Genomic DNA, 230,686 nt, shown 5'->3' on the forward strand with positions numbered 1-230,686 from the left:
ACGGAAGGTATCGATGCGCAGATCCGCCGGGTTGATGTCCGGCAGTTCCGCTTCCGGCAGCTCCGGCATCACCGCCACCGTACAGGCGGAGGTGTGAATGCGTCCCTGAGATTCTGTCGCAGGCACGCGCTGCACGCGGTGACCGCCGGATTCAAACTTGAGACGGCCATACACGCCGTCGCCGCTGATCTTGGCGATAACCTCTTTATAGCCACCGTGTTCGCCTTCGTTGGCGCTCATGATCTCCACGCGCCAGCGACGCGATTCGGCGTAGCGGCTGTACATGCGGAACAGATCCCCTGCAAAGAGCGCCGCTTCGTCACCACCGGTGCCGGCACGTACTTCTACAAACGCGTTACGTTCATCGTCCGGATCTTTCGGCAGGAGCAGCACCTGCAGCTGCTGCTCCATCTCTTCGGAACGCGCTTTTGCATCCTGTAACTCTTCCTGCGCCATCTCGCGCATCTCAGGATCGTCGAGCATCATCTGCGCGGTTTCAATATCTTCCTGAACCTGTCGCCAGTCGGTAAAGCATTTTGACACATCACTCAACTGCGCATATTCACGCGACAGCGCGCGAAAACGTTCCTGGTCCGCAATGGTCCCGGCATCGCCGAGCAGCGCCTGTACTTCTTCATGGCGCTCGTGCAGAGCTTCCAGTTTAGCGACGATAGAAGGCTTCATAGGCGTAAGTGCACCTTGTCTTAGAAAATGGGTATAGGGCGCTATTCCAGCCCGAGGCTGTTGCGCAGAATAGTCAGGCGTTCATCATCCCCGTCACGGGCGGCCTGTTGAAGAGATTTGGTTGGCGCATGGATCAGGCGATTGGTCAGTTTCCATGCCAGATCCTGCATAATAGCCTGCGCGTCGCCGCCCTGCTCCAGGGCCGCTAACGCTTTGGCAGTCAGGTCATCACGCACCTGCTCCGCCTGTCCGCGGTACTCGCGGATGGTCTCGCTGACGCTTTGCGCGCGCAGCCAGGCCATAAACTCGCTGGTTTCCTGCTCAACAATGGTTTCCGCCTGCACCGCCGCCGCTTTACGCTGGGCGAGGTTATGCGAAATGATGCTTTGCAGGTCATCCACGCTGTAAAGGTAGGCGTTAGCCAGCTTGCCCACTTCCGGTTCAACATCGCGCGGAACGGCGATATCCACCAGCAGCATTGGCTGATTACGGCGGGATTTCAGCGCACGCTCCACCATCCCTTTACCGATAATCGGCAGCGGGCTGGCGGTAGAACTGATAATAATGTCCGCCTCTTTCAGGCGTTCATCGATGTCGCTCAGCGCAACCACCTCGGCCCCCACTTCGTCCGCCAGCACCTGCGCGCGTTCGCGGGTGCGGTTAGCGATAATCATCTTTTTCACTTTATGCTCGCGCAGATGGCGCGCCACAAGCTCGATGGTTTCGCCCGCGCCTACCAGCATAACGGTGACGGTCGACAGGGATTCAAAGATTTGACGTGCGAGGGTACAGGCCGCGAAAGCAACAGAAACCGCACTGGCACCAATGTCGGTTTCGGTTCGCACACGCTTTGCCACGGAGAAGGACTTCTGGAACATGCGTTCCAGCTCGCTGGCCTTGAGATGCCCTTTTTGCGAATCCGCAAACGCTTTTTTCACCTGACCCAGAATTTGCGGCTCGCCGAGCACCAGCGAATCCAGACCGCTGGCGACGCGCATAAGATGGCTGACGGCATCGTTATCCTGATGCCAGTACAGGCTGTTGCGCAGCTCTTCTTCGTTGAGGTTGTGGTAATCACATAGCCAGCGGATCAGCGCCTCGTGCAGGTTATCCTGCTCTTCCACGCTTAAATACAGCTCGGTACGGTTGCACGTCGAAAGCACCACGCCACCCTGCACCATCGGTTGTGCAAGCAGGCTGTCCAGCGCCAGGTCGAGCGTATCCGGCGAAAACGTTACGCGTTCTCGCAGCGAAACCGGGGCCGTTTTGTGGTTAATGCCGAGTGCTAATAGGGTCATGTTGAGCGGGAGTAGTACCAGCGTTAATAAGGTTAGCAGGACGCATCATACAGGATGCGCGAGATCAATAAAAGGGACTGCCTCCTTTCGGAGTAATAGGTTACACAACGCTTTGAGATAATTTGAACGTAGACGGTGGCACTGCGGGACGCTAGCATTAACAGTTATAACTGCAACGTATCTCAAGGATTTGTCATCATTATGACCCGACTGATTCGCCTGCTGCCTCTGGCGGCCCTGGTTCTGACCGCATGTACTGTTACTCAGCCTAAAGGTCCAGGCAAGAGCCCCGACTCACCGCAGTGGCGTCAGCACCAGCAGGACGTCCGTAATCTGAAACAGTACCAGACGCGCGGCGCGTTCGCCTATCTCTCTGACGAACAAAAGGTTTATGCGCGCTTCTTCTGGCAGCAAACGGGCCAGGACAACTATCGCCTGCTGCTACTGAACCCATTGGGCAGCACCGAGCTGGAGCTTAACGCTAAGCCAGGCGAAGCGCAGATCACCGATAACAAAGGTCAGCACTATACCGCGACCGATGCCGAAGAGATGATTGGCAAGCTGACCGGGATGCCAATTCCGCTGAACAGTCTGCGCCAGTGGATCCTCGGCCTGCCGGGCGAAGCGACCGACTATACGCTTGACGACCAGTACCGTCTGAGCCAGGTCAACTACACCCAGAACGGCAAAACCTGGAAAGTGGTGTACAGCGCCTATGACAGCAAGAGTAAACCGTCGCTGCCATCGAACATGGAGCTGACCCAGGGCAGCCAGCGCATCAAGCTGAAAATGGACAACTGGATCGTTAAATGATGACCCACTGGCCTTCCCCGGCAAAACTGAACCTGTTTTTATACATCACCGGCCAGCGTGCAGACGGATATCACACCCTGCAGACGCTGTTTCAGTTTATTGACTATGGCGACACGATCGCCATCGAACCGCGTCAGGACGGGCAGATTTGCCTGCTGACGCCGGTCGACGGCGTTGAGCATGAGGATAACCTGATCGTGCGCGCCGCGCGCCTGCTGATGAAAGCCGCGGCGGAATCGGGGCGTCTGCCCGCGGGAAGTGGTGCGGATATCCATATCGAGAAGCGCCTGCCGATGGGCGGCGGTCTTGGCGGCGGCTCTTCTAATGCGGCAACCGTACTGGTCGCACTGAACCATCTCTGGGGTTGCGGGCTGTCGACGGATGAACTGGCTGCTTTAGGCTTAACGCTGGGAGCGGATGTCCCGGTGTTTGTTCGCGGTCACGCGGCTTTTGCCGAAGGTGTGGGCGAAATTCTTTCCCCGGTTGAGCCGCCGGAAAAATGGTATCTGGTTGCCCACCCGGGCGTGAGCATTCCGACTCCGGTCATCTTTAAAGATCCTGACCTGAAAAGAAATACCCCGATTCGGTCAATAGAAACGTTATTAAATTGTGAATTCAGCAACGATTGCGAGGATATCGCAAGAAAACGTTTTCGCGAGGTTGATGCGGTGCTTTCCTGGCTGTTAGAATACGCGCCGTCGCGCCTGACTGGTACAGGGGCCTGTGTCTTTGCTGAATTTGACACCGAATCCGCCGCTCGTCAGGTGCTTGAGCAAGCGCCGGATTGGCTGCATGGTTTTGTAGCGCGCGGGATGAACACCTCCCCCCTACAGCAGGCCATTCTGGCGCAGACTGAGTTTCGGTGACAACGTCACCCTGTTCCAGACGTTGCATCGCGCTCTTTAATACACCGCCTGGATAGCCTTCGCCTGGCCCGCACAGTTTTCGGCGAACGCTATCCACCACTGGACGCATGCCTGAGGTTCTTCTCGTGCCTGATATGAAGCTTTTTGCTGGTAACGCCACCCCGGAACTAGCACAACGTATTGCCAACCGCCTGTACACTTCCCTCGGCGACGCCGCTGTAGGTCGCTTTAGCGACGGCGAAGTCAGCGTACAAATTAACGAAAATGTACGCGGTGGTGATATTTTCATCATCCAGTCCACCTGTGCTCCAACGAACGACAACCTGATGGAACTGGTTGTTATGGTCGACGCCCTGCGTCGCGCTTCCGCAGGCCGTATCACTGCTGTAATTCCTTACTTTGGTTATGCCCGCCAGGACCGTCGCGTCCGTTCCGCGCGTGTGCCAATCACCGCTAAAGTTGTCGCGGACTTCCTGTCCAGCGTCGGCGTTGACCGCGTACTGACCGTTGACCTGCACGCAGAGCAGATCCAGGGCTTCTTCGACGTCCCGGTTGATAACGTATTCGGCAGCCCAATCCTGCTGGAAGACATGCTGCAGCTGAACCTGGACAACCCAATCGTGGTTTCTCCGGACATCGGCGGCGTGGTACGTGCCCGTGCTATCGCTAAGCTGCTGAACGATACCGACATGGCCATCATCGACAAGCGTCGTCCGCGCGCTAACGTTTCTCAGGTGATGCACATCATCGGTGACGTGGCTGGCCGCGACTGCGTGCTGGTTGACGACATGATCGATACCGGCGGCACGCTGTGTAAAGCCGCTGAAGCGCTGAAAGAGCGTGGTGCCAAGCGCGTATTTGCTTACGCGACTCACCCGATCTTCTCCGGTAATGCGGTAAACAACCTGCGCAACTCCGTCATTGACGAAGTTGTGGTATGCGATACCATCCCTCTGAGCGACGAGATCAAGGCACTGCCAAACGTGCGTACCCTGACCCTGTCCGGGATGCTGGCCGAAGCGATTCGTCGTATCAGCAACGAAGAATCCATCTCAGCAATGTTCGAACACTAATCGAACACGGCCAAAAAACCCGCTGCGGCGGGTTTTTTTGTCTCTGGATTTTATTTGTATGATTAATGCCTCCTTCACCTGCCATTCACATGACAGATGATGCGCATACGGATGATAGATAATTGTGAAAAACGTAGCCTCCTCACATGTTCTGCCCTTTCGCGCCCTCATCGACGCCTGCTGGAAAGAGAAGTACACCTCGTCACGTTTTGTGCGTGACCTGATAGCCGGGGTCACCGTCGGCATTATTGCCATCCCGCTGGCGATGGCGCTGGCGATTGGTAGCGGCGTTGCGCCACAGTACGGTCTGTACACCTCGGCGGTTGCCGGGATTGTCATTGCTCTGACGGGGGGCTCGCGCTTCAGCGTCTCCGGCCCGACCGCCGCGTTTGTGGTGATCCTTTACCCCGTTTCGCAACAGTTTGGTCTGGCAGGCCTGCTGGTTGCCACCCTGATGTCCGGCCTCTTTTTAATTCTGTTCGGTCTGGCCCGTTTTGGACGCCTGATTGAATATATTCCCCTTTCCGTGACGCTGGGGTTCACTTCGGGGATTGGTATCACCATCGGAACCATGCAGATCAAGGATTTCCTCGGCCTGCAGATGGCTCATGTTCCGGAACACTATCTGCAAAAAGTGGGAGCGCTGTTTATGGCGCTGCCGACGGCCAACCTGGGCGACGCCGCCATTGGGATTGTGACGCTGGGCACGCTGATCGTCTGGCCTCGCCTCGGTATTCGCCTGCCGGGCCATCTGCCCGCGCTGCTGCTGGGCTGCGCGGTGATGGCTATCGTCAATATGTTCGGCGGCCATGTCGCGACGATCGGCTCGCAGTTCCACTATGTTCTGGCGGACGGTTCACAGGGTAGCGGCATTCCGCAACTGTTGCCGCAGCTGGTGCTGCCGTGGGATATGCCGGGCTCCACTTTTACACTGAGCTGGGATTCGCTGCGCGCCCTGCTGCCCGCTGCGTTCTCAATGGCGATGCTGGGGGCGATTGAATCTCTCCTCTGCGCCGTGGTGCTCGACGGCATGACCGGTACCAAGCACAAAGCCAACAGCGAACTGGTCGGTCAGGGCTTAGGGAATATTATCGCGCCCTTCTTCGGTGGTATTACGGCAACGGCGGCTATCGCCCGCTCTGCGGCGAACGTGCGCGCGGGGGCCACATCACCGGTCTCGGCGGTCATTCACTCCCTGCTGGTGATTCTGGCGCTGCTGATCCTTGCTCCGCTGCTCTCCTGGCTGCCGCTTTCCGCCATGGCCGCCCTGCTGCTAATGGTGGCCTGGAACATGAGCGAGGCGCATAAGGTAGTGAACCTGCTGCGTCACGCGCCAAAAGACGACATCATCGTGATGCTGATCTGCATGTCGCTGACCGTGCTGTTCGATATGGTTATCGCCATCAGCGTCGGGATCGTGCTTGCGTCCCTGCTGTTTATGCGCCGCATCGCGCAGATGACTCGCCTTTCCCCGGTTAACGTGGAAGTGCCTGACGATGTGCTGGTTCTGCGCGTGATAGGCCCGCTGTTCTTCGCCGCGGCGGAAGGTTTGTTCAGCGAACTGGAGTCCCGCATCGCGGGCAAACGAATTGTGGTGCTGAAGTGGGATGCCGTTCCGGTGCTGGATGCCGGCGGCCTGGATGCCTTCCAGCGCTTTGTTGCACGTCTGCCAGAAGGCTGCGAGCTTCGGGTAAGCAACCTGGAATTCCAGCCCCTGCGCACCATGGCGCGCGCGGGCGTCCAGCCAATCCCTGGCCGACTCTCCTTCTATCCTAACCGCGAAGCCGCGTTAGCGGATCTGTGAGTTACCCGATGCAGAGAAACGTCTCTGCATCATCACCCCGATCGCCTGCTGGAGCCATCCCAGCACGGCAGGCGTCATCCACGTGCCTTTCATCAGATGCGGCTCCTGCTGCATGGCAGTGCGGAATTTTTGCTGAGTCTCGGGATCCGTCCCTGCATACGACTGGAACAACGCCAGCCAGTTTTCCGCCAGCTTTTGCGCCTCCTCCGAGGCAGGATCGCGATTTTCCCGCTGCGCCTGGTGCAGTTTCGCCACCAGCGGCGGCCACTCCATCATGCGATCGAAGTAGTGCGCTCGGGTAAAGGCCATCTCTTCGGCAGTGAGATACTTCTCCCAGATGCTGAGCTTAGATTCCGCAAACGCGCGCGTGATGTAATCGGTCATCTCCGGCGTGATGCCGGTCTGCTCGCGCATTTGAGGCTCCACGCTGTGCATCTCGTTCAGGCGGGTGAGAAACTCCGGCTTGCCCGCCGTGTCCTGTTCCAGGCGCTCCATCCAGCGCGTTGCCAGATCCATCGCCCGCGAGTCAGTCACGGGTATATTTTTTTCCAGCAGCGCGTTTGCTTCTGCCACCAGCCCTGACCAGATAGCCGCCAGCGCATCCTTCTGCACCACAAACGGCAGCTGCTGTAACTCTTCTTTGCTAAACCAGCGATCGTACATATTCATTAACTCCAGAGTCTGTAGCCAGGACTCCAGATCCGGCGTCGCATCGTCGGTAAGCCCGGTACGCAGCGCCACCAGCCGGTCGCGCAGCGTGTGTATGCTGCGCAGCTGTTTATCCAGCAGCGTGATTTGCGCATCGAGTAGCTCGGTCAACGACAGCGACTCCTTTTCCAGAAAATCCCTGATTTCAGCAAGTTCCAGCCCCGCTTTTGCCAGCGCCTGGATCATGTGCAGACGCTGGACATCCGCCAGGTTGTAAAGCCGGTAACCTGCCGCGCTTCTGGCAGAAGGCAGCAACAGCCCTGTTTGCTCGTAGTGATGCAATGTCCGCACGGTGATACCGGCTCGTTTCGCCAGCTCACCCACCTGAATCAACATAACTGCTCCTTTTTACTTTGCCAGTGCCACCACTCTGGAGCCTTACGTTACGTGAGGGTCAATATGCTATGCAAAAAAAAACGACTCCGGATGGAGTCGTTTCAATGTTCTTAATCAGGCACTAGCTGTGCTTATGCTGGTCGCGACGACAGCGTTTGTCGTAGTGGCGCACCCACCAGTATTTATCGCAGACTTCCTCATGTCCGCTCACGCGCGCCCCGGCGAGCCACAACACCGCACCGAGGAAGATGCTCAGTACCGCGCCATGCGCGAAGTATTGCGGGAGATCAAGCTGCGGCAGCTGGTTTAAAATGGAATAACCTACGCCGACTACCATCACGAAGAGCCCCAACCCCATCAGCACGTTACCGAGTAACGAAGCGTTTTTGCGTTTCATGTGTCACCTCCGGAACTTTGGGTTGTCAGGGGAAAAGCCCCTAATCCTTGTGTGTATAGTATAGACAACGCCCCTTTTATGAGTTGCGTGAATGATCACAATTACAGATAACTCCCAGACAAAAATTTACAAATAAAACATTGAACAGCTTGAAATTCTAATTGTTCAGATAAGTAATTATTTGCATCTTGCTGTGACGCTCGCAGAATTTTGTCAAGCGGCGCGCCAGACAGTAAACTACGCGCCAGATCTGGAACCCATTAGGAATTAAATCGTGACGATTAAACTGATTGTCGGCCTCGCCAACCCAGGCGCAGAATATGCGGCAACCCGCCACAACGCCGGGGCATGGTACGTCGATCTGCTGGCCGAGCGGTTACGTGCTCCCCTGCGAGAAGAACCCAAATTCTTCGGCTATACCTCACGTATCAACCTCGCTGGCGCGGATGTTCGCCTGCTGGTGCCCACCACCTTTATGAACCTGAGCGGCAAAGCGGTGGCGGCGATGGCAACGTTTTATCGCATCAATCCGGATGAAATTCTGGTGGCTCACGATGAGCTAGATCTTCCGCCCGGCGTGGCAAAATTCAAGCTGGGCGGCGGGCACGGCGGTCACAACGGTCTTAAAGATATCATCAGCAAGCTGGGCAATAACCCGAATTTCCACCGTTTGCGCGTGGGAATCGGCCATCCGGGCGATAAAAACAAAGTTGTCGGTTTCGTTCTCGGTAAGCCCGCGGTTTCTGAGCAGAAACTGATTGACGAAGCGGTAGACGAAGCGGCGCGCTGCACCGAAATCTGGCTGAAAGACGGCTTAACTAAAGCGACAAACCGCTTACACGCTTTCAAAGCGCAATAATCCGCCCGATACGGCTTTTTTACCGCGCGTCATGCGGGTTACGTGTATAATAGGCGTAGTTATTTACTTTTCATCAATCGGTTATCGTTAACGGATTGATTACCAAGATATTAAGGTGATTTAGAAATGGGATTCAAATGTGGTATCGTCGGTCTGCCAAACGTGGGCAAATCCACCCTGTTTAACGCGCTTACCAAAGCGGGTATCGAAGCGGCGAACTTCCCGTTCTGTACCATCGAACCGAACACCGGCGTAGTGCCAATGCCGGACCCGCGTCTGGACCAGCTTGCGGAAATCGTGAAGCCGCAGCGCATTCTGCCAACCACCATGGAGTTCGTGGACATCGCGGGCCTGGTAAAAGGCGCCTCCAAAGGCGAAGGTCTGGGTAACCAGTTCCTGACCAACATTCGTGAAACCGAAGCGATCGGCCACGTTGTGCGCTGCTTCGAGAACGACAACATCATCCACGTAAACAACAAAGTGGATCCGGCTGATGACATCGACGTCATCAACACCGAACTGGCGCTCTCTGACCTCGACACCTGCGAGCGCGCGATCCACCGCGTGCAGAAGAAAGCCAAAGGCGGCGACAAAGACGCGAAAGCTGAACTGGCTGCGCTGGAAAAATGTCTGCCACAGCTGGAAAACGCGGGCATGCTGCGCGCGCTGAAAAACCTGACTGAAGAAGACAAGGCAGCTATCAAATACCTCAGCTTCCTGACCCTGAAGCCAACCATGTACATCGCCAACGTTAACGAAGACGGTTTCGAGAACAACCCATACCTGGACAAAGTTCGTGAAATCGCAGCGGCTGAAGGTTCTGTGGTTGTAGCCGTGTGCGCTGCCGTTGAATCCGACATCGCCGAGCTGGACGACGCTGACCGTGAAGAGTTCATGGCCGAGCTGGGTCTGGAAGAGCCGGGCCTGAACCGCGTGATCCGCGCGGGCTACGAGCTGCTGAACCTGCAGACCTACTTCACCGCTGGCGTGAAAGAAGTGCGTGCGTGGACCATCCCTGTGGGTGCGACTGCACCTCAGGCGGCCGGTAAGATCCACACCGATTTTGAGAAAGGCTTTATTCGCGCGCAGACTATCGCGTTTGAAGACTTCATCACCTACAAGGGTGAGCAAGGCGCGAAAGAAGCAGGCAAGATGCGTGCGGAAGGGAAAGATTACATCGTTAAAGATGGCGATGTGATGAACTTCTTGTTTAACGTTTGATTGGTTTTGAATGAAAAAAACCACGCTCTGGCGTGGTTTTTTTTAAGTTAACGAACTTATCCCCTCTTGCGCAGATAGAACTCCAGATATTTTTTAGGTCTATCCTGAAACGCACGCTCTTTGCCGTAGTTATAAGCATCGTTAAAATATTTATACGCTTCCTCGAATTGATTCAACTCATAACAGACCATGCCGAGATCGATTAAGGGTGCAGTGTCTATATCCGATCCACGTGTCCGTAATGTCGTCTCTCCCCATTTCTTCGCCTCAGCGTAATCCGCGAGATCAAAATATGCGCTGTATATGCAGTCAGAGATCCAGTTGGCGAGCTCCCATTCGAGCTTTGGCTCAGGAAGCGTTTGCCAGGCTTTTTGGTATTGCTCTAAAGCCTCGGCGTATTTTTGGTTGCCGTGTAACTCGTTTCCTTGTTCAATTGTATTTGTTATAGATATTTGCATACTAAAGCCCTTATCCATTTAGATAAAAACACCCTTTCTTAAACAACAACCAAATATAATAAAATGCATTGCTAAATTTTGATTGCAGATTATAAAGTTATTACATTGCAATCAATCATCTTATAGCATATAGTTTTTAGTATTAATGCCTCTATAACATTCCAATCACCTCCGCCGAGGCCTGCCCCTATTCTTGGCATTTGTATTGAAAGGCGGTGCACCAAAGCAAAGTCAGATAATTTTTCAAGACAAACAGCCAAGGATGAATAACATACATATTGATTTTTGTCATTGATATTTTTCTTTATACCATCCTGCGCATACATATTAGCAATAAATATTTGTTCTTGCTCATCAATCTTGACAAAATCAACCACCCCTAATTCTGGAATGTTATTTTCTTTGAAGCTACTGAGATAGTGTTTCTTTGCAGCAGGATATTTATTTGAAAGGGACAGAACAAAACCTTTACCCCATTTCCCTTTATTATTCACAATATGAGCAATAACTGTGGATTTTTTCAAAGGTTCCACAGCATCTCCAGATAAGTAATTTATTCTCTTTTTTTCTTGCAATGAAGCCGTTGATCTTTCCCAGATTGTTTCAAATTCATCATTCGAAATTTCTTCGGCGTCACTTAAGTCAAGTTCGCTTTTCTTACCGTCATACAGCAGGAAACCAACTTTTTCATTTTTATCTAGCAAAGAGGAAGAAGCATAATAATCACCATCTATAATATTTATTTGTCGAGTGGCCACCTCTCCTATGAATTCATTGAGGATAATCCCTTCACCTGCAATAAAATCAACATTTCCTTTATAATATTTTTTCACCTCAACCACAACTCCTCCCACTTTTAACAATTCTTTTAGAGACATCGAGATCTTTTGTGTTTAAGATCAAAAATGTATTTTTCCGAGGTTCAATTACATCTAAGCCAGTAACATCTATTTCGACAAAATGGCTTATGCCTTTTAATTTCCTCGCGTCACCATATATATCAGCTGCTAATTGACCCAGAGACATTTTTCCAGTTCCTCCAACATCCTTGAGTGTTCGTCCGCCAATCATTTCAGGTCTGATATTAGTGAAGTATTGTCCATCCCCGAAGCGGGCGTGTATATCTCCTGATGAAGGTCTTATTACACCACTTTCCGTGATACCTTTCATCCCTTCTTCAGTCGTGTAGTGAATTAATGTTTTAGGCGTCAACCCCCACGGATCCACCCACCCCAGCGCATTCGGCGCATACTGGTAAAGGTTTATCCCCCCCGCCAGCCCTATCGGGTCCTGCTGCGTAAACCTTCCGCAGTCCGGGTCGTAATACCGGAACAGATTGTAGTGCAGCCCTGTCTCACGGTCCAGGTATTGCCCCTGCATGCGCAGGTTCTGAGAATATCCTGATACCTGCGTCTCGCTTTCCCGCAGCAGCTTGCCCCAGGCGCTGTTCACACCTTCCCAGCGCACCTGCCCTTCGATATCCGTCATCCGCTCCGGCGTGCCGTTCGGCTGGCAGTGGAACCAGAAGATCTCCGGGGCATCTACGCCGTCAATACGCGCCAGCGGGTCATAGCTGTTCTGATCGCTGTAGACGTAGGTGAGCGGCACATCCCCGTGCACCTCCTGCAGCAGCCGGAACCCTTCCCAGACAAACTGGGTGGTGACCGGCTTGCCGGTTGGCTGTCCGCCCAGTATCTGGCGTCGCGTTTTGCTGATGCGTCGACCAAGCGGATCGTAGCGGAAGCTGACCTGCGTCTGCGGCCTGTTGCGATCCCGCGGCTGGCTGATGACCTCCGTCAGGCGATGCTCGCCGTCATAGCGGTAGTGCCAGCGGGTCTGGCCGTTATCCTTCTCCACGGTGCGGCCGTGGATGTCATACCGCCAGCGAATGCCGTTCAGCTGCGTCAGGCGGTTGTGCGTGATCTTCTCAGCAGAACCTTCCAGCGGGTTACCGGCAGCATCCCAGCGCCACTGCTCCTGTCCGGGCAGCGTACCGTCCTGAACCAACAGACGCCCGGCGCTGTCGTACTGCCAGCGGTACCAGCTGAACGGGTTATCGTCCCGCTCTTCCCGTACCAGGTTATTGCGGTAATCGTAATCCCAGCGGCGGGACCAGCGGCGCGGCGACGGGCGCTGGGCATTGCCGGTAAAGACGTCCCGCCGATGCAGGCGACCAAGACGATCGTATTCGCTGCGGGTGGTCAGCCCCCCCTGGGTGCGGCTGGTCTCGCGGTGAAGCTCGTCGCGGGTAAAATCAGAGACCGACAGCTTATCGAGGGCGATGCTGAGCAGATGCCCGCTGCCGTAGTAGAACTGCTTCAGCTCGCGGCCATCGGGCAGCGTGACGGAGGTGCGGTTGCCCAGCGCGTCATACTCCCACGCCAGCTCGCCGTGCTCGCCCGCTTCGCGCGTGACGCGACCTAGCGCGTCATACTCAAAGGCAAGCTCCTGCTCTGCCTCTGTGGTCCACGCGTCGGCTGAAAGCGCCGGATGCAGCCCTATCCGGCTTAACAGGCCGGACGGCGTGTAATGGTAGCGGGTCTGGCCTTCCGGCGTGGTGCGGGCGACCAGCTGGCCGCTCGCGCTCCAGGCGAAGGCGTGGGTGATGGCCTCCGGATGACCGGCGGCAAACGTGCGCGCAGTCGTGCGTCCGCATGCGTCGTAGCGATATTGCGATGCCACGCCATCGAGCCCCACCTCTTCCAGCAGCAGCGAGTCCGCGCCCCAGCGGAACTGGTACGCTTCGCCGTTTTCGTTTTCCAGGGCAATCAGACGCCCGCGGCTGTCCCAGCGGCGACGGACCTCTTCGCCCTGGGTATTGCGCGTGGCGATTAAGCGCCCGACCTCATCGTATCTGAACTCACTTTCTTTTCCGTCGGCGCCAGCATGCTTCACCGGCAGGCCACGTTCGTTCCATTTGAGCGATTCCGTCCAGCCTTCCGGGCGATCGAGCTGCACAGGGCGCCCCGCGGCGTCGTAGCGGTAACGCGTCTCTTCACCGTCGGCGCTAATCTCTGCCATCAGCCAGCCCAGCGGGTGATAGCGATAGCGGGTAATACGCCCCGAACAGTCCGTCGCCCGCACAATCTGTCCGGCCTCGTTGTACTCCTGGTAGCGGCTGTTTCCGGCGGCATCGACCTCCTCAACAACCTGCCCAAACTCGTCCCGGCGCAGCAGCGTCGTCTGCCCCATCGGGTCCACCACGCGCTTCAGACCGTGGTGTTCGTCGTACCAGAAGCGGGTGGCGCTGCCGTCGGCTTCGATAATGGCCGAGGGAAGCGCGCGGTGTTCCAGCCAGGCGGTGGTGCGGACATTGCCGTCGGCGTCGATTTCCTGAACCCGGTTGCCCATTTCGTCGTAGACGAAGGTGACGGCATTGCCGAGCGGATCGATGCGACGCGTCAGAAGCTCGTTGTCATCCCACTCGTAGCGCCAGTTTTCACCGCGCTCGTCAACGTAGCGGATAATCAGATTTTGCGCGTTCCAGTAGTGGCGGCGCGTCTGACCGTCATAGTGCTCGACGGTCGTCAGCCCGGCGGCTAAATCGTAGCTAAAGCGGCAGCCGTCGCCGGTACTGGTGCGGTTTTCCACCACGCGCCAGTGGTCGAACTGTTTCCAGCGGTATTCGCTCTCCAGACCGCCCGGCATGCGGTGCCAGACCATCAGCCCGTGCTCGTTATAGCGGTATTCACGCGTCACCACGCCGGAGGCATCCGTCGCGCTCGCAAGCTGGCCGCGCGCGTCGTAGCCCCACTGCATCAGCGGCCATGTCTGGTTGCCGTCGAAATGGCTGGCAGCGGTAACGCGCTGCGGGAAACGCTCATCCTCATAGCGCAGGGTGACGTCGATTGCCCGCGGCTCGTCGTGCAGACTAACCAGCCTGCCGTATTCGTCCCACTCCGTCAGCAGCGCGTTGCCGTATTCATCGCTGAGGGAGGCCAGACGCAGGATGGATGGATTCGCCCGGGTCGGTTTATAAAGACGCCACACCGCGCCGTCGTCGTCTGCAATTGCCACGTCGCCGCTCTCATTGCGGCGGATAATAATGCCTTCGCTGATGCTGTAAAATGCGCGGTCGACAGGCGGCAGCTCGAAGCTCAGCTCGCGCCCGGTTTCGTCAAACCAGGTGGCATTGTTTTCTTCCAGCGTCAGATAGCTGTCAAACGTGGTTGCCCAGCCCAGACCGAACAGTCCTTCGCGGGTTGTCAGGCTGTTGTAGCTGCGCTGCCAGCGAAGCGGGAAGCGCCCCGGCAGCGAGAAATCGAGTTCGTCGTCGTCATTCAGCACCTTCACGCCGGTGGCGGCGTGAACCGGGTGCGAGGAGCCAAAAACGGCATTCACCGCCATATCGGCCAGCATCCCGCCGCCCGCCGCCGCCAGCGCACAGGGCATGTTTTTGAGAATTTTGCCCGGACGCCCGCGCAGCAGGGAAAGCGCAATCATCCCCAGCGCCAGGCCCGGCGTTTTACCGCTTTTGATATCGCGGACCGTGAGCGTCTCCCCGCCGATGATCACGTTCGGGGAGACGTCGTTGGAAACGGTACCTTCACAGGTGGTGCGATCTTTGGCGCGAACCGCGGGCTGCCCGTTGATAAAGACGCTTTTAGAACCTTCCGCCAGATACTGCGGCCCGGAGTGCTTTTTGCACGCCACCTTGTCTTCCTCCAGCGGTGAGGTTCCCGCGGCGGCAGAGGCCACGCTCGGCTGCCACATTTCGCTGCCAAATTGTCCGGCGGCGGAAAGCAGCATGCCCGCGTAATCGGCAAAGCTGCCAGGCGACTGCGGCTCAGGGGACGGCGTATCGGCGGGCGTCAGCGTGCCTGCCGCGCGCGCGGCAGGGATTGCGTTGGTCAGAACGTTATTCGAACCGGTGGTGATTTTGCCCGCAGGCGACGGCGGGAAAAGCACGTTGCCTAACCCTTCCGCGGCGTTGCTGATATCGTCGGTGATCCCCGCCACGTTCGCCAGCACGCCACCAATAATTCCGCTTAACAGACAGCTGGATCCAATCGCCGCCACGCCTGCAGCTGCTGCCCCCGCCCCCAGCAATGGCGCCGCTACGGTTGCTGCTGCGCCTACCGCCGCACCGATCACCGCATAGGCGGCACCTTCCGCCACAATGCTGGTGATGTCAGCAAAAATGCTGGAGTGAATAATCTCGTCGCCCTTACGAGCCGCGTTGTTATCGCTCATGCCTTACACATTCCGGTTGTCGTTTAGCGTCAGACTCTGCTTAAGCGCGCTCCAGCGCACCTCGTCCTCTTCAGTGAATGCTCTGAGCGCTGAGAGGGTAAAAATCATCAATACCGGTTTGCCCGGCGTCTGCACGGCCAGCTGTTTTTGCCACAGGCGCTGCCCGTTACGGTCAAACGTCGTCTCAACTTCCAGCCCGTTAATTTTTCCATCAGGCCCGGCCTTTACGTTCCGGAATTCACTCTGGGCAATTTCGCCCATCTGAGGACGCAGCACGTCCCACTGGCGATGAAACTCTTGTTCGTAGTCGCTGCCGTCCGGGATAACGCCGCGGCTGACCACCACGGACAGCCCGCTTTCGTCATCGCGAATAATGTTCATGCTGTTATCCTGCCAGGCAGCAGGAAATAAGGAAAACGAACCTTCCTGGAGGGTGTATTTCATAAGTGAACTCGGGATGATTAATATGCTGAGAAACAAAAGAGGCCAATCCATGCTGGCCCTTTGGCTGAATGTTTTGTTATTTAAGCCACTGGCCTGACTGTTCGACTAAAACATGGCTGCCTTTGCTGACAACCAATTTCACGGGTGCATACGTCACGGTATAAGCGATCTCGCCATTCTTGTACGTTGAGCCGATTATTTTACCTGCGGAGTCGCGCAACGTTTTTCCCATTAAGGAGATCGTACTGTTATCGCTTTTGCGCACGCCGAGATAAACCATCTCGTCACATTCGCTCTCAAAATGGCCGCATTTGTTTATCAGCGAAATAGCGAATTTATCGGTGTCCAGTTTTCTGGATTCAGCGTGTTGAACCGAAGCGGCTTTACGTAACGTATATCGCAGCGGAGCATAGTAATTTCCTTTTTGAGGAGGAGTAACTAAACGCCATTCCATTTCACGCCCCTTTATTTCCAGAACAGCCCGACCACCTACGCCGCCAAACGATGAGTTGAACTCAACGCTGGCACGATTGCCTGCGATCGTACCGCTAAGATTACGCTCATCATCTTCCGGGCAATCAATGCGGTTTCCTTTCTGGGATATATAGCAATAAGAACCGGTGATACGGTTGTCTGATTCAGCTAACCGCAGGGTTAACGTCGAGTCGTTCTCGAATTCGCCAACCCAGTCCCCGTCAAACGCGAGTTTTGATTGGCCGAACGTTGCAAAATGCATCGTATTGAATCTGACGGCCCATTGCTGAATATCGGCATGAATAACCGGGCTATTATCTGAAGACTGGTAATGAATAACGTCCGACGTCGTAACCACCCAGGCTGCAAAGATTTTGCCGTCAGGATTGATGACCATCGCGGATGCATTCTCCTGATAGAGATCTTTTAGCCAGCCTTCAACAAACAATCCGCCGCCTGTGGTGGTATGCGGTTCACCGAAGACATCAAAGTTATCAATAAAGGTCTGGTAATGATTTCCCAGCGTTTTCCTGAGATTGTCTGTCACTTCGCTGTCGTTAACAATGTGACTGACCGTGTCGAGCTTGTTGTATTGGGATAATTCAAGCGCTATTGACGTTTCAACGCCCCCTGTCAATAAAGCGGTGAACAATACAACTGCCAAATATTTCTTGGTCATAAATTACTCTGAAGAGCCATTTTTGTAATTCATGGTTATTTTCAAAACGTTGCCGTCTTTCATCTCAAACGAGAGCGCTTTTTTACCCAACTCGTAGGTAATCCACTGTTCCCCCGAATCATTGTCTACCTGACCGGTACCGTATGCGCTATTCAGTTCCTCTCTCGTTGAACCCACATGGACACCACGCGGCGTTGCGAAGTCTTCGGCAGTCAGCGTAATTTGAGACACGATATAATCATCAACGCTTCTTTCCGCTTTATCCCACCAGAGATTGGAACTGAATATAGCTAACCCAGCCCTTTGATGCTGGAAGAATTTATAATTAGTTCCGTCAAAAGTAACCTCACCGGTAAAACGGCCTTCCATCGGTACGTCAATTTTACGGGCAATATCATGAGTCCATCTGTCGCCCAGGGCGATGGACTGGTCTTTGACCTTCACGGAAAAATCCTGTTTTGTCAGAACGAGCGGCATAGCTTCTGCCAAAACCACATTGCTACTCAGACAACTAAACATCATGGAAAAACAAAGAAATATGGGCGTGTATTTTTTCACGTTAATCGTCACTGACTTGATGTAAATTACGCTTATCGCGGATGCTGCAAACCGGCAGCGAAATACCCGTACCGGCAGGAAAACACAACACCTATTAACGATCGTAACGTGACATAACGACTCGATTTAGGCATTCCTGGTTCATTACAGGAAAACTAAATGCCCATGCCAGCCCACGCTCATCAGTGGCGGTTCGATATCCCACAGATTGCCCTGCGGTATTTCCGCGAGGAATATTAGATACCTTAACATCTGGGAAATGCACTTTGACCTGGTCGAGCGTAATGCAAGGCTGTTCGATTACAAACGAGACAAGTGAAACGCTATTATCTCCGTTCCCCCATAAACGAACATCTACATCGCTGATGCGTGTTCCATCAGATAATGTGAATGGAACTGACGTATAACGGTCTTTAGCTTCTGGATTTTTTGGGACCAGTGGTTGATGGAAAAGTTTACTGACATCCTCGGCCTGTTTTCCCCAGACTGTTTTGAGTTCTTTAACAATATGCCATAAAGAATCTTGGTTCATGTTTGTTTGTCCTGCGTAAGAAAAAGTTGAAAATAGTGGGAGCAAAAAGAGGATGGTATTTTTTGTCATTCTACTTACCATAGAAACCCCCGTAATAATCGCTGTAATTGAGATCGGTACCAGAAGCTATTTCGCCTTTACCGTAGACTTTACCTATAGCTTTTGCAGCGTCAACCCGCGACAGCTCTCCACTTACCATTTTATCATAGGCTGCATTGTAAGCTTTGAGATTTTCCGGGCTTCCTGCTATATCAATATCAATACCGCCATTTCCCAGAATTTCACGCTGTATTTTAATATTATTCAAGGTTGCACCGCCTTCATCCATAAGCTGGCTGTTAACGAAATTTTCTTTACTAGAATAGTCCGCTGCAACAGGATATGTTGCATGCCCTGCTTCATGAGCCAGTGTTTGTACTGTATTGGCTGTGTCTTCCATGTGTTCAGGATCCATAACGATCAGTTTATTATCCGAATCAGTATAACTTCCCCCACCAGTCGCTCCTGGTTGAATCGCCCATCCCTTGTCTTTCAAATCTTTTAACTGAGTTTGAAGGGTAGGAGACTTATTGATTTCTTTTACAACATCGTCATTGAAAGGCATAACATCTGAGCTATTCGGATTATTTTTGTAAACATAATTCCCTTTCAAAGGCGGGGCTGTTGTTGACGCCGAAGCTGGAGCAGGTTTCGATTGGCCTGCTGCTGGAGCCGCAGCGGGGGCAGGACGATTAGCGCTCTCTTGCGGCGAAAACTTCGCCTGCACCGCCGCATCGATATCCCCTTTATGCCCCGACCCCGGAGCCGTTGTGCCCGGCTTTGTGCCAGAGGTATTCAGATGCAGCTTACCGCCAGTGGTGATATAACCATCCCCTTCCACAAAGAAATTAAACTCTTTGCCGATCAGGTTAATCTTGCCGTTAGCGTTCAGCTCAATGGCGCTTTCACCTGAGACCAGCCGCAGCTTCGTCCCGGAAGCAATGACATACTGCTCCACCGCCGCATCCAGCTTGCCTTTACCCGTCAGGATCTCGGTTCCGCCTTTCACCGCCTGAGTCTGGTTCGCTTCCACGCGATGCAGCTCATTTTTCTTCACATAATGGCTGCGCGCTCCGCCGACGCTGTGCGTTTCGTCATTTTTAACGCTGGTGTCCATGTTGCGCTCGGCCTGGATCCACACCTGCTCTGCGCCCGCTTTATCCTCAAAGCGCAGGGCGTTGGCGTTATCCACGGAGCCCCCCTTAGAACGGCTCATAAAGCCCATCTGCGTCGCCGCAGCCGGCAGCGCCCACGGCGGCATGCTCGCGTCGTTGTACACCCGGCCGGTTATAATCGGACGGTCCGGGTCGCCGTTGATAAAGTCCACCACCACCTCGTCGCCGACGCGCGGTATCTGCACCCCGCCGTAGCCCTGGCCCGCCCACGCGCTCGACACGCGCACCCAGCAGGAGCTGGTGTCATCCCCCTTCGCCAGACGGTCCCAGTGAAATTTCACCTTCACGCGGCCATATTTGTCCGTCCAGATACTCTCGCCCTTCGGCCCCACCACTTTCGCGGTCTGCGGGCCGTAGGTGCGCGGCCACGCCGTGCTCTGCGCCGGACGGTACACCACCGCCGACGGGATGACCGTAAAATCGGTGCGGTGAATGGTCTCCCCCTCGCCGCTGGCATAGCGGTTCTCTTCGAAGTGGTAGCCCGCTGCCGTCACCAGATATTCGCCGTTGTCGCTGAAGAACGGCGCGTTGGTTAACGTGAAGGTGTGCCCCGGCGCTATTCCCGCCGCCGTGGCGGTGGCCTGAATCTGCTGGTGCTCAACCTGCCAGCGCTCCTGACGGATACGGGCATAGAACTCCCCGTGACCTTTGTCCACAAAGCGTCCCGGCCAGTCGTACACGTCGATGCTCCCCGGCTTCGGCGACGCCGGGTTCTGCTGGGCCTGGAACAGCCACGCGTTCGGCTTGCGGAAGTCATAGTCGTCGAGGCTGTAAATCCCCGGCGTCACGCTGTCCTCCAGCGCCCACTGGCTGATACCCTCTTCATCCGTACTGCCGCCGGACGGCGTCTGGTGGTAAGGAATGACCTCATAGCCGCTGAACGGCTGATGCTGCGTGGCGGCGTCGGTGAGCACCAGGGTGTGTTTGTCCGCCTCGTGGCTGAAGTGATACGCAATCCCCTCCAGCTCCATCAGGCGGCTGATGAAGTCCAGGCTCGACTCCTGATACTGCACGCAGTAGTCCCACACCCGGTAGCTGCCGGTGAGTTTATCCTCAACGTTAACCTGATGCTCGCCCAGCAGGGTTTTCACAATCTGCGGCACCGTCTGCCCCTGGAAAATACGCAGGTTGCGGTCGCGCTTCATCGGCCACAGGTCCGGCTCCACCGTCAGCTGGTACACCGCATAGCGCGTGCCCGTCAGCTCAACGGCACTGACCGCCACGCGGGTAATCTTGCCGTTAATGTACCGGGAGGTCAGCAGGTTCTGCGTCGGGATGGTCACCGTAACCGGCTGGCCGAGCAGCCTGCTGCGGTCAATGCGCGCGTCCGTGCCGAGCACGGTCAGCGTCAGCGCGAACGACTCGGACATCGCCTCGCGGCCCGTCAGTTTCCAGAACAGAAGCCCCTCCACCGGGAGCTGAACGGTAATTCGGTTGAGCATAATCTTTATTCCACTATGGACTAATCTCAGTGCCAGAAGTTAACTCATCTTCAATACGCTGGCGGCTATGCTGTTGATATGACAATGCGTAGCGGTAAGATATTCTTCCTGTGCAACAAAACAAAGCCACATTTTATGTGGCTTTGTTTGGAAGGCATTAAATTAATATTGTGAAGTCACAATTTTTCTATATGAAATGTAGAAAGAATGATTTCCATGCATCGTTTATTGGCTTCGTAAGAATAATTCCGATGATTACGATGAGGCCCAACCACCTCAACGTAACACCATAAACCATTAATTTTAAAAATACGCATGTCGTAATAAGCCCTGATATTCTCAGCAGCACTGACTACCTCTCCCGTACAGCTATAAAGATCGCCTGTAAACGTGGGGTTGATATCATTTGGGATGCTGGCAATGTTCGATGTCGTAAGAGAGACCGCACTATCGTGGCGGTTAAAGCGCGCAGTTGCTTCATCGAAAATAGCCTGCGCTGAGGGATAATCAGCCTGACGGAAAAGACAGAAATTAATCACTCCATGGTTGACGTTACCTATTGTGTGTTCAATTACCAGACGATTATCATCCAGCGTACGCACCTGCCATGAATCCGGAATTTTAAAACCACTGTCATTTTTGTTGCTCAGGCTAACTGTTTTCAACAGTTCTGAAAGCATCAAATTGCTGCGATGCATCAAATCCCAGTTGATAGCAATCAGGAAAATAGTATCGGCAGTCGTATTGTAATCCTTAGAAGCACAAGCCGTTTTCAAAAGGAAGTAATTCCCACCACCACTTACTGGGTTATAATCCTTCTGCACCGTATACCGTGAAACGACCTCATCACCCGAGGGCATCGTTTTAATGGACAGGATATCCGCAAACTTCCCACTTCCTGAAGGATGCGTGATTATCCTCTGGTTCAATATTTTCTCACCCATTAAATCGAGCTTGTTGATTAGCCAATCTGACGCATTCATCTCCCACTGGCAGTGTTCGTATGCCGCCCAGACTTCAATATAGGGACCGGTGTCATCGGTGATATATCTGCCGATGTTCGTCAGTCCAACCTCCTGAAACGTGACTGGCTTTATTTCTGCTGGCTTAATATTCTTTGGTAACAGCAGCCAGTAGTGAAGCATCTCTTTTTCTGCAGAGGTATAGAGACATTTCCAGAAATTTTCCCGAATCTCTTTTTCCTGGTCTTTCATCTCAAGAGGAAAAAGATACGTTTTTTCAGTAACCATTATGCAACCTCACTCGTCACGCTTACTTAAGCCATAACCCTGAAAACATAAGGAAGCTTCCGAAGCTAATTAAGCTTTTAGCAAAGATAAGTAAGCCAGGCGCCACGGCACGTGTCATAGACGATAATTTTTCATAATTGTCCGCGTTGTATCTTTTGTGCCCCCCCATAATCCCGGAAAATAGCGTACAGAGCAGCACTACGGTGACCTTTAATCCCCAGACGCACAGGAAAGACATAGAGAGAATGATAGAATAGTGTTTGGCCGTTGCGACGGAAAACAATGACATTGACTGGGCAAGCCATTTCAACGTAAAGCCAATGACGACCGTAGCCACTAACACCAGAACGAACATCAACCCCGCCAGGAGCCACTGTTTTTTGTTAAATAAATCTTTTCCATTCCAGATTAGCACTAGTGTCCAAATCATAAAGAGAAGAAAGAAAAACCAATGCATCACAACGTTCCCCATTTACACATTTTAATCTCCTATCAGGACTGTAACACAGCCCGTCTTAATCACACCATCGCCACTGCCCGCCGCTGGAGACGGCTTACTTTCATCATCGTCATAAATCCAGTCAAGGATCGGTTTTAGCGCAAATTTGATACTGGCATCCCCTCCCAGACCGAGCGCCACTGCAAGCTCACCTGACACCTTAAGGTTAAATGAATAATCCGTGCTATCAATCCAGGTTCCCACGCCTGCAGAAGCGCCAGCGCTCCCTGCACTCCCAGAAAGTTTGCCATCGGCAACGACTACGCCATAAAAATCGGCTTTAGCCGTCGCCTCTCCTTTGACCGCCGCAGCTTCTGCGCCAAGTTCAACATTAAAGCCATAACGCCCTTTATTACCACCGTACATTTCACTGACGGCCTTCGCTTCAGCGGTTGCCAGGTAAACATCCCCGCCAACGCCGCCATATTGCTCCCCTTCTTTTCCGATGCTTCCCGAGGCGCCATATTGTATCGCGGTGGCGTTGGCATTGAGGTTAATAGCCCCGTAATCCGCCCGATCGGTCACTAACGTGCCGCTGGCATTCGCCACCCCTACTTTTGTACGCACCTCGCCTTTATATTTATCCTGGCTTTTTGTATTCCCGACCGTAATATCGGCAAGCGCGAATCCGGCTGATGCCGTATCGGGTTTTCCAAAGCCGGATTTATCTTCCAGACTTGCATAGGCGCCGAGCACCCGGGCGTCGTAAACATCACCATGTATAGCACCATCTTTACCCGCATCCTTCGCCGCCGTCCCTCCCCAATATTGCGGAGGTGCGGGTTGAGTGGTTGCGACCGCAGGCGTCGCTGAGGTATTGCAAACCGTCTTGTCACCTTCCCTGGCGAGAGGTAAGCCGTTCACAAATACCGTTGTTGAACCGCTGAAAATACTTCCCTGACCATGTTGAGAGCATGAAAGCGGGTCGCCTTTTCGTGCCGCCGGAAAGCCGCCAATAATGACGTTGGGACTTCCGCTTTGAATTGGGCCAGTATGTGCGCTGGAATCAATGCGCGCTCTGGCGGCTGGTTTTCCCATAATAGCGTTCTCTGTACGCAGATTAACTGTTAATTTTTACAATCGCGCCCTTAATATCGGTCAGGTTGGTACCCGTTATACTCACCGTATCATTTGCTTTGAGCTCGGTATTAATACCATCACCCAGTTTCGTAAGTTCATTACCTTTGAAGATGGCCTGTTCCACAGCCTCTGCTTTGAGGTTGCCTTCGCCTACGTGAATCTCAATGGTATCCGGGGCGATCAGAATATAGTTGTCTTTAACTTTAAGTTTAATCGTGGTCACAGATTCCAGCAGCGCGTTACCTTCTTTATCCATGGTCAAAACGGTTTGATCTTTCCCAACGTTTATAACGTGCTTGTTACCAATATTATGCGTTTCATTATTTCCTACCTCTGATTTCAGGTTCCGCTTGATCGTAATATTTTCATCCTGTCCGACGTTTTTTCTACGATCGACACCAACATCAAGGGTTTCAGAATTTTCAATATCCGTATCCATATTTTTCTCTGCATGGATCCAGATCTGTTCGTGACCGGCTTTATCTTCAAAACGGAGAATATTGGCATTGTCTTTATGACCATCTTTACTGCGGCTATAAAAACCCATCTGCGTCGCCGCGGCCGGCAGCGCCCACGGCGGCATGCTAGCGTCGTTGTACACGCGCCCGGTTATAATCGGACGGTCCGGGTCGCCGTTGATAAAGTCCACCACCACCTCGTCGCCGACGCGCGGGATCTGCACCCCGCCGTAGCCCTGGCCCGCCCACGCGCTCGACACGCGCACCCAGCATGAGCTGGTGTCATCCCCCTTCGCCAGACGGTCCCAGTGGAATTTCACCTTCACGCGGCCATATTTGTCCGTCCAGATACTCTCGCCCTTCGGCCCCACCACTTTCGCGGTCTGCGGGCCGTAGGTGCGCGGCCACGCCGTGCTCTGCGCCGGACGGTACACCACCGCCGACGGGATGACCGTAAAATCGGTGCGGTGAATGGTCTCCCCCTCGCCGCTGGCATAGCGGTTCTCTTCGAAGTGGTAGCCCGCTGCCGTCACCAGATATTCGCCGTTGTCGCTGAAGAACGGCGCGTTGGTTAACGTGAAGGTGTGCCCCGGCGCTATTCCCGCCGCCGTGGCGGTGGCCTGAATCTGCTGGTGCTCAACCTGCCAGCGCTCCTGACGGATACGGGCATAGAACTCCCCGTGACCTTTGTCCACAAAGCGTCCCGGCCAGTCGTACACGTCGATGCTCCCCGGCTTCGGCGACGCCGGGTTCTGCTGGGCCTGGAACAGCCACGCGTTCGGCTTGCGGAAGTCATAGTCGTCGAGGCTGTAAATCCCCGGCGTCACGCTGTCCTCCAGCGCCCACTGGCTGATACCCTCTTCATCCGTACTGCCGCCGGACGGCGTCTGGTGGTAAGGAATGACCTCATAGCCGCTGAACGGCTGATGCTGCGTGGCGGCGTCGGTGAGCACCAGGGTGTGTTTGTCCGCCTCGTGGCTGAAGTGATACGCAATCCCCTCCAGCTCCATCAGGCGGCTGATGAAGTCCAGGCTCGACTCCTGATACTGCACGCAGTAGTCCCACACCCGGTAGCTGCCGGTGAGTTTATCCTCAACGTTAACCTGATGCTCGCCCAGCAGGGTTTTCACAATCTGCGGCACCGTCTGCCCCTGGAAAATACGCAGGTTGCGGTCGCGCTTCATCGGCCACAGGTCCGGCTCCACCGTCAGCTGGTACACCGCATAGCGCGTGCCCGTCAGCTCAACGGCACTGACCGCCACGCGGGTAATCTTGCCGTTAATGTACCGGGAGGTCAGCAGGTTCTGCGTCGGGATGGTCACCGTAACCGGCTGGCCGAGCAGCCTGCTGCGGTCAATGCGCGCGTCCGTGCCGAGCACGGTCAGCGTCAGCGCGAACGACTCGGACATCGCCTCGCGGCCCGTCAGTTTCCAGAACAGAAGCCCCTCCACCGGGAGCTGAACGGTAATTCGGTTGAGCATAATCTTTATTCCATCTGGCTTATGCGATTCAGAAAAGAGGTTCGCATCTGTAACTGAGCGTAATTCTACGGATTAACTAGCCAGGTACCCGGCTTGGTGATTTCCAGCGTCTGGCTGCGCGTTCTCCCGTTGCCCTGCAGTTCAATCTTCGTCTCACCGGCCGGCAGCTTGAGCGAGGCATAGCCGTTGGTCGCCGGACGCAGCGCTTTTGGCTCGCCGTTCACTTTCAGGGTTTCGCCGTCGAGAATGCGGATATAGACCAGCGCAACAGGGCTCTCGACAGGCGGTGGCGTCTGTTGCGCCGTCGCCTGCTCGCTCGCCTTCGCCGCTTGTGGCTTCACGTCCGGCGTGTTCGCAGCGGTTTCAGTCGGACGCGTCTCTGACGGGGTCTGTGCAGCCTGCTCAGGCGTATCATTGCCGCCGCTGAACAGCATCGCGCCGGCGACAACGCCAACCAGCACGCCCGCGGCAACCATGCCCGGGATCTTGTAGCGACGCCAGTCGAGTACCGAAGCCGGTTTCTCTTCCTCAACCGGAACAAGCATGGTGCCGGTCTTTTTAGCGGTCAGCACGTCGTTGATCCCGGCGACAGGCATCTCAATCAGCGCGGCGAATTCGTCGATAGACTGCGGACGGTCCTCCATGTGCAGCGCCAGCGCGCGGTCGATGGCCTGCAGCAGCGGGATGGAGTAGCCCTGCGGCATGATTTCCACCAGCGGTTTGCAGGTGTCCTGAATGGAGCGCACCACGCTGACCGGCGGCGGAGAACCCACAATCAGGGTACGCAGCACCGCACCGAGGGCGTAAATATCCGTCCACGGACCCTGCTCGCTCTCGTTGTCGTCGGTGTACTGCTCAATCGGCGCAAACCCCGGGCGCAGCATGGTTTCCGTTTCGTCGGAGAGGTTACCGATGGTCCGGCGCGCGGAGCCAAAATCGAGCAGTACCGGCAGGCCGTTATCCTGAATCTGAATATTATCCAGCGAGATATCGCGGTGCAGGTAGCCTTCGTCGTGGATGGTCTTGATCGCGCCGAACAGCATCGGCAGCGTGCGGCGGATCCAGGCTTCGTTGATCAGCTCCGGTTTTTCTTCGCGCAGGCGCGAAAGCGTAGTGCCACTGTAAAACAGCGTCCCCATGTAGGCCGTGTCGTTTTGCACCCAGAAACGCAGGACGTGCAGCAGGTTCGGGTGGTTAAAACGCGCCAGCAGACGCGCTTCCTGAATGAAGCTGTTCAGGCCCGCGGAAAACGCTTTGCCAAAACGCTCGCTGCGCAGCACGAGGGTCATGTCGTCGCCGCGCACGGCAAGGGAGGAAGGCATAAATTCTTTGATAGCGATAGTGCGTTCGAGCTGGTGATCCCACGCGCGATAGACAATGCCAAAACCGCCGCCGCCGATCACCTCTTTGATTTCAAACTCGTTGAAGCGGTACCCGACCGGGAGCGCGTTTGGGACAGTCCGATTGTTATCATTATCCGTCATCTTTTACAGTTCTCTTGATGATTATTACGCGGCAAACTGACAGTGAAACTCGCCCTGCTTGCAGGTGACGTGCAGACGTCGGTACTGCTCGTCGCTGCGGCTGGCGGTAAGTAAGATCTGGCTCATCTGAGGCAGCAGGGTGTTGGTCAGAATAGCGTCCACCATGCGGCCGCCGGACTCCACCTCGGTGCAGCGCTGAACAATCTGTTCCACCACGCTGTCGTCAAACTCAGAAATGATGCTGTGATTCTCTTCCAGACGACGCTGAATGCGCTTAAGCTGCAGGCGAACTATCAGCCCGAGCATCTCGTCGCTGAGCGGGTAGTACGGGACGACCAGCAGACGGCCCAGCAGCGCTGGCGGGAATACCTCCAGCAGCGGCTGGCGCAGCGCGCCGCTTAAGGCCTCCGGCTCCGGCATCAGATCCGGATCGGCGCACATGGCGCTTATCAGCTCGGTGCCCACGTTGGACGTCAGAATGATAATGGTGTTGCGGAAATCAATGTGACGCCCCTCGCCGTCCTCCATCCAGCCTTTGTCGAAGACCTGGAAGAAGATCTCATGTACGTCCGGGTGCGCTTTTTCAATTTCGTCCAGCAGCACCACGCTGTACGGGCGGCGGCGCACGGCCTCAGTTAACACGCCGCCTTCACCATACCCTACGTACCCCGGAGGCGCACCTTTTAAGGTGGAAACGGTGTGCGCTTCCTGGAACTCGCTCATGTTGATGGTGATAACGTTCTGCTCGCCGCCGTACAGGGATTCCGCGAGCGCCAGCGCGGTTTCGGTTTTCCCGACGCCGGACGGGCCGCAGAGCATAAAGACGCCCACCGGTTTGTTGGGGTCGTCGAGCTTCGCCCGGGAGGTTTTCACGCGACGGGCAATCAGGTCCAGCCCGTGACGCTGGCCGATGACGCGCTGGTTGAGCGTGTCGGCAAGGTTCAGCACCGCGTCGATCTCGTTTTTCACCATCCGGCCCAGCGGGATCCCGGTCCAGTCAGAGACGACCGCGGCGACCACGTTTTCATCTACCGCCGCAAACAGCAGTGGCTCGTCACCCTGTAAGGCGTTCAGCGCCTGCTGCTGCTCCGCCAGCTGACCGCGCAGCTCGGCGGTATCGTCATCCCCTGCAGCAAACAGCGCGGCGCGCAGGCGGATGATCTCCTGCACCAGGCTGCGCTCTTCTTCCCAGCGCCGGGACAGGGCTTCGCGTTTTGTTTCATACGCGTCGCGTTCGGCGCGTAATGTCGCTACGCGCTCTGCGTCACCGGCTCCGACGCGGGCTTCGCGTTCAGCAATTTCAATTTCCACGTCCAGCGCGGCAAGATGGCGCAGGCAGTCTTCCAGCTGCGCCGGCGGCGCGCTCTGGCTGACGGCCACGCGGGCGCAGGCGGTGTCGAGCAGCGCAACGGCTTTGTCCGGCAGCTGACGCGCCGGGATGTAGCGATGCGAAAGCTTCACCGCCGCGCTGACCGCTTCGTCGAGTAGCAGGACCTGGTGGTGCGTCTCCAGCGGCGACACGGTGCTGCGCAGCATCAGAATGGCTTTTGCTTCGTCCGGCTCGTGAACCTGTACGGTCTGGAAACGACGGGTCAGCGCCGGGTCTTTCTCAATATACTTTTTATATTCTGCCCAGGTGGTGGCCCCGATGGTGCGCAGCTGGCCGCGCGCCAGGGCTGGCTTTAGCAGGTTCGCCGCATCGCCGGTGCCCTGCTGCCCGCCTGCGCCAATCAGGGTGTGGATTTCATCGATAAACAGAATAATCGGCGTGGCGCTGGACTGGACTTCATTAATGAGCGCCTGCAGCCGGGCTTCGAACTCGCCTTTCATACCTGCGCCAGCCTGCAGCATGCCGATATCCAGCAGCCACAGCTGGATGTTTTGCAGCGGCTCCGGCACGTCGCCGTCGGCGATACGCAGCGCCAGCCCTTCCACCACCGCCGTTTTCCCGACTCCGGCTTCCCCGGTCAGCAGCGGGTTGTTCTGACGGCGACGCATCAGGATATCTACCATCTGGCGGATCTCCTCGTCGCGCCCGACAACCGGGTCAATCTTCCCATCGCGGGCGCGGGCGGTCAGGTCCTGGCCGTACTGAGCCAGCGTCCCCTGCGCCGCCGGTACCGCACCCGCTGGCGCGTCGACGGCGGCAGCGGCCTGCTGCGTCTCTTTGCTGTTGGCGCAAATGGCATCGAACTGCTCAATCAGCACCTCGGCGTTAAGACGGGTGAACTGCACCGAGATGCTTTTCAGCACGTTAGCCAGGTTCCAGGTTTTGAGAATGCCGATCAACAAATGGCCACCGCGAATGCGGCTGACGCCAAACTTCAGTGAGCCGAAAACCCAGGCGCGCTCCACGGCGCTGTCGATATGTTCGGAGAGATCGGAAACGGAACTCGCCCCGCGCGGCAGCGCATCCAGCGCGGCCACGATATCGCGCGTCAGCTGCTGTTCATCAAGGCCAAAGTGGCGGATGACCTGCTGCAGATCGCCATCCTGCTGCTGCATCAACTGATGCAGCCAGTGCACCAGCTCAACGTAGGGGTTGCCGCGCAGCTTGCAGAAGGCAGTCGCGCTTTCCAGAGAGGTAAATAACAGCGTATCCAGTTTGCCGAAAAGCACGGCACGGCTAATTTCTGACATGTTCGGTTCCGTTGATAACAATGCGTTAGAAAAATTTATCGCTCTGCGCGATACACCAGATCGCCACGCGGGACAGGCTGCGGCTGAAGGCCCAGCCAGGTGTTGTAGCCTAAACGCCCCGTGCCGCCGAGCGTGGTGCCCTGCACCGCGTCTTCACGCAGGATCACCCGTGTTTCCCATTCAAATTCAATTCCAACGTACTGGCGCACCCAGTCGCGCAGCTCGGTGACCCACGCTTCGCCCGGCAGAAAGCGGTTGTACTCCTCTGCGCCCAGCGGGCCAATTTCGATGCGAAACTTATGCTGCACGTCGCGCACCGCAACGCCGAGAAAAGCGGATTCCCCCATGCGCGGCATGCGCCGTCCTGCGCCCAGCTGCGCCTGCTCGCGCGTGGAGAGGGGCATCCACTGCGGCACGTTGCTCACCAGCTTAACCGGCGCGTTAAAATAGCGGCGCAGGATCTTCTCCAGCCCCTCCGGATCCCGCCCGTGGCGGGTCAGGTGCCCGGCGTGGGTAAAGCGGGCATGGGCGCTCAGGCTGCCTTTGTTCATCTGGCCCGGCTGCCCCATGCCAATCAGCGACGACAGGTAGCCTTCAAAGCGCTTGTTGTCGGCGCGATCGAGGGATACGGCAGGCTGCGCGTCCGCCCAGGCGCGGTAGAACAGCAGCGCCAGACGATGATGGAACAGATCGGCAAACGCGCTGAGGCTGGTGTCCTGGTGATGATGAATCCGCTCACGGGCGTACTCGGTCATGTGTACCGGCAGCGGGCCGTTCGGGCCAAACAGACCGAAGCTGAGGATAGACACCTCGTGCAGCCCGCTTTCCTCGCGCTGTCGTACCTGGGCCAGCGTCGACGGCGCAAAGCTCATCGACGGCTGCTGGCCAATGCGCAGCGGCTCAAATTTCGGCAGCGGCGCGCGCCCCAGCGGGTAGCGCTCGCCGCCCTGGGCATCGATGCGCCTTAACAGCTGAAACAGATCGTAGCGCCAGGGCGTCTCACGGACCCCGTGCCAGAACGCATCCGGCAGCTTCGTCAGGCGATGCACACGCAGCGGTGCGGTGGTGGCGTCACTCATACCAGCGCCCTTTTACCCATGCGCGGCGCCCAGTAGCCAATCTCGCCGCGCTGCTGGCTCTTCAGGGTGAACTCGGTGAAGCTGTTGATGGAGACCAGCCGGGCAAAGAGGCGCTCCAGTACGCTGCCGAAAAGCCAGGGGCTGGCACCGGAAAACGCCCGTTCGTCTACGGTCAGGGTGATGCCAATTCCTCGGGCGAAAACGACCGGGCCGGGCTCGGGCACGCGGCGGTGCACCGGCTCCAGCACGCAGTGGCGAACCCCCTCCACCTGCCGCGCAACCGGCGTTTCGGCCAGGTTGGCGTACAGACCTAACAACTGGCGCAGCGCCGCCGCGCCTTCTTCATTCTCGCTGTCCATCAGACTGAGGTAGTTCATCTGCAGCTGGCTGATGAGCCGCCAGGTGCTGAACCCTTCCGCCAGCGCCGGACGCGGCGGCGTCGGGCCTTTGCGCAGGGTCAGGGATTTCACCGGCATGGAGTCGGCCATAATGAACTGCCCGAGCTCCTGCTGCAGCATCAGCGGCAGGTCGCGGCTGGTGCAGAGCACCTCGGCAGAGATATAGCGCAGGTTTTCCTGCCACGGCGCATGCTGCTCATCCACCAGCGAGACAAACACCTCCGAGCCGATATAACCGGTACGGGTGCCGTAGCGCAGGGCGTGCTCAGAGAGCACGCGCTGTTCCCGGCGCAGGGAAAAATAGGCCCCGTAGTTGCCCGCGTCGCCGCTCCAGGTGCTCCAGAAGGGACGAAACGTCTGGTCGTCGCGCTGGCCATCGGCGCTGCCGAAGATTTTTTTGACCGCGTAAATTTCATAGTCCAGCGGACGGATGTTATCCACCACCAGATGGTATTCATGCTGGCCATCGTTCAGCTTCTGCCGGGCCGCCACTTTCGGGAACAGGTTGATGACCGGCGTACAGTGCAGCGCCAGATGGCTGGCATCGACCACGCGCTCCAGCTGTTCATCCGACTTATCGAGCAGAATGAAAATGTCGAAGGCTTTTTCGTTTTCGCAACGCTGGATAAGCGTACTCAGACCGCTCAGGCTGATAAAGCGGAAACGGGCCGGAAATGCAAAATACTCCTGCAGCAGACGGTAGCCGTCAAAGTTGCGCAGATCGTCCGGGAGCAGCGCCTGGTCCGGGGCAAAGCCCTCCTGACGCAGCGCATCCGTTGCCAGCAGCTGTCGCTGCGGCTGCGGGCTGACCGTCTGGCAGACGATCCCGGCGTGGTGCTCCATAACCAGCTCCAGCAGCTTCAGCGCCTCAATGTCCGGGCCGCTGAGGAAAAACTCCAGCCGGTCAAAATTCAGGTGCCCAAGGTTTTGCGGGCCATCGCAGGCAATGCGGATCCGCAAGGCGCTGTTGATCCCCTGCTGGCCTAAGCCGAGCTGCGCCAGCGGCAGGTCAGCGGGCACGCCGCCGAGCTCCACTTTATCGATTTTCAGCGGCAGCAGATTGACCTCGTGCGCCGTGGTGTAGCTGCAGGTTACGCCGGTTTTTTTCAGCGCCAGGCTGTCCATCATGGTGCCGCGCGGCACAATAAAGCCGTTGCTCAGATCGCCGCGGCTGCTGTCGGGCTCAATTTCCGCAATCGCCATCGAGGGCGTGGGCGCGAGGTAGTTTGGCGCGATCATCTCCAGAAGACGCTGGGAGAAGCGCGGGAACTCCGCGTCCATTTTCATCTGCACCCGGGAGGTCAGAAACGCGAAACCTTCCATCAGGCGTTCGGTGTACGGGTCCGCCACTTCGATGCCGCGCATCCCCAGCCGTCCGGCAACTTTCGGGTAGCGTTCGGCAAATTCAGCCCCCATTTCGCGCAGGTAGGCCAGTTCACGGTTGTAATATTCGAGCAGTTTACTTTCCATGATTACCCCGCATCTTTCAGTTCAAAATGGCCGTTTTCCAGATCGACATCGGTGCGAAACAGAAACTCCAGCGGGTACGGCACACACCATAAGCGCCCTTTAATCTCGATGGAGAGCACGTTGTGCAGATCCAGCGAGGAAGTGTCCGACACGCAGCGGACCTGCAGCCCCTGCGGCAAAATGCGCGGTTCGAAATTGATGATGGCCTCGGTGAGCTTGCGCTGAATGTCGTGCCATTCGATATCCGACATTCTCTTCCCGGCGAGCGGCGCGACGCCGAAGTTGACCACCGAGCGGCTCACGTGCGGCAAGGCGCTCAAATCCCCGGACGCATCATGGTTGATGGTATTAAACAGCCACTGCAGATCGCGCAGCACGTTACGACGCAGCGCAGCGTGGGTGATCAGGTTGCTGTTCGCCGGCTCGCGTTTTTTTTCCGGGTCGTTATCGGTGAGGCGATCGAGCAGCGAGGGCTGCATTTTGTCGCGCGCCCCCACCTTCTCCTGCCTGCTGCGGGCTTGCCAGCCGCTGCGCAGCAGATCGCCTTCGCCAGCGGGATTACTCATCGGCTCCATCCGTCGCAAACGTCACGAGGCTTAAGGAGAGCAGCGGGCTTTCGCTTTGCTCGCTGAGCCAGGCTTTCTGGCCCGTACCTTCGTAAAGGGTGCCGTCCTCGTCGAGCGGCTGCCATTCGGTGGTGCGGCCCAGTTTGACTGCATCAGTGGCATCGGCAGCAAACGGGTAGCGCGCCGGGATCTGACACACCTGCTCCGTACCGTCGGTCAGGCGCACCAGCGCGTGACGCCAGACCAGATCGGTGACGCTGGCCGGTACCTGGAAGCGAACCTCGGCGATAGCGTTAAACGGCAGCCAGAAATAGCGGCCGTTCACAATGGTTTCGCACACCGGTCCGAGACGGGCATCGCCGTCCATCAGCCAGTCAAACGCCTGAGCTTCATCGTTTTCGTGGATGATGTGACCCGGGGTGGCCTGCGCCTGGTCAAGCGCTTCAAGGCGCAGCGACCGGGCACGCTCGCCCTCCTCGCTCAGCGCCGCGGCCAGCGTAGTCAGCCAGGGCCACTGAGTTTCAGGCATAGCCGGACGCGCCTGCCCCGCCATCACCTGCGCGCGCTGCAGCTCGCCCTGAATGGATTGCTCCAGCAGCGTGACGGTTGGCTTCGCCTGTGGCTTTAGCGCCAGCCAGCTTTTCAGCTGGGTCAGGGCACGGGTCCAGTTGCCGCTGAGGGTTAAAAACTGCACGAACGCGGCGCGGAGGTCGGCATCTGCCGGACGGGCTTTGATCTCCGCTTCAAGGCGCGCCAGCGCGTCGTTGAGCGTTTCACCCGCCAGGTGTTGATAGAGCGTATTCATAGCCATTCCTTAATTCGCCGCGCGCCATGCGCCCACTGCCGGATCGCGCAGCTGAGGGCGCAGGGTATCAATCAGAACGATATTCAGCTGAGTGCCGGGTGCGACCCAGGCGCTCCAGGTCTTTTTCACCGCCGCAATACGCGCCTGCAGTTTTGCATCGTCGCTGGCGGTCTCGCGGGAAATTTCTACCGCTACGGTGCCGTTGCTCTTCCAGCTGTTCAGGGTGTTATCGTAAGGCAGGATCATCCAGCTCTGATCGCTGTTTGGGGTGCTGAATACCATGCGCTCTTTGTTGACGGAGGTGATCAGCGCGTTTTCCGGGTCGGCGCTTTGATTCAGCCCCATCACCGGGAAGCCGTGGATATAGGTCACCGCCATCTCTTTCTGTCCGCCGTTGCGGGACTGGGAGATAACGGTGTGACCGCTCAGCCAGCTGCCGTTACCGCAGCGGGTGGTGTCAGAATCCGGAATAAAGAGCGCCGGAGCAGACGCGCCGCCTTCCCAGAAGGTGCGCAGGTGGCAGCCATCCTGAAGGGTAAATTCCTGCCACGGCGTGCGGTCAGCGGCGACGGTTTGCGATGCGACATTCTGATCCGGTGGCAGTAATGCGCCGCTGGCGGTAGTCGTGTCGAGGGCTGGCGCAGCCTGCTGCTGTTTCACCACCAGCGCCCACTCCTGCGCTTTGGCTGCCGTGCCCTGCGCCAGCGTCATTCCCGCCGGATCGTTGAGCGTCCAGTTGAGCTTATTCACTTTGCTGCACTGGTGTTCCAGCAGCGAGCCAAGACGCGGCACAAAGTTTTCCAGCACGGAGACATCTTTCTTGCCGTTCGCCACAATGCGCAGCGCCACTTCTGGCTTACACCAGCTTTGCGGCGTGTTGTCTTTGATGTTGTCGATCCAGATATCCAGCTTCTGCGCAGGAGACTGCACGATGCGGAAATTCTCAGCCTGCGCGGTGGAGGTGACCGCCAGAAGTGCCAAACCCGATAGCCAAAGTTTCATATCGTTCCTTGTGTGTCTAATCAGTTCCGCAGGGAAGAAATTGTGCTGCGTCAGAGAGGGTGTGCAGCAAAGTGGTGTCCTGAGGGTTGCCCATCCATACCGCCAGGGCAGTATAGTTATCCTGGGCATTCCCCTCCTGTTCGCCATTCTTTTGAATGATTTGGTTCATTAAGGTCAGCCACTCCTGCGGCGTATTGACCATGTGCAGCGACTGCTTCATTTGCTCTTCGCTGACGCCGTGCCAGAACCCGTCGGTGCAGAGTAAAAAGGCATCGCCGTCTTCAACCTGCACCACGTCGCTGTAGCTCGCTTCCGGTCCGCCGTTTTCAATTCCCAGCGCCAGATACAGCAGGTTGCTGTTGAGATCGTCCGTCTGATGCCCCGCATCCTTCATCTGCTGCACCAGGCTGTGGTCGGTGGTCACGTGCCACAGCCATCCCCGGCGAAACAGGTACAGGCGGCTGTCGCCGGCATGCGCCCAGTACGCCAGCCCGTAGTCCCGGTCTATGAACAGGCTGACCAGCGTCGTACCCATCCGGCGATAGTCCTGAACGGCCTGCTGTTCGCTCAGAATGGTGCGGTTCGCCGTCTGCACGTAGTCGCGAATATGCTGCGCGTTGAGGTGTTTGTCGCCATCGAAGCGGGAGATAATGCTGTTGCGGGCCAGTTCCGCGGCGACTTCACCACCGGGCAGCCCCGCAATGCCGTCACAGACGACAAAGCAGGCCGAGCGTTCCCCTATGGTTTCTCCCGTCTGATCCTGGTTGCTGGCGCGCGTCCCCTGGCGGGAGAGAGAAGCGGTTGCGATATTCATTTGTCTTCCGATCCGCTCTGTGAGTCTTTGTACTGATTCACCTCCATGTCATACGCATGCAGGAAGGCTTCGCCGAACAGAGTGTGGAAGTCATCCTCAATCTCGCCCGCCGTCTCGCCATAGCTGCGAACAAAATAGTCCCACAGGGCGGCTTTGCGGCTCCCCGGCAGCGCCAGACGAGAGGTCATGCCGTTCTGCTTCGCCTGCTCCTCCAGCTGTTCCGGGTTAAAGGACTGCAGCATCGCGGCGATGATGGCGCGGATACCGGAGATCATCCCCAGCTGGTGCGCCTGAAGGTCGATTAGCGCGTCGCGCACCGATTTGGTCGGCGGCATAAAGCCCGGCATCGGCGTGCCGAACATCTGGATCAAGACGGTTTTGCCGGTCGGCAGCAGCTTGAACGGGTTGTTGGCATCGTCCAGCACCATGGTCATATCGGCTTTTACGCCGCGTTTGAGTATGGAGCGAGACGAGAGCAGCGCCACGGTGCCCTGCGAGAACATGCCGAGGATCTGCCCCAGCTGACGCATATTTTCACGGTCAAACTGCGGAACCGGCTGCATTTCGCTGAGACCCATGCCTTCCAGCAGCGCCTCCAGCAGTTCGCCCTGCAGCACCTCTCCCTTCTCGCCGTTATTCGCGGTGGCGGTTGATGAAGCGGCGTTATTGACCGGGTCGATGCGCAGACGCCCCTTCGGCGCCTGAGCGCTGCTGCGCGCAACGGCCTGCGGCGTAGGCATGGTGAAGCCTGCGTAATCAGGCCGCGCGGGCTCTTCTTCACGCGGCGCTTCCTGTGGCTCGGGGGCAAACAACGGTGAACCGGCAAGCACGTCCTCTTCCTGCTCCGGTTCAGGTACTGGCGCGGGCTTTTCGTCAATAATGTCATCCGGATGGGTTAACGGCGCGCCGCCCATCAGCCCGAGCGGGTCATCATTGCGCGCGGCTGGCGCGCTGGACTTCCCGCCAAACAGGGCCAGCGGATCGAGCTCGTCCGTCGCCTCTTCCTTCGGGGCTGGCTGGGCCTCAACCGGCGGCACCAGCGTGGAAGGCGTAACGTCGTCAAAAATACTCTCTTTTTTGAACAGTACCTCGTCGCTGAACAGCGTGTCCGGGTCGACGTTCTTACGCTCGAGCGTCGGATCGCTGTCGTTGAACATTGCCAGCGGATCTTCGGCATTACGCTCCGGCGCGGCGGGCTGGGAGAACGGATCGTGCGATGCCGCAGGCTGCGGTTTTGCGCGGTTGCTGGAGATGCTGTCGGAGATGGAAAACTCCTGCATCAGGCTGTCCCAGATTTCCGACGGCACGGCGGTCGGTTCGGTCTTCCCGCGCGGTGCGGCGCTCGCCGGTTTCGGCTGCGGAGCAGGCGCTGGCGCTGCTGGACGCGCCTGCTGCTGCATGCTGGCCGCCATGCGGCTCACCGGCTGCGTGTCGTGGATAAGCTCGGTTACTTCGATGCGGTATTCATCAATACCAAGAATGTCGCCATCCTGCAGCTCAACCTGACGGCCCCGCTCCAGCGGAATGTCATTTAATACCACGCGGGTGACGCTGCCACGGTTGGTGACGCGGCATTCGCCCTGAGCGTCAACGTGGACAATGGCCTGCAGACGCGAGATGGTGCGGTCATTGTCCGGCAATACCAGATTGTTATCCGTACCGCGCCCAATGGTGCCGCCCGGGGCGTAAAAATCACAGCTGCTCTGCGGCGGCTGATGACCGGGTTTCGTAGAAATAATCGTGAATCGCATGGCGTATTCCTGCTGGTATGATTAGCGCTCAAACGCTGCCGCACTCGGGGATGAGAACGGCGGCGTTTGGGGTCAACCCAAAAAGCATTATTTAAATCTTCAATGTAAAATTATATTTCATTAACGCTTGCTAGTATTAAAAGTAGTACAAACAAAGCCGTAGCAACTTTAACCTTTCTTTTATATGAATTAATCCAGGATAAATCGAAGTTAGATAAAACAATATTGCAAGATTGAGGTTCAAGCCAGCGTAATTCCGTCAGTTTTATACGTTCACCCCGCAGAAGCCTTGATAAAATTGTGGTGCGAAAACCAAACCCCCAAAACCCAAGATTTTTCCAGGTCTGATAATCCTCTTCCTTGAGCAAGTTTTTCTGAATTAGCAACTCATAGATTTTATCAACTTGACCGGAATGTTTCTGGTAATCAACATAGAACGTTAGCACAAGGATTATAAATATTGCAAAAACACAGATAATAAAAGCAGAATATATATTATCAGCAATCACGCTATTCACCGCTAAAGATTAAATTATTCATTTGTTCTCCTACAAATCCTCCAACCTTTGTGCCCCCCGCGGCCCCCACTGCGCCGACGACCAGACCACAAACGAGGGTGCCTGTCCCCGCTGTTGGTACGCCTAATGCAAGACAAACAGGAGCAGCAAGTGAGGAGCCTAACGCTGCACCAGCAACACCGCCCCCAAATTTGCTATATTCACTCACTGCAACCTTGCCACATTCATGTTCTCTACCTAGAGTGCATGCGTGATAGACTTCGTTAGTCGTATTCGCAAAAGAAAAACCTAATGCAACCCATCCACCTGCTTTCATATAAGCTGTAATTCTGGACGCCCGGTCGATATATGTTGAGTACCCAGGAATCGCACCAATACCAACCGTACTCCATTCATGAACAATTGATTTTGTAGAAAGTCCCAATGCTCTTTTAAGATCCGCATAATCTCTAAATTTGAGCTGTTTTTTCGTAAGTTTGTTTAATAGTGGTTTGAGTTGTGCAAGAAGAGCATTACGTTCTGCATAAAACTGCTGCCCAATAAGAGCACCTTGTGTTCGATACTGATTTTGATACGTCTTTTCGATTTTAATCAAAATACTTTCAATTTGTTTAAAGTAAGACTCCCCCGCACTGCTTGCATTCCCTACTAAGGTATCACCCCATGCAGTGATGGCGGCAATATTATCAAAATTATTCTTTAAAAATTCAGCGGTAGAGCCATCAATAGTTGCAAGCGCGTTGTTTACTTTCTGTTTAGCAATAGCTAACCCATTAATCTGATGTGATTGATTATCATTATGTGGATCCGCAACAATTAATATCTGTCCAGGTTTGACCCAAGCTGTATCTTTGTTCAACTGCATGAAATACTCGGATTTTTCATTGCGTGAACTACCAAACAGTTGTCTTGCCTGAAAATCCAGCGTACCCGGTTGCTGTACTACACAGTAGCCCGGAGCAACCTTTGATTGATTTGCCATGAAAGAACTCCCTGTATCTCAACTAAAACGCATAATTAAACGGTGAAATGCTATTTTTGGGCTTTCAGCGGACGAATCGCGTCGCTATTGACGATTAAGCTGCACTTCAATACCTGATAATGACCCGACTGAGTACCGCCCACGTTCTCTTTCAGTAAAGTTGCAATCACTTTGTCAGCTTTTTCAAAATTTTCAGCAGGCAGATCGCTTGCTTCCAGCCATGCGGCCGCGCTGGCCTCTGCATCATCTTTCAGACTTTTACTGTTCGCGATCTTACTGATGCACCGATTTTGCACCCAGTTTTCAAAAATTTGTTGCTGAGAAAAAGCGCTGATGGCAGGCAGCGTTTGGGCATAAACAACAGAGGCATTTAATGCCAATACGAGCAGCAGTAAACGTTTCATTTCAGGCTCCAGAAGGTGGCGTTGGTAGGAATAAATGAACCATTACCCGGCGAACCAAGGAAATGACAGTCATCAGAACAAATATTACCATTCCAGAGTGTTACATGACCGGTTGCGTCGCTCCAGCCATGCCCGGTAAAGATGATAATGCCTTGCTTGCCTGCAAATTGCGCTGGCGTTGGGGAAGAGACCGACATATCTGCATTGCCCAGTACCGTGGGTAGAAATGCAATCATATCTTTAACGCGGAACATATAGCGCTTTTTGTCGTTTCCGGTCACTGTCGCATATTTACTGTTAGAAGGAATTGGAATGCCACAGTAATTTAAAACGTAACTCATACGAATTGGGCAGGCATTTTTAAAGATACCGGCGTCGATATTATGCTGAACTTTTCCACCCAATAATTTGCCAACCTGTTCTACGTTTACGTTCACTTCTCTGAAACGGTTCCAGGCGGCACCAAAAGCAGGACGCATATGAGACATCAAGTTCTCCCTGGTAAGATGCTCAGGATGGTGCTGCCGTTCTCGGGGCGGGAACGGCAGCGTTGGAGGGGCAATACATTCTATTCAGTCTGCGTAAGCCTAAACTGGCCTGCAGAATCTTCTATTAAGATGAAGCGGGCCGCATAACGAACAGAATCGCTTTTACCCGACACTCTCAGGGCAACATCATATTCTCCGGCTTGCCACGCAACACCATTCCACTGGTGACACTGTTGGGTCGTTAACGTCACCTCAGGGCTAAACGTAGAGGGCGGCGATATCGTTTTCCATTCATTTCCGGCGCGTTTCATAACGGTGGGCGAATGACTGGTAACAGGCATTTCTAACCCAGAGTTAGCGGGAATAGCAAAGCAGGGTTCATTGTTTTTAAGCGTAACCTCAAGCGATCGATATTGTGCAGGATGAGACACACAAGCGCTTGCCATTAACGTGACCGCCAAGACACCGTAGAGCTGTTTCATAACCATACCCGCCGATCCTTAGGATTTTTGAAATACAGAGATAACACCTGCTGATATTTATCCTTGAGATCCGGCCCGATAATCCCTTCAAACCCGGCAATGTTTCGAAAATCACCCAGACCGTAATTTATCAAATAATAAAAATCTGAAATGATGGAGGCCTGCTGCTCCATGCCAAAGTCCGAGAGCTTTTTATCCGGGGGCAAAGAGTAATTATAACTGGCAGCCCAACTGAATGCGCCTCGGGTTCGGACATTCATTCCAACCTGATGCTGTAGCACATGCACCATCTCGTGAATAAACCAGTGTTTATATCGTGGAACTTCTATAGAGAAATCATCCCGATAATGCGGCTCACGAAAATACAACTCACCATTGGGTGTCATCGCGACATCTGTGGACTGCATATTAAATGGCAAATAGCTTTTATTATGGACTTTAACTACTGAATATTTTATTGCGTCACCAAAAACCGAGCGAGCCAATGCTATTTCGCCAATGGTGAGAGGACGGGCGCCTCCTTCCTGCAAACTTGCCATGCTATCTTCCTTGCCGGTAGATGATGACCGGGGAAAACTCCCCGGCCATATACGCAATTATGCTTCTTTGTTTTCTTTGATATTCCAGCCAGCGCTGCTTTCAGCACCTTTACCACCAGACGTGGTCTGCTCCCAGTACTGCTGTTTCACTTTCGCAGCCTGGAATGCGTAGGTCACACCTACGGTGTCGCCGTTGTCAGCCCCGGTGTACTGAACAGAGGTTACCAGTACATCTTCCAGCGTAATACGGGAGTATTCCACCTGCTGGCCGCCCGCTTTACAGACGGACAGTTCAACTTTCGTCAGGTGTTTACCGCTGGCGCAGTGTTTCAGAATAGCGGTAGTGGATTTGTCGATCAGCGCGTTAACGTGCAGGTCGTTAAAGTTAACTTTACCGGCACCGCCGCCACCGCCAACGCTCATATTACCTGGCTGGGAAGCGCCCCAGGAGAAGGAGGTAATATCAGTCCAGCCGGTGTGGTTAGAATCTTTAGATTCGCCCGTAACACCCTCGACCTTCAGAAACATATCAATAGCCATAATATCTACTCTTCGTGGATGAACAATATTGCTTTCGAAAAAGCACTTATATGGCAAACAGGAAAGCATGGGGCTGAATAAAACCGTCCATATTTTACCTCTGCCTCATATCAAACGACCCGTGTCATTTGACAGTCTTACATTCCCCCGAAATAACGGAATGAATGTGAAGTCTTTATTACCGTGCGTTATTGTGGAAACAGTTAAGGACAGCATTAACAATTTAGCCGTCTTTCTTGCCGGGTGGCGCTTTGCTTACCCGGCCTACATTGCGCAACGATATCAATAAATTGCACGCTTCATTGTAGGCCCGTGCAAGCGTAGCGCCGCCGGGCGAAACTCACAAAACGCACGTTGTCAGCAGGCTGACGCTCTTACGCGTCTTTCGTCTTCAGCGACGGCAGTTTAGAAACCAGACGCAGAGAAACGGTCAGACCTTCCAGCTGGTAGTGCGGACGCAGGAAGAACTTCGCGGCGTAATAGCCCGGGTTGTCTTCGATCTCCTGCACCTGCACTTCCGCTGCCGCCAGCGGTTTGCGGGACTTGGTCTCCTGAGAGGAGTTAGCCGGGTCGCCGTCGACGTAGTTCATCACCCAGTCGTTCAGCCAGCGCTCCATCTCTTCGCGCTCGCGGAAGGAGCCGATTTTGTCGCGCACGATGCACTTCAGGTAGTGGGCAAAGCGGCAGCAGGCGAACAGGTACGGCAGACGAGAGGCCAGACGCGCGTTGGCGGTGGCATCCGGGTCGTGGTACTCGGCCGGTTTTTGCAGAGACTGCGCGCCAATAAAGGCCGCAAAGTCGGAGTTTTTGCGGTGCACCAGCGGCATAAAGCCGTTTTTCGCAAGCTCAGCTTCGCGGCGGTCGCTGATGGCGATCTCGGTCGGGCACTTCATGTCCACGCCGCCGTCATCGCTCGGGAAGGTGTGGCACGGCAGGTTTTCCACCGCCCCGCCGGACTCCACGCCGCGAATCGAGGTGCACCAGCCGTACTCTTTGAAGGAGCGGTTGATGTTGGCCGCCATCGCGTAAGCGGCGTTCGCCCACGAGTAGCTGTTGTGGTTCGCGCCGTCGGTCTGCTCTTCAAAGTCAAAGCTGTCCACCGGGTTGGTACGAATGCCGTACGGCAGGCGCGACAGGAAGCGCGGCATCACCAGCCCCAGATAGCGGGCGTCTTCGGATTCACGCAGTGAACGCCAGGCGGCATATTCGGTGTTCTGGAAGATTTTGGTCAGGTCGCGCGGGTTAGCCAGCTCCTGCCAGGACTCCATCTGCATCACGCCCGGTGCGGTACCGGTGATAAACGGACAGTGGGCCGCAGAGCCGATACGCGCCATTTCGCCCAGCAGCTCAACGTCCTGCGGGCTGTGGTCGAAGTAATAGTCGCCCACGATGCAGCCAAACGGCTCGCCACCGAACTGACCGTACTCCTGCTCGTAGATTTTCTTGAAGATCGGGCTCTGGTCCCAGCCCACGCCCTTGAAGCGCTTCAGGGTGCGGCCCAACTCCTGTTTGGAGATGCTCATAAAGCGGATCTTCAGCATCTCGTCAGTTTCAGTGTTGTTCACCAGGTAGCTCAGACCGCGCCAGGCGCTCTCCAGCTTCTGAAACTCTTCATGGTGAATAATCTGGTTTACCTGCTGCGACAGCTGCTCATCGATACCGGCGATCAGGTTCTGAATGGTGCGGTAGGTGTCGTTGGAGAAGGTAACGGTATTTTCCAGCGCCTGCTGCGCCAGGGTTTTAACCGCGCTCTCCACGGCGGAACGCGCCTGATCGGTTTTCGGGCGGAACTCTTTGTTCAGCAGCGCGCTGAACTCATCCTGGCTGAACGCCTGACCCGCCTGCTGCTCATGTTGTTGAGTCTGGTTGCTCATCGATTATTCCTCGCTACCTTTCGCGCTTTCGTCATTTTTCGGCAACTGGCTCAGGGATTTGAGCAGCGTCGGATCCTGCAGAATTTTTGCGATCAGCTCTTCCGCACCGTTTTTGCCGTCCATATAGGTCAGCAGGTTGGAGAGCTGTGTACGGGCTTCCAGCAGCTTGTTCAGCGGCTCAACCTTGCGGGCTACCGCATCCGGCAGGAAGTCGTCCATGCTGTCGAAGGTCAGATCCACGTTGAGCTTACCTTCGCCGGTCAGGGTGTTATCCACCTGGAACGCCACGCGCGGCTTCAGCGCCTTCATGCGTTCGTCAAAGTTGTCGATGTCGATTTCAAGGAATTTACGCTCGTCGACGGCCGGCAGGTTTTCCACCGGTTTGCCGACCAGATCGGCCATAACGCCCATCACGAACGGCAGCTGAATTTTACGTTCTGCACCGTAGATCTCTACGTCGTACTCGATCTGCACGCGGGGGGCACGGTTACGTGCGATGAATTTCTGCCCACTGTTACTCATTGCCATGATGTTCTCCATCAAAGATGCGCGGTGAAGGTGAAACGGCAGGCTCCATGCCTGTCGTCATAATGCCTGGACGCGTTATTCGCGGCGTCCAAAGATGTTTTCCAGTTGGTTAACGCCGTCTGGCGCCAGGTCGCGAATAATGTCCATAAAGTTAAGTTCTGACAGCCGCTGCACCCGTTCAATCATCAGCGGTGCGGGGTGGCTCGGTTCGTACTGCGCAAAATACTGCTTCGCTTTTTCCAGCATCAGCTGCGCGTCGGCGCGGCTGGTGACCTTCACGCTGCGCCAGTCGGTGACCGGCTGAACGGGCTGCGCTGCCGCAGGCTGCGGCTCGGCGTGCTGTTCAGCCTGCGCCTCACGGTTCGGCAGCAGCTTGCTGATATCGGTCACCTGACAGGCGCTGGCGACCAGCCCCACGGTTTTCAGCAGCTGTTCCATTTCCGGTACGCCGCTTTCTCCGAGATGCCCGATGAGCAGCTCGCGGATAGCCAGCAGTCGTTCGTTAATGACGATAACCGCTGCGGTCCCCGGCTGGTCGCCGCGGGCCAGTTCGTCAATCAGTCGTGGACGTCCACCCGGATAGTCCGGGCACTCGGTTTTACTGCCGTCCAGCAGCGCCTGGGCGTCACGCAGCGAAATTTCATCGCCGTTTGAACGCAGCAGCGAGGCGTTACGTACCGCGACGGTGAGCTCGGATTTATCGCTCAGCCCTGCCAGAGCGTTAATGCGATAGAACGGGTCGGTTTCGCCATACTCTTCCAGCAGCGGATAGAGCGGCTCCCAGTAGCGTGCAATCGCCTCCTGCACCAGCAACAGCCCGTCCGCGTAGCCCGCAAGGCCACGACGACGGGTCCAGGCGTGGGTTAACGCCAGCATCACGCGAAGATCTTTTGTACGGCTCAGCAGGCTGGTAGCGAATTTTTCTACCGTGTTCCAGTCCGCTGGCTCTGCCGGGATGATGGTGTCGCCAAACTGCTGTTCCGCTTTCCCAAGGCTTGCCTGGTTCATCGCCTGGAAGTCAGCGTCGTACTCCAGATTGTCGCCACAGGGCTTGTCGGGGCTTACTGGCGCGAGAAATACTTCGATGTTCATACGTTCCCTGCTTATTCAAACATGGGCGGATAGAGGCCGTGACGTCCCGGACGGGCGCCCCCTGCCGGGTCGAACAGCAGGGTAAAAAGCTGCCCGGTGAAGTTGCCGCTGTGAACGTGGGTGTACAGCGGGTAACCGTCGCAGCGGTTGGTCCACCAGTAGCTGGTCTGACGCAGCGGGTCAAAACACTCTGCCGCCTGCGGCCAGCCCAGCGTGTTCTGGCCGTCCTCGTCGTAGCCAATCACGTCGAGGATGTCGGAACGCTTCTGCGGCTCGACGGGCTGCGGCGCCGGAATGGACATCAGCATCTCATCCAGCTGCGAGGCGGAAAAACTGTTGCGCACCGCGTGCAGGCCCAGACGTCCAATCTGCTGATACCAGCTTTCCGCCTGGCTGAGCAGGCTGGTCGACCACTCTGACGGGGCAAAGCTGAGCTGAATGCAAACCGGGTAGTGTCGGCCAACGCTGTCGCGGCCGGGCAGCAGGCAACCCATCTGGATCATCTGGCTGCCCAGCATCGGCGGGACGACGAAATTCCAGACCGGAGCTTTGGTGAACTGGCGTTCGCCGCTGCGCTGCTCTTCCTGCTGCCAGGCCAGCAGGCCAACCTGAAACCAGTGCGACCACTGGCGCTGTAAAGTGTCAGGAAAGCGACGCTGCAAAAAATCTCCGGCGCTGGGTAATTTGCCATACCAGCTGTAGCGGTTCATCGCAGGGGTATTCGTCATACGGCTGTCCTTGCGGTTATGGGCATGAGAAACGGGGAAGCTGGAACGGGTTGCGAATGCTGTTTGGCGCGAACTCCAGCGTGACCTGATGACCGTCGACGTTGAAGGTGGCCTGACGGCTCAGGCTTCCCGCGCCCGGGCTGGTGCGCGCTTTATCGAAAAAGCGATTGAGCGCCCAGGCACCGTTGGTGACCAGCGTCGCGGTGCTGCCGTTAGCCAGACCCAGCTGCATACGGACCTGGTTGGTGCCACCCGGCCCCGGCCAGTTCATGATCTGCACGGCCTGCGGACCGTGGCTGTAGCGCAGCAGCTGGCCGTCAACGTCCAGCGTCAGGTTCAGAATGGTGTTATCCATCCTCACGGTGCGTACCGTTACCTTGAAAGACGGCGTGGTCGCGCCGTTAGCAAAGAAGGCGTCGCGAATCGACTGGGCCTGCTGGAACGGTCTCAGCACACCTTCGCTGCCCGGCAGGGTTTTACCGTCGATGCCCGGCATAAAGCGCCAGTTTGCCTGGGTGGTATCCACTTTGCTGGTCAGGTTGTCGCGAAAGAAGGTGTCCATCAGCCCGGTGCCCGGCGCAAACATGCGGGCGAGATCGTCCGGAGTGACCTCGGTGCTGGCGCTGCGCACCAGCGGGTAGCGACCGGCGATCGCCTGACGGCAGAACCCGCCCACTTCGACGTTAATCCGCTTACGCACGTTTTCCAGGTCACGGCGCTGGGTATCGCTGCTGGCCCCCACCGCCATGTTGCTGAACATGGTTTGCAGTCCGCCCGGCAGTCGACCGGCGCTGGCCTGCAGACGGCTGATCGCCTCGCCGCCCGGTGCCGGCATACCGCTGTTGGCGGCGTCCTGCACGGCGGTCAGGTAGCGATAAAGCTCATCCACCTGCTTAAGAAAATCATCAAAGACGATGGTCTTGCCGCCCTTCTCCAGCGGCTGGGCCAGCTCAATCATCGGCGCGAAGTGGTCCGTTACCAGCTGCTCAGGTGCCTGAGTAATCGCGGCCGCCTGCGTCGGGGCATTGTCATTATTACTGAACAGCGCTTCCAGCGTGCGGGTGGCGCGGTTGCTCTGCGCCTGCGCTTTACCGGCATCTTCCGGTGCCGGGGTATCGCGGGAGAGCGTCAGCACCTGGCTCAGGTTCTGCACCAGGCGGCGCAGGGGAGAGTTTGCGCCAGAGAGCAGGCGCGCGGTGTTGATGCGCTGGGAAAGATCGGCGCTGTTGTTTAGCTGGATGTCGGCGAGAAAGCGATCCCAGTTCGCAATAAAGTCGCGCATGTAGAGCTGGCGCACGGCGTTATCGATCTGCTGTTTATCTTCCTGCGCGGTCGCGGCGCCCAGCACCCAGGCATCGTCTTCATGCAGGGCGGTCGTCACGCTGTCAATCTGCCCGTTAAAGCTTTTCCAGTAACCGTCCGGCGTATAAAGACCCGGAACGCCTTCGCTCACCGGCTTACCGCTTTTGCGGGAAAACACCAGCTCGCTCTGCGGCCCGCCCAGGTCGGAAAGGGAGACCGGCTTGAGGTTGTCGTCATGTTCCAGCAGGCGCTTCAGGCGACCGTAGACGCGGGTTGAAAGCGGCTGCTGGTTGATCAGGGCTCTTTCGCGCGCCACCAGGGATTCGTCCTGCGCGTACGGCGAGGCCTGAATTTTCGGCTCCAGCAGCTGGGTGAGATGCCATTCGAGCTGCTGCAGCTGCGCCTTCGTGACGTTTTGCGGCAGGTTGCGCTGTAGGTTGAGCATTACCCAGGAGTGCAGGAATTTGCCGTCGTAGTGCTTCGGCTGATAAAGCATCTGATAGGCTTTCAGCGCCTCGTAGCTGTACTCAACGTCGCTGCCGTTGTCGTTGCGCAGCCAGGTGGTGATGTGCATAGCAACGGCAGGCAACAGCAGCTGATCCAGCGCCTTCTGATACAGGGACTGCGAAGCGTCGCTAACGTCATCCCCACGGTAAAGCCCCATGCGGCGCGACACTGGCGGATCGTTGACATCAAACGCGTCGCTTTTCGGCAGGTCCACCAGGCCATTCAGCAGAGGCAACAGATCGAACAGGTCACGCTGCGGCTGGTTCTGCAGCGCTTTGCTCTGCTGGTCCAGCAGCGGCACCTTCGCATCCACCTCTTCCAGATAGGACTTGTTCTTGGCATAGCTGGTCAGCCACAGCCCGCCGAGGATCGCCAGCAGGGCCAGCAGCGCCGCGTAGCCGGACCAGATCACCGCCCGGTTGCGCAGTTCCCACCAGCGGTTTTCCCCGGCAATCCCGGCTTCCTGGAAAATAACGTTTTGCAGCAGATTCTTGATGAAGAAACTCTGGCCTTTCGCGCCCGGGATTGGAGCCTCTTTGCTGACCGAATCCCAGTTATCGCTCTCTGCCCCTTCCGGCAGGGAGAGCGCGCGGTTCAGTTCGCCCATCACGCGGTCGAACGGCATACCTTCCTGAGTCCCGCTGGCGAAGTAGATCCCGCGCGGCGAAAATTCGGTTTCAAAGTTGGAGCGGGCGAAGACCGTGCTCAGGTAGTCCGCCAGCAGCGGACGCAGCGCGGCGAACTCCTGCGGGAAGAGGTACGCTTCGGCGCGGGTTTTCGCGTCATGCTCTTTCAGCATGGTTTCCGGCAGCCCGGCATCGAGGCGCTGCTGTAACAGAGAAAACTCCTGCTGGAAGTTGCCCATCAGGTCGTAATCGGCGTGTTTGGTCTGCTCCCATGGCAGCGTGAAGCCCCAGATCTGGTCGCGCTGCGCTTTGTCATAGTCGGCAAACCAGGCACGGAAGCCTTTGAGCAGGTCGGCCTTGGTCACCATCACATACACCGGGAAGCGGATACCCAGCTGTTCATGCAGCTCGGACAGACGCTGGCGCAGGTTCACCGCCTGCTGGCGGGACGCTTCGGCAGACTGGGTCAGCAGGTCCGAAATACTGATCGTGACGATGACGCCGTTGATCGGCTGGCGGCGACGGTACTTGCGCAGTAACCCCATGAACTGCAGCCATTCACCGGCGTCCTGCACCTGCTCGCTCTCCTGGGTGGTGTAGCGACCCGCGGTGTCCAGCAGCACGGCCTCGTTGGTGAACCACCAGTCGCAGTTGCGCGTCCCGCCGATGCCCCGCAGCGCGGTCTTACCGAAACGGTCGGCCAGCGGGAACTGCAGCCCGGAGTTCACCAGCGCCGTGGTTTTACCGGAGCCCGGCGCGCCGATAATGACGTACCACGGCAGCTGATAGAGATATTGCGTGCTGAAGCGCTGGGTCCACTGGGCGCCCTGGCCCGCTTTGCTGAAGTGCGCTTTTTTTAGCATCTGCGCGGCTTCATCAAAACGGCTGGCGAGGATCTGCTCCTCGCTGTTCAGGCGCTGCTGCGGATCCGCAGCCTCCGGGCTGGTGGTGTTCTCGTTGAGCTTGTCCATCAGCTTGCGGTTCAGCCAGGCGTTATAAAGACGCGGCAGAATATGGCCCTGCGCCCACAGCAGGTAGACCACGGCGATACTGATGATGCGGTTCTGTTCGGATTCGAGCGGTCGGGTGTCCACGATGGACAACAGCGGACCAATCATCCAGATCACCGCCGCCAGCGCCGTTACGCCGAGGAAGCTCCACAGAATGCGGTTGGTCAGAATGGAAAGAAGTGTAGTCAGCATCCTTAGTTTCCTTGCGGCAATCCGTTCAGCTCGGCCTGGGTGTTTTCAGGCGACACCAGCAGAGTTATTTCCACACGGCGGTTACGGGCGCGGTTTTCCGGCGTCGTGTTCGGCGCTACCGGGTTAATCTCGCCCCGCCCTTCCGCCTTCACGCGGCCTGGCTGAGAGAGGCTTCCCTGCAACATTTTCTGTACGGAGCGCGCGCGTTCCAGTGACAGCTCGTAGTTCGAGGCAAAGCGCGCGCTGCGGATCGGCACGTTGTCGCTGTAACCCACCACCAGAATTTTGCCGCTGACGTTGTTCATCGCCTGCGCAATGCGGTTGATGACCGGTTCATAGCGGTCGCGCACGACGGTCGAGGCGGAGGCAAACAGCCCGTCGCCCTTCAGGATAACGACGCTGCGATCCGCTTCGTCTTTCACCGCCACCAGGCCCGCCTCGATTTCAGGCTTCAGGAAGCCGCGCAGGTTCAGCACAGCGGGTAGCTGACGGGCCGGTTGCTGAATAGTGGTTTCCGGCAGCTGAGACTGATAAATCTTCGCCAGCACCGGGTTGGTGTTATCGCCAAGACGCCAGTTAAGCACGATATAAAACAGACAGGCGATAAACCCGGCCAGCGCCACGCAGGCCCACAGGGGAACCATCGGACGCCAGAGCTTGCGCAGCACCGGACGATCTTCCGGATGGGGAGAAAGCGGTGGCGGATAGCTGCCGCGCACGCCGCGGATCATCTGCCACAGCCGCTGCTTGATGGTTTCAAGCTGGGTGCGGCCATTGTCCAGCACCCGGTAACGCCCCTCGAAGCCGAGCAGCAGGCAGTAGTTGATCATCTCCAGCAGCAGAATATGTTCGCGCGGGTTCTGCGACAGGCGCGCCAGCAGCTGGAAGAACTTCTCGCCGCCCCAGGTTTCGTTATGGAACGTCACCAGCAGGCCATTGCTGGACCAGACGCCGCTGCTGCCCCAGGGAGTAAGCGCGGCGGCCTCGTCCAGCGCCGTACACAGGCAGTAGCGTGCCCCGACGATCACTTCGTAGGGCAGCCCCGCCTGCTGACAGCGGACTTCGAAACGGCGGATCTCATCGATCAGGCGCTGGCGTAACGCCACCTGATCGTCATGGGATACCGAATGACGGATCTGCGGAATCGCATTGAGCAGCGGGTTGGCGGCCGCCACCAGCGGGTTGTTGCTACTGGCTCCGGTAAACGCGGCATCACTGCCGGTGTCCTGTCGTTCCTGCATATTAAGCGCTCGCTTTATTATTCTGTCGGGCTACGGATGGCCCAAAACTCCATATCCAGCCCCGGGAATTCACCCGCAAGGTGCAGGGCGAATGCGCCGGACTTATCCATCTCGTGCCACAGCTCGCTGCCCTTCTCCAGTTCAAAGTAGCTGTAGCCGGCATGCCACGGGATCTGCGGCGGCGCGACCGGCATGGCGCGCAGCATAATGCCCGGCAGCTGCAGCTGGACCAGATCGCGAATTTTCGAGACCGGCGCGATTTTCATCTGTGCCGGGAAATGGGTCTGCAGGTGTTCACCAGGCACGTTGGCTTTTACCGCCAGCACGAAGCCGAACTCGCGCACCATGCTGGTTTCAGGAACGGTGGCGATGTTCAGGCCATGCGAGCGCTCGTTAAGCGGCAGCTGAATGGCGTGGTCTTCCATCACCAGCGACAGCCCCTGACGGAGCATCAGCATCAGCTTGCTGAAGCAGTTCGCCAGATCGTCATGATCGTAAATCGGCAGTACGCTCTCGGTGGTGCGCTGCGACGTCCAGGTCGCGAGCTCGGTGGCAAACGGCAGCCAGCTGCGCCAGAGGGTTTCCGGGTGCAGCAGCGGCAGCGTTTTTAAATGTGAAACCTCGCCAAGATGACGGTTCACCAGCGAAAGCAGCGTAAACTCAATCAGTTCGGAGGTGTTAAAGCGGCCAGGCTGGCGCAGGCGGCCACCAATCTGCTGGCTGCGCTGCACCAGCAGGCCGTGCAGATCGTTGATCATGCTGTAAATCTGCGGGCTGTTATTGGCGTTCAGCATCGGCGGGATGTAGCTGTTATCCAGCCGCACGTGGTTGTCGTTGCGTTTTTCCGTCACAAATGCCACGCCGATGGCGGTCCATTCTGCCGTGAGGTCTTTTTCCAGCATCAGCGTCAGGCGCAGACGGCCAAACTGGACGGTGGCATCCCCCACCGACATGGCGTTATCGTCTTCCACCTCCTGCTCAAACGCGACGAAGCGCGCCAGCGAGGCAGGTTCTTCGCTGAAAATCACCTCTTCCCGCTCGCCACGACGAACCGGCAGCGCGAGCACCACCTTTTCGTTGGTGAGATTGTCAGGAATTTTAAGCGGCGCAGGACCGTTGCGTCCGTTGCGGACCTGGAAAAAGGTGCCGTCCGGCAGTAACCCGCTGCAGTAGCTCAGGGCGATGCAGCCCTGGCGCAGCATCGCTTCGTCCAGTTCAACATCGAGAAAGCCCCAGAGATACGAACGCTGCAGCGCACCCCACTCACGAACATGGTTGAGCAGATAACTTTCAGTCCGCTGAAAATGGTGTGGTCGCAGGAACATGCCTTCGGTCCAGACGACCTTTTCTGCTTTGGTCATGATGATGTGTTTCCTGTTGTGAAGCGCGTTACTGGCTGATGACCCGAATGCCGTTTACGTCGAGAAAGACGTTGGCCTGGAGTTCATCCGCGGACCATTTCCAGAACTGGTAGAGATGATTTTCGCCCGGCACAGGCAGAGGAAGTGAAACGCGCCATTTTTTTCCATCCAGCTTCTGATATTCCGCCATCACGCCGATATAGCGCGCCTCGGGATCGCTCTGACCGCTGAGGGTTTTCGAGAGCTGTCCCGGCATCAGGAAGAAAACATCGCTGTTCAGCAGATTCGCGCCAAGCGTGGCTGACGCGTTGTTCTGCAGGGAATAGAAGTCGCTGGACATGAAATCCGCATCGGATTTCAACAGCAGCACCCGGACTTTAAGCGGCGCAGAATCATTGATTTGTGGATGAGCCTGAAACTGCAGATTGTAGCGGGAAGGGTCGCTGTGTGAAGACGACGTACAACCACTGACAAGGGCGAAAATCACCGCATAAAAGCCTAACCACAGCTTATGAAAATTTTTATTATTCATAAAAATACGCTCAGGAAAGCCGTTTAGTTCAGGATCCAGGTACCGTTAGCGCTGTCTTTGCAGGCTTTGCTGTTGCCATCCACATCGACACAGGTCGCTTTTTTACGCGCCTTAGGACGAATGGCCTGTTTACGAACGGTAGCTTCGTACTGGTCGGCTTTGATAACGGCACGCATCGGAACGTAGCCAATCAGCTGGTCGTTCCCCTCATCGGCGAGCGCCATCCAGTAGTGTTCTACCTGCCCCAGCACCACGTAGGTTTTGCCGGTTTCCAGCGTACGGATAACCTTTCCGCCAAAATCAGGACGGCTCATCAGGGAGGCCGGGTACATAGCACGGTAAGGCTCGTTGAGCTGAGTGAATTCCGTTGGCGGCACCACGGCGTGACGGTGAGTCAGAGTGACGCCGTTGACCTGGCTGGTCACGATCGTATCGTCGGTCACCGCGGGTTTCTGTGGCGCTTTACAGCCCGCCACCGCCATTACAAACAGAAGTGAAAACAGTACGCGCATTTTCATATGCTTTTCCGTAGCGATATTTTGATGATGGAGATAAAGGGGATGAAGTTTGACTTAGGTGCTATCGTTAAAATAGTCAGGATAATTTCGAGGCGTTACTAACTTAAAGACATAGCTACCGCACGAGCCCTTCAGAATAAGGCCCAGCGTCTTCCTGACATATTTTGACAAACGGTAAACAAGTTTACATGAGCTTTGCTCCAATTCAATATTTACCGCCTCGTAAGTGGTGGTAATTGAAGCAGTCGAAACATTATAGGATTTATCTGATAAAAAAACCCGACATGGCCTGGATCGCTTTATTCCTCCAGCTTACAACCTTATAACCCACTGTTACTAAAGCAGAAAATTCAAAAAAGAACTGATTTCATTAACGCAATAATGCTATTATCGCCACTACCATAATTAGTAGAATTGTGGTTTTAGTGATGTCAGAAGAATATATGAAGATGAATTATTTGTTGCACTAACAAGGTATCTTTAATATTTCCCGGATTACCCGATCACAGCATCGCTATTTTACTGATGACGCGCACCTTTAATTTCACGGCTCAAAATAACTTATATCTCATGTTGTGATAATTACTCTGAAAGTCACGATACATTTCCATCAATCATTAAGCCTGAGTAAACATTCCCGTCACTATTTTGTTTCCTGAAGCCCATATATCGCCTGTCAGCCGCGATATTTTCACTTTTGGAACGACCGTTACTTTCATTCGAAATTTCACCTGCGCTACATACTTTCTCACTCGACGCTATCTATCCTGCCTACCGGGTGATAGATACAATTTATTATTAAAATGATAAAAATTCGTTATAATTTCTTTAAATAGTTACGCACCAACCCTTTTAACTCACTGTTATAAAATATGATTACAGGCAGGAGCCGTAACCCGAACGCATGGAGTTCTCTCCCTGCCAGTCATTGCTTTTGCCTATTACGCAGCCGTTGCGCGACCAAACCCGTCAGGAGTATGTATGAACACGAAAAGACGCTCAGTTCCCGGTATCCGACACTATGAGGGTCCTGCCGGCGGCTGGGGCGCATTAAAAGCGACGGCCATCGCGGTGCGAACCCAAATGGACACCCTGGACGCCCCCGCTACGCTGCTGCGCACCAACCAGCCTGACGGTTTTGACTGCCCCGGCTGCGCGTGGCCCGATAAAGAACATAAATCCACATTCCAGTTCTGCGAGAACGGCGCGAAAGCGGTGACCTGGGAAGCCACCAGCAAACGCGTGACCCCCGCGTTTCTGGCGGAAAACAGCGTCTCTTCACTATTGGCTAAATCGGATTTTGAGCTGGAAGGTTACGGTCGCCTGACGCATCCCCTGCGCTACGACCGGGCCAGCGATACCTTCCGCCCTGTCGACTGGGACGAGGCATTTCAGCGTATCGGCGAGATTTTACGCGGGCTCGAACCAGACCAGGTCGAGTTCTATACCTCCGGGCGCGCCTCCAACGAAGCAGCGTATCTGTTCCAGCTCTTCGCCCGCGAGTACGGCACCAATAACTTCCCCGACTGCTCTAATATGTGTCACGAGGCCACCAGCGTCGGTTTGCCGCGCTCCATCGGTATTGGGAAAGGCACCGTCTCGCTGGACGATTTCGACAAGACCGAGCTGGTGATCTCCATCGGCCATAACCCCGGCACCAACCATCCGCGAATGATGGGTACCCTCCACGAGCTGGCTCGTCGCAACGTGCCGATTATCGTTTTCAACCCGCTGCGCGAGCGCGCTCTCGAACGTTTTGCCGACCCGCAAAGCGTGATTGAAATGGCAACCTATGGCTCAACGGACATCGCCTCGACCTATTTCCAGGTGAAGGCCGGGGGCGATGCCGCCGCGCTGAAAGGCATTGCCAAACACCTTCTGGAAATGGAGGCCGAACGCGGTGACGTGCTCGACCACGCCTTTATTGCTGAACATACTCAGGGCATTGAAGATTTTGCTGCCGATATCGCGCAAACCCGCTGGGACGACATCGAGCGCGAGTCGGGGCTCAGCCAGGCGGCGCTCCTGAAAGTCGCAGAGGCCTATGCCAAATCAAATGCCACCATCATTACTTACGGAATGGGGATCACCCAGCATAACAAAGGCACGGCGAACGTCCGCCTGATTGCTGACCTGCTGCTGCTGCGCGGGAACATCGGCAAGCCCGGTGCGGGGATCTGCCCCCTGCGCGGTCACTCTAACGTTCAGGGGAACCGGACCGTCGGGATCAGCGAGAAACCTGCCCCGGCCTTCCTGAACCGTCTGAAACAAGTGTTTGGTTTTGAGCCGCCCTCTCACCACGGACACGATGCTGTGCAGGCCACGCAGGCGATGATCGACGGTCGTGCGAAAGCGCTCATCTGCCTCGGCGGTAATTTTGCGGTTGCGATGCCCGATCACGAACGGGGCTTCCCGGCGATGGGTAACCTGGATTTGAGCGTGCACGTCGGGACTAAGCTGAACCGCACGCATCTGCTGGTGGGCAAAGAGACCTATATATTCCCGTGCCTTGGCCGCACCGAACTGGATATGCAGGCCACCGGCCGTCAGTCCATTACCGTCGAAGATTCCATGTCGATGGTGCATGCTTCCTCCGGCAAGCTGAAACCCGCCTCGCCGTTGCTTCGTTCGGAACCCGCCATCGTCGCTGGCCTCGCGAAGGCTACCCTGCCGGAAACACGCGTGGACTGGCTGACGCTGGTCGAGGATTACGACCGCATCCGCGATCTGATCGAGCAGACCATTCCGGGCTTTGAGAACTACAATGCGCGGATCCGGGTTCCGGGAGGCTTCCGCATGCCGTTGCCACCAACAAAGCGTATCTGGCCGACAGCGACGGGCAAAGCGATGTTCTCGGTATTTGATGGCGTACACGAAAACGCCAGCGGTGAGGGCGAGCATGTGCTGCGCCTGATCACGCTGCGTAGCCATGACCAGTACAACACCACCATTTATGCCCTCGATGATCGCTACCGTGGCGTCTTTGGCCGCCGGGACGTGCTGTTTATGAATGAAGAGGATATGGCACAGTCAGGGCTGGAACACGGTGACCGCGTGGATATCGAAACCGCCCTCCCCGGCAGCGTTCAGCGCCTGGAGGATATTACGGTGGTGGCGTACAGCATCGCGCCGGGCACCGTCGGCGCCTATTACCCGGAGGCGAACGTGCTGGTGCCGCTCGATTATCTCGATAAGGACAGCGGGACGCCGTCGTATAAATCGGTTCCGGTTCGCATTACACTGCGCTCGAAAGAGATCCGCATGCTGTAAGGCTGTTCGCGCGGAGGAACCTGATGGATATAAAACAGTTAAAATATTTACTCGCGCTCGATGAGACCCGGCACTTTGGGAAAGCGGCCTCGCGGTGCAACATCACCCAGCCGACCCTCTCCATGCGCATCCGCAGCCTGGAAGAGGAGCTGGGACTGGTGCTGATTGTGCGCGGACAGCGTTTTGAAGGGTTTACGCCGGAGGGAGAGCGCATCCTCGCGTGGGCGCGCGCCCTTCTGGCCGCGCACGACGGATTGCAGGCGGAAGCCGCGCTGTGTAAAGGCCAGGTGGTGGGTGAGCTACGTCTGGGGATGGTCCCGCTGGCGAGCGTGGATCCGATGATCTTCATTCGTCAGCTGACGCAAAAATACCCTGAACTTACTTACAGCCTCTATTCGATGTCTTCGGCGCAGATTGCCGACGGGGTCAGCCGCAACCAGCTGGAACTGGGGATTTGCTATCTCAACAGCATCGACACCAGCCTGTTTGACATTATCCGGCTGCCAGAAACGAAAATGGGCCTGCTGCACGACGTCCGTCATTTCCAGCTTACCCCGGAGACGCTGACCTGGCACGACCTGACGGATTTTCCGCTGGGTTTTCTGACCAAAGGGATGCACTACCGGGCGCATATGGAGGCCAGCTTTAAATCTGCCGGCATCGAACCGACGGCCGTTTTTGAGAGCGACTCCACGTTCCAGATCATCCAGGCCGTACAGAGCGGCGTATGCTGCGCCGTGATGCCGCTGAACAACGGGCTGGAAGCCCTGAACAGCAATTTCAGGATTGTCCCCATCGCCGACGCGAACATTGAGGCCCCCATTGGCCTGATTATGCGCAGACAAAAACCGCTCTCATCGCTGGCGCTGCGCTGCTTTACCGACGCGCAGGCAATCTATCACGCGAGCAACGAGGCGTAGGCCTGCCGCATCACCACGCTGAAACCGCTAATGAGCACCGCGTCGCACACCTCCCTGTATTCGGGCGAACTTACCAGCACGCAGAGCGCATCGCGAATGGCGTTAAGCGTTTCAGGCGAGGTGTTATGCGAGGTGATCAGCGGCAGCCCCGGCGTCAGCGGTGTGCGGTCAATGACCGCCAGCCCCGCAAGCCGTTCCGGCTCATGACGCTGCAGCAGTGCCCAGGTGACGCAGTCGATGGCCGCGATATCCCCAGCCCCACGCTTCACATCAATCAACGACTGACGGTGACTGCCGCTGAAGGACGTTTGCGAGAAAAATGGCCCGTCACTCGCCAGGCGAGCCACTTTTTTTCGCAGCGCGTTGAAGCCGGACTGGGAGTCCGCAGAATTACAGACCGCCCGACGTCCGCGAAAATCCGCCAGCGTGAGGTGCCGATCCGCCTCGCGCGCTACCAGAAAACTGCGGTACTGGCTCCCCTCGCAGCCCGCGGCGGTGTAGTGAAAACAGCCCACCACCTGTACCTCCGGGAGCTGCGTCACCAGCGGGTAGCCGCAGGTCTGGCTGAGAATAAGCGCAGGCTGCTGCCAGTGGGTCAGCAGGTCCGACTCCGGCCAGCCGGGAGCACCCTCGACGGACACGCCGCGCACGGCCAGCAGATGCTGCACCGCCAGCCAGAGCGCGCGGGTATCGGCGCGATCCACGGCGTACATGGGAAACGCCAGCAGGTTACTCATGCCTCTCCTCCTGTTGTTTTCCGGGATGGACGGTGACCTCCACTGGCTGGGTCCAGAACTGGCGTAGCCATTCACCGTAGCCTCGGACCACAAAGCCGTGGTTACGCTGCCGGTACGCCTCACGGTTTTGCCGGTAGATCGTCGGCAACCCGTACCAGGGAACGCCCGGCAGATCGTGATGGACTGAATGATAGTTGAGATTCAAAAACAGCACCCGCCAGAATAGCCCGGCCTCGTTAATGACCGAGCGCGCGAGCGGATCGTCCGCCGCGCGATGTTCGTAAAACGAACGAATCTTGGTCAGTGCCAGCGCCGGATAGCTTACCGCCAGCACGAACCAGACGGGTGAAAAACCGACGTGTGTCATCCAGATGAAGAGCGCCACCAGCAGCAAAACGTGGACCAGCCACATTGCGATTGCCCGCTGGTGAAAATCACGAAACGCCGCCGCGGCACTGCCCAGCGTCTGAAAGATATCCAGCAGCGGCGCCAGCGCAATCCGACCGACAAAGGTATTTCGGGCGCGGATCGCGCGTTTCTGCCAGGGTGTAAAGCGCGCCCAGCTTTCATCGGTAAAATAGTACGACTCCGGGTCATCCGCCGGAAAGGTCAGACTATCGTGACGATGATGGGCCAGATGCGAATCCCGGTACAGGCCGTACGGATACCAGACCGCCAGCGGGAGCGTGCCAAACAGCTGGTTGAGCCAGGCAAACCGCGTCGGGTGTCCGTGGATAAGCTCATGCTGCAGGGACATATACCAGGCGGTAAACCAGATCAGCAGCAGCGTGGCGGGCAGCAGGCCAAGCGTTTGCCAGAACCTCAGCGTGGCAAACCAGCCAGCATAAATAGTGACGATCAACAGCCACGTGGGCAGTTCGCTTCGCCACAGAAATCCCGACGCAAGACGGTGGATTTGTTCGCGTTGTTGCGGATGTAAATAGAGGGAGCTTCGTTTACCCATTCCTTCAGACGCCGTTTCGCCAGAGACAATGCCCTGACGATCGGGGATTACGTCTGAAATCACAAAGAACTTAAATCGCTTTGCTTTACCGGAATCGCGCTGCTTGACTTATTCTGCAATAAAGGTACTTTTCAGGACATGAAAAAGATCCTGATTATTGTTCCCGACGGCGGCATGCTGTTTGAAGCCGCCGGTATCGCCGACATTCTGATGCAGGCCAACCGGCTGCATGCGGAAGGCCTTACCCAGCCCCGCTACCGGATTATCATCGCCACTACGCAGCCGCACCAGGTGATCCACGGCCAGTCCGGCCTGAATCTGCTGGCGGACTATCGCCTGCCGGAGCTGGATCCGCGTGAACCGCTGGACACCATTATCATCACCGGGCGCGGGATGAACGAGCAGGAGAGCACGGCGGTGGTGGACTGGCTGCACCTCGCTGCGCCGCATGCCCGACGGGTCGCCTCTATTTGCGGCGGCGCGATGCTGCTGGCCCAGACCGGCCTGCTGGACGGTCGCCGCGCGACCACCCACTGGCGGCTGCTGGAGACGATGCAAGCCCAGTACCCGGCTATCAAAGTCGAAGGCGGCCCGCTGTATATTCAGGATGGCCCCATCTGGACCTCTGGCGGCGTGAGTTCCGGGTTCGATCTGACGCTGGCGCTGGTGGAGGATGACTATGGCTTTACCCTCGCCCGCGACGTCGCGCAGGATATGGTGATGTACCTGCGCCGCCCCGGCGGGCAGCTGCAGTTCAGCCGCTACAGCCTGCAGCAGGCTGGATCATCAGGGCCGATCGGCGATCTGCAAACCTGGATCCTGCAGAACCTTACCGCCGACCTTTGCGTGGAAAATCTGGCGGAAAAAGTGGCGATGAGCCCGCGCAATTTTACCCGGGTATTTACCCGCGAGGCGGGGGTCTCTCCTGCCCGCTACGTCACCGAAGCGCGTCTGTCCGCTGCCCGCCAACTGCTTGAGCAAACGCATGATCCCCTTGAGCGCATTGCCGCGCAAAGCGGGTTTGGCACCAGTATTAATCTGCGCCGCGTGTTTGAGAAACAGCTCCACCTCACGCCGGGCGAATACCGCCAGCGCTTCCACTGCCGCAAGATGGCGTAATCTGATCCTTTTTTGTCGTTTACGCCAATCAGCCCGACGTCTACAGTGACTCCAGACAACAGAGATAAGGAGTGCACCATGGTTAAGGTCGGTATTAACGGTTTCGGCCGTATCGGACGTAATTTCCTGCGCGCGGCGCTGGGTAACCCGGATCTGCAGATTGTGGCCATTAACGATCTGACGGACAGTAAAACCCTCGCCCACCTGCTGAAACATGATTCCCTTCTGGGCAAGCTGCCTGCACCCGTTGAAGCCGCCGACGGCGCGCTGCAGGTGGATGGTCAGCGAATTACGGTGTTTAGCGAGCGCGATCCGGCAAATATCCCGTGGCGCGATGTCGGCGTTGACGTGGTGATTGAGGCCACCGGCTTCTTTACCGATCGGGAAAAAGCGGCGGTGCATATCACACGCGGTGGCGCTAAGCGCGTCATCATCTCCGCCCCCGGAAAGAATGACGATCTGACGGTCGTGATGGGCGTGAACCACGACAGCTATGACCCGGCTCAGCATTTTGTGGTGAGTAACGGAAGTTGCACCACTAACGGGCTGGCACCGGCGGCTCAGGTGCTGCATCAGCAGTTTGGCATTGAACATGGGCTGATGAACACAACACACGCCTACACCAACAGCCAGGCGCTGCACGACCAGCCGGAGAAAGATCTGCGCGGCGCACGTGCGGCGGCGCTGTCGATAGTGCCTTACTCCAGCGGCGCGGCGAAAGCGCTGGGCAAAGTGATCCCCTCCCTGGACGGCAAGCTGACCGGGTACTCCCTGCGCGTGCCGGTGCCGGTAGTGTCGATTGTGGATTTAACGGTAACGCTCAGCCGTAGCGTGACCGCCGAAGAGGTGAATGAGGCGTTCCGCAACGCGGCCGCCAGCGGGCCGCTGAAAGGGATCCTGGGCTATAGCGATGAACCGCTGGTCTCCAGCGACTATCAGGGCGACCCGCGCTCCTCAATTATCGACGGGCTTTCCACGCTGGTGATTGGCGGGAAGATGGTGAAGATCCTGGCGTGGTATGACAACGAATGGGGATTCTCAAATCGCCTGGTGGATTTGGCGGTATTTATGGATAAGAAAGGGCTGTAAGCCTTACCTTGATGCCGGGTGGCGCTTGCGCTTACCCGGCCTATAAATTAAAACATCATTAAGTAATATCACCTCAACCCTCGCAGGATTTACATTTCAAGATAATCTTAGAGTTATTCACCGCTTTCCAATTCATCGTATCGATTATAAAAAAAACACCGATTAACTTAGATAATAGGTTAGCGGTTATTCTTTATTTTACTTTTAAAAGTGCGAGTGCGATCACTGTCCTGAGACGATAACGTAGACCATGATAAACCCTGCGCACAACAGGGAAACATTATGTATTACAGCAAGGAAATCATAGAAAAAATCGGATCCGATAAAGAGCTCGCATTAAGACTCGATCGCGCCGTCGCGGGGGTAAAGGATGGTGCCATAGAGTATTTAAATAATCTTGGTGATGCTACTACGCGTTTGCTTTATTATACATCTTGTTTTACAGACAATTATCAGGATGTCTGTAAACGATTGAGCATAGAGGACAAGCGATTTGTTGATGGTATTTATCAACTGGTAACACACAGAGACATTATTTTCAGAATGATAAGGCTTTATATAGAAACATTACTAAATGGCAAAAGTGAAGATCGAAAAAGAAACATTCTTGAAAAAACAATACGCCTTACAACACCCTACTCCATTAAACAAATATCCAAAATCGGTTTACTCTATGCAGTGGCCAAATACATCTGTTATGGAAACAATATGAATTCTTCCGTACAAAATGCCTTTATTAATAAGATAGCAGGTAAAGGTGCAATAGTTTTATTTGTCCTTAATACCTATAGTCTGGTTCAGCATGCCGCTGATAGTGCCAATAGGTTAAAAAATAATAGACCGCTTTTTTATCATGCACTATATATGGAACATCTTGAAATGATGTACTTCCTCATTGAACCCGTCATAACAAAATCAGGTCATTTTAATATTTACTCCGCTTCAGATGATGATATTACTGAAGCCTTAATAAAGATGATAAAATAATGTTTAATTTCATCAAAAGCATATTAAAACTAATCCTGGATGATATAGTAAGAGATTTACGTGCTTGCGGAGTCGTCGTAATCATTCTTCTTTTATCAATGGCTACAGTATCTGTTATTGATGATGACGTGATAGCAATACGAATCATTGGAATAATTACACTCGTAGTTTTATCAATCGCCTTTTTTTACAAAGGAAAATAAAAATATGTCTACACCAGCACATATATGGTTTACTGATGAAAATAACGCTCCCGTTTTAGGAGAATGTTTAATGCCCACAAGATTGGGCTCTACCGAACTAAAATCGTTTAATCACTCCGTCTGGATCCCCACCTGTTCCAATACGGGGAAATTGACGGGGACACGCCTTCATGTTCCAATTATCTTTGAAAAAGAAATAGACCGCATCACACCCTATTTATTTCGTGCTGTATGTACAGGCAAAACATTCAAATTTGCATTAATCAAAATGTATAAAATTGATGACGCCGGTATTGAGCGCGAATACTTCAATATTACTCTGGAAAACGTAAAGATAACAAGGATCTCGCCAGTATTGCACCCGCTCGGTATCGCAAGTGCGCATATGGAAGAAGTCGAACTCCGCTATGAATCGATTGAATGGAAATATTGCGCCGGGAACATCATGTTTAAAGACACATGGAATGAAAGAGCGGTAGCATAAAACAATGGACACCCGTTAAGTCCCTCTCCCTGAAGAGAGGGAAAACGATCACTCCGCCTTAACCTTCACGCCCATCAACACAATCACCATCGCCGTCACCAGCAGGAAACCGCTGCCGGCAAACACGCCGCTGGCACCGTTGAGGTCAAACACCGCCCCGCCAACTGCCGCACCGGCGCTTATCGCCAGCTGGATTGAGGCCACCAGCAGCCCCCCAGCACTTTCGGCTTCATCCGGAACGGTGGTGGCAAGCCAGGTTGACCAGCCCACCGGCACCAGACCAAACGCAAAGCCCCACAGCGCCACCAGGAAACCATCCAGCATCGCCAGATGACCAAACGCCACCATCGTTAGCGCAAGTATGCCCATGACGAACGGCACCAGCGCCAATGTCAGGCGAAGATTGCGTGCCAGCAGATGCCCGGCAACGGAGGTGCCGACAAAGTTGGCCAGCCCGAAGCCCAGCAGGATCAGTGAAATGGTCTCAACGCTCGCCTGCCCCACCGTTTCCAGGAACGGGCGCAGATAGGTGAAGAAAGCGAAATGGCCGCTGAAGATCAGAATGGTCGCCAGCATGCCGCCAATCATGCCCGGACGGCGCAGCACGCGGAACAGCGTGCTCAGGCTGCCGCTGCTCTCCGGCTTCATGGACGGCAGCACCCAAAGCTGCCACAGTACCGCCAGCACGCTCGGCAAAATGCAGAGCACAAAGACGTTACGCCAGCCGATCAGGCTGCCCAGATAGCTCCCCAGCGGTGCGGCCACCACGGTAGCAATAGAGACGCTGGAAAAAATGATCGCCAGCGCTTTGGGGACTTTGTCCGCTGGCACCAGCCGCATCGTTGTCGCCGTCGACATCGCCCAGAATCCACCGATGGCAACCCCTAACAGTAAACGCCCCATCAGTAGCACGTGCAGGGTAGGCGCAAAGGCCACCAGCAGGCTGGAGATGATTTGCAATACGGAGAAAAACATCAGTACCCAGCGACGGTCGATATTTTTGGTCGCCGGGGCAATCAGCAGCCCGGTGACCAGCGCCACCAGCGCGGTAGCGGTGACGGCCTGCCCGGCCATGCCTTCCGTGACGCCCAGGCTGGCGGCCATCGGCGTCAACAGGCTGGCTGGCAGAAACTCTGCCGTTATCAAACCAAACACGCCCAGCCCCAGTGAATAGACGGCTCGCCAGGCGGGCCTGGCAGGCGCGACGGCCTCTCTCGCCACGACACATGAATTCATCGGTTGTTCTCCCGTTATTAAAATGTGACAACTGTCGCAAAAGCATAGAGGGTTCACCGTGGACGATCTATGATATATAATCTCCACTTATTGATTATTCGTCCGGAGTTGTGCCATGACCGTTCAGTCCCCCGATTTGATCAGCGAGCTCTTACGCGGCATGCGCCTGTCGGGCGTGAAATACCGACGGATTGAAGCAAGCGCGCCGTTTGGCGTGGCGTTTCACCAGGCACCCGGTAAGGCCCAGTTCCATTTCGTGAGCCACGGTAGCGCCCTGTTGCGAATGGAGAGCGGTGCGACCTTCGAACTGAGCGGCGGCGACGCGCTGTTTATTCCCGGCGGGAACGCCCACGCCCTGCTCTCTGACGCGCAGGCAGCCATTACTCCGGTGAACGCCTTTCCGAGCGAGCCTATCTGCAGCTCGGTGTGCGCCATAACCTGCGAGCCCTGCCCGGAGAGCGACAACACCATTATCTTTAGCGGGTGTATGGATTTTGAGCTTGGCGGAATGCAGCCCCTGATTAAGGCAATGCCGGAGGTGATGATGGTCAGCCGATTGATGTCCACCTGGCCGGAAATCCATCCGTTACTGGCGGCGATGGAGCGAGAATCCGTGGCGCGTCAGGCCGGGTTCGCCGGGATCCTTGCGCGGCTGGCTGACGTGGTGGCGGCGTTAATTGTGCGCGGCTGGGTTGAGGGCGGCTGCGGTAAAGCCACCGGCTGGGTACAGGTGTTACGCGACCCGCGCCTGAGCCGGGCCATCTACGCAATGCACCAGCAGCCAGGCCTGAACTGGAGCGTGGCGGATCTGGCAAAAGAAGCGGGCACCTCCCGCTCCGTGTTTGCTGAACGGTTTCTGACCGCGACGGGAACCACCCCGGCAAAGTACCTCAGCGAACTGAGAATGCGACTTGCCATCCAGTACATTCGCCATGAAAACCAGCCGATTGAAACTGTTGCCCTGCGTCTGGGGTACGGCTCGCTGGCGGCGTTCAGCCGGGCCTTTAAGCGCATCATTGGCCATGCGCCGGGCACGCTGCGGGAAGCCAGCCAGACCCCGGAAGAGGTCTGACCGGCTAGCCGACATCAGAAATAGTATTTAAAGCGCACGCGGCCACCGTAGCGGTCGTCGTTTTTCTTATCACCCTCTTTCGGGGAAGCGTTGACCCAGGACGCATACGCGCCGAGATAGACGTTGAAATTTTTCATCTTCATGACGTTCGGGATCAGGTACGACGTATGGATGGTGTGAATGTCGTACTCGCCCGGGTCGGTGATCCAGCAGTCGTTTTCACACTCGGCGTCAAACGTTGAGGTATTAAACTCGTCGATTTCGTTATGGGCGTAGATATAGCCCAGCTCAAAATTACGCCAGAGGGCATTGATGCCTGAGGTAAAGTCGGTTTCGCCCGTCGCGTCCAGGTAAGCCGTGTTGAGGTTCATGACCACGCCGTTCTCCGGATCGGTTTTGAGCCCGTCCCAGGTCATGGTAAACCCGTAGCCGGTCCGGTCTGACTGATCGACCCAGCGCCCTGCATCGTCACGATAGCCGTAAGCGTTGTTCACCAGGTTGCTTTCCATGGCGACCGCGGTGGAAAACGGTCCGTTCTGCCATGAGATAACCGGGCGTACGTAGGCGACATTTTTATCGTTCTCAAGTTCTGCGCCGTGATAGCGCTGGTCGACGTACAAATCGCTGCCGTCTTTGAACAGGGTATTCAGCTCAAAATACCAGTTATCCAGCGTCTTGCTCATCAGGAAGTTGCCCCCGCTGTCGGTTCGCCCGCGCCCCTCTTTCAGCATATAGATATAGCCGTAGCCGTCGCTGTAGAGATCGTCCGCGGTATTTCCTGAATATTCCACAAAGGTATCCTGATTGAGCGGGAACATATCGTAGGCCTCAAAGCGTCCGACCTTAATTTCCCAGTCGTTCTCGGAACCGAAGAAGAATACCGCATCATCGAGATACATTTTTCCGACGAGATCGCCGAGGGGCTGCACGGAGAAACCGGCAAAATTGCCGTTATCCATTTTACGATAACCGTCGAAGCCTAATAAAATACGCCCGTTAATATCCCAGCGCTCTTTATCTCCTGGTGCCCAGTCGCTATTAGCGCTTTGCTTAACGGATGTCAGGCTGCCTGTTTTACTGGCGGCATCCATATTAAATTCAACGTCGCCATAAAATTTAATATCACCATATCCTGAAAGCGTCAGTTTTGGCGGCGCCGTTTTGCTCACCGGCTCTTCCGACTGTACAACCACGGCGGGTGCAGCCTGCGCGGCGGCCGCCTGCTGCTGTTTAAGCGCCTGAATTTGCGCTTCCAGTTGCGCCAGTTTTTCTTCCACGCTTGTCGAGGGCTGGGCAGCTAAAAGCGCACCGGAATAGAGCGCGCTCATCAGAATTACCGTTTTCTTTAATTTCATAGAATCCATCCTGATTATAAAAGTGAATACCCAAATATTGAGCCTCGCCATTTCGACCAAATACCCCTGGAGGTGCTATTATGTTTTTTGATAAGTTAATTATGAATTTTAACTTGTGTGATCGGCACTGAGAAAACATCACAAATTAAACGAAAGAAAGACCACTCACTTCACACTCTTATTCCATTAACCACATCTATATTTTAACGTGAGATATATATCATTATTTAAAGGCATGAATGATTTAATTCCATTTGCACAACTTATTCCTTCCAGCCGTACGGTACGGACGGAGCGGTAAATTGTCTGGTTCTGCGAAAAATGGGATATTCAACACGCGAAGCGGGCAATATTCGTCTAAGGTTTTCAGGTGATTGATAACAGCGGTCACGCTGCTCAGGAATACAGGAGACGAACCGATGATAAGACCTCGTACTTTACGCCCTGCTCTTTTGCACCTCGCGCTCGGAGGCGCGCTACTCGGTGTGGCAACGATAGGTTATGCTGACGAACAGCCAGCCTACCAGAAAAATTCCCCCGATATTCTGCTTGGCCCTCTGTTTAATGATGTGCAGAGCGCCAAACTGTTTCCCGATCAAAAAACCTTTGCCGATGCCGTTCCAAAGAGCGATCCGCTGATGATTCTGGCGGATTACCGGATGCAGCACACCCAGACCAGCTTTGACCTGCGCCACTTTGTGGAGATGAACTTCACGCTGCCGACTGAAGGTGAAAAATATGTGCCGCCTGCGGGACAAAGTTTACGTGAACACATCGACGATCTCTGGCCTGTGCTGACGCGTACCACGGACAAAGCCAGCAACAAGTGGGATTCTCTCCTGCCGTTACCGAAGCCATACGTGGTGCCCGGCGGGCGCTTCCGCGAGGTGTATTACTGGGATAGCTATTTCACCATGCTGGGCTTAGCCGAAAGCGGCCACTGGGATAAAATCAGCGATATGGTGGATAACTTCGCCTGGGAGATTGATACCTTCGGCCATATTCCCAACGGCAACCGCAGCTACTACCTGAGCCGCTCCCAGCCGCCGTTCTTCTCCCTGATGGTGGAACTGCTGGCGACGCATGACACAGACGCGCTGAAAAAATACCGTCCACAAATGGAGAAAGAGTACGCCTACTGGATGGAGGGCGTCGATGGCCTGCAGCCTGGGCAGGCTAACCAGCGCGTGGTGAAGCTGGATGACGGTTCGGTGCTTAACCGCTACTGGGACGATCGCGATACCCCGCGCCCGGAGTCCTGGCTTGATGATATCACCACGGCGAAGAGCAACCCTAACCGCCCTGCAACGGAGATTTACCGCGATCTGCGCTCCGCAGCGGCTTCGGGCTGGGACTTTAGCTCCCGCTGGATGGACGATCCGCAAAAGCTCGGCACGATCCGCACCACCAGTATTGTGCCCGTCGATCTGAACGCCCTGATGTTTAAAATGGAAAAACTGCTCGCGCGAGCAGGCCAGGAGGCGGGCGACAGTGCGGCGGCGAGTAAATACGAGGCATTAGCAACCGCGCGTCAGAAAGCCATTGAGCGCCACCTGTGGAACGATAAAGAGGGCTGGTACGCCGATTACGATCTCAAGAGTAAGAAGGTGCGCAACCAGCTCACGGCCGCCGCTCTCTTCCCGCTCTACGTGAAGGCAGCAGCGCAGGATCGCGCCGATAAAGTGGCCGCGGCCACCTCCGCGCGCCTGTTGAAGCCGGGCGGGATCACCACCACCACCATCAACAGCGGCCAGCAGTGGGATGCGCCAAACGGCTGGGCGCCGCTGCAGTGGGTGGCAACGGAAGGTTTGCAGAACTATGGGCAGGATAAGGTTGCGATGAACGTAACCTGGCGCTTCCTGAAGAACGTTCAGCATACTTACGATCGCGAGAAGAAGCTGGTGGAGAAGTATGATGTTTCATCCACCGGTACCGGCGGTGGCGGTGGCGAATATCCGCTGCAGGATGGTTTCGGCTGGAGCAACGGCGTGACGCTGAAGATGCTGGATCTGGTTTGTCCTAAAGAGAAACCGTGCGACAGCGTGCCGGAAAATCAGCCTGCGGCGAATGATGAGGCTGCGCCGGAGAAAGTTGCGGCGCAGTAAAGGGTATTGCCGGGTGGCGGCTACGCCTTACCCGGCCTACCTTCTGAACTCACAGGGATTTACTCAGAAGCTGTAACTCGCCCCTAGCTGATACGTCCTGTCACGCCCAATCCAGCAGTTGGTTGCGTCGTAGCAGGTCAGCGTCTCTTTATTGGTGATGTTCTGCGCGCTGGCTTTAAGCGTCAGCCCCGCCAGCGAAGGCAGAATTTCACCCATCCGGTACGAGGCCGCCAGATCGTACTGTGTAGTGCCCCCCAGTTTGCCCGCATCGTTAGCCGGTGAAATCTCCATCGGCCCGGTATAGCGCGCCCCGGCGCCCAGCATCAGCCCCTTTAACGGCGTACTTTCGAAGGTGTAGTCTCCCCAGAGATTGAACGCATTCTCCGGCACCTGGGTTGGACGCTTGCCCTGGTACTTATCATCTTCGGTATTGATTGCGTGGGTGTAAGCATAGTTGGCAATCAGCGTCAGGTTGTCCGTCGGACGGCTGATGGCGGAGAGCTCTGCCCCTTTGGATTCCACTTCACCGGTCTGACGATAGTTCAGGAAACCCGGGTCGGAAGTGACAACGTTTTTCTGCCGGATGTTAAACACCGAGGCGGTAAACGTCGTGGCGTACTCGGCCAGCAGATATTTTACCCCGCCTTCTACCTGCTTGCTGGTGGTCGGCTTGACGTCTTTCGCCGTGAGCGTCCCCTGCGGCGACACCGGTGCAAAACCTTCTGAATAGCTGATAAACGGCGAAATACCGTTTTCGAAGGCATAAAGCGCCCCCAGGCGTTTGGTCACGCGATCCTGCGATACCCAGGCCTTATCGCCGTTTTGCAGGTAATCAGTGGTGACGGAGCGGTAATCGTCGTAGCGCAGGCTGCCCAGCAGATTTAAGCCGCCAAATTCCACCTGATCCTGCAGGTAGTACCCGTTCTGCTGATAGCTGAGGCGGTTTTTCTGAGCGGTGTAGAGCCCCAGCGCGCTTTCGTGGATTTGCGAATAGTCCGGATTACGCATATCCATGCCCGGCGTGGTCGACGCGTAACGGTAGTGGAAATGGGAGTTCAGCCTCTGATAGTCAAACCCGGCCAGCAGGTGGTGTTTCCAGTCGCCCAGCGCAACGGTTTTGGTCACCTGGTTGTCGATGTTGAAGCTCTTAAGATCTTCATCGGTGGTATAGGCAAAGCGGTTAAGCTGATAAACCTCACTTCCGGTTCCCGTCGCGTAGACGCTGTTCTGGTGGGTATCGACGTCGAAATAGCGCGCTTTCTGGCTAAAGCCCCAGCCGCTGTCGAACTCGTGCTCGAAGCTGTAGCCCAGCATCCACTGGCGCTGCTTAAACCCGCTCCACTCATCTCCGGCGTAATCCCGGCGATCGGCATATTTCGAGCGCAAATAAGCGAGCGGCAGCGGGTTAGACGGCGTCAGGCTCGGGGAGTTTTGCGCCAGTGCATCCAGGGTGAGACGGGTTTTGCTGTCGGGTTGCCAGGTGACGGACGGGGCGACCAGATAATTTTCATAGCGGCTGGTGTGCGGCTGATCGTCATTCTCCGTCGCCTTACCCAGCAGACGGTAATTCCAGTCGCTGTCGGCAATCTGTCCGGTCGAGTCGAGGTAGCCCTCTTTCAGATTACGGTTTCCGGTGTTAACGCCAAATTCAGTTCGGGCTTCCCGCTGTGGCTTTTTACTTTGAATATTTACCAGCCCGCCCGGGGAGCCGCCGCCGTAAAGCACCGATGACGGCCCTTTCAGGATATCGACGCTCTCTATCAGCAGCGGATCGATGCGCGCTTTCGTATTGCCGGTGACGTTATAAGGCAGCTGCAGACCGTTATAGAACTCCTGGTCAACGGTGAAGCCACGAATTTTGTATTCGCTCATATAGGAGGTGTTACCCCGCACCTCGGTTGAGACGCCTGGGGCATAGCGCAGGATTTCATTCACGGAATTCGCGTGACGCTTTTCAATTTCCGGCGCAGAGAGCGTGTTGATGACCTGCGGCGTTTTACTTTCGGCAACGGCCGATTTGGTGGCGCTGTTCGTCCAGGCCGGGAGCGCGCTGCCCTGCTCTGAGCCCGTGACGACGATGGTGGATTCTTCGGCGAAAGCCTGGGCCTGCAGTGCCAGCGTGACGGCACCCGCCAGGGCGCATAACCTAAAACGTGAGGAGTTCATAATGTCGTCTTATTGTTAGATGCAATACGGAACGACAATTATTATCATTTCGATTAACAAATCAATATTCAGGCAAAAAAAACGGCCCTCCGCAGAGAGCCGTTCTGTGATTTTATGCTCGTCGTAGTAATCTGAATATGCCCAGCACAACAATGGCACCCACGACAGCGACCAGGAAACTGTGCATGTCGAAACCACTGATGTCACCTCCGAAGCCAAACATTGTCGCCAGCCAGCCGCCTACAACCGCACCAACGACACCGAGAACACAGGTCAAAATAAAGCCGCCGCCATCGTTTCCCGGCATGATCAGTTTTGCGATCGCGCCAGCAATAAGGCCAAAAATAATCCAGGCGATGATACCCATAGCAATGCCCTCTTACAGATTAAACGCATGTGCAGAAAACCTTCTGCGCAGGTAACTTAAGTATAGGTCATCACCGGAAAACCAATTTCGTCTCACCGGCTTATCTTGCGTGCGACCGTTAAAAAAACTCACCGGTTTGTATTAAGTTTGAAAGCGGATTGCCGATAACGCTAAGACAGTCTGTCATCAATCAAGGAGCCATCCGGCGTGAGTCATTACAGTGAGCAGTTCCTCAAGCAAAATCCGCTGGCTGTATTAGGGGTGTTACGCGACCTGCAAAAAGGCGAAGTGCCGCTGCGCATCAGCTGGTCGAATAATCAGTTCATCAGCAAGATCCTTGACGTCTCGCAGGAGCGACTGGTTATCGATCTGGGTAGCCAGGAGTATGAAAACCGCGCGGCGCTGAAAGCAGAGAATATCGCCGTCATGGCCGAAACCCAGGGGGCCAAAGTGGAGTTTGTCCTGCAGCGGCTTGAGCTGAGCGAGTACCAGGGCCTTCCTGCTTTTGTTGCCCCCCTTCCTGGCAACCTCTGGTTTGTTCAGCGTCGTGAATACTTCCGCATCAGCGCCCCGCTTCACCCTGCCTATTTCTGTAAGGCCAAAATGCCGGATAAAAAAGAGATCCGCTTCCGTCTTTTTGACCTGTCGCTGGGCGGAATGGGCGCGCTGATGGATACCCCGAAGCCGGACGGACTGGTCGAAGGCATGCGGTTTACACAAATAGAACTGGATATGGCTGGCTGGGGGCGCTTTTATTTCGATGCACAGCTGATTGCCATCAGCGAACGCACGGTCGTGGACAGCAAGAACGAAACGATTACCACGCCGCGTCTGAGTTTCCGTTTTCTGAACGTCGGACCGGGCGCTGAGCGCGAGCTGCAGCGCATTATCTACTCACTGGAGCGTGAAGCACGGGAACGTGCAAACAAGGTTCTGTAGGAAAAGTCGGGCAGCGTGAGCGCCGCCCGTTTGCGGCATTACATGGCATCCATCGCTTTCTGTACTTTCCAGATATAACGAGGCGCCTGTGGTGCCGGATGATTTTTCGCCACGTGCTCGACGAACTCATCTTTGTCCATGTCGTTGATCTCTTCTATCGCCTCTTTACGGTCAGAGGAGAAGGTTCTGAGCAACGCCCCGGCGCCGTTCACGTAAGAGACCACCAGCGCATATTGCATCACTTCCGGATCCTCAATTCCCTTCAGCACGCCGTGTTCCAGAATGCTCAGATAAGCGGTCCCCATTGAAATGTTGCGTTCCGGGTTCTTCAGCTCGCTGGTCGACGGCTGACCGTTCCAGCCCATATAGCGGTAGACCTCTCTCCCCGCCGTTGACGCTTTCAGCTGCATCAGCCCCACCGCGTTGGACTTGCTGACAAGCGTGGGGTTACCGCCGGATTCCACCGCAATAATGGCGGTGATCAGACGCGGACTGACGCCCCAGGCCTTTCCGGCTTTTTCGCTGATCGGCATCCACTGCATGGCCCGTTTCACCGGCACTTCCGGGTTCCAGGGCGGGTTTTGATAATCATGTTTTGAACTACAGCCAGCCAGCAAAACAATCAAAAAAGCAAACCATCTCAATTTCACGTCATCTATCCTTATAGCCGGTCATCGCGGTGCACCGCCCTTGAAGCAGGCAGCGTATACGCGGCATGATATAGACAATTAGTTTCTCATTCAGCAAGGAATTGCCATGTCTCAGATTCATCTCATCGCGCCGTCGGGCTACTGCATTAATCAGGAGGCGGCACAGCGGGGCGTTCAGCGTCTGCTGGAATCCGGCCATCAGGTAGAAAATCAGGCCATTATTTCCCGCCGCGAGCAGCGCTTTGCCGGCACGGAAGCGCAGAGACTGAATGATATCAATAGTCTGGTGAACCTGAAGGGTCAAGACCGCATAGTCCTTGCGGTGCGCGGCGGCTACGGGGCAAGCCGCCTGCTGGAGAGCATTGACTGGCAAGGGCTGGCGCAGCGCCAGCAGCAGGATCCGCTGCTGATATGCGGCCACAGCGATTTCACCGCCATCCAGCTTGGTCTGCTGGCGCTGCATAACGTCATCACGTTTAGCGGCCCGATGCTCGCCGGTAACTTCGGCGCGCCGGAGCTGGACGCGTTCACCATGGACCATTTCTGGCGCGCGCTGCGCAATCCTGCCTACAGCGTGGAATGGCAGGGGAATGGGCCGCACTGGGAGTGTGAGGGTCAGCTCTGGGGCGGCAACCTGGCGATGCTGGTCTCGCTGATCGGCACGCCGTGGATGCCGCAAATCGAGAACGGCATTCTGGTGCTGGAAGACATCAACGAACATCCGTTCCGCGTCGAGCGCATGTTACTGCAGCTTTATCACGCCGGTATTCTCGATCGCCAGTCCGCAATTGTGCTGGGCAGCTTTAGCGGCTCTGCCCCGAACGACTATGACGCGGGATACACCCTGGAAACAATGGTCGATTTCATCCGATCGCGGCTCGATATTCCGGTTATCACCGGTCTGGATTTCGGTCATGAACAGCAGACCGTCACCCTTGCGCTGGGCGCGCAGGCGACGCTTACGCACGATGCGTCAGGCAGTCGGTTAACGATTGGCGGTCATCCGGTCATAAAAGCATAAAAAACCCCCTTAATAAAACGCTGTTACCATTGTTAATATGTTAGGGTTTTAGTAACAGCGTTAACATTGAGGTGGGAGTAAGAAAACATTGGATGCCGGAGCAATAATCAGCCTTTTCATTTTGGGTTCTGTGCTGGTCACCAGCAGTATTTTATTAAGTTCATTTTCATCGCGTCTCGGCATACCCATTCTTGTGATTTTCCTTGCCATCGGCATGCTGGCTGGTATTGATGGCATCGGCGGTATCCCATTCGATAACTATCCCTTCGCCTACATGGTGAGTAACCTCGCACTGGCGGTGATCCTGCTCGACGGCGGGATGCGCACCCAGGCAAGCTCCTTCCGCGTGGCCTTAGGGCCAGCGCTGTCGCTGGCGACCGTCGGCGTTCTGATCACCTCCGGCCTTACCGGGATGATGGCCGCCTGGCTTTTCCATCTCGACCTGATGGAAGGTCTGCTGATTGGCGCAATCGTTGGCTCTACCGATGCGGCGGCGGTTTTCTCCCTGCTTGGCGGTAAAGGGCTTAACGAACGCGTCGGCTCAACGCTGGAGATTGAATCCGGCAGTAACGATCCGATGGCGGTGTTTCTCACCATCACGCTGATAGAGATGATCCAGCAACACGAGACGGGCCTGAGCTGGATGTTTGCCATACATATTCTGCAGCAGTTCGGGCTGGGGATTGTCATCGGCCTGGCGGGGGGCTACCTGCTACAGCAGATGATCAACCGCATCTCGCTGCCCGCGGGGCTTTACCCTCTACTGGCGCTGAGCGGCGGCATTCTCATTTTTGCCGTTACCACCGCGCTGGACGGCAGCGGCATTCTCGCCGTCTACCTCTGCGGCTTCCTGATGGGTAACCGCCCGATTCGCAACCGCCATGCCATATTGCAGAACTTCGACGGTCTGGCGTGGCTGGCGCAAATCGGCATGTTCCTGGTGCTGGGCCTGCTGGTGACGCCATCTGACCTGCTGCCGATCGCCGTTCCGGCGCTGCTGCTGTCCGCGTGGATGATTTTCTTCGCCCGTCCGCTGTCGGTGTTTGCGGGCCTGCTGCCGTTTCGCGGCTTTAACCTGCGCGAGCGCGTCTTTATCAGCTGGGTCGGCCTGCGCGGCGCGGTGCCGATTATCCTTGCGGTGTTCCCGATGATGGCCGGTCTGGACAACGCGCGGCTGTTCTTTAACGTGGCGTTCTTCGTGGTGCTGATTTCCCTGCTGTTCCAGGGCACATCGCTCGGTTGGGCGGCGAAAAAGGCCAAAGTAGTGGTGCCGCCCGTGGGCTGGCCGGTCTCCCGCGTGGGGCTGGATATTCACCCGGAAAACCCGTGGGAGCAGTTCGTCTATCAGCTGAGCGCCGACAAATGGTGCGTGGGAGCCTCGCTGCGCGATTTGCACATGCCGACTGAAACGCGCATTGCCGCCCTGTTCCGCGACAATGTTCTGCTGCACCCTACCGGCAGCACCCGCCTGCGCGAAGGGGATATTCTGTGCGTCATTGGCCGCGAGCGCGACCTGCCCGCGCTGGGCAAGCTGTTCAGCCAGTCGCCTCCCGTGGCGCTGGATCAGCGTTTCTTCGGCGATTTTATTCTGGAAGCCAGCGCCAAATTTGCGGATGTGGCGCTCATTTATGGCCTGGATGAGGGTGCTGAAGACGGTGATAATCCGCAAACGCTGGGCGAAATTATTCAGCAGCGGCTTGGCGCTGCCCCGGTCGTCGGTGACCAGGTGGAGTTTGCAGGGATGATCTGGACGGTTGCCGAAAAAGAAGATAACGCGGTGCGGAAGGTCGGTTTAAGGCCGATGGAAGAGGAAGCGGAGTAGTTTTTTTGCCGGGTGGCGCTAACGCTTACCCGGCACACAAACAAGTTACACCGTCACAACAGGCACTCTCGGTGCCAGGGCGCACATCAGTTCATACCCTACCGTTCCCGCCGCAGCCGCCACATCATCAATTTTGATTTCGTTACCCCACAGCTCGACCGGTGAACCGATCCCTGCCTGCGGGCATGGCGTCAGATCAACGGCCAGCATATCCATTGAGACGGTCCCTACCGTGCCCGTGCGCACTCCATCCACCCAGACCGGCGTACCGGTCGGCGCGATGCGCGGGTAGCCGTCGGCATAGCCGCCCGCCACAATGCCAATCCGCTGCTCGCCCTTCGCCCGGAAGCGGCTGCCGTAGCCCACCGTGTCGCCCGCCTTCAGCGTCTGCACGCCGATGATCTCGCTGCGCAGGGTCATGACCGGCTTCAGGCCGCTGTTGGCGATGTCCTGCCACTGGCCCGAAGGAGATGCACCGTACAGAACGATCCCCGGACGTACCCAGTTATAGTGGGCTTCAGGATGCCACAGCGTCGCCGCCGAGTTCGACAGCGAGCGCGGGCAATCGAGCCCTTCTGCCGCCTGCTCAATGCGCACCATGGCATCGGCAATGCCGTCGGGTTTTTCCGCGTCGGCAAAATGCGCCATCAGCGTCATTTCGCCCACGTTCTTCATACCGCGCAGCTGCTGCCAGACGGTGTGCACGCGCTCAGGCTGAAAACCCAGACGGTTCATGCCGCTGTTCACCTTGAGATAGATATCCAGCGGCGCATGGAGCTTCGCATCCTGAATCGCCTTAATCTGCCAGTTGCTGTGCACGCTGGTGGTCAGACGGTACTTATCCAGCAGCGGCAGATCGTCCGCGTGGAAGAAGCCTTCCAGGAGCAGGATTGGCCCCTTCCAGCCGCGCTCGCGCAGCAGAATAGCCTCTTCCAGATTGAGCAACGCAAAACCGTCGGTCGCGCCGAGTGCGCTCCAGATGCGGTCGATACCGTGGCCGTAAGCATTCGCTTTTACCACCGACCACACGCGCGAACCAGGAGCTGCCCGGCGAACAATTTGCAGGTTTTCCTTCAGAGCCTGCAGATCCAGCTGAGCCAGAACAGGACGGGACATGACAACTCCTTAGTTATGTGCGCCGTGCAGGTGCTGTGGACGCGACGGGGTAAACCCCGATTGATACCGCGCTGCACTTAAATCGTCAAATGGAATCGCCGGGGTGCGCCCGGAAATCAGGTCGCTCAGCAGCTGTCCGGAGCCGCAGGCCATCGTCCAGCCGAGCGTGCCGTGTCCGGTATTGGTCCACAGATTTTTGAACGGCGTGCGCCCGACAATCGGCGTGCCGTCCGGGGTCATCGGACGCAGGCCGGTCCAGAACGTCGCCTGTTCAACAAAACCGCCACGCGGGAAGAGATCGCCCACCACCATCTCCAGCGTTTCACGACGCGGCTGCAGCAGTTCGGTGTTGAAGCCGACGATCTCCGCCATGCCGCCCACGCGGATGCGGTTATCAAAGCGGGTAATCGCGATTTTGTAGGTTTCGTCGAGAATGGTTGATACCGGCGCCCCGCTCTCCTCTTTCACCGGAATGGTCAGCGAGTAGCCCTTCAGCGGGTAAACCGGGATGTCGAGGATGCCTTTCAGCATGGCGGTGGAGTAAGAACCAAACGCCATCACGTAGGCATCGGCTTTGATCACTTCGTCGCCGCACTTCACGCCGTAAATTTTTTCGCCTTCCGACAGCAGCTTGTCGACGGAAGTGTTAAAGCGGAATTTCACCCCTGCCTGCTCGCACATGTGCGCCAGACGCTGGGTAAAGAGCTGGCAGTCGCCGGTTTCGTCATTCGGCAGACGTAAACCACCGGTCAGCTTGTGCGCTACTTCCGCCAGTGCGGGTTCAACCTGGCCCAGTTGGCTGGCTTCCAGAAGCTGATACGGTACCCCGGCATCTTCCAGCACGGCGATATCGCGGGTGGCGTTTTCATACTGTTGCTCGGTGCGGAACAATTGCAGCGTGCCGCCCTGACGGCCTTCGTACTCGATCCCCGTCGATGCTCGCAGGGCTTTGAGGCAGTCACGGCTGTATTCCGCCAGGCGCACCATGCGGCCTTTGTTTTCCATGTAGTGCCGAGTGTCGCAGTTGCGCAGCATCTGCCACATCCACTTCAGCTGGAACTGCGTGCCGTCAAGGCTGATGGCCAGCGGCGCGTGGCGCTGGAACATCCATTTGATCGCCTTCAGCGGCACGCCGGGTGCCGCCCATGGGGCCGCATAGCCTGGAGAGATTTGCCCGGCGTTCGCCGCACTGGTTTCCAGAGCCGGGCCGGATTCACGATCGATAACGGTAACCTCATGTCCCGCCTGACTTAAATACCAGGCGCTGGTTACGCCAACGACACCACTTCCCAGTATGACAACACGCATAGCCACTCCATTATGAGCAAAAGAACAATCATCTAATTACAGATTGATAACCTAGTTGAAAATATTATTCAACATACGACTTTTTTATGGTGATTTACCTCACACATCCCCCAGCATCATGGGATAGCGCTAATTTGGCATCTCCTGCTAAGCTTTATTTTTAACCAGCATAAAATGCTGCGACCACCGCTTTTTTTGCCGTATCAAAAACGGGAAATCGCAAAGAAAAAATTTCTGCGCCAGCACGCTTTTTAACACGTTGATCTATGCTTGAAAGGAGGCTCTCCAGACAGAGAGAGCACCCACAACGAGGGCGCGCTAATGGCTACTATTGATTCCCTGAACAAGGACAACACACGTCTGAGCGATGGACCCGACTGGACCTTCGAGCTGCTGGATGTCTACCTCGCCGAAATCGACCGGGTGGCAAAGCTGTATCGCCTGGATACTTATCCCCATCAAATTGAGGTGATTACCTCTGAACAGATGATGGACGCCTATTCCAGCGTCGGGATGCCGATTAACTATCCGCACTGGTCGTTTGGTAAAAAATTCATTGAAACGGAGCGGCTGTATAAGCACGGCCAGCAGGGGCTGGCGTATGAGATCGTCATTAACTCAAACCCGTGTATCGCCTATCTGATGGAAGAGAACACCATTACCATGCAGGCGCTGGTGATGGCGCACGCCTGCTACGGCCATAACTCGTTTTTCAAGAATAACTACCTGTTCCGCAGCTGGACGGATGCCAGCTCCATCGTCGATTACCTGATCTTCGCCCGTAAATACATCACCGACTGTGAAGAGCGCTACGGCGTGGATGAAGTGGAGAAGCTGCTGGACTCCTGCCACGCGCTGATGAACTACGGCGTGGACCGCTACAAACGTCCGCAGAAAATCTCGTTGCAGGAGGAGAAAGCCCGGCAGAAAAGCCGCGAGGAGTATCTTCAAAGCCAGGTGAACATGCTGTGGCGCACCCTGCCGAAGCGTGAGGAGGAAAAAACGATCGCCGAAGCGCGTCGCTATCCGTCCGAGCCGCAGGAAAACCTGCTCTATTTCATGGAGAAGAACGCCCCGCTGCTGGAACCGTGGCAGCGTGAGATTTTGCGCATCGTGCGTAAGGTGAGCCAGTATTTCTATCCGCAGAAACAGACCCAGGTGATGAACGAAGGCTGGGCAACCTTCTGGCACTATACCATCCTTAACCATCTGTACGACGAGGGGAAAGTTACCGAGCGGTTTATGATGGAATTCCTCCACAGCCATACCAACGTGGTGTTCCAGCCGCCCTACAACAGCCCGTGGTACAGCGGGATTAACCCGTATGCGCTGGGCTTTGCCATGTTCCAGGACATCAAGCGTATCTGCCAGTCGCCGACGGAAGAGGACAAATACTGGTTCCCGGATATCGCCGGCTCCGACTGGCTGGAGACCCTGCATTTCGCGATGCGTGACTTTAAGGATGAGAGCTTTATCAGCCAGTTTATGTCGCCGAAAATCATGCGTGATTTCCGCTTCTTCACCGTGCTGGACGACGACCGCAACAACTATCTGGAGATCTCCGCGATCCATAACGAGGAAGGATACCGTGAGATCCGCTCTCGCCTCTCTTCCCAGTACAACCTGAGCAATCTGGAACCCAATATTCAGGTGTGGAACGTGGACCTGCGCGGCGACCGCTCTCTGACGCTGCGCTATATACCGCACAACCGCGCGCCGCTGGATAAAGGGCGTAAAGAGGTGCTGAAGCACGTGCATCGTCTGTGGGGTTTCGATGTGCAGCTGGAGCAGCAGAATGAGGACGGCAGCGTGGAGCTGCTGGAGCGGTGCCCGGCGCGGTTGAATACGCTGTAGTGCAGCTTTTTTTGCCCGGTGGCGCTACGCTTACCGGGCCTACAAAACCCGTAGGTCGGGTAAGGCGTAGTCGCCACCCGACGAAAAAAAACCTCTCGTATGAGAGGTTTTTTCTTTAGCGGCTCTGAATCGCTAAATCACCCGGCAGCGTTTTCTGCATGCGGTGCCAGATTTCGCCGGAGTCGTGACCGTAGCGGCGCACGGTTTCATAAACCTGATCGTGCAGGCCTTCGGTGCAGAGCTTGCTCAGCTTATGGTAGAAGCCCAGCGCCAGGCTACGGGCCTCAGGGTTGGCGAAGTAGTGACGACCAATGCGAGTATAAAGCCCTTTCATCCCGTTGAGGATAAGACCGTAAATCGGGTTGCCGGAGGCAAACGCCAGGCCGCGAAACACGTTGTAGTCGAGGGTGGCAAACGCATCAGCGTGATCTTCCACTTCGCTTGCGCTGGCCAGCACCGCAAGCGCGTCTTCAGGATGCTGACGGAAAGCGGTACGAATGAAGATTGTGGCAATGTTGGTACGCACGGAGAGCAGATTGTCGATCAGCTGCGGCACGCTTTCGTGGTCGAGGCGCGCCAGCGTTTCAAGAATGTTCAGCCCCGAGGTTTCCCAGAAGTTGTTAACTTTTGTTGGCTTGCCGTGCTGGATCGTCAACCAGCCATCACGCGCCAGTCGCTGAAGCACTTCACGCAGCGTGGTGCGAGTGACGCCAATCAGTTCAGAGAGTTCGCGTTCAGCCGGAAGAATGGACCCCGCAGGGAAACGATTATTCCAGATGCTTTCAATGATGTACTCTTCCGCGAAACCCGCCGGGCTCTGCGCCTTAATGACCATAGTGAGATTTCCATTACACAGCTTTTGCAAATTGCACTCATCATACCAGAGGCGTGCAGCGGCAGGTAGCGCGGCAAAGAGAGAAAAGAGGGATCGCCGTTTCATTTTTATGAAATTTACAATGCGGCCTTATCCGCCTCCGGGCCGCAATTTTTGCGTATACTGATGTTTTGTTTTACTTGACGGGAAGGACGTCTGTTGTGGAAATTTCGTTTGGGCGCGCGCTATGGCGCAATTTTTTAGGTCAGTCTCCTGACTGGTATAAGCTGATACTGCTGGTTTTCCTGGTCGTTAATCCCATCATTTTTAGTGTGAATCCCTTTGTCGCCGGCTGGCTGCTGGTGGCGGAGTTTATCTTCACCCTGGCCATGGCGCTGAAGTGTTATCCCCTGTTGCCTGGCGGCTTGCTGGCGTTTGAAGCCGTGGTGATTGGCATGACCAGCGCTGAGCATGTTAAACACGAGCTGGCCTCTAATCTTGAGGTGCTTCTGCTGCTGATGTTTATGGTGGCCGGTATCTACTTTATGAAACAGCTGCTGCTGTTTATCTTCACTCGCCTGCTGCTGAGCATTCCGTCAAAAACGGTTCTCTCACTGGCGTTTTGTCTCGCGGCGGCATTTCTGTCGGCCTTCCTGGATGCGCTTACCGTTGTCGCGGTAGTGATCAGCGTCGCCGTCGGGTTTTACGGCATTTATCACCGTGTGGCGTCCTCGCGCCCAAGTGAAGATCTGCAGGACGACAGCCACGTCGAGGCCCATAACCGTGACGTGCTGGAACAATTCCGCGCGTTTCTGCGCAGCCTGATGATGCATGCAGGCGTCGGTACGGCGCTGGGCGGCGTGATGACCATGGTGGGCGAGCCGCAAAACCTGATCATCGCCAAAGCGGCTGACTGGCAGTTCGGCGAGTTTTTCCTGCGCATGGCCCCCGTCAGCGTGCCCGTGTTTGTCTGCGGGCTAGCAACCTGCATTCTGGTCGAGAAATTCCGCGTTTTCGGCTACGGCGCCCAGTTGCCTGAGCCCGTCCGCAAGGAGCTGCATAAGTTTGACGAGCAGAGCCGCAAACAGCGTACGCGTCAGGAGACGCTGCGTCTGATTGCGCAGGGGATCATCGGCATCTGGCTTATCGCCGCGCTGGCTTTCCACCTTGCCGAAGTCGGGTTGATTGGCCTCTCTGTTATTATTCTCGCCACCACCTTTAGCGGCGTGACGGACGAGCATGCTATCGGCAAAGCCTTCACCGAAGCCCTGCCGTTTACCGCGCTGCTGGCGGTGTTTTTCGCCGTAGTCGCGGTGATTATCGATCAGCACCTGTTTGCGCCGATTATTACGTTTGTACTCCAGGCAGCTCCGGACGCACAGCTTTCGCTGTTTTACCTGTTTAACGGTTTGCTCTCCTCCATTTCCGATAACGTTTTTGTCGGCACGGTGTATATCAACGAAGCGAAATCAGCCATGCAGGAAGGCGTTATCAGCGCCGGGCAGTTTGAACTGCTGGCGGTGGCGATCAACACTGGTACCAACCTGCCGTCGGTGGCGACACCTAACGGTCAGGCCGCGTTCCTGTTCCTGCTGACCTCCGCCCTGGCGCCACTCATACGTCTTTCTTATGGAAGAATGGTCTGGATGGCTCTGCCGTATACGCTGGTCCTTACGATTGTGGGATTGCTTTGCGTCAAAATTACCCTCATTCCCTGTACGCAATGGCTCATGCAAGCGGGTATACTTGCGGCGCATTAAAATTCGTTTACACTGCGCTTTCTAAGCATGTTCCAGGGAAATGATTATGTTGAGATTTTTAAACCAGTGCTCACGCGGTCGCGGAGCGTGGTTGTTGATGGCCCTGACCGCCTTTGCGCTGGAAATGGTTGCGCTGTGGTTCCAGCACGTGATGGGACTCAAACCCTGCGTGCTCTGTATCTACGAGCGTTGCGCGCTGTTTGGCATTATGGGTGCAGGCCTGGTGGGCGCGATTGCCCCAAAAACGCCGTTGCGCTATGTGGGTATTGCTATCTGGCTGTACAGCGCCTGGAAAGGGATTGAGCTTTCCTGGCAGCACACCATGATGCAGCTGCATCCGTCACCGTTCATGACCTGTGATTTCGCCGCCCGCTTCCCGAGCTGGCTGCCGCTGGATAAGTGGCTGCCGCAGGTGTTTGTCGCATCCGGTGACTGCTCCGTTCGTCAGTGGGAATTCCTGACGCTGGAGATGCCGCAGTGGCTGGTGGGCATTTTTGTGGCCTACTTCGTCGTGGCACTGCTGGTCCTGATTGCTCAGCCGTTTAAGCCGAAGAAGCGCGATTTGTTCGGAAGGTAAAAGCAAAAACCCGCTCCGGCGGGTTTTTTATTATCACCGATTAGGGTGATTCATGATGTGATCTTCCCAGTCCCGTACCTCAGACTCTTTCACCGCAATGTGACGCACCGAGATACGCTCACCGTGCATCGCTGCCTTTGAGCCCGTCAGCAGCGGATGCCAGTTCGGCAGATCTTTTCCTTCCGCCAGCAGGCGATACGCGCAGGTGTGCGGCAGCCATTCAAAGGTCGGCAGATTATCACGGGTTAATTTAATGCAGTCCGGCTCAAATTCAAACCGGCGCTCATAGTTGCGGCACTGGCAGGTTTTGATGTTCAGCTGCTTGCAGGCGACGTTGGTGAAATAGATTTCGTCCGTATCTTCATCCATCAGCTTGTGCAGGCAGCACTGGCCGCAGCCATCGCACAAGGATTCCCATTCCGCGTCGGTCATGTCGTCGAGAGTTTTGCTTTGCCAGAAAGGGATGTCGTTCATCAGGATGTCCACACGTCAAAAGAAAGCGCACCTTATAACGAGTCTGGCACGTTGTTGCAAGTTTTGCCGCCCTCTTCAGGCGGCAAGATGGGGTTACAGCACGCGGGTTTTTAGCGACAGGCCGTTAAAACCGACCTCCAGTTCATCGCCGCTGGCGAGCGGGCCCACGCCTTCCGGCGTGCCGGTGAGGATCACATCGCCCGGTTTCAGGGTGAAGAAACGGCTCATGTAGGCGATCAGCGGGACGATTTTGTGGATCATATCAGCGGTAGTCCCCTGCTGGCGCATCTCGCCGTTAACCTTCAGGCTGAGCGGCGTGTTCTGCGGATCGTGAGTAAATTCACCTACCGGAACAAAGCCAGAAATCGGGCACGCGTTATCAAAGCCTTTGGCTTTTTCCCACGGCTGCCCCGCTTTCTTCATTTTGCTCTGCACGTCACGCAGAGTCAGATCCAGCGCCACGCCGTAGCCGGCAATCGCTTTCTCGACATGCTCTTCGGAGGCCTGACGGAGCGTTGCGCCGATCAGCACGGCAAGCTCCACTTCGTGATGCACCGACCCCAACCCCTGCGGAAGCGCCAGCGGCTGGCGGATATCGCAAAGCGCCGTCTCGGGTTTAATAAACAGGACCGGCTCTTCTGGCGTTGCGCTACCCATCTCCTGAATATGTTTTGCATAGTTGCTGCCCACGCAGACCACTTTGCTGACGGGATAATCCAGTAATGCACCTTGCCAGTTATGATGTTGATACATGCTCGACCCCTAATCGGTTGATGTGTTATGCCCGAAAACAGCTGAGACTATTTTTTCCCGGTCGCCTCAAGATGCTGTTTTAATAAATTCTCAGGCGGCGGTGGAAGCTGTAAATAATAGCCCTGCTCGGCTAACGCCGTTTTCACTTTTTCCAGATCGGCGTTCACCAGTTTTTTACGGCCATCCAGCGGCAGCAGCATTGCCAGCTGTGGTCGGCCAAAGTTCTTCATTAATTCTTCCGGCACGCGTGAAAAATCGTCTTTCTTTTCGACATAAAGATAGGTCTGGTCACGGCTTGTACTTCTGTAGATCACACAAAACATGTTTTTACTCTGAATTAATGGGTGGTTGCTTGCCTCAATATACTCCTGACTATAACATGCCTGATACTCTTCGGAATATCGCAGCGAATGGTTGCGGTTAATAGCAAATTGAGTAAGGCCAGGATGTCAAACACGCCCATCGAGCTTAAAGGCAGTAGCTTCACCTTATCAGTGGTACATTTGCATGATGCAAAACCCGAGGTTATTCGTCAGGCGTTAGAAGACAAAATCGCCCAGGCTCCCGCCTTTCTGAAACACGCCCCTGTTGTCATCAACGTCAGCGGTCTCGAGGCGCCGGTTAACTGGAAACTTCTCCAGCAGGCGGTCTCCTCCACCGGGCTGCGTATCGTCGGCATCAGCGGCTGCAAAGATACCGGGCTAAAAGCAGAAATCGACCGTGCGGGGCTGCCGCTGCTTAATGAAGGCAAAGAAAAAGCCCCACGTGCAGCACCCGCTGCCGTGCCAACGCCCCCTCCTGCGGTGCAAAACGTTACCGCTATCACAAAAACGCGAATGATTGATGTACCGGTTCGTTCCGGTCAGCGCATTTATGCACCAAACTGTGATCTGATTGTTACAAGCCACGTCAGCGCTGGCGCAGAGCTTATTGCAGATGGCAATATTCACGTTTACGGTATGATGCGTGGGCGTGCGCTTGCGGGCGCAAGTGGCGATCGGGACGCGCAAATATTTTGTACTCACCTGACGGCGGAGCTGGTGTCCATCGCAGGTGAATATTGGCTGAGCGACAAGATCCCAGCTGAATTTTATGGCAAAGCGGCTCGCCTGCTTCTGGCAGACGACGCGTTGACCGTTCAACCGTTGAATTGATCCCTTTTTAACAAGGAATTTCTATGGCACGCATTATTGTTGTTACTTCGGGTAAAGGAGGCGTTGGCAAGACCACCTCCAGCGCGGCCATCGCTACTGGTTTGGCCCAGAAGGGAAAGAAAACCGTCGTTATCGACTTCGATATCGGTCTGCGTAACCTCGACCTCATCATGGGATGTGAGCGTCGCGTCGTATATGACTTCGTAAACGTCATTCAGGGCGATGCCACGCTGAACCAGGCGCTGATTAAAGACAAGCGCACCGAGAACCTCTTCATTCTTCCGGCTTCGCAGACGCGTGACAAAGACGCCCTGACCCGTGAAGGCGTGGAAAAGGTGCTCGACGAGCTGAAAAAAATGGAGTTCGACTTCATCGTCTGCGACTCCCCTGCCGGCATCGAGACCGGTGCCCTGATGGCGCTCTACTTTGCTGATGAAGCGATCATCACCACCAACCCGGAAGTCTCCTCCGTGCGTGACTCCGACCGTATTCTCGGTATTCTGGCCTCGAAATCCCGCCGTGCGGAAAATGGCCAGGATCCGATCAAAGAGCACCTGCTGCTGACCCGCTATAACCCGGGTCGCGTAAACAAAGGTGACATGCTGAGCATGGAAGACGTGCTGGAGATCCTGCGCATTAAACTGGTTGGCGTTATCCCGGAAGACCAGTCCGTGTTACGCGCCTCTAACCAGGGCGAGCCCGTGATCCTTGATACAACGGCAGATGCAGGTAAAGCTTACGCCGATACCGTTGACCGTCTGCTGGGAGAAGAACGTCCTTTCCGCTTCATTGAAGAAGAGAAGAAAGGTTTCCTCAAACGCCTGTTCGGAGGATAAGTTATGGCATTACTGGACTTTTTTCTCTCGCGGAAAAAAAGCACCGCCAACATCGCAAAAGAACGCCTGCAAATCATCGTTGCGGAGCGTCGTCGTAGCGACGCCGAGCCTCACTACCTGCCGCAGCTGCGCAAGGACATTCTCGAGGTGATCTGTAAGTACGTGCAGATTGACCCGGAGATGGTCACCGTACAGCTGGAACAAAAAGACGGGGATATTTCGATTCTGGAGCTGAACGTAACGCTTCCGGAAGCGGAAGAGTCGCGTTAATTCGGTTGTGGTTTTGTAGGCCGGGCAAGCGTCGCGCCGCCCGGCAATTTCCCCGGTGGCGCTTCGCTTACCGGGGCTACTCTGCTTTAGCGTGGATATGACGCCAACAACGTATTCAGGCGATCGGCCATCAATACCCCGCGCCAGCCCGCCATCAGCTCCGGCACGCCATTCTGCGGTTTCAACTTCCAGTGCCAGTTCAGCAGCTGGTTAATTTGTCTGCGTGACGCCAGCAGTTCAGCGCTCAGCTTGCTTTCCGTTGCGACATCCCCTACCAGTGCTTTGATATCCTTAAACGCTTTGCGGTAGCCCGGCATATCCATCAGATTCAGCAGCGGCTCAGGCAGGGCATCCTCCGGCAGCGCCTGCGCTTTAGCGACCAGCGCCAGCAGGGTTTTACCGTGGAAACGGATCTCGCTGCCGGAAAGCCCGATGCTGTCCAGTTCGCCAAGGCTACCCGGCATATAGCGCGCGACCGCCCAGAGATGCTCTTCACGCACCACAAAGTTAACGGCCAGATCGCGCTCGCGCGCTTTGCGCAGGCGCCAGTCCGCCAGCAGCTGCAGGCAGGCCAGCTGACGCGTGCGAAGCTGCCAGGCGTTGGTGATATCACGCCAGGCGTCTTTCGGGTCGACCACTTCCTGACGACGCTGCTGCGTCATGCGACACTCGTCCAGCGCGGCAGACAGCCAGCCAGAGGCTTCCGCCTCTTTCATCAGCTGTCCGGCAATCGGCAGCAGGTAAAACACATCTGCCGCCGCGTATTCCAGCTGACGCTCGGTAAGCGGGCGCGCCAGCCAGTCGGTACGGGATTCGCTTTTGTCCAGCGTCAGGCCCGTATACTCCTCCACCATAGCGGCAAAGCCCCACGACAGCGGACGACCGCTGAATGCCGCGAGGATCTGCGTATCAATCAGCGGCTGCGGCATGATGCCAAAGATATTCAAAAAGACTTCCAGATCTTCACTGCCCGCGTGCAGGTATTTCGTTACCGCAGTATCGAGCAACAGGTCACGCATCGGCGTCCAGTCGGTAATGCCGAGCGGGTCGATCAGCGAGACGTGCTTACCGTCGTACATCTGAATCAAACCCAGCTGCGGATAGTACGTCCGGGTACGGACAAACTCGGTATCCAGGGCAATGGCGGGAAAGTCGCGCGTCACTTCGCACAGCGAAGCCAGCTCGTCGTTGGTGGTGATCATCTGGTAATTCAAATCGGATTCTCTTTTGTTTGCGCCCATAAAAAACGCCGGCTTAACCGGCGTCTGGGCGATTAACGTGAAGCTCAGGCCTTATTGTCTACTTTGGCACGGGCTTCGTCACGTAATTCTCGTCGTAATATCTTCCCGACGTTGGATTTCGGCAGCTCATCGCGGAATTCAACCAGCTTCGGCACTTTATAGCCCGTCAGCTGACGGCGACAAAACGTTATCAGCGCATCCTCAGTGAGAGAAGGATCTTTCTTGACCACAAATATCTTCACCGCTTCACCGCTGCTGCCGGAAGGAACCCCCACCGCCGCCACTTCGAGTACGCCACTGTGCTGCATCACCACGTCTTCGATTTCGTTCGGATAGACGTTGAAGCCGGACACCAGGATCATATCTTTTTTGCGATCGACGATGCGCAGGAAGCCTTCGTCATCCATCACCGCAATATCACCGGTGTGCAGCCAGCCGTCTTTAATGATTTCGTCAGTCGCATCGGGACGCTGCCAGTAACCCAGCATTACTTGCGGCCCTCTGACGCACAGCTCGCCCGGCTCGCCGTGAGGCACTTCGTTATCCTCATCATCCACCAGTTTTGCTTCCGTCGACGGGACCGGCAGACCGATGCTGCCGCTGTGGTAGTCGATGTCATGCGGGTTGACGCTGACCAACGGGGCACATTCCGTCAGGCCATAGCCTTCCAGCAGATATTGTCCGGTAAGCTTCACCCAGCGCTCGGCCACCGCCTGCTGGACCGGCATGCCGCCGCCCGCGGAGAGGTGCAGCGTGGAGAAATCCAGCTGCTGGAACTCTTTGTTATTGAGCAGGGCGTTAAACAGGGTATTCACCCCGGTCATGGCGGTGAACGGGTACTTTGCCAGCTCTTTCACCAGCCCCGGAATATCTCGCGGGTTGGTGATCAATACGTTTTGCCCGCCCAGCTCGATAAACAGCAGGCAGTTCATGGTCAGCGCGAAAATGTGATACAGCGGCAGCGCGGTGATCACCAGCTCTTTACCCGGATGCAGCAGCGGGCCGTAGGTCGCATTGACTTGTTCGAGGTTCGCCAGCATGTTGCGGTGGGTCAGCATCGCCCCTTTCGCAACGCCGGTGGTGCCGCCAGTGTATTGCAGGAAGGCCAGGTCTTCAGAGACCACTTCCGGTTTGACGTACTGCATGCGATAGCCCGCATGCAGCGCGCGGCGGAAGGAGATGGCATCCGGCAGATGGTATTTAGGTACCAGACGTTTGACGTATTTAACGACAAAGTTAACCAGCGTCCCTTTGGCGGTGGAAAGCTGATCGCCCATGCGCGTCAGGATGACGTGCTTCACCTGAGTCTTGTCGACCACCTTTTCCAGCGTGTGGGCAAAGTTGGAAACAATGACAATCGCCACCGCGCCGCTGTCGTTCAGCTGATGTTCCAGCTCGCGCGGCGTGTAAAGCGGGTTGACGTTGACGACAATCATCCCGGCACGAAGGATGCCGAACAATGCCACCGGGTATTGCAGCAGGTTCGGCATCATCAACGCGACGCGATCCCCTTTTTGCAGCCCCAGCCCTTCCTGCAGATAAGCCGCAAACGCCCGGCTACGTTCCTCAAGCTTACGGAACGTCATCACCTCGCCCATATTCACAAACGCGGGCTGATCTGCGTAACGTCTTACCGAGTGCTCAAATAATTCCACCAGGGATTGATAACGGTCAGGATTGATCTCCGCAGGCACATCTGCGGGATAACGGTTAAGCCAAACCTTTTGCAATGCATCACCTCTGAAATGAGTGTTCGTCGTCATCACAGCCCCGATAATAAACAGTTTGTTAACATTATATTAACTCAGCGTACCAGTTTATTAATTGTTCAGATTGCAGGTTGCGAAGCGCGTCACTCTTTTTTTTCGTTTTATCCGTAAAAAAACAGAGACAGCGGCTGAGCCGCTGTCTCTTTCCTAATAATAACAGTAAGTTACTCAGTTACGATCGTTTGAACCTGCGCAGGGCCCGGATTATACCAGCCCCATCCCGGATAACCGTAACGATAAGGATGTGGACCCCACATCCACGGATCGATTGGCTGAGGCGGCATCACCACCTGCTGGGCGATACGCCAGCGCTTATAGCCGTTCACCTGCATGGTCATAAACTTGTACGGCGTGTTGCCGATTTTGCCCTGCACCGAACCGGTGATCGGCCCGACAACGGTGACCAGCTGTCCGCGAAAATCGACCGGGTCGAGGAAGCCACTAACGTCGGCATAGATGCGCCCGCGAGAGGCTTCACCGAGTACGGGGCGCGCGCCGCCGTCGAGCGGTACCGTGGCAATCTCCAGACGGGTTTTCCCCTGCTGGTTCTGCACTTCTATCACTTTCCCACCGAAGCGCGCTTCCTGGCCGATGTAAAGCTCGGGCGCGTTCATCACCCGAACCAGATCCTGCTGTGGCGTCGGGCTGCTGCCCTTGATCGCATCAGGTACGGTTACGCAACCGCTCAGTGCTATGGCAACCGCGCCTGCCATAAAAAGACGTACTACTTTAGTTTGAACCGCCATGATGCGACTCCTTTTTCTCAGTTCCTGTTACTGAGATTCACTCTCGGCCCGGAAGTTTCTTCCATGCGACGGTGTTTCGCAAATAAACCGGCTCCGCCTGTTCAACGGCAACGGTTTTTCCTGCTGCAAGCAGCTGACGGGCAATCGGGAGCATATCTTCCGCCGCAGGCAGGAGCATGTTGCCGTCCACCAGCGTCACGCCGGTGCCGCTCGCCATCTCCGGCCACGCCGCCCAGCCCGTGCCGACCGTCGCCCACTCGCCGGACAGCTGCTTCAGGCGTTCAGTAACGGCTTCAGGCTTAAGCACCGCTTCCGTCTCTTCACCCTGCCAGACGCCGTTTTCGTCACGGGTATATTCCGCCCAGTAGACTTCCCCCATGCGGGCATCAATAGCGGCCAGCACGCGGGTCGCGCCCGTCATGCGCCAGGCTCCCTGCGCCATAGTGGCAAGCGTAGAGACGCCGATCATCGGCAGGTCAGCGCCCAGCGCCAGCCCCTGCGCAATGCCAATCCCAATACGTACGCCCGTAAAGCTGCCAGGGCCGCGGCCAAAGGCCAGCGCGTCGAGGTCGGTCAGGGCGGTGTTGCCCTCGGTTAAAATGGCTTTCACCAGGGGCAGAATACGCTGGGTGTGTTCCCGTGGACACTCTTCGAAATGAGCAGAAACAGCACCGTCGTTTAACAGAGCGACAGAACAAGCCTCTGTCGCGGTATCAATAGCCAGAATTCGCATCAGTCGTCGCGCTCTCGCAAGGGTCAGTCACAAAATGGCGCGCATCTTAGCACACTCCGGGGCAAATTACTCCGCCGTTGGGTTCGCCAGGAAACGCACCGCGCGTTTAATGTCCCGCGTACGCGGGGCCGGCGGCAGGCTGGCGAGGAAGGTTGCGCCGTAAGGACGCATGACCAGCCGGTTATCGCAGATCACCAGCACGCCGCGATCGGTGACGTCACGGATCAGGCGCCCTACCCCTTGCTTAAGGGTAATCACCGCGTCCGGCAGCTGAACCTCGTCAAACGGATCGCCTCCGCGCAGACGACAGTCCTCCATCCGCGCCTTGAGCAGCGGGTCATCCGGGGAGGTAAACGGCAGCTTGTCGATGATGACCAGCGAGAGCGTATCGCCTCGCACGTCCACCCCTTCCCAGAAGCTGCTGGTCGCCACCAGCAGGGCATTACCGGCGCTGACAAACTGCTGGAGCAGTTGCCCTTTACTGGTTTCCCCCTGCAACAGCACCGGCAGGGTCATGGTGGCGCGGAACTGCTCGGCGAGGTCGCGCATCATGGCGTGTGAGGTGCAGAGCATAAAACAGCGGCCGTTGTTGGCCTCAATCATCGGCTTGAGCATCGCGGCGAGATGCCGTGCCGCGCCCGGCTGATTCGGCAGCGGGAGATTACGCGGCACGCAGAGCAGCGCCTGCTTTTCGTAATCAAACGGGCTCGGCAGGAGGAGTGATTCCGCCTGTTCAATGCCGAGGCGCTCGGTAAAGTGGTGCAGATCGTCATTTACCGACAGGGTTGCGGAAGTGAAGATCCAGCTTCCCGGCTTCTGCGCCATCACCTCTTTGAATTTATCGGCCACCGTCAGCGGCGTGAGCGCCAGGGTGAAGTGGCGGGAAGTGCATTCGTACCAGTAGCTGTAGCCCGGCTGGTTGATCTCCTTTAGCCGTTTCAGCCGCCCGCGATAGAGCGTGGCGCGCTCGAAGGCGGCGTCAAGCAGCGCGGAGCGTCCGAGGGACAGCTTCGCCACGTCGTAACAGAGCTCAAGCGCATCATCGAGCAGCAGCAGCGCGCGCTGGATATTTTTATCCGCCAGCAGTTCGCGCAGGTTGCCGCGATAGCCCGGCTCGCCAAGCTGCAGGCGGAAATCCTGCGCGCTTTGCGCCAGCCGGTCAGCGCACTTCTGCAGCTGCTGGGTATCTTTGAGTTCGGTACGGTAGGCAATGGTGAAATCTTTCGCCAGATCCTGAAGCTGGCGGCTTGAAAGCGACTGGCCGAAATACTGGCTGGCGATATCCGGGAGCTGATGGGCTTCATCGAAGATCATCACCTCCGCTTCGGGGATCAGTTCACCAAAACCGCTGTCCTTAACCACCATATCCGCGAGGAACAGATGGTGGTTCACTACCACCACGTCTGCATCCATCGCCGTTTTTCGCGCTTTCACCACAAAGCAGTCTTTATACAGCGGGCAGTCGCTGCCGAGGCAGTTGTCGTTGGTGCTGGTCACCAGTGGCCAGGCCGGGGAGTCTTCCGGCACGCTCGCGCAGGTGCTGATGTCCCCCTCTTCCGTCTGGTTGGCCCAGGCGCGAAGAATAATGACGTCGCTCAGGGTTTGTACCGGCAGGTCGCCACCCGCCAGCGCCTGCTGTTCGAGTCGCTCCAGGCAAAGGTAGTTAGAACGCCCTTTCAGCAGCGCCAGGCGACCTTTGTATTTCAACGCTTTCGCCACCGTCGGCAAGTCCCGGCTGTAGAGCTGGTCCTGAAGCGCCTTTGACCCCGTGGAGATAATAACCTTCTTTTTCGCCCTCAGTGCGGGCGCAAGGTAAGCGTAGGTTTTCCCCGTTCCGGTTCCGGCCTCCACCACCAGCGGTTGCGCCTTTTCGATAGCGTGCGCGACGGCGTGCGCCATCTGACGCTGGGGTTCGCGCGGTTTAAAACCGGGAATAGCCTGTGCTAACTGACCTTCAGGGGAAAAATCGTCTGCCACGTTGCTCTCTCACTGTATTTTTGCACAGGGATTATGTCAGTCCATCCTCTCCTGTGCCACCCCAAATAGTGACGACGGCGGAACAATATGGCAGTCTTGCCGCCTGACGACGAAATATAACGAGGATACGTTTATGACAATTGTGCGCATTGATGCCGAAGCCCGCTGGTCTGATGTGGTGATCCATAACCAGACGCTGTACTACACCGGTGTACCGTCAAATCTGGACGCGGATGCGTTCGAACAGACGGCGAATACCCTGGCGCAGATTGATGCCGTGCTGGAAAAACAGGGCAGCGATAAATCCCGCATTCTGGATGCGACCATTTTCCTGGCAAATAAAGACGATTTCGCGGCGATGAATAAAGCCTGGGATGCGTGGGTGGTGGCGGGTCACGCGCCTGTACGCTGCACCGTACAGGCCACGCTGATGAAACCGGAGTATAAGGTAGAGATCAAGATTATCGCGGCGGTTTAAGCCCGTTACTCTTCATCTTCATCCTCAAAACGCGCCACGATCCGCTCGCCGGTATGGGTGGCGCGCAGCTCCTCCGCCACCTGGGAAATCGCCTGTCCGCTGCTCATCCCCTGGGACATCAGCTCCTGGATACGTTCAACGGCTTTCTGCTGTTGGTCATGGCTGAGAGAAGGTAAACCTGCAAACATCGTCAACTCCTGCTAAATTATCCGCGCTAATTATTTCACGCTGCCCGGTAGTATGCCATACATGAACATGCGCTTCCCCACTGTTATTACCTTACCCTGGCGCGCTGACGCCGCTGAGTTCTGGTTTGCTCGTCTGAGCCATCTTCCCTTTGCGATGTTGTTGCACTCCGGCCATGCGGATCACCCCTACAGCCGCTTCGATATTCTGGTGGCCGATCCGCTAAAAACGCTGACCACCGATGACCTTGCGTTCTCGGACGATCCGCTGATGCAGCTACAGCAGGAAATCCACGCGCTGGGCTTATCCGCTACCCCAACCCCGGACCTGCCCTTCCAGGGCGGCGCGCTGGGCCTGTTTGGCTACGATTTGGGCCGCCGCTTCGAGACGCTGCCCGAGCATGCGCAGGCTGATATTTCCCTGCCGGACATGGCCGTGGGGCTGTACGACTGGGCGTTGATTGTGGACCATCAGAAAAAAACGGTCTCCCTGCTGAGCCATGGTGACGTGCAGGCGCGTCTGGCCTGGCTTGAGGCGCAACAGCCTGCCTCAACTGAGACGTTTGCCCTGACCTCCGGCTGGCGCTCAAATATGAGTGCGATGGAATACGCGGAAAAATTCGCGCGCGTTCAGGCCTATCTGCAAAGCGGTGACTGCTATCAGGTCAACCTTGCCCAGCGTTTCCAGGCAGAATATCAGGGAGACGAGTGGCAGGCCTTTACCCGCCTGAATGCCAGCAATAAGGCGCCGTTCAGCGCGTTCGTACGTCTGGAACAGGGGGCCGTCCTCAGCCTGTCGCCGGAGCGTTTTATCCATCTGGCGGAAGGTACGATTCAGACCCGCCCGATTAAAGGCACACTACCGCGCCTTGCCGATCCGGACGCCGACCGCCAGCAGGCGGAGAAACTCGCCGCCTCACCGAAAGATCGCGCCGAAAACCTGATGATCGTCGACCTGATGCGTAACGATATTGGCCGCGTCGCCGAACCAGGCAGCGTGCGCGTGCCGGAACTGTTCGTCGTCGAACCGTTCCCGGCGGTACATCACCTTGTCAGCACCATCACCGCGCGCCTGCCCGCCTCACGCACCGCCTGCGATCTGCTGCGCGCCGCCTTCCCGGGCGGCTCCATCACCGGCGCGCCAAAAATTCGCGCTATGGAAATCATCGACGAACTGGAACCGCACCGCCGCAGTGCCTGGTGCGGCAGCATCGGCTATATCAGCCTGTGCGGTACCATGGATACCAGCATCACCATTCGCACGCTGACGGCCTGCGACGGCAACCTTTACTGTTCTGCGGGCGGCGGCATTGTGGCGGACAGCCAGGTCGAGGCGGAATACCAGGAAACCTTTGATAAGGTGAACCGCATCCTGAAACAACTGGAGAACTAACGGTGGAGAAAGAGAACCTGACGCTGGATGATTTTCTGTCGCGCTTTCAGCTGCTGCGGCCGCAGGTCAACCGCGCCACGCTGAATCAGCGTCAGGCGGCGGTGCTGATCCCGGTGGTGCGCCGGGAACAGCCGGGCCTGCTGCTTACGCAGCGCTCGCCGCATATGCGAAAACACGCCGGTCAGGTTGCTTTTCCCGGAGGCGCGGTGGACAGCACCGATGCGTCGCTGATTGCCGCCGCGCTGCGGGAAGCGCAGGAAGAGGTGGCGATCCCCCCTGACGCGGTGGAAGTCATCGGCGTGCTGCCGCCCGTCGACAGCGTGACCGGTTTTCAGGTCACGCCTGTGGTCGGTATTATTCCCCCCGGCCTGCAGTATCACGCCAGCGTCGATGAAGTCTCAGCGGTGTTTGAGATGCCGCTCGAAGAGGCGCTCCGGCTAAGCCGCTATCATCCGCTGGATATCCATCGCCGGGGGCATGACCATCGGGTCTGGTTGTCCTGGTATCAGCATTATTTTGTCTGGGGCATGACGGCGGGCATCATTCGTGAACTGGCGCTGCAAATCGGCCTGAAGCCTTGACTATACTTTACATTCCACCCTTTTCTGGCAGGTTTGCGATCCGTGTCGCGCTATTAGCAAAACCCATCGTTAACCATTAGTTTAATTCATGTGAATAGTTAAGCCGAGGTCAGTGTTCCCTCTTACACTATGCGCAGTTATTACATCGTTACTGGAACCCCGGTAACCCTGTCAGGAGTGTGAAAGTGATTAGTATATTCGACATGTTCAAAGTGGGGATTGGTCCATCTTCTTCCCACACTGTAGGGCCGATGAAGGCCGGTAAACAGTTCGTCGATGATCTGGTCGAAAAAGGATTACTGGAAAGCGTTACCCGTGTTGCCGTGGACGTCTACGGCTCGCTGTCATTAACGGGTAAAGGCCACCACACCGATATCGCCATTATTATGGGTCTGGCAGGCAACATGCCGGACACTGTTGATATTGATGCCATTCCGGCATTTATCCGCGACGTGGAAACGCGCGGACGCCTGCTGCTGGCTAACGGTCAGCAGGAAGTGGATTTCCCGCAGGATGACGGGATGCGTTTTCGTAGCGACAACCTGCCGCTGCATGAAAACGGCATGACCATTCACGCCTGGAGCGGTGAAAAAGAGATCTACAGCAAAACCTACTACTCCATCGGTGGTGGCTTCATCGTTGATGAAGAGCATTTTGGTAAAGAGAGCGCGGGCGATGTGAATGTGCCCTATCCGTTCAAATCGGCTACCGAAATGCTGGGCTACTGCAAAGAGACCGGCCTGTCGCTGTCCGGCATGTTGATGCAGAACGAACTGGCGCTGCACAGCAAAAAAGAGATCGAAGACTATTTTGCCAACGTGTGGCAAACCATGCGCGCCTGTATTGACCGTGGGATGAACACCGAAGGCGTTCTGCCGGGGCCGCTGCGCGTACCGCGTCGTGCCTCTGCCCTGCGCCGTATGCTGGTGACCACCGATAAGTTCTCCAACGACCCGATGAACGTGGTTGACTGGGTCAACATGTTTGCCCTTGCGGTTAACGAAGAGAACGCTGCGGGGGGTCGCGTTGTGACGGCGCCAACTAACGGTGCCTGCGGCATCGTTCCGGCGGTGCTGGCCTACTACGATCACTTTATTGAGCCTGTGACGCCGGACATCTACATCCGTTATTTCCTCGCGGCTGGTGCCATCGGTGCGCTGTACAAGATGAACGCGTCCATCTCCGGTGCGGAAGTGGGCTGTCAGGGTGAAGTGGGCGTGGCCTGCTCCATGGCTGCGGCCGGCCTGGCGGAACTGCTGGGCGCAAGCCCTGAGCAGGTCTGTGTGGCGGCGGAAATCGGTATGGAGCATAACCTCGGTCTGACCTGCGACCCGGTTGCCGGTCAGGTGCAGGTGCCGTGCATTGAGCGTAACGCTATTGCGTCCGTTAAAGCGATCAACGCCTCACGCATGGCGATGCGCCGTACCAGCGAACCTCGCGTGTCGCTGGATAAGGTTATCGAAACCATGTATGAGACCGGCAAAGACATGAACGCGAAGTACCGTGAGACCTCGCGCGGCGGTCTGGCCATTAAGGTGCAGTGCGACTAATCCTCTCATTCGCCCATCTGCAACGGATGGGCGAATTTCCCTCTTCTTTCTCGTCTCCTTCTGCTTTCCCCACTACACTTTCACTGTTGCGTCCGGCTTTTGGGGCTGGTGGCTTAGCAGGCGACCGTTCATGCAAACTGCACAAACGATCATTAAAAACTATCGCCGTAAACGCGTTATCGTCTGTGTGACGATTGCGCTCCTCACGCTCATCCTGACGTTAGGCGCTCGCTTTGTTTCGCAGCGCAATGTCAACCAGCAGCGCGTTCTCGACTTCACCAGCCATGCCGTTCGCTCTCTCGATAACCTGCTGCTCTCTTTAGAAAAAAACCGCAACGCGTTGCAGCAGCTGGTGGGGCAGCCCTGCTCCCGGGCGCATTTGTCCCTGCGAAAGCAGGCCGCCGTTTTGCAGACGGTACGCTCTGTTGCTCTGGTTAAAGACGGTGTCCTGTATTGTTCCAGTATTTTTGGCAGCCGTAATGTTCCCATTCATGATCTCCTTCAGGAATTACCTGCCAGCACGCCGAAGCTGATTTTATCGACCGATCGGTGGCTGGTGAAGGGCGGCCCAATTCTGGTCCAGTGGAACCCGGTCTCCCCGAGCGGCACAGATGGCGTGATCGAAATCGTTAATATTGATTTGATTACCAGAATGATACTGGAGCCCGAGCGTCCGCTTATCCATGACGTGGCGCTGTCCGTGGGCGATCGCTTTCTGCGCTACGGTCAACGCGTCACCGACAGCCTGGCTTTTGCTGAAGATGGCTCGCTCGTCCGGCAGTCATCAACCCGCCATCCCTTCTCCATCACAGTTAGCGGGCCTGGTCCCGGCGAAGTAGCCTTAAAGAGCCTGCCGGCACAGCTGCCGCTGGGACTGATGCTGAGCCTGCTGCTGGGCTATCTCGCCTGGCTGGCCACAGCGAACCGCATGAGCTTCACCTGGGAAATCGATATGGGTATTGCGGAAAGGGAATTTGAGCTTTTCTGTCAGCCGCTGGTGAATGCCCGAACTCAGACGTGCATCGGGGTCGAAATTCTGCTGCGCTGGAATAACCCGCGCCAGGGGTGGATCTCCCCGGACGTGTTTATCCCTCTGGCCGAAGAACATAACCTGATTGTTCCCCTCACCCGGTATGTCATCGCCGAAACGGTACGCCAGATAGGCTATTTCCCCTCCAGCGCCGGTTTTCACATCGGCATTAATATTGCCGCCAGCCATTTCCGGCGCGCGGTCTTATTACAGGACCTCAACCGCTACTGGTTTAGCGCAAACCCGCGCCAGCAGCTGGTGATTGAATTAACGGAACGGGACGCGCTGCTGGATGTGGACTACCGCATCGTGCGCGAGCTGCATCGCAAAGGGGTGAAGCTCGCCATTGACGATTTTGGCACCGGGAACAGCTCGCTCTCCTGGCTTGAAAAGCTGCATCCGGATGTACTGAAAATCGATCGGTCATTTACCACCGCAATTGGTACCGACGCCGTGAACTCAACGGTGACGGATATCATTATTGCTTTGGGTCAGCGCCTGAATATCGAACTGGTGGCGGAAGGGGTCGAGACGGATGAACAGGCGCGGTATTTACGTCGTCACGGCGTGCCGGTTCTGCAGGGATATTTCTATGCGCGACCAATGCCGCTGCGGGATTTTCCACAATGGCTGGCGGAGAGTACTCCCCCGCCAGCGCGTCATAACGGGCACATCGTGCCCTTAATGCCGCTGCGTTAAGCGGACTTATTCATCTTCGTCGTGGAAAGACTGTTCTTTAACAATGCGGACCAGATCAACGCGGTAGTCGTTAGCTTCAACGATGGTGATGTGCAGCGGTGGTAGCTCGATCACATCCCCCACGCGCGGGATCTGACCGTTAACGGCGATAACCAGACCCGCTACGGTCGCGATGTCTTCTTCGTCGTTAATCACATTTTCCAGCCCCAGCGTATGCGAGAGCGCGTGCAGGTCGGTCGCACCTTTAACCAGCCAGCCTTCGCCGTCGGCCACAATCTCAGGCGTTTCATCCTCGTCCGGGAATTCACCGGCAATCGCTTCCAGCACGTCCAGCGGCGTCACCAGACCCTGTACCACACCAAACTCGTTGGTGACGATAACAAAGCTCCCGCGCGCGCGGCGCAGCACGCCCAGCAGGTTGATCGGATCTAACGTTTCCGGCACCACAATCGCCGGTGACGCGGCGGCGATAGCCTCGACGTTGACGCCCTCTTCCAGGGCCACCAGCATCTCTTTCGCCCGCACGACGCCGATGATTTCATCCAGCTCACCGCGGCATACCGGGAACAGGCTGTGCGGTGAAGAGAGCAACTGCTGACGAATTTCGTCAACGCTCAGGTTCGCATCGACCCAGCTGATTTCCCCGCGCGGCGTCATGATCCCACGCAGCGAACGGGAGGCCAGGGAGAGCACGCCGTTAATCATGTAGCGCTCTTCTTCCACAAACGCCCCTTCCGGGACCGGCACCGGGTTACGGTTTTCGGAATCAGACTGGACGTTCACCTGGCGACGACCGCCCATCAGGCGCAGAATGGCATCTGCGGTACGGGCGCGCAGCGGCAGATTTGACTGCTGCTTAATAAAGTTACGACGCGCAATCTGGTTGAACAGCTCGATAATGATCGAGAAGCCAATCGCAGCGTACAGGTAGCCTTTCGGAATATGGAAGCCGAAACCTTCCGCCACCAGGCTCAGGCCAATCATCAGCAGGAAGCTCAGGCAGAGCACAACCACCGTCGGATGCTGGTTGACGAAGCGCGTCAGCGGTTTTGAGGCCAGCAGCATTACCGCCATCGCAATCACGACAGCCGCCATCATCACCGGCAGGTGGTTCACCATACCGACCGCGGTAATCACCGCATCCAGCGAGAAGACCGCATCCAGCACCACGATCTGCAGCACTACCACCCAGAAGCTGGCATAGCCCTTACCGTGACCATCATCATGCTGCCGGTTCTCCAGCCGTTCATGTAGCTCTGTTGTCGCTTTGAACAGCAGGAATATCCCCCCGATCAGCATGATCAAATCACGGCCGGAGAAGGTGTAGTCCATGACGGAGAAGAGCGGTTTGGTCAGCGTGACCATCCAGGAAATCACAGACAGCAAGCCCAGTCGCATGATCAACGCCAGCGACAGACCAATCAGACGCGCTTTATCACGCTGTTTTGGCGGCAGCTTATCCGCAAGGATGGCAATAAACACCAGGTTATCAATGCCGAGAACGATCTCCAGCACCACCAGCGTAAGCAATCCCACCCAGATTGACGGGTCCATTAAGAATTCCATGACAAGCTCCTGCTAAAGGAATGACAAAACGGTGCCCCACTCAACGTGGGCAAATAAGAGGCATACAGAGTCGATACGTGGCGTGGTTCGCCGGTGAAGAAGGCGCGGAATGGCCTGTTAGATGACTGACGTCGGTGACGGTCCATATAGTGGGCTGTAGCCCTATACTCCTGAACAAGTAAACGGAGGCTAAACATATCAGAGACAATAGCTTTTACGCAAAGATTTACGTTCTTTTGCAAAAACGCAATAAGACTAAATTTGTGTTGAGAATTTGCTCGATCGGGAAAGCTAAATTACGGATCTTCATCACATAAATTATTTTTTCACTGTCTAAAATAATTCGCGGAAGTCTTAGATTTTTGAACTCTAACCCTTATCTGAATCGATTCGGTTCGCCAATACGATTCTCAGTACGTCTGCCCGGCAGGCGTATTAATGATAATAAAAGGAGGTAGCAAGTGACCATTGCTATTGTCATAGGCACACATGGTTGGGCTGCTGAGCAGCTACTCAAAACGGCAGAGATGCTGTTGGGCGAGCAGGAAAACGTCGGCTGGATCGATTTCGTTCCCGGTGAAAACGCCGAGACGCTGATTGACAAGTACAACGCTCAACTCGCGAAGCTGGATACCAGCAAAGGCGTGCTGTTTCTCGTTGATACATGGGGCGGCAGCCCGTTCAATGCTGCCAGCCGTATTGTCGTCGATAAAGAGCATTATGAAGTCGTCGCCGGGGTTAACATCCCTATGCTGGTGGAAACCTTCATGGCACGCGACGATAACCCGAGCTTCGATGAGCTGGTAGCACTGGCTGTTGAAACCGGTCGCGAGGGTGTGAAAGCACTGAAAGCGCAGCCGGTTGAGAAGCCAGCGCCTGTTGCAGCAGCGCCAAAAGCGGCGGCACCGGCGAAACCAATGGGGCCGAACGATTACATGGTAATCGGACTGGCGCGTATTGATGACCGTCTGATCCACGGACAGGTTGCGACGCGCTGGACCAAAGAGACCAACGTACAACGTATCATCGTGGTCAGTGACGAAGTCGCCGCCGACACTGTCCGTAAAACCCTTCTGACTCAGGTTGCACCACCGGGCGTAACCGCGCACGTCGTGGATGTCGCCAAGATGATCCGCGTTTATAACAACCCGAAATATGCGGGTGAGCGCGTGATGCTCCTGTTTACTAACCCAACAGACGTCGAGCGTATTGTTGAAGGCGGCGTGAAAATCACCTCGGTTAACATCGGTGGGATGGCTTTCCGTCAGGGCAAAACGCAGGTCAACAACGCGATTTCAGTCGATGCGAAAGATATCGAAGCATTCAACAAGCTGAATGCCCGCGGTATTGAACTGGAAGCCCGTAAGGTTTCCACAGACCAGAAACTGAAAATGATGGATTTGATCGGTAAAGTTGGGAAATAAGCCCGCGCCGGTTTTTCACATAAAGCTTATGTCATAGGAGAAGTACAATGGAGATTACCACTCTTCAGATTGTGCTGGTGTTCATCGTCGCGTGTATTGCGGGTATGGAATCCGTACTTGATGAATTTCAGTTCCACCGCCCTCTGGTGGCCTGTACGTTGATTGGTGCCGTTCTGGGTGATATGAAAACCGGTATCATCATCGGGGGTACCCTGGAGATGATCGCCCTGGGCTGGATGAACATCGGTGCAGCCGTTGCGCCAGATGCCGCACTGGCCTCAATCATTTCGACCGTTCTGGTTATTGCCGGTCACCAGAGTATTGGTGCAGGTATTGCCCTTGCCATTCCTCTGGCCGCAGCTGGCCAGGTGCTGACCATTATCGTGCGTACCATCACCGTGGCCTTCCAGCACGCAGCGGATAAGGCAGCCGAGAACGGCAATCTCACGGCGCTCTCCTGGATCCACGTGTCGTCCCTGTTCCTGCAGGCGATGCGTATCGCGATCCCAGCAGTAATCGTGGCGATTTCTGTCGGTACCAGCGAAGTTCAGGGCATGCTGAACGCGATCCCTGAGGTCGTGACCAGCGGTCTGAACATCGCGGGCGGTATGATCGTCGTCGTAGGTTACGCAATGGTCATCAACATGATGCGTGCGGGCTACCTGATGCCGTTCTTCTACCTCGGCTTCGTCACTGCAGCCTTCACCAACTTCAACCTGGTTGCTCTGGGCGTGATTGGTGCGGTAATGGCGATTCTTTACATCCAGCTCAGCCCGAAATACAACCGCGTTGCGGGTGCCCCAGCGCAGGCTGCTGGTAACAACGATCTCGATAACGAACTGGACTAACAGGTGAGCGAAATGGTTGATATGACAAAAACTACCACCGAGAAAAAACTCACTCCGGGTGATATTCGTGGCGTGTTCATCCGTTCAAACCTGTTTCAGGGTTCATGGAACTTCGAACGTATGCAGGCGCTGGGCTTCTGCTTCTCTATGGTGCCGGCGATAAAACGTCTCTATCCGGAGAACAACGAAGCACGTCGTCAGGCGATTAAGCGTCACCTGGAATTCTTCAACACCCATCCTTACGTCGCGGCGCCGGTTCTGGGCGTGACGCTGGCGATGGAAGAGCAGCGTGCGAACGGCGCAGAGATTGACGATGGTGCTATCAACGGTATCAAAGTCGGTCTGATGGGTCCGCTGGCCGGTGTGGGCGACCCTATCTTCTGGGGTACGGTTCGTCCGGTCTTCGCGGCGCTGGGTGCCGGGATCGCGATGAGCGGCAGCCTGCTCGGTCCACTGCTGTTCTTCATCCTCTTCAACGCGGTGCGTCTGCTGACCCGTTACTACGGCGTGGCCTACGGCTACCGTAAAGGGGTGGACATCGTTAAGGATATGGGCGGCGGCTTCCTGCAGAAACTGACCGAGGGGGCGTCAATTCTCGGCCTGTTTGTGATGGGGGCACTGGTTAACAAGTGGACGCATGTGAACATCCCGCTGGTGGTGTCGACCATCACCGGTCAGGATGGTCAGACCCGCGTCACCACCGTGCAGACGATTCTGGACCAGCTGATGCCGGGCCTGGTCCCGCTGCTGTTGACCTTCGCCTGTATGTGGCTGCTGCGTAAGAAAGTGAACCCGCTTTGGATCATCGTTGGCTTCTTCGTCATCGGTATCGCGGGCTACGCTGTCGGTTTGCTGGGCCTGTAAGACATTGCGTTATCGACCGGGGGCTTTGCCCCCGGTTTTTTTATCTGGAGGATGAATGACTGTTACGGACATCGTACTGGTGCTGTTTATTGTTGCCCTGCTGGCTTACGCTATCTATGACGAGTTCATTATGCCTCGCCGCCACGGCGAGACGCTGCTGACCCTTCCCCTCTTACGCCGTGGACGCATTGATGCGTTTATCTTCGCCGGTCTGGTGGTCATCCTGATTTACAATAACGTGACCAGCCACGGTGCACTATTAACCACATGGTTATTATGTGCGCTGGCATTAATGGCGGTTTACCTGTTCTGGATCCGCTCGCCAAAACTCATTTTTAAAAAACACGGATTTTTCTTCGCCAATGTCTGGATAGAATATAACCGCATTAAAGAGATGAATTTATCCGAAGACGGCGTGTTAGTGATGCAATTAGAACAGCGCCGACTGCTCATTCGGGTCAAGAATATTGATGACCTCGAAAAGATCTACAATCTACTCCTTAAAACTCAATAAGTTATAATTATAGCAAGGGCTATAAATGGCGATATTTCATTGCGCACATTATAGCCCTTGCTATAACTCTCTTTCTTATCAACTTATATTAATTAACGATATTTTCACGCATAAATCTAAATGAAAATCGTTATCAGAAAGGCGGTTAAATTAAGCCTTTTTCGATGTTGTTTTATATTCTCAAAATATGTTAAGGTTGCGCCCGTCGTTGGGGAGTAGCCGATTTCCTGCACGCAGGAAATGTACGTGTCAACATACTCGTTGAAAAACGTGGCGCGTACGGATCGCTTTCAGCACGCTTACCGTGCAAAAAGGATCAGGCGAGACCATAGATACATCAACTGCTGTTTACTGGGGGCAGTGATGTGTCATATGGATATCCCCGGTCTGGACGCTCTTATGAACATCTCCGCTACGATCCTCCTCGCTTTTGGCATGTCCATGGATGCATTTGCCGCCTCTATTGGCAAAGGCGCCACACTCCACAAACCTAAGTTCTCAGAAGCCCTGCGCACCGGTCTGATCTTTGGTGCCATCGAAACGCTGACGCCGCTCATCGGCTGGGGTTTAGGCATGCTTGCCAGCCAGTTCGTACTCGAGTGGAACCACTGGATTGCGTTCGTCCTGTTGGTGTTTCTCGGTGGCCGAATGGTCATTGAAGGTTTTCGTGGTAACAGCGATGAAGATGAAGAGCCGCTGCATCGCCACGGTTTCTGGCTGCTGGTCACCACGGCCATTGCCACCAGCCTGGACGCGATGGCCGTCGGGGTGGGTCTGGCGTTTCTGCAGGTGAACATTATCGCCACCGCGCTGGCCATTGGCTGCGCAACACTGATTATGTCAACGCTGGGCATGATGGTCGGGCGGTTTATCGGCCCGCTGCTGGGTAAACGCGCCGAGATCTTAGGCGGTATTGTGCTGATAGGCATTGGTGCCCAGATCCTCTGGGCACACTTCGCGCCTTAAGCGTCGCGCTGCCAGACGTGGATACTGAAATCGGTCTGGCAGCTAAACGTCGTCCGCCCCGCTAACGTTTCCCATACTTCCGGCTTTGCCCGCCACGCGAACGGCGTCATCTGCAGCAGGGCTACCGCTTCTTCCCCGTTCAGATTCATTTCATACGCCACCGACCGCGCCTGCTTCAGGGTAAAACCTGCCAGCTGTTCAGAATGTGGAGCATGCAGACGCACATCGTCGTAAATAAGCCCTTTCAGCTCCATCAGGTGACGCGGTCCCGGCGTGACGGTTATCACCCAGCCTTCGGGCTTCACCACGCGCGCCAGCTCTTCTGCTTTACACGGCGCGTAGATGCGGATAACGGCGTCCATACTGGCATCCTCAAACGGCAGCCGGTGGCTGGATGCCACGCAGAACGTCACGTCAGCATAACGTTTAGCTGCCGCGCGAATCGCCACTTTTGACACATCGAGGCCAAAAGTTCCGGCCCCCTTCTGGCGCATCACCTCCGCAAACCGCGCGGTGTAGTACCCTTCCCCGCAGCCAATATCAAGCATCGCGGACGCCGGGTCAGATACCCGCTCATCAAGCATCTGCGCGACCGTCTCCCGCAGCGGCAGATAGTGCCCGGCATCGAGAAACGCACGGCGCGCCTGCATCATCTCTGCGCTGTCGCCCGGATCGCGGGAGCGCTTGTGCTGCACCGGCAGAAGATTCACGTAGCCTTCTTTCGCCATATCAAACTGATGTCCCTGCGGACAGGCATAACTTTTATCTGAGCGCGTCAGGGGCGCGTGGCAAAGGGGACAGCTGAAGGACATGGCAACTCCGGGACATAAACCAAAGGGCGAAGTGTACCGCTATTCGCCCCGCTATAAAACGACTCGATCACCGCATGACGATAAGGTGGTCAGAACCGGCCGGAAGGCCGTCGGGTTTGATATTCTCCAGGCGCAGCACGTTACCCATGATTTCGCTGAAGACCGGCGCTGAAACCGCACCACCGTAGTAGGCCCCGTTTTGAGGATCGTTGATCACCACCACCAGGGCGAAACGCGGATCGCTGGCGGGTGCAACGCCCGCGGTGTAGGCGACGTATTTATCGACATATTTGCCGCTATCATCAATTTTCTTCGCCGTCCCGGTCTTCACCGCCACGCGATAGTCGCGCACGGCGGCCTTAACGCCGCCTCCACCGGGTAGCGCGACGCTCTCCATCATGTGCTCCACTTCATGCGCGATCTCCTCCGGCATAACGCGGTGCCCGATAACGGGCGGATCGATGCGGGTGATCGAGAGGGGGCGCTCAAGCCCGAAGCCGCCAATCGTCGCGTAAACGTGGGCCAGCTGGAGCGGCGTGACCATCAGGCCGTAACCAAAGGCAAAGGTTGCGCGGTCAAGCTGGCTCCAGTATTTACGCTGTGGCAACAACCCTGCGCTCTCGCCCGTCAAGCCCAGCCCCGTATTTGTGCCAAACCCGAAGTTTCGATAGGTATCAATCAGATGCTGGACAGGCATCGCCAGCGAGAGCCGGGAGACACCGGTGTCGCTCGATTTTTGCAGGATCCCAGTCATGGTCAGTTCAGGGTAATAACCCACGTCGCGGATACGATGCCCGTCAAGGGTATACGGGTGGGTATCAATGACGCTGTCCGGCTGTACCAGCCCCTGCTGCAGAGCCGTCATCAGCACCAGCGGTTTGACGGTCGAACCGGGCTCGAACGTATCGCTGATCGCCCGGTTGCGGAAATCGTTTATCGTCGCGCCTTCCCGGTTATTGGGGTTGAAATCCGGGTAGCTCGCCATGGCGAGAATTTCCCCGGTGGGGATATTAATCAGCACCGAAGCCCCTGACTCGGCCTTGTTCCAGGCCACGGCGTTATCGAGCGCATCCTCGGTAATGGTTTGCAGACGCTCGTCAATACTCAACTGGATGTTATGCGCGGGCGTAGGCGCCACTTCCGTCAGGTTTTCAACCACGCGCCCGTAGCGATCCTCCCTGACCTGTCGGACACCCGCTTTGCCCGTCAGCTGAGTATTGAAGCTTTTCTCCACCCCTTCGATACCCTGCCCGTCAATATTGGTGAAGCCAATCAGGTTCGCCGCCACGTGGCCTGCCGGGTAAAAACGGCGGGATTCATCGCGCAAATTAATGCCGGGTAAATTGAGCTTATCAATCCACTTTGCCTGCGCAGGATCGACCTGACGCGCCAGGTAGATGAAGCGGCCCTGGGGGTTAGCGTTAATCCGTGATGAAAGGGTGCTCAACGAGAGATGCAGCGCGCTCGCCAGCGCCTGCCAGCGTTCATCAAACCCAACGCCCCCTTTTGCCAGCACCGTTTTTGGATCGGCCCATACGGCTCTGACGGGTACGCTGACCGCCAGCGGTCGGCCTTCACGATCCATAATCATTCCGCGCGGCGCATCAATCGCCAGTTGGCGGAGGGAGCGCATATCCTCCTGCTTCACCAGATTGTCAGGTTTGATGATTTGTAGCCAGGCAACACGGCCAAGCAAAAAGGCCAGACTGCAGAAAATAGCGAAACAGAGCAGCGCAAAACGCGCCGGCGTAAAATTGCCAGCGGTCATTATCAATTTCTTCTTCACCTGAACCCCAGGACTGTTAAACAACGCCCTGATTTAACGGGAAAAGATGCGCTGAGGGAGGCGAAACTGTGCTACTAACCTCGCAGCTTTGCAACAAGTTACTAACAAGACGGGAGACAGTAATATTTTGAAAGATGCGGAATAAAAAAGCCCCGCATTGTGCGAGGCTTTATGTCTGAGAGTGAAGTGCTATGCGCTTCAGTCAGCAGCGGTTCGATCAGATAGCAGTTACGTTAACTGCAGCTGGGCCTTTCTGGCCGTCCTGAATTTCGAACTCAACGTTCTGGCCTTCAGCCAGAGTTTTGAAGCCGTTACCCTGGATTGCAGAGAAGTGTACGAACACGTCTTTGCTGCCATCAGCAGGAGTAATGAAACCAAAACCTTTAGACTCGTTGAACCACTTAACTTGACCTTTAATCTTTGCCATTTTGCAAAATTCCTTAGAGTGTTTTCTTAGCCCGCAGGCATTAACTGAGATAAAACTGAGACATTACTGCATGAGGCACTAATATAAGGTTCGGCAGAGAAGCGGTATTCAACGACAACGTGTTTACTCAGGACTTCTTTACTGAAAATGCCACACATAAACAGAACTGTACCTCGTTTGACCCAAAACGTGTTATCACACACTATGTTTAATATGGCAAGCCATTTTTAAACATGTCTCGATCCGCCGCACAAATTCGAACATTGTCTGTAAGGATTTGCACAATTATGCGCTCAACATACAGACGGCTTTACTCCCTTACACAGACTCAACGCTGCTTGCGCAAGCGCTGTAATCTAAGACTTTTTTAACATAGCTCAATCATTACAATGCGTCCAGCAGACGGGAAAAGAAATCTTAAGCATTGATTGAGTTAGAACAAATTGTGAAAACTTATGCTTAAATCATTGTAACGGAACTGTATTGTTTCAGAACGAATTCGGCGTTATTAGCATCGCCCGACTGTATTAAAATGCAGCGCTGAATAAACAGCGTTATGCACTAAAATAATGAAATTTTTATGACTCTGCATCAAAATAAGGCAAGCAAAACGTTTCGATAAAAATAAAACAAGCCCTTGCACGTTTACATACAAAATATATGCAACAATTACTCGCTTCGTTTATACGGGTAAATATTCGCCTGTTTTCAGTATACTGAAACTATTATTAACTGCTGCTACAGTATTCAGCGCGGCATAGGGCGTCTTTCCAGATGCGATTGAGAAGGCAGCTGATGGGCATCATCAGGAGATGACGAAAAACCTTTGAGGGTGATGGTTCAGGGAGGGGTCGTGCCGGGAAGGTTTCCACATCACAGCCACCTCCCCTCCAGTGACAATACGATTAGCGCTCAGCCACCAGGCGGATAAAATCGTCTTGATCGTTGTTATCTTCCGCGACAGTTTCTTTTGGCGCTTCTTTCTCTTCCGGCTCGTTCGCTTCGCACAGACGACGCAGCAGCGCATTCTGCCGCTTTTGCTGCTCAAGCAGCGCTTCCAGCAGTTCGATCTGCTCGTTCGTACGTGAACTGGCGCGGTTTACGAAAAACCAAATGACCAGACCCACAAGCAGAACAACTAAAGAGATCATCAGGGATGCCACATTTAGCAACCCTGAATTCAGTAACTCACCCATTTCACCACCTCAATAAAAACGTCTATTTTACCACTGGCGCGAAGGAAGGAAATCATCTGAAGAAAAAATGCGTGTTACCACGGAATAAACTTATTGATTGCGCAAACGCCGCTAAAAAACTGTACATCCTGATCGCACATCACGTTGATAGTCTGCGTCCATAACACCACACACGCTATCAGCACGATAATCAGAATCACCCAGCGTATTTTTTTCACTCCACACTCCGTCTACATACCTGATGCAATCAGGTTATCACGGTTATCTTAAACAAGGACTAACTGTACCGCCATCGCGCCCTTTTCAGAATCCTGCACTTGTTTCATTACGTAAACCGTTTACGCTAGCGTTATGATAACAATGATAAAGAGGTGATGATGCGCGTAATTATTCGAACAATTATTGTACTGGTGATTCTCTGGATTGGGCTGCTGTTAACGGGCTACGGCGTGCTTGTGGGAAGCACCGAAAACGCCGCAGGGTTAGGCATTCAGTGTAAGTATTTAACCGCACAAGGCGTCAGCACGGCGCAGTATCTCCATTCGGATAGCGGGATCATTGGGTTGACCAACTGTCCGGTACTGCGTAAGACCTCCGTGGTGATTGATAATGGTTAATCTACAGGGGTAACGTCTGACAAAAAACGCCGCAATGAATGCGGCGTTTATTATGCTTCCCGGGATTAAAACGGATAGTCGTGATAACCCATCTGCTCAGAAATCTTACGCGCGGCAGTATGCAGGATAGCCACATATTCGTGCAGGCGCTCTTCCGAGAAACGCAGGGTTGGGAAAGAGATGCTCAAACCCGCGATCACCACGCCAAAGCGGTCAAAGACAGGAACGCCGATGCAGCGCAGTCCTTCTTCCTGCTCCTCGTTATCTTCGCCATACCCTTGTTCACGCACCTTGTCGAGCACCGTTAACAACTCATCGGTGTCGGTAATAGTGCGTTCAGTGCTGCGTTTATACTCCACGCCATCGAGGATCTGTTTCACCTCTTCACGATCGCGCCACGCCAGCAGAACCTTACCAATAGCCGTGCTGTAAAGCGGGTTGCGACGACCGATGCGCGAATACATACGCAGGTTATACATGGAGTCAATTTTATGGATGTAAACAATGCTGTCCTCATCCAGTGCACCCAGGTGGATGGTCTCTTTGGTCAGGCGGGAGATCTCACGCATCTGGATATCCGCGCTACGGATCAGATCAACGTTTTGCAGTGCCCGGGCACCCAGTTCGAACAGTTTCAGCGTCAGAGAGTATTTTTCAGATTCGCCTTCCTGTGCAACATAGCCCAGCGACTTCATGGTTTGCAAAAAGCGATAAACGGTGCTTTTCGACATCATCACGCGCTGCGACAACTCTGTGATACCAATTTCACGCTCTTCTCCGAGCGCCTGTAAGATGCCAAACACCTTCAGCACGGAAGAAACAGAATCTGGCTGTTTATCCAAATCCGCAATTGCCATTTACCACCTCATAGAGAGTGTTTTATAAAAATCAGAACCGGTTTTTATTATAAATTCCCGTCATGTTACCTGCAATCAATCCGCGTTTACTTCGTTACAAATCTGCGACATAAAACGGCGTTAACGGTGCTAAAATAGTTACCCTGAGAATAATTACACTTCGAGCTATTTATCCCTGATGGAAAAGTCCCTCTCCGATGGCCTACCTTTACCCCAGCGGTATGGCGCAATTGCCACCATTATTATTGGTATCTCCATGGCCGTCCTTGATGGCGCCATTGCAAACGTTGCCCTTCCCACCATTGCCAGCGACCTGCATGCTTCACCCGCCAGTTCGATATGGATCGTTAACGCCTATCAGATTGCGATTGTGGTTTCCCTGCTCTCCTTCTCTTTTCTGGGCGATATGTTTGGCTACCGTCGGGTCTATCAGTGTGGCCTGGTGGTGTTTACCTTCACATCGCTGCTGTGCGCCCTTTCTGACTCTCTGCATACGCTGACGCTGGCGCGCATCGCGCAAGGTTTTGGCGGCGCGGCGCTAATGAGCGTCAACACGGCGTTAATCCGCTTAATCTACCCGCACCGCCATCTCGGGCGCGGCATGGGGATAAACTCGTTTATTGTCGCCGTCTCTTCGGCCGCCGGGCCAACGATTGCAGCGGCGATTCTTTCTGTCGCCTCGTGGCAGTGGCTGTTCGCCATAAACGTGCCGCTGGGTATCGTGGCCATCTTCTTTGCCCTGCGGTTTCTCCCCGCTAACGGCCCGAAAAGCACGATGCCGCGTTTTGACGTGGCAAGCGCAGTGATGAATGCGCTCACCTTTGGCCTGCTAATTACCGCCCTCAGCGGTTTTGCTCAGGGTCAGTCTCTGATGCTAACCGTCGCGGAGCTTGTTGCTCTACTGGTGACGGGCTTCTTCTTTGTTCGTCGCCAGCTTGCTCTGCCGGTTCCTTTACTGCCGGTCGATCTGTTGCGTATTCCTCTCTTTTCGCTCTCCATCTGCACGTCTGTCTGCTCATTCTGCGCCCAGATGCTGGCCCTGGTATCTCTGCCCTTCTTCCTGCAAAGCGTGATAGGACGTTCCGAAGTGGAGACAGGGCTGCTGTTAACCCCCTGGCCGCTGGCGACGATGGTGATGGCCCCGCTGGCAGGTTATTTAATTGAACGCGTTCATGCCGGTTTGTTGGGCGCGGTGGGGCTGGCAGTGATGGCAACAGGCCTTTTCGCGCTGGCTTTGCTTCCGTCATCACCAACCGATCTGGACATCATCTGGCGGATGATCCTGTGCGGAGCCGGGTTTGGTCTGTTTCAGTCGCCCAACAACCACACCATTATTACCTCTGCACCGCGTCACCGCAGCGGCGGGGCCAGCGGCATGCTGGGAACCGCGCGTCTGCTGGGGCAAAGCACCGGCGCGGCGCTGGTTGCCCTGATGTTTAACCTTGCCGGGCAAAACGGTAACCACGTTGCGCTTCTCACCGCAGGCGTTCTTGCCACCCTGGCAGCCATCGTCAGCGGATTACGCGTGACCCAACCCGGCGTTCAGGCATAAAAAAAGCCGGGCGGAGTCTTCTCCAGCCCGGCTTATTTAAGCACTTAGCGTTACTTCAGATATTCCCCACTGCGCAGCGCTTCAATACGCTTATCCAGCGGCGGGTGAGACATAAACAGCTCGCTCAGCGACTTTGATTTGCCGTTGATGCAGAAGGCCATCATGCTGTTCGCTTCCTGCGGCTCGTAGCTGGTTTTAAGACGCTGCAGGGCTGCAATCATCTTCTCACGACCCACCAGCTTCGCAGAGCCGGCATCCGCGTGGAACTCACGGTGACGAGAGAACCACATGGTAATGATGCTTGCCAGAATACCGAATACCAGTTCCAGCACCATGGATACGGCGAAGTAGATCAGTGGGTTACCGTTGCTCTCTTCTCCTTCGTCACGGTTGCCGCCCATAAAGCCAGCCGCAATCTGCGCCAGGATACGGGAGATAAAGATAACGAAAGTGTTCACCACGCCCTGAATGAGGGTCATAGTCACCATGTCACCGTTGGCGATATGGCTGATTTCGTGGGCGATAACCGCTTCGGCTTCGTCACGGCTCATGTTCTGCAACAATCCAGTGCTGACGGCAACCAGCGACGCATCACGACGGGCACCCGTAGCAAATGCGTTAATATCCGGGGCATGATAAATAGCCACCTGCGGCATGGCGATCCCGGCCTGACGGGATTGCTGAGCCACCGTATTCATTAGCCACTGTTCCATATCATTACGTGGCTGTTCGATAACTTCCCCACCTACTGATTTCAGGGCCATCCACTTTGACATCAGCAGGGAAATGAATGAGCCACCAAAACCAAACAGCAGCGCCATAATCAACAGACCCTGAACGCTGCTCGACTGAATTCCCGTCAGGCTTAGCACCAGCCCGAAAACCACCATTACCGCCAGGTTGGTGAGCAGGAAGAGCGCGATTCGCATCATAATTTTCTTTTAACCTCAGTTTAACAAAACGCACTATGCGATTACCCACATCGTATGGGTATTGCGGCTATTTTCAAGCATCCGGTAGCCGTAAGTCACCAGAAAGACACAACTTTACACAATTGGAAATCAGCCTGACGGAAGGATGAAGAACAAAAAGAAACAGGCACAATTTCTTGTGCCTGTTGGGAGATTATTTTGCCTGAGCGGGCTGTACGGCAGGCTTGTCTTTTTCCAGATTCGCCAGGTCGAGCGCGATATGCACCGTCTCGTCCAGGTATGGATCCGGCTCCTGGTAATCTTTTGGCAGATCGTCCAGTTTCTTGAGCAGAGGCTTACCTTCACGCTTGAAGCGATCGTTGATACGCGCCAGACGCGTTGCATCATCTTCGTTGTTCTCTTTTTCACGCTGAGCGTAATTAAGAGAAACGATATTCCGCTTATCTTTCAGGGCATTGAAACGCGCAATGTCCTTCATGATGTACTGGAATTCCGGATCTTTCGCGATGCGGTCATTATGCGCCTTCAGCAGTTCAGGGCCAAACTGCGTCATATCACCCGCTTTCACGTAGGTCGCGGCATTGATGCTGTCCCACGGCAGTGCGTTATCTTCAAACTTCTCGCCGGTTTCGGTCTCTTCCGTGCCTGTCGGCATCATGATATCCGGCGTTACGCCCTTACGCTGCGTACTGCCACCGTTAACACGGTAGAACTTCTGAATGGTGTACTGAACGGAGCCCAGCGCAGGCCATTCCGGACGCAGCATCTGATCGTAAATACGGTTCAGCGAGCGATACTGCTGAACGGTACCTTTACCGAAGGTGGGTTCACCCACGATCAGCGCACGGCCATAGTCCTGCATTGCAGCGGCAAAAATTTCAGATGCGGACGCACTGAAGCGGTCGACCAGGACCACCAGCGGGCCTTTGTAATAGACCACACCGTCGTTGTCAGCATCTTCACGAACTTTACCGTTGTTATCACGAACCTGAACCACCGGACCAGACGGGATAAACAGGCCAGAGAGCGACACCGCTTCCGTCAGCGCACCGCCGCCGTTCGTGCGAAGGTCGATGATGACGCTGCTCACGTTCTGCTTCTCAAGTTTCTGTAGCTGAACTTTCACATCGTCAGTCAGCCCCACGTAGAAGCCAGGGATATCCAGGACCCCTACCTTCTCTTTACCCACGGTTTTCACCGACATTTTCACCGCGCGGTCTTCCAGACGGATACGCTCACGGGTCAGGGTAACGATACGGGTTTTCGTGCCTTTACCGGCAGGCAGAATTTCGAGACGAACTTTACTGCCTTTTGGCCCTTTGATCAGCGCAACCACATCGTCCAGACGCCAGCCAATGACATCCACCATGTTCTGGCCGGTTTGTCCTACACCCACAATGCGATCGCCTACGCTAATCGCTTTGCTTTTGGATGCCGGGCCGCCCGCGACCATGGAGTTGATCACCGTGTAATCATCGTCCATCTGCAGCACCGCGCCGATACCTTCCAGAGACAGGCTCATTTCGGTATTGAACTGTTCGGTGTTGCGAGGAGAGAGGTAGTTGGTGTGCGGATCGATTTCGTGCGCAAAGGCAGTCATCGCCAGCGAGAACACATCTTCACTGTTGGTCTGCGCCAGACGACGAATAGCAAATTTGTAGCGACGCGTTAGCGTATCGCGGATCTCTTTTTCATCTTTGCCGGTCAGCTTGAGGCTAAGCTCGTCGTACTTAACCTTTCCGTCCCACAGCGCATTCAGCTCGGCTTCATCTTTCGGCCAGGGCGCTTTGCTGCGATCGAGGTTAAAGGTGTCATTGCCGGTGAAGTCCATTGGACGTTCCAGCACTTTCAGCGCGTACTGATAGCGTTCAAAACGACGTTTTTGCGACAGGTTATAGAGATCGTAGAACAGATCCAGCTTGCCTGACCGCAGCTCATCACCCACCTCGGATTTGCGCTTAGCGAACTGCTCGACATCGCTGGCGAGCAAAACGTTATGGCTGTAATCCAGCAAGTTCAGATAGCGGTCAAAGATTTTGGCCGAAAAGGCCTGATCGAGATCGAACTGACGATAGTGCGAGCGGGTAAAACGTGAGGTCACGCGCTCGCTCACCGTCGCGTGCTGCGTCTCTTCCTTGAGTACCGGAATTTGATCAACACGCGTGATATCGTCCACTGCGAAAGCGTGGCCTGTTATGGCAAACAGACCCGCCAGCGCGGTGAGCTTAAAAAAAGTGTTCATGCCAGGCTTGGCCTCCGTTTCAGAACAACAAGTGTTCTGCGCGTACAATCATTGACATACCAGAAGTCAGCTGTACACGAACGCCATCTTTGGTGATTTCCAGTACGGTGGCGTCCATAGCATTGTTGCCTGCTTTTACCTTCAGCGCCTGACCCACGCTCAGAGCGTTGATGTCAGAAACCGGAGTATGACGCGGCTCTTCACGAGGCGCGCGCGGGGCTTTTGCTGCTGGTTTGTCTGCACGCGGTTTGCGATCGTTATTGTCGTGACGACGCGGCGCAGGACGTGGTTTACGTTCGCGACGAGGCGCTTCTTCCTGGCCGTTTGCCGCGGCGGCTTCGCGTTTTTTCGCCTGCTGTTCTGCACGTTGTGCCTGAACGCGTGCTTTGGCTTCTTCCAGCTGCTTGCGCGCGTGCTCAACGTGCTGCTCGTCCAGCTCACCGCAAGGATTGCCGTCGAGATCCACACGGGTCGCGCCCGGTTTGATACCGTACAGGTAACGCCAGCTCGAAGTATAAAGACGTAAGGCGGAACGCAGCTGAGTTTTGCTGAGGTTCATTTCCCCTTCAACACGCGCCACCAGATCCTGAAAAATACCGACTTTCAGGGGACGAGCTTCACCTTCCGCACTGAAGCACTGTGGGAAACGCTCGGCCAGAAATGCGATAACTTCTTTACTGCTATTCAACTTAGGTTGATTTTCCATGAAATTTCCTGATTACAACGGACGTTGCCAACAAGCGCAGGCATGAACAGGCGTCATTATAATGACGCTATCAGTAAATGCTACGTTATCCGTTGATTATCCTGCGACGCTCGCAAAGAATTTTTGATAATCGGTTGCAGCGAGGACGTTTTCAAGGTTCGCCACCAGCTCGCGCAGCCCCTGCTCGTCCTCGGTTGTAAAGCGACTGAAGACCGTACTGTCGATATCCAGAACGCCAATAATCTGATTTTTTACCACCAGCGGCAGAACGATTTCAGAATTGCTGGCGGCATCACAGGCGATATGCCCGTCAAACGCATGCACATCTTCCACGCGCTGAACCTGATTCTCCGCCACCGCAGTGCCGCACACGCCGCGCCCTACCGGAATACGCACGCAGGCCAGTTTGCCCTGGAACGGCCCCAGCACCAGCGTATCACCTTCCAGAAGGTAGAAGCCGGCCCAGTTCACGTCAGCGAGACGTTCAAACAGCAATGCGCTAGTATTTGCCAGAGTGGCTAAGAAGCTGGTTTCACCCGCCATCAATGCCTTAAAATCGCGGTTCAGATCCGCGTAGAATTCTGTTTTGTTCATTATTCAATCACTTAGTTGTCTTACAAATTTACCGCATAGCCTATTAAAATAAGCAATAAATGCGCTCATGCTCAAGATGAATCCGTTCATGAGTTAATATAACGTTCAACAATACTTATTTGTGCGCAGCTAATGGCCTTAAAAACAACCAAAATCACGCCGACAAAAAAGATAACTGTCCGCACGGTAAGCGAGGCTTTGCCTCGTGCACATTATCAGCGTTGCCCCCAGTGCGATACGCTTTTTATGTTGCCGAAGATGAAATCGCACCAAAGCGCCTTTTGTCCCCGCTGCGATGCAAAAATTCGCGATGGCCGCGACTGGTCGTTAACCCGTCTTGCCGCCATGGCTGTTACCATGCTGCTGCTGATGCCCTTCGCCTGGACCGAACCGCTGCTCAAACTCTATCTGCTGGGCGTGCGCATTGATGCCAACGTCCTGCAGGGGATCTGGCAGATGACGCGCCAGGGCGATCCCCTCACCGCCGCCATGGTGCTGTTCTGCGTTGTCGGCGCGCCCCTGGTGTTGGTTGCGGCGATCGCCTACCTGTGGTTTGGTAACATTCTGGGGATGAACCTGCGCCCGGTCCTGCTGATGCTGGATAAACTCAAAGAGTGGGTCATGCTGGATATTTATCTGGTGGGCGTTGGCGTGGCGTCAATAAAAGTGCAGGACTATGCGTTTCTCCAGCCCGGCGTGGGGCTTTTTGCCTTTATCTGTCTGGTGCTACTCAGCATCCTGACCCTGATCCATCTCAACGTTGAGCAGCTCTGGGAGCGTTTTTACCCTCAGCGCCCGGCTACCCGCCCGGATGAGAATCTCCGCGTCTGTCTGGGATGCCACTACACCGGCCTGCCGGACGCGCGCGGTCGCTGCCCGCGCTGCCACATCCCGTTGAGGCTTCGACGCAACAATAGCCTGCAAAAATGCTGGGCGGCGCTGATTGCCTCACTGGTGTTTCTGATCCCAGCCAATACCTTACCGATCTCCATCATTTACGTGAACGGTGGCCGTCAGGAAGATACTATTCTCTCCGGGATAATCTCCCTTGCACACAGCAACGTTGGGGTGGCGGCCATCGTCTTTATCGCCAGTATCCTGGTTCCCTTTACCAAAGTGGTGGTGATGTTTACCCTGCTGGTCAGCATCCACTTTAAGTGTGAACAAGGTTTACGGACCCGTATTCTGCTTCTGCGATTCGTCACCTGGATTGGCCGCTGGTCAATGCTGGATCTGTTTGTGATTTCGCTGATGATGTCGCTGATTAATCGCGACCAGCTACTTGCTTTTACTATGGGACCCGCAGCTTTTTATTTCGGCTCTGCGGTGATATTGACTATTCTTGCTGTGGAATGGCTGGATAGCCGCTTACTTTGGGATGCACATGAGTCAGGAAACCCCCGCTTCGCCGACTGAAGCGAGAATTAAAACAAAACGCCGCATTTCGCCATTCTGGTTGCTGCCCGTCATCGCCCTGATGATTGCAGGCTGGCTTATCTGGACGAGCTATGAAGATCGCGGGAGTACCGTCACCATTGACTTCCAGACCGCCGACGGCATTGTCGCCGGGCGAACGCCCGTTCGCTTCCAGGGGGTCGAAGTAGGTACGGTTCAGGACATCTCCCTTGGTAAAGGGCTGAACAAGATTCAGGTGCGTGTCAGCATAAAATCTGACATGCAGGATGCCCTGCGCAGCGAAACACAGTTCTGGCTGGTGACGCCAAAAGCCTCTCTGGCCGGCGTGTCCGGGCTGGATGCGCTGGTTGGCGGTAACTACATCGGTATGATGCCGGGCAAAGGTGAACCGCAGGATCACTTCGTCGCGCTGGATACGCAGCCGAAATATCGCCTGAATAACGGGGATCTGATGATCCACCTCCAGGCACCGGATTTGGGCTCGCTAAACAGCGGCTCGCTGGTCTACTTCCGTAAAATTCCCGTCGGCCGCGTGTATGATTACGCGATCAACCCGAACAAACAGGGCGTGACCATCGACGTGCTGATTGAACGTCGGTTCACCAATCTGGTGAAAAAAGGCAGCCGCTTCTGGAATGTCTCCGGCGTGGATGCCGACCTCAGCCTGAGCGGCGCGAAGGTGAAGCTGGAGAGCCTGACCGCGCTGGTAAACGGTGCCATTGCCTTTGACTCCCCGGAAAATTCAAGCCCTGCCACGGCCGATGACACGTTTGGCCTGTATCCCGATCTGGCCCACAGCCAGCGTGGCGTGATCGTTAAGCTTGTTCTGCCTGATGCCAAAGGGCTGAAAGCGGGGTCAACGCCGCTGATGTACCAGGGGCTACAGGTCGGCCAGCTCACCAAAATGACGCTCAATCCGGGCGGTTCGGTCACCGGCGAAATGACGGTTGATCCAAGCGTTGTCGATCTCCTTCGCGAGAAAACGCGCATTGAGATGCGCAGTCCGAAGCTCTCTCTGAACGATGCCAGCCTCAGCACGTTGCTGACCGGAAATACTTTCGAGCTGATCCCCGGTGAGGGTCAGCCAAGCAATAGCTTCGTGATTGCCCCGGCAGACAAAGCGCTGCTGCAGAAACCGGACGTGGTGACGGTTACACTCAAAGCGCCTGAAAGTTATGGCATTGAGGCCGGCCAGCCGCTGATTCTCCATGGCGTGCAGGTAGGCCAGGTGCTGGAGCGCACGCTCTCAGAAAATGGCGTGAGCTTCTCGGTTGCTATCGATCCGCAATACAGCAATCTCGTCCATGGTGACAGTAAGTTCGTGGTGAACAGCCGCGTCGATGTGAAGGTTGGCCTGGACGGCGTAGAGTTCCTCGGTGCCAGCGCCAGCGAATGGGTCAACGGCGGCATCCGCATTTTGCCCGGCGACAAGGGCCCCGTACGCGACAGCTATCCGCTGTACGCCAACCTGGATAAAGCCATTGAAAACAGCCTGAGCGATCTGCCGACCACCACCCTCACCTTAAGCGCCGAGACGCTGCCGGACGTACAGGCGGGATCCGTGGTGCTCTACCGCAAGTTTGAAGTTGGGGAGGTGATCACCGTTCGCCCGCGTGCCGACGCATTTGATATCGAACTGCATATCAAGCCGGAGTACCGCAAGCTGCTGACGCCAAACAGCGTCTTCTGGGCTGAAGGCGGCGCGAAGGTGCAGCTTAACGGCAACGGGTTGACGGTTCAGGCCTCCCCGCTCTCACGCGCGCTGCGCGGGGCGATCAGCTTCGATAACCTCAGCGGCGCGGGCGCGAACCTGCGCAAAGGCGATAAGCGAATTCTCTTCCCGTCCGAAACCGCCGCGCGTGCCGTGGGTGGGCAGATTACCCTGCATGCATTCGATGCTGGCAAGCTGGCGGAAGGCATGCCAATTCGCTACCTGGGTATTGATATCGGGCAGATCCAGAAGCTGACGCTGATCACCTCGCGTAACGAGGTGCAGGCCACAGCGGTGCTCTACCCGGAATACGTTCAGACCTTCGCCCGCTCGGGTTCCCGCTTCTCGGTGGTGACCCCGCAGATTTCGGCCGCAGGCGTTGAGCATCTCGACACCATTCTGCAGCCGTACATCAACGTCGAGCCCGGCCAGGGCAAAGCCCGTCGTGATTTCGAGCTGCAGGAAGCCACCATCACCGACTCGCGCTACCTCGGGGGCTTAAGCATTGTGGTGGAAGTGCCGGAAGCCGGCTCGCTTGGCATCGGTACGCCGGTACTGTTCCGCGGCATTGAGGTGGGTACGGTAACGGGTCTGACGCTCGGCACGCTTTCCGACCGCGTAATGGTGGCGTTACGCATCAGCGAACGTTACCAGCACCTGGTGCGTAATAACTCGGTGTTCTGGCTGGCATCCGGCTATTCGCTGGACTTTGGCCTGACGGGTGGCGTGGTGAAAACCGGCACCTTCAACCAGTTCATTCGCGGAGGTATCGCGTTTGCCACGCCGCCGGGAACGCCGCTGGCGCCAAAAGCGCAGCCGGGTAAACACTTCCTGCTGCTGGAAAGCGAACCGAAAGAGTGGCGCGAATGGGGAACGGCCCTGCCGCGTTAATCTGACAGGCTCCGGTGTCAACGCACCGGAGCCTTTATGTTACACTGCGCACCTGAACTTTTCCCTGTGGTGTGCCCGTGGCTCAAAACTCCGTATTTCTTCCTGAACAATTCCTGGCGCAGATGCGCGAAGCGCTTCCTTCTCACCTGTCGTTAGACGATTTTATCGCCGCCTGCCAGCGACCGTTACGCCGGAGTATCCGCGTCAACACGCTAAAAATCAGCGTTGAGGATTTTTTGGCCCTGGTCTCTCCGTACGGCTGGCAGCTGACGCCGGTTCCGTGGTGTGAAGAAGGTTTCTGGATCGAGCGCGATGACGAAGACGCCGTGCCGCTGGGAAGTACGGCAGAACATCTGAGCGGCCTGTTTTATATTCAGGAAGCGAGTTCCATGCTGCCGGTTGCCGCCCTGTTCGCCGACGGCAACGCGCCCGAACGCGTGATGGATGTCGCCGCCGCGCCCGGCTCGAAAACCACGCAGATTGCCGCCCGGATGGGTAACCGCGGGGCGATCCTCGCCAACGAGTTTTCCGCCAGCCGCGTGAAGGTGTTGCATGCCAATATCAGCCGCTGCGGTATTCACAATGTGGCTCTTACGCACTTCGATGGACGCGTCTTTGGTGCCGCCCTGCCGGAATTTTTTGATGCCATCCTGCTGGACGCCCCCTGCTCCGGCGAAGGGGTGGTGCGTAAAGATCCCGATGCGTTAAAGAACTGGTCCGTGGAGAGTAATCTTGAGATCGCCGCCACGCAGCGCGAGCTGATCGACAGCGCGTTCCATGCCCTGCGCCCCGGCGGCACGCTGGTGTATTCAACGTGTACCCTCAACCGGGACGAAAACGAAGACGTCTGCCTGTGGCTGAAAGCGCAATACCCGGATGCCGTCGAGTTCCTGCCGCTCAACGATCTGTTTTCCTCGGCACAGGAGGCGGTCACGCCGGAAGGTTTCCTGCACGTATTCCCGCAAATTTACGACTGCGAAGGGTTCTTCGTGGCGCGCCTGCATAAAACGCAGGCAGTTGCTCCCCTGCCCGCCCCTAAATTTAAGGTGGGTAATTTCCCGTTTGCCCCCCTAAAAGGCCGCGATGCCGCACAGCTTGAAGCCGCAGCCAGCAAGGTTGGGCTGGAGTGGGATGAGAGCCTGCGCCCGTGGACGCGTGACAAAGAGATTTGGCTTTTCCCGGCAAATATTGAACCGCTGATTGGCAAAGTGCGTTTTTCCCGCATCGGGATCCGCCTGGCGGAGGTGCATAATAAGGGCTATCGCTGGCAGCATGAGGCGGTCATTGCGCTTGCCGGGCATGAGAATACGTTCGCCCTGACGCACCAGGAAGCCGAAGAGTGGTACCGTGGCCGCGATGTTTATCCTGACAGCTCGCCTTCCGCCGATGAAGTGGTGGTGACCTATCAGGGATTCCCGCTGGGGCTGGCTAAAAAAGTGGGCTCAAGGCTCAAAAACAGCTACCCGCGTGAACTGGTCCGCGATGGTCGGCTGTTTACCGGTAACGATCGCACCGCCTGAAAAAGCGCATTTTTTTACTGGCGATTTCGCTCTCCTTGTCTACGATCAAAAATGGATGACCTTACTGGTCATACCAGATTTTGACAACCGACCCGGAGAGCACTATGACGAAAACCAGCGTGCGTATTGGCGCTTTTGAGATCGACGACGCAGAGCTGCGCGGCGAGGCGCAAGGCGATCGAACGTTAAGTATTCCCTGCAAATCCGACCCGGATTTGTGCATGCAGCTTGATGCATGGGATGCCGACACCAGCGTCCCGGCAATACTTGATGGCGAACACTCTGTTCTTTACCGTGAGCATTACGACAGTAAAACCGATGCCTGGGTCTTGCGCCTTGCCTGACCTAAAGAGAACCCGCCCGAAGGCGGGTTATTTATTACTGCAGCTGCGCCAGCGTAAAGTACCCGTCAAAAACCGCCCCAGTATCAATATAGTGCAGGTTAGAAAAATCATACCGTCTGTCGACGGGCGTATGCCCGAACCAGAAGTGATCCGCCCCGCTAATTCCCTGCCCTTTGCCCACCATAAACCCCATCAGGCGGTCGCGATCCCATAGCACTCGCCGGGCGCTTACCGGTTTTTCCCAGTGGTATTCTTCCGCCGGGTAATCAGCGTGTGCAATAACGTTCAGCCCGTTCTCGCAGGTAATTTCGATAATATGCGGTAACGCGCGACAGGCGTTAAGTAACACGCGCGCCTGCTGCTGTTCCTCATGCCCGAGACGCGAAAACCACATTCCACCATTCATCGTCCAGAGGGCAAAATCATTATTATCCAGACTGTCGATAGCCATTTGCTCATGGTTACCCCGCACAGCACGAAACCATTTCTCATTGATGAGCTGCAATGATTTCACGCTGTCCGGACCGCGATCGATCAGATCGCCGACGGAAATAAGTAAATCCTCATAAGGATTGAAATGACGGCATTTCAGCTCCTCCATGAGCCTCTGATAACAGCCGTGTATGTCGCTGACAACCCAGACGTGACGCCACTCTCCACCTTCTATTCGCTGATACATAAGGCCTCCCTTTACAGTATAGCCGCCGTCAAAAGCACAAGAAGACCGGCGCAGTCCTTACAAAGTAAAACAAACGGTAAACCAAAGAGAAATAAAGATCCGCGCGCTATTAATCCCTTTTTACTGGCTCCTTAGAATAAGGGGAAATAAAAGCGAGGGGTCTTCACGTGTCTAATACACAGCTACATAACAATGTTTTCTATCCGCATCGCACGAATATTATTTCCGAGCTGGTGAATGGCAAACGCGTCCCGGGGCCAATCTGGCGCAAACGCGATTACCGACTGAAGTTCCTTTTACGTTCCCTGCTATTCTGGTCTTCCACCCACCGCATGCTGGAAGCCCTTTCTGGTCGCGACGATTTCGACAAACTGCTTGCCTCGCAAATTACGTTGCCCAGCAAGACCCACCGGCAATACCTGATGCGCGGACTGACGGCAAACGATCGCGCTGACGCTATCGTTAACCATTACTACTGGATTGACAGCCTGAAAGAGAGCGGCCTCGCCCAGGCGATGACCAGCGCGCAGGAACTCCCCATTGTTCAGTTCCATGCAAAAGACGGGGCAATTTACACGGTCAATGCCTCCTCTGCAGGCAAAGCCGAGCGTGAGGGTGAAAGCACGCTGTGGCTGCGCGACAATGAGGATACGCTGCTGGCCAGCCTGACCTTCAGCGTTGCCCGCAGCCATGGTCAGCAGGTGCTGGTCATTGGCGGACTGCAGGGGCCACGTCGCTGCGTAACACGGGATGCCATCAAACAGGCGACCCGCGCCTGCCACGGTTTGTTCCCCAAGCGCGTGTTGATGGAAGTCGTTTTCCAGCTGGCCGCCCGGTCCTCTGTCCGGGCCATTTTTGCCGTCAGCGATGAGGGACACGTTTTCCGCGCGCTGCGCTATCGCCTCAGCAAAGGGCGTCATTTCCACGCCAGCTATGACGAATTCTGGGATTCTCTGAGCGGAAAAAAACTCTCCACCTTCTGCTGGCAGCTGCCGCTGCAGATGGAGCGTAAATCGCTGGAAGAGATTGCCAGTAAAAAACGCGCGGAATATCGTCGTCGCTTTGAACTGCTTGATGAAATTGAGGCGTCCGTTAAATCCCGCTTTTAAAAACAGCTCTGACTTTTGCTGACTACTCACAAAAATTTAACAAAACAGGCAAAAAGGGCTGGACTTCCGCATGCTGTGTTGTGTTATGTTTTACGAAGTCGCACAGGATACATGCGCTGTATAAAGAAAATAACGGAGTTAAGTTATTCACTTTTATACAGATAAAAAGAGACCGAATACGATTCCTGTATTCGGTCCAGGGAAATGGCTCTTGGGAGAGAGCCGTGCGCTAAAAGTTGGCATTAATGCAGGCTAAGTCGCCTTGCCTTTTAAGAATAGATGACGACGCCAGGTTTTCCAGTCCACAGCAAAAGTGGCCTGAAAAAAAGCGTCAGAGCATCATTAAAAGTAAAAAACCGCAGTGCTTTCGCGAGCATCTGCGGTTTTTTATTGGAAACCTGAACGTCAGCAGAGCTTGTCAGCGCGCTCGATAAACGGTGCCAGGCTCATCTTCTGCCCAGGTTTGGCCGGGTCATCAATCTGAATCACGCTGATTGGCTGACCGCTGCTCTTGCCGCTGGCGACCTGCTGCTCAGCGGTGTCGTTTAGCGGGTACTGCACCAGCGTACTCGGGTTGATCGCATACAGCGCATGGCCCGGACGGCAGGTGAGCATCACCTCTTCACGATTGAACGCCCATTTGTCTTTGCCCACTTCAAAACGGCTGACGGTGATCACCTGCGGAGCCGCCAGAGCGCTTCCCGCGCAGGTCAGCAATAAGAGAGAAAGTACTGTTTTTTTCATTTGATAGTTAACCTTGTCAGAAGGGTTCCCAGGTCGCGAACAGACTAACCGTTGCCAGTACCAGCGCGCCCAGCACCACTTCTGCCTGTGTCATCCTGATAAAAAACTGTTGCGCCCGACCGGAACCCGGACGAAACCGTGGTACCAGAAAATACCGATTTGCCAGCGCAATTGCCACCATCAACGCCACGAGAGCACATTTGAACAACAAAAACTGCACGTAGCCAGCCTGCCAGAGAATATGGATGCCCAGAATCAACAGCGCATTCACCACGCCGGTGAGCAGTACGCCCGCGACGGCATAATGCCCCACGCGCGAGAAACGCATCATGGTGTAAATAGCGGCGTTCTGCCAGCGTCCTTTCGCAAGGCGCATGCAGAACAGCAGCGGCAGCAATCCACCCACCCAGGTTGCGGCGCACAGCAGGTGAACAGCATGATTGAGACGCTGCATCGCCCCCATCGGACCGTCGCTCATCGCCGCGTGCCCTACCCCCGCCAGCAGGATAAGTTGGCCCATCGCGAGCAGCAGCAGCCGCGAACCTTTCAGCGGCGCGAGCCACGCGGCGGCAACGGTGATGGCAGCGAGGATGATTTGCCACAGCCAGACGCCGCCAAACCGCGTGCCCAGCACGCTTTGCCAGACCTGCGGGTTAACCGCATCGCCCCAGCCGTTGCCCATTAACCCGCCCTGAAGCATAAACATCAGAAGCGCAGCTGCCAGGCTAATGAGCGACGCCGCTCTCTGCTGTGACTGGAAACGGCGTGCCATCAGGCGGTGCAGCCCGGAGGGCGCAAACCAGACGCTGTAAAGCGCATTGCCAAAAACGAGCATCAGCGCCGCAAAATGGATGAAGCGCAACCCCACATATAACAGTGCCAGCATGCTATTTCACGCTAAAGTGATAGCTGCCCCTGGTTTTGTGGCCATCCACGGAAACCACATGCCAGTCCACCCGGTAAGTGCCAGGCACCAGCGTCTGTTCCAGCGGAACGGTCAGCTGCGCCTTGTTCTTTTCATCGCGCGAAGCGGTACCCGTTTTGATAACCTGCTTTTGTGCGTCCGTCACCACGACCCCGCTAAATCCAGGTTCAATGCCTTCGGAGAAATTCAGCGTCAGTACCTGCGGAGCCGCCACCTGACTGTCTGCTGCCGGGCTCTGCTGTTTAAGATGCGCATGCGCCAGTACTGAGGGTGAGGTTACCGTTGAGGCCAGAAAAACCAGTGCGCATACCGCGCGGGAAGCGGATAAACCCATCGCAATCATTCCTTTTTGTTATGTCTGTATGCTAAAGAATAACGCTGTATAATAAACGAGTCGAGGAACATCCCGCCTCCGCTTGTCATCGTCGCGCAATCGCGGTAACGTTGCCGCCGCATAATAAGGAGAAGGTAATGAAGATCAATCTGGCCGCCCTTCCTCAGGACGAGATGGATAAAGTGAATGTCGATCTCGCTGCCGCTGGCGTCGCTTTCAAAGAGCGTTATAACATGCCCATCGTGGCTGAAGTTGTGGAACGTGAACAACCCGCCCATCTGCGCGACTGGTTTCGCGAAAGGTTAATTGCCCACCGTCTCGCCTCGGTCAACCTCTCCCGCTTGCCGTACGAGCCAAAAGTTAAATAAGCTTAACGAGCCGTTACACTTCCTTACGTGGAATCTGGCAGGATAAGAAAACCCTGATTAAATTAGGTGTATTCTTAAATCCCTGCGACTCAGTGTATAAGGAAGTCACGATGTCACATTGGAATATTGCGGCAGCCCAGTACGGCGGGCAGCACCCCAGCGTTGAGGACCATGTTGCGCACCATCTCCACTTCATTGCCGAAGCAGCGCAGCAGGCGTGCGATTTACTGGTCTTTCCTGAACTCTCACTAACCGGCCCGGGCACGACGGCATTGCCGCCTCCGCCCGATGACGCGCTGCTCCTGCCATTACTAAAGGCGGCGCATTTTTACCGCATTACCCTTATTGCAGGCCTTCCCGTTGAACGAAATGGCCAGCGCCAGAAAGGCCTTGCGCTGTTTACCCCCTCTCGTAACTGCATTTTGCGCTACCCTCAGGGGAGCGGCGCCAGCCTGGTGCCCGGGGAGAAACAGCTCACGATCGTGGATGCGCAAAGCGATTCCCCGAATCTTGATCCGCAGGCGGCGCTGTTCACCAGCTGTCAGTCGGTAAGGGATTATCGCTGGCGGCAGTCCATCAGCACTCTGCAGCGCTTTGCTCACAGGTATGCCATCGCGGTGTTAATGGCGAATGCCAGCGCGGGCAGCGCGTTATGGGACGAAAAGGGCCAGCTGATCGTTCGGGCGGATAAAGGTGAGCTTCTGTTAACGGGCACGCGCAACAGACAGGGTTGGCAAGGCGATATCATTCCTTTAGGCTAAGCGTTTTAAGCTCAGGAGATTTTAATGCTGCGCGTCATTGATACCGAAACTTGCGATCTTCAGGGCGGAATTGTGGAAGTGGCCTCGGTCGACGTGGTTGACGGTAAAATCGTCAACCCGATGAGCCATCTGGTGCGCCCCGATCGCCCGATTAGCCCACAGGCCATGGCTATCCATCGCATCACAGAATCAATGGTGGCGGATAAACCCTGGATAGAAGACGTCATCCCGCACTACTATGGCAGCCCATGGTACGTCGCTCACAACGCCAGCTTTGACCGTCGGGTACTTCCTGAAATGCCCGGGGAATGGATTTGCACCATGAAGCTGGCGCGCCGCCTCTGGCCTGGGATCAAATACAGCAATATGGCGCTGTATAAATCCCGCAAGCTCAGCGTCAGGACACCGGAAGGTCTGCACCATCACCGCGCCCTGTATGACTGCTATATCACCGCCGCGCTGCTCATAGACATTATGAATACCTCCGGCTGGACGCCTGATGATATGGCAACGATCACCGGGCGCCCTGCGCTGCTGACGACGTTCACCTTCGGCAAATACCGCGGGAGAGCGGTATCGGATATCGCGGATAAAGATCCGGGCTATCTGCGCTGGCTGTATAATAACCTCGACAAGATGAGCCCGGAGCTGCGCTTAACCCTGAAACATTACCTGGGCGAAGCTTAACGCTCAGTACGGCCTGGCAATGTGTCCTGCGCCAGGCCGATCAAAAAGGCATACTCCAGCGCCACCCCTTCGTAGGATTTGAATCGCCCCGATTTCCCCCCGTGTCCGGAGTCCATATCGGTACAGAGCAGCAACAGGTTATCATCGGTCTTTAGTTCCCGCAGTTTTGCCACCCACTTAGCCGGTTCCCAGTATTGCACCTGTGAATCGTGCAATCCGGTGGTGACCAGCATGTGCGGGTACGCTTTCGCTTCCACGTTGTCATACGGGCTGTACTCTTTCATATAGCGATAATAGGTTTCGTCCTGCGGGTTACCCCACTCTTCGAACTCCCCGGTCGTCAGCGGAATGGACTCATCGAGCATGGTGGTAACCACATCAACAAACGGAACCTGCGCAATAATGCCCTTAAAGCGATCCGGGCGCTGGTTGATGACGGCCCCCATCAGCATTCCGCCCGCGCTGCCGCCCATGCCAAAGCAGAGCTGCGGATCGCCATAGCCTTGTTCAATCAGCGCATCGCAGACGTCGAGATAGTCGTTGAAGGTATTTTTCTTTTTCAGGAATTTACCGTCTTCATACCAGTGCTGCCCCAGCTCGCCGCCGCCGCGAATATGGGCAATGGCGAAAACAAAGCCGCGGTCGAGCAGGCTTAATCTGCTGCTGCTGAAGTCGGCATCCATGCTGGAGCCATAGGAGCCGTAGCCGTAGACCAGAATCGGGTTTTTCCCCTTCTGGAAATGTGCCTTGTGATAAACGAGTGAAACCGGCACCTCCACGCCATCGCGCGCGGTGACCCACAGGTGCTCGCTGCGGTAATTGTCGGAATCAAAGCCCTTCACTTCGGTTTGCTTAAGCACCTGGCGCTGCCCGGTGTCCATATCCAGCTCGAAGAGCGTATCCGGCGTGGTCATCGACGAGTAACCGTAGCGCAGCCGGGACGATTCAGGTTCAGGATTGAAGCCGATCCACGTGACGTAGGCCGGATCGTCGAATGCTATCCCTATCACCTCGCGCGTTTTACGGTTGATTTGCCGGATACTGGTCAGCCCCCGCTGGCGCTCCTCCACCACCAGCCAGTCGGTAAACAGCGTGAACCCTTCCAGCATTACCTGATCCCGCGCGGGAATGAGCACCTCCCACTTTCGCTCGTCGCGCACTTTGGTTTTGTAGAGGCCGAAGTTTTTGCCCTCGCGATTCGAGCGCAGATAAAAGCTGTGCTGGAAGTGATCCAGACTGTACTCGTGATCTTTGCGACGCGGCAGGAAGCAGAGCGGCTGGGCATCAGGCAGTTCGGCATCCAGCAGCAAGACTTCAGAGGTGGTGGCGCTGGCCAGAAAGATAATCACGTAGTGACGCGAGGAAGTTTTATGCAAGCTGACATAAAACGTTTCATCTTTCTCTTCATAAACCAGCTCGTCATCGGCAGAGTCCGTGCCTACGGTATGGCGCCACACCTGATAAGGCAGCAGCGTGGAGGCGTGCTTTTTAACGTAGTAGACCGTCTCAGAATCGTTCGCCCAGACGAAATCCGGGGAGACGTTTTCCAGCATTTCCGGATACCAGTTGCCGGTTTCCAGATTGCGAAAACGCAGGCCGTACTGGCGACGGGAGAGATAATCCTCCGCCAGCGCCATAATGATATTGTCCGGAGAGATGGACATACCGCCCAGGGTATAAAACTCGCTGTGAGCTGCACGCTGGTTAGCATCCAGCAGAATGTCCCATTCATCCCACTCGGCGCTTAATACCGACTGTCGTTGATAAATCGGGTACTCATTGCCGGGCTCGTAAATATGGCGATAGCGATAGCCGTTTTTGGTCCAGGGTGCGGAGATGTCGCGTTGTGGAATACGCTGCACCATTTCATTCAGCAGCTGGTCCTGAAGCGCCTGCTGGCTGGCCATGACCCTGCGGCCATAGTCATTTTCCTCGTGCAGGTAGTCGAGCACCTCTGGCCGGGAACGTGAATCGTCCCGCAGCCAGTAATAGTTGTCTATACGCGTATCGCCATGCGTGGTGATCGCATAAGGAGTACGTCGGGCTTTCGGTGGCATGTCATCATTCTTTTGAGTTTTACACCCTATAAGGTTGGCAAAACCCACGCATGATGCAAGCGAAACATGACCATGGGGGCGCGAGTTAGCCCTGTAGCGCCTGTTTTTGCTCCCGGATATCTTTTTCTATCCCCTCGCGCACATCCTGAGGGATCTTCAGCGCGTCGCCGAGGGCGTTGAGATAGCTGCGCTCCATAAAGTGATCGATATCTATGGCGGCACAGCTAAGGAAATAGAGCTCCAGCGCCTCTTCCTCATTTTTCACGCTCAGTGTCAGACGCTGCGGATCGAGCGGCTGCTCAATGGCCTGCGCCACCAGCGTTCTGCCCTGCTCTTCAACACCCGCCTCGCGCAGCTGCTGTTCGATAGCCGCTCTTTCATTATCATCAATGTGCCCGTCGCTTTTCGCGGCAAATACCAGCGCCAGGATGAGCCGCTCCGTGCGCAGATCCAGCGGCGAAGTCTGCTCCCCAAAGTGGGGTTCATCGCGGTGCGCCGCCCGCACCTTGTCCTTATATTTGTTCCACAGCACGGTGCCAGCGATAGCGCCGCCCCCGGCCAGCAGCGCGCCGGTACCGTACTTCGCCAGAAGCTTGCGTGAGGATTTATTGGCAACCAGCAGCCCTGCCAGCCCACCGAGCGCCCCCGGCACCAGCAGCTTGCTCAACCCCTGGTCGCCGGAACCTGACGTTTTCTGCCCTAACATGGATTGCAGTTGATTTAACCAGCCTGACATGGTTTCCCTCACTTAACGGTTAACATGTTACCCAGCGTAAGCGAGCAGGCGTCAGGAAATGTCCATCAAGCCTAAAGAAGCGCAAATTTCTTATCCACCCATTTGCCCTGCGCAAGACAGACGCAAACGTTTTCGTTTATACTGCGCGCATCTTTTTCAGGGGGAATGTTATGACTCGTTTAGGAACCGCGCTGCGCCCTGCGGCGACGCGCGTGATGCTGTTGGGATCGGGCGAGCTGGGTAAAGAAGTTGCCATTGAGTGCCAGCGTTTAGGTGTGGAAGTGATTGCCGTAGACCGCTACGCCGACGCGCCCGCCATGCACGTTGCCCATCGTTCTTATGTGATTAACATGCTGGACGGTGATGCCCTGCGTACGCTCATTGCACAGGAGAAACCGGATTTTGTTGTGCCGGAAATTGAAGCTATCGCAACCGATACGCTGATCGCCCTTGAGCAGGAAGGCCAGCGCGTGGTGCCCTGCGCCAAAGCGGCAAAACTGACCATGAACCGTGAAGGCATTCGCCGCCTGGCGGCGGAGGAGCTGGGGCTGCCTACCTCAGGCTACCGTTTTGCGGGTGACAAAGCCGCATTCCTGCAGGCCGTTGAAGAGATTGGCTACCCGTGCATCATTAAGCCGGTGATGAGCTCTTCCGGAAAAGGGCAAAGTTTTATCCGCGACAGCAGCACGCTGGACAGCGCATGGGATTATGCGCAACAGGGTGGCCGTGCCGGGGCCGGTCGCGTCATTGTAGAAGGCGTGGTGAAGTTTGATTTCGAAATCACTCTGCTCACCGTCAGCGCCGTGGACGGCGTCCATTTCTGCGACCCGATCGGTCACCGTCAGGAAGATGGCGATTACCGCGAATCCTGGCAGCCGCAGCAGATGAGCGCCCTGGCGCTGGAGCGTGCCCGGGAGATCGCCCGTAAAACCGTTCTGGCCCTGGGCGGTTACGGCCTGTTCGGCGTGGAGCTGTTCGTCTGCGGTGACGAGGTGATTTTCAGCGAAGTCTCCCCGCGCCCGCATGACACCGGCATGGTCACGCTGATTTCGCAGGATCTCTCCGAGTTCGCCCTGCACGTGCGCGCCTTCCTTGGGCTGCCGGTTGGCGGCATCCGTCAGTACGGCCCGGCGGCGTCTGCGGTGATCCTGCCGCAGCTGACCAGCCAGAATGTGACGTTTGATAACGTCGAAGGTGCGGTTGGCGCAGGCCTGCAGGTCCGTCTGTTCGGCAAGCCGGAGATCGATGGCACCCGTCGTCTGGGCGTGGCGTTAGCCACCGGGGAAAACGTTGACGAAGCCGTGGCAAGAGCAAAAGCCGCGGCTGCGAACGTTAAGGTAGCAGGATAAAAAAAACGGGCCGAAAGGCCCGTTTTTCATGCTGAGAATGACTTACTGCTTCGCGCCTTCAACCGCTTCGCGAGCCAGTTTCGTGATGCGATCCCAGTCGCCCGCTTCCAGCGCATCCGCCGGAACCAGCCATGAACCGCCGATGCACAGCACGCTTTTCAGCGCCAGGTAGTCACGGTAGTTGGCCGGAGAGATACCGCCCGTCGGGCAGAAGCGTACCTGAGAGAATGGACCCGCAATTGCCTGCAGCGCTTTGGTGCCGCCGTTCGCTTCAGCCGGGAAGAATTTGAACTCTTTCAGACCGTAGTCCATGCCCAGCATCAGCTCAGAAACGGTGCTGATACCCGGGATGAGAGGAATAGTGCCTTCGGTTGCTGCTTTCAGCAGCGGTTCGGTCAGGCCCGGGCTGATAGCGAACTGCGCGCCCGCTTCGGTCACGTCCGCCAGCTGCTGCGCGTTGAGAACGGTACCCGCACCGATGATAGCGTCCGGCACTTCTTTAGCGATGGCGCGAATGGCATCCATTGCGCAGGCGGTACGCAGGGTCACTTCCAGAACGCGAACGCCGCCCGCAACCAGCGCTTTCGCCATTGGCACAGCGTGCTCCAGCTTGTTTACCACGATAACCGGCACGACAGGGCCAGTGGTCAGGATTGCTTCTGCACTTGTTTTCCAGTTTTTCATCAGAGTTCTCTCTCGCCAGATCGTTAAAATCAAGTCGTCTTAAAACGTAATACAGGTTGCGCCCTGCTCCGCACCGGAGAGTTTCTCACGCAGCGCGCTGAACATTTCGCGTCCGGTCCCCACGCGCGATGCGCTCAGGTCAGGAATATGGGGCTGACGTGCCGCCAGCTCGGCGTCATCCACCAGCAGGGTTAACTCACCTGTCTGGCCGTTCACGCGGATCATGTCACCGTCGCGCACTTTTGCCAGCAAACCGCCGTCGTAGGCTTCAGGCGTGACGTGGATGGCAGAAGGCACTTTACCGGATGCCCCGGAGAGGCGTCCATCGGTCACTAACGCAATTTTGAAACGGCGGTCCAATAATACACCAAGTGGTGGCATAAGTTTATGTAATTCTGGCATGCCGTTCGCTTTTGGCCCCTGATGACGCACCACCACCACACAGTCTTTATCAAGCAGACCGGCGTCAAAGGCGGGCAACACGTCATGCTGGCTTTCAAACACCACCGCCGGGGCCTCAATAACCTGGTTCTCTTCCGGTACGGCAGAGGTCTTCATCACCGCACGACCAAGGTTGCCGCTCAGTACTTTGGTGCCGCCGTGAGGAGAGAACGGTTTGTCGAAGGTGGCAATTACCTGCGCATCAAGAGACGCGCTTGCCCCGTCGCGCCAGTCCAGCTCGCCGTTGTTCAGCCACGGCTCCTGGGTGTAGCGCTTAAGGCCAAAGCCCGCTACGGTGTTGACATCCTCATGCAGCAGACCGCCTTTCAGCAGCTCGCGCATCAGCACCGGCACGCCGCCCGCGGCCTGGAAGTGGTTGATATCAGCCGGGCCGTTCGGGTACAGGCGCGCCATCAGCGGCACCACGGAGGAGATATCGGAGAAATCATCCCAGTTGATCAGGATGCCCGCCGCACGCGCCATCGCAACCAGGTGCATAGTATGGTTGGTTGAACCGCCGGTCGCCAGCAGCGCAACGATACCGTTGACGATGACTTTTTCATCGACCATTTTGCCCATCGGCATCCATTCGTTGCCGTTTCCGGTCAGACGCGTCACCTGACGAGCCGCCGCTTCGGTCAGCGCCTGACGCAGCGGCGCATCCGGCTGGATGAAGGATGAGCCTGGAAGCTGCATCCCCATAAACTCCACCACCATCTGGTTGGTGTTGGCCGTACCGTAGAACGTACAGGTTCCTGGCGCATGGTAGGACGCGGCTTCGGCTTCCAGCAGCGCCTGACGATCGGCTTTGCCTTCCGCATACAGCTGGCGGATACGCACTTTTTCTTTGTTCGGCAGACCGCTGGCCATCGGGCCGGACGGCACGAAGATCGCAGGCAGGTGACCAAACGACAGCGCCGCCATCACCAGGCCCGGAACAATCTTGTCGCACACGCCGAGATACAGCGCGCCATCAAACATATTGTGTGACAGGCCCACCGCCGCGGACATCGCAATCACTTCCCGGCTCAGCAACGACAGCTCCATACCGTCCTGCCCCTGCGTCACGCCGTCGCACATGGCCGGGACGCCGCCCGCCACCTGCCCCACGGCATTCACGCTGTGCAGCGCTTTGCGAATGATGTTGGGATAAACCTCATACGGCTGGTGTGCGGAAAGCATATCGTTATAGGAGGTAATGATAGCGATATTGTTACGCAACATGCTTTTCAGCGAGGCTTTATCATCGGGCTGGCAGGCGGCGAAGCCGTGCGCCAGGTTCCCGCAGGCCAGCTGAGATCGGTGGACGGTGTTGCTCTTCGCCTGTTCAATGCGGGCGAGGTAGGCCGAACGGGTCTCTTTCGAGCGCTCGACAATACGTTGTGTTACGCGTAACAATACAGGATTCATAAAAGCTCCTTTAATTTATCTGTCCGGGCTCGGGAGTTTACAAAGTCGCTGGCGGTTGTTAACAACGCTGAAACGCTTGCTGTCCGGAGCTCAGGGGCAAAATCACTTCCGGCAGTGTAATAAAAAAAGCCCCGCGGGTGAATCCACGCGGAGCTTAAAAGTATAAAAATTGTGCCACTAGCTGTGTTAGATCATGTTACCGGTAAAATAACACCTTCGGGCTAGAGGATTATCTTACTCAAACTCGTTCCAGGAGCGGCCATCACGGGTGATCATCGCCACGGAGGCGACAGGTCCCCAGGTGCCCGCCTGATACGGTTTTGGCGCATCCTGATCGGCAGCCCAGGCTTCGGTGATGGAGTCGACCCATTTCCACGCCTCTTCCACTTCATCGCGACGCACAAACAGCGCCTGGATACCGCGCATGGTTTCCAACAGCAGACGCTCGTAGGCATCGGCCAGGTGCGTCTGGTTGAAGGTTTCGGAGTAGCTCAGATCCAGCTTGGTGGTCTGCAGGTTGTGCTTGTGATCCAGGCCCGGCACTTTGTTCAGGATCTGGATATCCACCCCTTCGTCCGGCTGCAGACGAATGGTCAGTTTGTTCTGCGGCAGCTCCTGCCAGGACTCTTTAAACAGGTTCAGCTCAGGGTTTTTGAAGTAAACGACAACTTCAGAGCATTTGGCTGGCAGACGTTTACCGGTACGCAGGTAGAAAGGCACACCCGCCCAACGCCAGTCGTCGATATCCACGCGGATCGCCACAAAGGTCTCGGTGTTGCTGGACTTGTTCGCGCCCTCTTCTTCCAGGTAGCCCGGCACTTTTTTGCCTTGCGCAAACCCGGCGGTGTACTGACCGCGAACGGTCTTCTCGCGCACGTTGGAGCGGTCAATGCGGCGCAACGACTTCAGCACTTTCACTTTGGCGTCGCGGATGCTGTCAGCCGTCAGGTCAGACGGTGGAGACATGGCAATCATGCACAGAATTTGCAGCAGGTGGTTCTGAATCATGTCGCGCATCTGGCCGGCCTGGTCAAAGTAACCCCAGCGACCTTCAATCCCCACCTCTTCCGCCACGGTAATTTCCACGTGGTCGATAGTACGGTTGTCCCAGTTATTCACAAACAGGGAGTTAGCGAAACGCAGCGCCAGCAGGTTCAATACCGTTTCTTTACCCAGATAGTGGTCAATACGGTAGACCTGGCACTCTTCAAAGAACTCGCCCACCTGGTCGTTGATTTCACGCGAGGTTGCCAGCGACGTACCCAGCGGCTTCTCCATCACCACGCGCGCCGGTTTGGCGTTCAGTTTGGCTTCGCCCAAACCTTTGCAGATGGCGCCGAAGGTGCTTGGCGGCATAGCGAAATAGTTGATGGTGACACGATTTTTCTGATCCAGCATGGCACCCAGGCGGGAAAATGCGCTGACGTCATTGACGTCCAGGTTGCAGAAATCGAGACGACCGCTCAGGGTATCCCACAAACTTTCATCAATTTTTTCCTTCATGAAAGTTTCGAGCGCCTCGCGGACGACTTTGGTATAAGCGTCCTTGTCCCAGTCGGCGCGACCAACACCCAGGATACGGGTATCCGGATGAATTTGGCCCGCTTTCTCCAGTTGATACAGGGAAGGCAGCAATTTCCGGCGTGCAAGATCGCCTTTCGCGCCGAAAATGACCAGGTCACATGCCTGGGCTGTTTGCGTTACCGCCATGTCATTCTCCTCAGTTGGATCACCTGGTACTTCTGCCAGGTATCGTTGTAATTTTATTACAATGCACTGTACTGCTTTTACGTCATTCCCGAAACCATTAGCGCTTATCGTCTCGTGCGATACGGCGAATTTTCGCCCTTTAGCCAATTACGGCGGAGTAATGACGCAACAGCCGTCGATAATTTGCGCAACAGGGTCATAGCAAAACCCGACATCGATCAAGTAATGAAAAAAAACAACAACATTATCTTGTCGACTGTTACCCTTTATGGAAGCCACAGGGGTAATATCGGCTAAATCGAATCAAGATTTCATCTATAAATGAAATCGTTTCCACCCCCATGAGCGCCCTGTTAACAATGAACATGCTTGAAAAAATCCAGTTTCAACTGGAACACCTTAGCAAATCCGAGCGAAAAGTGGCTGAAGTCATTCTGGCCTCTCCCGCTCAGGCGATTCATTCAAGCATCGCCGCTCTGGCTCAGGAAGCGGGCGTCAGTGAACCGACGGTCAACCGCTTCTGCCGCAGCCTGGAAACGCGCGGCTTTCCCGATTTTAAACTGCATCTGGCACAAAGTCTGGCAAACGGCACCCCTTATGTTAATCGCAATGTGGATGAAGACGACAGCGTAGATGCCTATACGGCAAAAATATTTGAGTCGGCCATGGCCACGCTTGACCACGTTCGCCAGTCTCTGGATATGAGTTCCGTGAATCGCGCGGTGGATTTGCTCACCCAGGCCAAGCGCATTGCCTTCTTCGGTCTTGGCTCGTCAGCCGCCGTGGCGCACGACGCCATGAACAAATTCTTCCGCTTTAACGTGCCGGTTATTTATTCAGATGACATTGTGCTGCAACGCATGAGCTGTATGAATTGCAGTGAAGATGACGTCGTGGTACTGATTTCGCACACTGGTCGCACGAAAAGTCAGGTTGAACTGGCGCAACTGGCCCGTGAAAACGATGCCATGGTGATCGCCCTCACCACCGCCGGCACGCCGCTGGCGCGAGAGGCGACCCTCGCCATTACGCTGGACGTACCTGAGGATACCGACATGTATATGCCAATGGTGTCCCGTCTGGCGCAGCTCACGGTAATCGACGTGCTGGCGACCGGCTTTACCTTACGCCGGGGCGCAAAATTCCGAGATAACTTGAAGCGAGTCAAGGAAGCGCTGAAGGAATCGCGTTTTGATAAAGAATTGCTTATAAAGAGCGATGTTCCCTGAAAGTAGATAACGAAGACGTAACCCATAATTAGATGTAACGATTTCCGGCATTCGGCCCCCTCTTTGCTGCCTTGCAGCAGATGAAGGCCGATTCAATGTTCACGCAACACCAAAGTTGTTTCAGTCAACGGAGTATTACATGTCCAGAAGGCTTCGCAGAACCAAGATCGTCACCACCTTAGGCCCGGCCACCGATCGCGATAATAACCTCGAAAAGATTATCGCCGCTGGCGCCAACGTGGTGCGTATGAACTTCTCACACGGTACGCCAGAAGACCATAAATTACGTGCCGATAAAGTGCGTGAGATCGCAGCAAAACTGGGCCGCCACGTTGCCATTCTTGGTGACCTGCAGGGTCCTAAAATTCGCGTATCGACCTTTAAAGAGGGGAAAGTTTTCCTCAATATCGGCGACAAATTCCTGCTGGATGCCAACCTGGGCAAAGGTGAAGGCGATAAAGAGAAAGTTGGGATCGACTATAAAGGCCTGCCGGCTGACGTGGTGCCTGGCGATATCCTGCTGCTCGACGACGGCCGCGTACAGCTGAAGGTGCTGGAAGTTCAGGGCATGAAAGTGTTCACCGAAGTCACCGTCGGCGGCCCGCTCTCCAACAATAAAGGCATCAACAAACTGGGCGGCGGCCTCTCTGCGGAAGCGCTGACCGATAAAGACAAAGCGGACATCGTAACGGCTGCGCTGATCGGCGTTGACTACCTTGCCGTCTCTTTCCCGCGCTGCGGTGAAGATCTGAACTATGCGCGCCGTCTGGCACGTGACGCAGGCTGCGATGCCAAAATCGTTGCCAAAGTTGAACGTGCGGAAGCCGTGTGCGATCAGGATGCAATGGACGACGTGATTCTGGCGTCTGACGTGGTAATGGTTGCGCGCGGTGACCTGGGCGTGGAAATCGGCGATCCTGAGCTGGTCGGTATCCAGAAAGCGCTGATCCGTCGCGCGCGTCAGCTGAACCGCGCGGTGATCACCGCCACCCAGATGATGGAATCCATGATCACCAACCCAATGCCAACCCGTGCGGAAGTGATGGACGTCGCGAACGCCGTGCTGGACGGTACCGATGCGGTGATGCTGTCTGCGGAAACCGCGGCGGGCCAGTATCCGGCAGAAACCGTGGCCGCGATGGCGCGCGTCTGTCTGGGCGCTGAGAAGATCCCAAGCATCAACGTCTCTAAACACCGTCTGGACGTGCAGTTCGACAATGTGGAAGAAGCGATTGCGATGTCTGCCATGTACGCTGCTAACCACCTGAAAGGCGTTACTGCGATCATTACCATGACCGAATCCGGCCGTACCGCGCTGATGACTTCCCGTATCAGCTCTGGCCTGCCAATCTTCGCTATGTCCCGTCACGAGCGCACGCTGAACCTGACGGCGCTGTATCGCGGTGTTACCCCGGTACACTTCGACAGCACCAATGACGGCGTAGCCGCGGCGCACGATGCCGTAAACCTGCTGCGCGACAAAGGTTACCTGGTATCCGGTGATATCGTCATTGTGACCCAGGGTGATGTAATGAGCACCATCGGCTCAACCAATACCACCCGCGTAATGACCGTAGAGTAAGATCCGATCCCCTCTCCCCGATGGGGAGAGGGACAGGGTTAGGGGTTGTTTTTTTATTTCCTCGGGTAAAGCTCTTTGCGTTTGTAGGGCTCGGTTTCGCCTGGCCTACGCGTTTTCAGCAGCTTCAGTATCCACGTGTACTGTTCAGTATGCGGCCCCACCAGCAGTTCCACCTCTTCATTCATGCGACGCGCAATGGTGCGATCGTCTGCGGTCAGCAGGTCATCCATAGGCGGACGCACTTCAATACTCAGGCGATGCGTTTTACCATCATAAACCGGGAAAAGTGGGATCACGCGTGCGCGGCAGACCTTCATCAGGCGACCAATCGCGGGAAGCGTGGCTTTGTAGGTCGCAAAGAAGTCGACAAACTCGCTGTGCTCGGGCCCATGGTCCTGATCCGGCAGATAGTAGCCCCAATACCCCTGACGTACGGATTGAATAAACGGCTTTATACCATCGTTACGCGCGTGCAGGCGACCGCCAAAACGACGACGTACCGTATTCCAGACAAAATCATAGATTTTATTGCCCTGGTTATGGAACATCGCCGCCATTTTCTGCCCCTGCGATGCCATCAGCATCGCCGGGATATCCACGCCCCAGCCGTGCGGCACGAGGAAAATGACTTTCTCGTCATTGCGGCGCATCTCATCAATGATTTCCAGCCCTTTCCAGTCAACGCGGTCGATGATTTTTTCCGGCCCTTTTAGCGCCAGCTCCGCCATCATCGCCATCGCCTGTGGGGCAGTGGTATACATCGCGTCGATGATCGCCTCACGCTCGGCATCGCTTTTTTCAGGAAAACAATAATAGAGATTGATCTGCGCACGACGACGCGCGCTTTTACCTAACCGCCCGGCCAGACGGCCTATTTTGCCCAGGACGGGATCGCGCAGCGCGGCAGGCAGCATGGCGATCCCTGCGAAGGTATAAACGCCCAGCCAGGCGCCCCAGTTGCGCGGATGTCGGAAGGATTTTTCAAACTCAGGAATGTATTCAATATTATTTTTTTTTGTTTCCATGCTGGTTCCAGGGTCTGGTGACGCAAAAATTTATTCAATAGTGTAGCGAGGCAGCCGTCCACGCACAAAAGAAAAAGCCGGCGCATACTGACACCGGCTTTTTTCACAAAACAGAAGGCTTAGTTTAAGCTCAGCTGCGGTATCACCTCTTTCGCCTGCGCCAGGTAATCAGAACGATCTTTACCTGTCAGGCCTTCGGTGCGCGGCAGTTTCGCCGTCAGCGGGTTCACGGCTTGCTGGTTGATCCACACTTCATAGTGCAGGTGTGGTCCAGTAGAACGTCCGGTATTGCCGGAGAGCGCGATACGGTCGCCGCGTTTCACTTTCTGCCCCGGTTTGACCAGCAGCTTACGCAGGTGCATATAGCGGGTGGTGTAGGTGCGACCGTGACGGATAGCAACGTAATAACCCGCTGCGCCGCTGCGTTTTGCCATCACCACTTCGCCATCGCCAACCGACAGCACCGGCGTGCCCTGCGGCATCGCGAAGTCAACGCCACGGTGAGGCGCAACTCGCCCGGTAACCGGGTTCAGACGACGCGGATTGAAGTTAGAGGAAACGCGGAACTGTTTAGCCGTCGGGAAACGCAGGAAGCCTTTCGCAAGGCCTGTACCGCTGCGGTCATAGAACTTGCCGTCTTCAGCGCGAATGGCGTAGTAGTCTTTGCCCTCAGATCGCAGACGTACGCCCAGCAGTTGGCTCTGCTCGCGCTTGCCGTCCAGCATTTCGCGGGACATCAGCACGGAAAACTCGTCGCCTTTCTTCAGCTTACGGAAGTCCATCTGCCACTGCATGGCTTTGATTACCGCGCTGATTTCACCGCTGGTCAGTCCCGCATCACGGGCGCTGGAAACAAAGCTTCCACCCACGGTGCCTTTCAACACGCTGTTAACCCAGTCGCCTTTCTGCATTTCACTGGTCATTTTGAAACCGTTTGCAGTGCGGTCGTAGGTGCGGGTTTCTCGACGTGACATTTCCCAGGTCAAACGCTGGAGATCGCCATCCGCCGTTAATGTCCAGGAGAGCTGCTGCCCTATTTTCAGGTTACGCAGGTCTTTATCCGCCGCCGCCAGCTGGCTGATGTTACCCATGTCGATACCGTACTGGTTCAGCACGCTGCTCAGCGTGTCACCGGTAGAGACAACGTATTCGTGGATCCCTGCTTCGTTCTCGGTTTTATCATCCAGCTCATCCTGCGGGATGGCTTCGTCTTCCTGGGCTGACTGGTCGATTGGCTCACTGGCTTCAGGTAGCAAAGAACGGATCTCGCTCTTTTCAAGCTCAATGGTTTTAATGATAGGGGCAGAACTCGGGTGGTACACATAGGGCCGCCAGACGGCGACCGCTAAGGTGAGAACTGTAAGCGACCCCAGCATAACGCGGTGGGGTCGAGGCAGATTGTTAAATGCCAGGGCGACAGAGCGGGCTATCTGTTGCACGTATTCACTTCCTCGTTAATCTCCTTTCAGGCAGCTCGCATACTGGTTCGCCAGTTGGCTGAGGAACTGCGAATAGCTCGCTTTGCTCAACTGGATATTCGTACCTAGCGGGTCAAGGGTTCCCATGCGCACGGATGTTCCCCTGGCCACGGCTTCTACGACCGCTGGCCTGAACTGTGGCTCAGCAAAAACGCATGTCGCTTTCTGCTCAACCAACTGTGTTCTGATTTCATGTAAACGCTGCGCACCAGGTTGAATTTCAGGGTTGACGGTAAAATACCCAAGCGGGGTCAGACCGTAGTGTTTTTCGTAATAGCCGTAGGCGTCATGAAAAACGAAATACCCTTTTCCTTTCAACGGTGCGAGCTCATTACCTACCTGCTTATCGGTTGCGGCTAATTGTGCCTCAAAATCCTTCAGGTTGGCGTCTAGTTTGGCTCGACTTTGCGGCATAAGTTCCACTAATTTGTCATGGATTGCAACCGCTGAAAGCCGCGCTATCTCTGGGGATAGCCAGAGATGCATGTTGTACTCGCCGTGATGGTGATCTCCATCACCTTTTTCACCCTCTGCAGCGTGATGGTCATGTTCGTCACCGTCATCATCCGCCCCTTTCATCAGCAGCGGTTTCACGCCGGGAAGCCCGGCAATCGCGACCTGTTTTTCACCGGCAATCTGTTTGGCCGACTTCTGCATGAAGGCTTCCATCTCCGGACCAATCCAGACAACTAAGTCTGCGTTTTGTAAGCGTTTTACATCAGACGGGCGCAGGGAGTAGTCATGCTCTGAAGCCCCGTCCGGGAGCAGAACCTGGGTTTCTGTTACCCCGTCGGCAATCGCCGACGCGATGAATCCAAGCGGTTTAAGCGAAGCGACAACGGCAGCGTTAACATCTTGTGCGGTTGTTCCCCAAAGGGCGGTGGATAATGCTGCGAAAAGAAGCGTATTTTTATGTAACATAATGCGACTGATCATCGTAGTGAATGCGTGGAATGTGATATTATAACATTCGTTGACTTCTTCAAGCTTAAATTGACATGACGACTCTGGTTTCTCTCGACAATATTTCGGTCTCCTTTGGCCAGCGCCGCGTCCTTTCTGACGTGTCGCTGGATTTGAAGCCCGGCAAAATTTTAACGCTGCTCGGCCCAAATGGCGCAGGTAAATCCACTCTGGTACGCGTGGTGCTGGGTCTGGTCACACCGGACGAAGGTGTGATTACGCGCGAGGAAAAATTGCGGATCGGCTATGTGCCGCAAAAATTACATCTGGACGCCACCCTGCCGCTGACGGTAAGTCGTTTTCTGCGCCTGCGTCCCGGCACACGAAAAGCCGATATTCTCCCGGCACTGAAGCGCGTGCAGGCGGGTCATCTTATCGACGCGCCGTTGCAGAAACTGTCCGGCGGTGAGACGCAGCGCGTTTTGCTGGCCCGTGCGCTATTGAGCAGCCCGCAACTGCTGGTGCTGGATGAACCCACCCAGGGCGTTGACGTCAATGGTCAGGTCGCGCTTTATGATTTGATCGACCAGCTGCGCCGCGAACTGAACTGCGCCGTGCTGATGGTCTCCCATGACCTGCATCTGGTGATGGCGAAAACTGACGAAGTGCTGTGCCTTAACCATCACATTTGCTGTTCCGGTACGCCTGAAGTGGTCTCAATGCACCCGGAATTTATCTCCATGTTTGGCCCTCGTGGCGCTGAACAGTTGGGCATCTACCGTCATCATCATAATCACCGCCATGATTTGCAGGGACGAATCGTTCTGCGTCGGGGAAATGGACACTCATGATTGAACTTTTACTGCCCGGCTGGCTGGCCGGGATTATGCTTGCCTGCGCCGCGGGCCCGCTCGGCTCGTTTGTGGTGTGGCGCAGAATGTCTTACTTCGGTGATACCCTGGCGCATGCGTCGCTGCTGGGCGTGGCTTTTGGTCTGCTGCTGGACGTAAATCCCTTTTATGCGGTGATTGTGGTCACGCTGCTGCTGGCGGCCGGTCTGGTCTGGCTGGAGAAGCGCCCTCACCTCGCGATTGATACGCTGCTTGGCATCATGGCGCACAGCGCCCTGTCGCTGGGTCTGGTGGTGGTCAGCCTGATGTCAAATATCCGCGTGGATCTGATGGCCTACCTGTTCGGCGATCTGCTGGCCGTCACGCCTGAAGATCTCATCGCTATCGCTACTGGCGTGGTGGTGGTGCTGGGCATTTTACTGTGGCAATGGCGGAATTTACTGGCGATGACCGTCAGCCCGGATCTGGCCTTTGTCGACGGCGTGAAGCTGCAGCGCGTCAAGCTGCTGCTGATGCTGGTGACGGCGTTAACGATTGGTGTCGCAATGAAGTTTGTCGGCGCGCTGATTATTACATCTCTGCTGATTATCCCTGCGGCCACGGCACGTCGCTTTGCCCGTACGCCGGAGCAGATGGCGGGTATTGCCGTAATTATCGGGATGATTGCCGTAACGGGCGGGTTAACCTTCTCGGCGTTTTATGACACGTCAGCGGGGCCGTCGGTGGTGCTAAGTGCGGCGGTGCTGTTTATTTTTAGTATGATGAAGAAGACCGCACAGTAGCGGGTATGTCCCCGGTGGCGCTTCGTTTACCGGGGCTACAAAAACGTTCCGTAGGCCGGGTAAGGCGTAGCCGCCACCCGGCATTATTTACGGCATTGCTGGCGGTGTTATTCCGAAATGATTCCACGCCCGCACCGTCGCCATTCGACCACGCGGCGTGCGCTGCAGGAAGCCCTGCTGGATCAGATACGGCTCCAGCACGTCCTCAATGGTTTCGCGTTCCTCGCCGATCGCCGCCGCCAGGTTATCCAGCCCGACCGGGCCACCAAAGAACTTATCCAGCACCGCCAGCAGCAGCTTGCGGTCCATATAGTCAAAGCCCTCGGCATCGACATTCAGCATATCCAGCGCCTGCGCGGCAATCTCTGCCGAAATAGTGCCATCGTGCTTCACTTCAGCGAAGTCACGCACGCGACGCAGCAGGCGGTTGGCAATACGCGGCGTTCCGCGCGAACGCTTCGCCACTTCAAATGCACCCTCTTCGCTCATGTCCAGCCCCATGTAGCGTGCGCTGCGGCCCACGATATGCTGGAGGTCAGGCACCTGATAAAACTCCAGACGCTGAACGATACCGAAGCGATCGCGCAGTGGAGAGGTTAACGATCCGGCACGCGTCGTGGCGCCAATCAGGGTAAACGGCGGCAGATCGATTTTGATGGAGCGCGCGGCCGGGCCTTCGCCGATCATGATATCCAGCTGGTAATCTTCCATCGCCGGATAGAGCACCTCTTCCACTATGGGCGACAGGCGGTGGATTTCGTCGATAAACAGCACGTCATGCGGTTCGAGGTTGGTCAGCATCGCAGCAAGGTCGCCCGCCTTCTCCAGCACCGGGCCCGAAGTGGTACGCAGGTTGACGCCCATTTCATTGGCGACGATATTAGCCAGCGTGGTTTTACCTAACCCCGGCGGGCCAAAAATCAGCAGGTGATCGAGCGCATCGCCGCGCAGCTTTGCCGCCTGGATGAAAATCTCCATCTGGGAACGAACCTGCGGCTGGCCGATATACTCATCAAGCAGCTTCGGGCGGATCGCACGATCCACCACGTCCTCTGCCTGAAGGGTGCCTGCCGATACCAGGCGATCTGCTTCAATCATCCTTTACCTCACAATGCAGCGCGCAGCGCTTCACGAATCAGGGTTTCACTGCTGGCGTCCGGTTTGGCAATTTTACTCACCATTCGGCTGGCCTCCTGAGGTTTATAGCCCAGCGCCACCAGCGCGGCAACCGCTTCCTGCTCGGCATCATCATCGGTCGCAGGGGCGCCTGGCGAGGTCAGTACCAAATCAGCAGCCGGGGTGAACAGATCGCCATGCAGACCTTTAAAGCGGTCTTTCATTTCGACGATCAAACGTTCTGCGGTTTTTTTACCGATGCCCGGAAGCTTAACCAGCGCAGCGGGATCTTCGCGCTCAACGGCATTCACAAACTGCGGAGCGGACATGCCGGACAGAATCGCCAGCGCCAGCTTCGGCCCCACACCGTTGGTTTTAATCAGCTCGCGGAAAAGGGTGCGTTCCTGCTTGTTGTTAAAACCGTACAGCAGCTGAGCATCTTCACGCACCACAAACTGAGTAAAGACAATCGCCTCTTTTCCCGCGTCCGGCAGCTCGTAGAAGCAGGTCATCGGCATATGGACTTCATAGCCCACGCCACCCACTTCCAGCAGCACTAACGGGGGTTGTTTTTCAATGATGATGCCTCTGAGTCTGCCTATCACGTGACGCTCCTGCGTTCTGGAAGAAATTAACTGCCGACATAATAAAAAAAGGCTGGATAAACATCCAGCCTGATTTCTGATTATCGTAACCTGCCTCGCGCCAGATTGAGCCGCGACTCGCTCATTTGCATCGCGTTCTGGCTGACGTGGCAGTGGGTAATCGCAATCGCCAGCGCATCGGCGGCGTCGGCCTGCGGGTTCGCGGGAAGCTTCAGCAGGGTGCGCACCATGTGCTGCACCTGGCTTTTCTCCGCGCTACCAATGCCCACCACCGTCTGTTTAACCTGACGTGCCGCGTATTCGAATACCGGCAGATCCTGGTTCACAGCGGCAACAATCGCCACGCCGCGCGCCTGACCGAGCTTCAGCGCCGAGTCCGCGTTCTTCGCCATAAAGACCTGCTCGATAGCGAAATAGTCCGGCTGGAACTGAGTGATAATCTCCGACACGCCCGCATAAATCAGCTTCAGGCGCGACGGCAGATCGTCAACTTTGGTGCGAATGCATCCACTGCCGAGGTAGGTTAGCTGGCGCCCAACCTGACGGATAACGCCATAGCCGGTGACGCGTGAGCCGGGGTCAATCCCGAGGATAATCGACATCACGCGTCTCCCGTAAACGGTTTACAGGCTCTCATCAGAGAGTCGCTGCAACCTCATCAGAGATTTCACCGTTGTGATACACTTCCTGCACGTCGTCGCAGTCTTCGAGCATGTCGATCAGACGCAGCAGTTTTGGTGCCGTTTCTGCATCCATGTCCGCTTTGGTGGACGGGATCATGGAGACTTCAGCGTTATCCGCTTTCAGGCCCGCCGCTTCCAGCGCATCGCGCACGGCACCCATCTCTTCCCAGGCGGTATAAACGTCGATAGCGCCGTCGTCGAAGGTCACTACGTCTTCCGCACCGGCTTCCAGCGCCGCTTCCATGATCGCATCTTCGTCGCCTTTCTCGAAGGAGATGACGCCTTTTTTGTTGAACAGGTAGGCTACGGAACCGTCAGTACCCAGGTTGCCACCGGTTTTGGTGAACGCGTGGCGCACTTCTGCAACGGTACGGTTACGGTTGTCAGACAGACACTCAACCATCACCGCAGTACCGCCAGGGCCGTAACCTTCATAAATGATGGTTTCCATGTTAGCGTCTTCGTCACCGCCCACGCCACGTGCGATCGCACGGTTCAGGGTGTCACGCGTCATGTTGTTAGACAGGGCTTTATCCACCGCCGCGCGCAGACGCGGGTTAGAAGCCGGATCGCCGCCGCCCAGACGCGCCGCTGTCACCAGCTCGCGAATGATTTTGGTAAAGATTTTACCGCGCTTGGCATCCTGTGCCGCTTTGCGGTGTTTGGTGTTGGCCCACTTACTATGACCTGCCATAAAAAGTTCTCCAAAAATCGCGCCTTTTCAGGCCGCGTTAATTACAAATTCTTCAATCGCCTGCCGGTTGCTCCACGACTTGGTCAGCGCGGCGGCATCCGCCGCGTTCACCCAGCGGTAGGTCAGGTGTTCAGTGAACACGATCTCCCGTTCGTGGGGGAGCGCGAGACAGAACCAGTATTCCGTATTGCGCTCAATACCCGGCGCATAGCGATGACGTAAATGGCTAAAAATTTCGAACTCCACCGTGCGCTGACAGTCCTTCAGGGTCAGTTGCTCGCGGGCAACGTCAATGGTGACCTCTTCCTTTACTTCACGCGCGGCGGCCTGCGGCGCAGTCTCCCCCTCTTCCAGGCTGCCGGTAACCGACTGCCAGAAATCAGGGTCATCGCGCCGCTGCAACATCAGCACCCGCTTCGTGTCTTCTGCATAAATGACCACCAGAACCGAAACGGGAAGCTTGTATGCCATATCAGTTTTTCTCTTCCTTTTTCACTACTTCAATGCCCAGCTCGGCCAGAGAGGCCGGGTTGGCAAAGCTTGGCGCTTCGGTCATCAGACACGCTGCGGCAGTGGTTTTCGGGAAGGCAATCACATCACGAATATTATCGGTACCGGTCAGCAGCATGGTCAGACGGTCAAGGCCGAAGGCCAGACCCGCATGCGGAGGCGTACCGTATTCCAGGGCGTCCAGCAGGAAGCCGAACTTCTCGCGCTGCTCCTGCTCGTTAATGCCGAGAATGCCAAACACGGTCTGCTGCATTTCGCCGCTGTGAATACGCACGGAACCGCCGCCCACTTCGTAGCCGTTGATGACCATATCGTAGGCGTTTGCCACAGCATCTTCCGGCGCGGCTTTCAGCTCTGCCGCCGTCATGTCTTTTGGCGAGGTGAACGGGTGGTGCATCGCGGTCAGGCCGCCTTCACCGTCGTCTTCAAACATTGGGAAGTCGATAACCCACAGCGGCGCCCATTTGCTCTCGTCGGTCAGGTTCAGGTCTTTGCCGAGCTTCAGACGCAGCGCGCCCATTGCATCCGCAACGACTTTCTTGTTGTCTGCACCGAAGAAAATCATGTCGCCGTCCTGCGCGCCGGTGCGCTCAAGGATCGCTTCCACGATCTCGGCGTTCAGGAATTTCGCCACCGGACTGGTGATCCCTTCCAGCCCTTTCGCACGCTCGGTCACTTTAATATAGGCCAGACCTTTCGCGCCGTAGATCTTAATAAAGTTGCCGTAATCGTCAATTTGCTTACGGCTCAGGGCAGCACCGCCCGGAACACGCAGCGCCGCGACGCGACCTTTCGGATCGTTAGCCGGGCCGGCGAATACCGCAAACTCAACGCCTTTCACCAGGTCTGCTACGTCCACCAGCTCCATCGGGTTACGCAGGTCCGGTTTGTCGGAGCCGTAACGGCGCTCGGCTTCGGCGAAGGTCATGATTGGGAAATCGCCCAGCTCAACGCCTTTAATGTCGTTCCACAGGCCGCGCACCAGCGCTTCCATCACTTCACGCACCTGTTCGGCGGTCATGAAGGAGGTTTCCACGTCGATCTGGGTAAATTCAGGCTGGCGGTCAGCGCGCAGGTCTTCGTCGCGGAAGCATTTTACGATCTGATAGTAGCGATCGAAGCCGGACATCATCAGCAGCTGTTTGAACAGCTGTGGAGACTGCGGCAGCGCGTAGAACTTGCCTTTATGAACGCGGGACGGGACCAGGTAGTCGCGTGCGCCTTCCGGCGTGGCTTTGGTCAGCATCGGGGTTTCGATATCGAGGAAACCGTGGTCATCCATAAAGCGACGCACCAGGCTGGTGATTTTCGCACGGGTTTTCAGGCGCTGGGCCATTTCCGGACGACGCAGATCCAGGTAGCGGTATTTCAGACGCGCTTCTTCAGTGTTGACGTGGTTGGAGTCCAGCGGCAGCGCTTCAGCACGGTTGATGATCACCAGATCGGAGGCCAGCACTTCGATAGCCCCCGTCGCCATGTCGGCGTTAACGTTTTTCTCGTCACGCGCGCGCACGGTGCCGGTGACCTGAATGCAGAACTCATTACGCAGCTCAGAGGCCAGCTTCAGCGCTTCTGCGCGATCCGGGTCGAAGAACACCTGAACGATACCTTCACGGTCGCGCATATCGATGAAGATAAGGCTACCAAGATCACGACGACGGTTGACCCAACCACACAGGGTGACCTGCTGTCCGACGTGGGACTGACGCAGCTGCCCGCAATATTCTGTACGCATGAGATATCCCTTAATTAGCCGCAGGCTAAATGTCGCCTGGTATGCAGGCTACTATGTCGCAGCTTTCTGTATGTCACAACTGGATGAAAAAAGGCGGCTATTATACTGGAAATTCCGCCGGACGATAAGAGCGAACCACCGCCAGACGGTCGTTTGCTGCACTCTTATTGCGCATTCTCACAAAAATTAACAAAATTATCCGACCGATAACAGGCCATCACGTCGTAAGGTGTTACGGAAGTGATTAATTTACCTGGAGTGACGATGTTAACACTTGATGCCCGCAAAACCGCGCTTGTGGTGATTGATTTACAGGAAGGGATCCTGCCCTTCGCCGGTGGCCCACACGCTGCGGATGATGTTGTCAGCCGCGCCGCTCGCCTGGCCGAGAAGTGCCGCGCCAGCGGTGCCACTGTGGTCATGGTGCGCGTCGGCTGGTCCGCTGATTTCGCCGAAGCGTTAAAACAGCCCGTTGACGCCCAGGCTCCCGCGCATGCTCTGCCGGAAAACTGGTGGACGTACCCGGTATCGCTCGGCAAGCGTGACGGCGACATCGAAGTGACCAAACGCCAGTGGGGCGCGTTCTACGGGACCGACCTTGAACTGCAGCTTCGCCGCCGCGGTATCGACACCCTTATTCTGTGCGGCATTTCCACCAACATCGGCGTGGAATCCACCGCCCGTAACGCCTGGGAGCTGGGCTTTAACCTGGTGATTGCGGAAGATGCGTGCAGCGCAGCCTCTGCGGATCAGCACCAGGGCAGCATGACCCACATCTTCCCGCGCATCGGACGCGTGCGCAGCACGGATGAGATTTTAAGCGCGCTATGATGTACGTGGGCCTGCCCCAGTGGTCGCACCCAAAATGGGTGCGCCTGGGCATTACCAGCCTTGAAGAGTATGCCCGACACTTCAATTGCGTCGAGGGTAACACCACGCTGTATGCGCTGCCCAAAGCCGAGATTGTCGAGCGCTGGCGGGAGCAAACAACGGACGATTTCCGTTTCTGCTTTAAATTCCCGGCGACCATTTCCCACCAGGCCGCGCTGCGCAACTGCGGTGACTTAACCGAAGAGTTTTTTACGCGCATGTCGCCGCTGGCGAACCGCATTGGTCAGTACTGGCTCCAGCTTCCCGCCACGTTTGGTCCGCGCGATCTGCCCGCACTGTGGCAGTTCCTCGATGCCCTGCCCCGCGATTTCACCTACGGCGTGGAAGTCCGACACCAGGACTTCTTCGCGAAGGGCGAAGCCGAAAAAGCGCTCAACCGCGGCCTGATCGATCGTTGCGTTAACCGTGTGATCCTCGACAGCCGTCCGGTACACAGCGCGGTACCCCATAACGAAGCCATCGTTGATGCGCAGCGTAAAAAACCGAAAGTGCCTGTCCACGCCATTGTGACCGCACAAAACCCGATGGTCAGATTCATCGGCAGCGATAACATGCAGCAAAATCAGGCGATGTTCGCCGTCTGGCTGCAAACATTAGCGAAGTGGGAACACGCCACCACGCCGTACCTCTTTTTGCATACGCCGGATATTGCGCAGGCGCCCGAACTGGTCGATGCTCTCTGGCAAGCCTTGCAGGCCGCGGTTCCGTCCGTGGGGAGCGCCCCTTCCATCCCACAACAATCTTCTCTTTTCTGATATCACCCCCTATCATAGTGAAGTGCCATCTGCCAAAAACAGGGAGTTAGTATGGTCAGCGCGCTGTATGCGGTGTTAGGTGCATTACTGCTGATTAAATTTTCATTTGATGTTGTGCGCCTCAGGATGCAGTACCGCGTCTCTTACGGCGACGGCGGTTTCTCCGAACTGCAAAGCGCTATCCGCATTCACGGTAATGCGGTTGAGTACATTCCCGTGGCCCTCATCCTGCTGCTGTTTATGGAGATGAATGGCGCGGAAACCTGGATGGTGCATATTTGCGGGCTACTGCTGATTGCTGGCAGGTTAATGCACTATTACGGCTTTCACCATCGCTTATTCCGCTGGCGTCGTTCCGGCATGAGCGCGACCTGGTGTGCGCTTTTGCTGATGGTGCTGGCTAACCTGTGGTATATGCCGTGGGAGTTGGTTTTCTCCCTCCATTAGCGCACAATACGCCACTTTATTTTTCCCGGATTTTTACGTTATGTCAGATCGCGACACGCTTTTTTCCGCGCCTATCGCCAGCCTGGGCGACTGGACCTTCGATGAACGGGTAGCCGAAGTCTTCCCGGATATGATCCAGCGCTCTGTTCCCGGTTATTCCAATATTATCTCCATGATCGGCATGCTGGCTGAGCGCTTCGTTCAACCCGGCACGCAGGTCTATGACCTGGGCTGCTCGCTCGGCGCGGCAACGCTGTCGGTTCGTCGTAACATTCACCACGAAGGCTGCCGGATCGTTGCCGTCGATAACTCCCCGGCCATGGTTGAACGCTGCCGTCGCCATATTGACGCGTATAAAGCGCCCGTTCCGGTGGACGTGGTGGAAGGTGATATCCGCGAGATCGAGATCAAAAACGCCTCGATGGTGGTGCTGAATTTCACCCTGCAGTTCCTGGTGCCTGAAGATCGCCAGCTGCTGCTGGACAAAATTTACCAGGGGCTGAATCCCGGCGGCGCGCTGGTGCTTTCTGAGAAATTCAGCTTTGAGGATGCCAAAGTAGGCGAACTGCTGTTCAACATGCACCACGATTTCAAACGGGCGAACGGCTACAGCGAGCTGGAGATCAGCCAGAAGCGCAGCATGCTCGAAAACGTGATGCTGACGGATTCCGTAGAAACCCACAAAGCGCGCCTGCGCAAAGCCGGATTTGAGCACAGCGAGCTGTGGTTCCAGTGCTTTAACTTTGGCTCTCTGGTGGCGCTGAAAGCGGGAGAATCCGCATGATCGAATTCAGTAATTTCTATCAGCTGATTGCCAAAAACCATCTTTCTCACTGGCTGGAAACCCTGCCAGCGCAGATTGCCGCCTGGCAGCGCGATCAGCAGCATGGGCTGTTAAAACAGTGGTCCAATGCCGTGGAGTATCTGCCGGAGCTGACGCCGCATCGTCTGGATTTACTGCACAGCGTGACGGCGGAAAGCGCAGAGCCGCTCCCTGCCGGGCAGATCAACCGCATCGAAACGCTGATGCGTAACCTGATGCCGTGGCGCAAAGGGCCGTTCTCGCTGTACGGCGTGAACATCAATACCGAGTGGCGCTCAGACTGGAAGTGGGATCGCGTACTGCCGCACCTTTCCGACCTGACCGGACGCACCATTCTGGACGTGGGCTGCGGCAGCGGTTATCACATGTGGCGCATGATTGGCGCGGGTGCACATTTGGCGGTGGGTATTGACCCGATGCAGCTCTTCCTGTGCCAGTTTGAGGCGGTGCGAAAACTGCTCGGCAACGACCAGCGCGCGCACCTGCTGCCGCTGGGCATTGAGCAGCTCCCTGCCCTGAAAGCTTTTGATACCGTATTTTCCATGGGCGTGCTGTACCACCGTCGTTCCCCGCTTGAACACCTGTGGCAGCTGAAAGATCAGCTGGTCAGCGGCGGCGAACTGGTGCTGGAAACGCTGGTGATTGAAGGCGATGAGCATGCGGTTCTGGTGCCGGGCGATCGTTACGCGCAGATGCGCAACGTTTACTTCATCCCGTCCGCACTGGCGCTGAAAAACTGGCTGGAGAAATGCGGCTTTGTGGATGTGCGCATTGCCGATGTCTGCGTGACGTCTGTCGAAGAGCAGCGCCGCACCGACTGGATGATCACCGAATCGCTGGAGCAGTTCCTCGACCCGACCGACCACAGTAAAACCGTTGAAGGCTATCCTGCACCGATGCGTGCGGTGTTGATTGCGACCAAGCCGTAGCCTTTTAGCCGGGTGGCGGCTACGCCTTACCCGGCCTACGTGTTGCACGTTTACTCCAAAATAGTTCAAGTTGCAGCAAGGCGGCAACGCAGCAAATCCCCGGGAGCTTACATCAGTAAGTGACCGGGGTGAGCGAGGCGGCCAACGCGGCTGCGGCTTGAAATATGAAGGAGAAAAAAAGGCCCCTGTGTAATTGGCAGGGGCCTGGTACAAGCAAGCATCATATTGGGCGACATGATGCGCGGTAAAAATCGGTACGTTGCTACACGTGATGACGCTCAATCAGCGACTTCATTTCCGCAACCGACTCTCCCTCTACGCCGTAGCGTGAATACTCATCCGCTTCGGCATCCGTCGACATTGACAGCCCTGTATTGCGATAACGCATGGGTGAAGGTATCCATTTACCCGCAGAGCTGTGAAGCTCTTCCACCCCGGCGTTTAAAAACCGTTCCAGATTGCTGGCACGGACTCCCGCACCCGCCATTATTATTGGAACACCGGAATGTGCTTTTAGTTCCGTAATTAATTGCAGACCTTTTTCAGCCGACGACTGCTGTCCCGACGTCAACACGCGCGCCACACCAAGTTCGGCAAGGGTATCAAACGCTTGCCGAGGATCTTTGCACATATCAAAGGCGCGGTGAAACGTGACGGCCATCCCTTTTGCGGCGTCCATGACCTGCCGCATGCGCGGCATATCGACATGTCCGTCCTCATCAAGCAGACCGGTCACCAGCCCGGGGAACCCCAGGTCGCGAACAAGGGCAATATCTTCAAGCATGGCACTGAACTCGCCCGCCGTGTAACAAAAATCGCCGCCGCGAGGACGAATGATTGGATGTACCGGAATGGTGACCGCCTGGCGGGCCAACTTCAACACGCCGTATGAGGGCGTTAACCCCCCTTCTTTCGGGGCGGCGCACAGCTCAATGCGGTCGGCTCCCTTCTGTTGCGCCGTTACGGCACATTCCACGCTGTAACAACAAATCTCCAGCAGCGCCATCTGCTTCTCCTTAAAATCAGCTTAACGCGCCATCATGGCACGCCTCTCGGTTCGGGTCTCAGCGACGAGTCACAACTCTCAGGCTTCGCTGGCAACAATCTGTTCAATGGTCCACGGATGAAATTTCACCGTAACCTGTCCATCAGTGACGGCCAGCGTCGGGTTAGGCAGACGCTCGCGCTTGCCTTTGGGGGAACTCGTCTTCACAAAAATTCCCGGCTGGCTTAACCCGTCGTCTGACAGCAGGGTCAGGGCGCGCGCGTTCAACGTCTCCGGCTCACCCGGCAGGACGATTTCGATATGCTCCCAGCCTTCGTGCGGATAGCGTTTCTCACCCGGCCACGGCAGTTCAACCACGGTGAACTGCCAGTGCGCCACGCTTACCGGTTCATGCAGTTTGAACAGGCAAATGGGACGTCCATTGATGATGTTCTCAGAGAGCAGCTCGCCGCACTGCTCAAACCCGCGACGCCAGCGCTCGGCGGTGGCATTCTGGTGACAGCGCAAAGAGATGTGATCGGCCTCAAGCGGCGCGATATCCAGACCAAGACGGGTGGCAAGTTCTGTGAACGCCTGGGTGAAGCGCGGTAAATCTGCGGAAATATCATGCAGTTCGTCAATGGATTGCCAGTTCGCCATAAGTCAGTCTCTTTTCATGTCGCAAAGCCGCTAATTTACTCTGTTGCCCTGTTTTGACCAACCGCATAATCCAGCTTTTTATGACTGCATGATTATGCACGCTTTCTTAGCCTGGATTCTGAGCAATCTTCAGGCCCCGCGATGCTGACGCAAGAGGGCATTTGCAGTATACTCCCGCCCTAAATTCTATAACTGGCGCGGGTGGCTGTGAGCCCGCATCAAAAACGTAAGGTATCCAGGTGAATATTCAGGCTCTTCTCTCCGAAAAAGTCAGTCAGGCACTGATTGCCGCAGGCGCGCCTGCGGATTGCGAACCGCAGGTTCGTCAGTCAGCAAAAGTACAGTTTGGCGACTATCAGGCTAATGGCGTGATGGCAGTGGCTAAAAAACTGGGCATGCCGCCGCGACAGCTCGCTGAGCAGGTACTGACGCATCTGGATCTCACCGGCATTGCCAGCAAAACCGAAATCGCCGGTCCGGGCTTCATCAACATCTTCCTCGAGCCTGCGTTCCTGGCAAGCCACGTTGACGCGGCGCTGAAGTCAGACCGCCTGGGCGTGTCCCAGCCGGAAGCGCAGACCGTGGTGATCGACTACTCTGCCCCGAACGTGGCGAAAGAGATGCACGTTGGTCACCTGCGCTCCACCATCATCGGTGACGCCGCGGTGCGCACCCTTGAGTTCCTCGGTCACAAGGTGATCCGCGCGAACCACGTAGGCGACTGGGGCACCCAGTTCGGCATGCTGATTGCTTACCTTGAAAAACAGCAGCAGGAAAACGCGGGCGAGATGGCGCTGGCGGATCTGGAAGGGTTCTACCGCGAAGCCAAAAAACACTACGACGAAGACGAAGCCTTTGCCGAGCGTGCACGCAGCTACGTGGTGAAGCTGCAGGGCGGCGATCAATACTTCCTCGAGATGTGGCGCAAGCTGGTTGACATCACCATGTCCCAGAACCAGCTTACCTATAACCGTCTGAACGTGACCCTGACTCGCGACGACGTGATGGGTGAGAGTCTGTATAACCCGATGCTGCCTGGCATTGTGGCGGACCTGAAAGCTAAACACCTGGCGGTAGAGAGCGAAGGCGCAACGGTAGTGTTCCTTGATGAGTACAAAAACAAGGAAGGCGAACCGATGGGCGTTATCATCCAGAAAAAGGATGGCGGCTATCTCTACACCACCACGGACATCGCGTGTGCGAAATACCGTTACGAAACCCTGCACGCCGACCGCGTGCTGTACTACATCGACTCCCGTCAGCACCAGCACCTGATGCAGGCGTGGACTATCGTGCGTAAAGCGGGTTACGTACCGGACTGCGTGCCGCTGGAACACCACATGTTCGGCATGATGCTGGGTAAAGACGGCAAGCCGTTCAAAACCCGTGCGGGCGGTACCGTGAAGCTGTCCGATCTGCTGGACGAAGCACTGGAACGCGCGCGTCGCCTGGTGGCCGAGAAGAACCCGGATATGCCAGCAGACGAACTGGAAAAACTGGCCAACGCCGTGGGTATCGGCGCGGTGAAATACGCGGATCTTTCCAAGAACCGTACCACCGACTATATCTTCGACTGGGACAACATGCTGTCGTTCGAAGGCAACACCGCGCCGTACATGCAGTACGCCTATACCCGCGTGCTCTCCGTGTTCCGTAAAGCAAACATTGATGAAAGCGTGCTGGCGAATGCGGCAGTGACCATTACGGAAGATCGCGAAGCGCAGCTCGCGGCGCGTCTGCTGCAGTTCGAAGAGACGCTGACGGTTGTCGCGCGTGACGGTACACCGCACGTAATGTGTGCATACCTGTACGATCTGGCGGGTCTGTTCTCCGGCTTCTACGAGCACTGCCCTATCCTGTCGGCAGAAAACGAATCGGTGCGCAACAGCCGCCTGAAGCTGGCACAGCTGACGGCGAAGACCCTGAAGCTGGGTCTGGATACCCTGGGTATCGAAACCGTAGAACGTATGTAATACAAAAAACCCGGCAAGCGCCGGGTTTTTTATTATCAGAAGTATTTTCGCAAATACTCTGTCAGACAGAGAATCGCCATCGCCTGTCCGTACGGCATTGAGGTCAGAGGGATCTGGCGATAAAACTCAAGATCGCTACCCATTCCCGTGCCGAACGAGGTTTGCAGTAACTCCCCTTCCGGCGAGATATTTTTCACGATGCCGCGAATCGCTTTTTCTGCCACTTCGGCATATTCCGCGCCAACGTAGCGCTTGCGCACCGCTTTCAGTATGCCGTAGGCAAACCCTGCTGTGGCAGATGCCTCCAGGTACGAGTTCGGATCGTCCAGCAGCGTATGCCACAGCCCGCTTTCGTCCTGACATTTTGCCAGCGCGGCAATCTGCGCATTCAGCACCTGCACCAGATAACGGCGCACGGCGTTGTTTTCAGGCAGATCAACCAGTTCGAGGAAGTCGGGGATCACGATGGTGAGCCAGCTGTTGCCGCGCGCCCAGCGGGCACGGGCAAAGTTATGGTTACCGTCGTAGCTCCAGCCGTGGAACCACAGCCCGGTCTCCCGGTCCATCAGGTTCTGCACGTGCAGCAGGAACTGATACACCGCCTCTTCAACATACTCCGGTTTGTTCAGCAGCTTGCCGATTTTCGCCAGCGGTAGCACCGTCATCATCAGCGTGTCGTCCCACATCTGCTGATGATTCTCTTCCGCCAGTGTGATGTGCTGCATACCGCCGTGTTCGGTGCGCGGCATCTCTTTCATCGCCCAATCCGCCCAGCTTTCCAGCCAAGGCAGCCAGGCCGGGTTTTTGGTCTCTTCGTAGCGACAGGCCAGCGTCAGGAACGGCGACATGGTATTGACGTTTTTGGTGGTGGCGCCTTCCGCAAAGCGGTCGGCAAACCAGCTGTCGATAATGTTACGCATTCCTTCGTCGCCGGTCTGGCAATAGTACTGCCAGATGCCATACAAACCGACGCCGTGCGTCCACTCCCATCCGGCCCAGCCTTTGGTGTCGATCACGCGCCCGTCGTCCAGCCGCAGCAAAAATTCGCCCGTTTTGTCGTGGATATTGACCAGGTTGTGCGTCACTTTTTGAATCAGCGATTTCAGCTCGTCCCGGGCGATAAAGCGCTCTGGCTGACGCAAAAACGGGCTATGTTTGACAGGCCAAACTTTCATCATCTTAACCTCTGTTGTATGTCGAATTCAGTACCGCGCAATCTTTGAGCGAAGGTGCAGCAGGCTTATTGCGATTCAGATAACCGATGTTGTTATTGCCCCACAGTGATTCATAAGGCATACCGGCCAGCATCTCGACGGTGGCGCGGGCGTGTGGCGTCGCTGACTCAGGCATCGGATGTCCACACTCACGCATTTTCGCAGTCTCCTCGCGCAGCGTGCTGTGGGTCTGCAAATTAAGTCTGAAGCGCAGGGAAACGAGGAAGCCGCAGAACAGCACCAGGATGGTGCCCACGCTCAGGATCATCAAAATGGTATGGCTCACTTCCGCAGGCTGCACTTTCTGACCGCTGACAAAGCCGGACATTTGCATCACGATGCCCACCAGCATCACCGCACCGGCCTGAGACGCCTTACGGGTCAGGGTCATGATGCCCGCGAAGATCCCTTCCCTGCGCTGGCCAGTGATCACTTCATCCACGTCTGCAATGTAGGTGTAGGTATTCCATGGCACGTAGTTAATACCGCCGCGGCCGAGACCGGCAATGGCAGAAACCAGCAGCAGCAGGGAATAGATATCGCTCAGTCCCGCATAATAAAGTACGGCGTAGGAAATAGAGGCCAGGCCAAAGAGCACCACCACCATGCGGTAGGAGGGCGCAGGTCCGAAGCGAATGCACAGCGGTATCATCCCGAACACGGCGAGAAACTGGAAGATTGCCATTGTGCCCAACAGGTTAGATGCCACTGATGCTTCCTGCATCAGCACAAACACCACATAGTAGGTGAATACCGCGTTAAACACATCCTGTGCGATGTAGCCGCCGAGGTACATGCCGAGATGCTGGCGGAAAATCTTGATACGCAGCGTAGAGCTTAACTCCACAAACAGACGGTTCATGCTCTGGCCCAGCGTGAGTTTCTTCTTCTCTTCTTCGGCACGTAATGCGGCTTCGGACCACGCCTCACGCGGGCGCTCCCAGGTAAAGAACCAGACAAAGGTCAGCATCAGGGCGCACAGCACGGAGAAGACCAGGCTTGCGTAAAAGAATGAGACGGCGTTGTCTTTACCGAAGTGGGTAAGCAGGATCCCCGGCAGGAAAGAGGCCAGAATCGCTGACATCTGCGCCATAGAAATACGCGCCCCGGAGAACTTGGTTTTCTGTTTGAAGTCGTCGGTCATTTCCGGCACCAGCGTCTCATAAGGCACCAGAATCATGGTGTAGACAATATCAAACACCAGATAGGTCAGCAGGTAGTACCAGAAATTCATGTCCCCCACCCACATCAACGAGTAGCTGAACACGCACGGAATACCCAGCAGGATAAAGAACTTACGGCGACCAAAGCGCTTTCCAGGCCAGGTCGTACCGAAGTTATCCGTCAAAAAGCCCATTAACGGGCTGACAACAGCATCCAGTACCCTCGCAGCGGCAAAGATGAAAGTTGCTTCAATCGGTGTGAGCCCACAGAAGGTGGTATAAAAATACAAAAGCCAGGCCGCCGTCAGGGCGGTCGTACCCGCCCCGAGAAAATCGCCTGCCCCGTAAGCAAGATAATTTGCCAGTCCAATTTTACGTGTTTTCATTGCCGTCAACCCTAATCAAATTTGGGAGACTCCCTGCAAGTAAGGCTCATCGGGGAGTTTTTACACGGCTACAGTAAATGCAACGACATCCTGATACCTTTCTGTTTCTGCCATCACGAGAAGGGTGAATGGCAAAAATGCAAAGAGTCGCGTCACGCGTGTCACTAATTTATAAAACAGCGTTTCTGTTGCATCAAAAGGCGAGGTCAATTTTGCGAGACAGCCATCAGAATTGACTGATGGCTGGTGAAAAAGGCAGGCAGCTAGCGGTAGTTGACGATGACAGAATTGCTCTGCACCTTCAGCGCCGGGATCAAACGTCCTCCGCCCGGCACTTCCCAGATAAAACGCAACGGCTCTATGGCAGGAACACCGTTGAACGCCTGCGTTGTGCCATTTTCGCCGTCGATTTCCGTGCAGCGGCTCTGTGAGCAGAGGCGCACCCGCAGACCGGCTGGCGTTGGGCCAATCAGCTTGTAGTTCCACACCACGAGGCCCATCTGACCGGAAACCCCTTCAGAAGGCGACAGCGGATTAGAAGACATGGCGACACCCCGGTTGCTGAGGGTCACGCCCATGCTGCTTGCCTGCCAGCTCCCTTCCCCGGCCGCCTGAGCCGCCAGCGGGAAGAGCACAATCCATAGCCATTTACCCATTATTTTCCTCCAATCGTCGCGGTCATGCGGATATGACGGTTATCCGACAGCTCCAGATTCGACAGCACAACCAGCTGATTCAGGCTGCGGCGCAGGAAGCGCGACAGCAGCGGACGCAGCGCGTGGTTAACCAGCAGCACCGGCGGCGCGCCCAGCATCTCCTGACGTGCCAGCGCCTCCTGAGTTTGTTCCAGCAGGCGATCCGCCAGGCCAGGCTCGAGGCCGCCGCCGCCCTGCAGCGCCTGCAGCAGCAGACGCTCAAGCGGCGTATCGAGGCCAATAACCTGGACTTCGCCGGTTCCCGGGAACCACTGCTGGGTGATTGCCCGTCCCAGCGCCACACGCACTACCGCCGTAAGCTCGTGCGGATCGCTTTGCAGCGGCGCGTGCTCGGCAAGGGTTTCCAGAATGGTACGCATATCGCGGATCGGCACCTTTTCCTCGAGCAGGTTTTGCAGCACCTTGTGCAGCGTGGTTAACGTCAGCACGCCCGGCACCAGGTCTTCCGTCAGCTTCGGCATCTCCTGCGTCACGCGGTCGAGAAGCTGCTGCGCTTCCTGACGGCCAAACAGCTCTGCCGAGAATTGGCCAATCAGGTGATTAAGGTGGGTCGCCACCACGGTACTGGCTTCGACAACCGTATACCCCTGAATTTGCGCCTGCTCTTTCAGCGCACTTTCAATCCAGATGGCCGCCAGGCCAAAAGCAGGATCGACGGTCTGTTCGCCCGGCAGCGTGCCTGCTGCGGTGCCAGGGTTAATCGCCAGCCAGCGGCCCGGGTAAGCATCGCCGCTGCCAATTTCAACACCCTTCATCAGAATGCGGTAGCGCGCAGGCGGCAGATCCATATTGTCGCGGATGTGAACCACTGGCGGCAGGAAGCCCATGTCCTGGGCGAATTTTTTACGGATACTGCGGATACGGCCAAGCAGCTCGCCATCCTGCTGGAAATCCACCATTGGGATCAGGCGATACCCCACCTCCATTCCCAGGGAATCTTCCAGTTGAACGTCGTTCCACGTCGCCTCTACGGCCTGGTTGTTCTCCGGCATTTTCACCGGAACCGGATCCGCAGCCGGTTTGGCCTCACGGCCACGCATCCACCAGGCCAGGCCCAGCAACCCTGCCGTGAACAGCAGGAACACGAGGTTTGGCATCCCCGGCACCAGGCCGAGCAGGCCCAGAACAGCAGCCGCCAGCAGCATCACGCGCGGGTTACTGAAGAGCTGGCCAACCATCTGCTCGCCAACGTCCTGATCGGTACTCACGCGGGTCACAATTACACCCGCTGCAGTGGAGATCACCAGCGCCGGGATCTGCGCGACCAGACCGTCACCAATGGTCAGCAGCGTATAGCTTTCCGCCGCGTGGCCCATGTCCATACCGTGCTGCAGCACACCTACCAGCAGGCCGCCGACCACGTTAATCACCATGATCAGAATGCCCGCGATGGCATCACCGCGCACAAACTTACTCGCACCGTCCATGGAGCCGTAGAAGTCCGCTTCCTGGGTCACTTCCGCGCGGCGCTTCTTCGCCTCATCTTCGGCAATCAGCCCGGCGTTCAGGTCGGCGTCGATCGCCATCTGCTTGCCCGGCATCCCGTCCAGCACAAAACGCGCGCCCACTTCCGCGATACGCCCCGCACCTTTGGTGATAACCATAAAGTTGATGATAACGAGGATAACGAACACCACGATCCCGATAGCGAAGTTCCCGCCCACCAGGAAATGGCCGAAGGCCTCGACCACCTTACCCGCCGCTGCCGCACCGGTGTGGCCTTCCATCAGGATGATACGCGTGGAAGCCACGTTTAGCGCCAGTCGCAGCAAGGTGGTAAACAGCAGAATGGTCGGGAACGCGGCGAATTCCAGCGTGCGCTGGGTGAACATCGCCACCAGCAGCACCATAATGGACAGCGCAATATTGAAGGTGAAAAGCAGATCGAGGATGAACGCCGGGAGCGGCAGTACCATCATCGACAGAATCAACAGGATGAGGATCGGCCCGGCAAGGATCTGCCATTGAGTCGATTTCAGGTTGCCGGGCAGGCGCAACATTGCCACCAGATTAGCCATCAGTGTCCTTCTCGTTCATAAAATCCAGCGCGGCAGGCACCGGAAGGTTCTCAGGTTTGACGGGCCGTTGACCGCCGGCCAGACGCCAGCGCTTCAATTGCCATACCCAGGCCAGCACTTCCGCTACCGCGGCGTAGAGCTGTCCAGGGATTTGTTGTCCGATATCCGCGTGGCGGTAGAGAGCTCGCGCCAGCGGCGGGGCTTCCAGGATCGGCACGCGGTTTTCGGTGCCAATTTCCCGGATTCGCAGCGCAATCAACCCTGCCCCTTTCGCCACCACTTTCGGCGCGCTCATTTTGTTTTCGTCGTAGCGCAGCGCCACGGAATAGTGTGTCGGGTTGGTAACGATGACGTCCGCCTTCGGCACATCTTCCATCATGCGACGACGGGCGGCGGCACGCTGCATCTGGCGGATGCGCCCCTTCACGTGCGGGTCACCTTCCATCTGCTTATATTCGTCGCGGATGTCCTGACGTGACATCCGCAGTTTCTTGAAGTGGGAATAGAGCTGGAAAATCACGTCAAAACCCACCATCGGGATAATGCTGAGCACCACCAGCAGCGCGCAGAGCCCGACCAGGTTCAGCGCATTGCTCATCGCGGTAAGGGGCGACTCGCTGATAAGGCGCATCATTTCTGGCCAGTGATACCAGAGGAAAAACCCTGCGGAACTGCCCATCAGCACCGATTTGAGAATGGCCTTGAGCAGCTCGGCCCCGGTTTGCGCAGAGAACATTTTTGCAATGCCCGGCAGCGGGTTCAGTTTCGAAAATTTGGGTTGCAGCGATTTCCCGCTAAAGACCAGGCCGCCCAGCATCACCGGAGAGACCAGCGCCACCAGCACCACGCCGGTAATCAGGGGCAGCAGCGCAACCATGGCCCCTTTTATCAGCTGAATAATCTGGCTGAGGATAAGATTAGGGTCGTTGACCATGCTGTGGTCAAAACGTAAGCCGGTGGAGAGCATCCCCGCCAGTTTGCGGGCGAGCGACTCCCCACCCCACCAGATAATGCACACCCCTACGATAAGGATCAGCAGGGAGGTCAATTCTCGGGATCGGGGTATCTGCCCTTCCTCACGCGCTTTTTCAAGTCGGTGGGGTGTGGGGGCTTCCGTTTTGTCGTCGTTCTCTTCTGCCACAGTGCATGCTCAGCCCATTACGTCACGGGTATCATGCCAGCGCAGCGGAAATCCAATGGCGGGAAAAGCCCGTTTATTCGGGCTCTTTTCGGTGATTTTGTCGCAAACCGCCTCAGGCGGCGTAAACCCCCTGAGGCGAAATGGACAATCAGAAGCCGAGGCTGTCCAGCAGGTCGTCCACCTGGTCCTGGCTTGCCACCACGCCCGCCTTGCTGGCGTCGAGCTGTGGACCATTGAGCAGGCTTTCGTTCTCGCGTTTTGGACGGGCAGCCGGTTCCGGGATGTTCTCCAGCAGAACCATCAGCAGCTGGCGCTCTATCTCCTGGATAACATCCATCATGCGTTTGATCACCTGACCGGTCAGGTCCTGGAAATCCTGCGCCATCATGATGTCCAGCAGCTGGGCGTTGGTGAAGCTGGTGTGGCCCGGCACATCCCCCAGGTACTGACGGGTATCCGTAACCAGTTCGCGGGCATCCGCCAGCTCGATAGGGTTCTCAAACCACTCATCCCAGCGTTTGCTCAGCGCTTTCGCCCCCTTTTCCATCGCATCCTGGTGCGGCTGTGACGCTTCAACGCTGTTCAGCGCGCGTTCAGCCGCCTGAGCGGTCATCTGCACAACGTAGTCCAGACGGTCACGTGCGTCAGGAATGGCTTCCGCCGCTTCGGCAATGGCCTGATCCAGCCCCAGCTCGCGCAGGCTGTCACGCAGCATGCGCGTCAGGCTGCCGATGCGGACGATGATATCGCTCGGCGAGTGTTCTTCAACGGGTTTCATAGCAGGTTGCAACATTTCCATCACCTCACATGCCGAGTTTCTCGAAGATCTTGCCGAGCTTCTCTTCCAGGGTCGCCGCGGTGAATGGCTTCACCACGTAGCCGCTTGCGCCTGCCTGTGCAGCAGCAATGATGTTCTCTTTTTTCGCTTCTGCCGTGACCATGAGCACCGGCATAGAGGCCATACCCGCGTCTGCACGAATGGTTTTCAGCAGCTCCAGACCGTCCATGTTTGGCATGTTCCAGTCGGAGATCACAAAACCAAACCCGCCAGCCTGCAGTTTGTTCAACGCATCAACGCCGTCTTCTGCTTCTTCAACGTTGTTGAACCCCAGCTCTTTCAGCAGGTTGCGCACAATGCGACGCATGGTGGAAAAGTCATCCACAACCAAAAACTTAAGCTCTTTATCCGCCATAAAATAATACTCCTGAGTCAAATACGTATTGCCTGTCCGGCACTGATTTTCGCCAGCATCTGCTGGCTTACCTGGCTAAGATCGACCACTTCGCTCACGCCACCCATATTGATGGCCTCGCGCGGCATGCCGAACACCACACAACTTGCTTCATTCTGCGCAATCGTCCAGGCGCCAGCCTGGTGCATTGCAAGCATTCCGGCGGCCCCGTCGTTGCCCATCCCCGTCAGGATCACCCCAACGGCGTTGCGCCCCGCATGTTTCGCCACCGAATGAAACAGCACATCCACCGACGGACGGTGCCGGTTAACCGGCGGTCCGTCATGAATTTTGATTTGATAGTTAGCGCCGCTGCGCGCCAGCTCCATATGCTTGTCCCCCGGCGCGATATACGCATGTCCCGGGAGCACACGCTCGCCGTCTTCCGCCTCTTTCACGCTGATCTGGCACAGCTTATTCAGGCGTTCGGCGAAGGAACGGGTAAAGCCAGGCGGCATATGTTGAGTGATCAGAATACCCGGACTTGAAAGCGGCAATGGCTGGAGTACATGACGAATTGCCTCTGTTCCTCCGGTTGACGCTCCAATGACCAGCAGTTTTTCCGAGCTGAGTAACGGTCCGGCCTTCAGGGTTGCCGGCGCGGCCATCGGTTTGTGGGCCGCGAGCTTCGCGCGCGATGCGGTACGGATTTTCTCCGCGATCATCTCGCTGTAGGCCAGCATCCCCTCGCGAATGCCGAGCTGCGGTTTGGTGACAAAATCCACCGCCCCCAGCTCCAGCGCGCGCAGGGTGATCTCCGATCCTTTCCCGGTCAGGGAGGAGACCATCACCACCGGCATGGGCCGCAGCCGCATCAATTTCTCCAGGAAATCTATGCCATCCATGCGCGGCATTTCGACATCCAGCGTTAGCACGTCGGGGTTATATTTTTTAATTAAATCCCGCGCTACCAGCGGATCTGGCGCTGTGGCCACCATCTCCATGTCGCTGTGGCTATTGATGATTTCAGTCATGATCTGACGCATCAGCGCTGAATCATCGACAGACAATACCCTGATTTTACTCATGCTTTTTCCTTACTCAGCGCATATACCGTTTGCCCACGCAGGCTAAACTCACGCGCGAGGTTGCTGAAGTTTTCCGAGTGCCCGGCAAACAGTAAACCGTCAGGCTTGAGCAACGGAACAAACCGACGCAGAATGTCCTGTTGCGTCGTTTTATCAAAATAAATCATGACGTTACGGCAAAAAATGGCGTCGAAAGGCCCCGGCACGTTGTACTGCTTATCCAGCAGGTTAACGGGCGCGAATTCGACGCAGTTCGCCAGCTCCTGGCGTACGCGTACCAGGCCTTCATGCGGGCCCGTCCCGCGCATGAAGTAACGCTGCAGCTGCTGCGGCGACAGCGTTTTCAGCTCGTCCTGGCGATACACGCCGTTACGCGCCTTCTCCAGCACCTCGGTGTCAATATCGCTGGCGTAGACTTTCCAGCGTCCCGGCGCCATGCCCAGCGTATCGGCAAGGGTGATCGCCAGCGAGTACGGCTCTTCACCCGTCGAGGCGGCCGCACTCCAGACGCGATACTCCCCGGAACGACGGCGCGCATGATCTGCCAGTACCGGAAAGTGGTGAGCTTCACGGAAAAAGGCCGTCAGGTTGGTGGTTAACGAGTTAATAAAAGCCTGCCACTCTGCGCTGTTCTGGTTCGCTTCAAGCATGCTCAGATAGCGACCAAAATCATCCAGCCCCAGCGTACGCAAGCGCCGCACCAGTCGGTTGTAGACCATGTCGCGCTTATGATCCGCAAGCACGATCCCCGCACGCTGGTAGATTAACTGACATATCCGACGAAAATGCGCGTCGGACAGCGCGAGGCGCTGTGTCATCTGCAACAATAATGACGTTTGCCCAGGGGGCATTGGTGATGTCATAGCGCCTTCTTAATTACATTCAGGATACAACTGGCACGGCCTGCGACCGTCCGACTTCTGTTACTGCTTCAACGTGCTCTTTCACATTAAATACCGCGACCAGCCCGGTGAGACGATCCGCCTGGCTGGCCAGCTGATCGGTTGCCGCTGCCGCTTCCTCAACTAACGAGGCGTTCTGTTGCGTCACCTGATCCATCTGGCTGACGGCCTGAGCAACCTGCTCTATCCCCCGACGCTGTTCGTCCGACGCCGAGGCAATTTCGCCCATGATGTCGTTCACCCGCGTGACGGAGGTAACGATTTCGTGCATGGTATGCGCCGCCGTATCCACCAGGGCAGACCCCTGCTGAACGCGCGAGACCGACTCTTCGATCAGCACCTTAATCTCTTTCGCCGCGTTGGCGCTGCGGCTCGCCAGGTTACGCACTTCCCCCGCCACCACCGCAAATCCGCGCCCTTGCTCACCGGCGCGCGCCGCTTCAACGGCGGCATTCAGCGCCAGAATGTTGGTCTGGAACGCGATACCGTCAATCACGCTGATGATGTCACCAATCTTCTGCGAGCTGGCGGCGATCTCCTGCATGGTGCTGGCGACATGGGACGCCTGGTCGCCGCCTTTCTTCGCCGTCATCGCCGCCTGTTTTGACAGGTCAGACGCCTGACGCGCGTTATCGGCATTCTGGCTTACCGTCGCGGTCAGCTGTTCCATGCTGGCCGCCGTCTGCGCCAGCGAGGCCGCCTGCTGCTCAGTGCGGGATGAGAGATCGTTGTTACCCGCCGCAATCTCTGAGATCCCGGTGTGCATGGCATAGCTGCCCTGCCGCACGTCGCTCACCGTTTCGCGCAGCGACCCCTGCATCGCCTTCAGGCTGGCAAAGATCGCCGAAATTTCATTCTTGCCATACACGGCAACCGGACGCGCCAGATCGCCTTTTGCGATACTGTCGAAGTGGCTGCTGATGATGGCCAGCGGCTGCACGATCATTCTGCGCGCCCAAAGCAGCGCCCCGCCGGTCAGTAACCCCGCCAGAATCACGACGACGGCAAAGATTACGCCCGACATGTGATAGCTGGTACGGCTCGCTTCACCGGCGCGCAGAACCGACTGGTTAATGTCCTGCTGCCACGCGTCAAAGCTGCCGTCAAACGCCGCCTGAGACGCCTGGACCGGAGCGGTCATGAAGTCCGAAAGCTGGTTGTTCTCAAGCCAGGTCGCCTGGTGGTCCAGGTCGCCATACCACTGCTCAAAATTCTTCTTCATGGCGGCCTTCAGCGCTTTCTCTTTCTCGCTGTCGGCAGCCTGCGCCGTAAAGGCTTTAAACTGCGCGTCGGCCTGTTTCAGGCTCGCGCGGGCGGTTGCCATCAGCGCCTTAATGTCATCCGGCGGATAACTCAGCGCGGTTAAGGTTCCCGCCTTGTTCAGCGCCGTGCTTGCCTGTAACAGCACGGCACGCGTTTGTGCCAGTGCGGAGCGCTGTTGATTACTCGCCTCAACGTCCTGCAAATTCTGATAGCCATCGCGAAACGCCCAAAAAGACAACCCGTTACTGCCAACCTGCAACACACCGCAAAGGATCAGAATCAAAAACAGTGTGGTCGAGATACGAATACGATTTAACATCCACGCTCCCATCAAGCGGCAAGCAGCCGCGGTTTAATTGTCAGTCAAAATGTTTCCCAGTTTTCATCTTGTCCGGTCGTCGCGGTGCGGGTACGGTTTGCAGCCGGTTCAGCGGCTGGCGCGCGATACGTCGCCTGCGGGGTGACCGTGTTTCCAGCGAGTGAAGCGAGACGAAACGCCGAGACGGCCATCTTCAGACGGCTCGCCTGGTCTTCCAGCGCAGCGGCCGCCGCAGCGGACTCCTGCACCAGCGCGGCGTTTTGTTGTGTCACGCGGTCCATTTCCGATACCGCCAGGGCAACCTGGTCGATACCACGACTCTGCTCATCAGACGCAGAGGCGATTTCACCCATGATGTCCGTCACGCGGGTAACGGCATTCACGATGTCATTCATGGTTTCCCCGGCGCTTTCCACCAGCACGGAGCCGGTATCCACGCGGGAGACGGAATCTTCAATCAGGGATTTGATCTCTTTTGCCGCATTGGCGCTGCGGCTGGCCAGGTTGCGCACTTCCCCGGCCACCACGGCAAACCCGCGCCCCTGCTCTCCGGCACGCGCGGCTTCCACGGCGGCGTTGAGCGCGAGGATGTTGGTCTGGAAGGCAATGCCGTCGATGACGCTGATAATGTCAGCGATTTTCTTCGAGCTGTCGGCGATTTCATGCATGGTTTTCACCACGCCATCCACCACGCGACCGCCGCGCTGCGCGGTCTCGGAGGCGCTTTCCGCCAGCTGCGAGGCCTGACGGGCGTTATCGGCGTTCTGCTTCACGGTTGCGGTGAGCTGCTCCATGCTGGCGGCCGTCTCCTCCAGCGCAGAGGCCTGCTGCTCGGTACGGGAGGAGAGATCGTTATTCCCCATCGCGATTTCGCTGGTGCCGGTATAGATAGCCTCGGATCCGTTACGCACGTTGGCAACGGTCTCGATTAACGAGCGCTGCATGTGGTCAACGCTGTTGGCCAGCTCGGTGATCTCATTACGCCCGGTAGCGGTCAGCGTTTTGGTCAGATCGCCAGAGGCAATCTCGCGGATATGCGCAATCACGCGGCCAAGCGGGTTGAGAAGGATATGGCGAATGCCGTACCAGACCGCCACCAGCACAATGACCAGCGCCAGAGCCAGCACGGCCATCTGCCATTTCGCAAAACGGTAGTCATTCTGGCTTTCCGTAAAGGCCGAGTGGTACAGATCGCCGCTGGCCTTCGCGTATTCCCCCAGCGCCGCGCCGAGTGCGTTTTGCATCCCCTGCGTCGGCTGTGCGAAGTAGGCGTCCATGTTGCCGCTCTCCAGGAACTGGATCAGCTCCGTCAGCCCGGCATAGTAGGCGTTGTATTTTTCGTCAATGTTCTGGCTCACCTGCGCCATCGCGGGCTGCGGAGTGATTTTTTTAAAGGCATCGTAGTGTTTTGCCGCGTCAGCCAGAGTGCCGCGCGCATTTTTCAGCAGATCGGTTTTCGCACTGCTCTGCTGATTGTTCGGATCCATCATCATGCGCGCGGATGAACGGCTCAGGTTGATACGCGTTTGCAGCATCAGATCCCACGTTGACGTGAGCTCACTCTGTTGCAGGCGGAGATCGTTCGAGGCCGCGAAGCTGTCCTGATTCTGTTTTAACGACGAGAAAAAAAGCCCGCCGGAGATAAGCTGAAGTAGTGCGAAAATGACCAGCACCATCATGAGCATTGTGACAACGCGGATACGGTTCAACATACAACACCTTCTCATAGATTTATTAACGGTGTTATCGGCACAGGCCACAGGAACTTTACATTTGCGAAAGGGAAAAGCGCGGGGTTAAAACGCGACGTCAACGATCAGCGTATCGGTGTAGGTGCCGGCGGGCGGCGTGGCCTGACTGGTCAGGACTTTGGCGGTGTAATTGTAGGTCCGCAGTAAACCGTCAGAGCTGACCTGCGACGAGGTCGCGCTGGTCCAGCGCTCGGCGCCGCTGCCGCCCCAGCGGTTGGTTGTGGCTTCTTTATAGATGTCATAACTCAGGGTGTTACTGCCGCTTACCATCCGGCGGACATTATTGAGAGCATTGGCACCGTTATTAATGCCGATGGTGTAGGTGCTGCCTTTGGTGCAGGTGACGGCAATAGCCTGGGAAACAGTGGGGAAACTTTGCACCAGCGGCGCGCTGGTAAAGTTCACGTCCGGCGTGGTCATGGCGCTGCAGTCATTGGTGACGTTCATGTTAAGCAGAATGCTGGTCGTTGCGGTGCCCGACTGGGGAGATGTACACAGGCTTCCAAGACCGACGGCGCAGACGTTGTAGTTGATGCTGAAAGTCAGCAGCACCTGGTAGGGACCGGCAGATACGTTTTGTCCGGGGACGGTGCGAAAATAGAGCGGTATGTTGTACCGCTTTGACCCGAGCAACCCCAGCAGTGTGTTCCCGCTCCAGGTATACGCTTTGCTTATCTGCACCTCGCTGCTGCTCGCGCACCCGGATAATCCGCACAGCCGGGTGGGGATCACGTCCGTGATGGCCGCGTTATCCGTACGCTTCATGGTGGCGCGGCTGTTGCCCGAAACCGATGCCGAGGTGTAGTTCAGCGTCACCGAGTCGCTGGTCAGGATGTTGAGCACGGCATCACACGCCACCACCAGCGTGCCGGTGGTTTCCACCTCCCCGGTTCCGCTGAGCGCGAACGACGTGACGCTGCCAAACGACGCATTAACCGTACTAACGGTACACGCCGCCCAGCCACCGCCGGAGAACAGCAGCAGCATCAACAGCAGCAGGCGCGTCATGGACCCTCCCGACAAACCAGCGGACCGTAGGTTTGCAGCTTATGTTCCGGATTGGCCCCCACCGTCAGGGTCGCCGTGCAGCGCTTCCCGCCAGGGGTAATCACCTCAAGCGGGTTCACATCGCTGAGGTTTTCCAGCCAGGCGATGCCGTCATACCCCACCACCGCATTGCTGCGTGACGCGCGTCGAACCTGGCTTCCCACCGGGATCGCCTGGCCCTGCGCATCGTGCAGAATGACGCTTGCCACCCGCTCCTGCTCCATCGGGAAGTCCACCAGATAGCCGCTGTGACGGCGAATGGCGATCCGCCGCTCGGTCTCTTTCAGCCGGGTATCCGCCGGCAGATTCAGCGTGTCGATCCGGTAGCTCGCCGGATAATAGGCCGATACCCCGCTGACCAGCAGGTAGCCGTTGTTATTCGTTTTGCCGACGGGCTGGTTCTCGTAGCTGACAGGCACGTCCGGGTGCCCGTCGGTGCTGATCACCACAAACGCATCGTTGATTTTGTTCGCCGCAAACAGCTCGCCGTCCATCAGCACAACGGCGCCCATCGCTTCGCCCCACCAGGTCATGGACTCTCTTTCACCATAGCCGCCGCCCTGCAGTTCAATGTTGTTATTGCGCCAGCCCAGGGTTCCCTGTTGATAATCACGCGAGCGCGACTGGTTGGCCCAGGCCATGTTCCAGCTAAACCCGCCGTCAGAAGGCATAGAGTGGTTGTAGTTAATGCGCTGCGTGCTGCCTGCATCCGGGGTGTTTTCAACGGTGACGGCAACGCTGTCCCGTACCCCCAACGGAACCTGCAGCGACAGCGCAACCGTCCAGTCCCCACGCTGCTGGTCCCGGCTGCCGGCCAGGTAAATGCTGCTCGCCCCCCACAGATTGCGGCTCCAGGAGAGATTGAGCAGCTCCGTTTTTTGGCTGTCAAAACTCTCCACGCCAATCCAGGCCGCGCCGATATTGCCGTACTGTCCCAGATTGAAGGTCAGAGAATACTGGTCCGTATTGCGGCTAAAGCTGGCGATAGGCCGGTTATTTTCGTCATACACCGTCGGCTGATCGTAGAGCGCCAGGTTGCCGAAGCCGCGATCGCGACGGGTGTGCTGGGTGGCGATGCTAAATTCGCTGGTGCTGTACTGATAACCCCAGTTAATTTGCCCGCCGACGTCTCCGCGCATGCGGCTTTGTGAGTAAGCGGTATTCACCACGCCAAACCGCCCGAGTTTTATCACCGTCCCCGCCCCGCCCAGCGCCAGTTCTTCTGCTCCTTCGGCGTGGCCCTCCAGCGTCAGCCAGTCGGTTAGCCCGTAACGATACGAACCGCTGCCTGCCGCAGGACCATAGTCAAAATTTCTGATGCCGTAATTCCGCCGCAGGCTGCCAAGCGTCACGGCGCCGTCGCTCAGCCCCTGCTTAAGCAAATCGCTGGTGACGTAAAACGGCAGCGTGGTACTCACCTGACGCCCCAGCGCATCGGTGGTGACCAGTACCGCATCCCCCGCCCCGTTGATATAAGGTAAATTGGTCAGGGTGAAGGGGCCCGGCTGGAGCTGGGTGGAGCCGGAGCGATAGCCGTTGATGAAGAGATCCACCGAGGTAGGCACCGCCGCCTCTCCCGAGAACTCCGGCAGCGGCCATGTCACCAGGTCCGGGCGCAGGGAGAAATCGCGTCCGTAGCTAATGCCGCCCATCCGCACGCTGGAGCTCCAGCTCAGGGCATCGCTGATCACGTCACCGGCGCTCCAGGTGGTCGCATCATCTTCATTGGTGATCAGCAGCGTGGTGTCATAGCGGACATAGCCTTCCTGCTGGCCGTCGTTGCCGGTGAAATTTTTTCGGGCATAGCCGGTGGAGGAGAACGAGCCGTTCTCATTGAAGTAGCGGAACTCGTGCCAGAGCGACGCCTGACCGCCAATATGTTCCGCATGGTTGGTATAGAAATCATAATTGAGCAGCGCCCCGCGCCCGTAATGCGGTTTGGGCTGCGCCGCTTGCGCGCCAAAAGGGGTCACGCGGGCGGTGACCCAGTCGCGGGGAACGGTCAGCAGGAGGCGCTGCGCGGCGCTGTCGTACTCCACCCGAACCTGACTAAGCGTGGTGAGATCCACCTCTCCGGCGGGCACATGCTCCGGGGGAAGCCCCGCGCGCAGCAAATCGGCGCTGGAGATAAAGAAAGCGCCTTGACGCTGCGTCACGGGCACCACCAGGCCGGTGTCGTAGTGGTTAAGCACGAGGGCAAGCTGAAACACCGCCTCATCGTTTAACGCCTGCGCCTGCGGAGGCGGTGGCAAACTGTCGTCACCGGGATCGGCCCAGGTCGTGGCGCTGACGCAAAGCAGTATCATTATTGCCGGCTTCAGTTGACGGGGGGCGACTGCCATTGTTCGTCCCTGGCATTAATCTGCGCGCTCATCCTGTCTGGCTGACGTACGCCAGCGGGTATCGGCCAGCTGCGCGTGCTGTCCGGAAGAACGTAACCCAGCAACCCTTCCGCGACGGTGCGTTTCTGTCCCCCCTGCTCCAGTGACACCTGGCTCAGTCTGACATGGACATCCCCCCGATTCCGGACTTCAAGTGCAGGCTGTCCCTCCGCTTGCGTCACCCGCCAGCTCAGGTTTTGGGTCTCCACCAGCGCGTGGTGCGCCCCCTCTTTTATTGTCGGGATCCCCTGCCCGTAGACAAACAGCGGGATGGAGTAACGCATCTGTAATTTGAGGCCAATGGAAGGTTCGGCCTTCGCGTCAGGCTGGGGAATTTCGTCCACGATGATGCGGTAGGCTTGCTCGACGCCCGCAGGCACCGCGCCCTGTTTAATCAAACGAATCAGCTGCTTATTGCCCTTCTGGATGGTGACAATCGGCGGGCTGGCGACCACATCCTGCTGCGCGCTATAGCGTTCATAACCGCCCTCCTGCTTCCAGCGCACAATGCGCACCTGCATGGTCGTCGCGCTGTTTCCCTGATTCTGGATCCATAGCTCCGTGGCTCTGGCGTCGGCGTCAAGCCACGGATCGATGGGCCAGAGCAGGATGGTCGCTGCCGCCTGCGCCTGTCCGGATGCTGCAATGCCTGCCAGAACACCCGCCAGACACAGACGCCTGATAAATGGCTTCATCGCCTCTCTCCCTTTATTACCATGACAAGGTCACGGTGAGCTGATCGGAATACGTTCCTGCCGGGCTAAATCCGGTCAGTAGCGCCACGCCAAAAAGCGGCAGCGCGATGTTATTGCTGTTGGTATAGGTCACCGGTATCGCCTGGTTGACACCAATTTCGCTGTTCGCCGCCAGCGAACTGCTGCTGTAGAGCCGATAGGGGACCATTTCCGTCCCGTTTGCGCGTTTCATTCGGCGAACGGATGAATAATTCTGACCGCCATTAATACTCATGCTCAGCGCCACGCCGGGCGTGCAGGCGATGGACAAGGCTCCGTTCGGCACAAAGCTGGTGCTCACCGGCGCGCTTTCTACGCCGTTATGAGTGCCAAAATCCAGCGTACCGAGAAGCCCCCCGCTGCCGGTAGCGACCGCGCAGCCCGGTACGATGATCGCGCTGACCTTAAACGACTGCGAGGTCACCGCGTTTGCCGGGGAAACCATCAATAGCCCGAGCACCAGCGCGGCAAAAGGCTGCACGGATCCCTCTGCGCAGTTGCGCAGACATATAAAAGATGCCCTCATGGCAGTGCTGGTCTAATAGGTCACGCTGACGTTAATCGTGTCTGTGTAAGTGCCCGGAACCACCGTCACGCTGTTACCGCCGCCGGTAATGCGTCCGTACAGGGTATAGCTGTCCACCCCGCCCGCCGTGGAAGTTATCGGCAGCGCAGCGTTATTCGCAATCAAGGTATTAAACCCGCTGTCGCTGTACAGGCTGTACGCCACGCCCTGCGCTGCGTTGGCCGTATTCACCAGATAGCGCTCTGGCGTACCGGGCGAGCCGACAACGGAGCCGGGCGCGGTGGAGTGGGTATTCCCGGTGATCGCCACCGTATAGCTGGCGGTCGTACATTGAATGGTGAAGGTGTTTCCGCCGCTGGCACCGCTCAGCTGCGTCGTAAGAGTGGAAAAGGTAGCCGGATGGGTACCGAAATCGAGCGTACCGAAGTTAATGCCGCTTTGCGCGGGCGATCCATTAATCAGGCAGCCGTTTGTCAGCGTCAGCGTGGCACCAATGGTGCCGTTGCTGGTGACCGCCAGCGCCTGATGGGCCGTTGTCGCAGTCAGCAACGCGCCTGCGCAGATCAAAAGAAGTTTTCTTTTCATTTACCACCCTCCAGAAGACGTCTCCGTTCCCTTGCGACATTTTATTTTTAACGTTCAAGATGTTAGCCCCGCTTAACGTTCCTCAGAGGGGGGTTACTGAGAATTTAGTTTACGGATATCGCTTCGACCACCCGCGACGCGCAGAGACAAACCAATGTCTTATTGACAGTTATTTTGTTTAAAAATCAGAAAGTTAAAACAGAAGAAAGAAAAAAAATCACTGCGAAAACTGAGGATATATCCACTAAAGTGTGATAAGCATCACAATATATCGTCACGCCAATAACAACAAAACTAATAAAAATTAAAAATGAGTTGTATCCCCCTACGCTTTGCGTCAATTTATGTGCCGAATATTTTCCCGCGCAGTAATAAAAAATTTATATGTATCGGCGCGGGCTACATCTGAAGCGCATAGAGGGTCTTTTTTCGTGGCAAGTGCAAACAAACTCACACTCTTCATCGTGATATTCATGCTGGCGGGTATTCTTTCAGGGGCGGCAATTCACGAGTACGCATCTGTGGATGCCATCAAAGCCTGGTCGGATAATATTACCCTTCTGACCGATATTTTCCTCCGTCTGATCAAAATGGTCATTGCGCCGCTGGTCTTCAGCACGCTGACCGTAGGCATTATGAAGCTGGGTGAAACCTCTACCATTGGTCGTGTGGGCGGCAAAGCGATGGTGTGGTTTATTAGCTCATCCGTGCTTTCTATTCTGGTTGGTCTGTTTATCGTCACGCTGGAGCATCCCGGAAGCGGCCTGAACCTGACTATTCCAACCGAGGCGGTGGATACCGGTCTGGCCGTGGGCGGGATGACGCTGAAAGCGTTCCTGTCTCACACCATTCCAACCAGCATCGCAGGGGCGATGTCGAACAATGAGATCCTGCAGATTGTGGTGTTCTCAATGTTCTTCGGCATCGGCGGCGCATCGCTGGGGCAGAAATTCAACGCGCCGCTGGTTGCCGCGCTGGATGTGGTTTCCCATATCATGCTGAAGGTAACGGGTTACGTGATGTACGTTGCGCCGCTGGCCATCTTCGCGGCGATCTCCTCCGTCATTGCCACGCAGGGTCTGGGCATCCTGCTGAACTACGCCTCCTTTATTGGCGGCTACTATGTTGCCATCCTGCTCACCTGCATGGTGCTGCTGGCCGTAGGCTACATGGTGTTGAAAAAAGAGGTGTTTCGCCTGGTCAGCATGCTGAAAGATCCGGTACTGGTTGCGTTCACCACCAGCAGTTCTGAAGCGGCCTACCCTAAAACGCTGGAACAGCTGGAGCGCTTTGGCTGCTCGCGCAATATCGCCTCTTTCGTTCTGCCGATTGGCTACTCCTTCAACCTGGTGGGGTCGATGGTGTACTGCTCGTTTGCCTCAATGTTTATCGCTCAGGCGTACAACATTCACCTGAGCTTCTCTGAGGTAACGGTCCTGATGCTGACTCTGATGCTGGCGTCAAAAGGGATTGCGGGCGTGCCGCGTTCATCCCTGGTGGTGCTGGCCGCGACGATCCCGAGCTTTAACATTCCAGTGGCGGGCATTCTGCTGCTGATGGGGATTGACCACTTCCTGGATATGGGTCGTTCCGCAATTAACGTGCTGGGGAACGGGATAGCGACGGCGATGCTCTCGCAGAACGAAGGCGCTCGCGAAGCGGAAGCTGAGCTGGTAGAGCAGGAAGCGTAGGGCATGAAAAAGCCGGGTGGCGGCTTCGCCTTACCCGGCCTACAAATGGCTCGAACACGTAGGCCGGGTAAGCGTCAGCACCACCCGGCTTTGTTTTACGCTACATGACTCGCCGCGATATCCAGCAGCGCCATCTCGTCGCTGTTCAGCAACTTCTCGATATTCACCAGAATCAGCATACGCTCGCCGAGCGCCCCCAGACCGGTCAGGTATTCGGTCGACAGCGTGACCGCAAACTCCGGCGCAGGGCGAATCTGATCGGAGGTCAGGGAGAGGACGTCAGATACGCCATCCACCACGATACCCACCACGCGCTGCCCCAGGTTCAGGACGATCACCACGGTGTTGTCGTTATAGTCAACGTCGCCCTGGCTGAACTTCACGCGCAGATCCACGATTGGCACAATGACGCCGCGCAGGTTGGTGACGCCTTTAATAAACGCAGGCGTGTTTGCGATGCGGGTAACCTGGTCGTAACCACGAATTTCCTGCACTTTCAGGATATCGATGCCGTACTCCTCATCGCCCAAAGTGAATACCAGGAACTCCTGCCCTGATGGCTCGCCCGCCAGTTTCGTTACATTACTCATACCGGTCATGTTATTACCTTCTACTTAATCAGGCGGCTGTGTACGCCACACGTTGTTCACGATTTAATCCCTGAAGCGCCGACACATCGACGATCAGCGCCACGCTACCATCCCCGAGAATGGTGGCAGCGGAAATACCCGGCACCTTGCGGTAGTTGCTTTCGAGGTTCTTCACCACCACCTGGTGCTGACCAATCAGCTGATCGACCAGCAGCGCGTAGCGACGGCCCGCACTTTGCAGGATCACCACAATCCCCTGCGTGGCCTCGGTTTTCGCCCCGTCCACTTCAAACACTTTCCACAGCTCGACCAGCGGCAGGTACTCGCCGCGCACTTCCAGCACGCGCTCGCCGCCCGCCAGAGGATGCAGATCTTCTTCACGCGGCTGGAGGGATTCCATCACCGCGTTCAGCGGCAGAATAAAGACTTCGTCCGCGACTTTGACTGACATGCCGTCGAGGATCGCCAGCGTCAGCGGCAGCAGGATGCGGATAGTGGTGCCGGAACCCTGTTTAGACTGGATCTCAACGTGGCCGCCCATCTCCTGGATGTTACGTTTCACCACGTCCATGCCGACGCCGCGCCCGGAAACGTCCGTCACCTGCTCGGCGGTCGAGAAGCCCGGCGCGAAGATCAGCATGCCCACTTCTTCGTCGGTCATGTTTTCATTGACCGCCATCCCCTGCGAAATAGCCTTCGCCAGGATGCGCTCGCGGTTAAGACCGGCGCCGTCATCGGTCACTTCAATGCAGATGTTCCCGCCCTGATGTTCCGCTGAGAGGATCAGGTTCCCGACCGGGGATTTTCCGGCGGCAATGCGGTTTTCCGGCAGTTCGATGCCGTGGTCGAGGCTGTTACGCACCAGGTGCGTTAACGGGTCGATGATGCGCTCGATCAGGCTCTTATCCAGCTCCGTTGAGCTGCCCATCAGGGTCAGTTCAATCTGCTTATTCAGCTTGCTGGCAAGGTCGCGGACCAGACGCGGGAAGCGGCTGAAGACATATTCCATCGGCATCATACGGATGGACATGACCGATTCCTGCAGATCCCGGGCGTTACGCTGCAGCTGACCCATGCTGGTAATCAGATCGCCATGCGTGACCGGGTCCAGTTCGTTAGAACGCTGCGCCAGCATAGACTGGGTGATCACCAGTTCGCCAACCAGGTTAATCAGCTGGTCAACCTTCTCAACGGCAACGCGAATGCTGGTGGACTCGCTGGAGCGCGCGGCTGGTTTTTCCGCGCGACCAGGCGCCGCGGGCTCTTTTGGCACCGCCTTCAGCGCCGGAGCCGCAACAGCTGGTGCCGCAGCCTGCGCGACGACGGCCACCTCTTCTTGCGCAGCTGGCGCTTCTGCCGGAGCGGTTTCCGTTTCGAAGGCAATCTGGTCGGCTTCAATCACAAAGCACAGCACCGCCACGATGTCGTCCTGATCGATTCCGTCATCCAGGGTCGCCGCGAGGCTGTCCTTACCTTTCACCACGTTAGTTAATTTCGCCAGGTTACCCAGCTCTTCTTCCAGCAGGTTAACTTCATTCTCTTTCAGGCGTGACAGCACAACGCGCAGTTTGCCTGCTTGTGCAGCGGCTGGCGCGGCCTCTTCGGCAGCGGATGCATCGACAACGCTCAGCTTCGCCGCAGGGACAACGGCTGCAGCGACTTCACCTTTCGCTTCCAGGGCGAGCTGGCGCAGCGCATTACAGATGTATTCAAAGCTGGCGGCATCAGGCTCTGCCGAACTTTTATAGGCGTCGAGCTGTTCCTGCATAATATCTTTGGTTTCCAAAAACAGGTTGATAATGTCGGTATTGAGCTGCATCTCACCGCGTCGTGCTTCATCAAGCAGGTTTTCCATTAAGTGGGTGGTTTCCTGCAGGATGGTAAATCCAAACGTTCCGGCTCCGCCTTTAATGGAATGCGCCGCGCGGAAGATGGCATTGAGCTGCTCGGAGTCCGGTGCTTCGGGCACCAGATCGAGCAAATGTTGCTCCATATCCGCCAACAGTTCGTCGGCTTCATCAAAGAATGTCTGGTAAAAATCGCTAATATCCATGCTCACGCTATCACCTCGGATTGGCTGGTGGCGATGTTGGAACGGCAGCCGCAGGGACGGCCCCAGGCTGTTTTAAATCGTCCAGTGACTCATTCTGACTTTCGGCGTTTTCATGCAGGATGGCCTGCTCCGCCTGCTGGTTCAGCACTAAAAGACTGATACGACGGTTGATGGCGTCATCCGGCCCGCGGTCGGAGACGCGCATGGTTGCTGCCATGCCGACCACGCGCAGTACCTTGCCATCATCAAGCCCACCTGCCACCAGCTCGCGACGCGAGGCGTTGGCACGATCGGCAGAAAGCTCCCAGTTGCTGTATCCCTTCTCCCCACTGGCGTACGGGAAGTCATCCGTGTGGCCCGACAGGCTTATTCGGTTAGGAATGCCGTTCAGCACCGGCGCAATGGCGCGTAAAATATCGCGCATGTACGGTTCAACTTCCGCACTCCCGGTCTTAAACATCGGGCGGTTCTGGCTATCAATAATCTGAATACGCAGCCCTTCCTGAACCAGATCGATTTTCAGGTGCGGACGCAGCGCGCGCAGTTTGGGATCGGCTTCAATCAGCTGATCGAGATCGCCACGCAGTTTTTTCAGACGCGCCTGCTCCATCTTGCGTTTCAGCTCGTCGATGTTCGGCTCTTTTTTCACCTCACCCTTCTGCTGGGTGTAATCATCGCCGCCGCCAGGGATCGGGCTTTCGCTGTTAGAGATACGCGGCCCACCGGTCACTGCCGTCGCCAGCGGGGTACGGAAATATTCGGCAATCTGGATAAGCTCTTTCGGGCTGGAGATGGAGATCAACCACATCACCAGAAAGAACGCCATCATTGCGGTCATAAAGTCGGCGTACGCGATTTTCCAGGAGCCGTGAGAACCGTGTCCGCCGCCCTTGTGCTTGCGTTTTTTTACGATGACGATCGGATGGGACTGATTTTTCATGCGTCCTCAGTTGTCGTCTGTTGGTTTGGGTTTTTCACCGCGCGCACGTGTTCTTCAAGCTCGATAAACGACGGACGCTCGCTGGAGTAAAGCGTTTTACGGCCAAACTCAACCGCGATCGGTGGCGCATAACCGTTGAGGTTCGAGAGCAGCGTGATCTTCACGCACTGCATCATTTTGGTGGTTTCCGCGCTCTTCTGGCGCAGGACACTTGCCAGCGGAGAGATAAAACCGTACGCCAGCAAAATACCGAGGAAAGTACCGACCATCGCGTGGGCAATCAGTGCGCCCAGTTCAGCCGCCGGGCGGTCCGCCGAGGCCAGGGCATGTACTACCCCCATGACCGCCGCCACGATTCCGAACGCCGGAAGCGAGTCACCCACCAGCGCCAGGCTGTTGGCCGGCACTTCAGATTCGCTTTCGTGGGTTTCGATCTCTTCGTCCATCAGCGCTTCTATTTCGAAAGTATTCATATTGCCGCTGATGATGAGACGCAGGTAATCGACGATGAAATCCAGCATCATGGCGTCCGCCAGAATACGTGGATAGCTGGCAAAAATTTCGCTCTCTTTCGGGTTTTCGATATCCCGTTCAAGCGAGAACATCCCCTGTTGACGCGACTTCGCCATCAGGCGATAGAGGAGCGCCAGCAGATCCATATACATGCTTTTGGTGTATTTCGAGCGACGGAACAGCAATGGAATTGCTTTCAGCGTGCCCTTGATCGATTTACCGTTGTTACCAACGATAAAAGCCCCTACCCCTGCGCCGCCGATGATAATAAGTTCAGCCGGTTGATAGAGTGCTCCAAGGTGCCCGCCGGTCATCATGTAACCGCCGAAAACTGTACCGAGAACTACCAGGTAACCTAATAAGATAAGCACGACATCATCCTTCCGCTAGTGACTATGGCAAGGACGTTCAGTTCGCAGCGTTTACCGTTTGCGGGGTAAAAAAAAGCAGCGGTAATGGCTTACCGCTGCTGGAATCTTGCCCACACGTTCGGGTTAAACAGCTTGTTCGATCTGTTCATCCAGCAGTTGTGGAATAATATCGGCAGCATCCCGGGAAAGTTTACGTCTTTTTACTGCGCGGGATGGAGGCTGACATAAACTACAGGCGAAGCTGCCTGCAGGCTGATGAGCATGGGTAATAAAATTGCCGTCGCAGCAGTTGCAGCGCGACAGTTCAAGCATTCCGCTTTCGACAAAACGCACCAGCGTCCATGCACGAGTCAGCGCCAGCAGTGGCCCCTCTTCCTGCTGTGGACATTGTTCAAGGTAAAGTTTGTAGGCTTTGATCACGGCGTCAACGCCGCTGCATAAACCAGTTTTGAGGAGATACTGCCAGGCATTACAGAACATGGAAGCATGAATATTCTGCTCCCATGTCATAAACCAGTCCGTCGAGAACGGCAGCATGCCTTTCGGCGGGGGACTACCACGTAACTCTTTGTACAGCTTGATAAGACGACCACGACTCAGCTGAGTCTCGCTTTCCAGCATTTGTAAACGAGCACCCAGCGTAATCAGCTCCATGGCCAACTGTATGTCACGCGCTTCCTGAACAATGCTTTTCTCGCTCATTGCTAGGCCCTTTTCTTACGGGCTGCGTCATCAGGCTGGCTGATTTCGTGAAGCAAACGAGTGGAGAGCAGAATACCGGTATGGATCTGCTGCAGATCGTCAACGCGGGATTCCTGCGTCAGACGCGTGATCGTCTGCGGATTATCAAAACGGAACTGGCACACCAGTTGATTCGTTTCCGCCAGTTTTACCATCTGCGGGAGGGTTAACCCACCCAGCATGGTTGCCATTTCTTCGTTAATACCCAGACGAAACATCGCGGACGCCTTGTCCTGACTAATTAAACGCTGCGCGAGCAGTAAATACGACAAATTGATGTCATAGATATGTTTTAGCAACTCGGATGTATGCATTGTTCCCATCCCGAATAACCAACTATTATTTTTATGCGGAAAGACCGCACCCCGTGATGTCGCCGGGAAATCACCCGGTATAAAAAAGAAAAGGCTAAATGCATAGTTGAATCTAGGTTTGTATTCATCAAAACGTGACGGAGATGAAACGTGGTTACATCTCTTACATGTTTTATCATTTCTTACAAATAACTAAGATTTTTCCTAATTCGACGCAAACTCTACTCGTCAGATTTGACACATACAATGCAGCCACCCTCAAATTTAAAAAAAATGTGATCCACGTCACACAATTTAAGTGAATGTTACCCATAAATCCATCAGTATGACTTCTAATTTGCTCGTTTTTTAAGCAATCAGCACTGTTTTGTATTCTTAATCGACGAATACTCATGCAGAAGCGTGAGAAAAAGTGGCACGCAACGTGCTTTTATCTGTCCGTGCGATATCAGCAATCGTTTACATCGCGCATGCGTCAGAGACACATTTTGATTACTTCGACAAAACATAGAGTTATGCATTTCCGGCAAAAAAATCGTTTCAATACGTGACCATTCGAAATGCGTTTATAACTTGTTAAAATGATTTAATGGCGAAAGCGTAGATTTGTGTGACTTACGTTAAGTTGTTAATTTTTTTCATTTAGGCGCATTTATCAGTTATTCTTCTTATAAGAATAATTAATGAATAATTATGATAAGCTTCACACTAATGTCGTATTCAAGTCTTGCGAAACCAGGAAATTCGCGGTAATGGTGATGAAACGCTGTTTGTCAGACATCTAAGGAGTGCGCCATGAGTTACTCCCATCTTCTTGTTTCTGTTGCTGTTTCCCCCGAAAGTCACCAGCTTGTCGCCCGGGCCGTATCCATCGCCCGGCCGCATAATGCGCGCATCAGCCTCATCACCCTCGCGGCTGAGCCCGAGATGTACAATCAGCTGGCGGCCCCGATGCTGGAAGATATTCGTGAGGTTTTGCAGGAAGAAACGCAGCAGTTTCTGCGAGAGCTTGTCGAAAAAGCAGAGTACCCCATTCATGAAACCGTTATTGCGACGGGCGAACTCAATGCGCATATTCTTGATATGTGCCGCAAACAGAATATTGATTTAGTGATTTGCGGAAACCATAACCACAGCTTTATTTCGCGGGCTACCTGCGCGGCAAAATCTATTATCGCCTCGAGCCAGGTGGATGTGTTGCTGGTGCCTCTTGGGGGGAGCTAACCCCCCAGAGGAAAATCAGGCGAGTTTAGGGAAGGTCGCGATCTTTTTTTGCAGATCGCCTTCATGGCTTTGCGGAGTTATATCACGGAGATCCTGAATAAACTGCGCCTGCCAGTGATTAATATCGTTTTTACGGATCGTCTCCATCATTTCGGCATGGCGAGAAATACGCTCCGTCAGCGGCATGGTCAGGGCGCGGTTGAGGGCGTTTGCCACATCATCCCGATCGTAAGGGTTAACGAGAAGCGCTGAAGTCAGTTCGTTCGCGGCCCCGGCAAACTGAGAAAGCACCAGCACACCCGGATCGGCCGGGTCCTGAGCCGCCACATACTCTTTTGCCACCAGGTTCATCCCGTCTCGCAGCGGCGTAACCAGCCCCACGTCCGCATAGCGGAAGACCTTCATCAGGATTTTACGGTCAAAATGCTGATTCAGGTAAAAGAGCGGCGTCCACCCCAGCTGACCGTAGCGTCCGTTGATGCGCCCCGCTTCTGTCTCAAGCTGATGACGAATATCCTGATACGCCTGTACCTCCCCGCGTGACGTTGGGGCGATCTGTGTATAGCGGATTTTACCGTGATGCTGAGGGTATTTATCCAGCAGCGTTTCATACGCCAGGAAGCGTTCCGGCAGCCCTTTGGAATAATCCAGACGCTCTACCGAGAAGATATTTTTTACGTGCTTGAGTTCATTCTTAAGCTGGGCCAGCTTCGGCGGCAGCGGACCGGAGGCCTGTTCCGCAATTTCGTCGGGTTCAATACCAATCGGGTAGACCTCGGTGTGGAAGGTTTTCCCCCACGCCGTATGGGTTTTGCCACCCCTGGTCGCCAGGCGCGCTTTACCTGACACGGAATCAAGGAACGCGAGGCGGTCATTTTCGGTCTGGAAGCCCAGCAGGTCGTAATCACACAGCGCCTCCAGCAGTTCTTCATGCGGCGGCAGCGCGGTGAAAATTTCCGGCGTCGGGAACGGAATGTGCAGGAAGAAGCCAATCCGGTTGTTGACACCTCCTTTACGCAGCTCTCTGGCGAAGGGAAGCAGATGATAATCGTGGATCCATAAAATATCGTCTTCCTCGATTAAAGGCAGCAGTTTATCCGCCAGCAGCGCATTCACCCGCGAGTAGCCCTCGAAGGATTCCCGCTGGAATTTTACCAGGTCGAGACGATAGTGAAACGCAGGCCACAGCACCGCGTTGGAGAACTGCGAGTAATACTCGTCATAGTCTTTCTCCTTTAGCGCAAAGGATGCCCACGTGATGTTCCCGCGCGTGACCTTTTTAAGCGGTTTCTCTTCTTCATTGATTTCACCACTCCAGCCAAACCACAGCCCGCCAGCAGCTTTTAAGGCACCTAATACCCCTACCGCCAGGCCACCTGCACTGGCTTTTTTATCATCAGGCGGTGCGATTCGGTTAGAGACGACGACTAAGCGACCCATAATGGTTTCCCCCTTTGTTTTGCGCTATTTGTTGTTGTTGCTGGTTAGCGATATCAGAAATCCACTGCCAGACGCTGGCGACATTCGCCAGACGCCATTCTGCGACAGTGTCACCAGGCCCCACCTTGACGGCGATCCCTCCGGCCTGTTTTACCACGCGAAACCCGGCCTCGTCGGTCAGGTCATCGCCAAAAAATACCGGTGTACGTCCCTTAAATGGCGGTTCCGCCATAAACGCCGCAATAGCGGCACCTTTATTAATGCCCTCAGGTTTTATCTCGACGACGCATTTCCCTGGCTGCAGCGCGAGCTGCGGGTGTGCATCGGCCACGCTGCGGGCAATCGCAAAGATTGCCGCTTCATGATGCGGAGCCTGCCGATAGTGCAAGGCGAACGCCATGCCCTTCGCTTCCAGTTCCGTGCCCGGAAGCGACGCCAGCGCCGAGGAGAGTTCAGCGTGTAACGCCTGAATTAAAGTATCGGGGAGTGATACAACATGCAGTTGATCATGGATATCGCGGCGCTCCGCTCCGTGTACACCGGCCAGCGGAAAGTGGTAAGGACTGGCGAGCACATCCAGCTCGGCCATTGAGCGCCCTGAAATCAATGCCAATGCGCCCTCGTTCAGTCTGGAGAGCTGCTGCAAATTCTCTAGCACCGTATCCGGTACGACCACGTCGTCAGGATGCGGCTGGATCCCGGCGAGGGTCCCGTCGAGGTCAAAAAAGAAAGCATATTTTCCGGGCAGTACAGGCGGTGCGGTTAACAAGTCAGCCACCCTAATCCTCCTTACGGTTTACGAGAGGTAAACGCCTTTACCTCTTTCATAGCCATGTAAGTATAGACAGTGTGATGGGCCTCGCCATTTGACAACCGCCCCGCCAGCAAAACTGGCGAGGCGGTTCAGGGGTCAACTATGGTTATTAGTTGAGCAATAAAAAGTCAGCGCTGGGGTTACACGGTACGCTTCGCTTTTTGCTTGTAACGGTCGAAAATCACGGCTGCGAGCAGGATCAGACCACGCACGACGTACTGAGAGAACGGCGAAATATTCAACAGGTTCATGGCGTTCTCCACCGTCCCTAAAATCAGGATACCGGCCACCACATATGAGATTTTTCCGATGCCGCCTTTGAGGGAAACGCCCCCTAAAACGCACGCCGAGATGACGATCAGCTCATAACCGATGGAGGTCATTGGCTGGCCGCTGGTCATACGCGACGCCAGAATAATCCCCGCCGCGGCGGAGACCAGCCCGGAGAGCACGAAGATAATAATCTTGGTGCGTACAACCGGCACCCCTGCAAGACGGGCCGCTTCTTCATTACCGCCGATCGCCAGCGTGTTACGGCCAAACGTGGTACGGTTCAGCAGGAAGCCGAACAGGATCAGGCAGGCCACGGTGAGCCAGATAGGCGCAGGCAGGCCCAGCCAGTTGGCGTAGCCCAGCGTAAAGAAGCGCTCGTCTTCAATCCCCACCGCTTTACCGTCGGAGATGATATAGGCCAGGCCACGGACTATCTGCATCGTCGCAAGTGTGGTAATCAGGGCGTTAATCTTCAGGCGCGCGATAACAAAACCGTTCACCAGACCGCTGATGACGCCGAGCAACAGACCGGCAAAAACGCCAATCCACAGGCTTTCGGTCATGTTGATCACCACCGCTGTGGTGACGCCCGCACAGGCGATAACCGAGGCCACCGACAGGTCGAAATCACCGGAGGCCAGGCAGAAGAGCATGCCGCAGGCCACCATGCCGGACATGGAAATCGCCAGCCCCAGCCCTTTCATATTAATGAAGGTGGCAAAATTGGGGACGAAGATCGCACAGGCGATGAAGAGTGCGGCAAAGACCACCAGCATGCCGTACTGATCCCAGATGCGTCCAAAACTAAAAGCCGATTTCGGCGCTCCGGATGTAGTAACAGAGGACATCATTAACTCCTTACTCAGGCGACAGCCTGGCTGACTTTAGGCATGGCGAGGTTCAACGCCTGTTGTTCATTCGCCTGTTCATGAAGTAATTCACCGGCGATTTCGCCTTCGCGCATCACCACAATGCGGTCGGCAACGCCAAGCACCTCAGGCAGATCGCTGGAGGCGAAAAGCACCGCCACGCCGCGTTTTGCCAGTTCATAGATCACGTTGTAAATCTCGTGCTTTGCGCCCACATCGATTCCGCGCGTCGGCTCGTCCAGCAAAATGACCTTCATATCCTCCGACAGCCAGCGGCCTAAAATGGCCTTCTGCTGGTTACCGCCTGACAGATTCATGATCAGCTGTTCCGGTCCCGGCGTTTTGATATTCAGCGAGCGAATATGGTGGTCGGCGTTGCTCGACTCCCAGCCGTCGTTTATCAGGCAACCCGCGCGGATAAACTTACGGCGGGCGGAAATGTTGATGTTGTCGCGCACCGAATGCACCGGAATGATCCCCTCCGCTTTGCGGTCTTCCGGGCAGAGCATCATCCCGGCCCTGATCGCGTGGGCAGGTTTCTGGATATCGACCTGCTCGCCGTCAATGGAGACCTGCCCTGCGGTAATGCGCGTACCGCCGAACAGCCCTTTCATCAGCTCGCTGCGCCCCGCCCCTACCAGGCCAAACAGTCCGACGATCTCACCGCTGCGTACGGATAACGAAACCGGCGCTCGCACGCCCGGCGCTTTGACGTTGTCCAGACGCAGGCGTTCAGGGCCGTACTCGCGCGGTTTCCAGTGATAAATATCGCCCAGGTCGCGCCCGACCATCGCCTGAACAAGCTGGTCATGGTTAACCTGCTGCATATCGGTGAAGGTGCGCACATAGCGCCCATCTTTAAAGACGGTGATGGCATCGCTCAGGGCAAATATCTCCTCCATGCGGTGCGAGACATACAAAATGGTGCGGCCTTCCTGCCGCAGTTCGCGGATCACGCGGAACAGGTTTTCGATTTCACGCGCAGAGAGCGAGCTGGTCGGTTCATCGAAGGCAATAACCCTGGCGTTACGCGCCAGCGCCTTGGCAATTTCAACCATCTGCCACTGGCCGATGGAGAGGTATTTCAGCGGCGTCTGCGGATCGACGTCCAGACCAAGATGCTTAAGCTGCAGCCCCGCTTCATAATTAAGTAGCGAACGATTTACCACGCCGCTTTTATGCGGAAGCTGGCCTAAATAGATATTTTCCGCCACCGTCATCTCAGGAATAAGGTGTAACTCCTGATAGATAATCGCCACCCCGGCATTGAGCGCCGCCGTGGTATCGGCAAAGGCCACCTCTTCGCCGCGCAGGGCCAGCGTGCCGGTCGTCGGTGCATAGTTGCCGCTGAGGATTTTCAACAGCGTGGATTTTCCGGCACCGTTTTCCCCCATCAGGGCATGAACCTGGCCGGCATAGCAGTCGAAGCTGATATCGGTCAGCGCGTTAACACCGGGAAACGTTTTACCGATGCCGCGAAAAGAGAGATACGGATTAGACTGTTGCATAACGACTCCGTGATTCCTGTAGTGTGTACGTCTGGCCCCTTACGCGAGTAAGGGGCACAATCACAGCGTATTACTTACCGCCCAGTCCTTTTTTCGCCAGTTCCTCTTTGAAGTTGTCGCGGGTGATGAGCACCACGTCGGTGACTTCAGTAAATTTCGGCGGTTCAGCCCCTTTGGTTACCCAGTTGTAGAGCATTTCACTGGATTTGTAGCCGTGCACGTCCGGGCTTGGCAGCAGAGAGCCGTAGAAACCGGTGGCCTGCGCTTTGGACAGTTCGCTCACCGCATCCACGCCGTTGATACCGATCCCGATAACGTCAGGCGCCTTGAAGCCCTGGCCTTCCGTCGCGCGTACGCCGCCCAGCACGGTATTGTCGTTCATGCCGACCACCAGCCAGTGTTTCACTTCCGGGTGCTGGACCAGCATGGAGTTCGCGGCGTCAAAAGCACCGGGGATGTCGTTAGATTTGGTTGGGACTTTGTAGATCTGTTTTTCCGGGAAGCCAGCCGCTTTCAGCGCGTCCATTGAACCGGTCGTACGACGACGTGCGGTGTCCAGCTCATCAGCCGTAATGGCCATAACGGCGGTCTCTTTGACATCCCAGCCGCGTTTTTGCATCTCTTTATAGAGTTCCTGGCCCTGGCGTTCACCGATTTTGGTCGCCGCCATCATGACCAGCGGGACGCTGTCCATCGGTTTGCCTTTGGCGTTAACGAACTGATCGTCAACCGCAATGACCTTCATGTCGTAACCACGGGCTTTCGCCGCAATGGCCGATCCCAGTTTCGGGTCCGGAGTACAGATAACGAAACCTTTCGCGCCGCTGGCCGCCAGGCTGTCGATGGCGTTCAGGGTTTTTTCACCGTCCGGCACGGCGATTTTAATCACCTCAAAACCTAAATCTTTTCCGGCTTTATCAGCGAATTTCCACTCAGTCTGGAACCAGGGTTCTTCCGGCTGTTTTACCAAAAAACCGAGTTTTAAATTCTCAGCGATAGCGGATTGTGACATAACGGCAGCCAGACCGATGGCCGCCAGCGCTTTAGTAAATTTGTGCATGGTAAACTCCAGCTTTAACATTCTTTTCTGTAGGGAAGATTTGCGTGCTTCTTATTTAATCGGACTTAAAACAAGGCATTAGCGCTTACCTCGTCATAAGCGTTATTGCTGGTGATAGTTTTAGCGGGAAATTAATCATCCATAAGAGAGCCCCATCACACCGCAGAATTACAGTAATTGCGTACATAAATTCAGCGAAAAATGACATAAAAATGGCCGGAATTGTCAGACAAATGAAAGGGCGGTGAGCAGAATTATCCATAAGATTAGCTAAGAAATCCCTGATGCTGTCGGCTGGTCAGGCTGGGGCTCGCGGTTCAGGGGAGCTGCGTGCGTTTCGTCAAAAAACCAACATAATGATGAATATACGGTATTTCGTAAAAATTGATTTAGCGCAAATTTAATAACGCATCATATATTTGAAATAAATAATCTGTATTTACCTTTTTCACAGAGCTTTATTTCGGCTTAATATTCACGAAAGTAAAACAAAACCAAGAACAGACAAATAACTGTTTATTTTCATTAAGTTAAATTAGTTTCAATCCGTGGCAATCTATTTGTATTTTTGTACTATATTAAACTTTGTAATGTATGGTAAACACAGCCCAATTAAGAGTTTTCTTAGTCCTAAGACAAAGGTATGCTTATTTATATCGAACACAGGAAGTGAATTTTCGATCGACTCAGTAACTGAAGAATCTGCATTTATGTATTTCTTCGCATTTGCCTGGCTGTCAGGTTAAGCAGCGGACATTACGTCCCACAGTCTATAAGGATATGAGTATGGCTACCCAAACGATGATGCAAAAACTTAACGCGCAGATGAACCTTGAGTTCTACGCCTCGAATCTGCACCTTCACTTAAGTGCCTGGTGTTCCGAAAAAAGCCTTACGGGCTCTGCTACGTTCTTTCGTTCGCAGGCACAAAGCAACGTTACCCATATGATGCGCGTCTTTAACTTCCTTAAAGCCGCGGGGGCGAACCCGGTTGTCAAAGCCCTTGATGGGATCAATGAAAATTACTCTTCTCTGGAAGAACTTTTCCAGAAAACGCTGAAAGAACATGAACAGCGCTGTACGACGCTCAACAAGCTGGCCGATGAAGCCAAAGCGCAGCATGACATCACCACCCTCAAATTTTTACGCGATATGGACAAAGAACAGCAGCAGGACGGCATGCTGCTGAAAACGCTGGCGGATGAGATCCACAATGCGCGCCAGGCCGGTTTACGCCCGGAGCAAGCCGACCGCCACCTGCTCGACCTTGTGACGGTGCAGCACCACTAAGCGTTTTAACCTGCCCTTGCCCTGGTTCAGGGGGGCAGGTTCCTTCTTATCTCCCCAACCCACTGCTTTTGCTGAAATTTAACAAATCAGATCTCGCTCTCAATGATTAACCTTGCAAAATGTAATGATTTATTTAATTACATAATCATTGACGAGGGAGCAGCATGATCACCATTGAGTTTATTGTCATTCTCCTCTGTCTGCTGACGGGTACACGTTTCGGCGGCATGGGGCTTGGGTTAATCAGCGGTATTGGCCTTTTTATTTTGTGTTTTGTCTTTGGGCTCCAGCCCGGCAAGCCTCCGGTTGACGTCATGTTGACCATTCTCGCGGTGATTGGTTGTGCCGCCACCCTGCAGACCGCGGGTGGCCTCAACGTCATGATGCAATTTGCTGAACGCCTGCTGCGCAGACACCCGCAGCACATCACGCTTCTCGCCCCTTTTACCACCTGGATGCTGACCTTTCTGTGCGGCACGGGGCATGTGGTTTACACCATGTTCCCCATCATTGCGGATATCGCCCTGAAAAAAGGGATCCGCCCGGAGCGCCCAATGGCGGTGGCCTCGGTGGCATCGCAGATGGCGATCACCGCATCGCCGGTTTCCGTCGCCGTCGTGTCGCTGGTCTCCATCCTGGCCGCGCAGCATGGGATTGGGCACGCGTGGGGGATCCTGGAAATCCTTGCTGTATCGGTGCCCGCTTCGCTTTTCGGCGTCGCGATTGCGGCCCTGTGGAGTTTACGCCGCGGAAAAGATTTGGCTGACGATAAGGAATTTCAGGAAAAACTGAAAGATCCTAAACAGCGCGAGTTTATCTATGGCGGCACGGAGACGTTAATGAACCAGCGTTTTCCGAAGCAGGCCTACTGGTCGACATGGATTTTCTTTGCCGGGATTGCGGTGGTGGTCCTGCTCGGGGCGTTCCCGGAACTGCGCCCTGCCTTCGAGCTGAAAGGTAAAATGACGGCGCTGTCGATGAACCTCGTTATTCAGATGATGATGCTCATTGCCGGTGCCGTGATGCTGATGGCCTGTAAGGTCAATGCTGCTTCGATTTCTAACGGCGCGGTATTCAAGGCGGGTATGGTGGCCATCTTCTCAGTGTTCGGGGTGGCGTGGATGAGCGATACCTTTTTCCAGGCGCATCTCGATGAGTTAAAACTGGCGCTGGAAGGGGTGGTGAAAAGCCATCCGTGGACGTATGCCATTGTGCTTTTCCTGGTGTCGAAGCTGGTGAACAGCCAGGCGGCGGCCCTGACAGCCGTGGCGCCGATGGGCCTGATGCTGGGTATCGATCCGAAAATGCTGATCGCCTTCTTCCCGGCATCCTACGGCTATTTTGTTCTGCCGACCTACCCGAGTGATTTAGCCTGCATCGGCTTTGACCGTTCGGGAACGACCCGCATCGGCAAATTCATTATTAACCACAGCTTTATTCTGCCGGGGCTAATTGGCGTGAGCTGCGCCTGCGCGGCGAGCTATCTGCTGGTCCAGACCTTCTTTTAACGTTTTCAACGGGCGACATCTGCTGTCGCCCGTTCGCCATTTTTAATGAGATTCGCCCTGCGGCGTAAAGCGCAGTTCAATCAGTGCGATGGCTTTCTGGATCGCGCGAAGCGTAACCGGGTCGGCAGCCGCGGGATGGCTGGCAAAATCGATGTTTTTCAGCTGAGTAGACATCTTCTCGCGCACTTCAACCGGTGCGATAACGTCCAGGACATCCAGAATTTGCTTAATAACCAGCTGGCAGGCGACAACGTCAGAGACCAGCTCCTGATCGGCGCTCAGGTTTTGTGACATGGGGCTTTCTCCTTATTCAAAGGCCGCCATAGTATCAAAACGCAGCCCCTGACATCTTCCCTTCCTCGCCTGCAGAGATAAAAAAACCTGCCGAAGCAGGTTTTTTTATCAGAACATGGCGCCCGGCGGCACGTCTTTGAAGGTGCGACAGTAATTGGCCCACATGCTTTTCAGGATTTTGCGCAGTTTCATTGTGATGCTCCATTAACTTGTTATACAACTTTATTGTCAATGTGCCTATAATATGACCATCGTCACAAAAATCAATATTTTTGTGACTCACATCACAATTTAATCTGCGCAATACGCATTAACCTACCATACCGCGAACAAAATCCTCGATCGCCTTATCCTGGCAATTTTCAAAGAAGCACTGCTGGAAACGTTGTCCGGAAACAGCGGTCTTCACCAGCTCAGGATCGATAGCGCGCAGCGTGTCCAGATAGTTTTCTTTCACCACGGCCGCTTTCACCTGGTTCAGAATCCCCGCGTTACGCACCTGGGGCTCTTTACGCTCTGGCGGGTAGCCTTCCCCCTTCCGGCCAGTGAAGGCCTTTTCAAAGATAAAGCGCACGTTCAGCTCCGCTCCCCAGCCAAAACCTTTGGCAAAAGGCAGCGAAAGCGCATTGCCGTTGTTGATCTGCGCGAAGAGAAACGCGTCGGCGGGATCGATGCAGTAGCCGCAAATGACGCCGGGGTGAATATTCAACGACATCATCGCGCCCTGCCCGGTGCCGCATCCGGTAACCACGAAATCTACCGCTTTCGCATTCAGCAGAATGCTTGCCATAATGCCCAGGTGGATGTAGGTCAGGTGATGATCGTTTTCGTCGCTCATACCCACGTTGTAAACCGGGAAGCCTTTCTCATCGGCTACCGTTTTCAGCTCTTTTAATATCACTGGGTTTTTAGCCGCCTGGCTGTTTTCCATCATCAGTGCAATTTTCATCTTGTCTCTCCAGAATGCGCTGCGGGCGCTCCCGCCATGGATACCTGTTCCCGTTCATTCTGGCATCAAACAAACAGACTTTCAAAGTTAATGAAATGGAGTTTTAAAAATTAAATGCGCGCTCACAATTTTTTGACGAGAAAGATCCACGCCGTCCGTTGCAAAGAGTGAGGGTAGATTGTCCGGCTATTCCTGGCATTGCAGCGGGCATCTGCGGGTACGATAACGTATTTCCATCCACCCAGAGCGAACCATGAAAACAGCCATCGTAGCCGGTACAGTCCTGCTGCTCGCGGGATGCAGCGTTAACCGCCAGGCGGAAATCAGCAGCCTCGACGCGCCGAACGGCATTGTCCGCCTCGACTACGGCCAGGCAGTGCTGCAAAACGCCTGGTCCGACGAATATGTTAATAACGGTACCGCAGTAAAAGCCTGTCAGAACATGGGCTATGCCACCGCTTCTGCCTACGGGCAGCCGGTCAAAACCTGTACCCTGACAAGCGGCTCTTTGTGCCTGAACGAGAGCGTAACTATCCAGTATAAATGCATGGGGTATGCCGTTAACCCTAAGGCAAATAACCCCTGGTATTAATCAAAGCCGCCAGCGATTGCTGGCGCTTTATTTAATTAAGAACAAAAACAATTCTCATTAATAGAAATAAAATATCGCCAATGCGTTTTATTCCCATTCGTATTTTGAACTGAGAAATATTTAATTTTACGTTTTGCAAATAATTAAATAACAAATTATAGTGTCGCTCATTGTGAACCAGAAATAATAACCCGGAGCGTCACCATGCTGAAAACTGAAATGATCGACAAGCTCAATGCGCAAATGAACCTTGAGCTCTATTCATCCCTTCTCTACCAGCAGATGAGCGCCTGGTGCAGCTACCATAGCTTTGAAGGTGCGGCCGCGTTTCTGCGTCGTCACGCTCAGGAAGAGATGAACCACATGCAGCGCCTGTTCGATTATCTGACCGATACGGGCAGCCTGCCGCGCATCGAGAACGTGGCATCACCTTTTGCCGAGTATAATTCTCTTGATGAACTGTTCCGCGCTACCTACGAGCACGAACAGCTGATCACCCAGAAAATTAACGAACTGGTTCATGCGGCAATGATCGGCCAGGATTATCCAACCTTTAATTTCCTGCAGTGGTACGTCGCGGAACAGCACGAAGAAGAGAAGCTGTTTAAATCCGTGCTGGATAAATTATCACTGGTGGGTAAATCCGGTGAAGGTCTTTACTTTATTGATAAAGAACTGTCGACTCTCGATACGCAGAATTAATATCAACGCGGTGCCGGAAACCGGCACCGCGTTTATTTACTTTCCCCCACATCAAAACACGCCTTTTATTCCCCGTACGCCTTGTTTACGTCACGCCTGAGTGTCGCCCCACTTAGTGTTGGCGGCAGCGCAACACGTAAAGCTTTTATTACACCCCTTGTAACGGTGGTTTGACGAATTACCGCTTTTGCCTTACTCTGCGCCGCAGATTTTGTTGCGGTTATGCGTCGTTGTAGAGGAAAGCGTGAAAAACAGAACCCTGGGAAGTATATTTATCGTCGCCGGAACGACGATTGGCGCAGGAATGCTGGCAATGCCTCTGGCTGCCGCAGGCGTGGGATTTGGGATGACCCTGCTGCTGCTTGGCACGCTCTGGGCATTAATGTGCTACACCGCACTGCTGCTGCTTGAGGTTTACCAGCATGTGCCCGCCGATACCGGTCTGGGTTCGCTTGCGGCGCGCTACCTGGGACGCTACGGCCAGTGGATCACCGGCTTTAGCATGATGTTCCTGATGTACGCTCTCACTGCTGCGTATATCAGCGGTGCCGGGGAGCTTATCGCCTCCAGCGTCAACGACTGGTTTGGTTCTGACATTACCCCTGCGACGGGGGCTATCTTCTTTGCGCTCATCGGCGGCGGTGTGGTCTGTGTGGGAACCTCGCTGGTCGATCTCTTTAACCGTTTTCTGTTCAGCGCCAAAATTTTGTTTCTGGTTATCATGCTGGCGCTGCTGGCGCCGCACGTGCACAAGGTGAACCTGCTGACGCTGCCGCTGGAACAAGGTCTGGCGCTTTCCGCCATCCCGGTCATTTTCACCTCGTTTGGTTTTCACGGCAGCGTACCGAGCATCGTCAGCTATATGAACGGCGATATCCGCAAGCTGCGTCGTGTGTTTGTTATCGGCAGCGCCATTCCGCTGATCGCCTATATTTTCTGGCAACTGGTAACGCTGGGCAGCATTGACGCTTCAACCTTCGTCGGGCTGATGGCGCAGCACGCTGGCCTGAACGGTTTCCTGCTATCTCTGCGCGAGGTGGTCACTTCGCCGCACGTGGAGCTGGCGGTTCACCTGTTTGCCGACCTGGCGCTGGCAACCTCGTTCCTGGGCGTGGCGCTCGGCCTGTTTGATTACCTGGCCGATCTGTTCCAGCGTCGCAATACCGCCGCCGGACGGTTACAGACCGGGGCCATCACCTTCGTGCCGCCGCTGGCCTTTGCGCTGTTTTACCCTCGTGGGTTTGTGATGGCGCTGGGCTACGCGGGGGTGGCGCTCTCTGTCCTGGCCCTGTTGCTCCCTTCCCTGCTGGCATGGAAGAGTCGCCAGCAGCATCCTCAGCAAGGATACCGCGTGGCAGGCGGGAAACCGCTGCTGTGCGTGGTGTTTGGCTGTGGGGTGGTGATTATTCTGGTGCAGGTGTTGATTGCAGCCGGGATGCTGCCTGAGGTGGGTTAAATATTAAAGGGGCTAGCATTAGCCCCTTTTTTATCAGTGCAGGCAGCAGCTCTTGAACTTCTTCCCGCTGCCGCAAGGACACGGATCGTTACGCCCCACCTTCGTGCCGTTCACGACAGGCTTCTTCGCTTCCGGCTGCTGCGGGTTCTCCACCCAGTAGTTATATAAACGCAGGGCCGCAGGCTGGATGCGCTCGATGCTGGCGATATACTCTTCTTCGGACAGTTCATCCAGCTTCTCGCTGTTCTCTTCCGTTCCGTGCAGGGCAATCGCGTCGAGATCGGCCTTCAGGGTTTCCGGCAGGGCCGACCAGTCCGTCAGCGCCACGCCGCGCATGTAGCCATAGCACCACTCTTCCACCACGGTGTAACTCTCACCGTCAACATCGTTATAGCCGAACATCGGCTCAAACTGATCCGGATATTCGCTCAGACGCTCGGCAATGTCGTTCATATGCTTAAAGCAGAGATCGATAAAACGGTTCATCTCACGATCGTTTTTCCAGCGCGGGATGTACTTCTCCCCGCCCCACACCGCCACCAGCCAGGCATCTGGCTCAACGACAACAGGGCCGGAAAGCACTGCGGTAAGCATGCCGTCCAGTTCGGACACGTCAATCACGGATGCATCGTCATGGCCGTAAGACATTAACGTCTCTTCCAGCCACGCCATTTCGCTTTCATTTAATGGACCTTCCGTCATCGCTGACACTCCTGATAAAAAAAGGAAAGGATCCTACCACACATCGCACGTCTGCCCTGGCTGAAGTTTAGGTCTTTATTGCTGCAAAAGTGTGCAAATCGTGACCCTTGCACAACTTATGGGCTTTATTGTTAACGATGTGTGATCTCCGCTGTAATTTCTTCTCCTGCCGCCGGGCGTGATAACGCGGCGCTCTATACTCAAACATGTCATAACCCCCTCAAGGGGTTAACCATTCTGGCAACATTTTTGCTTGCTGTTCTTCGCGCTACGCTGCGCATGGAAACCTCACCGTATCACGCAGGATGCCGTTTGTTTAGTGCATTTTGTTCTTGCTCGTGTTTTTGGATTGGCTGCGCCCTGGGCGTTCAGGTTTACGCCGTGGTGCAAAAACCTCTTTGCTAAGGAACATAATAATGTCGCTGAAATTTATCAAAACGCCTGTTTCTCTTGTACTGGCCGGTTGTCTGGTGACGGCATTTTCGGCCCGGGCCGATATCGTAATTGGTGTCGCCGGACCGTTCACGGGCCCCAATGCCACCTACGGCGATCAGTACTGGCATGGCGCAACGCAGGCCGCCGAAGATATTAACGCTGCAGGCGGTATTAACGGTGAGAAGATCAAACTGGTTCAGGGAGATGATGCGTGTGAGCCTAAGCAGGCGGTGGCCGTCGCCAACCGCTTAGTCGACCAGGATAAGGTCAACGCCGTGGTCGGCCATTTCTGCTCCTCTTCCACGATGCCCGCCTCCGAGGTGTATAGCGACGCAGGTATTATTGCGATTACCCCCGGCTCTACTAACCCGCTGATCACCGAACGCGGCATGAGCGACATGTTCCGCATGTGCGGCCGCGACGACCAGCAGGGTCAGGTCGCCAGCGACTTCATCATCGACAAGCTGAAAGCCAAACGCGTGGTCATCATTCACGATAAAGACACCTATGGACAAGGGCTGGCAGACGCCACCAAAGCGGCGCTGGCGAAACGCGGGGTCAAGGATGTGATGTATGAAGGCTTATCCCGCGGTGAAAAAGACTTTAACGCGCTGGTCACCAAGATCGGCGCGCAAAAACCGGATGTCGTGTTCTTCGGCGGCTGTCACCCGGAAGCCGGGCCGCTGGTTCGCCAGATGCGTGAACAGGGCGTGCAGGCGAAATTCTTCTCCGGCGACTGTATTGTCAACGAAGAGATGGTGACGGCAGCGGGCGGCCCACAGTACACCAACGGCATTTACATGACCTTCGGTAAAGATCCGCGCCTGATCCCGGACGGTAAGGCGGTTATCGAGAAATTCCGCGCCGGTAAATTCGAGCCGGAAGGATATACCCTCTACTCCTATGCTTCCGTACAGGCGATTGCCGTTGCTTTCAAGGCCACCGGCGGCAAGGACTCCGCTAAAGCCAGCGAGTGGCTGAAAGCCAATTCCGTCGACACGGTGATGGGCAAAAAAGCCTGGGACAGCAAGGGCGACCTGAAAGTCTCTGACTACGTGGTTTACCAGTGGGACGACAAAGGAAAATATAAGGAAGTGCAGTAACGGGACGGAGTCACGCTCAACGTCGGCGGGCTTGCCCGTCGGCGCGTAATAAACATCAGGCTGCGCGGCTCGCGCAGCCTATAAAACGAGCGCGCTAAGATGAGTACATTCTTCCTGCAACAGTTAATTAATGGCTTAACGCTGGGCTCCGTTTACGGCCTGATCGCCATCGGCTACACCATGGTGTACGGCATTATCGGGATGATCAACTTCGCCCACGGCGAAGTGTATATGATTTCCGCCTATCTCTGCGCCATCGGCCTGGCGCTGCTCTCGTTCTTCGGCCTCGAGTCCTTCCCCCTGCTGATCCTGGGTACGCTGGTGTTCACCATCGCGGTAACCGGGGTGTACGGCTGGACTATCGAGCGTATCGCCTACAAGCCGCTGCGTAACTCCACACGTCTGGCGCCGCTAATCTCCGCCATCGGGATGTCGCTTATCCTGCAAAACTACGCCCAGCTGAGCCAGGGCCCGCGCCAGCAAGGGGTGCCGACCATGCTCGACGGCGTGATTCGCCTGCATCTGGGCGACGGATTCGTGCAGATAACCTACACCAAAGTGTTTATTCTGCTCGCCTCGTTTGTCGGCATGCTGGTGCTTACGTGGATAATCAACCATACCCGGCTGGGCCGGATGTGCCGCGCGGTACAGCAGGATCGTAAGATGGCCTCGATTCTGGGCATTAACACCGACCGGATTATTTCGCTGGTCTTTGTCATCGGCGCGGCGATGGCCGGTCTGGCTGGCGTGCTCATCACCATGAATTACGGCACCTTTGATTTCTACGTCGGCTTTGTGATCGGCATTAAAGCCTTTACGGCTGCGGTCCTCGGCGGCATCGGTTCCCTCCCCGGCGCCATGCTCGGTGGCCTAATCCTTGGTGTCGCGGAAGCCCAGTTCTCAGGCATGGTGAACTCGGACTATAAAGACGTCTTCTCGTTCGGCCTGCTGGTCATGATCCTTATTTTCCGGCCTCAGGGGCTGCTCGGGCGTCCGGTTGTGGCCAAAGTGTGAGGGAGAGAATGATGACATCGCACTTTTTTTCGCTTAAGCGCTGCATTCTGGACGCCATTTTCTCCGGGCTGATTGCGCTGATTATCTTCGGCCCCATTGCTGGCGTGGTGCTGGACGGGTACAGCTTTAACTTCGCCGGACAGCGGCTGGCCTGGATAGTCGGCATTGTGATGCTGGGGCGTTTTCTGTTGAGCGCCTTTTTGGGTACGGCAGCGGGGACCCGTTTCCAGGCACGCTTCGAGGCTGAGAGCGCAGGCGTGTATGTCCGGCCACCGGAATACAAAAGCCGCATGCGCTGGATTCTTCCTCTGGTGATTGCGCTTGCGGTTTGCTTCCCGTTTGTCGCCACCAAATATGTGCTGACCGTCGCCATTCTCGGGCTAATCTACGTGCTTCTCGGCCTGGGTCTGAATATCGTCGTGGGGCTGGCCGGTCTGCTGGATCTGGGGTACGTCGCGTTCTATGCGATTGGCGCGTACGGTCTGGCGCTGGGGTACCAGTATCTCGGTTTAGGCTTCTGGAGCATGCTGCCGCTGGCGGCAATCATGGCCGCCGCCGCCGGTGCCCTGCTCGGTTTCCCGGTACTGCGCATGCACGGCGACTATCTGGCGATCGTCACCCTCGGGTTCGGAGAGATCATTCGCCTGATCCTGAACAACTGGCTGACCTTCACCGGGGGACCAAACGGCGTGTCGGCCCCTCCCCCCACCTTTTTCGGCCTGGAGTTTGGACGACGCGCGAAAGAAGGCGGCGTGCCCTTTCACGAGTTTTTCCACCTGACCTACAACCCGAACATGAAGTTTATCTTTATCTATACCGTGCTGTTTCTGGTGGTGATGCTGGTGCTCTACATCAAGCATCGCCTGACGCGGATGCCGATTGGCCGGGCGTGGGAAGCCCTGCGAGAAGATGAAATTGCCTGCCGCTCAATGGGATTAAATCATGTGCTGGTCAAGCTCTCCGCCTTTACGCTGGGTGCGTCCACCGCAGGGATTGCCGGGGTATTCTTCGCAACCTATCAGGGATTCGTGAACCCGACCTCCTTTACCTTCTTTGAATCGGCGCTGATCCTCGCCATCGTGGTGCTGGGCGGTATGGGCTCTACGCTTGGTGTGGTGCTGGCCGCCTTTGTGCTTACGGTTACGCCGGAACTGCTGCGCAGTTTTGCCGAGTACCGCGTCCTGCTGTTTGGCATGCTGATGGTGGTGATGATGATCTGGCGTCCACGCGGTTTGATCCGCATTAATCGCAGCGGATTTGCCGTGCGTAAGGGCGTGGCGCCATGAACGAAACGATATTGCGCGTTGAACATCTGATGATGCACTTCGGCGGGATCAAGGCGCTAAACGACGTTAATCTGGACGTGCAGCGCGGCTCTATAACCGCCCTTATCGGGCCAAACGGGGCGGGCAAAACAACCGTGTTCAACTGCCTGACCGGTTTCTATAAGGCCTCGGGCGGCAACATTTTATTTGCTACCCGCAATAAGACCACCAACGTTATTCAGGTCCTTGGACAAAAATTCCAGCCGGGCGACTGGATTAACCCCGCGCAGCTCGGGCAGCGTCTGTTCTACAAAATGTTTGGCGGAACGCACCTGGTCAACCGCGCCGGGCTGGCGCGCACGTTTCAAAATATCCGTCTTTTTCGCGAGATGTCGGTCGTGGAAAATCTGCTGGTCGCGCAGCATATGCGCGTTAACCGCAATCTGCTTGCCGGGATTTTGAATACACCGGCATACCGGCGTGCGGAAAGCGACGCCCTGGACAGAGCCTTTTACTGGCTGGAGGTGGTGGATCTGGTGGAGTGCGCCAATCGCCTGGCGGGAGAGATGTCGTACGGCCAGCAGCGACGTCTGGAAATTGCGCGAGCAATGTGTACCGGGCCGGAGATGATCTGCCTGGATGAACCCGCCGCCGGGCTTAACCCGGTTGAAACGCACAAGCTGAGCAGCATTATTCGCTTTCTGCGGGATCGTCATGACATCACGGTATTACTGATTGAGCATGATATGGGGATGGTGATGGAGATTTCGGACGACATTATCGTGCTCGACCACGGGGATGTCATTGCCAGGGGAACGCCCGCGCAGATCCAGCATGATGAAAAGGTGATTGCTGCCTACCTGGGCACGGACGAAAGCGAGGTGACCCTATGAGCGAACCGCTGCTGGCCTTTCGCGAGGTGGATGTGTTCTACGGCGTCATCCAGGCGCTGAAGCAGGTCTCTCTTGAGGTTAATAAAGGTGAGACCGTGGCGCTGATTGGCGCAAACGGCGCGGGCAAATCGACGCTGCTGATGTCTATCTTTGGACAGCCGCGCATCCGCAGCGGGCAGATCCTTTTCAGTGGTGAAGACATCAGTCACAAATCTACCCACTACGTCGCGTCCGGCGGCATTGCGCAGGCGCCGGAAGGCAGACGAATCTTCCCGGATATGACCGTTGAAGAGAACCTGCTGATGGGGACCATCCCGATCGGCAACCAGTTTGCGGCTGAGGATATGCAAACCATGTTTGACCTTTTCCCTCGCCTCAAGGAGCGGCGCAAACAGCGCGCAATGACCATGTCCGGCGGGGAACAGCAGATGCTGGCAATCGCCCGGGCGCTGATGAGCCGTCCGAAGCTGCTGTTGCTGGATGAACCGAGCCTGGGCTTAGCCCCGATAGTGGTGAAGCAGATCTTCCAGACGCTGCGCGAACTGGCCCGCAACGGCATGACCATCTTTCTGGTAGAGCAGAATGCGCACCACGCGCTGAAGCTTTCCGACCGCGGATATGTGATGGTTAACGGGCAGATCCGGTTGAGCGGCAGCGGTGAGGAGCTGCTGGGGAATCAGGAGGTGAGGAAGGCGTATTTGGGCGGGGTGTGATCCGTAAATTTCATGCACAAAAAAACCACCCGTAGGTGGTTTCACGACAATGCTTATTGCTTTGATTATTCTTTGTTTCCCATGGTAGCCGGAGTGGGACTTGAACCCACACAGCGCGAACGCCGAGGGATTTTAAATCCCTTGTGTCTACCGATTCCACCATCCGGCCAGGGAAGAAAGTGGAGGCGCGTTCCGGAGTCGAACCGGACTAGACGGATTTGCAATCCGCTACATAACCGCTTTGCTAACGCGCCGTAAAACTTTTCAAGCTGACACCCGCTATTGCGCATGTCTTTAATCTGGAGCGGGAAACGAGACTCGAACTCGCGACCCCGACCTTGGCAAGGTCGTGCTCTACCAACTGAGCTATTCCCGCATGTCATCAAGTTAACTGCTAACTACTTGATTTCATTATCGTCCGGCTTGCTGTGCCGCCGTTCGATGCGTTGCATTCTACTGATATGACGTGATGAGTCAACGTTATTTTTTGCTTGTCTGGATCGTTTGCTGAAAATTACGGCGAAACGATCACTGATCAAGCAAATCCCCGCGCGCAGCGTTCAAATATTGCAGCATTGACCACAACGTCAGCACTGCCGCCACCCACAGGAGACCAATCCCTGCCCACTCGACCCAGGCGTTCGGGCGCCAGAGCATCCAGACCAGCGAAGCCATCTGGGCAGTTGTTTTCACTTTACCGATCCAGGACACCGCCACGCTGCTGCGTTTTCCCAGCTCCGCCATCCATTCACGCAGCGCAGAGATGATGATCTCGCGGCCGATCATGGTTGCCGCTGGCAGCGTTACCCACCAGGTATGATAGTGTTCAGCCACCAGCACCATCGCAATCGCCACCATCACTTTATCCGCTACCGGATCGAGAAACGCACCGAAACGGGTACTTTGGTTCCAGCGGCGCGCCAGGTAACCATCAAACCAGTCCGTTACCGCAGCAATAAGGAAGATCAGTGCGCAGGCAAAGGGCGCCCAGACGACCGGCAGGTAAAACGCCAGCACAAAGAACGGAATGAGCACAACACGAAAGAGAGTGAGCAACGTAGGGATGTTATATTGCATAGTGACGGTAACTATTTGTTGTCAGTAAAATTTAGCTCTATGTTGCTACAGAGCCCTCAATGTTTCAACGAGTAGTAGATCTTTTCTGCCAGCCCTTGCGAAATACCCGGCACTTTTGCAATTTCCTCCATACTGGCGTTGAGTAATCCTTGCAATCCGCCCATATACTTCAGCAGCATCTGGCGGCGTTTCGGTCCCACGCCCTCAATGGTCTCAAGCGTACTCGTGTTTTTGACCTTCGCCCGCTTTTTGCGGTGGCCGCTAATGGCATGGTCATGCGACTCATCGCGAATATGCTGGATGACATGCAGCGCCGGGGAGTCCGGCGGCAGGCTAAAGCCCTCGCCTTCTGGCTCAAAGAACAGCGTTTCCAGACCGGCCTTACGATCCGCCCCTTTCGCCACGCCTAACAGCAGCGGATGGTTTTTGTCCCACTCAACGTCGAGCGACTCAAAGACCGCTTTTGCCTGACCCAGCTGCCCTTTCCCGCCGTCGATAAGAATGACGTCCGGGATCTTGCTCTCTTCAATCGCTTTACCGTAGCGACGGCGCAGCACCTGATTCATGGCGGCATAGTCGTCACCCGGCGTGATGCCGGTGATATTGTAGCGGCGATACTCGGCGCGCAGCGGGCCGTTGGCGTCAAACACCACGCAGGACGCCACCGTCTGTTCCCCCATCGTATGGCTGATATCGAAACATTCCATACGTTTGACTTCCGGCAACTTCAGGAGCGTCGCCAGCGCGGTTAAACGCTGGCTGACCGTCGATTGCTGGGACAGTTTCGTGGTGAGCGCCGTCGCCGCGTTGGTCCGCGCCAGCTTCAGATAGCGTGCCCGGTCGCCGCGCGGTTTGGTTTGAACATTGACCCGACGTCCTGCCAGTTCGGAAAGCGAATCGGCCAGCAGCGTTTTGTCGTCGAGGCTAAAATCGAGCAGGATCTCAGAGGGCAGCGTGCGCATCTGGCTTCCCTGCAGATAAAACTGGCCGACAAAGGTTTCCACCACTTCGCCCAGCTCGGTACCGCCAGGCACTTTCGGGAAATAGCTGCGGCTGCCGAGCACTTTGCCCTGGCGAATAAACAGCACATGCACGCAGGCCATGCCGGCGTCGAAGGCGACACCGATAACGTCGAGATCGTCACCGGTATTCGAGACAAACTGTTTCTCAGTGACTCTGCGCACCGCCTGGATTTGGTCGCGGATGCGCGCAGCCTCTTCAAACTCAAGCGCGGCGCTGGCTTTTTCCATCCGCGCAATCAGCTGGGTTAAGACCTGATCGTCTTTGCCAGCTAAGAACAGGCGTACATACTCCACCTGCTGCGCATACTCGTCTTCACTGACCAGCCCCGCGACGCAAGGCCCAAGGCAGCGCCCAATCTGGTACTGCAGACACGGGCGCGAGCGATTGCGGTAAACGCTGTTTTCACACTGGCGGATCGGGAAGATTTTTTGCAGCAGCGCCAGCGTCTCCCGCACGGCATAGCCGTTCGGGAAGGGGCCGAAATATTCACCCTTCGCATGTTTAGCACCACGATGCATCGCCAGGCGCGGATGGGTGTCGCCACTCAGAAAGATAAACGGATAGGATTTGTCGTCCCGCAGCAGCACGTTGTAGCGTGGCTGATAGAGCTTTATATAGTTGTGCTCAAGCAGCAGCGCTTCCGTCTCGGTATGCGTGACGGTGACATCAATATTCTGAATGAGTGAGACCAGCGCTTCAGTCTTACGGGAGGCAAGGTTGCTGCGAAAATAGCTGGAAAGGCGTTTTTTAAGATCTTTTGCCTTCCCCACATAGATAACCGTACCGCCAGCGTCATACATCCGATAGACGCCTGGCTGGCTGGTTACGGTTTTCAGAAATGCTTTTGAATCGAATACATCACTCACTGACTTAACAACGTCTCCGCGTTACACAAACCATGTCGGATGGCCAGATGAGTCAGTTCAACATCACCATGAATGTTCAGTTTACTGAACATCCGATAACGATAGCTGTTCACCGTTTTCGGGCTGAGATTCAGCTGTTCGGAAATCTCATTCACCTTCTGACCCTTGGTGATCATCAGCATAATCTGCAATTCACGCTCAGACAAACTGGCAAACGGCGATTCCGTTTTTTCGGGCTCGATCTGGCTCAGCGCCATCTGCTGGGCAATGTCAGAGGCGATATAACGCTGTCCGGCAAACACGGAACGGATAGCATTGACGACCTCCTGCGGTGCGGCGCCTTTGCTCAGGTAACCGGCTGCGCCCGCCTGCATCACCTTCGCAGGCAGCGGGTTTTCCGTGTGTACGGTCAGCATGATGACTTTCGTATCAACAAAGGTACGCGCGATTTTGCGTGTTGCCTCAAGACCACCGATGCCGGGCATGTTCATATCCATTAACACCACATCGGCCGAGTTCGTGCGGCACCATTTTACGGCATCTTCCCCACAGCACGCCTCACCGGCAACTTTAATACCTTTAATATCTTCAAGAATGCGTCGTATCCCTGCGCGCACCAGTTCGTGGTCATCAACAAGAAGGACGTTGATCAAAGGAAATGTCTCCAGAATAGGGATAACGCTACTGAGTGATAATTTGGTTTATATTAACGGTTTTCCTCACAAGATTAAAACGTTAAAAAACCGGCTATTCGATTTCGCTCTCGTTTTTGGAAATTAGCCTGTACAGTCCGTGGAAAGCGGGCCCGTACAAGCAGGGCTTTTGCGGCTATTTTTAAGCATCTGTATTCAAAAAGTTACAAAAAGCTTTCAGGCAATCCGCGCTAAAAAACAGTTCTCAAATTTTTGTAACAATAATTAACGGCAAGCGAACCGGGCTTAAACAATTAATAGTCATGGCTCGCCACAGTTTAGCGACAGGCTGTGTTTACGCAAATAAACAGCGGCGGAAAAGTACGAAAAACAACCACTGCATTTTTTGCTGCAGCTTGTGGTATACTCCGCCGCCTTGACTTTCGTCGTCGCGCTTTAGCGCCGTTTAATAATGAGGAAAATAAATGAGCACACCTGATTTTGCCACTGCGGAGAATAACCAGGAACTGGCACAGGAAGTAAACTGCCTGAAAGCGCTGCTAACGCTGATGCTGCAGGCGATGGGCCAGGCTGACGCTGGTCGTGTGATCATTAAAATGGAAAAACAAATCGCGCAGATGGAAGACCAGGCGGAATCGGCCGTATTTGCTAATACCGTCAAGCAAATCAAACAAGCCTACCGCCAGTAACAAAAAACGGCTGGATGCAGTGCATTCAGCCGTTCGTTCGTCTGTCACGCAGAACGTATTGTCTAATCAGATCATCCCCGTTGCCGCAGCGTAACAGGCAATCTGCGTCTTGTTCGGCGCATTAAATTTCTTCTGCATATTCTTCTGATGGAAGTTAACCGTATTCTCTGAAATAGAGAGAATGATGGCTATTTCCGCCGACGTCTTCCCTTCAGCAGTCCATTTCAGAATTTCACGCTCACGTTTGCTGAATTTCATTTCTGGCGGCATGACCATCTCATCTTCAAAACGCAACAGAGAGAGTAATGCCATTTGCACCAGCATTTGCAGCCTCAGTTCTATTTCTTCGCTGGAAAACGGTCCTTCCTGCGCGCTAGTACGGGAAACCGACAGGAAGCCAAGCGCATGATTAGGCAGCATCAGGCATTGCGTTATTCCCGTGCGTAAACCGTGGTCCTGTGCGCTGCTCCATAAATCCTGCGCATCGGCGAATAATGCGTCCGTCCAGGGCAAATGGCCCTGAATGAAATTCTCCGGCTTTAACACGGGATCGATGGCGAAATAGTTCTCTGATTGATATTGCGCCTGCCACTGTTGCGGATAAGTAGTATGCACAGAAATTTTAGGTCGCGTAAATGGCACAGGATGGCGCACACAAAGTGCGTAATAATCGAATTCCAGCGCCTGAGTTTGTCGCTGAAGTTCCTGATATACCTCGTCGGCACAGGTCAATTCCTGAAACCGGAGGGAGCAATCCCGTCGCCAGGTGAAAAAGTCTGAATCCTTCATACTTACTAAAAGAAGCCTCTGAAAAGATAATCATTATTATGGTGAATATAACCTAACACATAAAACTTATTTCTAACTACAAAATATCGGCAATAGCACAATTAACTGCGCTATTGATAAGCTTTAAACGAGCCGGGTGGAATAAAAAAACACGCTTACGGGCGTAGAACGAGAATAATTTGCTCCAGAAGAACTTTCTGGAGCAAATGAGTGCAAAAATGCTACTGCATAAGGAATTTTTCAAGGAACTGGCGGGTTCGCGGCTGCTGAGGATTGGCAAACAGGCTTTTCGCCGGTCCTTGCTCCACAATCCGCCCCTGATCCATAAAGATGGCTCTGTCCGCCACGTCGCGCGCAAAGCTCATCTCATGGGTGACGATGACCATGGTGCGTTTTTCCTGCGCCAGCTGGCGGATGGTATTCAGCACCTCACCCACCAGCTCGGGATCGAGCGCGGAGGTCGGTTCATCAAACAGGATCACGTCAGGGCGCATCGCCAGCGCGCGTGCGATGGCCACGCGCTGCTGCTGCCCGCCCGACAGACGGCGCGGGTAGCTGGTCTCTTTCCCTGCCAGCCCAACTTTGGCGAGCAGTTCACGGGCGCGTGCCGTCGCCTCCTCTTTCGGCTCACCTTTTACGATGACCGGCCCTTCAATAATATTTTCCAGCACCGTGCGGTGCGGGAAAAGATTGAAGCTCTGAAACACAAAGCCAACATGCTGACGCAGACGGCGAATCAACCCTTTCTGCTGGCTGATGGATTTACCGGTATCAATGGTTATTTCTCCAACCCGAATGGTGCCCCCTTCCGGCTGTTCAAGCAGGTTAATACTGCGCAGCAGCGTGGTTTTTCCCGAACCGCTCGGCCCGATAATCGCCACCACTTCGCCCTGCTCGACTTCAAGATCGATCCCGTGCAGCACCGTTTGACCGTGGAATTTTTTCACCAGGTTTTTGACGTCGATAGCACTCATTTTGGATCACGCTCCTGGCGGTTAAGCTGGTTTTCAAAGTAGTTTTGCAGGGCAGACAACACCGTCGCCATCACCCAGTAGATCAGCGAGGCGGCCAGATACATGGTGAAGACTTCCAGGGTGCGGGAGGTAATAAGCTGCGCCTGACGGAACAGCTCCGGCACCTGAATGGTCGCCGCCAGGGAGGTATCTTTCACCAGGCTGATGAAGCTGTTGCTCAGCGGCGGAAGCGCCACGCGTGCCGCCTGCGGCAGAATGGCGCGACGCAGCGTCTGCCACGGCGTCATCCCGATACTGGCCGCCGCTTCCCACTGCCCTTTATCGATTGACGAGATCGCCGCTCGCAGGGTTTCGGACGTGTATGCCGCCGTATTAAGCGACAGGCCAATCATCGCTGCCGGGATGGGATCGAGCTCGATGCCGAACTGCGGCAAACCGTAGTAGATCATAAAGAGCTGAGCGATAAGCGGCGTGCCGCGAAACACGGAGATATAAAAGCGCGCCAGCCAGCGTACCGGCAGGATGGACGACATGCGCATCAGGGCCAGCACAAAGCCCAGCACCAGCCCGAAGAACATCCCGCCGATACTGAGCTGTAATGTAAACACCGCACCTTTCAGCAGGAACGGCAGGGAATCAATAACCAGTTGAATACTTTCTTGCATTATTATTTTTCGACCTGATTTTTAGACATGAGGATGATAAGCAAACAGCGCGGGCGCCCCGCCGGTGTGCACAAATAAAATCGGCCCTTCATCCTTAAAGCGTTTCTGCGCAATGCCATCGATAAGCCCGGCCATCGCTTTGCCCGTATAAACCGGATCAAGCAGTATACCCTCGAGGCGTGCCAGCAGCTTAACCGCTTCCATTCCCTCTTCGTTAGGCGTGCCGTAACCCGGTGCAAAATAGTCATCCCAGAGCAGGATATCGGCCTTTGCCGTCAGCTCCAGCTGTTCTGCGACCGCCTGCTGTAACGTGACCACTTTCGGTTTCTGATCCGCAACGCTGCGGGACACCGTCACGCCAATCAGCTCGACGTCCGGGAGCAGCTGCTCCAGCCCTACCGCCAGCCCGGCATGGGTGCCTGCGCTTCCGGAGGCAACCACCACGGACGAGAGGCTCACCGCCCCTTCACACTGCTGGGCGATTTCCAGCGCACTTTCCACATAGCCCAGCGCGCCCAGCGCATTCGAGCCGCCGACGGGAATGACATACGGACGAAAGCCCTGCGCTTCCAGGCGCGTGGCCAGATCGTCAAGCTGTGCGTTTGGGTCAGTCAACGCATCGACCATTTCAACCTGCACATTGAACAGATCCAGCAGCAGACGGTTACCGTTGGTCAGATAATTTTCTGCCTTCGTACCAATCGGGTTTTCCAGCAGGGCCACGCAGTGAAGGCCAAGCTTTGCCGCCACGGCCGCCGTCTGACGAACGTGGTTAGACTGAATTGCCCCGGCAGTAATAAGCGTATCCGCGCCTTCGCGCAGCGCGTCAGCCGCCAGAAACTCCAGCTTGCGCAGCTTATTGCCCCCCATCGCCATCGGCGTCACGTCATCGCGCTTAATAAAAATATCGCGTCCTAAATAATCAGAAAATCGCGGCAGATACTCCAGAGGCGTCGGCGCGCCGATAAACTCCAGACGGGGAAAGCGCGTTAAATTCTGTAGTGACATGGGTTCTCCGGTAACTCAGACAAAATGTGATATTTTTCATTATGCACGCAGACGCGTAAGAAATAAAAAAGGCGCTTTTAAAAGCGCCTTTTTTTCACGTCAGAGACTTATTTGGTGACGTCAGCCCCGAACCACTTCTCGGACAGCGCCTTCAGGCTTCCGTCTTTTTGCATATCGGCAATGGCGGCATCAATGGCTTTCACCAGATCCTCGTTACCTTTACGAACGGCCACGCCGGATTCCTGACGAGAGAAGGCATCACCCGCTACCGCCAGGGTATTGTTGGTTTTCTTGACCAGATCCAGTGCAGCCAGGCGGTCAACCAGAATGGCGTCGATACGGCCCACGCGCAGATCCTGATATTTCGTCGGGTCATCATCATAGGTGCGGATATCCACGCCCTGAACGTTCTGACGCAGCCACTCTTCGTAGTTGGTTCCCAGACCGACACCGACTTTTTTGCCTTTCAGATCGGCAGCGGATTTGATGGAGCCTTCGTTACCTTTCTTCACCAGCGCCTGGATACCGGACACGGTATACGGCGTGGAGAAGTCATATTTCTTCTTACGCTCGTCAGAAATGGTTACCTGGTTAATCACCACGTCAATGCGTTTGGAGTCCAGCGACGCCAGCATACCGTCCCATTTGGTCGGCTTCAGGGACGCTTTGACGCCGAGGTGTTTCGCCAGTTCTTCTGCAAATTCCACTTCAAAACCGGTCAGCTTGCCGTCATCACCCTGGAAGCTGAACGGAGGATAGGTTCCTTCCAGCCCGACCAGCAACGTACCGCGCTCTTTTACTTTATTCAGCAGGTTTTCAGCAGCGAACGTTTTCACGCTCATGCCCGCAACCAGCGCGACGGCCATAACTCCCATCAGCGCCTGACGACCCAGAAGTGCTAATTTCATAAATACCCCGATATAGTGGAATTTTTACGTAGTGTAGAGAAATCGCCTGCAAGGTCAAAGGCGACTGCGCTACATCTTATTCTTTTTTAATATATATCAGAAGTTGTTCCGGCGAGCGCTTTCTGCTTCACGGCACCCGGCATTTGCACCTTATATTGCGCGTACTTGCGCAGCGCAATTCGGTAGTTGTTGGTGCTGGTTGCAGGCAGCCACGGCTCCAGATTCTCATCCAGATAACCGGTCTTGAGCAGATCGCGAGAGATATTGTTAACGGTCAGATGCTGCCCGAGGCGGCGCAGGCGAACCACATATTCGCGCACGGTGCCGTGGCTCATCTCCGTTTGTTCAAACAGGAATTGTTTGAAGCCGATGATGTCGAAGAAGTCGCTTTGCTCTTTGCAGTGGAGATCGCCACAGAAACGGCAAAGCGCCACCCACTCTTTTTGCTCTTCGAGCCACGCGGCTTCATCCATCAACGTGTCGAGACGAGAGATCGCGATTTTATTCACGATCTCGCCGCGGCGAACCAGCGTGATGCGATCGAGTAATTTGTTACAGTGGGCGCAATGCGTCTGGCTGTGTTTAAAGTCTTTCAGGTAGCGGCTTAAAGGCCGTCTTTTAGATTGCTGCACCGTCATGATAACTCCTGGTTGTCAATACGTTGTGCGGCATTTTTCAGGTGAATCAATCACCTATAACTTACCCAGCTTGGTTCGTAAGCGTTTAATGGCCTGGCTGTGCAGCTGGCTCACCCGCGACTCTCCCACCTCCAGAACAGCGCCAATCTCTTTGAGGTTAAGCTCTTCCTGGTAATAAAGGGTCAATACCAGCTGTTCGCGTTCAGGCAGAGCCTCAATCGCTTCCATTACGCGCTGGCGTAAATTCCCTTCCATTAAATGGTGTAACGGGTTTTCCTGCTGGTGTTCATCCGTCACCAGCTCGATGCTATCGCCATGCTCTTCGCGCCACTCATCATAAGAGAAGAGTTGGCTATTATTGGTATCGAGCAACATCTGACGATACTCTTCAACAGCAATGCCAAGACGTTCCGCCACTTCTGTTTCCGTTGCGTTGCGTCCCAGTTCCTGTTCCAGCTGCCCCATCGCATGCGCCACTTCGCGCGCGTTGCGGCGAACGCTGCGCGGCACCCAGTCCCGGCTGCGCAGCTCGTCCAGCATCGCACCACGAATACGCTGAACTGCGTAAGTCGTAAATGCCGTTCCTTGCAGAGCGTCGTATCGGTCAACTGCATTCAATAACCCGATACCGCCCGCCTGTAGCAGATCGTCAAGTTCCACGCTCGCCGGCAAGCGCACCTGGAGGCGCAATGCTTCGTGACGCACCAGCGGGACATAACGCTGCCACAGCGAGTGTTTATCCATTACACCTTCAGCGGTATAGAGTGAATTCACGATAAACAGCCCTGCGTTAGTTGAGTTATCGGCATGATTATCCGATTCTGCAGGGCGTTCAATTGGATGAAAAAGGGGGATAAAGTGAGGTTATTCTGAGGTTGCCCACAGCTGGGGCAACTTTCCTGGCTAAATTAACAGTTGCAACAATGAAAGATCGTCGCCCAGTTTGACGCTATCTATATGTTGATGAAAGAGCTTTCCGGCTTCCTGATTATGCTGGCTCAGGGAGTGGAAACTGTAAATAACGTCAATAATATTGTCTTGTTCAATTTTCCCCGCGACGATGGCCTGCCCGGCAAGCAGCGATTTGAGGAAATAGAACTCCGCAACGATTAAATAAAGATTATTCAACATGCTGCGGCCATTGTTCTGCGGGAAGCCCTGCTGCCAGAGCTTGTATTTAAAAAAGTTTTTAAACAGGTGATCGTTTTCCGCCAGGTAACTGCCCGCCACATCGCGCCAGACGGACTCGATGTTCTCCATCACTTTTTCTGCCGGAAGGGTGTCATCGACAGAGTTAAACTGTTTATAAAGCTGATCAAAATAACGGTTTAATACGGCGCCACCGCGGGCCGTCGCTTTCTTCGTAAAGTAGCTTTGGATGAGCGAGATTAATGCGAATTTCAGGCTGTAGTTCTGATTAAACCCGCCTAACTCCGTCTTGATTTTGCCGCTCACCAGCTCGTTCACCAGCGAAAAATATACCGTTTCGAGCGTGCTGATATTCTCTTCCAGTTTTTCGAGCTTTTCAGCCACCATCAGGAATTTCACCACGGCATAGACTTGTTCTTCAACGCTCACCGCCTCAACGCTGAATAGGTTCTGGCAGAAGAGATTGATGACCTTAATCTTCAAATCCATCGCTGGCGCATTATTCACGTCCTGCTGAACGCTGACGAATTCCATCATCGCCATCGACTCTCGATCGTTCAGCAGCAGACGGGTCACTTCCGGACACGAGAGGTTGAGGGATTTTTCGATTTCGGTTTTATAGACCCGGTTTGTCCGGGGAAATGACGAACAGGTCGGGCTTAAGGCCTGAGCGCCCATCGCGCCATGAATTGAGCAGAGCTTATCGGTATCCATAAACGGGCAGTTTTTACTCTCCGTATGGAAAATCACCTCACCCCAGTGGCCGTACTGTTTTTTGGTAACTTTAATTCCCGTCTTCGCCGTCTGGCGAATTGCCGCGTTTTTACTGTTGAGATAGCGGTTGACGGAGGATTTATCGAACGCGATGGTCCAGCCCTGACAACAATGTTCACGGCATTCCCCACCGACACAGGAAAAATCTGCGACCAGTTTAGGCTGGGTAATAACGATCTGTTTCACGGGCGGATCCTCAAAATTCAGAGACAAAAAAACCCCGCCGAAGCGGGGTTTCGTGCGTAAAATTAACGCAGCAGAGACAGAACGGTCTGTGGAACCTGGTTTGCCTGAGACAGAACAGAAGTACCAGCCTGCTGCAGGATCTGCGCGCGGGACATGTTGGAAACTTCAGTTGCGTAGTCAGCGTCCTGGATACGGGACTGAGCAGCAGACAGGTTGTTAGAGGTGTTGTTCAGGTTGTTGATGGCAGAAGTGAAACGGTTCTGCACAGCACCCAGGCCTGAACGAGCGGTATCAACTTTAGCGATAGCTTTGTCAATGGTGTCCAGTTCAGTACCAGCCAATGCTTTCAGGTTGATACCTTTCACGCCCAGAGTTGTAGAATCAGCATTAGCACTCAGGTCCAGATTGATGGTATCGCCGTCGTTTACGCCAACCTGAATTTTAACAGCACCAGCACTACCGTCCAGCAGTTTGATGCCGTTGAAGTCAGTTTTGCCCGCAACACGGTCGATTTCAGCCAGACGAGCGGTAACTTCATCTTGCAGAGAAGCCAGGTCAGATGCGCTGTTGGTGCCGTTGCTTGCCTGAACAGCCAGTTCACGTACACGCTGCAGGTTGCTGTTGATTTCGTTCAGGGAGCCTTCAGCCGTCTGCGCCATGGAGATACCGTCGTTGGCGTTACGTGCAGCCTGGTTCATGCCTTTAATCTGGGAGGTCATGCGGTTTGCAATCGCCTGGCCAGCGGCATCGTCTTTCGCGCTGTTGATACGCAGACCGGAAGACAGACGCTCGATAGCAGTGCCCAGAGAAGACTGAGATTTGTTCAGGTTGTTCTGAGTGGTCAGGGACAACAGGTTAGTATTGATAACTGCCATAATTTTCTTTCCTTCAAAAATTGGGTTTTAGGTCCGGTGCCTAACACTCACAGCGTCTCTCACCGTCAACAAGGTTATCGACGGGTCCCCAAAAGACTTTAGAATCAATTTTGAAAAAATTACAAGCAACTGATTATTAACGAATTTATTTTTAAAAAATCAATTAAGGTCCGTCAACGCGTTATTATTTACGCTTTTTTAACGCGCAAAAAGATGACAAAAAAGGCACACACTTATTCGTGTTTTCAATGCGTGGATAATGATCCTAAAGTGCAATCCTTTCATTTACCCCGCCAGGACGTGCCTATTCTTTGGATTATTTTTTTCTCACCATCGTAAACTTTTACGTTGAGAGGCCGATAAGAGTCCTGAACTACTTTCGTATTTTAAGGAAAATATGCATGGCTACTATCAGTAACCTCGGGATAGGTTCTGCAGGACTCGGGGATTTATATAATCAGTTGGAAGCGGCAGAGAAAACCAAGCTGACGACGATTACTTCCCAGCAATCAACGTATAACGCACAGTTAAGCGCTTACGGCAAGCTGCAGAGCGCCATGACATCGCTGCAGACTGCCACCGCTGCACTGGGTAAAGCCACCACCTGGAACTCAACGTCCGTGAGCAGCACCAACACGGCCTTTACCGCCACGACAACGGCTGATGCGTCCGTGGGTTCCTTTGTGGTTAACGTCAACCAGGTTGCAAAAGCACAGGCGCTCACTACCGGCTCCTATGCAAACAACACGGATCTGCTCGGCGATACAACAGGGACGACGCGTAAAATCACCATTACCCAGCCGGGCACGAAGACACCGTTAGAGGTCACGCTGGCCGATGGCGATACGTCGCTGGCCGGGATCGCGAGCGCCATTAATAAAGCGAACGGCAACGTCACCGCCAGCGTCATTAAAGCAAAAGACGGTGATTACCGCCTGATGCTGTCATCAAAAACCACCGGTACCGATGGTGCGATGACCGTCAGCGTCACTGGCGACGCCAAGCTGCAAAGCGCCATTGGCTACGATTCAACCACCAAAACGGGCGCGCTGACGGTAAACACCGACGCGCAGAACGCGATTGTGGTGGTGAACAACATCTCTATCGAGCGCCAGTCGAATACCATTACCGATGCGCTGCCTGGCGTCACCTTCTCGGTGAAGGCCGAAAGCAAAGCCGATGAAACCCTTGAGGTTTCACGCGCAACGGATGCAAACCAGAAGGCGATTACGGACTGGGTCACGGCGTACAACTCGCTGCAGTCCACCATTAACAGTTTGACGAAGTATGTTCCGGTTGATGCAGGCGCCGGCAGCCAGTCCTCCAGCAACGGCGCGTTGGTCGGTGATGCGAACGTGCGCGGGGTCCAGTCTCAGCTGCGCGGCCTGCTGACCGAAGTGCAGACCGGCACTGTTCAGATCATGGCCCAGCTGGGGATTACCCAGGACCCGGTAAAAGGATCGGACGGTACGATCGGTAACCTGAAAGTCGATACGGATAAGCTGAAAAAAGCGCTCACCGACAACCCGAACGCCGTACAGCAGTATTTTGTCGGTGACGGAAAAACCACCGGTCTGGCGACCCAGATGAACAACACGCTGACCACCATGCTCAGCACCAGTACCGGCAGCGCCGGGGTGATCCAGAACGCGAAAGACGGGATCAACAAAACGCTGAAAACCCTGGGCGAACGCTACGATGCCATGGATGCCCAAATTGAAGCCACCATGGCGCGTTACAAAACCCAGTTCACCAGCCTGGACGTATTAGTCACCAAAATGACCAGTACAGCCAACTACCTGACCCAACAGTTCTCACAAAAATAGTCGTCGCATTGAGGAGTGGAAATGTATAAGACCTCTGGTGTTCAATCCTATCAGCAGATAGGAGTCGAAAGCGCAGTGATGAATGCCAGTCCACACCAGCTGATTGTCATGTTGTTCGACGGGGCGCATAGCGCCCTTGTTCGCGCGCGTTTGTTCCTTGAAGCCGGACAAATTCGTGAGAAAGGCGAAGCGTTATCCAAAGCCATCAACATCATCGACAACGGTTTAAAAGCAGGACTGAACATGGAGGTTGAGAGCGAGCTGTCCGGGAATCTTGCCTCCTTGTACGAATATATGGTTCGACGTTTATTACTGGCAAACGTCAGTAATGACGTAGACGCAATTGTTGAAGTCGAGGGTTTATTAAACAACATTGCGGATGCGTGGAAGCAAATCGGCCCCAATGCGTCCTCTATTTCAGGATAATTTTGATGAATAATCCCAGCGCAGCGCTTAGCCACTGGCAGGCGTTACATGCTCAGAGCATTGCTATGCTAAATCTCGCACATTCTGGTCAATGGGATGCGCTTATCGAGCAGGAAATGCATTACGTTCAACTGGTGGAAAGGATCTCGCAAACGCCCATCATGTCATGCCCTCCGGCTCAGGTTGATCAAGCGCGTGCGCTGCTGGAAATGATCCTCGACAATGAGAATACGTTAAAGGCGCTGCTTAAAGTGCGGATGGACGAACTGCGTAATCTCATCGACCAGACCGGCAAACAGCAATCCATCACCTCTACCTATGGAAAGCTGTCAGGGAATATTCTTTATCCAGAAAGTGTTACCCGCGACACACAATTATGATTTCTTCATCCATACTCCAGAAGTCTGCCAAATGGCTTCTGGAGCACGGACGATGAAAAACCCCACCCTGTTACAATGCTTTCACTGGTATTACCCCGCTGGCGGTGAATTGTGGCGAGAAGTCACGGCGTTAGCCCCCAATCTCAATGAAATCGGCATTAACATGATCTGGCTGCCGCCCGCGTATAAAGGGGCTTCCGGCGGGTATTCGGTTGGCTATGACTCTTACGATCTGTTCGATCTCGGCGAGTTTGATCAGAAAGGCAGCATCGCCACAAAATATGGTGACAAAGCGCAGCTGCTGGAGGCCATCGACGCCCTCAAAAGCAACGACATTGCCGTACTGCTGGACGTGGTGGTCAACCATAAAATGGGGGCAGATGAGAAAGAGTCTGTCCGCGTACAGCGCGTAAATGAACAGGACCGCACGCAAATCGCTGATGAGATCGTTGAGTGTGAAGCATGGACACGCTACACCTTCCCTGCCCGCGCCGGGCAATATTCGCAGTTTATCTGGGATTACAAATGCTTCAGCGGTATCGATCATATTGAAAACCCCGATGAAGACGGCATTTTTAAAATCGTCAACGACTACACCGGCGAAGGCTGGAACAACCAGGTCGATGACGAGATGGGTAATTTCGATTATCTGATGGGCGAAAACATCGACTTTCGCAACCATGCCGTCACCGAGGAGATAAAATACTGGGCCCGCTGGGTCATGGAACAGACGGGCTGCGACGGTTTTCGTCTGGACGCCGTCAAGCATATTCCCGCCTGGTTTTACAAAGAGTGGATAGAGCACGTTCAGGAGGTCGCCGACCAGCCGTTGTTTATCGTGGCGGAATACTGGTCTCACGAGGTGGACAAACTGCAGGCCTATATTGACCAGGTCGAGGGCAAAACCATGCTGTTTGATGCCCCGCTGCAGATGAAATTCCACGAGGCGTCGCGCCAGGGGCGGGATTACGACATGAGCCAGATCTTCACCGGTACGCTGGTGGAGGCCGACCCGTTCCATGCGGTCACCCTCGTCGCGAACCACGACACCCAACCTTTGCAGGCGCTCGAAGCGCCGGTCGAAGCCTGGTTTAAGCCGCTGGCGTATGCGCTGATCCTGCTGCGGGAAAACGGCGTGCCGAGCGTCTTCTATCCGGATCTCTTCGGCGCCAGCTATGACGATACGGGAGGCGACGGCGAGACCTATCACATCGACATGCCGGTGATTGAGCAGCTTCACGAGCTGATCCTCGCCCGCCAGCGTTTTGCCCACGGCGTGCAGACGCTGTTTTTCGATCATCCAAACTGCATCGCTTTCAGCCGCAGCGGCACCGAGGACGATCCCGGCTGCGTGGTGGTCATGTCGAACGGCGACGACGGGGAGAAGGTGATTTGCCTGGGGGAGAGCTACGGCAACAAAACGTGGCGTGATTTTCTCGGTAATCGCGAAGAAACGGTCATTACCGCAGCGGATGGCGAAGGAACTTTTACCTGCAAAGGGGGAAGCGTCAGCGTGTGGGTTATTGAGGATGCGTTGTAGTAATGGAAAAGGTGCGGCCTGGTCCCCTCACCCCGCCCCTCTCCCAAAGGGAGAGGGTACAAACATCAAAAACGGCAACGAGGTTGCCGTTTTGCGTTTACCATCAGTCCCGTAGGCCGGGTAAGCGTCAGCGCCACCCGGCAACAAACGGCTACGGTAGTATACTCTCCAGCGGATTTTTGCTCAGGTAATCAGCACATTCCACCGTTGGGCGGTCAACCTTTTGCAGCTCCATCCCGTCATACTCAAGCGTTGCACCGTCGCGATCGAGCGGATAGATATCCAGCTTACGCGTGACGTTGTAATAGCTGTCTGAACGCAGCATGATCTTACCCGGCACGGCAATCACGCGCTGCCACTGGCGGCAGTCCAGCGTATCGCCCTCTTCCGTCACCACCAGCGTGGCAATCGCTTCAGGGCTGACCAGACTGCTCTGCGGCCCTTTCGACTGCCAGTATCCCGCCAGGTTCGCCGGGACAGGATGCTTGATCACGTCCTGATAGTTATCGACCTGAACGCACCCGGTCAGTGCCAGCAGCGCGCCAGCAATTGCTATTTTTTTCATCATCTTTCCTGCATTCGAAGAAAAAAATATTGTGGCATTAAAGCGCTGTGGCTGCCAGCGAAGATCGAGGGGGCTTAAACCTGCATCCCCATCACTTCCTGGTACGCCGACACCAGCTTGTTACGCACCTGGATCCCCATCTGCAGGGAAACCGAGGCTTTTTGCAAATCGGCCATCACATCGTTCAGCGCCACGCCCGGCTCGCCGAGGGTGAACTTCTCCGCCTGCGTGCGCGCAGCGGTCTGGGTATTGCTGATACGGTCAAGAGCGGCGTGCAGTTGCCCTGCAAAGCTGATGCTCGGCTGTTGGTCTGCCACATTCTGATTACGGGCCGTCATCGCCGTTGCCTGCAACTGACTGATTACCCCTTCAATGCCCTGTATAGCCATGACTCTCCCCTGGATGGTTTTTTACGCGGTCAAGACTAACAGCTTGTCAATAAGATAATGGCGGTAAATAGCGTTAAAAAACCAGGTTATTTGACGCATAGAAAATCCGGAATCGTCAAATAATGGCAGGGCCATCAATATGGAACTTTTGTCGTGTTTGCCGACCCGGGAGTCAGTTTTGTTTCTCTACACGAATAACGTAAACCACCAGGATTTAAGAGGTGCGCAATGAGTGCAACAGCATCGACAGCGCCACAAAATAAATCACTCGAGTGGATGAACCGCCTTCGCGCGAATCCTAAAATCCCGTTGATCGTGGCAGGCGCTGCCGCAATTGCGATCCTTGTAGCGATGGTTTTATGGGCGAAAAGCCCTGATTACCGCACGCTCTACAGCAACCTTTCCGATCAGGATGGCGGCGCCATCGTCACCCAGCTTACCCAGATGAACATCCCCTATCGCTTTGCCGATAACGGCGGTGCGCTTGAGGTACCGGCAGATAAGGTGCACGAGCTGCGTCTGCGTCTGGCACAGCAGGGGCTGCCAAAGGGCGGCGCGGTCGGTTTTGAACTGCTGGACCAGGAAAAGTTCGGTATCAGCCAGTTCAGCGAGCAGGTGAACTACCAGCGCGCGCTGGAAGGTGAGCTGGCCCGCACCATTGAAACGTTAGGCCCGGTGAAGAGTGCCCGCGTGCACCTGGCGATGCCTAAACCTTCTTTATTTGTTCGTGAACAGAAATCCCCTTCGGCTTCCGTTACCGTAAACCTCGAACCCGGCCGCGCGCTGGACGAAGGGCAAATCAGCGCGGTAACGCATCTCGTCTCCAGCGCCGTCGCAGGGCTGCCGCCGGGTAACGTCACGCTGGTGGACCAAAGCGGACACCTGCTGACCCAGTCCAATACAGCCGGTCGTGATCTGAACGACGCGCAGCTGAAATACGCCGCCGACGTTGAAAACCGTCTCCAGCGCCGCATCGAAGCGATCCTCGGCCCGGTGGTGGGGAACAGTAACGTGCACGCGCAGGTAACCGCGCAGATTGACTTCTCTAATAAAGAGCAAACCGAAGAGCAATACAGCCCGAACGGCGATGCGGCTCAGGCGGTGATGCGTTCGCGCCAGATCAATTCGAACGAGCAGGTCGGCGGCGCATACCCTGGCGGCGTGCCGGGCGCGCTCTCTAACCAGCCTGCTCCGGCTAACGCGGCACCGATTTCTACGCCACCGGCCAATCAGCAGAACGGTCAGCAAAATAATCAGCAGACCACTTCAACGACTAATAACGCCGGTCCGCGCACCAGCAGCCGTAACGAAACCACGAACTACGAAGTGGACCGGACCATTCGCCACACTAAGCTGAACGTGGGTGATATTCAGCGTCTCTCCGTTGCGGTAGTGGTGAACTACAAAACCCTGCCGGATGGCAAACCGTTGCCGTTGACTGCCGAGCAGATGAAGCAGATTGAAAACCTGACCCGCGAAGCGATGGGCTACTCCGAGAAGCGCGGCGATACCCTCAACGTGGTCAACTCACCGTTCAACTCGGTTGAAGAGACCGGCGGTGAACTGCCGTTCTGGCAACAGCAGGCGTTTATCGACCAGCTGATGTCCGCCGGACGCTGGCTGCTGGTGCTGATTGTCGCGTGGCTGCTGTGGCGTAAGGGCGTTCGTCCGCAGCTCCAGCGTCGTGCTGAAGCCGAAAAAGCGGCTCGCGAACAGATGAGCGCACGTCAGGAAGTGGAAGAAGCGGTTGAAGTACGCCTCAGTAAAGATGAACAGATGCAGCAGCGCCGCGCGAACCAGCGCATGGGTGCCGAGGTGATGAGCCAGCGCATTCGCGAAATGTCAGATAACGATCCGCGCGTCGTGGCGCTGGTCATCCGCCAGTGGATGGGTAACGAACATGAGTAATACGCTTACGGGCACCGATAAAAGCGTCATCCTGCTGATGACCATTGGCGAAGACCGCGCGGCAGAGGTGTTCAAGCACCTCTCCCAGCGCGAAGTGCAAATTCTCAGCGCAGCCATGGCCAACGTGCGTCAGATCTCCAACAAGCAGCTGACCGACGTGCTGTCGGAATTTGAGCAGGAAGCCGAACAGTTTGCAGCGCTTAACGTCAACGCCAACGACTACCTGCGTTCCGTGCTGGTTAAAGCGCTGGGCGAAGAGCGTGCCGCCAGCCTGCTGGAAGATATTCTGGAAACGCGCGATACCGCCAGCGGGATCGAAACGCTCAACTTTATGGAGCCGCAGAGTGCCGCCGACCTTATTCGCGACGAGCACCCGCAGATTATCGCCACCATCCTGGTTCACCTCAAACGCGGCCAGGCGGCGGATATTCTGGCCCTGTTCGAAGAGCGCCTGCGTCACGACGTGATGCTGCGTATTGCGACCTTCGGCGGCGTCCAGCCGGCTGCGCTGGCGGAGCTGACCGAAGTGCTGAACAACCTGCTCGACGGCCAGAACCTCAAGCGCAGCAAAATGGGCGGCGTGAGAACGGCGGCGGAAATCATCAACCTGATGAAAACGCAGCAGGAAGAGGCGGTCATTTCGGCGGTTCGCGAATTCGACGGCGAGCTTGCGCAAAAAATTATCGACGAGATGTTCCTGTTCGAAAACCTGGTCGAAGTGGACGATCGCAGCATCCAGCGCCTGCTCCAGGAAGTGGACTCCGAGTCGCTGCTTATCGCCCTCAAAGGTGCCGAGCAGCCGCTGCGCGAGAAGTTCCTGCGCAACATGTCCCAGCGTGCAGCAGATATCCTGCGCGACGACCTTGCCAACCGCGGCCCGGTGCGTCTGTCTCAGGTGGAAAACGAACAGAAAGCCATCCTGCTTATTGTTCGTCGTCTGGCGGAAACCGGCGAGATGGTAATTGGCAGCGGAGACGACACCTATGTCTGATGAGCTGTCGTGGAAGCGCTGGACGCCGGACGATCTGGCCCCTCCCCTTGCCGAATTCACGCCCGCGGTGGTCTCGCCCGCAGAGCCCGATGCGGACGTCGAACAGCCCGAGCTGAGCGAAGAGGAGCAGCAGGCACAAATGCTGGCTCAGCTGCAAATGCAGGCGCACGAGCAGGGCTATAACGCTGGTCTGAATGAAGGCCGCCAGAAGGGGCACGATCTCGGATACCAGGAAGGCCTGGCGAAAGGGTTAGAGCACGGCATCGATCAGGCGCGCCAGCAGCAGGCGCCGATCCATGCCCGCATGCAGCAACTGGTCAGCGAATTTCAACACACGCTGGACGCGCTGGACAGCGTGATTGCCTCGCGTCTGATGCAGATGGCGCTGGAGGCGGCGCGTCAGGTTATCGGCCAGACGCCGGTGGTGGATAACACCGCGCTGATCAAACAAATTCAGGGGCTACTTCAGCAGGAGCCGCTGTTCAGCGGCAAACCGCAGCTGCGCGTCCACCCGGACGATCTGCAGCGCGTGGAAGAGAGCCTGGGCGCAACGCTTAGCCTGCATGGCTGGCGTCTGCGCGGCGACCCGTCCTTGCACCACGGCGGCTGCAAAGTCTCTGCCGACGAAGGCGACCTGGATGCCAGCGTCGCCACACGCTGGCAGGAACTGTGTCGCCTGGCGGCACCGGGAGTCGTCTGATGACCGCACGCCTCACCCGCTGGCTCACCACGCTCGACAACTTTGAGACGAAGATGGCGCAACTGCCATCTGTTCGTCGTTATGGGCGACTGACGCGCGCCACCGGTCTGGTGCTGGAGGCGACCGGCCTGCAGCTTCCGCTGGGCGCGACCTGCGTCATTGAGCGTCAGGATGGTCTGGAAACACGTGAAGTTGAAAGCGAAGTGGTCGGGTTTAACGGCCAGCGCCTGTTCCTGATGCCGCTTGAAGAGGTGGAAGGCATTCTACCCGGCGCGCGCGTCTACGCGAAAAACATCAGCGGCGACGGGCTGCAAAGCGGGAAACAGCTGCCGCTTGGCCCTGCCCTGCTCGGCCGCGTGCTGGACGGCAGCGGGAAACCGCTGGATGGTCTGCCCGCGCCGGACACCACCGAAACCGGCGCGCTGATTACCCAGCCGTTCAACCCCCTGCAGCGTACCCCTATCGAACATGTACTGGATACCGGCGTGCGTCCGATCAACGCCCTGCTCACCGTGGGGCGCGGGCAGCGTATGGGCCTGTTCGCCGGTTCTGGCGTGGGGAAATCCGTCCTGCTCGGCATGATGGCGCGCTATACCCAGGCGGACGTGATCGTTGTGGGCCTGATCGGCGAGCGTGGTCGCGAAGTAAAAGACTTTATCGAAAATATTCTGGGTGCGGAAGGCCGCGCCCGCTCGGTGGTTATCGCCGCCCCGGCGGACGTGTCGCCACTGCTGCGTATGCAGGGTGCCGCCTACGCCACCCGTATCGCCGAAGATTTTCGTGACCGCGGCAAGCACGTGCTGCTGATCATGGATTCCCTGACCCGTTACGCGATGGCGCAGCGTGAAATCGCGCTGGCCATCGGCGAGCCACCGGCCACCAAAGGCTATCCGCCTTCGGTATTCGCTAAACTCCCTGCGCTGGTAGAGCGTGCGGGGAACGGCATCAGCGGCGGTGGCTCCATCACCGCGTTCTATACGGTGCTGACCGAGGGCGATGACCAGCAGGATCCGATTGCCGACTCCGCGCGCGCGATCCTTGACGGCCATATCGTGCTGTCGCGTCGTCTGGCCGAAGCCGGACATTACCCGGCGATTGATATTGAAGCGTCCATCAGCCGTGCGATGACGGCATTGATTACCGAGAAGCACTACGCCCGCGTGCGTAACTTCAAACAACTGCTTTCCAGCTTCCAGCGCAACCGCGATCTGGTCAGCGTGGGGGCGTACGCCAAAGGCAGCGACCCGATGCTCGATAAGGCGATTAGCCTGTGGCCGCAGCTGGAGGCGTTTTTACAACAGGGCATTTTTGAGCGTGCCGACTGGGAAGATTCAATCCAGGCACTGGAGCTGATTTTCCCGCAGGTGTAACACAGGTGGAGGGCGAAGGTCATGGCGCAAAACAGCGCGTTATCAACGCTGAAAGATCTGGCTGAAAAAGAAGTTGATGATGCCGCATTGCAGCTTGGCGCAATGCGACGCGGGTGCCAGCAGGCTGAAGAGCAGTTGAAAATGTTAATCGACTATCAGCATGAATATCGCACCAACCTCAATACCGATATGACACAGGGCATTGGCAGCCAGCGCTGGATTAACTATCAGCAGTTTATCCAGACGCTGGAGAAGGCGATAGAACAGCACCGCCAGCAGCTAAACCAGTGGACCCAGAAAGTCGATACCGCGCTGAATTTCTGGCGCGAGAAAAAACAGCGGCTGCAGGCCTGGCAAACCTTACAGGACCGGCAGATTGCAGCCTCGACCCTGGCGGAAAACCGCCTGGATCAGAAGAAAATGGATGAGTTTGCCCAGCGCGCATCAATGAGGAAACCGGAATGATCACACTGCAACAACTGCTGATGAGCGACAGCGACCTGTCAGGCGGGATGCAATCAGGGAAAGGCACCGACGGTGCACAGGACTTTCTCTCCCTGCTGGCGGGCGTCCTGACGGACGCAACGGGCAAGGGCACCGATGCGCCGCTCACCCTGGCGGACCTGAAAGCCGCCGGCAGCAAGCTGTCGAAAGTCGCACAGGAAGCCAAAGGCGATACCGCCCTGCAGGCCAAAATTGCCGATCTGCTCTCGCGCCAAACCGCGTTGAATGGCGATGAAACGTCGCCCGTCACGTCGATTGATACCCTGGTTACCGGGCTGGTTCCGCTGTCTAAGGGTGATGCGCTGAAGACGCTCAATGCGGCCAACGGTAAAGATGACGGTAAAGCAGATCTGAGTGAAGAAGAGCTGGCAGGGTTAAGCGCGCTGATGGCGATGCTGCCGCACCAGCAAACTGCCGCCTCTCGTGCGGCAGGCAGCGATGGCGTTTCCGCCACCCAGGCGCTGAGTTCAGCAACGCTTTCACAAAACGGAGCGGGACAACCGTCCCTGAACGCGCCTGCGGGAAGCCATGATAAAGCGCAGCTTTCTGCATCCTATCAAAGCCAGGCGAAGAGCAACGGCCCGGATCTCGCCGCCAACGCGCCTGCTGCACCGGTCGTGGCCGCAGCCGCAGAGAAGCAGGAACTCGCCAGTTCTTCCTCCTCGTCATCGCCGACGGCTACCCTGGCGCCGATTATGTCCAGCCATGCGACAAGCCAGCCTGCCGCCACCGTTGCCACCGCCCCGGTGCTAAGCCAGCCTCTGGGTTCCCACGAATGGCAGCAGTCCCTGAGCCAGCACATCACCCTGTTCACGAAGCAGGGCCAGCAGACGGCGGAGCTGCGCCTGCACCCGGAAGATCTGGGCCAGGTACAAATCTCGCTCAAGCTGGACGATAACCAGGCTCAGCTGCAGATGGTCTCAGCGCACAGCCACGTGCGTGCGGCGCTGGAAGCCGCGCTGCCCGTCCTGCGCACCTCCCTGGCGGAGAACGGCATTCAGCTTTCTCAGAGCAGCGTCAGCAGCGAGAGCTTTGCCGGACAACAGCAGTCGTCATCCCAGCAGCATCATGCTTCACGCTCGGGCCAGCACGGCGGTTTTAATGAAGAGAGCGATGAACTCCTGCCAACCCCTGCCGCCCTGCAATCCGCGGCGCGCGGTAACAGTGCCGTAGACATCTTCGCCTAAACGCCAGAGGTAGCGTGATTATCCCCGTCTTTTCCACGCTTTGACGGCGGCAGGACACGGGATAATCACCTTATTAAGCTGTACCGAAACAGGAAGCTCGTATCAGATGACAGACTCCGCTATCACCAAAAAAAGTAAGCGTTCCATCTGGATCCCGCTGCTGGTGTTGATCACGCTCGCCGCCTGCGCTACCGCGGGCTATAGTTACTGGCGTATGCAGCAGGAACCATCAACCGCTGCGGCCAAAGCCGAACCTGCACCGCCGCCGGCGCCGGTCTTTTTCCCTCTGGACACCTTCACCGTTAACCTCGGTGATGCGGATCGCGTGCTGTATGTCGGTATTACGCTGCGCCTGAAGGACGAAGCGACCCGCGCGCGCCTGAACGATTATCTTCCGGAAGTGCGCAGCCGTCTTCTGCTGCTGTTCTCTCGTCAGGACGCTTCGGCGCTGGCTACCGACGTGGGCAAGCAAAAGCTGGTCGACGCCATCAAACAGACGCTGGCAACTCCGCTGGTAAACGGTCAACCTAAGCAGGAAGTCACTGACGTTCTGTACACAGCCTTCATTCTGCGGTAACGACATGGGCGACAGTATTCTTTCTCAGGCAGAAATCGACGCGCTGCTTAACGGCGACAGCGATAAGAGTGACGATCCGCAACCGGGTCTCACCGGCGACGATAATATTCGTCCTTACGATCCCAATACCCAGCGTCGCGTGGTGCGTGAACGTCTGCAGGCGCTGGAGATCATCAACGAACGTTTTGCACGTCAGTTCCGTATGGGGCTGTTTAACCTGCTGCGTCGTAGCCCGGATATCACGGTCGGTGCGATCCGTATCCAGCCGTATCATGAGTTTGCCCGCAACCTGCCGGTGCCAACCAACCTTAACCTGATTCATCTGAAGCCGCTGCGCGGCACCGGCCTGGTGGTGTTCTCGCCGAGCCTGGTGTTCATTGCGGTGGATAACCTGTTCGGCGGCGACGGGCGTTTCCCGACCAAAGTGGAAGGTCGTGAATTTACCCACACCGAACAGCGCGTCATTAACCGCATGCTGAAGCTGGCGCTGGAATCCTACAGCGACGCGTGGAAAGCGATTAACCCGCTGGAAGTGGAGTACGTCCGTTCTGAGATGCAGGTGAAATTTACCAATATCACCACCTCCCCGAACGATATCGTCGTCAACACTCCGTTCCACGTGGAGATCGGTAACCTGACCGGTGAGTTCAACATCTGCCTGCCGTTCAGCATGATTGAACCGCTGCGCGAGCTGCTGGTTAACCCGCCGCTGGAGAACTCACGTAACGAAGATCAGAACTGGCGTGAAAACCTGGTGCGCCAGGTGCAGCACTCGCAGTTGGAGCTGGTGGCGAACTTTGCCGACATCTCGATGCGGTTATCCCAGATCCTGAAATTACAACCCGGCGACGTTTTGCCGATAGACAAACCCGACCGCATTATTGCCCACGTGGATGGTGTCCCGGTACTTACAAGCCAGTACGGCACGATTAACGGTCAGTATGCGTTACGCGTTGAGCACTTGATCAACCCGATTTTGAATTCGCTGAATGAGGAACAGCCCAAATGAGTGACATGAACAATCCGTCCGATGAAAACAGCGGAGCACTGGACGATCTGTGGGCTGACGCGTTAAACGAGCAAAAAACGACTCCGACGAAAAGCGCGGCGGACGCGGTATTCCAGCAGTTAGGCGGCGGCGACGTCAGCGGCACGCTGCAGGACATCGACCTGATTATGGACATCCCGGTTAAGCTGACCGTTGAACTGGGACGCACCCGGATGACCATTAAAGAGCTGCTGCGTCTGACGCAGGGTTCTGTTGTGGCTCTTGACGGCCTGGCCGGTGAGCCGCTGGATATTCTGATCAACGGCTATCTGATTGCTCAGGGTGAGGTAGTGGTGGTTGCCGATAAATACGGTGTGCGCATCACCGACATCATCACCCCGTCTGAACGCATGCGTCGTCTGAGCCGTTAAGCATGAAAACCCAGGCAACAATATCACAACCGTCTGCCGTACCCGGCTCCCCGCTGCTCCAGGTGAGCGGGGCGTTGCTCGGTATTATTGCCTTTATTCTTATCGCTGCCTGGCTGGCAAAGCGTTTCGGTGTGGCGGGTAAAACCGCCAGCACCCGCGGCCTGAAGGTCAGCGCCAGCACCACGCTGGGGCCACGTGAACGCGTGGTCATCGTCGATGTAGAAGATGCACGTCTGGTTCTGGGCGTGACCGCCTCCACTATCAACGTATTACATAAACTGCCGCCCGCCTCCGTCACGGTGGACGAGCGCGCACAAGCCCCTGCGGATTTTCAGTCCGTCATGAAGAGTTTGCTTAAGCGTTCCGGGAGATCCTGATGCGCCGTTTGTTATCCCTGACGCTTGCCGGCGTTGGCCTGTTTGCTCCTGCGGTTTATGCGCAGCTGCCCGGTCTGGTCTCCACTCCTCTCGCAGGCGGCGGACAAAGCTGGTCGCTCCCGGTTCAGACGCTGGTCTTCATCACCTCGCTGACCTTTATTCCAGCCATCCTGCTGATGATGACCAGCTTCACCCGCATCATCATTGTTTTTGGTCTGCTGCGAAACGCGCTGGGCACACCGTCCGCGCCGCCTAACCAGGTGCTTCTGGGCCTGGCGCTGTTTTTGACCTTTTTCATCATGTCGCCGGTCATTGATAAGATTTATACCGACGCCTACCAGCCGTTCAGCGAAGATAAAATCTCGATGCAGGAGGCGCTGGAAAAAGGTGCGCAGCCGCTGCGGGAATTTATGCTGCGCCAGACGCGCGAAGCGGATCTGGCTCTTTTCGCCCGGCTCGCCAACACCGGCGAGCTGCAGGGACCAGAAGCGGTGCCAATGCGTATTCTGCTCCCCGCCTATGTTACCAGCGAGCTGAAAACCGCGTTTCAGATTGGCTTTACCATCTTTATTCCGTTCCTGATTATCGACCTGGTGATCGCCAGCGTCCTGATGGCGCTCGGGATGATGATGGTGCCTCCCGCCACCATTGCCCTGCCCTTTAAGATCATGCTCTTTGTGCTGGTCGATGGCTGGCAGCTGCTGGTCAGCTCGCTGGCGCAGAGTTTTTACAGTTAAGGAACGGCAATGACACCCGAATCGGTCATGATGATGGGCACGGAAGCGATGAAAATTGCCATTGCCGTTGCCGCACCGCTGCTGCTTGTTGCGCTGGTCACCGGCCTGATTATCAGTATTTTGCAGGCCGCCACGCAGATTAACGAAATGACGCTGTCGTTCATTCCGAAAATCATCGCCGTGTTCGTGGCGATTATCGTGGCCGGACCGTGGATGCTGAACCTGCTGCTGGACTATATGCGCAACCTGTTTACCAATCT

General features: G+C 55.8%; 221 protein-coding genes, 3 tRNA genes and 1 pseudogene (2 of these 225 only partly in view). 84 read left to right on the forward strand and 141 right to left on the reverse strand.

Features of this window, described 5'->3' with window-relative positions; all coding sequences use genetic code 11:
- Positions 1–684, reverse strand: the 5' portion of a protein-coding gene (gene prfA, locus MX657_RS13045) for a peptide chain release factor 1 (RefSeq protein WP_021240360.1). Its footprint begins 399 nt before the window's first position; the window shows 684 of its 1,083 coding nt (coding positions 1–684); it begins with the start codon at positions 682–684; its stop codon lies off the left edge, out of view.
- A 41-nt stretch (positions 685–725) separates the two neighbouring features.
- The gene (gene hemA / locus MX657_RS13050; protein ID WP_048208560.1) at positions 726–1,982 is read right to left on the reverse strand and encodes a glutamyl-tRNA reductase; all 1,257 of its coding nucleotides are present in this window, start codon (positions 1,980–1,982) and stop codon (positions 726–728) included.
- 201 nt (positions 1,983–2,183) lie between these two features.
- Between hemA and lolB the strand changes: the two genes are divergently transcribed.
- From lolB to dauA, 4 genes are all read left to right on the forward strand, one after another.
- Complete coding sequence (lolB, locus tag MX657_RS13055; protein ID WP_080329374.1) at positions 2,184–2,795, forward strand: lipoprotein insertase outer membrane protein LolB; 612 nt, start codon at positions 2,184–2,186, stop codon at positions 2,793–2,795.
- Positions 2,792–3,661, forward strand: a complete 870-nt coding sequence (gene ispE, locus MX657_RS13060) for a 4-(cytidine 5'-diphospho)-2-C-methyl-D-erythritol kinase (RefSeq protein WP_346805942.1) — start codon at positions 2,792–2,794, stop codon at positions 3,659–3,661. Before lolB ends, ispE begins: the two co-directional genes overlap by 4 nt.
- Before the next feature lie 125 nt (positions 3,662–3,786).
- Positions 3,787–4,734, forward strand: a complete 948-nt coding sequence (prs, locus tag MX657_RS13065; RefSeq protein ID WP_003856663.1) for a ribose-phosphate diphosphokinase — start codon at positions 3,787–3,789, stop codon at positions 4,732–4,734.
- 124 nt (positions 4,735–4,858) lie between these two features.
- The gene (gene dauA / locus MX657_RS13070; protein ID WP_346805943.1) at positions 4,859–6,538 is read left to right on the forward strand and encodes a C4-dicarboxylic acid transporter DauA; all 1,680 of its coding nucleotides are present in this window, start codon (positions 4,859–4,861) and stop codon (positions 6,536–6,538) included.
- Here the strand turns inward: dauA and MX657_RS13075 are convergent.
- Positions 6,524–7,582, reverse strand: a complete 1,059-nt coding sequence (locus MX657_RS13075) for a MerR family transcriptional regulator (protein ID WP_346805944.1) — start codon at positions 7,580–7,582, stop codon at positions 6,524–6,526. The genes dauA and MX657_RS13075 overlap by 15 nt on opposite strands.
- Before the next feature lie 121 nt (positions 7,583–7,703).
- Positions 7,704–7,979 carry a stress-induced protein YchH gene (gene ychH, locus MX657_RS13080; RefSeq protein ID WP_008499505.1) on the reverse strand — a complete coding sequence of 92 codons (276 nt, stop codon included), beginning with the start codon at positions 7,977–7,979 and terminating at the stop codon, positions 7,704–7,706.
- 274 nt (positions 7,980–8,253) lie between these two features.
- Here ychH and pth point away from each other — a divergent pair, with 274 nt between their 5' ends.
- Both pth and ychF read left to right on the forward strand, forming a co-directional pair.
- Complete coding sequence (pth, locus tag MX657_RS13085; protein ID WP_119915842.1) at positions 8,254–8,838, forward strand: aminoacyl-tRNA hydrolase; 585 nt, start codon at positions 8,254–8,256, stop codon at positions 8,836–8,838.
- A gap of 126 nt (positions 8,839–8,964) precedes the next feature.
- On the forward strand, positions 8,965–10,059 hold the full coding sequence (ychF, locus tag MX657_RS13090; protein WP_010432886.1) for a redox-regulated ATPase YchF: 1,095 nt from the start codon (positions 8,965–8,967) through the stop codon (positions 10,057–10,059).
- Positions 10,060–10,115: 56 nt separating this feature from the next.
- Here the strand turns inward: ychF and MX657_RS13095 are convergent, their stop codons facing one another.
- The 37 genes from MX657_RS13095 to MX657_RS13275 form a co-directional block, all read right to left on the reverse strand.
- Positions 10,116–10,517 carry a hypothetical protein gene (locus MX657_RS13095; RefSeq protein ID WP_346805945.1) on the reverse strand — a complete coding sequence of 134 codons (402 nt, stop codon included), beginning with the start codon at positions 10,515–10,517 and terminating at the stop codon, positions 10,116–10,118.
- 89 nt (positions 10,518–10,606) lie between these two features.
- On the reverse strand, positions 10,607–11,395 hold the full coding sequence (locus MX657_RS13100; RefSeq protein ID WP_119915844.1) for a macro domain-containing protein: 789 nt from the start codon (positions 11,393–11,395) through the stop codon (positions 10,607–10,609).
- Positions 11,352–15,710 carry an RHS repeat-associated core domain-containing protein gene (locus MX657_RS13105; protein ID WP_346805946.1) on the reverse strand — a complete coding sequence of 1,453 codons (4,359 nt, stop codon included), beginning with the start codon at positions 15,708–15,710 and terminating at the stop codon, positions 11,352–11,354. The genes MX657_RS13100 and MX657_RS13105 overlap by 44 nt, the downstream gene beginning before the upstream one ends.
- Before the next feature lie 3 nt (positions 15,711–15,713).
- Positions 15,714–16,154, reverse strand: coding sequence for a DcrB-related protein (locus MX657_RS13110; RefSeq protein WP_023330599.1), 441 nt, complete (start codon positions 16,152–16,154; stop codon positions 15,714–15,716).
- 76 nt (positions 16,155–16,230) lie between these two features.
- On the reverse strand, positions 16,231–17,307 hold the full coding sequence (locus tag MX657_RS13115; RefSeq protein WP_346805947.1) for a hypothetical protein: 1,077 nt from the start codon (positions 17,305–17,307) through the stop codon (positions 16,231–16,233).
- A 3-nt stretch (positions 17,308–17,310) separates the two neighbouring features.
- Positions 17,311–17,865, reverse strand: coding sequence for a hypothetical protein (locus MX657_RS13120; RefSeq protein WP_244288138.1), 555 nt, complete (start codon positions 17,863–17,865; stop codon positions 17,311–17,313).
- Positions 17,866–17,959: 94 nt separating this feature from the next.
- On the reverse strand, positions 17,960–18,466 hold the full coding sequence (locus MX657_RS13125) for a hypothetical protein (protein ID WP_244288139.1): 507 nt from the start codon (positions 18,464–18,466) through the stop codon (positions 17,960–17,962).
- Between the two features lies 1 nt (position 18,467).
- On the reverse strand, positions 18,468–21,053 hold the full coding sequence (locus tag MX657_RS13130; protein WP_346805948.1) for a type VI secretion system Vgr family protein: 2,586 nt from the start codon (positions 21,051–21,053) through the stop codon (positions 18,468–18,470).
- A 176-nt stretch (positions 21,054–21,229) separates the two neighbouring features.
- Positions 21,230–22,303, reverse strand: coding sequence for a hypothetical protein (locus tag MX657_RS13135; RefSeq protein WP_346805949.1), 1,074 nt, complete (start codon positions 22,301–22,303; stop codon positions 21,230–21,232).
- 22 nt (positions 22,304–22,325) lie between these two features.
- Positions 22,326–22,760, reverse strand: coding sequence for a hypothetical protein (locus MX657_RS13140; protein ID WP_252001836.1), 435 nt, complete (start codon positions 22,758–22,760; stop codon positions 22,326–22,328).
- 24 nt (positions 22,761–22,784) lie between these two features.
- Positions 22,785–23,840, reverse strand: a complete 1,056-nt coding sequence (locus MX657_RS13145) for a PAAR domain-containing protein (RefSeq protein ID WP_218726617.1) — start codon at positions 23,838–23,840, stop codon at positions 22,785–22,787.
- A gap of 22 nt (positions 23,841–23,862) precedes the next feature.
- Positions 23,863–25,821 carry a type VI secretion system Vgr family protein gene (locus MX657_RS13150; RefSeq protein WP_322921983.1) on the reverse strand — a complete coding sequence of 653 codons (1,959 nt, stop codon included), beginning with the start codon at positions 25,819–25,821 and terminating at the stop codon, positions 23,863–23,865.
- Between the two features lie 65 nt (positions 25,822–25,886).
- Positions 25,887–27,305: a serine/threonine protein kinase gene (locus MX657_RS13155; protein WP_346805950.1), complete on the reverse strand. Its 1,419-nt coding sequence runs from the start codon at positions 27,303–27,305 to the stop codon at positions 25,887–25,889.
- Between the two features lie 24 nt (positions 27,306–27,329).
- Positions 27,330–29,945, reverse strand: a complete 2,616-nt coding sequence (tssH, locus tag MX657_RS13160; RefSeq protein WP_346805951.1) for a type VI secretion system ATPase TssH — start codon at positions 29,943–29,945, stop codon at positions 27,330–27,332.
- A gap of 35 nt (positions 29,946–29,980) precedes the next feature.
- Positions 29,981–31,024: a type VI secretion system baseplate subunit TssG gene (gene tssG, locus MX657_RS13165; protein ID WP_346805952.1), complete on the reverse strand. Its 1,044-nt coding sequence runs from the start codon at positions 31,022–31,024 to the stop codon at positions 29,981–29,983.
- Positions 31,021–32,892 (reverse strand): type VI secretion system baseplate subunit TssF, encoded by a 1,872-nt coding sequence (tssF, locus tag MX657_RS13170; protein ID WP_119915854.1) that lies wholly within the window; start codon positions 32,890–32,892, stop codon positions 31,021–31,023. The genes tssG and tssF overlap by 4 nt, the downstream gene beginning before the upstream one ends.
- A gap of 2 nt (positions 32,893–32,894) precedes the next feature.
- Positions 32,895–33,458, reverse strand: coding sequence for a type VI secretion system baseplate subunit TssE (gene tssE / locus MX657_RS13175; RefSeq protein ID WP_028013485.1), 564 nt, complete (start codon positions 33,456–33,458; stop codon positions 32,895–32,897).
- Entirely contained in the window at positions 33,451–34,263 is an 813-nt protein-coding gene (locus MX657_RS13180) for a type VI secretion system accessory protein TagJ (protein ID WP_265194434.1), read from the reverse strand. Before MX657_RS13180 ends, tssE begins: the two co-directional genes overlap by 8 nt.
- Before the next feature lie 9 nt (positions 34,264–34,272).
- The gene (locus MX657_RS13185) at positions 34,273–35,265 is read right to left on the reverse strand and encodes a hypothetical protein (protein ID WP_080329389.1); all 993 of its coding nucleotides are present in this window, start codon (positions 35,263–35,265) and stop codon (positions 34,273–34,275) included.
- 16 nt (positions 35,266–35,281) lie between these two features.
- Positions 35,282–36,079 (reverse strand): PP2C family protein-serine/threonine phosphatase, encoded by a 798-nt coding sequence (locus MX657_RS13190; protein ID WP_023336024.1) that lies wholly within the window; start codon positions 36,077–36,079, stop codon positions 35,282–35,284.
- Positions 36,076–37,830: a type VI secretion system-associated FHA domain protein TagH gene (tagH, locus tag MX657_RS13195; protein WP_346805953.1), complete on the reverse strand. Its 1,755-nt coding sequence runs from the start codon at positions 37,828–37,830 to the stop codon at positions 36,076–36,078. Before tagH ends, MX657_RS13190 begins: the two co-directional genes overlap by 4 nt.
- Before the next feature lie 110 nt (positions 37,831–37,940).
- Entirely contained in the window at positions 37,941–38,339 is a 399-nt protein-coding gene (locus tag MX657_RS13200) for a hypothetical protein (RefSeq protein ID WP_346805954.1), read from the reverse strand.
- Between the two features lies 1 nt (position 38,340).
- Positions 38,341–39,330, reverse strand: coding sequence for a hypothetical protein (locus MX657_RS13205; protein WP_047345796.1), 990 nt, complete (start codon positions 39,328–39,330; stop codon positions 38,341–38,343).
- A 50-nt stretch (positions 39,331–39,380) separates the two neighbouring features.
- The gene (locus MX657_RS13210) at positions 39,381–39,734 is read right to left on the reverse strand and encodes a T6SS amidase immunity protein Tai4 family protein (RefSeq protein WP_346805955.1); all 354 of its coding nucleotides are present in this window, start codon (positions 39,732–39,734) and stop codon (positions 39,381–39,383) included.
- Positions 39,731–40,222: a type VI secretion system amidase effector protein Tae4 gene (locus MX657_RS13215; RefSeq protein WP_023330611.1), complete on the reverse strand. Its 492-nt coding sequence runs from the start codon at positions 40,220–40,222 to the stop codon at positions 39,731–39,733. The genes MX657_RS13210 and MX657_RS13215 overlap by 4 nt, the downstream gene beginning before the upstream one ends.
- Before the next feature lie 80 nt (positions 40,223–40,302).
- Positions 40,303–40,710, reverse strand: a complete 408-nt coding sequence (locus tag MX657_RS13220; RefSeq protein ID WP_080329394.1) for a putative T6SS immunity periplasmic lipoprotein — start codon at positions 40,708–40,710, stop codon at positions 40,303–40,305.
- Entirely contained in the window at positions 40,701–41,243 is a 543-nt protein-coding gene (locus tag MX657_RS13225; RefSeq protein WP_119915860.1) for a hypothetical protein, read from the reverse strand. Before MX657_RS13225 ends, MX657_RS13220 begins: the two co-directional genes overlap by 10 nt.
- A 57-nt stretch (positions 41,244–41,300) precedes the next feature.
- Positions 41,301–41,783, reverse strand: coding sequence for an Hcp family type VI secretion system effector (locus MX657_RS13230; protein WP_008502640.1), 483 nt, complete (start codon positions 41,781–41,783; stop codon positions 41,301–41,303).
- Between the two features lie 374 nt (positions 41,784–42,157).
- On the reverse strand, positions 42,158–43,657 hold the full coding sequence (tssC, locus tag MX657_RS13235; protein WP_014884232.1) for a type VI secretion system contractile sheath large subunit: 1,500 nt from the start codon (positions 43,655–43,657) through the stop codon (positions 42,158–42,160).
- A 3-nt stretch (positions 43,658–43,660) separates the two neighbouring features.
- Positions 43,661–44,185: a type VI secretion system contractile sheath small subunit gene (tssB, locus tag MX657_RS13240; RefSeq protein ID WP_008502644.1), complete on the reverse strand. Its 525-nt coding sequence runs from the start codon at positions 44,183–44,185 to the stop codon at positions 43,661–43,663.
- 75 nt (positions 44,186–44,260) lie between these two features.
- On the reverse strand, positions 44,261–45,277 hold the full coding sequence (gene tssA, locus MX657_RS13245; protein WP_346805956.1) for a type VI secretion system protein TssA: 1,017 nt from the start codon (positions 45,275–45,277) through the stop codon (positions 44,261–44,263).
- An 11-nt stretch (positions 45,278–45,288) separates the two neighbouring features.
- Positions 45,289–46,005, reverse strand: a complete 717-nt coding sequence (gene tagF / locus MX657_RS13250) for a type VI secretion system-associated protein TagF (protein ID WP_080329397.1) — start codon at positions 46,003–46,005, stop codon at positions 45,289–45,291.
- Between the two features lie 16 nt (positions 46,006–46,021).
- Positions 46,022–49,642, reverse strand: coding sequence for a type VI secretion system membrane subunit TssM (tssM, locus tag MX657_RS13255; RefSeq protein ID WP_346805957.1), 3,621 nt, complete (start codon positions 49,640–49,642; stop codon positions 46,022–46,024).
- Positions 49,643–49,644: 2 nt separating this feature from the next.
- Positions 49,645–50,883, reverse strand: a complete 1,239-nt coding sequence (locus tag MX657_RS13260) for a DotU family type VI secretion system protein (RefSeq protein WP_119915863.1) — start codon at positions 50,881–50,883, stop codon at positions 49,645–49,647.
- A 17-nt stretch (positions 50,884–50,900) separates the two neighbouring features.
- Positions 50,901–52,244, reverse strand: a complete 1,344-nt coding sequence (gene tssK, locus MX657_RS13265) for a type VI secretion system baseplate subunit TssK (RefSeq protein WP_080329400.1) — start codon at positions 52,242–52,244, stop codon at positions 50,901–50,903.
- Positions 52,245–52,272: 28 nt separating this feature from the next.
- The gene (gene tssJ, locus MX657_RS13270) at positions 52,273–52,776 is read right to left on the reverse strand and encodes a type VI secretion system lipoprotein TssJ (RefSeq protein ID WP_119915864.1); all 504 of its coding nucleotides are present in this window, start codon (positions 52,774–52,776) and stop codon (positions 52,273–52,275) included.
- Between the two features lie 23 nt (positions 52,777–52,799).
- Positions 52,800–53,294, reverse strand: a complete 495-nt coding sequence (locus tag MX657_RS13275; protein WP_119915865.1) for an SH3 domain-containing protein — start codon at positions 53,292–53,294, stop codon at positions 52,800–52,802.
- A gap of 981 nt (positions 53,295–54,275) precedes the next feature.
- Between MX657_RS13275 and MX657_RS13280 the strand changes: the two genes are divergently transcribed.
- Together MX657_RS13280 and MX657_RS13285 are read left to right on the forward strand one after the other, a co-directional pair.
- Positions 54,276–56,564: an FdhF/YdeP family oxidoreductase gene (locus tag MX657_RS13280; RefSeq protein ID WP_252001801.1), complete on the forward strand. Its 2,289-nt coding sequence runs from the start codon at positions 54,276–54,278 to the stop codon at positions 56,562–56,564.
- 23 nt (positions 56,565–56,587) lie between these two features.
- Entirely contained in the window at positions 56,588–57,484 is an 897-nt protein-coding gene (locus MX657_RS13285) for a LysR family transcriptional regulator (protein ID WP_119915867.1), read from the forward strand.
- Here MX657_RS13285 and MX657_RS13290 read toward each other — a convergent pair.
- Together MX657_RS13290 and MX657_RS13295 are read right to left on the reverse strand one after the other, a co-directional pair.
- Positions 57,463–58,221 (reverse strand): phosphate/phosphite/phosphonate ABC transporter substrate-binding protein, encoded by a 759-nt coding sequence (locus MX657_RS13290; protein WP_119915868.1) that lies wholly within the window; start codon positions 58,219–58,221, stop codon positions 57,463–57,465. The genes MX657_RS13285 and MX657_RS13290 overlap by 22 nt on opposite strands.
- Entirely contained in the window at positions 58,214–59,185 is a 972-nt protein-coding gene (locus tag MX657_RS13295) for a fatty acid desaturase (RefSeq protein WP_346808556.1), read from the reverse strand. Before MX657_RS13295 ends, MX657_RS13290 begins: the two co-directional genes overlap by 8 nt.
- 138 nt (positions 59,186–59,323) lie before the next feature.
- On the opposite strand from MX657_RS13295, the gene MX657_RS13300 reads away from it, so the two are divergent.
- The 4 genes from MX657_RS13300 (at position 59,324) to MX657_RS13315 (ending at position 63,067) form a co-directional block, all read left to right on the forward strand.
- The gene (locus MX657_RS13300) at positions 59,324–60,304 is read left to right on the forward strand and encodes a GlxA family transcriptional regulator (protein ID WP_119915869.1); all 981 of its coding nucleotides are present in this window, start codon (positions 59,324–59,326) and stop codon (positions 60,302–60,304) included.
- A 78-nt stretch (positions 60,305–60,382) separates the two neighbouring features.
- Positions 60,383–61,393 (forward strand): type I glyceraldehyde-3-phosphate dehydrogenase, encoded by a 1,011-nt coding sequence (gap, locus tag MX657_RS13305; protein ID WP_346805958.1) that lies wholly within the window; start codon positions 60,383–60,385, stop codon positions 61,391–61,393.
- Positions 61,394–61,675: 282 nt separating this feature from the next.
- On the forward strand, positions 61,676–62,380 hold the full coding sequence (locus MX657_RS13310) for a hypothetical protein (protein ID WP_346805959.1): 705 nt from the start codon (positions 61,676–61,678) through the stop codon (positions 62,378–62,380).
- A 207-nt stretch (positions 62,381–62,587) separates the two neighbouring features.
- A complete protein-coding gene (locus tag MX657_RS13315) occupies positions 62,588–63,067 on the forward strand; it encodes an Hcp family type VI secretion system effector (protein ID WP_346805960.1) in 480 nt (159 codons plus the stop codon).
- 48 nt (positions 63,068–63,115) lie between these two features.
- Here MX657_RS13315 and MX657_RS13320 read toward each other — a convergent pair whose 3' ends face one another.
- A complete protein-coding gene (locus tag MX657_RS13320) occupies positions 63,116–64,303 on the reverse strand; it encodes an MFS transporter (protein ID WP_080329412.1) in 1,188 nt (395 codons plus the stop codon).
- A 115-nt stretch (positions 64,304–64,418) separates the two neighbouring features.
- Here MX657_RS13320 and MX657_RS13325 point away from each other — a divergent pair, with 115 nt between their 5' ends.
- Entirely contained in the window at positions 64,419–65,375 is a 957-nt protein-coding gene (locus MX657_RS13325) for an AraC family transcriptional regulator (protein WP_346805961.1), read from the forward strand.
- A gap of 14 nt (positions 65,376–65,389) precedes the next feature.
- On the opposite strand, the gene MX657_RS13330 is transcribed toward MX657_RS13325, so the two are convergent.
- Entirely contained in the window at positions 65,390–66,730 is a 1,341-nt protein-coding gene (locus MX657_RS13330) for a carbohydrate porin (RefSeq protein WP_346805962.1), read from the reverse strand.
- A gap of 419 nt (positions 66,731–67,149) precedes the next feature.
- Here MX657_RS13330 and MX657_RS13335 point away from each other — a divergent pair, with 419 nt between their 5' ends.
- Positions 67,150–68,835 (forward strand): alpha,alpha-trehalase, encoded by a 1,686-nt coding sequence (locus MX657_RS13335; protein WP_346805963.1) that lies wholly within the window; start codon positions 67,150–67,152, stop codon positions 68,833–68,835.
- A 63-nt stretch (positions 68,836–68,898) separates the two neighbouring features.
- On the opposite strand, the gene MX657_RS13340 is transcribed toward MX657_RS13335, so the two are convergent.
- A complete protein-coding gene (locus tag MX657_RS13340; RefSeq protein ID WP_265194448.1) occupies positions 68,899–71,001 on the reverse strand; it encodes a TonB-dependent siderophore receptor in 2,103 nt (700 codons plus the stop codon).
- Positions 71,002–71,113: 112 nt separating this feature from the next.
- The gene (locus tag MX657_RS13345) at positions 71,114–71,368 is read right to left on the reverse strand and encodes a GlsB/YeaQ/YmgE family stress response membrane protein (RefSeq protein WP_028013508.1); all 255 of its coding nucleotides are present in this window, start codon (positions 71,366–71,368) and stop codon (positions 71,114–71,116) included.
- A gap of 207 nt (positions 71,369–71,575) precedes the next feature.
- Between MX657_RS13345 and ycgR the strand changes: the two genes are divergently transcribed.
- The gene (ycgR, locus tag MX657_RS13350; protein ID WP_346805964.1) at positions 71,576–72,307 is read left to right on the forward strand and encodes a flagellar brake protein YcgR; all 732 of its coding nucleotides are present in this window, start codon (positions 71,576–71,578) and stop codon (positions 72,305–72,307) included.
- 38 nt (positions 72,308–72,345) lie between these two features.
- On the opposite strand, the gene emtA is transcribed toward ycgR, so the two are convergent.
- Complete coding sequence (emtA, locus tag MX657_RS13355) at positions 72,346–72,957, reverse strand: membrane-bound lytic murein transglycosylase EmtA (RefSeq protein ID WP_080329418.1); 612 nt, start codon at positions 72,955–72,957, stop codon at positions 72,346–72,348.
- A 106-nt stretch (positions 72,958–73,063) separates the two neighbouring features.
- On the opposite strand from emtA, the gene ldcA reads away from it, so the two are divergent.
- A complete protein-coding gene (gene ldcA / locus MX657_RS13360) occupies positions 73,064–73,978 on the forward strand; it encodes a muramoyltetrapeptide carboxypeptidase (RefSeq protein WP_080329419.1) in 915 nt (304 codons plus the stop codon).
- An 88-nt stretch (positions 73,979–74,066) separates the two neighbouring features.
- Entirely contained in the window at positions 74,067–75,800 is a 1,734-nt protein-coding gene (locus MX657_RS13365; RefSeq protein WP_217478814.1) for a potassium/proton antiporter, read from the forward strand.
- Positions 75,801–75,845: 45 nt separating this feature from the next.
- Here the strand turns inward: MX657_RS13365 and dadX are convergent, their stop codons facing one another.
- Both dadX and MX657_RS13375 read right to left on the reverse strand, forming a co-directional pair.
- On the reverse strand, positions 75,846–76,916 hold the full coding sequence (dadX, locus tag MX657_RS13370) for a catabolic alanine racemase DadX (RefSeq protein WP_080329421.1): 1,071 nt from the start codon (positions 76,914–76,916) through the stop codon (positions 75,846–75,848).
- A gap of 9 nt (positions 76,917–76,925) precedes the next feature.
- Positions 76,926–78,224 (reverse strand): D-amino acid dehydrogenase, encoded by a 1,299-nt coding sequence (locus MX657_RS13375; RefSeq protein WP_061097916.1) that lies wholly within the window; start codon positions 78,222–78,224, stop codon positions 76,926–76,928.
- A 321-nt stretch (positions 78,225–78,545) separates the two neighbouring features.
- Here MX657_RS13375 and MX657_RS13380 point away from each other — a divergent pair, with 321 nt between their 5' ends.
- Entirely contained in the window at positions 78,546–80,078 is a 1,533-nt protein-coding gene (locus MX657_RS13380) for a SpoVR family protein (RefSeq protein ID WP_023293929.1), read from the forward strand.
- A 115-nt stretch (positions 80,079–80,193) separates the two neighbouring features.
- Here the strand turns inward: MX657_RS13380 and fadR are convergent, their stop codons facing one another.
- Positions 80,194–80,913: a fatty acid metabolism transcriptional regulator FadR gene (gene fadR / locus MX657_RS13385; RefSeq protein ID WP_346805965.1), complete on the reverse strand. Its 720-nt coding sequence runs from the start codon at positions 80,911–80,913 to the stop codon at positions 80,194–80,196.
- 200 nt (positions 80,914–81,113) lie between these two features.
- Here fadR and nhaB point away from each other — a divergent pair, with 200 nt between their 5' ends.
- Both nhaB and dsbB read left to right on the forward strand, forming a co-directional pair.
- Positions 81,114–82,652, forward strand: coding sequence for a Na(+)/H(+) antiporter NhaB (gene nhaB, locus MX657_RS13390; protein WP_080329422.1), 1,539 nt, complete (start codon positions 81,114–81,116; stop codon positions 82,650–82,652).
- 46 nt (positions 82,653–82,698) lie between these two features.
- On the forward strand, positions 82,699–83,229 hold the full coding sequence (gene dsbB / locus MX657_RS13395; protein WP_028013517.1) for a disulfide bond formation protein DsbB: 531 nt from the start codon (positions 82,699–82,701) through the stop codon (positions 83,227–83,229).
- 33 nt (positions 83,230–83,262) lie between these two features.
- Here the strand turns inward: dsbB and MX657_RS13400 are convergent, their stop codons facing one another.
- The 3 genes from MX657_RS13400 to MX657_RS13410 all read right to left on the reverse strand — a co-directional run bounded on the left by MX657_RS13400 (position 83,263) and on the right by MX657_RS13410 (position 84,779).
- The gene (locus MX657_RS13400; protein ID WP_080329424.1) at positions 83,263–83,703 is read right to left on the reverse strand and encodes a YcgN family cysteine cluster protein; all 441 of its coding nucleotides are present in this window, start codon (positions 83,701–83,703) and stop codon (positions 83,263–83,265) included.
- Positions 83,704–83,796: 93 nt separating this feature from the next.
- Positions 83,797–84,456, reverse strand: a complete 660-nt coding sequence (locus MX657_RS13405) for a fumarylacetoacetate hydrolase family protein (RefSeq protein ID WP_346805966.1) — start codon at positions 84,454–84,456, stop codon at positions 83,797–83,799.
- A gap of 47 nt (positions 84,457–84,503) precedes the next feature.
- Positions 84,504–84,779, reverse strand: coding sequence for a YcgL domain-containing protein (locus MX657_RS13410; protein WP_023336061.1), 276 nt, complete (start codon positions 84,777–84,779; stop codon positions 84,504–84,506).
- Positions 84,780–84,902: 123 nt separating this feature from the next.
- Here MX657_RS13410 and minC point away from each other — a divergent pair, with 123 nt between their 5' ends.
- The 3 genes from minC to minE are packed head-to-tail and all read left to right on the forward strand — an operon-like array spanning position 84,903 to position 86,716.
- The gene (minC, locus tag MX657_RS13415; RefSeq protein ID WP_080329426.1) at positions 84,903–85,610 is read left to right on the forward strand and encodes a septum site-determining protein MinC; all 708 of its coding nucleotides are present in this window, start codon (positions 84,903–84,905) and stop codon (positions 85,608–85,610) included.
- Positions 85,611–85,633: 23 nt separating this feature from the next.
- Complete coding sequence (gene minD, locus MX657_RS13420; protein WP_028013522.1) at positions 85,634–86,446, forward strand: septum site-determining protein MinD; 813 nt, start codon at positions 85,634–85,636, stop codon at positions 86,444–86,446.
- A gap of 3 nt (positions 86,447–86,449) precedes the next feature.
- On the forward strand, positions 86,450–86,716 hold the full coding sequence (gene minE, locus MX657_RS13425; RefSeq protein WP_003859937.1) for a cell division topological specificity factor MinE: 267 nt from the start codon (positions 86,450–86,452) through the stop codon (positions 86,714–86,716).
- Positions 86,717–86,802: 86 nt separating this feature from the next.
- Here minE and rnd read toward each other — a convergent pair whose 3' ends face one another.
- The 5 genes from rnd to MX657_RS13450 form a co-directional block, all read right to left on the reverse strand.
- A complete protein-coding gene (rnd, locus tag MX657_RS13430) occupies positions 86,803–87,930 on the reverse strand; it encodes a ribonuclease D (protein ID WP_346808557.1) in 1,128 nt (375 codons plus the stop codon).
- A 71-nt stretch (positions 87,931–88,001) separates the two neighbouring features.
- Positions 88,002–89,687 (reverse strand): long-chain-fatty-acid--CoA ligase FadD, encoded by a 1,686-nt coding sequence (gene fadD, locus MX657_RS13435; RefSeq protein ID WP_074164052.1) that lies wholly within the window; start codon positions 89,685–89,687, stop codon positions 88,002–88,004.
- Between the two features lie 203 nt (positions 89,688–89,890).
- Positions 89,891–90,472, reverse strand: coding sequence for a Slp family lipoprotein (locus tag MX657_RS13440; protein WP_346805967.1), 582 nt, complete (start codon positions 90,470–90,472; stop codon positions 89,891–89,893).
- Between the two features lie 37 nt (positions 90,473–90,509).
- Positions 90,510–91,205, reverse strand: coding sequence for a tRNA (adenosine(37)-N6)-threonylcarbamoyltransferase complex dimerization subunit type 1 TsaB (gene tsaB / locus MX657_RS13445; RefSeq protein WP_346805968.1), 696 nt, complete (start codon positions 91,203–91,205; stop codon positions 90,510–90,512).
- A 66-nt stretch (positions 91,206–91,271) separates the two neighbouring features.
- Positions 91,272–93,182: an ATP-dependent DNA helicase gene (locus MX657_RS13450; RefSeq protein ID WP_080329431.1), complete on the reverse strand. Its 1,911-nt coding sequence runs from the start codon at positions 93,180–93,182 to the stop codon at positions 91,272–91,274.
- A gap of 133 nt (positions 93,183–93,315) precedes the next feature.
- Here MX657_RS13450 and MX657_RS13455 point away from each other — a divergent pair, with 133 nt between their 5' ends.
- Positions 93,316–93,660, forward strand: a complete 345-nt coding sequence (locus MX657_RS13455) for a RidA family protein (RefSeq protein WP_028013528.1) — start codon at positions 93,316–93,318, stop codon at positions 93,658–93,660.
- Between the two features lie 5 nt (positions 93,661–93,665).
- Here MX657_RS13455 and MX657_RS13460 read toward each other — a convergent pair whose 3' ends face one another.
- On the reverse strand, positions 93,666–93,848 hold the full coding sequence (locus MX657_RS13460; protein ID WP_003859925.1) for a YoaH family protein: 183 nt from the start codon (positions 93,846–93,848) through the stop codon (positions 93,666–93,668).
- A 61-nt stretch (positions 93,849–93,909) separates the two neighbouring features.
- Here MX657_RS13460 and pabB point away from each other — a divergent pair, with 61 nt between their 5' ends.
- From pabB to MX657_RS13480, 4 genes are all read left to right on the forward strand, one after another.
- Entirely contained in the window at positions 93,910–95,238 is a 1,329-nt protein-coding gene (gene pabB / locus MX657_RS13465) for an aminodeoxychorismate synthase component 1 (protein WP_346808558.1), read from the forward strand.
- A gap of 2 nt (positions 95,239–95,240) precedes the next feature.
- The gene (locus MX657_RS13470) at positions 95,241–95,819 is read left to right on the forward strand and encodes a CoA pyrophosphatase (RefSeq protein WP_080329433.1); all 579 of its coding nucleotides are present in this window, start codon (positions 95,241–95,243) and stop codon (positions 95,817–95,819) included.
- Positions 95,820–96,004: 185 nt separating this feature from the next.
- Positions 96,005–97,369, forward strand: a complete 1,365-nt coding sequence (gene sdaA / locus MX657_RS13475) for an L-serine ammonia-lyase (RefSeq protein ID WP_346805969.1) — start codon at positions 96,005–96,007, stop codon at positions 97,367–97,369.
- A gap of 130 nt (positions 97,370–97,499) precedes the next feature.
- Positions 97,500–99,098: an EAL domain-containing protein gene (locus MX657_RS13480; RefSeq protein WP_119915885.1), complete on the forward strand. Its 1,599-nt coding sequence runs from the start codon at positions 97,500–97,502 to the stop codon at positions 99,096–99,098.
- 6 nt (positions 99,099–99,104) lie between these two features.
- On the opposite strand, the gene yoaE is transcribed toward MX657_RS13480, so the two are convergent.
- Together yoaE and MX657_RS23710 are read right to left on the reverse strand one after the other, a co-directional pair.
- Complete coding sequence (yoaE, locus tag MX657_RS13485) at positions 99,105–100,664, reverse strand: CNNM family cation transport protein YoaE (RefSeq protein ID WP_119915886.1); 1,560 nt, start codon at positions 100,662–100,664, stop codon at positions 99,105–99,107.
- The gene (locus MX657_RS23710) at positions 100,652–100,861 is read right to left on the reverse strand and encodes a protein YoaL (RefSeq protein WP_119915887.1); all 210 of its coding nucleotides are present in this window, start codon (positions 100,859–100,861) and stop codon (positions 100,652–100,654) included. Before MX657_RS23710 ends, yoaE begins: the two co-directional genes overlap by 13 nt.
- 264 nt (positions 100,862–101,125) lie before the next feature.
- Here MX657_RS23710 and manX point away from each other — a divergent pair, with 264 nt between their 5' ends.
- The 5 genes from manX (at position 101,126) to mntP (ending at position 105,280) form a co-directional block, all read left to right on the forward strand.
- A complete protein-coding gene (gene manX / locus MX657_RS13490) occupies positions 101,126–102,088 on the forward strand; it encodes a PTS mannose transporter subunit IIAB (RefSeq protein ID WP_346805970.1) in 963 nt (320 codons plus the stop codon).
- 47 nt (positions 102,089–102,135) lie between these two features.
- Complete coding sequence (gene manY, locus MX657_RS13495; RefSeq protein WP_003859914.1) at positions 102,136–102,936, forward strand: PTS mannose transporter subunit IIC; 801 nt, start codon at positions 102,136–102,138, stop codon at positions 102,934–102,936.
- Positions 102,937–102,948: 12 nt separating this feature from the next.
- On the forward strand, positions 102,949–103,800 hold the full coding sequence (locus MX657_RS13500; protein WP_006810994.1) for a PTS mannose transporter subunit IID: 852 nt from the start codon (positions 102,949–102,951) through the stop codon (positions 103,798–103,800).
- A 55-nt stretch (positions 103,801–103,855) separates the two neighbouring features.
- Positions 103,856–104,314 (forward strand): DUF986 family protein, encoded by a 459-nt coding sequence (locus tag MX657_RS13505; RefSeq protein WP_080329440.1) that lies wholly within the window; start codon positions 103,856–103,858, stop codon positions 104,312–104,314.
- Between the two features lie 399 nt (positions 104,315–104,713).
- Entirely contained in the window at positions 104,714–105,280 is a 567-nt protein-coding gene (gene mntP / locus MX657_RS13510; RefSeq protein WP_133300906.1) for a manganese efflux pump MntP, read from the forward strand.
- Here the strand turns inward: mntP and rlmA are convergent.
- The 6 genes and pseudogenes from rlmA to mgrB form a co-directional block, all read right to left on the reverse strand.
- Entirely contained in the window at positions 105,277–106,092 is an 816-nt protein-coding gene (gene rlmA / locus MX657_RS13515) for a 23S rRNA (guanine(745)-N(1))-methyltransferase (protein WP_080329442.1), read from the reverse strand. The genes mntP and rlmA overlap by 4 nt on opposite strands.
- Positions 106,093–106,159: 67 nt before the next feature.
- The gene (ftsI, locus tag MX657_RS13520) at positions 106,160–107,860 is read right to left on the reverse strand and encodes a peptidoglycan glycosyltransferase FtsI (protein WP_139784194.1); all 1,701 of its coding nucleotides are present in this window, start codon (positions 107,858–107,860) and stop codon (positions 106,160–106,162) included.
- A gap of 235 nt (positions 107,861–108,095) precedes the next feature.
- Positions 108,096–108,305: a transcription antiterminator/RNA stability regulator CspE gene (gene cspE / locus MX657_RS13525; protein WP_001062678.1), complete on the reverse strand. Its 210-nt coding sequence runs from the start codon at positions 108,303–108,305 to the stop codon at positions 108,096–108,098.
- A 13-nt stretch (positions 108,306–108,318) separates the two neighbouring features.
- Positions 108,319–108,463, reverse strand: a pseudogene (locus MX657_RS13530) (DUF2627 domain-containing protein).
- A 747-nt stretch (positions 108,464–109,210) separates the two neighbouring features.
- On the reverse strand, positions 109,211–109,501 hold the full coding sequence (locus tag MX657_RS13535; protein WP_080329444.1) for a YebO family protein: 291 nt from the start codon (positions 109,499–109,501) through the stop codon (positions 109,211–109,213).
- A gap of 74 nt (positions 109,502–109,575) precedes the next feature.
- Positions 109,576–109,719, reverse strand: a complete 144-nt coding sequence (gene mgrB / locus MX657_RS13540) for a PhoP/PhoQ regulator MgrB (RefSeq protein ID WP_006175995.1) — start codon at positions 109,717–109,719, stop codon at positions 109,576–109,578.
- Between the two features lie 159 nt (positions 109,720–109,878).
- Here mgrB and MX657_RS13545 point away from each other — a divergent pair, with 159 nt between their 5' ends.
- On the forward strand, positions 109,879–110,118 hold the full coding sequence (locus tag MX657_RS13545; protein WP_080329714.1) for a YobH family protein: 240 nt from the start codon (positions 109,879–109,881) through the stop codon (positions 110,116–110,118).
- Between the two features lie 65 nt (positions 110,119–110,183).
- Here MX657_RS13545 and kdgR read toward each other — a convergent pair whose 3' ends face one another.
- Positions 110,184–110,975: a DNA-binding transcriptional regulator KdgR gene (gene kdgR / locus MX657_RS13550; protein ID WP_047367805.1), complete on the reverse strand. Its 792-nt coding sequence runs from the start codon at positions 110,973–110,975 to the stop codon at positions 110,184–110,186.
- A gap of 178 nt (positions 110,976–111,153) precedes the next feature.
- On the opposite strand from kdgR, the gene MX657_RS13555 reads away from it, so the two are divergent.
- Positions 111,154–112,527 (forward strand): MFS transporter, encoded by a 1,374-nt coding sequence (locus MX657_RS13555; RefSeq protein ID WP_252003171.1) that lies wholly within the window; start codon positions 111,154–111,156, stop codon positions 112,525–112,527.
- 50 nt (positions 112,528–112,577) lie between these two features.
- Here MX657_RS13555 and htpX read toward each other — a convergent pair whose 3' ends face one another.
- From htpX to MX657_RS13575, 4 genes are all read right to left on the reverse strand, one after another.
- Positions 112,578–113,459 (reverse strand): protease HtpX, encoded by an 882-nt coding sequence (htpX, locus tag MX657_RS13560; RefSeq protein ID WP_014884290.1) that lies wholly within the window; start codon positions 113,457–113,459, stop codon positions 112,578–112,580.
- A gap of 193 nt (positions 113,460–113,652) precedes the next feature.
- Positions 113,653–115,701: a carboxy terminal-processing peptidase gene (prc, locus tag MX657_RS13565; protein WP_346805971.1), complete on the reverse strand. Its 2,049-nt coding sequence runs from the start codon at positions 115,699–115,701 to the stop codon at positions 113,653–113,655.
- 19 nt (positions 115,702–115,720) lie between these two features.
- A complete protein-coding gene (proQ, locus tag MX657_RS13570) occupies positions 115,721–116,407 on the reverse strand; it encodes an RNA chaperone ProQ (protein WP_014884292.1) in 687 nt (228 codons plus the stop codon).
- Between the two features lie 96 nt (positions 116,408–116,503).
- The gene (locus MX657_RS13575; RefSeq protein ID WP_119915894.1) at positions 116,504–117,001 is read right to left on the reverse strand and encodes a GAF domain-containing protein; all 498 of its coding nucleotides are present in this window, start codon (positions 116,999–117,001) and stop codon (positions 116,504–116,506) included.
- Between the two features lie 132 nt (positions 117,002–117,133).
- On the opposite strand from MX657_RS13575, the gene yebS reads away from it, so the two are divergent.
- The 4 genes from yebS to MX657_RS13595 all read left to right on the forward strand — a co-directional run bounded on the left by yebS (position 117,134) and on the right by MX657_RS13595 (position 122,883).
- On the forward strand, positions 117,134–118,417 hold the full coding sequence (gene yebS / locus MX657_RS13580) for a membrane integrity lipid transport subunit YebS (protein WP_080329449.1): 1,284 nt from the start codon (positions 117,134–117,136) through the stop codon (positions 118,415–118,417).
- Entirely contained in the window at positions 118,386–121,019 is a 2,634-nt protein-coding gene (locus MX657_RS13585) for a PqiB family protein (RefSeq protein ID WP_346805972.1), read from the forward strand. Before yebS ends, MX657_RS13585 begins: the two co-directional genes overlap by 32 nt.
- 122 nt (positions 121,020–121,141) lie before the next feature.
- Positions 121,142–122,539, forward strand: a complete 1,398-nt coding sequence (gene rsmF, locus MX657_RS13590) for a 16S rRNA (cytosine(1407)-C(5))-methyltransferase RsmF (RefSeq protein WP_429844934.1) — start codon at positions 121,142–121,144, stop codon at positions 122,537–122,539.
- A gap of 104 nt (positions 122,540–122,643) precedes the next feature.
- Complete coding sequence (locus tag MX657_RS13595) at positions 122,644–122,883, forward strand: YebV family protein (protein ID WP_006176013.1); 240 nt, start codon at positions 122,644–122,646, stop codon at positions 122,881–122,883.
- A 34-nt stretch (positions 122,884–122,917) separates the two neighbouring features.
- Here MX657_RS13595 and pphA read toward each other — a convergent pair whose 3' ends face one another.
- Positions 122,918–123,562: a protein-serine/threonine phosphatase gene (gene pphA / locus MX657_RS13600; RefSeq protein ID WP_346805974.1), complete on the reverse strand. Its 645-nt coding sequence runs from the start codon at positions 123,560–123,562 to the stop codon at positions 122,918–122,920.
- A gap of 167 nt (positions 123,563–123,729) precedes the next feature.
- Here pphA and MX657_RS13605 point away from each other — a divergent pair, with 167 nt between their 5' ends.
- A complete protein-coding gene (locus MX657_RS13605) occupies positions 123,730–124,671 on the forward strand; it encodes a VirK/YbjX family protein (protein ID WP_346805975.1) in 942 nt (313 codons plus the stop codon).
- A 405-nt stretch (positions 124,672–125,076) separates the two neighbouring features.
- Here MX657_RS13605 and MX657_RS13610 read toward each other — a convergent pair whose 3' ends face one another.
- Genes MX657_RS13610 through yobA form a run of 3 tightly spaced genes read right to left on the reverse strand, consistent with a single transcriptional unit; the run spans position 125,077 to position 126,674 of the window.
- Positions 125,077–125,415 (reverse strand): YebY family protein, encoded by a 339-nt coding sequence (locus MX657_RS13610; RefSeq protein ID WP_080329454.1) that lies wholly within the window; start codon positions 125,413–125,415, stop codon positions 125,077–125,079.
- A gap of 16 nt (positions 125,416–125,431) precedes the next feature.
- Entirely contained in the window at positions 125,432–126,301 is an 870-nt protein-coding gene (gene copD, locus MX657_RS13615; RefSeq protein ID WP_346805976.1) for a copper homeostasis membrane protein CopD, read from the reverse strand.
- A gap of 1 nt (position 126,302) precedes the next feature.
- A complete protein-coding gene (gene yobA / locus MX657_RS13620; RefSeq protein ID WP_346805977.1) occupies positions 126,303–126,674 on the reverse strand; it encodes a CopC domain-containing protein YobA in 372 nt (123 codons plus the stop codon).
- Between the two features lie 137 nt (positions 126,675–126,811).
- Between yobA and MX657_RS13625 the strand changes: the two genes are divergently transcribed.
- The 3 genes from MX657_RS13625 (at position 126,812) to exoX (ending at position 128,490) form a co-directional block, all read left to right on the forward strand.
- Positions 126,812–127,042, forward strand: coding sequence for a DNA polymerase III subunit theta (locus MX657_RS13625; RefSeq protein ID WP_013096102.1), 231 nt, complete (start codon positions 126,812–126,814; stop codon positions 127,040–127,042).
- 110 nt (positions 127,043–127,152) lie between these two features.
- Positions 127,153–127,803: a nitrilase-related carbon-nitrogen hydrolase gene (locus tag MX657_RS13630; RefSeq protein ID WP_217478830.1), complete on the forward strand. Its 651-nt coding sequence runs from the start codon at positions 127,153–127,155 to the stop codon at positions 127,801–127,803.
- A 24-nt stretch (positions 127,804–127,827) separates the two neighbouring features.
- Positions 127,828–128,490: an exodeoxyribonuclease X gene (gene exoX / locus MX657_RS13635; protein ID WP_025756911.1), complete on the forward strand. Its 663-nt coding sequence runs from the start codon at positions 127,828–127,830 to the stop codon at positions 128,488–128,490.
- Here exoX and ptrB read toward each other — a convergent pair.
- Both ptrB and MX657_RS13645 read right to left on the reverse strand, forming a co-directional pair.
- A complete protein-coding gene (ptrB, locus tag MX657_RS13640; protein ID WP_346805978.1) occupies positions 128,487–130,547 on the reverse strand; it encodes an oligopeptidase B in 2,061 nt (686 codons plus the stop codon). The two genes, exoX and ptrB, sit on opposite strands and share 4 nt — an antisense overlap.
- An 85-nt stretch (positions 130,548–130,632) precedes the next feature.
- Positions 130,633–131,283: a tellurite resistance TerB family protein gene (locus tag MX657_RS13645; protein ID WP_346805979.1), complete on the reverse strand. Its 651-nt coding sequence runs from the start codon at positions 131,281–131,283 to the stop codon at positions 130,633–130,635.
- Positions 131,284–131,453: 170 nt separating this feature from the next.
- On the opposite strand from MX657_RS13645, the gene purT reads away from it, so the two are divergent.
- Complete coding sequence (purT, locus tag MX657_RS13650; protein WP_346805980.1) at positions 131,454–132,632, forward strand: formate-dependent phosphoribosylglycinamide formyltransferase; 1,179 nt, start codon at positions 131,454–131,456, stop codon at positions 132,630–132,632.
- A gap of 42 nt (positions 132,633–132,674) precedes the next feature.
- On the opposite strand, the gene kdgA is transcribed toward purT, so the two are convergent.
- The 3 genes from kdgA to zwf all read right to left on the reverse strand — a co-directional run bounded on the left by kdgA (position 132,675) and on the right by zwf (position 136,877).
- Positions 132,675–133,316 carry a bifunctional 4-hydroxy-2-oxoglutarate aldolase/2-dehydro-3-deoxy-phosphogluconate aldolase gene (gene kdgA / locus MX657_RS13655; RefSeq protein ID WP_006176036.1) on the reverse strand — a complete coding sequence of 214 codons (642 nt, stop codon included), beginning with the start codon at positions 133,314–133,316 and terminating at the stop codon, positions 132,675–132,677.
- A gap of 39 nt (positions 133,317–133,355) precedes the next feature.
- On the reverse strand, positions 133,356–135,167 hold the full coding sequence (gene edd, locus MX657_RS13660) for a phosphogluconate dehydratase (protein ID WP_346805981.1): 1,812 nt from the start codon (positions 135,165–135,167) through the stop codon (positions 133,356–133,358).
- A gap of 234 nt (positions 135,168–135,401) precedes the next feature.
- Positions 135,402–136,877 (reverse strand): glucose-6-phosphate dehydrogenase, encoded by a 1,476-nt coding sequence (zwf, locus tag MX657_RS13665; protein WP_025756917.1) that lies wholly within the window; start codon positions 136,875–136,877, stop codon positions 135,402–135,404.
- Positions 136,878–137,236: 359 nt separating this feature from the next.
- Between zwf and MX657_RS13670 the strand changes: the two genes are divergently transcribed.
- Both MX657_RS13670 and pyk read left to right on the forward strand, forming a co-directional pair.
- On the forward strand, positions 137,237–138,106 hold the full coding sequence (locus MX657_RS13670; RefSeq protein ID WP_080329715.1) for a MurR/RpiR family transcriptional regulator: 870 nt from the start codon (positions 137,237–137,239) through the stop codon (positions 138,104–138,106).
- A 139-nt stretch (positions 138,107–138,245) separates the two neighbouring features.
- Positions 138,246–139,688, forward strand: coding sequence for a pyruvate kinase (gene pyk / locus MX657_RS13675; RefSeq protein ID WP_008500455.1), 1,443 nt, complete (start codon positions 138,246–138,248; stop codon positions 139,686–139,688).
- A gap of 53 nt (positions 139,689–139,741) precedes the next feature.
- Here the strand turns inward: pyk and lpxM are convergent, their stop codons facing one another.
- The 3 genes from lpxM to znuA all read right to left on the reverse strand — a co-directional run bounded on the left by lpxM (position 139,742) and on the right by znuA (position 143,112).
- Complete coding sequence (lpxM, locus tag MX657_RS13680) at positions 139,742–140,713, reverse strand: lauroyl-Kdo(2)-lipid IV(A) myristoyltransferase (protein ID WP_346805982.1); 972 nt, start codon at positions 140,711–140,713, stop codon at positions 139,742–139,744.
- Between the two features lie 119 nt (positions 140,714–140,832).
- Positions 140,833–142,152, reverse strand: a complete 1,320-nt coding sequence (mepM, locus tag MX657_RS13685; protein WP_080329462.1) for a murein DD-endopeptidase MepM — start codon at positions 142,150–142,152, stop codon at positions 140,833–140,835.
- Between the two features lie 15 nt (positions 142,153–142,167).
- Entirely contained in the window at positions 142,168–143,112 is a 945-nt protein-coding gene (znuA, locus tag MX657_RS13690; RefSeq protein WP_133300909.1) for a zinc ABC transporter substrate-binding protein ZnuA, read from the reverse strand.
- A 77-nt stretch (positions 143,113–143,189) separates the two neighbouring features.
- On the opposite strand from znuA, the gene znuC reads away from it, so the two are divergent.
- Both znuC and znuB read left to right on the forward strand, forming a co-directional pair.
- On the forward strand, positions 143,190–143,945 hold the full coding sequence (znuC, locus tag MX657_RS13695) for a zinc ABC transporter ATP-binding protein ZnuC (RefSeq protein WP_014884314.1): 756 nt from the start codon (positions 143,190–143,192) through the stop codon (positions 143,943–143,945).
- Positions 143,942–144,727 carry a zinc ABC transporter permease subunit ZnuB gene (gene znuB / locus MX657_RS13700; protein WP_346805983.1) on the forward strand — a complete coding sequence of 262 codons (786 nt, stop codon included), beginning with the start codon at positions 143,942–143,944 and terminating at the stop codon, positions 144,725–144,727. Before znuC ends, znuB begins: the two co-directional genes overlap by 4 nt.
- An 87-nt stretch (positions 144,728–144,814) precedes the next feature.
- Here the strand turns inward: znuB and ruvB are convergent, their stop codons facing one another.
- From ruvB to aspS, 6 genes are all read right to left on the reverse strand, one after another.
- On the reverse strand, positions 144,815–145,825 hold the full coding sequence (gene ruvB / locus MX657_RS13705; protein WP_061097874.1) for a Holliday junction branch migration DNA helicase RuvB: 1,011 nt from the start codon (positions 145,823–145,825) through the stop codon (positions 144,815–144,817).
- Between the two features lie 8 nt (positions 145,826–145,833).
- Positions 145,834–146,448, reverse strand: a complete 615-nt coding sequence (gene ruvA / locus MX657_RS13710) for a Holliday junction branch migration protein RuvA (RefSeq protein ID WP_080329466.1) — start codon at positions 146,446–146,448, stop codon at positions 145,834–145,836.
- Positions 146,449–146,528: 80 nt separating this feature from the next.
- Entirely contained in the window at positions 146,529–147,050 is a 522-nt protein-coding gene (ruvC, locus tag MX657_RS13715; RefSeq protein WP_003859749.1) for a crossover junction endodeoxyribonuclease RuvC, read from the reverse strand.
- Positions 147,051–147,084: 34 nt separating this feature from the next.
- Entirely contained in the window at positions 147,085–147,825 is a 741-nt protein-coding gene (locus MX657_RS13720; protein ID WP_119915913.1) for a YebC/PmpR family DNA-binding transcriptional regulator, read from the reverse strand.
- Positions 147,826–147,852: 27 nt separating this feature from the next.
- Positions 147,853–148,296: a dihydroneopterin triphosphate diphosphatase gene (gene nudB / locus MX657_RS13725; protein WP_080329467.1), complete on the reverse strand. Its 444-nt coding sequence runs from the start codon at positions 148,294–148,296 to the stop codon at positions 147,853–147,855.
- A gap of 1 nt (position 148,297) precedes the next feature.
- Complete coding sequence (gene aspS / locus MX657_RS13730) at positions 148,298–150,070, reverse strand: aspartate--tRNA ligase (RefSeq protein ID WP_346805984.1); 1,773 nt, start codon at positions 150,068–150,070, stop codon at positions 148,298–148,300.
- 264 nt (positions 150,071–150,334) lie between these two features.
- Here aspS and MX657_RS13735 point away from each other — a divergent pair, with 264 nt between their 5' ends.
- Genes MX657_RS13735 through cmoB form a run of 5 tightly spaced genes read left to right on the forward strand, consistent with a single transcriptional unit; the run spans position 150,335 to position 153,915 of the window.
- Positions 150,335–150,901, forward strand: coding sequence for a hydrolase (locus MX657_RS13735; RefSeq protein ID WP_080329469.1), 567 nt, complete (start codon positions 150,335–150,337; stop codon positions 150,899–150,901).
- Entirely contained in the window at positions 150,898–151,716 is an 819-nt protein-coding gene (locus tag MX657_RS13740) for a DUF72 domain-containing protein (RefSeq protein ID WP_119915915.1), read from the forward strand. The genes MX657_RS13735 and MX657_RS13740 overlap by 4 nt, the downstream gene beginning before the upstream one ends.
- Before the next feature lie 51 nt (positions 151,717–151,767).
- On the forward strand, positions 151,768–152,163 hold the full coding sequence (locus tag MX657_RS13745; protein ID WP_080329471.1) for an MAPEG family protein: 396 nt from the start codon (positions 151,768–151,770) through the stop codon (positions 152,161–152,163).
- 40 nt (positions 152,164–152,203) lie between these two features.
- Positions 152,204–152,947, forward strand: a complete 744-nt coding sequence (cmoA, locus tag MX657_RS13750) for a carboxy-S-adenosyl-L-methionine synthase CmoA (protein ID WP_119915916.1) — start codon at positions 152,204–152,206, stop codon at positions 152,945–152,947.
- Entirely contained in the window at positions 152,944–153,915 is a 972-nt protein-coding gene (gene cmoB / locus MX657_RS13755) for a tRNA 5-methoxyuridine(34)/uridine 5-oxyacetic acid(34) synthase CmoB (protein ID WP_080329473.1), read from the forward strand. The genes cmoA and cmoB overlap by 4 nt, the downstream gene beginning before the upstream one ends.
- A gap of 262 nt (positions 153,916–154,177) precedes the next feature.
- On the opposite strand, the gene cutC is transcribed toward cmoB, so the two are convergent.
- Entirely contained in the window at positions 154,178–154,921 is a 744-nt protein-coding gene (gene cutC, locus MX657_RS13760; protein ID WP_119915917.1) for a copper homeostasis protein CutC, read from the reverse strand.
- A 78-nt stretch (positions 154,922–154,999) separates the two neighbouring features.
- Positions 155,000–155,560 (reverse strand): VOC family protein, encoded by a 561-nt coding sequence (locus MX657_RS13765; protein ID WP_119915918.1) that lies wholly within the window; start codon positions 155,558–155,560, stop codon positions 155,000–155,002.
- 239 nt (positions 155,561–155,799) lie between these two features.
- On the opposite strand from MX657_RS13765, the gene argS reads away from it, so the two are divergent.
- Entirely contained in the window at positions 155,800–157,533 is a 1,734-nt protein-coding gene (argS, locus tag MX657_RS13770) for an arginine--tRNA ligase (RefSeq protein WP_346805985.1), read from the forward strand.
- Positions 157,534–157,568: 35 nt separating this feature from the next.
- Here the strand turns inward: argS and MX657_RS13775 are convergent, their stop codons facing one another.
- The 16 genes from MX657_RS13775 to MX657_RS13850 all read right to left on the reverse strand — a co-directional run bounded on the left by MX657_RS13775 (position 157,569) and on the right by MX657_RS13850 (position 175,939).
- Positions 157,569–158,708 carry a glycoside hydrolase family 88/105 protein gene (locus MX657_RS13775; RefSeq protein WP_346808559.1) on the reverse strand — a complete coding sequence of 380 codons (1,140 nt, stop codon included), beginning with the start codon at positions 158,706–158,708 and terminating at the stop codon, positions 157,569–157,571.
- A 4-nt stretch (positions 158,709–158,712) separates the two neighbouring features.
- The gene (locus MX657_RS13780; RefSeq protein ID WP_080329477.1) at positions 158,713–160,296 is read right to left on the reverse strand and encodes an MFS transporter; all 1,584 of its coding nucleotides are present in this window, start codon (positions 160,294–160,296) and stop codon (positions 158,713–158,715) included.
- A 263-nt stretch (positions 160,297–160,559) separates the two neighbouring features.
- A complete protein-coding gene (gene flhE, locus MX657_RS13785) occupies positions 160,560–160,952 on the reverse strand; it encodes a flagellar protein FlhE (protein ID WP_080329478.1) in 393 nt (130 codons plus the stop codon).
- Complete coding sequence (flhA, locus tag MX657_RS13790) at positions 160,952–163,030, reverse strand: flagellar biosynthesis protein FlhA (RefSeq protein WP_080329479.1); 2,079 nt, start codon at positions 163,028–163,030, stop codon at positions 160,952–160,954. The genes flhE and flhA overlap by 1 nt, the downstream gene beginning before the upstream one ends.
- Positions 163,023–164,171 carry a flagellar biosynthesis protein FlhB gene (flhB, locus tag MX657_RS13795; RefSeq protein ID WP_041909432.1) on the reverse strand — a complete coding sequence of 383 codons (1,149 nt, stop codon included), beginning with the start codon at positions 164,169–164,171 and terminating at the stop codon, positions 163,023–163,025. The genes flhA and flhB overlap by 8 nt, the downstream gene beginning before the upstream one ends.
- A 148-nt stretch (positions 164,172–164,319) precedes the next feature.
- Positions 164,320–164,964, reverse strand: coding sequence for a protein phosphatase CheZ (gene cheZ / locus MX657_RS13800; RefSeq protein WP_023312251.1), 645 nt, complete (start codon positions 164,962–164,964; stop codon positions 164,320–164,322).
- A gap of 10 nt (positions 164,965–164,974) precedes the next feature.
- The gene (gene cheY / locus MX657_RS13805) at positions 164,975–165,364 is read right to left on the reverse strand and encodes a chemotaxis response regulator CheY (RefSeq protein ID WP_008500431.1); all 390 of its coding nucleotides are present in this window, start codon (positions 165,362–165,364) and stop codon (positions 164,975–164,977) included.
- A gap of 17 nt (positions 165,365–165,381) precedes the next feature.
- Complete coding sequence (locus tag MX657_RS13810) at positions 165,382–166,431, reverse strand: protein-glutamate methylesterase/protein-glutamine glutaminase (protein WP_014884341.1); 1,050 nt, start codon at positions 166,429–166,431, stop codon at positions 165,382–165,384.
- Positions 166,428–167,294: a protein-glutamate O-methyltransferase CheR gene (cheR, locus tag MX657_RS13815; RefSeq protein WP_080329484.1), complete on the reverse strand. Its 867-nt coding sequence runs from the start codon at positions 167,292–167,294 to the stop codon at positions 166,428–166,430. The genes MX657_RS13810 and cheR overlap by 4 nt, the downstream gene beginning before the upstream one ends.
- Before the next feature lie 19 nt (positions 167,295–167,313).
- Positions 167,314–168,915 (reverse strand): methyl-accepting chemotaxis protein IV, encoded by a 1,602-nt coding sequence (gene tap, locus MX657_RS13820; RefSeq protein WP_119915921.1) that lies wholly within the window; start codon positions 168,913–168,915, stop codon positions 167,314–167,316.
- 44 nt (positions 168,916–168,959) lie between these two features.
- Positions 168,960–170,627: a methyl-accepting chemotaxis protein II gene (gene tar / locus MX657_RS13825; RefSeq protein ID WP_119915922.1), complete on the reverse strand. Its 1,668-nt coding sequence runs from the start codon at positions 170,625–170,627 to the stop codon at positions 168,960–168,962.
- Between the two features lie 84 nt (positions 170,628–170,711).
- Positions 170,712–171,674, reverse strand: a complete 963-nt coding sequence (locus MX657_RS13830) for a Csu type fimbrial protein (RefSeq protein ID WP_080329487.1) — start codon at positions 171,672–171,674, stop codon at positions 170,712–170,714.
- Positions 171,671–174,055 carry a fimbria/pilus outer membrane usher protein gene (locus MX657_RS13835; protein WP_346805986.1) on the reverse strand — a complete coding sequence of 795 codons (2,385 nt, stop codon included), beginning with the start codon at positions 174,053–174,055 and terminating at the stop codon, positions 171,671–171,673. Before MX657_RS13835 ends, MX657_RS13830 begins: the two co-directional genes overlap by 4 nt.
- Positions 174,031–174,789 carry a fimbrial biogenesis chaperone gene (locus MX657_RS13840; RefSeq protein WP_346805987.1) on the reverse strand — a complete coding sequence of 253 codons (759 nt, stop codon included), beginning with the start codon at positions 174,787–174,789 and terminating at the stop codon, positions 174,031–174,033. Before MX657_RS13840 ends, MX657_RS13835 begins: the two co-directional genes overlap by 25 nt.
- A gap of 16 nt (positions 174,790–174,805) precedes the next feature.
- Positions 174,806–175,354, reverse strand: coding sequence for a Csu type fimbrial protein (locus MX657_RS13845; RefSeq protein ID WP_119915925.1), 549 nt, complete (start codon positions 175,352–175,354; stop codon positions 174,806–174,808).
- 12 nt (positions 175,355–175,366) lie between these two features.
- Positions 175,367–175,939, reverse strand: a complete 573-nt coding sequence (locus MX657_RS13850; RefSeq protein ID WP_346805988.1) for a Csu type fimbrial protein — start codon at positions 175,937–175,939, stop codon at positions 175,367–175,369.
- Positions 175,940–176,370: 431 nt separating this feature from the next.
- On the opposite strand from MX657_RS13850, the gene MX657_RS13855 reads away from it, so the two are divergent.
- Entirely contained in the window at positions 176,371–177,630 is a 1,260-nt protein-coding gene (locus MX657_RS13855) for a dicarboxylate/amino acid:cation symporter (protein ID WP_217478857.1), read from the forward strand.
- Positions 177,631–177,725: 95 nt separating this feature from the next.
- Here the strand turns inward: MX657_RS13855 and cheW are convergent, their stop codons facing one another.
- The 6 genes from cheW to flhD all read right to left on the reverse strand — a co-directional run bounded on the left by cheW (position 177,726) and on the right by flhD (position 183,152).
- Positions 177,726–178,229 (reverse strand): chemotaxis protein CheW, encoded by a 504-nt coding sequence (cheW, locus tag MX657_RS13860; protein WP_008500420.1) that lies wholly within the window; start codon positions 178,227–178,229, stop codon positions 177,726–177,728.
- 19 nt (positions 178,230–178,248) lie between these two features.
- Complete coding sequence (cheA, locus tag MX657_RS13865; protein ID WP_080329492.1) at positions 178,249–180,279, reverse strand: chemotaxis protein CheA; 2,031 nt, start codon at positions 180,277–180,279, stop codon at positions 178,249–178,251.
- A 4-nt stretch (positions 180,280–180,283) separates the two neighbouring features.
- On the reverse strand, positions 180,284–181,213 hold the full coding sequence (gene motB / locus MX657_RS13870; protein WP_028013653.1) for a flagellar motor protein MotB: 930 nt from the start codon (positions 181,211–181,213) through the stop codon (positions 180,284–180,286).
- The gene (gene motA / locus MX657_RS13875) at positions 181,210–182,097 is read right to left on the reverse strand and encodes a flagellar motor stator protein MotA (protein WP_008500417.1); all 888 of its coding nucleotides are present in this window, start codon (positions 182,095–182,097) and stop codon (positions 181,210–181,212) included. The genes motB and motA overlap by 4 nt, the downstream gene beginning before the upstream one ends.
- 123 nt (positions 182,098–182,220) lie before the next feature.
- Positions 182,221–182,799 (reverse strand): flagellar transcriptional regulator FlhC, encoded by a 579-nt coding sequence (gene flhC, locus MX657_RS13880; protein WP_013096051.1) that lies wholly within the window; start codon positions 182,797–182,799, stop codon positions 182,221–182,223.
- 2 nt (positions 182,800–182,801) lie between these two features.
- A complete protein-coding gene (gene flhD / locus MX657_RS13885; protein WP_208861682.1) occupies positions 182,802–183,152 on the reverse strand; it encodes a flagellar transcriptional regulator FlhD in 351 nt (116 codons plus the stop codon).
- 795 nt (positions 183,153–183,947) lie between these two features.
- Here flhD and uspC point away from each other — a divergent pair.
- Entirely contained in the window at positions 183,948–184,376 is a 429-nt protein-coding gene (gene uspC, locus MX657_RS13890) for a universal stress protein UspC (RefSeq protein WP_080329494.1), read from the forward strand.
- A 15-nt stretch (positions 184,377–184,391) separates the two neighbouring features.
- On the opposite strand, the gene otsA is transcribed toward uspC, so the two are convergent.
- From otsA to araF, 5 genes are all read right to left on the reverse strand, one after another.
- Positions 184,392–185,816, reverse strand: a complete 1,425-nt coding sequence (otsA, locus tag MX657_RS13895) for an alpha,alpha-trehalose-phosphate synthase (RefSeq protein WP_346805989.1) — start codon at positions 185,814–185,816, stop codon at positions 184,392–184,394.
- Entirely contained in the window at positions 185,791–186,594 is an 804-nt protein-coding gene (otsB, locus tag MX657_RS13900; RefSeq protein WP_119915928.1) for a trehalose-phosphatase, read from the reverse strand. The genes otsA and otsB overlap by 26 nt, the downstream gene beginning before the upstream one ends.
- A gap of 176 nt (positions 186,595–186,770) precedes the next feature.
- The gene (araH, locus tag MX657_RS13905; RefSeq protein ID WP_032644894.1) at positions 186,771–187,751 is read right to left on the reverse strand and encodes an arabinose ABC transporter permease AraH; all 981 of its coding nucleotides are present in this window, start codon (positions 187,749–187,751) and stop codon (positions 186,771–186,773) included.
- Positions 187,752–187,765: 14 nt separating this feature from the next.
- On the reverse strand, positions 187,766–189,280 hold the full coding sequence (gene araG / locus MX657_RS13910; RefSeq protein ID WP_080329497.1) for an L-arabinose ABC transporter ATP-binding protein AraG: 1,515 nt from the start codon (positions 189,278–189,280) through the stop codon (positions 187,766–187,768).
- 70 nt (positions 189,281–189,350) lie between these two features.
- Positions 189,351–190,340, reverse strand: a complete 990-nt coding sequence (gene araF / locus MX657_RS13915) for an arabinose ABC transporter substrate-binding protein AraF (protein ID WP_008500409.1) — start codon at positions 190,338–190,340, stop codon at positions 189,351–189,353.
- Between the two features lie 786 nt (positions 190,341–191,126).
- Between araF and MX657_RS13920 the strand changes: the two genes are divergently transcribed.
- Both MX657_RS13920 and MX657_RS13925 read left to right on the forward strand, forming a co-directional pair.
- The gene (locus tag MX657_RS13920; protein WP_080329499.1) at positions 191,127–191,630 is read left to right on the forward strand and encodes a non-heme ferritin-like protein; all 504 of its coding nucleotides are present in this window, start codon (positions 191,127–191,129) and stop codon (positions 191,628–191,630) included.
- Between the two features lie 164 nt (positions 191,631–191,794).
- A complete protein-coding gene (locus MX657_RS13925) occupies positions 191,795–193,138 on the forward strand; it encodes an anaerobic C4-dicarboxylate transporter (protein WP_080329500.1) in 1,344 nt (447 codons plus the stop codon).
- A 42-nt stretch (positions 193,139–193,180) separates the two neighbouring features.
- Here the strand turns inward: MX657_RS13925 and MX657_RS13930 are convergent, their stop codons facing one another.
- The 3 genes from MX657_RS13930 to MX657_RS13940 form a co-directional block, all read right to left on the reverse strand.
- Positions 193,181–193,432, reverse strand: coding sequence for a DUF2766 family protein (locus tag MX657_RS13930; protein WP_008500405.1), 252 nt, complete (start codon positions 193,430–193,432; stop codon positions 193,181–193,183).
- Positions 193,433–193,540: 108 nt separating this feature from the next.
- Positions 193,541–193,624, reverse strand: a complete 84-nt coding sequence (gene azuC, locus MX657_RS13935) for a stress response protein AzuC (protein ID WP_014884364.1) — start codon at positions 193,622–193,624, stop codon at positions 193,541–193,543.
- A 118-nt stretch (positions 193,625–193,742) separates the two neighbouring features.
- Positions 193,743–194,381: an RpiB/LacA/LacB family sugar-phosphate isomerase gene (locus MX657_RS13940; protein WP_080329501.1), complete on the reverse strand. Its 639-nt coding sequence runs from the start codon at positions 194,379–194,381 to the stop codon at positions 193,743–193,745.
- 253 nt (positions 194,382–194,634) lie between these two features.
- Between MX657_RS13940 and yecR the strand changes: the two genes are divergently transcribed.
- The 3 genes from yecR (at position 194,635) to tyrP (ending at position 197,131) form a co-directional block, all read left to right on the forward strand.
- Positions 194,635–194,973: a YecR family lipoprotein gene (gene yecR / locus MX657_RS13945; protein ID WP_080329502.1), complete on the forward strand. Its 339-nt coding sequence runs from the start codon at positions 194,635–194,637 to the stop codon at positions 194,971–194,973.
- A gap of 204 nt (positions 194,974–195,177) precedes the next feature.
- Positions 195,178–195,675 (forward strand): non-heme ferritin, encoded by a 498-nt coding sequence (gene ftnA / locus MX657_RS13950; protein WP_119915931.1) that lies wholly within the window; start codon positions 195,178–195,180, stop codon positions 195,673–195,675.
- A gap of 244 nt (positions 195,676–195,919) precedes the next feature.
- On the forward strand, positions 195,920–197,131 hold the full coding sequence (gene tyrP / locus MX657_RS13955; protein WP_119915977.1) for a tyrosine transporter TyrP: 1,212 nt from the start codon (positions 195,920–195,922) through the stop codon (positions 197,129–197,131).
- A 33-nt stretch (positions 197,132–197,164) separates the two neighbouring features.
- On the opposite strand, the gene MX657_RS13960 is transcribed toward tyrP, so the two are convergent.
- The gene (locus tag MX657_RS13960) at positions 197,165–197,833 is read right to left on the reverse strand and encodes a YecA family protein (protein ID WP_119915932.1); all 669 of its coding nucleotides are present in this window, start codon (positions 197,831–197,833) and stop codon (positions 197,165–197,167) included.
- 416 nt (positions 197,834–198,249) lie between these two features.
- Here MX657_RS13960 and MX657_RS13965 point away from each other — a divergent pair, with 416 nt between their 5' ends.
- The 5 genes from MX657_RS13965 to MX657_RS13985 all read left to right on the forward strand — a co-directional run bounded on the left by MX657_RS13965 (position 198,250) and on the right by MX657_RS13985 (position 203,256).
- Positions 198,250–199,371 carry a branched-chain amino acid ABC transporter substrate-binding protein gene (locus MX657_RS13965; protein WP_346805990.1) on the forward strand — a complete coding sequence of 374 codons (1,122 nt, stop codon included), beginning with the start codon at positions 198,250–198,252 and terminating at the stop codon, positions 199,369–199,371.
- 99 nt (positions 199,372–199,470) lie between these two features.
- A complete protein-coding gene (locus MX657_RS13970) occupies positions 199,471–200,385 on the forward strand; it encodes an ABC transporter permease subunit (RefSeq protein ID WP_119915933.1) in 915 nt (304 codons plus the stop codon).
- 11 nt (positions 200,386–200,396) lie between these two features.
- Entirely contained in the window at positions 200,397–201,671 is a 1,275-nt protein-coding gene (gene livM, locus MX657_RS13975; RefSeq protein ID WP_119915934.1) for a high-affinity branched-chain amino acid ABC transporter permease LivM, read from the forward strand.
- Entirely contained in the window at positions 201,668–202,543 is an 876-nt protein-coding gene (locus MX657_RS13980; RefSeq protein WP_119915935.1) for an ABC transporter ATP-binding protein, read from the forward strand. The genes livM and MX657_RS13980 overlap by 4 nt, the downstream gene beginning before the upstream one ends.
- On the forward strand, positions 202,540–203,256 hold the full coding sequence (locus MX657_RS13985; protein WP_119915936.1) for an ABC transporter ATP-binding protein: 717 nt from the start codon (positions 202,540–202,542) through the stop codon (positions 203,254–203,256). The genes MX657_RS13980 and MX657_RS13985 overlap by 4 nt, the downstream gene beginning before the upstream one ends.
- A gap of 82 nt (positions 203,257–203,338) precedes the next feature.
- Here the strand turns inward: MX657_RS13985 and MX657_RS13990 are convergent.
- The 6 genes from MX657_RS13990 to uvrY all read right to left on the reverse strand — a co-directional run bounded on the left by MX657_RS13990 (position 203,339) and on the right by uvrY (position 206,875).
- Positions 203,339–203,425: transfer RNA gene (locus MX657_RS13990), tRNA-Leu, on the reverse strand.
- Positions 203,426–203,436: 11 nt separating this feature from the next.
- Positions 203,437–203,510: transfer RNA gene (locus MX657_RS13995), tRNA-Cys, on the reverse strand.
- 46 nt (positions 203,511–203,556) lie between these two features.
- Positions 203,557–203,632 (reverse strand) — tRNA-Gly (locus MX657_RS14000).
- Positions 203,633–203,784: 152 nt separating this feature from the next.
- Entirely contained in the window at positions 203,785–204,333 is a 549-nt protein-coding gene (pgsA, locus tag MX657_RS14005) for a CDP-diacylglycerol--glycerol-3-phosphate 3-phosphatidyltransferase (protein ID WP_041909393.1), read from the reverse strand.
- 56 nt (positions 204,334–204,389) lie between these two features.
- The gene (uvrC, locus tag MX657_RS14010) at positions 204,390–206,222 is read right to left on the reverse strand and encodes an excinuclease ABC subunit UvrC (protein ID WP_041909391.1); all 1,833 of its coding nucleotides are present in this window, start codon (positions 206,220–206,222) and stop codon (positions 204,390–204,392) included.
- Positions 206,219–206,875, reverse strand: coding sequence for a UvrY/SirA/GacA family response regulator transcription factor (gene uvrY, locus MX657_RS14015; protein ID WP_013096026.1), 657 nt, complete (start codon positions 206,873–206,875; stop codon positions 206,219–206,221). The genes uvrC and uvrY overlap by 4 nt, the downstream gene beginning before the upstream one ends.
- A gap of 385 nt (positions 206,876–207,260) precedes the next feature.
- Here uvrY and MX657_RS23715 point away from each other — a divergent pair, with 385 nt between their 5' ends.
- Complete coding sequence (locus MX657_RS23715; protein ID WP_418885776.1) at positions 207,261–207,314, forward strand: hypothetical protein; 54 nt, start codon at positions 207,261–207,263, stop codon at positions 207,312–207,314.
- A 25-nt stretch (positions 207,315–207,339) separates the two neighbouring features.
- Positions 207,340–207,564: a DUF2594 family protein gene (locus MX657_RS14020; RefSeq protein ID WP_080329513.1), complete on the forward strand. Its 225-nt coding sequence runs from the start codon at positions 207,340–207,342 to the stop codon at positions 207,562–207,564.
- 66 nt (positions 207,565–207,630) lie between these two features.
- Here MX657_RS14020 and sdiA read toward each other — a convergent pair whose 3' ends face one another.
- From sdiA to MX657_RS14065, 9 genes are all read right to left on the reverse strand, one after another.
- On the reverse strand, positions 207,631–208,353 hold the full coding sequence (sdiA, locus tag MX657_RS14025) for a transcriptional regulator SdiA (RefSeq protein WP_080329514.1): 723 nt from the start codon (positions 208,351–208,353) through the stop codon (positions 207,631–207,633).
- Positions 208,354–208,574: 221 nt separating this feature from the next.
- Positions 208,575–209,327: an L-cystine ABC transporter ATP-binding protein TcyN gene (gene tcyN, locus MX657_RS14030; RefSeq protein ID WP_041909387.1), complete on the reverse strand. Its 753-nt coding sequence runs from the start codon at positions 209,325–209,327 to the stop codon at positions 208,575–208,577.
- A complete protein-coding gene (gene tcyL, locus MX657_RS14035) occupies positions 209,324–209,992 on the reverse strand; it encodes a cystine ABC transporter permease (protein ID WP_119915939.1) in 669 nt (222 codons plus the stop codon). The genes tcyN and tcyL overlap by 4 nt, the downstream gene beginning before the upstream one ends.
- Positions 209,993–210,013: 21 nt before the next feature.
- Complete coding sequence (gene dcyD / locus MX657_RS14040) at positions 210,014–211,000, reverse strand: D-cysteine desulfhydrase (protein WP_119915940.1); 987 nt, start codon at positions 210,998–211,000, stop codon at positions 210,014–210,016.
- Between the two features lie 107 nt (positions 211,001–211,107).
- A complete protein-coding gene (gene tcyJ / locus MX657_RS14045; protein ID WP_119915941.1) occupies positions 211,108–211,908 on the reverse strand; it encodes a cystine ABC transporter substrate-binding protein in 801 nt (266 codons plus the stop codon).
- A gap of 86 nt (positions 211,909–211,994) precedes the next feature.
- Positions 211,995–212,546 carry a flagella biosynthesis regulatory protein FliZ gene (gene fliZ, locus MX657_RS14050; protein WP_346805991.1) on the reverse strand — a complete coding sequence of 184 codons (552 nt, stop codon included), beginning with the start codon at positions 212,544–212,546 and terminating at the stop codon, positions 211,995–211,997.
- Between the two features lie 54 nt (positions 212,547–212,600).
- Complete coding sequence (locus MX657_RS14055; RefSeq protein WP_014170714.1) at positions 212,601–213,320, reverse strand: RNA polymerase sigma factor FliA; 720 nt, start codon at positions 213,318–213,320, stop codon at positions 212,601–212,603.
- Positions 213,321–213,449: 129 nt separating this feature from the next.
- Complete coding sequence (gene fliB / locus MX657_RS14060) at positions 213,450–214,655, reverse strand: flagellin lysine-N-methylase (protein WP_346805992.1); 1,206 nt, start codon at positions 214,653–214,655, stop codon at positions 213,450–213,452.
- A 62-nt stretch (positions 214,656–214,717) separates the two neighbouring features.
- Entirely contained in the window at positions 214,718–215,530 is an 813-nt protein-coding gene (locus MX657_RS14065) for a flagellin (protein ID WP_346805993.1), read from the reverse strand.
- Positions 215,531–215,931: 401 nt separating this feature from the next.
- Between MX657_RS14065 and fliD the strand changes: the two genes are divergently transcribed.
- From fliD to amyA, 4 genes are read left to right on the forward strand one after another with little or no spacing between them, the layout of a single operon-like run.
- Positions 215,932–217,356, forward strand: coding sequence for a flagellar filament capping protein FliD (fliD, locus tag MX657_RS14070; RefSeq protein WP_346805994.1), 1,425 nt, complete (start codon positions 215,932–215,934; stop codon positions 217,354–217,356).
- Between the two features lie 21 nt (positions 217,357–217,377).
- A complete protein-coding gene (fliS, locus tag MX657_RS14075; protein WP_196351795.1) occupies positions 217,378–217,782 on the forward strand; it encodes a flagellar export chaperone FliS in 405 nt (134 codons plus the stop codon).
- A 5-nt stretch (positions 217,783–217,787) separates the two neighbouring features.
- A complete protein-coding gene (gene fliT, locus MX657_RS14080) occupies positions 217,788–218,162 on the forward strand; it encodes a flagella biosynthesis regulatory protein FliT (RefSeq protein ID WP_080329521.1) in 375 nt (124 codons plus the stop codon).
- A gap of 52 nt (positions 218,163–218,214) precedes the next feature.
- Positions 218,215–219,702: an alpha-amylase gene (gene amyA / locus MX657_RS14085; protein ID WP_346805995.1), complete on the forward strand. Its 1,488-nt coding sequence runs from the start codon at positions 218,215–218,217 to the stop codon at positions 219,700–219,702.
- A 151-nt stretch (positions 219,703–219,853) separates the two neighbouring features.
- Here the strand turns inward: amyA and yedD are convergent, their stop codons facing one another.
- Entirely contained in the window at positions 219,854–220,267 is a 414-nt protein-coding gene (gene yedD, locus MX657_RS14090) for a lipoprotein YedD (RefSeq protein WP_346808560.1), read from the reverse strand.
- 74 nt (positions 220,268–220,341) lie between these two features.
- Complete coding sequence (gene fliE / locus MX657_RS14095; protein WP_080329524.1) at positions 220,342–220,656, reverse strand: flagellar hook-basal body complex protein FliE; 315 nt, start codon at positions 220,654–220,656, stop codon at positions 220,342–220,344.
- A gap of 228 nt (positions 220,657–220,884) precedes the next feature.
- On the opposite strand from fliE, the gene fliF reads away from it, so the two are divergent.
- The 12 genes from fliF to fliQ all read left to right on the forward strand — a co-directional run.
- Positions 220,885–222,564 carry a flagellar basal-body MS-ring/collar protein FliF gene (fliF, locus tag MX657_RS14100; protein ID WP_119915947.1) on the forward strand — a complete coding sequence of 560 codons (1,680 nt, stop codon included), beginning with the start codon at positions 220,885–220,887 and terminating at the stop codon, positions 222,562–222,564.
- Entirely contained in the window at positions 222,557–223,555 is a 999-nt protein-coding gene (fliG, locus tag MX657_RS14105; protein WP_346805996.1) for a flagellar motor switch protein FliG, read from the forward strand. Before fliF ends, fliG begins: the two co-directional genes overlap by 8 nt.
- Positions 223,548–224,255 carry a flagellar assembly protein FliH gene (gene fliH, locus MX657_RS14110; protein ID WP_080329527.1) on the forward strand — a complete coding sequence of 236 codons (708 nt, stop codon included), beginning with the start codon at positions 223,548–223,550 and terminating at the stop codon, positions 224,253–224,255. Before fliG ends, fliH begins: the two co-directional genes overlap by 8 nt.
- On the forward strand, positions 224,255–225,625 hold the full coding sequence (fliI, locus tag MX657_RS14115; RefSeq protein ID WP_080329528.1) for a flagellar protein export ATPase FliI: 1,371 nt from the start codon (positions 224,255–224,257) through the stop codon (positions 225,623–225,625). The genes fliH and fliI overlap by 1 nt, the downstream gene beginning before the upstream one ends.
- Positions 225,626–225,646: 21 nt before the next feature.
- Entirely contained in the window at positions 225,647–226,090 is a 444-nt protein-coding gene (gene fliJ, locus MX657_RS14120; protein WP_006811155.1) for a flagellar export protein FliJ, read from the forward strand.
- Positions 226,087–227,316, forward strand: a complete 1,230-nt coding sequence (fliK, locus tag MX657_RS14125; protein WP_346805997.1) for a flagellar hook length control protein FliK — start codon at positions 226,087–226,089, stop codon at positions 227,314–227,316. Before fliJ ends, fliK begins: the two co-directional genes overlap by 4 nt.
- Positions 227,317–227,422: 106 nt before the next feature.
- Positions 227,423–227,893 carry a flagellar basal body-associated protein FliL gene (gene fliL, locus MX657_RS14130; protein WP_021241388.1) on the forward strand — a complete coding sequence of 157 codons (471 nt, stop codon included), beginning with the start codon at positions 227,423–227,425 and terminating at the stop codon, positions 227,891–227,893.
- A gap of 4 nt (positions 227,894–227,897) precedes the next feature.
- A complete protein-coding gene (fliM, locus tag MX657_RS14135) occupies positions 227,898–228,902 on the forward strand; it encodes a flagellar motor switch protein FliM (RefSeq protein WP_028013703.1) in 1,005 nt (334 codons plus the stop codon).
- Entirely contained in the window at positions 228,899–229,312 is a 414-nt protein-coding gene (fliN, locus tag MX657_RS14140) for a flagellar motor switch protein FliN (RefSeq protein ID WP_003859592.1), read from the forward strand. Before fliM ends, fliN begins: the two co-directional genes overlap by 4 nt.
- 2 nt (positions 229,313–229,314) lie before the next feature.
- Positions 229,315–229,689: a flagellar biosynthetic protein FliO gene (fliO, locus tag MX657_RS14145; RefSeq protein WP_080329530.1), complete on the forward strand. Its 375-nt coding sequence runs from the start codon at positions 229,315–229,317 to the stop codon at positions 229,687–229,689.
- Complete coding sequence (fliP, locus tag MX657_RS14150; protein ID WP_080329531.1) at positions 229,689–230,426, forward strand: flagellar type III secretion system pore protein FliP; 738 nt, start codon at positions 229,689–229,691, stop codon at positions 230,424–230,426. Before fliO ends, fliP begins: the two co-directional genes overlap by 1 nt.
- Before the next feature lie 9 nt (positions 230,427–230,435).
- On the forward strand, positions 230,436–230,686 hold the 5' portion of the coding sequence (fliQ, locus tag MX657_RS14155; RefSeq protein ID WP_008500315.1) for a flagellar biosynthesis protein FliQ. 19 nt of this gene lie beyond the right edge of the window; the window shows 251 of its 270 coding nt (coding positions 1–251); the start codon lies at positions 230,436–230,438; its stop codon lies off the right edge, out of view.

The sequence above is a fragment of the Enterobacter chuandaensis genome (genome assembly GCF_039718975.1).
In the GTDB taxonomy this organism is placed as follows: Bacteria; Pseudomonadota; Gammaproteobacteria; order Enterobacterales; family Enterobacteriaceae; genus Enterobacter; species Enterobacter chuandaensis.

Coding starts and splice junctions, on each gene's coding strand:
- uspC (WP_080329494.1), top strand. CDS start 183,948: ATGAGTTACTCCCATCTTCTTGTTTCTGTTGCTGTTTCCCCCGAAAGT.
- MX657_RS13645 (WP_346805979.1), bottom strand. CDS start 131,283: ATGTCAGGCTGGTTAAATCAACTGCAATCCATGTTAGGGCAGAAAACG.
- ruvB (WP_061097874.1), bottom strand. CDS start 145,825: ATGATTGAAGCAGATCGCCTGGTATCGGCAGGCACCCTTCAGGCAGAG.
- ychH (WP_008499505.1), bottom strand. CDS start 7,979: ATGAAACGCAAAAACGCTTCGTTACTCGGTAACGTGCTGATGGGGTTG.
- tssA (WP_346805956.1), bottom strand. CDS start 45,277: ATGAACATCGAAGTATTTCTCGCGCCAGTAAGCCCCGACAAGCCCTGT.
- MX657_RS13575 (WP_119915894.1), bottom strand. CDS start 117,001: ATGAACAAAACAGAATTCTACGCGGATCTGAACCGCGATTTTAAGGCA.
- amyA (WP_346805995.1), top strand. CDS start 218,215: ATGAAAAACCCCACCCTGTTACAATGCTTTCACTGGTATTACCCCGCT.
- MX657_RS13830 (WP_080329487.1), bottom strand. CDS start 171,674: ATGACGCGCCTGCTGCTGTTGATGCTGCTGCTGTTCTCCGGCGGTGGC.
- MX657_RS13545 (WP_080329714.1), top strand. CDS start 109,879: ATGCGCGTAATTATTCGAACAATTATTGTACTGGTGATTCTCTGGATT.
- otsA (WP_346805989.1), bottom strand. CDS start 185,816: ATGGGTCGCTTAGTCGTCGTCTCTAACCGAATCGCACCGCCTGATGAT.
- MX657_RS13845 (WP_119915925.1), bottom strand. CDS start 175,354: ATGAGGGCATCTTTTATATGTCTGCGCAACTGCGCAGAGGGATCCGTG.
- MX657_RS13405 (WP_346805966.1), bottom strand. CDS start 84,456: ATGTATCAACATCATAACTGGCAAGGTGCATTACTGGATTATCCCGTC.
- gap (WP_346805958.1), top strand. CDS start 60,383: ATGGTTAAGGTCGGTATTAACGGTTTCGGCCGTATCGGACGTAATTTC.
- aspS (WP_346805984.1), bottom strand. CDS start 150,070: ATGCGTACAGAATATTGCGGGCAGCTGCGTCAGTCCCACGTCGGACAG.
- MX657_RS13310 (WP_346805959.1), top strand. CDS start 61,676: ATGTATTACAGCAAGGAAATCATAGAAAAAATCGGATCCGATAAAGAG.
- MX657_RS13190 (WP_023336024.1), bottom strand. CDS start 36,079: ATGAATATCGCAACCGCTTCTCTCTCCCGCCAGGGGACGCGCGCCAGC.
- MX657_RS13110 (WP_023330599.1), bottom strand. CDS start 16,154: ATGAAATACACCCTCCAGGAAGGTTCGTTTTCCTTATTTCCTGCTGCC.
- MX657_RS13205 (WP_047345796.1), bottom strand. CDS start 39,330: ATGGCAAATCAATCAAAGGTTGCTCCGGGCTACTGTGTAGTACAGCAA.
- cmoB (WP_080329473.1), top strand. CDS start 152,944: ATGATCGAATTCAGTAATTTCTATCAGCTGATTGCCAAAAACCATCTT.
- MX657_RS13400 (WP_080329424.1), bottom strand. CDS start 83,703: ATGAACGACATCCCTTTCTGGCAAAGCAAAACTCTCGACGACATGACC.
- rsmF (WP_429844934.1), top strand. CDS start 121,142: ATGCGCGAAGCGCTTCCTTCTCACCTGTCGTTAGACGATTTTATCGCC.
- MX657_RS13965 (WP_346805990.1), top strand. CDS start 198,250: ATGTCGCTGAAATTTATCAAAACGCCTGTTTCTCTTGTACTGGCCGGT.
- minE (WP_003859937.1), top strand. CDS start 86,450: ATGGCATTACTGGACTTTTTTCTCTCGCGGAAAAAAAGCACCGCCAAC.
- MX657_RS13380 (WP_023293929.1), top strand. CDS start 78,546: ATGGCTACTATTGATTCCCTGAACAAGGACAACACACGTCTGAGCGAT.
- fliE (WP_080329524.1), bottom strand. CDS start 220,656: ATGGCTATACAGGGCATTGAAGGGGTAATCAGTCAGTTGCAGGCAACG.
- MX657_RS13775 (WP_346808559.1), bottom strand. CDS start 158,708: ATGAAAGTTTGGCCTGTCAAACATAGCCCGTTTTTGCGTCAGCCAGAG.
- MX657_RS13280 (WP_252001801.1), top strand. CDS start 54,276: ATGAACACGAAAAGACGCTCAGTTCCCGGTATCCGACACTATGAGGGT.
- tssC (WP_014884232.1), bottom strand. CDS start 43,657: ATGAGCAACCAGACTCAACAACATGAGCAGCAGGCGGGTCAGGCGTTC.
- ftsI (WP_139784194.1), bottom strand. CDS start 107,860: ATGACCGCTGGCAATTTTACGCCGGCGCGTTTTGCGCTGCTCTGTTTC.
- yedD (WP_346808560.1), bottom strand. CDS start 220,267: ATGAAAAAAATAGCAATTGCTGGCGCGCTGCTGGCACTGACCGGGTGC.
- MX657_RS13670 (WP_080329715.1), top strand. CDS start 137,237: ATGAACATGCTTGAAAAAATCCAGTTTCAACTGGAACACCTTAGCAAA.
- MX657_RS13315 (WP_346805960.1), top strand. CDS start 62,588: ATGTCTACACCAGCACATATATGGTTTACTGATGAAAATAACGCTCCC.
- fliF (WP_119915947.1), top strand. CDS start 220,885: ATGAGTGCAACAGCATCGACAGCGCCACAAAATAAATCACTCGAGTGG.
- MX657_RS13745 (WP_080329471.1), top strand. CDS start 151,768: ATGGTCAGCGCGCTGTATGCGGTGTTAGGTGCATTACTGCTGATTAAA.
- MX657_RS13105 (WP_346805946.1), bottom strand. CDS start 15,710: ATGAGCGATAACAACGCGGCTCGTAAGGGCGACGAGATTATTCACTCC.
- pphA (WP_346805974.1), bottom strand. CDS start 123,562: ATGTATCAGCGAATAGAAGGTGGAGAGTGGCGTCACGTCTGGGTTGTC.
- fliG (WP_346805996.1), top strand. CDS start 222,557: ATGAGTAATACGCTTACGGGCACCGATAAAAGCGTCATCCTGCTGATG.
- araF (WP_008500409.1), bottom strand. CDS start 190,340: ATGCACAAATTTACTAAAGCGCTGGCGGCCATCGGTCTGGCTGCCGTT.
- nudB (WP_080329467.1), bottom strand. CDS start 148,296: ATGGCATACAAGCTTCCCGTTTCGGTTCTGGTGGTCATTTATGCAGAA.
- MX657_RS13345 (WP_028013508.1), bottom strand. CDS start 71,368: ATGGGTATCATCGCCTGGATTATTTTTGGCCTTATTGCTGGCGCGATC.
- znuA (WP_133300909.1), bottom strand. CDS start 143,112: ATGTTACATAAAAATACGCTTCTTTTCGCAGCATTATCCACCGCCCTT.
- ychF (WP_010432886.1), top strand. CDS start 8,965: ATGGGATTCAAATGTGGTATCGTCGGTCTGCCAAACGTGGGCAAATCC.
- MX657_RS13505 (WP_080329440.1), top strand. CDS start 103,856: ATGACTGTTACGGACATCGTACTGGTGCTGTTTATTGTTGCCCTGCTG.
- araG (WP_080329497.1), bottom strand. CDS start 189,280: ATGCAACAGTCTAATCCGTATCTCTCTTTTCGCGGCATCGGTAAAACG.
- fliM (WP_028013703.1), top strand. CDS start 227,898: ATGGGCGACAGTATTCTTTCTCAGGCAGAAATCGACGCGCTGCTTAAC.
- kdgA (WP_006176036.1), bottom strand. CDS start 133,316: ATGAAAAACTGGAAAACAAGTGCAGAAGCAATCCTGACCACTGGCCCT.
- MX657_RS13320 (WP_080329412.1), bottom strand. CDS start 64,303: ATGAATTCATGTGTCGTGGCGAGAGAGGCCGTCGCGCCTGCCAGGCCC.
- purT (WP_346805980.1), top strand. CDS start 131,454: ATGACTCGTTTAGGAACCGCGCTGCGCCCTGCGGCGACGCGCGTGATG.
- znuC (WP_014884314.1), top strand. CDS start 143,190: ATGACGACTCTGGTTTCTCTCGACAATATTTCGGTCTCCTTTGGCCAG.
- cspE (WP_001062678.1), bottom strand. CDS start 108,305: ATGGCAAAGATTAAAGGTCAAGTTAAGTGGTTCAACGAGTCTAAAGGT.
- tsaB (WP_346805968.1), bottom strand. CDS start 91,205: ATGCGAATTCTGGCTATTGATACCGCGACAGAGGCTTGTTCTGTCGCT.
- MX657_RS13145 (WP_218726617.1), bottom strand. CDS start 23,840: ATGGGAAAACCAGCCGCCAGAGCGCGCATTGATTCCAGCGCACATACT.
- MX657_RS13610 (WP_080329454.1), bottom strand. CDS start 125,415: ATGAAAAAAACAGTACTTTCTCTCTTATTGCTGACCTGCGCGGGAAGC.
- MX657_RS13285 (WP_119915867.1), top strand. CDS start 56,588: ATGGATATAAAACAGTTAAAATATTTACTCGCGCTCGATGAGACCCGG.
- MX657_RS14065 (WP_346805993.1), bottom strand. CDS start 215,530: ATGGCAGTTATCAATACTAACCTGTTGTCCCTGACCACTCAGAACAAC.
- ruvC (WP_003859749.1), bottom strand. CDS start 147,050: ATGTCGATTATCCTCGGGATTGACCCCGGCTCACGCGTCACCGGCTAT.
- cmoA (WP_119915916.1), top strand. CDS start 152,204: ATGTCAGATCGCGACACGCTTTTTTCCGCGCCTATCGCCAGCCTGGGC.
- tssE (WP_028013485.1), bottom strand. CDS start 33,458: ATGAGTAATCCCGCTGGCGAAGGCGATCTGCTGCGCAGCGGCTGGCAA.
- tssF (WP_119915854.1), bottom strand. CDS start 32,892: ATGGAAAGTAAACTGCTCGAATATTACAACCGTGAACTGGCCTACCTG.
- flhC (WP_013096051.1), bottom strand. CDS start 182,799: ATGAGCGAGAAAAGCATTGTTCAGGAAGCGCGTGACATACAGTTGGCC.
- MX657_RS13480 (WP_119915885.1), top strand. CDS start 97,500: ATGCAAACTGCACAAACGATCATTAAAAACTATCGCCGTAAACGCGTT.
- kdgR (WP_047367805.1), bottom strand. CDS start 110,975: ATGGCAATTGCGGATTTGGATAAACAGCCAGATTCTGTTTCTTCCGTG.
- MX657_RS13125 (WP_244288139.1), bottom strand. CDS start 18,466: ATGACAAAAAATACCATCCTCTTTTTGCTCCCACTATTTTCAACTTTT.
- fadR (WP_346805965.1), bottom strand. CDS start 80,913: ATGGTCATTAAGGCGCAGAGCCCGGCGGGTTTCGCGGAAGAGTACATC.
- fliK (WP_346805997.1), top strand. CDS start 226,087: ATGATCACACTGCAACAACTGCTGATGAGCGACAGCGACCTGTCAGGC.
- MX657_RS13220 (WP_080329394.1), bottom strand. CDS start 40,710: ATGGTTATGAAACAGCTCTACGGTGTCTTGGCGGTCACGTTAATGGCA.
- tcyL (WP_119915939.1), bottom strand. CDS start 209,992: ATGCAAGAAAGTATTCAACTGGTTATTGATTCCCTGCCGTTCCTGCTG.
- MX657_RS23710 (WP_119915887.1), bottom strand. CDS start 100,861: ATGTTTAGCCTCCGTTTACTTGTTCAGGAGTATAGGGCTACAGCCCAC.
- MX657_RS13930 (WP_008500405.1), bottom strand. CDS start 193,432: ATGTCACAAAACCTGAGCGCCGATCAGGAGCTGGTCTCTGACGTTGTC.
- MX657_RS13740 (WP_119915915.1), top strand. CDS start 150,898: ATGATGTACGTGGGCCTGCCCCAGTGGTCGCACCCAAAATGGGTGCGC.
- ispE (WP_346805942.1), top strand. CDS start 2,792: ATGATGACCCACTGGCCTTCCCCGGCAAAACTGAACCTGTTTTTATAC.
- cheY (WP_008500431.1), bottom strand. CDS start 165,364: ATGGCGGATAAAGAGCTTAAGTTTTTGGTTGTGGATGACTTTTCCACC.
- tssH (WP_346805951.1), bottom strand. CDS start 29,945: ATGTCAGAAATTAGCCGTGCCGTGCTTTTCGGCAAACTGGATACGCTG.
- tssB (WP_008502644.1), bottom strand. CDS start 44,185: ATGGCAATGAGTAACAGTGGGCAGAAATTCATCGCACGTAACCGTGCC.
- MX657_RS13920 (WP_080329499.1), top strand. CDS start 191,127: ATGGCTACCCAAACGATGATGCAAAAACTTAACGCGCAGATGAACCTT.
- MX657_RS13075 (WP_346805944.1), bottom strand. CDS start 7,582: ATGTTGATTCAGGTGGGTGAGCTGGCGAAACGAGCCGGTATCACCGTG.
- flhA (WP_080329479.1), bottom strand. CDS start 163,030: ATGGCTAATCTGGTGGCAATGTTGCGCCTGCCCGGCAACCTGAAATCG.
- ptrB (WP_346805978.1), bottom strand. CDS start 130,547: ATGCCACCGAAAGCCCGACGTACTCCTTATGCGATCACCACGCATGGC.
- MX657_RS13810 (WP_014884341.1), bottom strand. CDS start 166,431: ATGAGTAAAATCAGGGTATTGTCTGTCGATGATTCAGCGCTGATGCGT.
- MX657_RS13215 (WP_023330611.1), bottom strand. CDS start 40,222: ATGTCTCATATGCGTCCTGCTTTTGGTGCCGCCTGGAACCGTTTCAGA.
- MX657_RS13185 (WP_080329389.1), bottom strand. CDS start 35,265: ATGAAACTTTGGCTATCGGGTTTGGCACTTCTGGCGGTCACCTCCACC.
- fliO (WP_080329530.1), top strand. CDS start 229,315: ATGAAAACCCAGGCAACAATATCACAACCGTCTGCCGTACCCGGCTCC.
- tssG (WP_346805952.1), bottom strand. CDS start 31,024: ATGAGTGACGCCACCACCGCACCGCTGCGTGTGCATCGCCTGACGAAG.
- MX657_RS13720 (WP_119915913.1), bottom strand. CDS start 147,825: ATGGCAGGTCATAGTAAGTGGGCCAACACCAAACACCGCAAAGCGGCA.
- MX657_RS13625 (WP_013096102.1), top strand. CDS start 126,812: ATGAAGATCAATCTGGCCGCCCTTCCTCAGGACGAGATGGATAAAGTG.
- MX657_RS13150 (WP_322921983.1), bottom strand. CDS start 25,821: ATGCTCAACCGAATTACCGTTCAGCTCCCGGTGGAGGGGCTTCTGTTC.
- pyk (WP_008500455.1), top strand. CDS start 138,246: ATGTCCAGAAGGCTTCGCAGAACCAAGATCGTCACCACCTTAGGCCCG.
- pabB (WP_346808558.1), top strand. CDS start 93,910: ATGAACATGCGCTTCCCCACTGTTATTACCTTACCCTGGCGCGCTGAC.
- cheR (WP_080329484.1), bottom strand. CDS start 167,294: ATGACATCACCAATGCCCCCTGGGCAAACGTCATTATTGTTGCAGATG.
- MX657_RS13225 (WP_119915860.1), bottom strand. CDS start 41,243: ATGGCAAGTTTGCAGGAAGGAGGCGCCCGTCCTCTCACCATTGGCGAA.
- cheZ (WP_023312251.1), bottom strand. CDS start 164,964: ATGTTGCAACCTGCTATGAAACCCGTTGAAGAACACTCGCCGAGCGAT.
- MX657_RS13535 (WP_080329444.1), bottom strand. CDS start 109,501: ATGGGTGAGTTACTGAATTCAGGGTTGCTAAATGTGGCATCCCTGATG.
- MX657_RS13100 (WP_119915844.1), bottom strand. CDS start 11,395: ATGTCTCTAAAAGAATTGTTAAAAGTGGGAGGAGTTGTGGTTGAGGTG.
- MX657_RS13455 (WP_028013528.1), top strand. CDS start 93,316: ATGACAATTGTGCGCATTGATGCCGAAGCCCGCTGGTCTGATGTGGTG.
- exoX (WP_025756911.1), top strand. CDS start 127,828: ATGCTGCGCGTCATTGATACCGAAACTTGCGATCTTCAGGGCGGAATT.
- fliJ (WP_006811155.1), top strand. CDS start 225,647: ATGGCGCAAAACAGCGCGTTATCAACGCTGAAAGATCTGGCTGAAAAA.
- azuC (WP_014884364.1), bottom strand. CDS start 193,624: ATGAAACTGCGCAAAATCCTGAAAAGCATGTGGGCCAATTACTGTCGC.
- tap (WP_119915921.1), bottom strand. CDS start 168,915: ATGTTAAATCGTATTCGTATCTCGACCACACTGTTTTTGATTCTGATC.
- yecR (WP_080329502.1), top strand. CDS start 194,635: ATGAAAACAGCCATCGTAGCCGGTACAGTCCTGCTGCTCGCGGGATGC.
- MX657_RS13980 (WP_119915935.1), top strand. CDS start 201,668: ATGAACGAAACGATATTGCGCGTTGAACATCTGATGATGCACTTCGGC.
- ftnA (WP_119915931.1), top strand. CDS start 195,178: ATGCTGAAAACTGAAATGATCGACAAGCTCAATGCGCAAATGAACCTT.
- minC (WP_080329426.1), top strand. CDS start 84,903: ATGTCAAACACGCCCATCGAGCTTAAAGGCAGTAGCTTCACCTTATCA.
- MX657_RS13595 (WP_006176013.1), top strand. CDS start 122,644: ATGACGAAAACCAGCGTGCGTATTGGCGCTTTTGAGATCGACGACGCA.
- MX657_RS13140 (WP_252001836.1), bottom strand. CDS start 22,760: ATGCATTGGTTTTTCTTTCTTCTCTTTATGATTTGGACACTAGTGCTA.
- pgsA (WP_041909393.1), bottom strand. CDS start 204,333: ATGCAATATAACATCCCTACGTTGCTCACTCTCTTTCGTGTTGTGCTC.
- fliL (WP_021241388.1), top strand. CDS start 227,423: ATGACAGACTCCGCTATCACCAAAAAAAGTAAGCGTTCCATCTGGATC.
- MX657_RS13135 (WP_346805949.1), bottom strand. CDS start 22,303: ATGGTTACTGAAAAAACGTATCTTTTTCCTCTTGAGATGAAAGACCAG.
- MX657_RS14020 (WP_080329513.1), top strand. CDS start 207,340: ATGAGCACACCTGATTTTGCCACTGCGGAGAATAACCAGGAACTGGCA.
- MX657_RS13275 (WP_119915865.1), bottom strand. CDS start 53,294: ATGAAAATGCGCGTACTGTTTTCACTTCTGTTTGTAATGGCGGTGGCG.
- yobA (WP_346805977.1), bottom strand. CDS start 126,674: ATGGGTTTATCCGCTTCCCGCGCGGTATGCGCACTGGTTTTTCTGGCC.
- htpX (WP_014884290.1), bottom strand. CDS start 113,459: ATGATGCGAATCGCGCTCTTCCTGCTCACCAACCTGGCGGTAATGGTG.
- ldcA (WP_080329419.1), top strand. CDS start 73,064: ATGTCTCAGATTCATCTCATCGCGCCGTCGGGCTACTGCATTAATCAG.
- fliH (WP_080329527.1), top strand. CDS start 223,548: ATGTCTGATGAGCTGTCGTGGAAGCGCTGGACGCCGGACGATCTGGCC.
- MX657_RS13300 (WP_119915869.1), top strand. CDS start 59,324: ATGAAAAAGATCCTGATTATTGTTCCCGACGGCGGCATGCTGTTTGAA.
- MX657_RS13410 (WP_023336061.1), bottom strand. CDS start 84,779: ATGTTTTGTGTGATCTACAGAAGTACAAGCCGTGACCAGACCTATCTT.
- dadX (WP_080329421.1), bottom strand. CDS start 76,916: ATGTCCCGTCCTGTTCTGGCTCAGCTGGATCTGCAGGCTCTGAAGGAA.
- fliN (WP_003859592.1), top strand. CDS start 228,899: ATGAGTGACATGAACAATCCGTCCGATGAAAACAGCGGAGCACTGGAC.
- MX657_RS13230 (WP_008502640.1), bottom strand. CDS start 41,783: ATGGCTATTGATATGTTTCTGAAGGTCGAGGGTGTTACGGGCGAATCT.
- MX657_RS13735 (WP_080329469.1), top strand. CDS start 150,335: ATGTTAACACTTGATGCCCGCAAAACCGCGCTTGTGGTGATTGATTTA.
- MX657_RS13780 (WP_080329477.1), bottom strand. CDS start 160,296: ATGAAAACACGTAAAATTGGACTGGCAAATTATCTTGCTTACGGGGCA.
- fliD (WP_346805994.1), top strand. CDS start 215,932: ATGGCTACTATCAGTAACCTCGGGATAGGTTCTGCAGGACTCGGGGAT.
- proQ (WP_014884292.1), bottom strand. CDS start 116,407: ATGGAAAATCAACCTAAGTTGAATAGCAGTAAAGAAGTTATCGCATTT.
- fliP (WP_080329531.1), top strand. CDS start 229,689: ATGCGCCGTTTGTTATCCCTGACGCTTGCCGGCGTTGGCCTGTTTGCT.
- MX657_RS13835 (WP_346805986.1), bottom strand. CDS start 174,055: ATGGCAGTCGCCCCCCGTCAACTGAAGCCGGCAATAATGATACTGCTT.
- MX657_RS13375 (WP_061097916.1), bottom strand. CDS start 78,224: ATGCGTGTTGTCATACTGGGAAGTGGTGTCGTTGGCGTAACCAGCGCC.
- MX657_RS13925 (WP_080329500.1), top strand. CDS start 191,795: ATGATCACCATTGAGTTTATTGTCATTCTCCTCTGTCTGCTGACGGGT.
- MX657_RS13585 (WP_346805972.1), top strand. CDS start 118,386: ATGAGTCAGGAAACCCCCGCTTCGCCGACTGAAGCGAGAATTAAAACA.
- MX657_RS13325 (WP_346805961.1), top strand. CDS start 64,419: ATGACCGTTCAGTCCCCCGATTTGATCAGCGAGCTCTTACGCGGCATG.
- yebS (WP_080329449.1), top strand. CDS start 117,134: ATGGCCTTAAAAACAACCAAAATCACGCCGACAAAAAAGATAACTGTC.
- MX657_RS13940 (WP_080329501.1), bottom strand. CDS start 194,381: ATGAAAATTGCACTGATGATGGAAAACAGCCAGGCGGCTAAAAACCCA.
- fliS (WP_196351795.1), top strand. CDS start 217,378: ATGTATAAGACCTCTGGTGTTCAATCCTATCAGCAGATAGGAGTCGAA.
- copD (WP_346805976.1), bottom strand. CDS start 126,301: ATGCTGGCACTGTTATATGTGGGGTTGCGCTTCATCCATTTTGCGGCG.
- MX657_RS13500 (WP_006810994.1), top strand. CDS start 102,949: ATGGTTGATATGACAAAAACTACCACCGAGAAAAAACTCACTCCGGGT.
- tar (WP_119915922.1), bottom strand. CDS start 170,627: ATGTTGAACCGTATCCGCGTTGTCACAATGCTCATGATGGTGCTGGTC.
- MX657_RS13840 (WP_346805987.1), bottom strand. CDS start 174,789: ATGAAGCCATTTATCAGGCGTCTGTGTCTGGCGGGTGTTCTGGCAGGC.
- MX657_RS13130 (WP_346805948.1), bottom strand. CDS start 21,053: ATGCTCAACCGAATTACCGTTCAGCTCCCGGTGGAGGGGCTTCTGTTC.
- tagH (WP_346805953.1), bottom strand. CDS start 37,830: ATGCGATTCACGATTATTTCTACGAAACCCGGTCATCAGCCGCCGCAG.
- cutC (WP_119915917.1), bottom strand. CDS start 154,921: ATGGCGCTGCTGGAGATTTGTTGTTACAGCGTGGAATGTGCCGTAACG.
- cheW (WP_008500420.1), bottom strand. CDS start 178,229: ATGACCGGTATGAGTAATGTAACGAAACTGGCGGGCGAGCCATCAGGG.
- MX657_RS13260 (WP_119915863.1), bottom strand. CDS start 50,883: ATGCAGGAACGACAGGACACCGGCAGTGATGCCGCGTTTACCGGAGCC.
- motB (WP_028013653.1), bottom strand. CDS start 181,213: ATGAAAAATCAGTCCCATCCGATCGTCATCGTAAAAAAACGCAAGCAC.
- mntP (WP_133300906.1), top strand. CDS start 104,714: ATGAACATCTCCGCTACGATCCTCCTCGCTTTTGGCATGTCCATGGAT.
- MX657_RS13290 (WP_119915868.1), bottom strand. CDS start 58,221: ATGAGTAACCTGCTGGCGTTTCCCATGTACGCCGTGGATCGCGCCGAT.
- tagF (WP_080329397.1), bottom strand. CDS start 46,005: ATGACGAATACCCCTGCGATGAACCGCTACAGCTGGTATGGCAAATTA.
- tssM (WP_346805957.1), bottom strand. CDS start 49,642: ATGCTGACTACACTTCTTTCCATTCTGACCAACCGCATTCTGTGGAGC.
- dcyD (WP_119915940.1), bottom strand. CDS start 211,000: ATGTCACTACAGAATTTAACGCGCTTTCCCCGTCTGGAGTTTATCGGC.
- fliT (WP_080329521.1), top strand. CDS start 217,788: ATGAATAATCCCAGCGCAGCGCTTAGCCACTGGCAGGCGTTACATGCT.
- flhE (WP_080329478.1), bottom strand. CDS start 160,952: ATGGGTAAATGGCTATGGATTGTGCTCTTCCCGCTGGCGGCTCAGGCG.
- tssJ (WP_119915864.1), bottom strand. CDS start 52,776: ATGAATAATAAAAATTTTCATAAGCTGTGGTTAGGCTTTTATGCGGTG.
- MX657_RS13115 (WP_346805947.1), bottom strand. CDS start 17,307: ATGACCAAGAAATATTTGGCAGTTGTATTGTTCACCGCTTTATTGACA.
- MX657_RS13555 (WP_252003171.1), top strand. CDS start 111,154: ATGGAAAAGTCCCTCTCCGATGGCCTACCTTTACCCCAGCGGTATGGC.
- yoaE (WP_119915886.1), bottom strand. CDS start 100,664: ATGGAATTCTTAATGGACCCGTCAATCTGGGTGGGATTGCTTACGCTG.
- MX657_RS13985 (WP_119915936.1), top strand. CDS start 202,540: ATGAGCGAACCGCTGCTGGCCTTTCGCGAGGTGGATGTGTTCTACGGC.
- tcyN (WP_041909387.1), bottom strand. CDS start 209,327: ATGAGTGCTATCGACGTCAAAAACCTGGTGAAAAAATTCCACGGTCAA.
- minD (WP_028013522.1), top strand. CDS start 85,634: ATGGCACGCATTATTGTTGTTACTTCGGGTAAAGGAGGCGTTGGCAAG.
- MX657_RS13210 (WP_346805955.1), bottom strand. CDS start 39,734: ATGAAACGTTTACTGCTGCTCGTATTGGCATTAAATGCCTCTGTTGTT.
- zwf (WP_025756917.1), bottom strand. CDS start 136,877: ATGGCGGTAACGCAAACAGCCCAGGCATGTGACCTGGTCATTTTCGGC.
- MX657_RS13180 (WP_265194434.1), bottom strand. CDS start 34,263: ATGAATACGCTCTATCAACACCTGGCGGGTGAAACGCTCAACGACGCG.
- tssK (WP_080329400.1), bottom strand. CDS start 52,244: ATGACCAAAGCAGAAAAGGTCGTCTGGACCGAAGGCATGTTCCTGCGA.
- lpxM (WP_346805982.1), bottom strand. CDS start 140,713: ATGGAAACAAAAAAAAATAATATTGAATACATTCCTGAGTTTGAAAAA.
- MX657_RS13340 (WP_265194448.1), bottom strand. CDS start 71,001: ATGAACTCCTCACGTTTTAGGTTATGCGCCCTGGCGGGTGCCGTCACG.
- sdiA (WP_080329514.1), bottom strand. CDS start 208,353: ATGAAGGATTCAGACTTTTTCACCTGGCGACGGGATTGCTCCCTCCGG.
- dsbB (WP_028013517.1), top strand. CDS start 82,699: ATGTTGAGATTTTTAAACCAGTGCTCACGCGGTCGCGGAGCGTGGTTG.
- MX657_RS13765 (WP_119915918.1), bottom strand. CDS start 155,560: ATGGCGAACTGGCAATCCATTGACGAACTGCATGATATTTCCGCAGAT.
- araH (WP_032644894.1), bottom strand. CDS start 187,751: ATGTCCTCTGTTACTACATCCGGAGCGCCGAAATCGGCTTTTAGTTTT.
- MX657_RS13440 (WP_346805967.1), bottom strand. CDS start 90,472: ATGGCGGTTCAAACTAAAGTAGTACGTCTTTTTATGGCAGGCGCGGTT.
- lolB (WP_080329374.1), top strand. CDS start 2,184: ATGACCCGACTGATTCGCCTGCTGCCTCTGGCGGCCCTGGTTCTGACC.
- znuB (WP_346805983.1), top strand. CDS start 143,942: ATGATTGAACTTTTACTGCCCGGCTGGCTGGCCGGGATTATGCTTGCC.
- hemA (WP_048208560.1), bottom strand. CDS start 1,982: ATGACCCTATTAGCACTCGGCATTAACCACAAAACGGCCCCGGTTTCG.
- flhD (WP_208861682.1), bottom strand. CDS start 183,152: ATGCATACATCCGAGTTGCTAAAACATATCTATGACATCAATTTGTCG.
- MX657_RS13155 (WP_346805950.1), bottom strand. CDS start 27,305: ATGACGGATAATGATAACAATCGGACTGTCCCAAACGCGCTCCCGGTC.
- edd (WP_346805981.1), bottom strand. CDS start 135,167: ATGAATCCTGTATTGTTACGCGTAACACAACGTATTGTCGAGCGCTCG.
- fliI (WP_080329528.1), top strand. CDS start 224,255: ATGACCGCACGCCTCACCCGCTGGCTCACCACGCTCGACAACTTTGAG.
- MX657_RS13970 (WP_119915933.1), top strand. CDS start 199,471: ATGAGTACATTCTTCCTGCAACAGTTAATTAATGGCTTAACGCTGGGC.
- fliZ (WP_346805991.1), bottom strand. CDS start 212,546: ATGACGGTGCAGCAATCTAAAAGACGGCCTTTAAGCCGCTACCTGAAA.
- MX657_RS13960 (WP_119915932.1), bottom strand. CDS start 197,833: ATGACGGAAGGTCCATTAAATGAAAGCGAAATGGCGTGGCTGGAAGAG.
- rlmA (WP_080329442.1), bottom strand. CDS start 106,092: ATGTCCTTCAGCTGTCCCCTTTGCCACGCGCCCCTGACGCGCTCAGAT.
- manY (WP_003859914.1), top strand. CDS start 102,136: ATGGAGATTACCACTCTTCAGATTGTGCTGGTGTTCATCGTCGCGTGT.
- livM (WP_119915934.1), top strand. CDS start 200,397: ATGACATCGCACTTTTTTTCGCTTAAGCGCTGCATTCTGGACGCCATT.
- MX657_RS13850 (WP_346805988.1), bottom strand. CDS start 175,939: ATGAAAAGAAAACTTCTTTTGATCTGCGCAGGCGCGTTGCTGACTGCG.
- MX657_RS13630 (WP_217478830.1), top strand. CDS start 127,153: ATGTCACATTGGAATATTGCGGCAGCCCAGTACGGCGGGCAGCACCCC.
- MX657_RS13460 (WP_003859925.1), bottom strand. CDS start 93,848: ATGTTTGCAGGTTTACCTTCTCTCAGCCATGACCAACAGCAGAAAGCC.
- MX657_RS13335 (WP_346805963.1), top strand. CDS start 67,150: ATGATAAGACCTCGTACTTTACGCCCTGCTCTTTTGCACCTCGCGCTC.
- prc (WP_346805971.1), bottom strand. CDS start 115,701: ATGAACACTTTTTTTAAGCTCACCGCGCTGGCGGGTCTGTTTGCCATA.
- tcyJ (WP_119915941.1), bottom strand. CDS start 211,908: ATGAAATTAGCACTTCTGGGTCGTCAGGCGCTGATGGGAGTTATGGCC.
- MX657_RS13295 (WP_346808556.1), bottom strand. CDS start 59,185: ATGGGTAAACGAAGCTCCCTCTATTTACATCCGCAACAACGCGAACAA.
- MX657_RS13330 (WP_346805962.1), bottom strand. CDS start 66,730: ATGAAATTAAAGAAAACGGTAATTCTGATGAGCGCGCTCTATTCCGGT.
- MX657_RS13095 (WP_346805945.1), bottom strand. CDS start 10,517: ATGCAAATATCTATAACAAATACAATTGAACAAGGAAACGAGTTACAC.